General features: G+C 70.5%; 207 protein-coding genes, 2 tRNA genes and 23 pseudogenes (1 of these 232 only partly in view). 123 read left to right on the top strand and 109 right to left on the bottom strand.

Annotated features, from left to right (window positions below; translation table 11 throughout):
• Both ACU6WZ_RS01160 and ACU6WZ_RS01155 read right to left on the bottom strand, forming a co-directional pair.
• A protein-coding gene (locus ACU6WZ_RS01160; RefSeq protein WP_447031226.1) for a sensor histidine kinase crosses the window boundary here: on the bottom strand, positions 1–48 show its beginning. Its footprint begins 1563 nt before the window's first position; the window shows 48 of its 1611 coding nt (coding positions 1–48); its start codon is at positions 46–48; the stop codon falls past the left edge of the window.
• 350 nt (positions 49–398) lie between these two features.
• Positions 399–821 (bottom strand): DUF350 domain-containing protein, encoded by a 423-nt coding sequence (locus ACU6WZ_RS01155; protein ID WP_447031225.1) that lies wholly within the window; start codon positions 819–821, stop codon positions 399–401.
• 138 nt (positions 822–959) lie between these two features.
• On the opposite strand from ACU6WZ_RS01155, the gene ACU6WZ_RS01150 reads away from it, so the two are divergent.
• Complete coding sequence (locus ACU6WZ_RS01150) at positions 960–1259, top strand: hypothetical protein (protein ID WP_447031224.1); 300 nt, start codon at positions 960–962, stop codon at positions 1257–1259.
• Between the two features lie 202 nt (positions 1260–1461).
• Here ACU6WZ_RS01150 and ACU6WZ_RS01145 read toward each other — a convergent pair whose 3' ends face one another.
• From ACU6WZ_RS01145 to ACU6WZ_RS01135, 3 genes are all read right to left on the bottom strand, one after another.
• Positions 1462–3057: an RNA polymerase sigma factor gene (locus tag ACU6WZ_RS01145; RefSeq protein WP_447031223.1), complete on the bottom strand. Its 1596-nt coding sequence runs from the start codon at positions 3055–3057 to the stop codon at positions 1462–1464.
• Positions 3058–3195: 138 nt separating this feature from the next.
• Positions 3196–3963 (bottom strand): precorrin-6A synthase (deacetylating), encoded by a 768-nt coding sequence (gene cobF, locus ACU6WZ_RS01140; RefSeq protein WP_447031221.1) that lies wholly within the window; start codon positions 3961–3963, stop codon positions 3196–3198.
• Complete coding sequence (locus ACU6WZ_RS01135; protein WP_447034328.1) at positions 3960–4469, bottom strand: DUF309 domain-containing protein; 510 nt, start codon at positions 4467–4469, stop codon at positions 3960–3962. The genes cobF and ACU6WZ_RS01135 overlap by 4 nt, the downstream gene beginning before the upstream one ends.
• Positions 4470–4573: 104 nt before the next feature.
• On the opposite strand from ACU6WZ_RS01135, the gene ACU6WZ_RS01130 reads away from it, so the two are divergent.
• Positions 4574–4650, top strand: a tRNA-Pro gene (locus ACU6WZ_RS01130).
• 67 nt (positions 4651–4717) lie between these two features.
• Here ACU6WZ_RS01130 and ACU6WZ_RS01125 read toward each other — a convergent pair.
• Positions 4718–7585 carry a helix-turn-helix transcriptional regulator gene (locus tag ACU6WZ_RS01125; RefSeq protein ID WP_447031220.1) on the bottom strand — a complete coding sequence of 956 codons (2868 nt, stop codon included), beginning with the start codon at positions 7583–7585 and terminating at the stop codon, positions 4718–4720.
• A 181-nt stretch (positions 7586–7766) separates the two neighbouring features.
• Entirely contained in the window at positions 7767–9599 is a 1833-nt protein-coding gene (locus ACU6WZ_RS01120; RefSeq protein ID WP_514132733.1) for a S8 family serine peptidase, read from the bottom strand.
• A gap of 352 nt (positions 9600–9951) precedes the next feature.
• Here ACU6WZ_RS01120 and ACU6WZ_RS01115 point away from each other — a divergent pair, with 352 nt between their 5' ends.
• The 3 genes from ACU6WZ_RS01115 to ACU6WZ_RS01105 all read left to right on the top strand — a co-directional run bounded on the left by ACU6WZ_RS01115 (position 9952) and on the right by ACU6WZ_RS01105 (position 12908).
• Positions 9952–10467, top strand: a complete 516-nt coding sequence (locus ACU6WZ_RS01115) for a DoxX family protein (protein ID WP_447031218.1) — start codon at positions 9952–9954, stop codon at positions 10465–10467.
• A 208-nt stretch (positions 10468–10675) separates the two neighbouring features.
• Positions 10676–10942 (top strand): hypothetical protein, encoded by a 267-nt coding sequence (locus ACU6WZ_RS01110; protein WP_447031217.1) that lies wholly within the window; start codon positions 10676–10678, stop codon positions 10940–10942.
• 166 nt (positions 10943–11108) lie between these two features.
• Positions 11109–12908, top strand: a complete 1800-nt coding sequence (locus ACU6WZ_RS01105) for a thiamine pyrophosphate-requiring protein (RefSeq protein WP_447034324.1) — start codon at positions 11109–11111, stop codon at positions 12906–12908.
• A 92-nt stretch (positions 12909–13000) separates the two neighbouring features.
• Here ACU6WZ_RS01105 and ACU6WZ_RS01100 read toward each other — a convergent pair whose 3' ends face one another.
• The gene (locus tag ACU6WZ_RS01100; RefSeq protein WP_447034322.1) at positions 13001–13537 is read right to left on the bottom strand and encodes a Dps family protein; all 537 of its coding nucleotides are present in this window, start codon (positions 13535–13537) and stop codon (positions 13001–13003) included.
• Between the two features lie 369 nt (positions 13538–13906).
• Between ACU6WZ_RS01100 and ACU6WZ_RS01095 the strand changes: the two are divergent.
• Together ACU6WZ_RS01095 and ACU6WZ_RS01090 are read left to right on the top strand one after the other, a co-directional pair.
• Positions 13907–14555, top strand: a pseudogene (locus ACU6WZ_RS01095) (aspartate/glutamate racemase family protein); the annotation flags it as partial.
• Between the two features lie 100 nt (positions 14556–14655).
• Positions 14656–14859 carry a hypothetical protein gene (locus ACU6WZ_RS01090; protein ID WP_447034338.1) on the top strand — a complete coding sequence of 68 codons (204 nt, stop codon included), beginning with the start codon at positions 14656–14658 and terminating at the stop codon, positions 14857–14859.
• Between the two features lie 9 nt (positions 14860–14868).
• Here ACU6WZ_RS01090 and gnd read toward each other — a convergent pair whose 3' ends face one another.
• Positions 14869–16311 (bottom strand): NADP-dependent phosphogluconate dehydrogenase, encoded by a 1443-nt coding sequence (gnd, locus tag ACU6WZ_RS01085; protein ID WP_447031216.1) that lies wholly within the window; start codon positions 16309–16311, stop codon positions 14869–14871.
• A 235-nt stretch (positions 16312–16546) separates the two neighbouring features.
• Here gnd and ACU6WZ_RS01080 point away from each other — a divergent pair, with 235 nt between their 5' ends.
• A complete protein-coding gene (locus ACU6WZ_RS01080) occupies positions 16547–17818 on the top strand; it encodes a transglycosylase family protein (protein WP_447031215.1) in 1272 nt (423 codons plus the stop codon).
• Here the strand turns inward: ACU6WZ_RS01080 and ACU6WZ_RS01075 are convergent.
• Positions 17788–18747: a DMT family transporter gene (locus tag ACU6WZ_RS01075; RefSeq protein ID WP_447031214.1), complete on the bottom strand. Its 960-nt coding sequence runs from the start codon at positions 18745–18747 to the stop codon at positions 17788–17790. The genes ACU6WZ_RS01080 and ACU6WZ_RS01075 overlap by 31 nt on opposite strands.
• Positions 18748–18912: 165 nt before the next feature.
• Here ACU6WZ_RS01075 and ACU6WZ_RS01070 point away from each other — a divergent pair, with 165 nt between their 5' ends.
• Positions 18913–19641, top strand: a complete 729-nt coding sequence (locus ACU6WZ_RS01070) for a (2Fe-2S)-binding protein (RefSeq protein WP_447031213.1) — start codon at positions 18913–18915, stop codon at positions 19639–19641.
• 154 nt (positions 19642–19795) lie between these two features.
• A complete protein-coding gene (locus ACU6WZ_RS01065; protein ID WP_447031212.1) occupies positions 19796–21286 on the top strand; it encodes an SDR family NAD(P)-dependent oxidoreductase in 1491 nt (496 codons plus the stop codon).
• Between the two features lie 38 nt (positions 21287–21324).
• On the opposite strand, the gene ACU6WZ_RS01060 is transcribed toward ACU6WZ_RS01065, so the two are convergent.
• Positions 21325–21888, bottom strand: coding sequence for an inositol oxygenase family protein (locus tag ACU6WZ_RS01060; protein ID WP_447031211.1), 564 nt, complete (start codon positions 21886–21888; stop codon positions 21325–21327).
• A 314-nt stretch (positions 21889–22202) separates the two neighbouring features.
• Between ACU6WZ_RS01060 and ACU6WZ_RS01055 the strand changes: the two genes are divergently transcribed.
• Positions 22203–22385: a hypothetical protein gene (locus ACU6WZ_RS01055; RefSeq protein ID WP_447031210.1), complete on the top strand. Its 183-nt coding sequence runs from the start codon at positions 22203–22205 to the stop codon at positions 22383–22385.
• Between the two features lie 54 nt (positions 22386–22439).
• On the opposite strand, the gene ACU6WZ_RS01050 is transcribed toward ACU6WZ_RS01055, so the two are convergent.
• On the bottom strand, positions 22440–22658 hold the full coding sequence (locus ACU6WZ_RS01050; RefSeq protein ID WP_447031209.1) for a hypothetical protein: 219 nt from the start codon (positions 22656–22658) through the stop codon (positions 22440–22442).
• A gap of 211 nt (positions 22659–22869) precedes the next feature.
• Here ACU6WZ_RS01050 and ACU6WZ_RS01045 point away from each other — a divergent pair, with 211 nt between their 5' ends.
• Positions 22870–24213 carry an IS4 family transposase gene (locus ACU6WZ_RS01045; RefSeq protein ID WP_447028847.1) on the top strand — a complete coding sequence of 448 codons (1344 nt, stop codon included), beginning with the start codon at positions 22870–22872 and terminating at the stop codon, positions 24211–24213.
• A gap of 19 nt (positions 24214–24232) precedes the next feature.
• Here ACU6WZ_RS01045 and ACU6WZ_RS01040 read toward each other — a convergent pair.
• The 5 genes and pseudogenes from ACU6WZ_RS01040 to ACU6WZ_RS01020 all read right to left on the bottom strand — a co-directional run.
• Positions 24233–24557: pseudogene (locus ACU6WZ_RS01040) on the bottom strand (AAA family ATPase); the annotation flags it as partial.
• A complete protein-coding gene (locus ACU6WZ_RS01035) occupies positions 24554–25036 on the bottom strand; it encodes a hypothetical protein (RefSeq protein WP_447031208.1) in 483 nt (160 codons plus the stop codon). The pseudogene ACU6WZ_RS01040 and the gene ACU6WZ_RS01035, both read right to left, overlap by 4 nt.
• Positions 25037–25075: 39 nt before the next feature.
• Positions 25076–26494 carry a lipase maturation factor family protein gene (locus ACU6WZ_RS01030; RefSeq protein ID WP_447031207.1) on the bottom strand — a complete coding sequence of 473 codons (1419 nt, stop codon included), beginning with the start codon at positions 26492–26494 and terminating at the stop codon, positions 25076–25078.
• An 8-nt stretch (positions 26495–26502) separates the two neighbouring features.
• Positions 26503–27030: a DUF1990 domain-containing protein gene (locus tag ACU6WZ_RS01025; protein ID WP_447034320.1), complete on the bottom strand. Its 528-nt coding sequence runs from the start codon at positions 27028–27030 to the stop codon at positions 26503–26505.
• Positions 27031–27059: 29 nt separating this feature from the next.
• Complete coding sequence (locus ACU6WZ_RS01020; protein ID WP_447031206.1) at positions 27060–27899, bottom strand: YndJ family protein; 840 nt, start codon at positions 27897–27899, stop codon at positions 27060–27062.
• 232 nt (positions 27900–28131) lie between these two features.
• Here ACU6WZ_RS01020 and ACU6WZ_RS01015 point away from each other — a divergent pair, with 232 nt between their 5' ends.
• From ACU6WZ_RS01015 to ACU6WZ_RS01000, 4 genes and pseudogenes are all read left to right on the top strand, one after another.
• Complete coding sequence (locus tag ACU6WZ_RS01015) at positions 28132–30123, top strand: SpoIIE family protein phosphatase (protein ID WP_447031204.1); 1992 nt, start codon at positions 28132–28134, stop codon at positions 30121–30123.
• A 125-nt stretch (positions 30124–30248) separates the two neighbouring features.
• Positions 30249–30851, top strand: a pseudogene (locus tag ACU6WZ_RS01010) (wax ester/triacylglycerol synthase domain-containing protein); the annotation flags it as partial.
• A 20-nt stretch (positions 30852–30871) separates the two neighbouring features.
• On the top strand, positions 30872–31054 hold the full coding sequence (locus ACU6WZ_RS01005; protein WP_447034319.1) for a WS/DGAT domain-containing protein: 183 nt from the start codon (positions 30872–30874) through the stop codon (positions 31052–31054).
• A gap of 14 nt (positions 31055–31068) precedes the next feature.
• Positions 31069–31929: an Fpg/Nei family DNA glycosylase gene (locus tag ACU6WZ_RS01000; RefSeq protein WP_447031203.1), complete on the top strand. Its 861-nt coding sequence runs from the start codon at positions 31069–31071 to the stop codon at positions 31927–31929.
• Positions 31930–31991: 62 nt separating this feature from the next.
• Here the strand turns inward: ACU6WZ_RS01000 and ACU6WZ_RS00995 are convergent, their stop codons facing one another.
• Complete coding sequence (locus tag ACU6WZ_RS00995) at positions 31992–32684, bottom strand: anti-sigma factor family protein (RefSeq protein WP_447031201.1); 693 nt, start codon at positions 32682–32684, stop codon at positions 31992–31994.
• 417 nt (positions 32685–33101) lie between these two features.
• Here ACU6WZ_RS00995 and ACU6WZ_RS00990 point away from each other — a divergent pair, with 417 nt between their 5' ends.
• The 4 genes from ACU6WZ_RS00990 to ACU6WZ_RS00975 all read left to right on the top strand — a co-directional run bounded on the left by ACU6WZ_RS00990 (position 33102) and on the right by ACU6WZ_RS00975 (position 37370).
• Positions 33102–33920 (top strand): LytR/AlgR family response regulator transcription factor, encoded by an 819-nt coding sequence (locus ACU6WZ_RS00990; RefSeq protein ID WP_447031200.1) that lies wholly within the window; start codon positions 33102–33104, stop codon positions 33918–33920.
• A 96-nt stretch (positions 33921–34016) separates the two neighbouring features.
• Positions 34017–34400, top strand: coding sequence for a DUF485 domain-containing protein (locus ACU6WZ_RS00985; RefSeq protein WP_447031199.1), 384 nt, complete (start codon positions 34017–34019; stop codon positions 34398–34400).
• Between the two features lie 7 nt (positions 34401–34407).
• On the top strand, positions 34408–36159 hold the full coding sequence (locus ACU6WZ_RS00980; protein WP_447031198.1) for a sodium/solute symporter: 1752 nt from the start codon (positions 34408–34410) through the stop codon (positions 36157–36159).
• Positions 36156–37370, top strand: a complete 1215-nt coding sequence (locus ACU6WZ_RS00975; RefSeq protein WP_447031197.1) for a sensor histidine kinase — start codon at positions 36156–36158, stop codon at positions 37368–37370. Before ACU6WZ_RS00980 ends, ACU6WZ_RS00975 begins: the two co-directional genes overlap by 4 nt.
• 6 nt (positions 37371–37376) lie before the next feature.
• Here ACU6WZ_RS00975 and ACU6WZ_RS00970 read toward each other — a convergent pair whose 3' ends face one another.
• Together ACU6WZ_RS00970 and ACU6WZ_RS00965 are read right to left on the bottom strand one after the other, a co-directional pair.
• Positions 37377–37907, bottom strand: a complete 531-nt coding sequence (locus ACU6WZ_RS00970) for a hypothetical protein (protein WP_447031196.1) — start codon at positions 37905–37907, stop codon at positions 37377–37379.
• Between the two features lie 167 nt (positions 37908–38074).
• Entirely contained in the window at positions 38075–38608 is a 534-nt protein-coding gene (locus tag ACU6WZ_RS00965) for a sigma-70 family RNA polymerase sigma factor (RefSeq protein ID WP_447031195.1), read from the bottom strand.
• Between the two features lie 272 nt (positions 38609–38880).
• Between ACU6WZ_RS00965 and ACU6WZ_RS00960 the strand changes: the two genes are divergently transcribed.
• Entirely contained in the window at positions 38881–40074 is a 1194-nt protein-coding gene (locus ACU6WZ_RS00960) for a CapA family protein (RefSeq protein ID WP_447031194.1), read from the top strand.
• A 138-nt stretch (positions 40075–40212) separates the two neighbouring features.
• On the top strand, positions 40213–41061 hold the full coding sequence (locus ACU6WZ_RS00955; protein WP_447031193.1) for a polysaccharide deacetylase family protein: 849 nt from the start codon (positions 40213–40215) through the stop codon (positions 41059–41061).
• Between the two features lie 87 nt (positions 41062–41148).
• Here the strand turns inward: ACU6WZ_RS00955 and ACU6WZ_RS00950 are convergent, their stop codons facing one another.
• Positions 41149–41808 carry a class F sortase gene (locus ACU6WZ_RS00950; RefSeq protein WP_447031192.1) on the bottom strand — a complete coding sequence of 220 codons (660 nt, stop codon included), beginning with the start codon at positions 41806–41808 and terminating at the stop codon, positions 41149–41151.
• 310 nt (positions 41809–42118) lie between these two features.
• On the opposite strand from ACU6WZ_RS00950, the gene ACU6WZ_RS00945 reads away from it, so the two are divergent.
• A complete protein-coding gene (locus ACU6WZ_RS00945; protein ID WP_447031191.1) occupies positions 42119–42601 on the top strand; it encodes a hypothetical protein in 483 nt (160 codons plus the stop codon).
• 158 nt (positions 42602–42759) lie between these two features.
• On the opposite strand, the gene ACU6WZ_RS00940 is transcribed toward ACU6WZ_RS00945, so the two are convergent.
• A complete protein-coding gene (locus tag ACU6WZ_RS00940; protein ID WP_447031190.1) occupies positions 42760–43326 on the bottom strand; it encodes a hypothetical protein in 567 nt (188 codons plus the stop codon).
• A gap of 176 nt (positions 43327–43502) precedes the next feature.
• On the opposite strand from ACU6WZ_RS00940, the gene ACU6WZ_RS00935 reads away from it, so the two are divergent.
• The gene (locus tag ACU6WZ_RS00935; protein ID WP_447031188.1) at positions 43503–43904 is read left to right on the top strand and encodes a hypothetical protein; all 402 of its coding nucleotides are present in this window, start codon (positions 43503–43505) and stop codon (positions 43902–43904) included.
• A gap of 25 nt (positions 43905–43929) precedes the next feature.
• Here ACU6WZ_RS00935 and ACU6WZ_RS00930 read toward each other — a convergent pair whose 3' ends face one another.
• From ACU6WZ_RS00930 to ACU6WZ_RS00915, 4 genes are all read right to left on the bottom strand, one after another.
• Positions 43930–44694, bottom strand: a complete 765-nt coding sequence (locus ACU6WZ_RS00930) for a bestrophin-like domain (protein WP_447031187.1) — start codon at positions 44692–44694, stop codon at positions 43930–43932.
• Positions 44695–44708: 14 nt separating this feature from the next.
• A complete protein-coding gene (locus ACU6WZ_RS00925) occupies positions 44709–45254 on the bottom strand; it encodes a hypothetical protein (protein WP_447034336.1) in 546 nt (181 codons plus the stop codon).
• Between the two features lie 168 nt (positions 45255–45422).
• Positions 45423–45869: a hypothetical protein gene (locus ACU6WZ_RS00920; RefSeq protein ID WP_447029761.1), complete on the bottom strand. Its 447-nt coding sequence runs from the start codon at positions 45867–45869 to the stop codon at positions 45423–45425.
• Positions 45866–46696, bottom strand: a complete 831-nt coding sequence (locus ACU6WZ_RS00915) for an IS5 family transposase (protein ID WP_447029762.1) — start codon at positions 46694–46696, stop codon at positions 45866–45868. The genes ACU6WZ_RS00920 and ACU6WZ_RS00915 overlap by 4 nt, the downstream gene beginning before the upstream one ends.
• Before the next feature lie 238 nt (positions 46697–46934).
• Here ACU6WZ_RS00915 and ACU6WZ_RS00910 point away from each other — a divergent pair, with 238 nt between their 5' ends.
• The 3 genes from ACU6WZ_RS00910 (at position 46935) to ACU6WZ_RS00900 (ending at position 51127) form a co-directional block, all read left to right on the top strand.
• A complete protein-coding gene (locus ACU6WZ_RS00910) occupies positions 46935–47906 on the top strand; it encodes an SCO0930 family lipoprotein (protein ID WP_447031186.1) in 972 nt (323 codons plus the stop codon).
• A 255-nt stretch (positions 47907–48161) separates the two neighbouring features.
• Positions 48162–48974 carry an SAM-dependent methyltransferase gene (locus ACU6WZ_RS00905; RefSeq protein ID WP_447031184.1) on the top strand — a complete coding sequence of 271 codons (813 nt, stop codon included), beginning with the start codon at positions 48162–48164 and terminating at the stop codon, positions 48972–48974.
• Positions 48971–51127 (top strand): putative bifunctional diguanylate cyclase/phosphodiesterase, encoded by a 2157-nt coding sequence (locus ACU6WZ_RS00900; RefSeq protein WP_447031183.1) that lies wholly within the window; start codon positions 48971–48973, stop codon positions 51125–51127. Before ACU6WZ_RS00905 ends, ACU6WZ_RS00900 begins: the two co-directional genes overlap by 4 nt.
• Here ACU6WZ_RS00900 and ACU6WZ_RS00895 read toward each other — a convergent pair.
• Positions 51097–52029, bottom strand: a complete 933-nt coding sequence (locus ACU6WZ_RS00895; RefSeq protein ID WP_447031182.1) for a LysR family transcriptional regulator — start codon at positions 52027–52029, stop codon at positions 51097–51099. The two genes, ACU6WZ_RS00900 and ACU6WZ_RS00895, sit on opposite strands and share 31 nt — an antisense overlap.
• Positions 52030–52122: 93 nt before the next feature.
• Here ACU6WZ_RS00895 and ACU6WZ_RS00890 point away from each other — a divergent pair, with 93 nt between their 5' ends.
• From ACU6WZ_RS00890 to ACU6WZ_RS00880, 3 genes are read left to right on the top strand one after another with little or no spacing between them, the layout of a single operon-like run.
• Complete coding sequence (locus ACU6WZ_RS00890) at positions 52123–52827, top strand: succinate dehydrogenase cytochrome b subunit (protein ID WP_447031181.1); 705 nt, start codon at positions 52123–52125, stop codon at positions 52825–52827.
• 1 nt (position 52828) lies between these two features.
• Positions 52829–54778: a fumarate reductase/succinate dehydrogenase flavoprotein subunit gene (locus ACU6WZ_RS00885; RefSeq protein ID WP_447031179.1), complete on the top strand. Its 1950-nt coding sequence runs from the start codon at positions 52829–52831 to the stop codon at positions 54776–54778.
• Positions 54775–55524, top strand: coding sequence for a succinate dehydrogenase/fumarate reductase iron-sulfur subunit (locus ACU6WZ_RS00880; protein WP_447031178.1), 750 nt, complete (start codon positions 54775–54777; stop codon positions 55522–55524). Before ACU6WZ_RS00885 ends, ACU6WZ_RS00880 begins: the two co-directional genes overlap by 4 nt.
• A gap of 177 nt (positions 55525–55701) precedes the next feature.
• Here ACU6WZ_RS00880 and ACU6WZ_RS00875 read toward each other — a convergent pair.
• Positions 55702–56412 (bottom strand): annotated as a pseudogene (locus tag ACU6WZ_RS00875) (MsnO8 family LLM class oxidoreductase); the annotation flags it as partial.
• A gap of 74 nt (positions 56413–56486) precedes the next feature.
• The gene (locus ACU6WZ_RS00870; protein ID WP_447031177.1) at positions 56487–56702 is read right to left on the bottom strand and encodes a dodecin; all 216 of its coding nucleotides are present in this window, start codon (positions 56700–56702) and stop codon (positions 56487–56489) included.
• A 184-nt stretch (positions 56703–56886) separates the two neighbouring features.
• Here ACU6WZ_RS00870 and ACU6WZ_RS00865 point away from each other — a divergent pair, with 184 nt between their 5' ends.
• Positions 56887–58143 (top strand): extracellular solute-binding protein, encoded by a 1257-nt coding sequence (locus ACU6WZ_RS00865; protein WP_447034317.1) that lies wholly within the window; start codon positions 56887–56889, stop codon positions 58141–58143.
• A 94-nt stretch (positions 58144–58237) separates the two neighbouring features.
• Here the strand turns inward: ACU6WZ_RS00865 and egtD are convergent, their stop codons facing one another.
• The 6 genes from egtD to ACU6WZ_RS00835 form a co-directional block, all read right to left on the bottom strand.
• On the bottom strand, positions 58238–59209 hold the full coding sequence (gene egtD, locus ACU6WZ_RS00860) for an L-histidine N(alpha)-methyltransferase (RefSeq protein ID WP_447031176.1): 972 nt from the start codon (positions 59207–59209) through the stop codon (positions 58238–58240).
• Complete coding sequence (egtC, locus tag ACU6WZ_RS00855) at positions 59206–59961, bottom strand: ergothioneine biosynthesis protein EgtC (RefSeq protein ID WP_447031175.1); 756 nt, start codon at positions 59959–59961, stop codon at positions 59206–59208. The genes egtD and egtC overlap by 4 nt, the downstream gene beginning before the upstream one ends.
• Positions 59961–61322 (bottom strand): ergothioneine biosynthesis protein EgtB, encoded by a 1362-nt coding sequence (gene egtB / locus ACU6WZ_RS00850; protein ID WP_447031174.1) that lies wholly within the window; start codon positions 61320–61322, stop codon positions 59961–59963. Before egtB ends, egtC begins: the two co-directional genes overlap by 1 nt.
• Positions 61319–62596: an ergothioneine biosynthesis glutamate--cysteine ligase EgtA gene (gene egtA / locus ACU6WZ_RS00845; RefSeq protein WP_447031173.1), complete on the bottom strand. Its 1278-nt coding sequence runs from the start codon at positions 62594–62596 to the stop codon at positions 61319–61321. The genes egtB and egtA overlap by 4 nt, the downstream gene beginning before the upstream one ends.
• 586 nt (positions 62597–63182) lie before the next feature.
• A complete protein-coding gene (locus tag ACU6WZ_RS00840; protein ID WP_447031172.1) occupies positions 63183–63632 on the bottom strand; it encodes a type II toxin-antitoxin system PemK/MazF family toxin in 450 nt (149 codons plus the stop codon).
• 37 nt (positions 63633–63669) lie between these two features.
• Complete coding sequence (locus tag ACU6WZ_RS00835) at positions 63670–64365, bottom strand: alpha/beta fold hydrolase (RefSeq protein ID WP_447031171.1); 696 nt, start codon at positions 64363–64365, stop codon at positions 63670–63672.
• Between the two features lie 122 nt (positions 64366–64487).
• Here ACU6WZ_RS00835 and ACU6WZ_RS00830 point away from each other — a divergent pair, with 122 nt between their 5' ends.
• The 3 genes from ACU6WZ_RS00830 (at position 64488) to ACU6WZ_RS00820 (ending at position 68630) form a co-directional block, all read left to right on the top strand.
• The gene (locus ACU6WZ_RS00830; RefSeq protein WP_447031170.1) at positions 64488–65528 is read left to right on the top strand and encodes a LacI family DNA-binding transcriptional regulator; all 1041 of its coding nucleotides are present in this window, start codon (positions 64488–64490) and stop codon (positions 65526–65528) included.
• 128 nt (positions 65529–65656) lie between these two features.
• On the top strand, positions 65657–66847 hold the full coding sequence (locus ACU6WZ_RS00825) for a thiolase family protein (RefSeq protein ID WP_447031169.1): 1191 nt from the start codon (positions 65657–65659) through the stop codon (positions 66845–66847).
• 346 nt (positions 66848–67193) lie between these two features.
• The gene (locus tag ACU6WZ_RS00820; protein ID WP_447031167.1) at positions 67194–68630 is read left to right on the top strand and encodes an aldehyde dehydrogenase family protein; all 1437 of its coding nucleotides are present in this window, start codon (positions 67194–67196) and stop codon (positions 68628–68630) included.
• Between the two features lie 316 nt (positions 68631–68946).
• Here ACU6WZ_RS00820 and trxA read toward each other — a convergent pair whose 3' ends face one another.
• A complete protein-coding gene (gene trxA, locus ACU6WZ_RS00815; protein WP_447031166.1) occupies positions 68947–69333 on the bottom strand; it encodes a thioredoxin in 387 nt (128 codons plus the stop codon).
• 116 nt (positions 69334–69449) lie between these two features.
• Here trxA and ACU6WZ_RS00810 point away from each other — a divergent pair, with 116 nt between their 5' ends.
• Complete coding sequence (locus tag ACU6WZ_RS00810) at positions 69450–70913, top strand: dihydrolipoyl dehydrogenase family protein (RefSeq protein ID WP_447031165.1); 1464 nt, start codon at positions 69450–69452, stop codon at positions 70911–70913.
• A 199-nt stretch (positions 70914–71112) separates the two neighbouring features.
• Positions 71113–71319 (top strand): cold-shock protein, encoded by a 207-nt coding sequence (locus tag ACU6WZ_RS00805; protein ID WP_447031163.1) that lies wholly within the window; start codon positions 71113–71115, stop codon positions 71317–71319.
• 65 nt (positions 71320–71384) lie between these two features.
• Here the strand turns inward: ACU6WZ_RS00805 and ACU6WZ_RS00800 are convergent, their stop codons facing one another.
• Entirely contained in the window at positions 71385–72164 is a 780-nt protein-coding gene (locus ACU6WZ_RS00800) for a VOC family protein (RefSeq protein ID WP_447031162.1), read from the bottom strand.
• 172 nt (positions 72165–72336) lie between these two features.
• Positions 72337–73617: a phosphoribosyltransferase family protein gene (locus ACU6WZ_RS00795; protein WP_447031160.1), complete on the bottom strand. Its 1281-nt coding sequence runs from the start codon at positions 73615–73617 to the stop codon at positions 72337–72339.
• A 309-nt stretch (positions 73618–73926) separates the two neighbouring features.
• Here ACU6WZ_RS00795 and ACU6WZ_RS00790 point away from each other — a divergent pair, with 309 nt between their 5' ends.
• Positions 73927–74478, top strand: coding sequence for an ATP-binding protein (locus ACU6WZ_RS00790; RefSeq protein WP_447031159.1), 552 nt, complete (start codon positions 73927–73929; stop codon positions 74476–74478).
• Between the two features lie 627 nt (positions 74479–75105).
• Positions 75106–75519, top strand: coding sequence for a DUF4190 domain-containing protein (locus ACU6WZ_RS00785; RefSeq protein ID WP_447031158.1), 414 nt, complete (start codon positions 75106–75108; stop codon positions 75517–75519).
• A 352-nt stretch (positions 75520–75871) separates the two neighbouring features.
• Here the strand turns inward: ACU6WZ_RS00785 and ACU6WZ_RS00780 are convergent, their stop codons facing one another.
• The 5 genes from ACU6WZ_RS00780 to ACU6WZ_RS00760 all read right to left on the bottom strand — a co-directional run bounded on the left by ACU6WZ_RS00780 (position 75872) and on the right by ACU6WZ_RS00760 (position 79819).
• The gene (locus ACU6WZ_RS00780) at positions 75872–76306 is read right to left on the bottom strand and encodes an ATP-binding protein (protein ID WP_447031157.1); all 435 of its coding nucleotides are present in this window, start codon (positions 76304–76306) and stop codon (positions 75872–75874) included.
• 117 nt (positions 76307–76423) lie between these two features.
• Complete coding sequence (locus tag ACU6WZ_RS00775; protein WP_447031156.1) at positions 76424–77368, bottom strand: amino acid ABC transporter permease; 945 nt, start codon at positions 77366–77368, stop codon at positions 76424–76426.
• Complete coding sequence (locus tag ACU6WZ_RS00770; RefSeq protein ID WP_447034315.1) at positions 77365–78030, bottom strand: amino acid ABC transporter permease; 666 nt, start codon at positions 78028–78030, stop codon at positions 77365–77367. The genes ACU6WZ_RS00775 and ACU6WZ_RS00770 overlap by 4 nt, the downstream gene beginning before the upstream one ends.
• Positions 78031–78116: 86 nt before the next feature.
• Positions 78117–78956, bottom strand: coding sequence for a glutamate ABC transporter substrate-binding protein (locus ACU6WZ_RS00765; RefSeq protein ID WP_447031155.1), 840 nt, complete (start codon positions 78954–78956; stop codon positions 78117–78119).
• A gap of 80 nt (positions 78957–79036) precedes the next feature.
• Entirely contained in the window at positions 79037–79819 is a 783-nt protein-coding gene (locus ACU6WZ_RS00760; protein ID WP_447031154.1) for an amino acid ABC transporter ATP-binding protein, read from the bottom strand.
• 193 nt (positions 79820–80012) lie between these two features.
• Between ACU6WZ_RS00760 and ACU6WZ_RS00755 the strand changes: the two genes are divergently transcribed.
• The 9 genes from ACU6WZ_RS00755 to ACU6WZ_RS00715 all read left to right on the top strand — a co-directional run bounded on the left by ACU6WZ_RS00755 (position 80013) and on the right by ACU6WZ_RS00715 (position 91766).
• Positions 80013–80861 carry an alpha/beta fold hydrolase gene (locus ACU6WZ_RS00755; RefSeq protein WP_447031153.1) on the top strand — a complete coding sequence of 283 codons (849 nt, stop codon included), beginning with the start codon at positions 80013–80015 and terminating at the stop codon, positions 80859–80861.
• 517 nt (positions 80862–81378) lie between these two features.
• Positions 81379–82578 carry an isochorismate synthase gene (locus tag ACU6WZ_RS00750; RefSeq protein WP_447031151.1) on the top strand — a complete coding sequence of 400 codons (1200 nt, stop codon included), beginning with the start codon at positions 81379–81381 and terminating at the stop codon, positions 82576–82578.
• A complete protein-coding gene (locus ACU6WZ_RS00745; RefSeq protein WP_447031150.1) occupies positions 82575–84218 on the top strand; it encodes a (2,3-dihydroxybenzoyl)adenylate synthase in 1644 nt (547 codons plus the stop codon). Before ACU6WZ_RS00750 ends, ACU6WZ_RS00745 begins: the two co-directional genes overlap by 4 nt.
• 13 nt (positions 84219–84231) lie before the next feature.
• Complete coding sequence (locus tag ACU6WZ_RS00740; RefSeq protein WP_447031149.1) at positions 84232–84867, top strand: isochorismatase family protein; 636 nt, start codon at positions 84232–84234, stop codon at positions 84865–84867.
• Between the two features lie 26 nt (positions 84868–84893).
• A complete protein-coding gene (locus tag ACU6WZ_RS00735; protein WP_447034313.1) occupies positions 84894–85103 on the top strand; it encodes a phosphopantetheine-binding protein in 210 nt (69 codons plus the stop codon).
• Positions 85100–89083, top strand: a complete 3984-nt coding sequence (locus tag ACU6WZ_RS00730) for a non-ribosomal peptide synthetase (protein ID WP_447031148.1) — start codon at positions 85100–85102, stop codon at positions 89081–89083. The genes ACU6WZ_RS00735 and ACU6WZ_RS00730 overlap by 4 nt, the downstream gene beginning before the upstream one ends.
• Positions 89084–89185: 102 nt before the next feature.
• Positions 89186–90253 carry a YncE family protein gene (locus ACU6WZ_RS00725; RefSeq protein WP_447031147.1) on the top strand — a complete coding sequence of 356 codons (1068 nt, stop codon included), beginning with the start codon at positions 89186–89188 and terminating at the stop codon, positions 90251–90253.
• Between the two features lie 64 nt (positions 90254–90317).
• Positions 90318–90938, top strand: a complete 621-nt coding sequence (locus ACU6WZ_RS00720) for an L-threonylcarbamoyladenylate synthase (RefSeq protein WP_447031146.1) — start codon at positions 90318–90320, stop codon at positions 90936–90938.
• Between the two features lie 144 nt (positions 90939–91082).
• Positions 91083–91766 (top strand): HemK2/MTQ2 family protein methyltransferase, encoded by a 684-nt coding sequence (locus ACU6WZ_RS00715; protein WP_447031145.1) that lies wholly within the window; start codon positions 91083–91085, stop codon positions 91764–91766.
• Positions 91767–91976: 210 nt separating this feature from the next.
• Here ACU6WZ_RS00715 and ACU6WZ_RS00710 read toward each other — a convergent pair whose 3' ends face one another.
• Positions 91977–92873: an SDR family oxidoreductase gene (locus ACU6WZ_RS00710; RefSeq protein WP_447031144.1), complete on the bottom strand. Its 897-nt coding sequence runs from the start codon at positions 92871–92873 to the stop codon at positions 91977–91979.
• 74 nt (positions 92874–92947) lie between these two features.
• Positions 92948–93550 carry a flavodoxin family protein gene (locus tag ACU6WZ_RS00705; RefSeq protein WP_447031143.1) on the bottom strand — a complete coding sequence of 201 codons (603 nt, stop codon included), beginning with the start codon at positions 93548–93550 and terminating at the stop codon, positions 92948–92950.
• Positions 93551–93962: 412 nt separating this feature from the next.
• Here ACU6WZ_RS00705 and ACU6WZ_RS00700 point away from each other — a divergent pair, with 412 nt between their 5' ends.
• From ACU6WZ_RS00700 to ACU6WZ_RS00685, 4 genes are all read left to right on the top strand, one after another.
• The gene (locus tag ACU6WZ_RS00700; protein WP_447031142.1) at positions 93963–94289 is read left to right on the top strand and encodes a plasmid stabilization protein; all 327 of its coding nucleotides are present in this window, start codon (positions 93963–93965) and stop codon (positions 94287–94289) included.
• Between the two features lie 76 nt (positions 94290–94365).
• The gene (locus ACU6WZ_RS00695) at positions 94366–95415 is read left to right on the top strand and encodes an SDR family oxidoreductase (protein WP_447031141.1); all 1050 of its coding nucleotides are present in this window, start codon (positions 94366–94368) and stop codon (positions 95413–95415) included.
• Positions 95416–95457: 42 nt separating this feature from the next.
• On the top strand, positions 95458–95724 hold the full coding sequence (locus tag ACU6WZ_RS00690) for a DUF4235 domain-containing protein (protein WP_447031140.1): 267 nt from the start codon (positions 95458–95460) through the stop codon (positions 95722–95724).
• 12 nt (positions 95725–95736) lie between these two features.
• Positions 95737–96387, top strand: coding sequence for an HhH-GDP family DNA glycosylase (locus ACU6WZ_RS00685; protein ID WP_447031139.1), 651 nt, complete (start codon positions 95737–95739; stop codon positions 96385–96387).
• 82 nt (positions 96388–96469) lie between these two features.
• Here ACU6WZ_RS00685 and ACU6WZ_RS00680 read toward each other — a convergent pair whose 3' ends face one another.
• Positions 96470–96661, bottom strand: a complete 192-nt coding sequence (locus tag ACU6WZ_RS00680; protein ID WP_447031138.1) for a DUF6381 family protein — start codon at positions 96659–96661, stop codon at positions 96470–96472.
• Positions 96662–96798: 137 nt separating this feature from the next.
• The gene (locus ACU6WZ_RS00675; RefSeq protein WP_447031137.1) at positions 96799–97323 is read right to left on the bottom strand and encodes a DUF5709 domain-containing protein; all 525 of its coding nucleotides are present in this window, start codon (positions 97321–97323) and stop codon (positions 96799–96801) included.
• A gap of 411 nt (positions 97324–97734) precedes the next feature.
• Here ACU6WZ_RS00675 and ACU6WZ_RS00670 point away from each other — a divergent pair, with 411 nt between their 5' ends.
• Entirely contained in the window at positions 97735–98568 is an 834-nt protein-coding gene (locus tag ACU6WZ_RS00670) for a class II glutamine amidotransferase (RefSeq protein WP_447031136.1), read from the top strand.
• Positions 98569–98669: 101 nt separating this feature from the next.
• Entirely contained in the window at positions 98670–99041 is a 372-nt protein-coding gene (locus ACU6WZ_RS00665) for a hypothetical protein (protein WP_447031135.1), read from the top strand.
• Here the strand turns inward: ACU6WZ_RS00665 and ACU6WZ_RS00660 are convergent.
• The 5 genes and pseudogenes from ACU6WZ_RS00660 to ACU6WZ_RS00640 all read right to left on the bottom strand — a co-directional run bounded on the left by ACU6WZ_RS00660 (position 99013) and on the right by ACU6WZ_RS00640 (position 102207).
• Positions 99013–99486 (bottom strand): ATP-binding protein, encoded by a 474-nt coding sequence (locus ACU6WZ_RS00660; RefSeq protein ID WP_447031134.1) that lies wholly within the window; start codon positions 99484–99486, stop codon positions 99013–99015. The two genes, ACU6WZ_RS00665 and ACU6WZ_RS00660, sit on opposite strands and share 29 nt — an antisense overlap.
• A 298-nt stretch (positions 99487–99784) precedes the next feature.
• Positions 99785–100375 (bottom strand): NlpC/P60 family protein, encoded by a 591-nt coding sequence (locus tag ACU6WZ_RS00655; RefSeq protein ID WP_447031133.1) that lies wholly within the window; start codon positions 100373–100375, stop codon positions 99785–99787.
• A 75-nt stretch (positions 100376–100450) separates the two neighbouring features.
• Positions 100451–101467, bottom strand: coding sequence for a P1 family peptidase (locus ACU6WZ_RS00650; protein WP_447031132.1), 1017 nt, complete (start codon positions 101465–101467; stop codon positions 100451–100453).
• A 4-nt stretch (positions 101468–101471) separates the two neighbouring features.
• Positions 101472–101842, bottom strand: a pseudogene (locus ACU6WZ_RS00645) (MFS transporter); the annotation flags it as partial.
• Positions 101843–101955: 113 nt separating this feature from the next.
• Positions 101956–102207, bottom strand: coding sequence for an HU family DNA-binding protein (locus ACU6WZ_RS00640; protein ID WP_447031131.1), 252 nt, complete (start codon positions 102205–102207; stop codon positions 101956–101958).
• 160 nt (positions 102208–102367) lie between these two features.
• Between ACU6WZ_RS00640 and ACU6WZ_RS00635 the strand changes: the two genes are divergently transcribed.
• The 5 genes from ACU6WZ_RS00635 (at position 102368) to ACU6WZ_RS00615 (ending at position 107495) form a co-directional block, all read left to right on the top strand.
• Positions 102368–102586, top strand: coding sequence for a hypervirulence associated TUDOR domain-containing protein (locus ACU6WZ_RS00635; protein ID WP_447031130.1), 219 nt, complete (start codon positions 102368–102370; stop codon positions 102584–102586).
• A gap of 75 nt (positions 102587–102661) precedes the next feature.
• Positions 102662–105100 carry a SpoIIE family protein phosphatase gene (locus ACU6WZ_RS00630; RefSeq protein ID WP_447031129.1) on the top strand — a complete coding sequence of 813 codons (2439 nt, stop codon included), beginning with the start codon at positions 102662–102664 and terminating at the stop codon, positions 105098–105100.
• A gap of 90 nt (positions 105101–105190) precedes the next feature.
• Complete coding sequence (locus ACU6WZ_RS00625; RefSeq protein ID WP_447031128.1) at positions 105191–105871, top strand: ABC transporter permease; 681 nt, start codon at positions 105191–105193, stop codon at positions 105869–105871.
• Positions 105868–106539: an ABC transporter permease gene (locus tag ACU6WZ_RS00620; RefSeq protein WP_447031127.1), complete on the top strand. Its 672-nt coding sequence runs from the start codon at positions 105868–105870 to the stop codon at positions 106537–106539. The genes ACU6WZ_RS00625 and ACU6WZ_RS00620 overlap by 4 nt, the downstream gene beginning before the upstream one ends.
• Positions 106536–107495, top strand: coding sequence for an ABC transporter substrate-binding protein (locus tag ACU6WZ_RS00615; protein WP_447031126.1), 960 nt, complete (start codon positions 106536–106538; stop codon positions 107493–107495). The genes ACU6WZ_RS00620 and ACU6WZ_RS00615 overlap by 4 nt, the downstream gene beginning before the upstream one ends.
• Positions 107496–107610: 115 nt before the next feature.
• On the opposite strand, the pseudogene ACU6WZ_RS00610 reads toward ACU6WZ_RS00615, so the two are convergent.
• Positions 107611–108769 (bottom strand): annotated as a pseudogene (locus ACU6WZ_RS00610) (ABC transporter ATP-binding protein).
• 110 nt (positions 108770–108879) lie between these two features.
• Between ACU6WZ_RS00610 and ACU6WZ_RS00605 the strand changes: the two are divergent.
• Entirely contained in the window at positions 108880–110178 is a 1299-nt protein-coding gene (locus tag ACU6WZ_RS00605) for an alpha/beta fold hydrolase (protein ID WP_447031125.1), read from the top strand.
• A 323-nt stretch (positions 110179–110501) separates the two neighbouring features.
• Here the strand turns inward: ACU6WZ_RS00605 and ACU6WZ_RS00600 are convergent, their stop codons facing one another.
• Both ACU6WZ_RS00600 and ACU6WZ_RS00595 read right to left on the bottom strand, forming a co-directional pair.
• On the bottom strand, positions 110502–111401 hold the full coding sequence (locus ACU6WZ_RS00600; protein WP_447031124.1) for an RNA polymerase sigma factor SigF: 900 nt from the start codon (positions 111399–111401) through the stop codon (positions 110502–110504).
• Positions 111402–111537: 136 nt separating this feature from the next.
• Positions 111538–111708, bottom strand: a complete 171-nt coding sequence (locus tag ACU6WZ_RS00595; RefSeq protein ID WP_447031123.1) for a hydrophobic protein — start codon at positions 111706–111708, stop codon at positions 111538–111540.
• A 272-nt stretch (positions 111709–111980) separates the two neighbouring features.
• On the opposite strand from ACU6WZ_RS00595, the gene ACU6WZ_RS00590 reads away from it, so the two are divergent.
• The 13 genes from ACU6WZ_RS00590 to ACU6WZ_RS00530 all read left to right on the top strand — a co-directional run bounded on the left by ACU6WZ_RS00590 (position 111981) and on the right by ACU6WZ_RS00530 (position 127127).
• A complete protein-coding gene (locus tag ACU6WZ_RS00590) occupies positions 111981–114623 on the top strand; it encodes a glycoside hydrolase family 84 protein (protein WP_447034311.1) in 2643 nt (880 codons plus the stop codon).
• Positions 114624–114833: 210 nt separating this feature from the next.
• A complete protein-coding gene (locus tag ACU6WZ_RS00585) occupies positions 114834–116270 on the top strand; it encodes a hemolysin family protein (protein WP_447031122.1) in 1437 nt (478 codons plus the stop codon).
• Positions 116267–117283 (top strand): hemolysin family protein, encoded by a 1017-nt coding sequence (locus tag ACU6WZ_RS00580; RefSeq protein ID WP_447031120.1) that lies wholly within the window; start codon positions 116267–116269, stop codon positions 117281–117283. The genes ACU6WZ_RS00585 and ACU6WZ_RS00580 overlap by 4 nt, the downstream gene beginning before the upstream one ends.
• A gap of 31 nt (positions 117284–117314) precedes the next feature.
• The gene (locus tag ACU6WZ_RS00575; RefSeq protein ID WP_447031119.1) at positions 117315–117932 is read left to right on the top strand and encodes a helix-turn-helix domain-containing protein; all 618 of its coding nucleotides are present in this window, start codon (positions 117315–117317) and stop codon (positions 117930–117932) included.
• 134 nt (positions 117933–118066) lie between these two features.
• Positions 118067–119035, top strand: a complete 969-nt coding sequence (locus ACU6WZ_RS00570) for an NADPH:quinone oxidoreductase family protein (protein ID WP_447031118.1) — start codon at positions 118067–118069, stop codon at positions 119033–119035.
• Positions 119032–120213: an acyl-CoA dehydrogenase family protein gene (locus ACU6WZ_RS00565; protein ID WP_447031117.1), complete on the top strand. Its 1182-nt coding sequence runs from the start codon at positions 119032–119034 to the stop codon at positions 120211–120213. The genes ACU6WZ_RS00570 and ACU6WZ_RS00565 overlap by 4 nt, the downstream gene beginning before the upstream one ends.
• A complete protein-coding gene (locus ACU6WZ_RS00560) occupies positions 120210–121397 on the top strand; it encodes an acyl-CoA dehydrogenase family protein (RefSeq protein WP_447031116.1) in 1188 nt (395 codons plus the stop codon). Before ACU6WZ_RS00565 ends, ACU6WZ_RS00560 begins: the two co-directional genes overlap by 4 nt.
• Before the next feature lie 89 nt (positions 121398–121486).
• Positions 121487–123085 (top strand): ABC transporter substrate-binding protein, encoded by a 1599-nt coding sequence (locus ACU6WZ_RS00555; RefSeq protein WP_447031115.1) that lies wholly within the window; start codon positions 121487–121489, stop codon positions 123083–123085.
• 32 nt (positions 123086–123117) lie between these two features.
• Complete coding sequence (locus ACU6WZ_RS00550; protein WP_447034310.1) at positions 123118–124083, top strand: ABC transporter permease; 966 nt, start codon at positions 123118–123120, stop codon at positions 124081–124083.
• 7 nt (positions 124084–124090) lie between these two features.
• The gene (locus ACU6WZ_RS00545) at positions 124091–125011 is read left to right on the top strand and encodes an ABC transporter permease (RefSeq protein ID WP_447034309.1); all 921 of its coding nucleotides are present in this window, start codon (positions 124091–124093) and stop codon (positions 125009–125011) included.
• Positions 125008–126093: an ABC transporter ATP-binding protein gene (locus ACU6WZ_RS00540; RefSeq protein WP_447031114.1), complete on the top strand. Its 1086-nt coding sequence runs from the start codon at positions 125008–125010 to the stop codon at positions 126091–126093. Before ACU6WZ_RS00545 ends, ACU6WZ_RS00540 begins: the two co-directional genes overlap by 4 nt.
• Positions 126086–126745 carry an ABC transporter ATP-binding protein gene (locus ACU6WZ_RS00535; protein WP_447031113.1) on the top strand — a complete coding sequence of 220 codons (660 nt, stop codon included), beginning with the start codon at positions 126086–126088 and terminating at the stop codon, positions 126743–126745. The genes ACU6WZ_RS00540 and ACU6WZ_RS00535 overlap by 8 nt, the downstream gene beginning before the upstream one ends.
• Positions 126746–126932: 187 nt before the next feature.
• Complete coding sequence (locus tag ACU6WZ_RS00530) at positions 126933–127127, top strand: hypothetical protein (RefSeq protein ID WP_447031112.1); 195 nt, start codon at positions 126933–126935, stop codon at positions 127125–127127.
• Positions 127128–127157: 30 nt separating this feature from the next.
• Here ACU6WZ_RS00530 and ACU6WZ_RS00525 read toward each other — a convergent pair whose 3' ends face one another.
• Positions 127158–127325, bottom strand: coding sequence for a UBP-type zinc finger domain-containing protein (locus ACU6WZ_RS00525; RefSeq protein WP_447034307.1), 168 nt, complete (start codon positions 127323–127325; stop codon positions 127158–127160).
• A 447-nt stretch (positions 127326–127772) separates the two neighbouring features.
• Here ACU6WZ_RS00525 and ACU6WZ_RS00520 point away from each other — a divergent pair, with 447 nt between their 5' ends.
• A complete protein-coding gene (locus ACU6WZ_RS00520; RefSeq protein ID WP_447031111.1) occupies positions 127773–128186 on the top strand; it encodes an SRPBCC family protein in 414 nt (137 codons plus the stop codon).
• 10 nt (positions 128187–128196) lie between these two features.
• Here the strand turns inward: ACU6WZ_RS00520 and ACU6WZ_RS00515 are convergent, their stop codons facing one another.
• The 3 genes from ACU6WZ_RS00515 to ACU6WZ_RS00505 are packed head-to-tail and all read right to left on the bottom strand — an operon-like array spanning position 128197 to position 132894.
• Complete coding sequence (locus ACU6WZ_RS00515; protein WP_447031110.1) at positions 128197–129771, bottom strand: GMC family oxidoreductase; 1575 nt, start codon at positions 129769–129771, stop codon at positions 128197–128199.
• Between the two features lie 55 nt (positions 129772–129826).
• Entirely contained in the window at positions 129827–131428 is a 1602-nt protein-coding gene (locus tag ACU6WZ_RS00510) for an APC family permease (protein ID WP_447031109.1), read from the bottom strand.
• Positions 131425–132894, bottom strand: coding sequence for an aldehyde dehydrogenase family protein (locus tag ACU6WZ_RS00505; protein WP_447031108.1), 1470 nt, complete (start codon positions 132892–132894; stop codon positions 131425–131427). The genes ACU6WZ_RS00510 and ACU6WZ_RS00505 overlap by 4 nt, the downstream gene beginning before the upstream one ends.
• A 541-nt stretch (positions 132895–133435) precedes the next feature.
• On the opposite strand from ACU6WZ_RS00505, the pseudogene ACU6WZ_RS00500 reads away from it, so the two are divergent.
• From ACU6WZ_RS00500 to ACU6WZ_RS00490, 3 genes and pseudogenes are all read left to right on the top strand, one after another.
• Positions 133436–134536, top strand: a pseudogene (locus ACU6WZ_RS00500) (fatty acid desaturase family protein).
• An 86-nt stretch (positions 134537–134622) separates the two neighbouring features.
• Complete coding sequence (locus tag ACU6WZ_RS00495) at positions 134623–134805, top strand: tail-anchor membrane protein (protein WP_447031107.1); 183 nt, start codon at positions 134623–134625, stop codon at positions 134803–134805.
• Between the two features lie 73 nt (positions 134806–134878).
• Positions 134879–135436: an MOSC domain-containing protein gene (locus ACU6WZ_RS00490; protein WP_447031106.1), complete on the top strand. Its 558-nt coding sequence runs from the start codon at positions 134879–134881 to the stop codon at positions 135434–135436.
• A 23-nt stretch (positions 135437–135459) separates the two neighbouring features.
• Here ACU6WZ_RS00490 and ACU6WZ_RS00485 read toward each other — a convergent pair whose 3' ends face one another.
• From ACU6WZ_RS00485 to ACU6WZ_RS00470, 4 genes and pseudogenes are all read right to left on the bottom strand, one after another.
• A complete protein-coding gene (locus ACU6WZ_RS00485) occupies positions 135460–136362 on the bottom strand; it encodes an IS5 family transposase (protein WP_447031105.1) in 903 nt (300 codons plus the stop codon).
• Positions 136363–136485: 123 nt separating this feature from the next.
• Positions 136486–137308, bottom strand: a pseudogene (locus ACU6WZ_RS00480) (hypothetical protein).
• An 86-nt stretch (positions 137309–137394) separates the two neighbouring features.
• Positions 137395–137682 (bottom strand): hypothetical protein, encoded by a 288-nt coding sequence (locus ACU6WZ_RS00475; RefSeq protein WP_447031104.1) that lies wholly within the window; start codon positions 137680–137682, stop codon positions 137395–137397.
• A 126-nt stretch (positions 137683–137808) separates the two neighbouring features.
• The gene (locus ACU6WZ_RS00470) at positions 137809–138408 is read right to left on the bottom strand and encodes a class I SAM-dependent methyltransferase (protein ID WP_447031103.1); all 600 of its coding nucleotides are present in this window, start codon (positions 138406–138408) and stop codon (positions 137809–137811) included.
• A gap of 324 nt (positions 138409–138732) precedes the next feature.
• On the opposite strand from ACU6WZ_RS00470, the gene ACU6WZ_RS00465 reads away from it, so the two are divergent.
• The 5 genes from ACU6WZ_RS00465 (at position 138733) to ACU6WZ_RS00445 (ending at position 142028) form a co-directional block, all read left to right on the top strand.
• Positions 138733–139146 (top strand): DUF742 domain-containing protein, encoded by a 414-nt coding sequence (locus ACU6WZ_RS00465; RefSeq protein ID WP_447031102.1) that lies wholly within the window; start codon positions 138733–138735, stop codon positions 139144–139146.
• A gap of 54 nt (positions 139147–139200) precedes the next feature.
• The gene (locus ACU6WZ_RS00460) at positions 139201–139806 is read left to right on the top strand and encodes a GTP-binding protein (RefSeq protein ID WP_447031101.1); all 606 of its coding nucleotides are present in this window, start codon (positions 139201–139203) and stop codon (positions 139804–139806) included.
• 102 nt (positions 139807–139908) lie between these two features.
• The gene (locus ACU6WZ_RS00455) at positions 139909–140322 is read left to right on the top strand and encodes a roadblock/LC7 domain-containing protein (RefSeq protein WP_447031100.1); all 414 of its coding nucleotides are present in this window, start codon (positions 139909–139911) and stop codon (positions 140320–140322) included.
• 154 nt (positions 140323–140476) lie between these two features.
• Positions 140477–141367 (top strand): DUF6397 family protein, encoded by an 891-nt coding sequence (locus ACU6WZ_RS00450; RefSeq protein WP_447031099.1) that lies wholly within the window; start codon positions 140477–140479, stop codon positions 141365–141367.
• A 181-nt stretch (positions 141368–141548) separates the two neighbouring features.
• A complete protein-coding gene (locus tag ACU6WZ_RS00445; RefSeq protein ID WP_447031098.1) occupies positions 141549–142028 on the top strand; it encodes a hypothetical protein in 480 nt (159 codons plus the stop codon).
• A 376-nt stretch (positions 142029–142404) separates the two neighbouring features.
• On the opposite strand, the gene ACU6WZ_RS00440 is transcribed toward ACU6WZ_RS00445, so the two are convergent.
• Positions 142405–143166, bottom strand: a complete 762-nt coding sequence (locus tag ACU6WZ_RS00440; protein ID WP_447031097.1) for a methyltransferase domain-containing protein — start codon at positions 143164–143166, stop codon at positions 142405–142407.
• Positions 143167–143324: 158 nt separating this feature from the next.
• Here ACU6WZ_RS00440 and ACU6WZ_RS00435 point away from each other — a divergent pair, with 158 nt between their 5' ends.
• The 4 genes and pseudogenes from ACU6WZ_RS00435 to ACU6WZ_RS00420 all read left to right on the top strand — a co-directional run bounded on the left by ACU6WZ_RS00435 (position 143325) and on the right by ACU6WZ_RS00420 (position 147396).
• Positions 143325–145553, top strand: coding sequence for an NADP-dependent isocitrate dehydrogenase (locus ACU6WZ_RS00435; RefSeq protein WP_447031096.1), 2229 nt, complete (start codon positions 143325–143327; stop codon positions 145551–145553).
• A gap of 122 nt (positions 145554–145675) precedes the next feature.
• Positions 145676–146188: a DinB family protein gene (locus tag ACU6WZ_RS00430; protein ID WP_447031095.1), complete on the top strand. Its 513-nt coding sequence runs from the start codon at positions 145676–145678 to the stop codon at positions 146186–146188.
• Positions 146189–146422: 234 nt separating this feature from the next.
• The gene (locus tag ACU6WZ_RS00425) at positions 146423–147070 is read left to right on the top strand and encodes a DUF6629 family protein (protein WP_447031094.1); all 648 of its coding nucleotides are present in this window, start codon (positions 146423–146425) and stop codon (positions 147068–147070) included.
• A gap of 47 nt (positions 147071–147117) precedes the next feature.
• Positions 147118–147396: pseudogene (locus tag ACU6WZ_RS00420) on the top strand (DUF2087 domain-containing protein).
• A gap of 84 nt (positions 147397–147480) precedes the next feature.
• On the opposite strand, the gene ACU6WZ_RS00415 reads toward ACU6WZ_RS00420, so the two are convergent.
• A complete protein-coding gene (locus ACU6WZ_RS00415) occupies positions 147481–148275 on the bottom strand; it encodes a VOC family protein (protein WP_447031093.1) in 795 nt (264 codons plus the stop codon).
• Positions 148276–148443: 168 nt separating this feature from the next.
• Here ACU6WZ_RS00415 and ACU6WZ_RS00410 point away from each other — a divergent pair, with 168 nt between their 5' ends.
• Positions 148444–149670 (top strand): FUSC family protein, encoded by a 1227-nt coding sequence (locus ACU6WZ_RS00410; protein ID WP_447031092.1) that lies wholly within the window; start codon positions 148444–148446, stop codon positions 149668–149670.
• A 26-nt stretch (positions 149671–149696) separates the two neighbouring features.
• Here ACU6WZ_RS00410 and ACU6WZ_RS00405 read toward each other — a convergent pair whose 3' ends face one another.
• From ACU6WZ_RS00405 to ACU6WZ_RS00385, 5 genes and pseudogenes are all read right to left on the bottom strand, one after another.
• Entirely contained in the window at positions 149697–150641 is a 945-nt protein-coding gene (locus ACU6WZ_RS00405; RefSeq protein ID WP_447031091.1) for a DUF3048 domain-containing protein, read from the bottom strand.
• Between the two features lie 141 nt (positions 150642–150782).
• A pseudogene (locus ACU6WZ_RS00400) lies at positions 150783–151625 on the bottom strand (carbohydrate-binding protein); the annotation flags it as partial.
• Between the two features lie 69 nt (positions 151626–151694).
• Positions 151695–151826: pseudogene (locus ACU6WZ_RS00395) on the bottom strand (hypothetical protein); the annotation flags it as partial.
• 550 nt (positions 151827–152376) lie between these two features.
• A complete protein-coding gene (locus ACU6WZ_RS00390) occupies positions 152377–153294 on the bottom strand; it encodes a S1 family peptidase (RefSeq protein ID WP_447031090.1) in 918 nt (305 codons plus the stop codon).
• 852 nt (positions 153295–154146) lie between these two features.
• Complete coding sequence (locus ACU6WZ_RS00385; RefSeq protein ID WP_447031089.1) at positions 154147–154593, bottom strand: subtilase-type protease inhibitor; 447 nt, start codon at positions 154591–154593, stop codon at positions 154147–154149.
• Positions 154594–155089: 496 nt separating this feature from the next.
• Here ACU6WZ_RS00385 and ACU6WZ_RS00380 point away from each other — a divergent pair, with 496 nt between their 5' ends.
• A complete protein-coding gene (locus ACU6WZ_RS00380; protein ID WP_447031088.1) occupies positions 155090–156571 on the top strand; it encodes an extracellular catalytic domain type 1 short-chain-length polyhydroxyalkanoate depolymerase in 1482 nt (493 codons plus the stop codon).
• 428 nt (positions 156572–156999) lie between these two features.
• Here the strand turns inward: ACU6WZ_RS00380 and ACU6WZ_RS00375 are convergent, their stop codons facing one another.
• Together ACU6WZ_RS00375 and ACU6WZ_RS00370 are read right to left on the bottom strand one after the other, a co-directional pair.
• A complete protein-coding gene (locus tag ACU6WZ_RS00375; protein ID WP_447031087.1) occupies positions 157000–157914 on the bottom strand; it encodes an IS982 family transposase in 915 nt (304 codons plus the stop codon).
• A 32-nt stretch (positions 157915–157946) separates the two neighbouring features.
• A complete protein-coding gene (locus ACU6WZ_RS00370; protein WP_447031086.1) occupies positions 157947–158501 on the bottom strand; it encodes an ABATE domain-containing protein in 555 nt (184 codons plus the stop codon).
• Positions 158502–158608: 107 nt separating this feature from the next.
• Between ACU6WZ_RS00370 and ACU6WZ_RS00365 the strand changes: the two genes are divergently transcribed.
• Positions 158609–158902, top strand: a complete 294-nt coding sequence (locus ACU6WZ_RS00365; protein WP_447031085.1) for a hypothetical protein — start codon at positions 158609–158611, stop codon at positions 158900–158902.
• A gap of 26 nt (positions 158903–158928) precedes the next feature.
• Entirely contained in the window at positions 158929–160014 is a 1086-nt protein-coding gene (locus ACU6WZ_RS00360; RefSeq protein ID WP_447031084.1) for a DNA alkylation repair protein, read from the top strand.
• Positions 160015–160474: 460 nt separating this feature from the next.
• Here the strand turns inward: ACU6WZ_RS00360 and ACU6WZ_RS00355 are convergent, their stop codons facing one another.
• The 5 genes from ACU6WZ_RS00355 to ACU6WZ_RS00335 all read right to left on the bottom strand — a co-directional run bounded on the left by ACU6WZ_RS00355 (position 160475) and on the right by ACU6WZ_RS00335 (position 165197).
• Positions 160475–160669, bottom strand: a complete 195-nt coding sequence (locus ACU6WZ_RS00355; protein WP_447031083.1) for an antitoxin — start codon at positions 160667–160669, stop codon at positions 160475–160477.
• Between the two features lie 119 nt (positions 160670–160788).
• Positions 160789–162276 carry an FGGY-family carbohydrate kinase gene (locus ACU6WZ_RS00350; RefSeq protein ID WP_447031082.1) on the bottom strand — a complete coding sequence of 496 codons (1488 nt, stop codon included), beginning with the start codon at positions 162274–162276 and terminating at the stop codon, positions 160789–160791.
• A gap of 17 nt (positions 162277–162293) precedes the next feature.
• Complete coding sequence (locus ACU6WZ_RS00345) at positions 162294–163661, bottom strand: MFS transporter (protein ID WP_447031081.1); 1368 nt, start codon at positions 163659–163661, stop codon at positions 162294–162296.
• A 121-nt stretch (positions 163662–163782) separates the two neighbouring features.
• The gene (locus ACU6WZ_RS00340; protein WP_447031080.1) at positions 163783–164556 is read right to left on the bottom strand and encodes a DeoR/GlpR family DNA-binding transcription regulator; all 774 of its coding nucleotides are present in this window, start codon (positions 164554–164556) and stop codon (positions 163783–163785) included.
• Positions 164553–165197: a histidine phosphatase family protein gene (locus ACU6WZ_RS00335; protein WP_447031079.1), complete on the bottom strand. Its 645-nt coding sequence runs from the start codon at positions 165195–165197 to the stop codon at positions 164553–164555. Before ACU6WZ_RS00335 ends, ACU6WZ_RS00340 begins: the two co-directional genes overlap by 4 nt.
• Positions 165198–165321: 124 nt before the next feature.
• On the opposite strand from ACU6WZ_RS00335, the gene ACU6WZ_RS00330 reads away from it, so the two are divergent.
• Together ACU6WZ_RS00330 and ACU6WZ_RS00325 are read left to right on the top strand one after the other, a co-directional pair.
• Entirely contained in the window at positions 165322–166365 is a 1044-nt protein-coding gene (locus ACU6WZ_RS00330; RefSeq protein ID WP_447031078.1) for a 2-hydroxyacid dehydrogenase, read from the top strand.
• Positions 166362–167828, top strand: a complete 1467-nt coding sequence (locus ACU6WZ_RS00325; protein WP_447031077.1) for an FGGY family carbohydrate kinase — start codon at positions 166362–166364, stop codon at positions 167826–167828. The genes ACU6WZ_RS00330 and ACU6WZ_RS00325 overlap by 4 nt, the downstream gene beginning before the upstream one ends.
• 3 nt (positions 167829–167831) lie before the next feature.
• On the opposite strand, the gene ACU6WZ_RS00320 is transcribed toward ACU6WZ_RS00325, so the two are convergent.
• On the bottom strand, positions 167832–168344 hold the full coding sequence (locus ACU6WZ_RS00320) for an NUDIX hydrolase (RefSeq protein WP_447031076.1): 513 nt from the start codon (positions 168342–168344) through the stop codon (positions 167832–167834).
• 107 nt (positions 168345–168451) lie between these two features.
• Between ACU6WZ_RS00320 and ACU6WZ_RS00315 the strand changes: the two genes are divergently transcribed.
• Positions 168452–168682 (top strand): XRE family transcriptional regulator, encoded by a 231-nt coding sequence (locus ACU6WZ_RS00315; protein ID WP_447031074.1) that lies wholly within the window; start codon positions 168452–168454, stop codon positions 168680–168682.
• Between the two features lie 3 nt (positions 168683–168685).
• Here ACU6WZ_RS00315 and ACU6WZ_RS00310 read toward each other — a convergent pair whose 3' ends face one another.
• Positions 168686–169069 carry an ATP-binding protein gene (locus tag ACU6WZ_RS00310; protein WP_447031073.1) on the bottom strand — a complete coding sequence of 128 codons (384 nt, stop codon included), beginning with the start codon at positions 169067–169069 and terminating at the stop codon, positions 168686–168688.
• Positions 169070–169361: 292 nt separating this feature from the next.
• On the opposite strand from ACU6WZ_RS00310, the gene ACU6WZ_RS00305 reads away from it, so the two are divergent.
• On the top strand, positions 169362–169517 hold the full coding sequence (locus tag ACU6WZ_RS00305) for a DUF6131 family protein (protein ID WP_447031071.1): 156 nt from the start codon (positions 169362–169364) through the stop codon (positions 169515–169517).
• Positions 169518–169572: 55 nt separating this feature from the next.
• Here the strand turns inward: ACU6WZ_RS00305 and ACU6WZ_RS00300 are convergent, their stop codons facing one another.
• Entirely contained in the window at positions 169573–169995 is a 423-nt protein-coding gene (locus tag ACU6WZ_RS00300; protein ID WP_447031070.1) for a DUF6003 family protein, read from the bottom strand.
• Positions 169996–170314: 319 nt separating this feature from the next.
• On the opposite strand from ACU6WZ_RS00300, the gene ACU6WZ_RS00295 reads away from it, so the two are divergent.
• On the top strand, positions 170315–170803 hold the full coding sequence (locus tag ACU6WZ_RS00295) for an Asp23/Gls24 family envelope stress response protein (RefSeq protein ID WP_447031068.1): 489 nt from the start codon (positions 170315–170317) through the stop codon (positions 170801–170803).
• Between the two features lie 25 nt (positions 170804–170828).
• Here ACU6WZ_RS00295 and ACU6WZ_RS00290 read toward each other — a convergent pair whose 3' ends face one another.
• The 3 genes from ACU6WZ_RS00290 to ACU6WZ_RS00280 form a co-directional block, all read right to left on the bottom strand.
• Positions 170829–171197: a hypothetical protein gene (locus ACU6WZ_RS00290; protein ID WP_447031066.1), complete on the bottom strand. Its 369-nt coding sequence runs from the start codon at positions 171195–171197 to the stop codon at positions 170829–170831.
• A 67-nt stretch (positions 171198–171264) separates the two neighbouring features.
• Positions 171265–171690, bottom strand: a complete 426-nt coding sequence (locus tag ACU6WZ_RS00285) for an STAS domain-containing protein (protein ID WP_447031065.1) — start codon at positions 171688–171690, stop codon at positions 171265–171267.
• 197 nt (positions 171691–171887) lie between these two features.
• Positions 171888–172511 carry a hypothetical protein gene (locus tag ACU6WZ_RS00280; protein WP_447031064.1) on the bottom strand — a complete coding sequence of 208 codons (624 nt, stop codon included), beginning with the start codon at positions 172509–172511 and terminating at the stop codon, positions 171888–171890.
• 288 nt (positions 172512–172799) lie between these two features.
• Here ACU6WZ_RS00280 and ACU6WZ_RS00275 point away from each other — a divergent pair, with 288 nt between their 5' ends.
• Positions 172800–172985 carry a hypothetical protein gene (locus ACU6WZ_RS00275; protein WP_447034334.1) on the top strand — a complete coding sequence of 62 codons (186 nt, stop codon included), beginning with the start codon at positions 172800–172802 and terminating at the stop codon, positions 172983–172985.
• 310 nt (positions 172986–173295) lie between these two features.
• On the top strand, positions 173296–173847 hold the full coding sequence (locus tag ACU6WZ_RS00270; protein WP_447031063.1) for a hypothetical protein: 552 nt from the start codon (positions 173296–173298) through the stop codon (positions 173845–173847).
• A gap of 35 nt (positions 173848–173882) precedes the next feature.
• Here the strand turns inward: ACU6WZ_RS00270 and ACU6WZ_RS00265 are convergent, their stop codons facing one another.
• Together ACU6WZ_RS00265 and ACU6WZ_RS00260 are read right to left on the bottom strand one after the other, a co-directional pair.
• Positions 173883–174128: a hypothetical protein gene (locus ACU6WZ_RS00265; RefSeq protein WP_447031062.1), complete on the bottom strand. Its 246-nt coding sequence runs from the start codon at positions 174126–174128 to the stop codon at positions 173883–173885.
• Positions 174112–174363: a DUF6400 family protein gene (locus ACU6WZ_RS00260; protein ID WP_447031061.1), complete on the bottom strand. Its 252-nt coding sequence runs from the start codon at positions 174361–174363 to the stop codon at positions 174112–174114. Before ACU6WZ_RS00260 ends, ACU6WZ_RS00265 begins: the two co-directional genes overlap by 17 nt.
• A 346-nt stretch (positions 174364–174709) precedes the next feature.
• Here ACU6WZ_RS00260 and ACU6WZ_RS00255 point away from each other — a divergent pair, with 346 nt between their 5' ends.
• A complete protein-coding gene (locus ACU6WZ_RS00255) occupies positions 174710–174994 on the top strand; it encodes a DUF1266 domain-containing protein (RefSeq protein ID WP_447031060.1) in 285 nt (94 codons plus the stop codon).
• A gap of 147 nt (positions 174995–175141) precedes the next feature.
• On the opposite strand, the gene ACU6WZ_RS00250 is transcribed toward ACU6WZ_RS00255, so the two are convergent.
• The 4 genes and pseudogenes from ACU6WZ_RS00250 to ACU6WZ_RS00235 all read right to left on the bottom strand — a co-directional run.
• Positions 175142–175810, bottom strand: coding sequence for a nucleotidyl transferase AbiEii/AbiGii toxin family protein (locus ACU6WZ_RS00250; RefSeq protein ID WP_447031058.1), 669 nt, complete (start codon positions 175808–175810; stop codon positions 175142–175144).
• Complete coding sequence (locus ACU6WZ_RS00245; RefSeq protein ID WP_447031057.1) at positions 175807–176154, bottom strand: transcriptional regulator; 348 nt, start codon at positions 176152–176154, stop codon at positions 175807–175809. The genes ACU6WZ_RS00250 and ACU6WZ_RS00245 overlap by 4 nt, the downstream gene beginning before the upstream one ends.
• Before the next feature lie 318 nt (positions 176155–176472).
• On the bottom strand, positions 176473–178140 hold the full coding sequence (locus tag ACU6WZ_RS00240; protein WP_447030939.1) for an IS1182 family transposase: 1668 nt from the start codon (positions 178138–178140) through the stop codon (positions 176473–176475).
• Positions 178141–178238: 98 nt separating this feature from the next.
• Positions 178239–178691 (bottom strand): annotated as a pseudogene (locus ACU6WZ_RS00235) (aldo/keto reductase); the annotation flags it as partial.
• Between the two features lie 65 nt (positions 178692–178756).
• On the opposite strand from ACU6WZ_RS00235, the gene ACU6WZ_RS00230 reads away from it, so the two are divergent.
• Positions 178757–179380 carry a hypothetical protein gene (locus ACU6WZ_RS00230; RefSeq protein ID WP_447028587.1) on the top strand — a complete coding sequence of 208 codons (624 nt, stop codon included), beginning with the start codon at positions 178757–178759 and terminating at the stop codon, positions 179378–179380.
• On the opposite strand, the gene ACU6WZ_RS00225 is transcribed toward ACU6WZ_RS00230, so the two are convergent.
• The 3 genes and pseudogenes from ACU6WZ_RS00225 to ACU6WZ_RS00215 all read right to left on the bottom strand — a co-directional run bounded on the left by ACU6WZ_RS00225 (position 179340) and on the right by ACU6WZ_RS00215 (position 181197).
• Positions 179340–180281, bottom strand: a complete 942-nt coding sequence (locus tag ACU6WZ_RS00225; protein WP_447028586.1) for an IS5 family transposase — start codon at positions 180279–180281, stop codon at positions 179340–179342. The genes ACU6WZ_RS00230 and ACU6WZ_RS00225 overlap by 41 nt on opposite strands.
• Before the next feature lie 90 nt (positions 180282–180371).
• Positions 180372–180788 (bottom strand): annotated as a pseudogene (locus tag ACU6WZ_RS00220) (aldo/keto reductase); the annotation flags it as partial.
• 79 nt (positions 180789–180867) lie between these two features.
• Positions 180868–181197: pseudogene (locus tag ACU6WZ_RS00215) on the bottom strand (deoxyxylulose-5-phosphate synthase).
• Between the two features lie 185 nt (positions 181198–181382).
• Here ACU6WZ_RS00215 and ACU6WZ_RS00210 point away from each other — a divergent pair.
• The gene (locus tag ACU6WZ_RS00210; protein ID WP_447031056.1) at positions 181383–181511 is read left to right on the top strand and encodes a response regulator; all 129 of its coding nucleotides are present in this window, start codon (positions 181383–181385) and stop codon (positions 181509–181511) included.
• 142 nt (positions 181512–181653) lie between these two features.
• Here ACU6WZ_RS00210 and ACU6WZ_RS00205 read toward each other — a convergent pair whose 3' ends face one another.
• On the bottom strand, positions 181654–182817 hold the full coding sequence (locus tag ACU6WZ_RS00205) for an IS701 family transposase (RefSeq protein ID WP_185302568.1): 1164 nt from the start codon (positions 182815–182817) through the stop codon (positions 181654–181656).
• Positions 182818–182902: 85 nt separating this feature from the next.
• Between ACU6WZ_RS00205 and ACU6WZ_RS00200 the strand changes: the two are divergent.
• From ACU6WZ_RS00200 to ACU6WZ_RS00165, 8 genes and pseudogenes are all read left to right on the top strand, one after another.
• Positions 182903–183182 (top strand): annotated as a pseudogene (locus ACU6WZ_RS00200) (response regulator); the annotation flags it as partial.
• Between the two features lie 40 nt (positions 183183–183222).
• On the top strand, positions 183223–183828 hold the full coding sequence (locus ACU6WZ_RS00195) for a hypothetical protein (RefSeq protein WP_447034333.1): 606 nt from the start codon (positions 183223–183225) through the stop codon (positions 183826–183828).
• 271 nt (positions 183829–184099) lie between these two features.
• Positions 184100–184549 (top strand): apotyrosinase chaperone MelC1, encoded by a 450-nt coding sequence (gene melC1 / locus ACU6WZ_RS00190; RefSeq protein WP_447031055.1) that lies wholly within the window; start codon positions 184100–184102, stop codon positions 184547–184549.
• 17 nt (positions 184550–184566) lie between these two features.
• Positions 184567–185394 carry a tyrosinase MelC2 gene (melC2, locus tag ACU6WZ_RS00185; RefSeq protein ID WP_447031054.1) on the top strand — a complete coding sequence of 276 codons (828 nt, stop codon included), beginning with the start codon at positions 184567–184569 and terminating at the stop codon, positions 185392–185394.
• 101 nt (positions 185395–185495) lie between these two features.
• Complete coding sequence (locus ACU6WZ_RS00180; RefSeq protein WP_447031053.1) at positions 185496–187097, top strand: ISL3 family transposase; 1602 nt, start codon at positions 185496–185498, stop codon at positions 187095–187097.
• A 20-nt stretch (positions 187098–187117) separates the two neighbouring features.
• Positions 187118–187966, top strand: a complete 849-nt coding sequence (locus ACU6WZ_RS00175; protein ID WP_447031052.1) for a right-handed parallel beta-helix repeat-containing protein — start codon at positions 187118–187120, stop codon at positions 187964–187966.
• Positions 187967–188254: 288 nt separating this feature from the next.
• Positions 188255–188968: pseudogene (locus ACU6WZ_RS00170) on the top strand (IS481 family transposase); the annotation flags it as partial.
• A gap of 162 nt (positions 188969–189130) precedes the next feature.
• Positions 189131–190036 (top strand): IS5 family transposase, encoded by a 906-nt coding sequence (locus ACU6WZ_RS00165; protein ID WP_447034305.1) that lies wholly within the window; start codon positions 189131–189133, stop codon positions 190034–190036.
• Here ACU6WZ_RS00165 and ACU6WZ_RS00160 read toward each other — a convergent pair.
• Positions 189999–190526 carry a hypothetical protein gene (locus ACU6WZ_RS00160; protein ID WP_447031051.1) on the bottom strand — a complete coding sequence of 176 codons (528 nt, stop codon included), beginning with the start codon at positions 190524–190526 and terminating at the stop codon, positions 189999–190001. The genes ACU6WZ_RS00165 and ACU6WZ_RS00160 overlap by 38 nt on opposite strands.
• Positions 190527–190636: 110 nt before the next feature.
• Between ACU6WZ_RS00160 and ACU6WZ_RS00155 the strand changes: the two are divergent.
• Positions 190637–190870: pseudogene (locus tag ACU6WZ_RS00155) on the top strand (integrase core domain-containing protein); the annotation flags it as partial.
• Here ACU6WZ_RS00155 and ACU6WZ_RS00150 read toward each other — a convergent pair.
• Together ACU6WZ_RS00150 and ACU6WZ_RS00145 are read right to left on the bottom strand one after the other, a co-directional pair.
• Entirely contained in the window at positions 190867–191292 is a 426-nt protein-coding gene (locus ACU6WZ_RS00150; RefSeq protein WP_447031050.1) for a transposase, read from the bottom strand. The pseudogene ACU6WZ_RS00155 and the gene ACU6WZ_RS00150 overlap by 4 nt on opposite strands.
• A gap of 439 nt (positions 191293–191731) precedes the next feature.
• Positions 191732–193678: an acyl-CoA dehydrogenase family protein gene (locus tag ACU6WZ_RS00145; RefSeq protein WP_447031049.1), complete on the bottom strand. Its 1947-nt coding sequence runs from the start codon at positions 193676–193678 to the stop codon at positions 191732–191734.
• Positions 193679–194128: 450 nt separating this feature from the next.
• Between ACU6WZ_RS00145 and ACU6WZ_RS00140 the strand changes: the two genes are divergently transcribed.
• From ACU6WZ_RS00140 to ACU6WZ_RS00105, 8 genes are all read left to right on the top strand, one after another.
• On the top strand, positions 194129–194818 hold the full coding sequence (locus tag ACU6WZ_RS00140) for a ScbR family autoregulator-binding transcription factor (protein WP_447031047.1): 690 nt from the start codon (positions 194129–194131) through the stop codon (positions 194816–194818).
• Between the two features lie 100 nt (positions 194819–194918).
• Complete coding sequence (locus ACU6WZ_RS00135) at positions 194919–196154, top strand: cytochrome P450 family protein (RefSeq protein WP_447031046.1); 1236 nt, start codon at positions 194919–194921, stop codon at positions 196152–196154.
• 154 nt (positions 196155–196308) lie between these two features.
• Positions 196309–196521, top strand: coding sequence for an acyl-CoA carboxylase subunit epsilon (locus ACU6WZ_RS00130; RefSeq protein WP_447031045.1), 213 nt, complete (start codon positions 196309–196311; stop codon positions 196519–196521).
• Positions 196522–196661: 140 nt separating this feature from the next.
• Complete coding sequence (locus ACU6WZ_RS00125; protein WP_447034303.1) at positions 196662–198266, top strand: acyl-CoA carboxylase subunit beta; 1605 nt, start codon at positions 196662–196664, stop codon at positions 198264–198266.
• Positions 198267–198357: 91 nt separating this feature from the next.
• Entirely contained in the window at positions 198358–199005 is a 648-nt protein-coding gene (locus tag ACU6WZ_RS00120) for a ScbR family autoregulator-binding transcription factor (protein ID WP_447031005.1), read from the top strand.
• A 267-nt stretch (positions 199006–199272) separates the two neighbouring features.
• A complete protein-coding gene (locus ACU6WZ_RS00115; protein ID WP_447031006.1) occupies positions 199273–200094 on the top strand; it encodes an AfsR/SARP family transcriptional regulator in 822 nt (273 codons plus the stop codon).
• 78 nt (positions 200095–200172) lie between these two features.
• Positions 200173–200598 carry an SRPBCC family protein gene (locus tag ACU6WZ_RS00110; protein WP_447031007.1) on the top strand — a complete coding sequence of 142 codons (426 nt, stop codon included), beginning with the start codon at positions 200173–200175 and terminating at the stop codon, positions 200596–200598.
• Between the two features lie 64 nt (positions 200599–200662).
• Positions 200663–202870: a condensation domain-containing protein gene (locus ACU6WZ_RS00105; RefSeq protein ID WP_447034298.1), complete on the top strand. Its 2208-nt coding sequence runs from the start codon at positions 200663–200665 to the stop codon at positions 202868–202870.
• A gap of 517 nt (positions 202871–203387) precedes the next feature.
• On the opposite strand, the gene ACU6WZ_RS00100 is transcribed toward ACU6WZ_RS00105, so the two are convergent.
• Positions 203388–203912 carry a flavin reductase family protein gene (locus ACU6WZ_RS00100; protein ID WP_447031008.1) on the bottom strand — a complete coding sequence of 175 codons (525 nt, stop codon included), beginning with the start codon at positions 203910–203912 and terminating at the stop codon, positions 203388–203390.
• Between the two features lie 235 nt (positions 203913–204147).
• Here ACU6WZ_RS00100 and ACU6WZ_RS00095 point away from each other — a divergent pair, with 235 nt between their 5' ends.
• Complete coding sequence (locus ACU6WZ_RS00095; RefSeq protein ID WP_447031009.1) at positions 204148–204426, top strand: acyl carrier protein; 279 nt, start codon at positions 204148–204150, stop codon at positions 204424–204426.
• A gap of 118 nt (positions 204427–204544) precedes the next feature.
• Here ACU6WZ_RS00095 and ACU6WZ_RS00090 read toward each other — a convergent pair whose 3' ends face one another.
• Positions 204545–204712 (bottom strand): hypothetical protein, encoded by a 168-nt coding sequence (locus ACU6WZ_RS00090; protein WP_447034301.1) that lies wholly within the window; start codon positions 204710–204712, stop codon positions 204545–204547.
• Between the two features lie 401 nt (positions 204713–205113).
• On the opposite strand from ACU6WZ_RS00090, the pseudogene ACU6WZ_RS00085 reads away from it, so the two are divergent.
• Positions 205114–206282: pseudogene (locus ACU6WZ_RS00085) on the top strand (IS3 family transposase); the annotation flags it as partial.
• Positions 206283–206368: 86 nt separating this feature from the next.
• Here the strand turns inward: ACU6WZ_RS00085 and ACU6WZ_RS00080 are convergent.
• Both ACU6WZ_RS00080 and istA read right to left on the bottom strand, forming a co-directional pair.
• Positions 206369–206806 (bottom strand): annotated as a pseudogene (locus ACU6WZ_RS00080) (ATP-binding protein); the annotation flags it as partial.
• A gap of 63 nt (positions 206807–206869) precedes the next feature.
• Positions 206870–208459, bottom strand: a complete 1590-nt coding sequence (gene istA / locus ACU6WZ_RS00075; protein ID WP_447033763.1) for an IS21 family transposase — start codon at positions 208457–208459, stop codon at positions 206870–206872.
• 320 nt (positions 208460–208779) lie between these two features.
• Between istA and ACU6WZ_RS00070 the strand changes: the two genes are divergently transcribed.
• Positions 208780–209064, top strand: a complete 285-nt coding sequence (locus tag ACU6WZ_RS00070; protein WP_447031010.1) for a transposase — start codon at positions 208780–208782, stop codon at positions 209062–209064.
• Between the two features lie 329 nt (positions 209065–209393).
• On the opposite strand, the gene ACU6WZ_RS00065 is transcribed toward ACU6WZ_RS00070, so the two are convergent.
• From ACU6WZ_RS00065 to ACU6WZ_RS00025, 9 genes and pseudogenes are all read right to left on the bottom strand, one after another.
• Positions 209394–209927, bottom strand: a complete 534-nt coding sequence (locus ACU6WZ_RS00065; RefSeq protein ID WP_447031044.1) for a GNAT family N-acetyltransferase — start codon at positions 209925–209927, stop codon at positions 209394–209396.
• A gap of 56 nt (positions 209928–209983) precedes the next feature.
• A complete protein-coding gene (locus tag ACU6WZ_RS00060) occupies positions 209984–211255 on the bottom strand; it encodes an IS256 family transposase (RefSeq protein WP_447034019.1) in 1272 nt (423 codons plus the stop codon).
• A gap of 286 nt (positions 211256–211541) precedes the next feature.
• A pseudogene (locus ACU6WZ_RS00055) lies at positions 211542–212141 on the bottom strand (transposase); the annotation flags it as partial.
• Between the two features lie 28 nt (positions 212142–212169).
• Positions 212170–212968 (bottom strand): annotated as a pseudogene (locus ACU6WZ_RS00050) (IS110 family transposase); the annotation flags it as partial.
• A 699-nt stretch (positions 212969–213667) separates the two neighbouring features.
• Positions 213668–214444 (bottom strand): MFS transporter, encoded by a 777-nt coding sequence (locus ACU6WZ_RS00045; RefSeq protein WP_447031043.1) that lies wholly within the window; start codon positions 214442–214444, stop codon positions 213668–213670.
• A gap of 304 nt (positions 214445–214748) precedes the next feature.
• Positions 214749–215072 carry a fatty acid desaturase family protein gene (locus tag ACU6WZ_RS00040; protein WP_447031041.1) on the bottom strand — a complete coding sequence of 108 codons (324 nt, stop codon included), beginning with the start codon at positions 215070–215072 and terminating at the stop codon, positions 214749–214751.
• A 104-nt stretch (positions 215073–215176) separates the two neighbouring features.
• A pseudogene (locus tag ACU6WZ_RS00035) lies at positions 215177–215599 on the bottom strand (fatty acid desaturase); the annotation flags it as partial.
• Positions 215600–216036: 437 nt separating this feature from the next.
• Entirely contained in the window at positions 216037–216231 is a 195-nt protein-coding gene (locus ACU6WZ_RS00030; protein WP_447031040.1) for a hypothetical protein, read from the bottom strand.
• An 86-nt stretch (positions 216232–216317) separates the two neighbouring features.
• Positions 216318–217316, bottom strand: coding sequence for an MprF family protein (locus ACU6WZ_RS00025; protein ID WP_447031019.1), 999 nt, complete (start codon positions 217314–217316; stop codon positions 216318–216320).
• Between the two features lie 171 nt (positions 217317–217487).
• Here ACU6WZ_RS00025 and ACU6WZ_RS00020 point away from each other — a divergent pair.
• The 4 genes and pseudogenes from ACU6WZ_RS00020 to ACU6WZ_RS00005 all read left to right on the top strand — a co-directional run.
• Positions 217488–217575 (top strand) — tRNA-Val (locus tag ACU6WZ_RS00020).
• Positions 217576–217633: 58 nt separating this feature from the next.
• The gene (locus tag ACU6WZ_RS00015) at positions 217634–218647 is read left to right on the top strand and encodes a diacylglycerol/lipid kinase family protein (RefSeq protein ID WP_447031021.1); all 1014 of its coding nucleotides are present in this window, start codon (positions 217634–217636) and stop codon (positions 218645–218647) included.
• Complete coding sequence (locus ACU6WZ_RS00010) at positions 218598–220067, top strand: MmgE/PrpD family protein (protein WP_447031022.1); 1470 nt, start codon at positions 218598–218600, stop codon at positions 220065–220067. Before ACU6WZ_RS00015 ends, ACU6WZ_RS00010 begins: the two co-directional genes overlap by 50 nt.
• Before the next feature lie 68 nt (positions 220068–220135).
• Positions 220136–221467, top strand: a pseudogene (locus ACU6WZ_RS00005) (aldehyde dehydrogenase family protein); the annotation flags it as partial.
• Positions 221468–221532 lie beyond the last annotated feature (65 nt).

Below are 221532 nucleotides of genomic sequence, written 5' to 3'. Positions count from 1 at the left end.
GACGACGGGGGCTTGTCTGTGGGTCGGAGGCGATTCAACGCGAACCATGTAAACCTTCTGGCGGTCGATGCGGGATGTTCTCGAACTCTCACGACACTTGGGAACAAGTGCCTGATTTCATGTCAACTCGGCGCGCTTCGAGCGAGCTTAGCCAGATGGGATCGGCGCTATGGCATATTTACGCAACCCTCCGCACGGGCGGTGCCGGTGGGTTTAGAATCGCCAATTTTGCACACTGGGCTCATAGTTGTGCGCGAGGAGTAACCGAACGGGTGACGGCTGGGCCCTGTGTGCGTACGCGAAAGGCCGCCCCCGCAGTTGCGGGGGCGGCCTTCGGGACGCGGGTGTCGCGGAGAGAGCGGTCGGGCGATAGGCCGGCCGATAGGTCGGGCGACAGGTCAGGCGATCGACGCCGAAATGATCGCGGCCACCGCGATGTTGCAGGACGCGGTCACCCAGACCGCCGGATGCGGCTCGGGCTCCACCAGAGTCTCGCCCAGCTTCCCTGGCGTCACCAGGTCGACCACGAGGAATGCGACGGCCATCATGACGAGCCCGAGCACACCGAAGACGGCGGTCGACACCAGGCCCTTGCCGAAGTCGTTGTACGTCGTCCAGATCGACGTGAACACGATCCCGCCGATGCCCAGCAGCGCCGAGCTGAGCAGAACCGCGGCGTTGCGGTTGCGCTCCTGCCATATCTGCCGACCGAGCTTGCCCGGAGTCAGGGCGTCCACCAGGAAAATGCCCAGGGTCAGCAGCACCACGCCCAGAGCGCCGTAGGCGGCGGAGCGGCCAAGTCCGTTGACGATGTCTTCCATTGGGGTTTTCAGTCTCCGCGGGTGAAGTGGATCGTGGGCAAGGAGAGGCGAAATCTATCGCACCGCTGCCGCGGTGACGCCGGACGGGTCGTGGGCCGCCGGAGCGCACTCTCGGACGAGCGATTACGATCCGCACTCATGAGCGCTTGCGACCAGGAACAGTCCATGGGCGGCACCGGAACCGGCCTCACGCCACGTCAGGCCAGGCGGATGCGGGTCGCCGGGGCGTCGGTCCTGATGCTGGCGGTGGCCGTGGTGCTGGCGGTGCGGCTGGCGAGCCGGTCGTCGGTGCTGGTCGTCGGGGTGTACGGGCTGGCGCTCATCCTGTGCGGCGTCGTCATCGAGCTCAGCCGGCGCGGACGCACCCGGCTGGGCACCTGGCTGCTGATGGCCGGCCTCGCGGCGGCGGTGGCGTCGGACGCGTTCGTCATTCCCTGACCCCGAAAAGCGGGGCGCCCCGAAAAGCGGGGCGCCCCGAAAAGCGGGGCGCCCCGAAAAGCGGGGCGCCCCGAAAAGCGGGGCGCCCCGAAAAGCGGGGCGCCCCGAAAAGCGGGGCGCCCCGAAAAGCGCGGCGCCCCGAAAGGCGCGGCGCCCCGGCGGGTGAAGAACCCGCCGGGGCGCCCCCAATTGCCGGTCGGTCTTAGTCGAGGTAGTCGCGCAGGACCTGCGAGCGCGACGGGTGGCGCAGTTTCGACATCGTCTTCGACTCGATCTGGCGGATGCGCTCACGCGTCACGCCGTAGACCTTGCCGATCTCGTCCAGCGTCTTCGGCTGACCGTCCGCAAGGCCGAAGCGCATGGAGACGACGCCCGCCTCCCGCTCGGAGAGGGTGTCGAGCACCGAGTGCAGCTGCTCCTGCAGGAACGTGAAGGAGACCGCGTCGGCCGGCACGACCGCCTCGGAGTCCTCGATGAGGTCACCGAACTCGCTGTCACCCTCCTCACCCAGCGGGGTGTGCAGCGAGATCGGCTCGCGGCCGTACTTCTGGACCTCGACGACCTTCTCCGGGGTCATGTCGAGTTCCTTGGCCAGCTCCTCCGGGGTGGGCTCGCGGCCCAGGTCCTGGAGCATCTGGCGCTGCACGCGGGCCAGCTTGTTGATGACCTCGACCATGTGCACGGGGATACGGATGGTGCGGGCCTGGTCGGCCATCGCGCGGGTGATCGCCTGCCTGATCCACCAGGTGGCGTACGTCGAGAACTTGAAGCCCTTGGTGTAGTCGAACTTCTCGACCGCGCGGATCAGACCGACGTTGCCCTCCTGGATCAGGTCCAGGAAGAGCATGCCGCGGCCCGTGTAGCGCTTGGCCAGCGAGACCACCAGACGCAGGTTCGCTTCGAGCAGGTGGTTCTTCGCGCGGCGGCCGTCCGCGACCAGGATCTCCAGCTCGCGGCGGAAGACGGCGTCCTGCTCGTCCTCCTCCTCCAGTTTGTGCTCGGAGAAGAGACCCGCCTCGATGCGCTTGGCGAGCTCGACCTCCTGCTCGGCGTTGAGCAGCGGCACCTTGCCGATCAGCTTCAGGTAGTCCTTGACCGGGTCGGCGGTGGCGCCGGCGACCATGACCTGCTGCGCGGGAGCGTCGTCCTCGTCCTCGTCGGACAGGACGTAGCCGTCACCCTGCTGCGGCTGCTTCGCGGGCTTGTCGTCGGCCTCGTCGCCGGCGCCCTGGTCCTCGGCCCACGCGTCGGGCTGCGGCTCCTCGGGGGCCGCGGCGCTCTTTTTGGCTGCCGCCTTCTTCGCGGTCGTCTTCTTCGCGGCGCGCTTCGCGGGGGCCGCCGCAGCGGCCGGTGCCTCTTCGGCGTCGTCGGCGCCGGGTACCGATATTGACGCGGGGGCCGCCTGCGAAGCCGCCGATGCGGTCTTCTTGACGGTCTTCTTCACTGCGGCCTTCTTGGCCGGGCGCTTCTCCTCGTCCCGTGCGGCGACGGTCTTGCGGGCACGCTTGACGGGAGCCTTGGCGGCCGCCTTGGGGGCGGTCACCATGAGCGTCACGCCCTCCTCGTCGAGGACCTGGTTGAGGCTGCGCAGCACCCGCTTCAGCTGGTCCGCGGGAATGCTGTCCGCCTCGAAGGCGTGGCGTACGTCGTCGCCGTTGATGTGACCCTGCTCCTTGCCGCGCTCGATCAGAGCGACCAGGGAAGGGGATTCCGCAATCTCCTGTGGAAACGGGCGGGACGGACTGACCGACACGAGGAGCCTCTCGTAGCAAAAAATGATGGCGAGGCGAGGTCGCATGACGTATGGGCAGCGCGACGACACCTGTGAGTTCATCGCACGCTCGCGCCATTTCGTTACGCCTTGAATCGAGTGACCTGAACCACTTTCCCGAAACGGCCCGGTCCGGGGCCACCTCAGGGCCACCTCCGGGCCGCCTCACTCCCGGCGCAGCAGGTACGTATCCATGATCCAGCCCTTGCGGGCGCGGGCCTCGGCGCGCAGACGCAGGATGCGCTCCGAAACCTCCGAGAGCCGTCCCGAGACGAGGATCTCGTCGGCCGTTCCGACGTAGGCGCCCCAGTAGATGTACGGATCCTCGGCGGCGTACCGCTGGAAGACCTGGTGCGCGTCGAGCATCACCACCACGTCGTCCGTGCCCTCGGGCCAGCCCTCGGCAAGCCGCCGGCCCGTCGTGATCTGTACGGGCTTCGCCACCCGGTTCAGCCCGGTGCGGTGGCGCGCGACGAGCGCCGAGACGCTGCTGACGCCTGGCACCACCTCGTGGTCGAAGGTCACCGCGCCGCGCTTCAGGATCTCCTCCAGGATGCCGAGCGTGCTGTCGTACAGCGCCGGGTCGCCCCACACCAGGAACGCGCCGGTCCGGCCTTCGCCCAGCTCGTCGGTGATCATCCGCTCGAAGATGTCGGCCCGGCGGCTGCGCCAGTCGCCGACCGCGGGGGAGTAGTCGGCGCCGCCGGCCCTCCGGTCGCGGTCCGGATCGCGGCCCTCCACCAGGCGGTACTCCCGGCCCTGCGCGATGTGGCGGTCCAGGATCTCGTGCCGCAGCCGGATCAGGTCGGACTTCTCCTCGCCCTTGTCGAGCAGGAAGAAGACGTCCACCGCGTTGAGTGCCTTGACGGCCTGGATCGTCAGGTGGTCCGGGTCGCCCGCACCGATGCCTATGACGTAGATCTTCTTTCTCACGACGCCGAGTCTGCCCCATCGGCCAGGCGCGGAGCGGCCTCCGCGGCCACCACCGGCTCCGCCTCCCGCTCGACGTGGTCCGCCAGCGCTTCGGCCCAGGCGGTGAGTTCGGTGAGAGTCAGTCCGTACGGCCGTGCGCCGCCGTACCGCGCGATGCCCGCCGCCCCCCGTCGCAGCAGAGTGGCGCCGCCGTTCGTGTTGCCGCGTGCGGCGTGGGTGAGGCCCACGGCCAACTGGGCGAGCCCGCGCCACAGGCCGCGTTCTGCCTCGGGACCCGACTTCCAGGCGTCCTCGAAGACCTCGTGCGCGTGGAAGGGCAGGCCGGCGTCGAGCAGCCGCTGTGCCTCGCGGACGGTTTCCTCACCCGTACGGACCACCCCCTCGGGCGCTCTGGCGACGCCCTCGGCCCCGTACGGCAGCGGCCTGCCGAGCCCGTCGCGCGGCCGCGCGTTGCGGGCCCGCCCCTCCGGGTCGCGGTCCCTCCTGTCCTGCCTGCGCTGTTCCATGTCGTCGTCCACACGCCCATTGTCGGGGGAGGGGACCGGCCGTGGAGTGCGGTATTGTTCTGGTGCGCGCTCGGCCGGGGAAAGCCCAGGTCGCAGGCGGGCATCGGGACGTGGCGCAGCTTGGTAGCGCACTTGACTGGGGGTCAAGGGGTCGCAGGTTCAAATCCTGTCGTCCCGACCAGCGTTTACGCGGTCGGAGGCCGTATCGGAGCAATCCGGTACGGCCTTTTCGGTTCTGCGGGACCCGGTCAGCCCGCCGCCGGATGCTCCGACCCGGCCCCCGACGGCCGGTGGCCCGCCCAGGCGTTGAGCGCCGTCGCCAGCTGGGCGCGTGAACGCACGTCCAGCTTCTGGTATATGCGGGTCAGGCGGGCCTCGACCGTCTTCACACTCAGGTACATTTTCGCCGCCGCCTCCTGATTGCTGGCCCCCTGGCCGACCATGAGCGCGAGCCGCAGCTCGGCGTCCGTCAGCGACGACAGGGCGTCCCCGCCGGCCGGCGCCGGTTCGGCCGTACGTGAGGGGGTCTCGGTGGTCAAGGCCAGCCACGGGAGCGCCCCGGCCCGCTCGAAGACCGCCGCGGCGGCAGTGAGCGCGCTCTGCGCGGCCGAACGTCTGCGGCGGCGGCGCTCCACCCGGGCCAGGGCGATCAGCGCCCGGCCGCCCTCCAGCGGCAGACCTGCCGCCGCGAAGCCCTCGGCCGCCCGCGCCAGCAGGGTCACCGCGTCGTCCGGACGTCCGCTCGCCGCCAGATACAGCGCGTACGCCCGGTCGCAGCCCAGCAGCACCGTCGCATGGCCCAGCCGCTCGGCCACCGGGCGCACTTCGGCGAGCAGCGCCGCCGCCTCCTGGGGGGCGTCGCCCGCCAGCAGCGCCTCGGCCAGCTCCTCGTGCCAGCGCAGCATGGACGGATCGACGGTCCCCTGCGACCGTTCGTCGGCCTGCACCCGGCGCAGGGTCTCCAGGGCGCTCGCCACGTCCCCGTTGATCAACTGGACCCGGCCGAGGGCGTAGCGGCTGCGGGAGAGGAAGACGTGGTCGCCTTCCTCCTCGGATGCCCGGACGCTGCGCCGGGCATAACTCGCCGCGCGGGCGAAACTGCCGCCCGCCGTCTCGGCGAGCGCCAGCGCGTACCAGGCCGGCCCCGGCGACAGCCCGGCCTCCAGGGTGAGAGCGAGCGAGCGGCCCGCGTGGGCGAGCGCGGCCGCACACTGACCCTGCCGGGCCTCCGTCTCGGCGAGCGTACGGAACAGTTCGATGGCGTCCTCCACCGGACCGCGGCTCTCGACCAGCGGCAGCAGGGCGTTCAGCCGGTCACCGGCGTCGCTGAGCCGGTCGTCGAACATGGCGTGCCGGATGGTCATGATCTGGGCGGCGTTGCGGATGCCGGGCGGACGCTCGGCCACCTCCAGGGCCAGCGCCTCGGCGAGCACCCGCTCCGCGTGCGGGGAGCCCAGCGCGCGGTCCATGCGCGCCTGGACGGTCAGCGCCTTGGCCGCCGTGAGCCGGTCGCCCACCGAGGCGGCGAGCGCGGCGGACTCGACGGCGGCGGCCCGCGAGCGTACGGGGTCCCCGTCGGCCAGGACGTGCTTGACCGCGAGCCTGAGCAGGACGGCTGCCCGCAGCGCCGTGTCGCCATCGGAGTCCTCCATGGCGTGGACGTAGACCTCGTCGAGACCGCTCAGCCCCTGCCCCGCCGTGTCCAGTACGGCGAGCCGGGCGCGCACCCGGTCGGCCGGGGCCGCGTCCCTGGCCAGCAGGTCGGTGGCCGCGCGCATCGCCAGGTCGGCGCGTGCGGCCCGGGCGGCCTCCTCGGCGGCATCGACGAGCCGGGCGATCCGCCGGTTTCCGTCCCGGCCGGGGGTGGACTCGGCGGCCAGCAGGGCCAGTTCGGCCGCCAGCGGGCTGTTGCCGCGCCGCCGCGCGCCTTCGGCTGCCGCCGCGACCTCGGCGGCCAGGCCCTCGTCGGGGACGTCCGTGGCCAGCGCCCGATGGCGTACCTCCTCGACCGGGTCGTCCACCACCTTCGCGAGCGCGGCGTGCCCCGCGCTGCGCTCGGCCCAGCAGGCGTCGTGCACCAGCGTCGACGGCAGCACACCGGCCGTGAACCGGACTGTGCCGTCCTCCGCGAGCCAGACCAGATTCACCCGCTCGGCTGCGGCGAGGTCGGCCTCGGCCGTGGGCCGGCCCGCGCGGCGTATCAGCGAGGCCGTCGGACGCAGCGCCAGCGCGGCCAGCAGGAGAGTGGGGCGCACGTCGGGGGGCGCGGCGCCGAGCAGCTGCCGCGCGAGGTCGCGGGCCCGCCCGGACAGGGTCAGCGCCTCGGCGTGGTGCACGGGCGTCCGCGCGTCGGCCAGCGACCGGCCCACGGCGAGCGCGAGGCGGGGGTTGCCGCCGCTGGCCCGGTGGATGCGGCCGGCCATCCGCGACGGCAGCCGGTGGTGGATGAGGAGTTCGGCGATCTCGTCGGCCTGCAGGGGCGGCACGAACAGGATGTCGGCCTCGGACGGTGTCCACAGCGGCTCGGGACCGGTGGTGTCCGGCCGGGGGGTGTCGACGGCGATCACCCGCACGGCGGCGGGGGCGAGGTGCAGCGCGAACCGCAGCAGATCGGCACTGTCGGCGTCGACCCGGTGCACCCCGTCGACGACCAGCAGGACGGGGCCGCGTTCGGCGAGGGTACGCAGGATCCGGGTCAGGGCGAGCCGCAGGGCTATGGGGTCCCAGCCGGCCTCCGGCACGGGAGCCTCCCGGCACAGCATGGCCACCGCGGTCCGCTGCGGCCCCGGCAGTCCGTCCAGGACGTCGTACGTCCCCGGGCCGCCCGACGCACTGTGCGTCCCCGGCGCAGGCCAGGCCACGCAGGCAGAGACGGACGCGACGAGTGCGGCGGCGGCCGCACCCGGTATGTCCGGGTCGGTGGGCAGGGTGGCGAGCCACAGCACCCGCTCGCCCCGGGACTCGGCGCGAGCCGCCGTGGCCAGGGCGAGTTCCGTCTTGCCGACGCCCGCGGGCCCGGTGAGCAGGGCGCGCCCGCGGGTGTGCAGGACCCGTTCGAGGCGCGCGAGGATCTCGGCCCGCCCGACCGGCGCGGGGCGCTGTGCCGACGATGTCATCTGCCCACCACCACCCTCCGGCGTGCGCGAGCCCTCTGCCCGTGCGAGCAGAGAATACGAAGTCGACCGCCGCCGTCCAGCTCTCGCGTCCGGCATACGGACACGAGCACCGCAGGGCGTGCCCGCGAAACCTGCTGCGGACACGCCCCCTGAGCTGCGGTGAAGCGGTTTCTCAGCTGTCTCAGAAGGTGAGACTCCAGCTGTCGATGTAGCCGGTGTCACCCGAGGCCACATCGCGTACCTGGAGCTTCCAGGTGCCATTGGCGACCTCGCTCGACGCGTCGACCGTGTACGTCGCGAGCACGTTGTCGGCGCTGTCGGAGGACGATGAGGCCTTCAGACCCCGCACGGTCCCGTCCGGGGCGATCAGGTCGACGGCCAGGTCGCCGCGCCAGGTGTGCTTGATGTCCACGTCGACCTTGAGGGCGGCGGGGGCGTTTCCGGTGCGGTCGGTGACGGCGATGGAGGACGAGACGGTCGCGTTGTCATTGATCGTCACGTTCGCGGCGTTCGAGAACGTCGAACCGCCGCCGGTGGAGCCGGTGACGGCGTTCATGGTCTTCGTCGCGTCGGCGATGCCCGCACCGCACCCGCCGGTGCACGTGCCGGGCAGCGGCCGGGCGTTGTTCTTGACCGCGGACTCGATCTCGGCCGGGGTCAGCGAACTCTTGGCGGACTTCAGCAGGGCGGCGAGCCCGGCGATGTGCGGTGCGGCCATTGAAGTGCCCTGGTAGGGCTTGTAGTTCTCCGACGACTGGATGGTGGCACCGGAGTTCAGCGTCGAGAGGATGCCGTTCTCGGGGGTGGTGATGGTGCCGGGGGTGTCGGTGGCGCGGCGGGTCTCGCCACCGGGCGCGGAGACATCGATGCTGGTGCCGTAGTTCGAGTAGAACGAACGGTTGCCCTCACGGCTGGTCGACGCCACGTTGATGACACCGGAGCAGTTGGCGGGCGTGAAGCCGGACGCGTTGGCGTTGCTGTTGCCGGCCGCGACGACGACGGTGGTGCCGCGCGAGACGGCGCCGTTGACGGCGTTCTGGTAGACGCTGGGGCAGGTGGAACTGGCGCCGCCGAGGCTCAGGTTGATGACCTTGGCCGGGGTCGGGTTCGCGGGGACGCCCGGGACCGTACCGCCGGACGCCCAGGTGATGGCGTCGGCGATGTCGGAGGAGGAGCCGCCGCACTTGCCCAGCACGCGCACAGGCTGGATCTTCGCGCTGTACGCGATGCCCGCGACGCCCGTGCTGTTGCCGGTGGTGGCGCCGATCGTGCCGGCCACGTGCGTGCCGTGCCACGACGAGTTGCTCGCCTTGGAACCCGCGCCGCACTCGCCGTCGGTGGCGTTCCAGTCGCCCTCGTCCTTGGCGTCGCTGTCGCGGCCGTTGCCGTCGCGGGCGTCCGCGGACGCGGAGATGAAGTCGTACCCGGAGACCACGTTGGCCGCGAGGTCCGTGTGGGCGGCGTAACCGGTGTCGATGACGGCGACAGTGACGCCGGTTCCGGTGGCCTTGTCCCAGGAGCCGGGGACGTTCATGCCGCCGGTCGCCTCGAACAGGTCCCACTGCTTGGCGTACTCGGTGTCGTTCGGGGCCGCCGCCATCGCGTAGGCACGGATGTCGGGTTCGGCGTACGCGACCGAGGAGTCCGCGCGGAAAGCGTCCAGGACCTCGGTCAGGTCCTTCTTGGACGCCTCACCGCCCAGGTCGACCAGGGCGGCGCCGCCGGCCAGACGTCGGTCGAACGACAGGCTCTCGCCCGTCGCCCTGCCCTTGGCAGCGGCGTCGGCCTTGACCGCGGTGTTGGAACCGGCCTCGGCCGTTTTGGACTTGTACGTGACGATGACCTTCTCCACCGGGGCGGACGGCAGTGAGGTCATGGACTGGGAAGCCGGGGCGGGCTTCGGGGAGGGGTCCGCCGGGGCGGCGGCGAGCGCCACGGAGGAGGTGGCGACGACACCGGCGAGGGTGGCGCTCGCGGCAACGACGGATATGAGTCTCCGCCTGGAACCGTTCAAGGTGTTCCCTTTCAACTGACGACGTGCAGTGGAGCGGGGCGGCGGCGCGGGAACCGCGGTTCGGCGTGGGGGCCGCAGTCCGCCGTTCCTGGGCCGGGTGAGCCCGTGCGCCGCCGCCGGCGCTACGACCCCTGGTCAAGGGCCGCCTCCGGCGCACCATCCAGCATTTACATGCACCTGATAGGTAGAGATCAGGGGACGGGATGCGCCGGTGCGGCAGACAGTAGGGAACGGCGAGATGAACCCGATACGGGGAAAACCCTTGTCACCCCCGCGCCGACCCCGGGGCTCCGGATGCGGGCGGAGAAGTTCGTGCCGAAAGTGGTGACCTGACCAGCCCCTTTCGGACCGCATGGCATGTACCAACCGGCGTGACCTCGGCCTGCTCGGCCTGCGACTTGGTGCCGGCGCGGTCCTGATGGCGCACGGCTCGCAGAAGCTGTTCGGCTGGTTCGGCGGGGGTGGTCTGGAGGGGACCGCGCCCGTGATGGAGCAGATGGGGTTCAGGCCGGGGAGGCAGAGCGCCCTCGCGTCCGGTCTTGGCGAGGCCGGCGGCGGCGCGCTGCTGGCCCTGGGCCTCGCCACGCCGGTCGCCGGTGCGGCGGCTGCCGGAGTGATGGCGGGGGCCGTCTCCGTCCACGCGCCGGCCGGGTTCTTCGCCCAGGAAGGTGGTTTCGAGTACCCCGGATTCCTCGGCTTCACCGCCGCCGCGATCGCCGTCATGGGACCGGGCCGCTACTCCCTCGACCACGCCACGAGCCACCGCTTCAACCAGCCCTGGACGCTGGCCCTGGCCTTCGCGGCCACCGTGCTCGCGGCGGCCGCGGTCGTGGACAAGCGTCGCAGGGGGCTGTCCGACGACGCGTGAAGCGGCGAACACGGGTGCCTGACCGCCGCCGGCGTGGTTCGCCTGCGCCACGGTGCGGCGCGGGTGGCGGGTCCGGCGAACCGGTGTTCTGCTGGAGTGACGGGCCGGTTCCACTGGTGCGGCAGCGCCTTGAGGGGCGCCGATGATGCCGTACGGGCGACGCCCTTACCCGCTTCCCCCGTTCTTCTGTCTGCTGTCGGGAGCTGTGATGATCGTTAAGAAGTTGCACGAGACCGGCGTGACGAGTGAGCACGCCTACGCCGCGGGCTTCGCGTCCATCGGTCTGTCCGTGGCCTCATGGGTGGTGTCGATCAAGGCTGAGGCCCGTGGTCTCGAACGGGCGGACCGCTGGGGCATCTTCGTCGGAGAGTGGGCGCCCACGTTCTTCGCCCTGGGCCTCGCCCTGGCCCGCTACGAGACGCCCGTGTCCGACGCGACCGCGCAGGCCGACGCCGCCGAGTCGACGTTCCCGTAGACGTGGCGCGCAGAGCTCGGGTCCCCGGTCTCGTCGGCCGGGGGCCCGTTGCTGCGCCGACGCCGGGTGGCCCGATTTGCCTGTTTCGCCCATAGCTCCTGACGCCCAGTCGAGACCCGGGCAGGCGCTGACGTTTTCTCTGAGGAACGGAGTACCGATGGCCGGCATGAAGGTGTCCGACTACATCCTCCAGCGGTTGCGCGAGTGGGATGTGGAACACGTCTTCGCCTACGCGGGGGACGGGATCAACGGGCTGCTCGCCGCCTGGGGACGTGCCGACAACAAGCCGAAGTTCGTGCAGTCGCGGCACGAGGAGATGTCCGCGTTCCAGGCCGTCGGTTACGCCAAGTTCTCCGGCAGGGTCGGGGTGTGCGCCGCAACCTCGGGTCCCGGTGCGATCCATCTGCTGAACGGGCTCTACGACGCGAAGCTGGACCACGTTCCCGTGGTCGCGCTGGTGGGCCAGACCAACCGGAGCGCCATGGGCGGCTCGTACCAGCAGGAAGTGGACCTGCAGAACCTGTACAAGGACGTGGCCTCGGACTTCTGCGAGACGGCGATGGTCCCCGAGCAGCTGCCGAACCTCATCGACCGGGCCATGCGTACCGCGTACGCCAAGCGCACCGTCACCGCGGTCATCCTCCCCGCCGACGTGCAGGACCTGGACTACAGCCCGCCGACGCACGCGTTCAAGATGGTCCCCTCCAGCCTGGGCCTGGGCACGTACGCTCCGGTGCCCGCCGACGAGGACCTCGAGCGGGCCGCGCAGATCCTCAACGCCGGGGAGAAGGTGGCCGTACTCATCGGCCAGGGGGCGCGCGGAGCGCGGGCGGAAGTCGAACGGCTGGCGGACGTGCTGGGCGCGGGCGTGGCCAAGGCGCTACTCGGCAAGGACGTACTGCCGGACGATCTGCCGTACGTGACCGGCTCGATCGGGCTACTGGGCACCCGCCCGTCGTACGAGCTGATGCAGGACTGCGACACCCTGCTGATGATCGGATCCAGCTTCCCCTACACGCAGTTCATGCCGGGCCTCGACCAGGCACGCGCGGTGCAGATCGACATCGACCCGCACATGATCGGGCTGCGCTATCCGTTCGAGGTCAACCTCGTCGGTGATTCCCGCGAGACGTTGCAGCGGCTGCTGCCGCGCCTGCACCGCAAGGAGAGCCGCGCCTGGCGGGAGAAGATCGAGAAGGACGTCGTCCGTTGGTGGGAGGTCATGCAGCGGCGGGCCGCCGTGGACGCCGATCCGATCAACCCGGAGTACGTGGTCCACGCGCTGGACGCCTTGCTGCCCGAGAACGCCGTCATCACCGCCGACTCAGGGTCGGCCGCGAACTGGTACGCCCGCCATCTGCGGTTGCGGGGCCGGATGCGGGGCTCCCTGTCGGGGACTCTGGCGACGATGGGCCCTGGCGTTCCGTACGCGATCGGTGCGAAGTTCGCCCACCCGGACCGCCCGGCGATCGCTCTGGTCGGGGACGGGGCCATGCAGATGAACGGCATGATGGAGATGGTCACGGCGGCGAAGTACTGGCGCGAGTGGTCCGACCCGCGCCTGATCGTGGCCGTGCTGAACAACGGGGACCTCAACCAGGTCACCTGGGAGATGCGTGCCATGTCGGGTGCCCCCCAGTTCGAGGAGTCGCAGCACCTCCCCGATCTGCCGTACGCCGACATCGCCGAACGCATCGGGCTGGCGGGTGTGCGTGTCGAGAAGCCCAAGCACGTCGTGGCGGCGTGGAAGCAGGCCCTGGCGGCCGACCGCCCGTTCGTGATCGACTTCCGGACCGACCCGGCGGTGCCGCCGATCCCGCCGCATGCGTCGCTGGACCAGATCGGGGCCGCCGCAGCGGCCGTACTCAAGGGCGACAGCGACAGCGCGTCCATGGTCAAGCAGGGGCTGAAGGCGAAGGTACAGGAGTTCCTGCCCGGCGGCCGGCACCGCGGCGACCAGAAGTGACGGGGGCGTGAGCGCCCCGCTGGGCAGCCTGTCCCGGCCCCCCGCCAAAGGGGCCGGAACAGGCGTGACAGGCACGCGTGGCTGCCGGAGGCTCAGGGCTGGTTGCGTGCCTGTTTGGCCGCCTGTCCGGCGGCGGCCGTCTCGGTGGTGGCGCCGGCCGTGCTGAGTTTGCCGCCGCTGGATTCGAGGTGGGCGCGGACGAACCACTGGAACAGTTCCAGGCCGCGCAGCTGCTCGATGAGCATGTCCTGGGTGACGGGGTCCAGTTTCTCAGTGGCCTCCATCCCCGCGCGGTGGTCCTTGACGATCTCGGTATAGACGAGGTCGAGCGCCCCGAGGTGTTCGATGGCTTCGGCCCGGCCGATCGAATAGTCGTTCCACGTACGTTCGGAGACCACGGCGCCCGGTGTGCCGTGCGGTTCACCGCCGAGCGTGGAGATGCGCTCCGCGAGGTCGTCGGTCATGGCACGGACCTGATCCACCTGGGGGTCGATCATTTCGTGCACGGCGATGAAATGCGGGCCCACGACGTTCCAGTGAATGTGCTTGAGGGTGAGGGCGAGATCATTGAGCGAGTGCAGCCGCATCTGCAGCAGTTCGATGACCTCCCCGCTCTTCTCCGGGCTCATGCCCGGCACCGTGTAGGAGAGCTTCTGACGCTTTGGTGACACTGGGTGCTCCTTCAGCGTTGGCTTACGGCCTGGTGCGCGATAGGGGACGGGCCCGCGACGCCGGCTACAGCACCTCGCCGCGTTGGCGAAACGCCCTCATAGCTCCGCTATGAGGACGCTCCGCCGCCTTGCGATGCACCGCATCCGACGCCGCGGGCTGATCCGCCCCCTATCGCGCACCAGGCCGTTATGACCTCATCAGAAAATCAGCCTGGCGAGGTTTCCACCTTTCGGCCCCGCAGAGGGGGCCGGTCTTTCACCAGTCTGGACGCAGGGGTGTGCTGTGCGCGGCCGGCTGCACGTCGCCGCCGGTCTAACCTGCCCCGGATGCTCGCTCTGCTGCACACCTCGCCGGTCCATGTGCCCGTCTTCGACGCCCTGCGAGACCGGGAACACCCCGGCCTGCGCCTGCGCCATCTGGTGTACGAGGAACTGCTGGCCCGCGCCCGCTCCGGCGGGCCCGGCGCGGCGGACTCCGCGATCGGCGCCGTGCTGGAGGCCGCCGTCCGCGAGGGCGGCGCCACCGCGGTGCTCTGCACCTGCTCCACGATCGGCGCCGCGGCCGAGGCGCACTCCGCACGGCTCGGTGTGCCCGTACTGCGGGTCGACCGTCCGATGGCCGCCGCTGCGGTCACCGCCGCCCCGGAGCGCGACACGGCCCGTATCGCGGTGGTCGCGGCGCTGGGCAGCACCCTCGGGCCCACCTGCGAGCTGATCAGCGAGGAGGCGGACGCGGCCGGTCGGCGGGTGCGGGTGCGTACCGTGTTGGCCGAAGGTGCCTGGCAGCGGATCGAGGACGGGGACCGGGACGGGTACCTGGACCTGGTCGCCCGCGCCGTCGACGCGGTCACCGGCGGACGCCGTCGTGCTGGCCCAGGCCTCCATGGCGGACGCGGCGGCCCGAACCCGCATCGGTACCGGCGTGCTGTCCAGCCCGGCGCCGGGCCTGCGAGCGGCGGCTGCCGCCGTCCGGGGCGTGCCGGGCGGTCCGCAGGTGTGGTCCCGGAAGGCGGGGGCAGCAGCACGGGGAGAAAGTGGGTCTTGCAATTCGTCGCACGACAGGCAGGAGACCAGCCGTGACCCATCCCACGCCCGACCCCGTACCGCCGTCGCCGACCCCCGGCCCGCCCGGCCCCGGCCCCGAGCCGGGCCCGCTGCCGGGGCCCGCGCCCGGCCCCGTACCGGTGCCGCCCATGCCGACGCCCGATCCGATCCCGAAGCCGCCGGGGCCCGACCCCGTACCCGAACCGGAGCCGGCCCCGGGACCTGCCGGGGCTTGACCGGCGGTATCAGCCGGCGCTCACCTCCGACCGGTCACCGCCCCAGAGGGTGTGGAACGCGCCCTCGCGGTCGGTGCGCCGGTAGGTGTGCGCCCCGAAGAAGTCCCGCTGCCCCTGGGTGAGCGCGGCGGGCAGGCGTTCCGCGCGCAGCGCGTCGTAGTACGCGAGCGCCGCAGAGAAGCCCGGCGTCGGAACCCCCTGGACCGCGCCGGCGGCGACGACCGCGCGCCAGTCGTCCTGCGCCGCACCGATCTCCTCGGTGAAGCCCTTGTCGGAGAGCAGGCTCACCAGGCCGGGATCGGCGTCGTAGGCGGCCCTGATCCGGTCCAGGAACGCCGCCCGGATGATGCAGCCCGCCCGCCAGAGCGCCGCCACGGCGCCGAGGTCGATCTCCCAGTCGTACGTCTCGCTGCCCGCCCGGATCTGGTGGAAGCCCTGGGTGTACGACACGAGCTTCGACGCGTACAGCGCCTGCTCGACCTGGTCGGCGAAGGCGGCCGCAGCGGCCTCGCCCAGCGGCGTGGCTGTCGGCCCCGGCAGCGCGCGCGACGCCTGCCGCAGGTCGCGGTGGCCGGACACCGAGCGGGCGAACACGGCCTCGGCGATGCCGGACACCGGCACCCCCAGGTCGAGCGCGATCTGCACGGTCCAGCGGCCCGTGCCCTTCTGCTCGGCCTCGTCGGCGACGACGTCGACGAACGGCTTCCCGGTGGCGTCGTCGAGGTGGGCCAGTACCTCCGCCGTGATCTCGATCAGATACGAGTCGAGCCGCCCGGTGTTCCAGGAGCGGAACGTCTCGGAGATCTTCTCCGGGCTGTAGCCCGCCACCGCGCGCAGCAGGTGATACGCCTCGGCGATCAGCTGCATATCGGCGTACTCGATGCCGTTGTGGACCATCTTGACGAAGTGGCCGGCGCCGTCCGCCCCGATGTGGGCGACGCAGGGGGTGCCGTCCTTCGCCTTCGCGGCGATCTTCTCCAGGATGGGGCCGAGGGATTCGTACGACTCGGCTGAGCCGCCCGGCATGATGCTCGGGCCGTGCAGCGCGCCCTCCTCGCCGCCCGAGATGCCCGTACCCACGAAGTGGACGCCGTGTTCGCGCATCTCCTTCTCGCGACGCCGGGTGTCCTCGAAGTGGGCGTTGCCGCCGTCGATGATCACGTCACCCGGTTCCAGGAGCGTCGCGAACTCCCGGATGACCGCGTCGGTCGGCTCACCCGCCTTCACCATCACGACCAGGCGGCGCGGGCGTTCCAGCGCGGCCACGAAGTCCTGGGCCGACTCGGTCGCCACGAACGTTCCCTCGTCGCCGAATTCGTCGACCAGCGCGTGCGTCTTGGCGGCCGTGCGATTGTGCAGCGCGACCGTGTAGCCGTTGCGCGCGAAGTTGCGGGCGAGATTGCTGCCCATTACCGCGAGTCCCGTTACACCGATCTGGGCGTTGCCACTCATGCGTGAGCTCCTGGGGTGTCCGATTCTTCGTCCGCAGGGATACGTCCCGACGGACCGTGCCGTTCATTGCTGCTGCTGTTCATGGCCGTGCACTGATCTTCAAGGCGTCAATATGCCACCAGCAAGCGAGAGTTAGCCGAACTGGCTCTTGTCACGGCGTGTGCGGGGGCCGTACTTTTGCCGATTGCGAGCGTTGTGTGCGACGCGTCAGCGGATATCTGGGGGGAACTGAGCCATGGCCGCATCCGGGAGACACCGCCGGTACCAGCCGAGCCGCATCAACCGTGCATCGCTGACGGTGACGGCGGGCAGTGCCGGGATAGCCCTCCCCCTGGTGGCGGCGGGGCCGGCCGAGGCGGCCTCCGTGGACGTCTGGGAGAAGGTCGCGGCCTGCGAGGCGACCGGCGACTGGAAGATCAACACGGGTAACGGCTACTACGGCGGGCTCCAGTTCAAGCAGTCCACCTGGCAGGCGTACGGCGGCGCCGCCTACGCCCCGCGCGCCGACCTCGCCACCAGGGACCAGCAGATCTCCGTCGCGGAGAAGGTGCTCGAGGGACAGGGCCCCACAGCGTGGCCGTTGTGCTCGGTACGGGCCGGCCTGGTCCGGGGCGGCGACGCAGCGGACATCGGGGCCGGGCCCAAGAGCGGGGCGCCGGCCCCGAAGACCCAGGCGCGGACGCAGACGGAACGCACCGCGAAGGTCCCGGCTCCCCGCGCGCCCACCGACTCCCGTACCTCGGATCCCGGCAAGGGGGCGACGTACACCGTCTCCCGCGGTGACTCGCTCTCCACCATCGCCGACACCGAGAACGTAAGGGGCGGCTGGCAGCGCCTGTACGCCGCGAACCGCGCCGTCGTCGGCCCGGACCCGGACCTGATCCATCCCGGCCAGCACCTCTCACTGCGCGGCGGGCAGCAGACCGCGCCCAGGCCCGAGACCAAGCCCTCGGCGGACAAGAAGAAGCCGTCGCCGGGCAGGGCGGCCGGCAAGGTGGCTGACAAGACGCCGGACAAGGCGGCCACCAAGCGCAAGGACGTCGAGCGCGCCTCCGACACCAAGCTGTCGCCGCCGTCGCCCCCGAGGAAGACCGGCTCGTCGTCGGCCCTCACCGCACCCGTCGAGACCGGCCCCAGCACCCCCTATCGCGCCGCCGGTTCGTCCTGGGCCAGGGGCTACCACACCGGTGTCGACTTCCCCGTGCCCACCGGCACTGCCGTGAAGGCCGTCGCCCCCGGCCGGGTCGTCTCGGCGGGCTGGGGCGGGGCGTACGGCTACCAGGTCGTGCTTCGGCACGACGACGGCAAGTACAGCCAGTACGCGCACCTGTCGGCCCTCACCGTGCGCGACGGCCAGAAGGTGGGCGCCGGGCAGCGCATCGGACGCTCCGGCTCCACCGGCAACAGCACCGGGCCGCACCTGCACTTCGAGGTACGTATGGGCCCCGGCTACGGCTCGGACATCGACCCCCTGGCCTACCTCAGGGCGGGCGGCGCCGCCGTCTGAGCCCTGGGGCCTGCCCGGCCCTGATCCGCCGGACAGGCCCTGGAGGGTGCCGGCTTCGGCGTCCGCTCCGGGCCGGGGGGCCGCTGCCGCTCCTGCTCCGCGCGGGTGTCGGGGCGCTCCCTGGCCAGCAGGATCAGCCCGGCCGCCGCGACGGCCCCGCAGCACAGGGCGAGGGCTGCGCCGGTCGCCCCGTACCGGAACCGCTCCCCGAAGAGCGTGATGCCGACGGCGGCCGCGACCACCGGATTGACCACGGTGACCGTGGCCAGCGGGGCGGCCAGCCCGGCGCCCCGGTAGGAGGCCTGGGACAGCAGCATGCCCACGGCCGCCAGCCCGACGACGGCCGCCACACCCAGCCACTGCGGGGCCGGGCCCGACGCCGGCCAGTCGGCGGCCACGGTCTTCGTGAACACCGACCCGATACCGAACGCGACACCCGCCGCCACCGCCAGCACCACGCTCCGTGCGCGCTCACTGTCCATCCGCTGCGCCACCAGGAACAGCGCCGCCACCGCGCCCGCCGTCGCCGGCCCCACCAGCAGCTGCTCGCCGCCGTCCAGCGCCTGTGCTTCGGCGCTCCCCGTCAACGACAGCAGCCCGGCGAGACCCGCGGTGGCCAAGAGCGCGCCGCGCCAGGCGGCGGCGCCCGCCCCACTGCGAACGAAGACGGCTGCCAGCGGCAGCGCGAAGACGATCGTCAGCGCGCCCAGCGGCTGGACCAGACTCAGCGGCCCGTAAGCCAGGGCCCCCACATGCAGCAGCGCGCCCACACCGTTGAGCGCCACGGCCGCCCACCAGGCGCCGTGGCGCAGCGGGGCGAAGGGAGCGTTCGGGATCGTGGACGCGACGCGCTCCTGCACGATGGCCCCGGCCGCGTACGCGACGGCGGAGACCAGCGCCAGCAGCACGGACAGCGCGAGGGCACTCATATGAGCCACGATGTCGTGCGGGCGGCTTGGTGTCGTCGTCCTTCAGCAGGCATTTCCATGTACTGCCCTCGTAGTATGGGAGTACGCCGCAGTCCTCCTCCCGGGTGGAATACGGCTGCCCGGGGCGGGAAGGCAGTGCACGGCGGGTGGGGGAGTGGTAGGGACGTGGATCTGGCAGAAGTGGCGTCCATCGGTGGATTCTTCGCGCTGCGCACCCGCGCGCCGGACACCGGCTCGCACATCCCGCTGGCGCGGGTCTACGCGGGAGACATCGGCGGCGCGCACGCGCTTGCCTCCCGTGTCGACACGGTGCAAGCCCGGCTGCGCGCCCCCGAGCGCAGGATCGCCGCGTCCATCGCGCACCTGGGCCTCGCGGCCCGGCTGTGGTCGCCGGCACTGGGGGCGGCGGCGCTGTACGGCGAGTTCCCCGACCTCGCGCCGGACGAGCTGCGCTGGGACGGTGCCCTGACATCGCCCGACGACCTGTGGCTGGCTGCCGCCCCGCGCGCCCTGCCCGCCACGGCCGAGAGCATCCGCGAAGTGGTGCAGCACGGACACCTCGAACCGCTCGCGGGGGCGCTGCGCAGGGACGGCCGTATCTCGCCCGAGCTGCTGCGAGGCAACACAGGCTCGGCCCTGGCCGGGGCCGCCCGTGAGATCCATACGTGGGCGCACCGGCAGGGGCGCCCGGAGGTGGGGGAGCGGGCCCTGGGCCTGGCCGCCGAGCTCTTCGGCCACGCCGGCCTGAGCAGCACCGGAACCCTGGCCGCAGGCGCCGCCTTCCGTCGCCGCAGCTGCTGCCTCTACTACCGCTGCCCCGCCGGTGGCCTGTGCGGCGACTGTGTCTTCGACCGCCCGCCCCGGCCCCCTGTCGCGCATCCCGCTGCGGACTGACCACACACCCCGCGCGCGCTGCCGGGCGATGTTCATCACAACCGGGCCCCCGGCAGCGTCCGCCATTTGGCTCTGAGCGTCCCGCCTACGTAAAGTTCGGATTTTGGTACCGCACCACCCGAACGACACGAGCGACACGAGGACAGCAGCGGCGATGACGGTGACAGAGGAGAGTCCGGCGTACAGCGACCTTCCGGACGGCCAGGACAGCCAGGTGTTCGGCCCCGGCATCGACCCGGACCGCATGGCTGTGTGCCTGAGCGTGCTCGACGAGCTCGACAAGCTGGATGTCGACCACCCCGACGCCGTGGCGGTACGCCGCGCCACCGCCGGCATCTACCGGACCGTCAAGCAGCGCCGCCGCCAGGAGCGCCGCGCCGCGAAGACCGCCCACGACCGGGCCGTCACCCACGCCACCGCCACCGGCTCCGCCGAACGCATCGACGACGAGACCCAAGGCGTCCTGCCGTCCTCCACAGCCGCCGCCGAGATCGCGGGCATCCTCCAGCGGCCCCGGTCCTGCTACATCTGCAAGACCCGCTACGTCGAGGTCGACGCGTTCTACCACCAGCTGTGCCAGAAGTGCGCCGCCGAGAACCGCGCCCGCCGTGACGCCCGCACCGACCTCACCGGCAAGCGTGCCCTGCTCACCGGCGGCCGCGCCAAGATCGGCATGTACATCGCGCTGCGGCTGCTGCGGGACGGCGCGCACACGACGATCACCACGCGCTTCCCCAGTGACGCGATCCGCCGGTTCAAGGCCATGCCGGACAGCGACGACTGGATCCACCGCCTCAAGATCGTCGGCATTGACCTGCGCGACCCCGCCCAGGTCGTCGCGCTCGCCGACTCGGTCGCGGCCGAGGGCCCGCTCGACATCCTCATCAACAACGCCGCGCAGACCGTACGCCGCTCTCCGCGCGCGTACAGCGAGCTGATCGGCGCCGAGTCCGCGCCGCTGCCCGCAGGTGAGCTGCCCGCCTCCGAGGTCATCGGCGCTTTCGGCTCCGGAGCCCAGCTCTCCTTGCCCACCGCCCGCCCCGAGGGCCTGACCGCCCAGCAGGTCACTGATCTGGCGCTGGTGACGGGGTCCGCCTCGCTCGCCCGTATCGAGGCGGGTACGGCGATCGACGCAGGCGGGCTCGTACCCGACCTGGACGACACCAACAGCTGGATCCAGACAGTTTCCGAGGTCGACCCGGTCGAACTGCTCGAAGTGCAGCTGTGCAACTCGACGGCGCCGTTCATCCTGATCAGCCGCTTGCGCCCGGCGATGGCCGCCGCGACGGGCCACCGCAAGTACGTCGTGAACGTCTCCGCGATGGAGGGCGTCTTCAGCCGTGGTTACAAGGGCGCGGGGCACCCGCACACCAACATGGCCAAGGCCGCGCTGAACATGCTCACCCGCACCAGCGCCCAAGAGATGCTGGAGGCCGACGGCATCCTGATGACCGCCGTCGACACCGGCTGGATCACCGACGAGCGCCCGCACCCCGACAAGATGCGGCTCGCCGAGGAGGGGTTCCACGCCCCGCTCGACCTGGTCGACGGCGCCGCCCGGGTCTACGACCCGATCGTGCGCGGCGAGGACGGCGAAGACGTCTTCGGGGTGTTCCTGAAGGACTACGCACCGGCCAACTGGTAGGCCACCACGTGGCGCCCGGTCCGGTGGCCGTCAGCTCGTCAAGCGCGCTGTGAGCCACCGGACTTGTGTGCGGCCGCAACGCCTTTCAGCACCGGCCGCCAGTCCTCCATCACCCCGGCGTCCAGGCCGACGACCTTGCCGGCGTCGTCCGCCTGGCGCAGGCTGAGGACAGCGTCCGCCAGCGGATCGCGGGCGAACTCCGCAGCCTCCGCGGGGGTCATCGCCCCGCCCTGACGTTCCAGGGTCAGTTCGCTCTGCGCCGACAGCGGCCGCCCCGGCTCCGCCGTCGCCAGATAGCGCTTCGCCGCAACATGCAGCTGTACGAGCCGGGCGACCCGCCCGCCCAGCAGCGGGCGCACCACGTCGGCGGCCAGGTCCGCGTGGCCGGCGTCGTCGCCAGGCCGCAGCAGATGCCCCAGGTCATGGACGAGGCCGGCCACTTGCAGCTCCTTGTCGCTGGGGTGCGAGCGGCGCAGCAGATGCGCCGTCTGGAGCGCGTGGTCGTGCAGGTCGACCCGATCGCCGCTGCGGTCGGGGGCGTCCCAGGCGCCCCGACAGGCGTGCAGCACGGACATCACTTCCTCGACGCTGCGCAGCTCCATCGCGTTCCTCCTCCGAAGCGCTGAGCCGGTGAGGTGCTCCCTGGTTTTCGAGCAGATCACAGGGCGCCACCCTGCCGCTGAACGCGGCGCGAAGGGCAGCAGGCCGAAAGGCGACGGAATCCATCGAGCGCGAGCCCGCTCATATGGGTACTCTGTTGGGCACGGACAGCCCCACCAAGGCCTCTCCAGAGTGACTAACCGGCGCCACCGCGACCGAACTGCCCCAACTTTCCGGACCCGTCGGGTGTCCGGTCGCTGCCGGCCCAGGCCACGGCGACTCGTCCGACGGGTTGCGCGACACAGAGGAGTGCGCGGTGACGCCAGAGATGACGAAGCAGGACAAGCGGTCCCAAGAAGGCGGTGAACGGGCCCAGGCCCGCCGCCGCAGGCCCGACGAGCTGGGCAGCCTCGAAGTGTGGTCCCGCTCGGCCCCCATCAGGCTGGCCGGATACGAGGACGACCTGGCCGAGCCGCACATCCTCCCCGGTATCGACTGAGCACCACACCGTCCCCCTGCCCGGCCGAACCGCCGGGCAGGGGGACGGCGTGCGTCAGGGCGCGGCGGCGACGTACGCCAGCACCTCGTCGGCCAGCTCACGCGTGCGCCGCTCACCGGCCAGCAGGACCGTGCCGACCGGCAGGCTGCCGACGGCGGCCACACACTCCGCGATCCGTGCCTTGCCCCACCGCCTGGCAGCCTCATCGCGCTCCGGGTCGCCCGGTGCGACCGTGCGGGCGTCAAGGCGGCGTGCGAGTTCGTCCGGGGACACCTTCAGGACAATGCCGGGAAGCTTGGCTTGATCATCTCGTGTGCGGGCGCTGGATGCAGCGAAGCTCCTGTAGAACGAGCGATCTACCACGATCGACTTGTTCGGAACAGGAGCTTCGTTGTCTGGGGAGTCTGGCATAGAGGGGTCGTCGCGTGCGAGCGCGGGACAGACGGGGCAGCTGGGTGTGTTGCGCCAGGTTGTGACACGGCGGATGGTCACGGATGTGCTGGCGGCTTCCGGCCGCGGGGACCGGCGTAGTGACGGCAAACTCTGCGCGGTGACGTGTGTGTTCTTCGTGCTCGCGTTGACGCTGTTCCCGAGAGACGGCTACCGGTCGGTGCTGTCGAAGCTGGCCGGTGGGACGGCGCGGCTGGCCGCGCGGGGCCAGCTGGTCTCCTCCTCGGCGCTGCGGCAGCGCCGCGTCACGCTGGGCCCGGAGCCGTTCCGGTTACTGTTCGAGCGGATCGCCGGGCCGGTCGGCACGGTCGCGATGCCGGGGGTGTTCTGGCGGGGGCTTCGGCTGGCCTCGGTGGACGGCACGTTTCTCGAGGTCGCCGACACCGCGGTGAACGCGGTGTTCGGCCGGACCCGCAATCAGCGGCGGATCGCCGCGTTCCCCCAGGTCCGCCTGGTCGCGCTGATCGAGTGCGGGACCCGGGCGCTGCTCGGGGTGGCGTTCGACATCCGCCGGGTCTGTGAGCAGGACCTGACACGGCGCCTGCTGGACCGGATGCGCCCCGGGATGCTGGTCCTGGCCGACCGGGGATTCCCGGGCTGGCTGCTGTGGGTCGATGCCGCCGCCGGCGGGGCGGATCTGTTGTGGCGGATCTCGGCGGCGGTGCGGCTGGTCCCCGACGAGGTCCTGCCCGACGGCTCCTGGCTCGCGACCCGGCACGCGCACAAGAACATCACGAAAGCCCTGGCGGGGCGGCCCCGGTCGGTACGGATCCGGGTGATCGAGATGGTGGTCGTCATCGAGGCCGCCGACGGGTCACGACGCCATGAGCCCTACCGGCTCATCACCACCTTGCTCGACCCTGCGGCCTTCCCCGCCGGTGAACTGGCCGCACTGTATTCCCAGCGGTGGGAATCCGAGCTCGAATTCCGGGACTTGAAGATCACTCAGCGCGGGGCACGCGCCGTCCTGAGATCGAAGACACCCGCGCTGGTCAACCAGGAGATCTGGGCGTATCTCGTCACCCACCAGGCGATCCGCCGCACGATCAGTTCCACCGCCGCCGGCCACGGGCTCGATGCCGACCGGCTCTCCTTCACTGTCGCCCTGACCGTCGCCCGGGACACCGTGATCCGCACCACGGCGCGGATCGGCACCCACCTCGCCGAGATGACCACGTCGCTGCTGGCGAACCTGCGATCGGCCGAGCGACGCCTGCGGGTCTGCCCCCGGACCGTGAAACGCCCCAGCTCCATCTTCCCCTCGAAACCCGCCGGGCCGGCCAGCCGCAGCACAAAAATCACCGGATACGGGATCGAAATCATCCCACTCGACACAACCCCGCCGACCACCGCGGAGCCCGACAGCCACACGAGATGATCAAGCCAAGCTTCCCGGCATTGACCTTCAGGAAGAAGTGGTGGACTGCCACCCCGGCGTCCCGGAGGCCGCCGAAGATCTCGGTGGCGTACTGCGGACCACCAGCGTCATCGGAACCAGAAGAGCCGCTCGTACGTGGTGACCAGGTCGACGGCCAGGGCCGTGACATGCCTGCGCCACAGCGGCAGGTCCTGGAAGTTGCCGGTCGGCACGTCGACGACGGCGCGCAGCAGATAGCCGACGTGTTCCGGGTCGAACACCAGCGCGTCGGGGCGGCGCCCGCGCAGCTCCTCCACGAGCGTGGTTTTGCCGCTGCCGAAGGCACCGTTCAGCCAGACGATCACCTGGAACTCCTCCGATGGGGATCCGCCGGTGGCTCGACCTCCAGGAAGCGCCGTTTGCGCGGGCCCCGGTAGAGCAGCGTCGTCCAGCCGGCCCGCTCCAGTGCCGCGGCGCACCCGGCCAGGGCGTCCTGTTCCTGCTGGGCGGCTCCGCTGCCCGGCGGGCCGAGCCATTCCACCCGGGCCGTCCCGGGCCGCTCGCCTGGCCCGACCCGGTAGCCGGTCGTGGTGCGTGCGCCCGTCGCGTCGGTGGCGGAGGGGGCGGATCCCGCGGCCTCCAGCGTCAGGGCCACCGCACGCACGGCCTGATTGACCTCCCAGGCGGCGGGGAGCGTCTCGGGGTCCTCGGCGGACGTGTTCGTCAGGCGCCGGATCTGTATCAGCCCCTCGAAGGCGGCCCGCACTTCGGCGGCCCGTCGCCCGTCCGCCGGTTCGGACGTCGGCCCGTCGCCGGTGGCCGCTTCGAACGCTCCCGCCCTCATGGTCCTCGCCCCTCCCCAGGTTGCGGATGGCCGATTCTGTCAGGTCCGGCGCGGCGCGAGGGCCGTCGGCGGGCGGAAGTCCCGTTCGAGCGTGCGGTGCCACCAGGCGCCGGTGGCCCGCAGTTCGCGCCAGGTCGTGAAGCGGTAGCGGTAGAGGCGGGCCCGGACATGGGTGGGCGGGGCGTCGGGGAACGGGTTGGCGCGCAGCAGCCGCAGGGTGTCGCGGTCGCCCGTCAGCAGTCGCTGAAGAAAGGGGTCGAACCAGGAGGAGGCGTACGCCGGGGAGAGGGCCGCGAACCACATCATCCAGTCCAGCCGCAGATGGTACGGCGCGAACTGGCGCGGCAGCCTGCGTGGATCACCGGGCTTGCCCTTGAAGGCGTACGCACGCCACACCGTGCCCTCGTGCACGACGGGTTCGTCGGTTCCCTCAACGACGATCTCGTGCCGGGTACGGCTGATGCTGCCGAAAGCACCGTAGGCGTTGACCAGATGGAGCGGGTCGTACGACCGGTTCATCGCCTGGCGCCGCGAGAGCAGATTACGCGCCGGCCGGTAGCTGAGGCCGAGCAGCAGCGCCGTGACCGCGAGGACGGCCACCTCGTACCAGAGCGGGGGCGCGGGCAGGGCGGGCGCGGTGACGAACGCCGACGCGTCCACCACGGACAGGGCGAGGACGATGGTCAGCCAGTTCAGCCACGCGAAGTTCCCGGAGAGCACCAGCCACAACTGGGTCAGGATCATCACGCAGGCCGCGCCGCCCGCGACCGGCTGCGGAGTGAAGAGCAGAACGGGAAGCAACAGTTGGGTGACGTGATTGGCCGCGACCTCGACGCGGTGGACCGGCTTCGGCAGGTGGTGGAAGAACCAGCTGAACGGGCCCGGCATCGGCTGCGTCTCGTGGTGGAAGTCCAGGCAGGTCAGCCGGCGCCAGCAGGGGTCGCCGCGCAGCTTGATCAGACCCGCGCCGAACTCCACCCGCAGCAACAGCCAGCGCAGCAGCCACAGGATCAGCACGGGCGGGGCGGTGCGTTCGTTGCCGAGGAAGACGGCGAGGAAACCGGCCTCCAGGAGCAGCGACTCCCAGCCGAAGCCGTACCAGACCTGACCGACGTTGACGATCGACAGATACAGGGCCCACAGCGCCGCCCACATCAGCATCGCGAGCCCGAGCGGGAGCCGGTCCGCCGCGCCCGCGACCAGCGCCGCCGCCAGCATGGCGCCCGCCCAGGCGCAGGAGGCGAAGAAGCGGTCGCTGTAGTGCAGCCGGAAGAGCGTCGGCGCCTCGCGCCACGGCACGCGCCGCAGGTGCGCGGGGACCGGCAGGATCCCCGCCGAACCGATGAGTGCCCGGAACTGGAGCGCCGCCACGACGAACGCGACCAGGTACACGGCGGCCAGGGCCCGCTGGAAGACCAGCCGGCTCAGCCAGTAGTCGGGCGCCGCGAACCACTCCATCCCGGCCATTATCGGCGTACGGGCGCCCCCGCTGCGATCCGGCGCAGCGTCCGGCCCAGCCACCGGACGTACCCGCGCTGGCAGGCCGGCACCAGGGGCCCGGCGAGGCGGGTGTACCAGCGGGCCGGGCGGCTGAAGGCGGTCACGGTGAACCACACCGTCCCGTCGCCGGCCAGCTCCACCACGAACGCCTCCTCGCCGCACTCCGGGTGGCGGCCGGTGGTCCCGTACGCGAAGCCGGTCCTGTTCTGCTCGTACGCCGTCCAGACCACCTCGCACGGCGCGGCGACCCGCAGCGGGCCCACCCCGATCCCGCACTCGACGGCGAGGCCCGCCTCGGCCCGTCCGGCGCCGCCCGCCGCGCGCACGCGGACGCCCGAGTCGCGGTGCAGCCGCCAGGTCGTCACCGCCGCGCCCGCGGCCTCGAAGGCCGCGCGGCCGGTGCCGACGGGGGTGCGGTGGCGCAGGTGGTGGTAGCCGGCCGGGAGCGGGGTGTGCCGGGTGGCGCCGACCTCGGGGTAGTTGAGGGCGCTCATGGGGCCGGTGGGGTTCTTGCGGGTGTCGTTCATGCGGTGCTCTCCTCGATTCGTCGCCAGGCCAGCACCGCGCAGAGTGCGAAGCCGAGCGCGTTGCCCAGTCCGTGGGTGGCGGCCATCCAGGTCAGGGTGGGGTGCCAGATGCCGGTCGCCTCGCCGAGTGCCCAGCTCAGGGCGAGCAGCATGGTCGCGACGAGGACGGCGGCCGACACCGCGAGCAGCGCCCGGCTCGCCCGGTCCTGCCGTACGTCCCGAACGTTCCGTACGTCCCGCCAGGTCAGCAGGGCGACCGCCCACATCCCTGCGGTCAGTACGAGCGCCCCGGCGAGTTCGGCCCAGTCGTCGACGAAGTACCCGGCGAGGACCAGCAGGGTGCCGAGCGGCACGCTCAGCGCCGCGAACCGCGCGGCCGGCCGGTCGGCCGCGACCCGGCAGACGAGGGCCGCCACGAGCGCGGCGGCGAAGCCGGCGAAGTGGAAGTGGGGCACGGTGAGCGCCAGGATTTCCAGATCGAAGCCGAACAGCTCGTGCCCGGAGCGCTCCGCGACGAGCGCCACGCCGGCGACCGACGGCGTCACCAGCGCGGTGAGAACGGCGATCTCGGCCGGCGCGAGCGAGCGGGTGCGGGCCAGCCGCGCCGGGGCGTGCAGCGCGAGGGCGAGCGTCCCGGCGGCGTACACGCAGGCGAGTACGGTCGCCGCCGCGCCGCGTGGCAGCCACAGCGCGACGGCACCGGGCCCCGCGAGCAGCGGCCACAGGCGTCCTATCCGATCCGGCGCGGGCGACTGAGGCGAACCGATCAGACGCAGCCCCATCGGGACGACGATCAGCATGCCGAGCATCACGATCAGGTTGACCAGCGGGACCATTCCCGAACCCCCCAAATTTGAACATGTTCAATTACTTGTCATGACCTTACGGTGAACCTTGAACGTGTTCAAGTGTGGGTTTCGTCCGGTCCGGCATGCGCACGCCACGGGGTGCGCCTAGCGTGAGCCCATGGACGCGGGCGCAGGGGGTGGTGAGGCGGCGGATGACTGCCGCTGCCAGGCACGGAAAGAGCCCTTGGCGTGCTGCTTTTTCCGGCTGTACGGACCCGCGATGGAACTGGGCAGCTTCGACTGGGACCTCGGCAGCGGGTTCATGCACATGGACGAGTCCGCTCTCGCCGTGTTCGACATGCCCGCCACCGAATACGGCGGCCGCCCGGAAGAACTCGCGGTCCGAGTGCTGCCCAACGAGGCCGCCCGCCTGGACGCCCTGGTCTCCGAGGCGCTGAAGAACGGCAGTGTGACCTACGGCGTCTACTTCCGTGTCCGGCGCCGCGACGGCAGCCTGCGCTGGACCCACACCCAGGGCCTCGTCCGCCGCGACGAGACCGGCCGCCCCCGCCGGATCGTCGGCATCGTCCGCGACGCCACCCAGGAACTCGCCGACTCCACCGACCGGCTGGAACAGGACGCGGAACGCCGCCGCAGGACCAGCATTGTCGAGGGAACCACCGCCGCCCTCGCCCACGCCCGCACGGTGCAGGACGTCATCGACGTGCTCAGCGACGCCCAGGGGCTGGAATACCTCGGCGCCACTAGCCTGGTCATGGGGCTCGTCGAGGGCGGCCGCATCCACCTGGTCGCCGACGGACCCGCCGGAGCCTTCGTGCCCGGCACCCGCTACACGCGGATCGACGAGCAGTACCCGATGAGCGAGGTCGTACGCACCCTCGCGCCGCGCTTCATCGAGTCGGCGCAGGACTTCGCCGACTCCTACCCCATTCTGTGGCCGCACCTCCAGGGGCTGGACGTCACCTCCGCCGCCTATCTCCCACTGATCGCCCAGGCCCGCTCGGTCGGAGCGCTCGGGCTGCTCTACGGTGACCGGGTCGGCTTCACCGCCGATGAACGCAACGTGCTGATCGCGCTGGGCAGCAGCATCGCGCAGAGCCTGCAGCGCGCCATGCTCTTCGAGCAGGACAAGGACCTGGCCGCCGGACTCCAGCAGGCCATGCTGCCGCGCCGCATCCCCACCTTCCCCGGCGCCCAGATCGCCGTCCGCTACCGCTCGGCCCGCCTCGGCCGTAACATCGGCGGCGACTGGTACGACGTGATTCCGCTGCCGGGCGGCCGCGTGGGCGCGGTCATCGGCGACGTACAGGGCCACGACACGCACGCCGCGGCCGTCATGGGTCAGCTCCGCATCGTCCTGCGTGCGTACGCCGCCGAGGGGCACAGCCCCGCGACCGTCATGGCCCGCGCGTCCGTCTTCCTGCACGAGCTGGACACCGAACGCTTCGCCACCTGTACGTACGCCGAGATCGACCTGACCACCGGAGTGGTCCAGTTCGTCCGCGCCGGTCACATCGACCCGCTGGTGCGGCACGTCGACGGCACCTGCCTGCGGCTGCCCGTCGCGGGCGGCCTGCCGCTCGGGTTGTCCGCGGAGTTCGGGCAGCTCGAATACCCGGTCACGACCGCCGAACTGGGCCCGCAGCAGATCTTGTTGCTGTGCACCGACGGTCTCGTGGAGTTGCCGGGCACGGACCTCGACGACGGCATCGAGGTGCTGTCGGCCCTGGTCCGCAGCGGCCCCCGCGACCTCCAACTGCTGGCCGACGCGCTCTGCGAGGTGGTCGACGAGCGGGGTGGCGAGGATGATGTGGCGCTGCTGCTCCTGCGCCGCAGGGGCGCGGACATACCCAGGACCGGCGGCCGGCTGCAGCAGCATGTCGCGCAGAGCGACCCCGAGGCGCTGAGCTCGGCGCGTCACATGGTCCGTGCGGCGGTACGCGCCTGGGGCGCCCGGGAGCGGGCGGACGAGATCGAGCTGGCCGCCGACGAACTGATGACCAACGCGCTGCTGCACACCGACGGCGGTGCGGTCGTGACCGCCCGAGTGGTGCCCGGGGCGCAGCGCCGGCTGCGGATCGAGGTGGAGGACCGCTCCAGCGCGCTGCCACGCCGCCGGGACGCGGGGGAGGCGGGGGTGTCGGGGCGGGGGCTGATGCTGGTGGACCGGCTGGCGGACGTGTGGGGGGTGGAGTCGCGGGGGAGCGGCAAATCCGTCTGGTGCGAATTCGTCGTACCCGACCGCCTTTGAGTGGCGCCGACCGTACTCTTCGGTAACGTACGTGTTCCGGAGATGCGCGACCGTGACCGACCGTTCGGGGTTGACTGCGCTCCCACCGGGCGCTCCCCACCGGCCCCCGACGACGTGAGGGCTCCTTGAACAGCGAGCTTCTGGCACCGCTTGACCTGGCGTTCTGGCACCTGGAGTCCACCGAACACCCCATGCATCTCGGTGCGCTCGCCCTCTTCGACGGCGCCGCCGAGCAACCCACCGCCGAATCCGTCGCCCGGCTGCCCGCCGAGCGCGCCTCCGCTGTCCCGCGGCTGCGGAGGCGCGTCCGCGACGTCCTGCTGCCCGGCGGCGGCGCCACCTGGTCCCCGGCCAGGGACTTCGACGTACACCGCCACGTCCGGCAGATCCGGCTGCCCGACGGCGACTTCGCGGCCGGTGCCACCCACATCGCCGGGGAACTGATGGAGCGCCCCCTCGAACGGGGCCTGCCGCCCTGGGAGATGTACGTCCTCACCGGCGCCCGGCCAGGCCCGTTCGCCGTACTCGTCAAGCTCCACCACGCCCTGGCCGACCGCATGCGGGCCGTCGCCATCGGAGCCGGGATCTTCGACCAGATCGCCGGCGCCCGCACCCCGGGCGGCGGCAGGCGCGAACGCGAGGTGGCGCCCCGGTCGTGGCTGCCGGGCCCGGGCCAGGTCCTCGGGTTCGCCCGCGACCGCATCGAGGAGGCCGGCCGGGCCGTCGGCCGCTGCGCGCGATCTACCCCATGGCGCCGCTGGCCCGCGGCCAGTCCCTGGCCGTCGCCCTGTCGACCTACGGAGGCCGGGTCCACGTCGGCCTCGTCGCCGACGCCGCGGTCGTACCCGACCTGGACCGGCTGGCCGCGGGTACGCACGACGAACTGGCCGCGCTGCTGCGCGCGGCCCGCCTGCGCGCCGCCACCGGCTGAGGCACGCTGGGAACATGCCTGAGCTGCCGGAAGTCGAAGCGCTGAGAGAGTTCCTCGACGAGCACCTGACCGGCCGGGAGATCACCCGGATCCTCCCGGTCGCGGTCAGCGTCCTCAAGACGTACGACCCGCCGCTCACCGCCCTCGAAGGCGCCACGGTCACCGGCGTCGGTCGGCACGGCAAGTTCCTCGACATCACGGCGGGCGGTCTGCACCTGGTCACCCATCTCGCCCGCGCGGGCTGGCTCCGCTGGAAGGAGGAGGTGCCGGCCGAAGCGCCGCGCCCCGGCAAGGGCCCGCTCGCGCTCCGCGTCGCACTCGCAGACGGCGAGGGCTTCGACCTCACCGAGGCGGGTTCGAAGAAGAGCCTCGCCGTGTACGTCGTACGCGCCCCCGCCGACGTGCCCGGCATCGCCCGGCTCGGCCCCGATCCGATGGCCGACGACTTCGGACCGGAGCAGTTCGCGGCGCTGCTCGCAGGCGAGCGGCGCCAGATCAAGGGCGCCCTGCGCGACCAGAGTCTGATCGCCGGAATCGGCAACGCCTACAGCGACGAGATCCTGCACGCCGCGAAGATGTCGCCGTTCAAGCCGGTCGCGAACCTCACCGAGGCCGAGGTCACCTCGCTCCACGAAGCGATGCGCGCCACCCTCGGGGAGGCCCTGGCGCGCTCGCGCGGGGTTGCAGCGGGGCGGCTGAAGGCCGAGAAGAAGAGCGGGCTGCGGGTCCACGGGCGTACCGGCGAGGCCTGTCCGGTGTGCGGCGACGTCGTCCGCGACGTGTCGTTCAGTGACTCGTCGTTGCAGTACTGCGCCACCTGCCAGACGGGCGGCAAACCGCTCGCGGACCGCAGAATGTCCCGCCTCCTGAAGTAGTTCCCCTGAAGTAGTTTTCTTGAAGTAGTTCCCCTGAGTAGTGACGCACCCCCGCCGGATGGTCAGGGTTCGACCGTGACCAGGCGTTCGCCGTCCCGCGTGCGGACCTCGAAGCGGTCGATCTCGCCGCCGCGCAGGGCGGCGCCGCCCTCCGTGCGCAGCGGCTCCTCGTGGCCCGGGACGCCTGGGATCCCGTAACCGCCTGCGGGGACCGACCAGGTGGCGACGGTCTGCTCCTCGCCTGTCGTGCCCACGGCGACGAGCGAGCAGGTCAGCGGCCCCCGAACCCCGGCCAGTTCCAGGCCGACCCCCGAACCCCAGGCGCGGCCCCGGACGGCGACGGACGCCGACACGCCGGTGGCCGAGTCGGTGGCGGCGTACCGCATCACCTCGTCGTCACCGGGCCCCGGGGCCTGCTGAAGCCCCAGCGTCAGCACGGGGCCGGTGACGATCAGCGCCGCCGCCACGGCCACCAGCCGCATCCGACGCCCCGCGCTGCGCCTGCGCCCCGCCTCGACCCCGGCGAGCAGCCGCTCCAGCAGTGCGGGCGCGGGCCGCTCGGCGGACGGCCCGCCGACACCCCCGCCGGGCCGGGCGTACGCGGCCAGGGCCGATTCGACCACGGCGAACTCGCCCAGCAGCACGGCGCAGGTGGCACACTCGGCCAGGTGTTCCTCGAAGCGGAACGTGTCCGCCGGATCGAGGACGCCCAGCGCGTACGCGCCGACGTCGAAGTGCCACAGCTTCGGGCTCATAGGGAAATTCCTCGGGTGTGTCACGCGGTTCGCGGGGCCGTCCGGCCGGTCGTCCTCTCATACGCAAGCAGCCTGGTTTCTGCTCACCGCGACCGGACAGCCCCTGGGTCGTGTTTTAGAAGTCCCGTCTGTCTCGCCTAGGGAGTGTTTTAGAAGTAGCGTCGTCCGCCCGGAGGGCGGGTCTCGCGTGGTCTGGCGCGTGCGATCGCAAGGCGCCGGGATGGTCTCGTAGCGGAGCTACTAAGGCTTTTCGGCAACGCTGCGAGCGTGCGTGCCAGACCACGCGAGACAGACGGGACTTCTAAAACACGACCTAGCTAGGCCGGGTTTCGCCTGCCGGGGCCGCGCTCGCGCACCTGCCCCGGCCGGTCGGGCACGTATGTCCAGCTCACCCCGGCTGCTCCTAGACTCCGGACCATGTTGCGTGCACTGGCTGTCGACGACGAACGACCCGCGCTGGAAGAGCTCCTGTACCTGCTGCGCGCCGACCCCCGGGTCCACAGCGCCGAAGGGGCAACCGACGCCAACGAGACCCTGCGCCGGATCAACCGCGCCCTCGACGCCGGCCCCGACGGAGACGACGCCATCGACGTCGTCTTCCTCGACATCCATATGGCGGGGCTCACCGGCCTCGACATCGCCCGGCTTCTCGCCGGCTTCGCCCGTCCGCCGTACATCGTCTTCGTCACCGCCCACGAGGGCTTCGCCGTGCAGGCCTTCGACCTGAAAGCCGTCGACTACGTGCTCAAACCCGTCCGCCGGGAACGCCTGGCCGAGGCCGTACGCCGCGTCGGCGACCAGGTCGACGCCAACCGGGCGCCCCAGACGCCCCAGAAATCCCAGACGGTCCAGATGTCCCACGCGCCCCAACCACCCGCCGCCGCGTCGCAGCCGGGCGGCAGCGCCGAGCAGATCCCCGTCGAACTCGGCGGCGTCACCCGCTTCATACCGGTCGGCGACATCGCGTACGCCGAAGCCCAGGGCGACTACGCCCGGCTGTACACCCGCGCCGACAGCCACCTGGTCCGCATCCCGCTCTCCACCCTGGAGGAGCGGTGGGCCGCCCGCGGCTTCGTCCGAATCCACCGCCGCCACCTCGTCGCCCTGGCCCGCATCGACGAACTGCGCCTCGACGCGGGCGCGACGACCGTGCGCGTCGGCGAAGCGGAGCTCGCGGTCAGCCGCCGGCACGCCCGCGAGCTCCGCGACCTGCTCACCCGACGCGCGAACGGCTGACCACCGACCCGGGACGCGGGCCGCGCACCCGCGTCAGGCCGCGCGGCCCGCGTCGCCCCTACCCCCGGCCAGGGGGCGCTGCGTAGACTCGCGCCGGTGTCCGCAGATCAGCCGCCCCGGCGTGAAACCGTCACCGGAGTGCCGCGCAGCGCCCGTCGGCTCCCGGGGCACGCCCCCGCGCGGTCCGAGATCACCGAGCAGACGACGCTGGGGGAGACATACGTACGCTCCCTGATGCGCAGCCAGCTGCGCACCGCCCTGATCTCGCTGGGCGCCCTCGCGCTGCTCGTCGGCTCACTGCCGCTGCTCTTCGCGCTCCCCGAGGTCTTCTCCGCCACTGACCTGCCCTCGCCCGCACCCTTCGTGTGGGCGGTGCTCGGCGTCGGCGTCTACCCGCTGATGTGGCTGATCGCCCGCTGGTACGTCCGGCGCGCCGAGCGCAGCGAGCGGGCGTTCAGCAAGCTCGTCGAAGGGCGCTGAGCACCGCATGAACCAGGCGTACGCGGTGGCCGCCGTCACCGCCGTCGTGCTCGCCACCGTGCTCATCGGCGCCCTCGGCCTGCGAATATCCCGTACCACCTCGGACTTCTACGTCGCCTCCCGCAGTGTCAAACCCGGCCTGAACGCCGCCGCGATCAGCGGCGAGTACCTGTCCGCCGCGTCCTTCCTCGGCATCGCCGGACTCGTCCTCCTCCAGGGCCCCGAAATGCTCTGGTACCCGGTCGGCTACACCGCGGGATACCTCGTCCTCCTCGTCCTCGTCGCGGCTCCGCTGCGCCGCTCCGGGGCGTACACCCTCTCCGACTTCGCCGAGGCCCGGCTCGAATCGCCGCAGGTCCGCAGGCTCGCCAGCCTCTTCGTGGTCGGTATCGGCTGGCTGTACCTGCTGCCCCAGCTCCAGGGCGCCGGACTGACCCTGGAGATCCTGACCGGCGCGCCCGACTGGGTCGGCGGACTCGTCGTCGCCCTGGTGGTGACCGGGGCGGTGGCGGCCGGCGGGATGCGCAGCATCACTTTCGTGCAGGCGTTCCAGTACTGGCTCAAGCTCACCGCGCTGCTGGTGCCCGCCCTGTTCCTCACCGTCGCCTGGCTGGGCGACGACGCGCCGCGCGCCAGGTTCGCCGAGCCCGCGACCTTCCGTCAGCACACCGAGGTGCGGATCGACGACACCGTACGCATCGATCTGGCTCGGCCGGTCGCCGTCACGGTCACCGGCACCGTCGACGGCCTTCCCCGCGACGGCGCGGCGGTGGTCCGCCTCGACGCGGGTGTCCACCGCGTAGAGGCCGGTACGACGCTGGGCTTTCCCGCGCACGCCCAGGTGCCCGAGAAGGCGGCCGCCGAGCGGACCGGCGCGTCCAGCTGGTCCCAGCCGCTGTCCAGCAGCCGCGAGGAGCACCCGCTGTACGCGACCTACGGCCTGATCCTCGCCACCTTCCTCGGCACCATGGGGCTGCCGCATGTCGCCGTGCGCTTCTACACCAGCCCCAACGGCACGGCCGCCCGCCGCACCACCCTCGTCGTCCTCGGCCTGGTCGGCGCGTTCTACCTGCTGCCCCCGGTGTACGGCGCACTCGGCCGGATCTACGCCCCCGAACTCTCCCTCACCGGGGAGGCGGATGCAGCCGTCCTCGTCCTGCCGGAGAGGATCATCGGCGGCCTCGCCGGGGACCTGCTCGGCGCGCTCCTCGCGGGCGGCGCGTTCGCGGCGTTCGTGTCCACCGCGTCGGGGCTGACCATGTCGGTCGCGGGCGTCCTCACCCAGGACGTCCTTCCGGCCCGCGGGGTACGCCACTTCAGGCTCGCCACCGTCCTCGCCATGGCCGTGCCGCTCGCGATCGGCATCGTGACGGTCAACGTGCCGGTCGCCGACGCCGTGGGCCTGGCCTTCGCCGTGTCCGCCTCGTCGTTCTGCCCGCTGCTGGTCCTCGGCATCTGGTGGCGGAAGCTGACCCCGCCGGGGGCCGTGGCCGGGCTCGTCGTCGGCGGTGGGGCCGCGCTGACCGCGGTGATGGCGACCCGCGCGGGGCTGCTCGCCGACGGCTGGTCGCACTCGCTGCTGGCCTGGCCCGCCGTCTGGTCCGTACCGCTCGGCTTCCTGACGATGATCCTGGTGTCCCTGGCCACCCCGGGCCGTATCCCCGCGCAGACGGCCACCACCCTGGCGCGACTGCACCTGCCGGAGGACCTGATGGCGAAGACCGACACCTCCGTACGAGCCCCGCGGGCGCGGCGATGACCGGCATCGCCGTCGCTTCCCTGACCGCCGCCGGGGCGGTGTTCCTCGCCGTCGGGTTCGCGCTCGGCCGGGTCAGCGTCCGCCGGGGGCGCGGGGAGGACCTCGACCTCGGCACACCCGTCGAACGCGCCACCTTCCACACCCTGCACACCGCGTCGCTCGCCGCGCCCCCGCTGCGCGCCGGCCTGACCGAGGACACCGCTCGCAAGGCGGTGGGCCGACTGCGCTCCCTGCTGGGCACCGAGGCGCTCTGTCTCACCGACCGGGAGACCGTGCTGGCCTGGGACGGGCCGGGGGGCGGCCACCACGGGCAACCGGTGATGCGCCACGTCCGGGAAACGCTGGACTCCGGGCGGAGCCAGAGCGTGTGCACGGACTGCGGCGACCTCCAGTGCCCGCTGCGCTGGGTGGTGATCGCGCCGCTGACCGGCGAGGAAGGCGTGCTCGGAGCGCTCGTCGCCTACGGATCGCGGGAGTCGGCGGTGCTGGTGCGGGCGGCGACCGAGGTGGCCCGCTGGGTCTCCGTACAACTGGAGCTCGCCGAACTCGACCGCTCACGCACCCGGCTGATCGAGGCGGAGATCCGCGCCCTGCGCGCCCAGATCTCACCACATTTCATCTTCAACTCGCTCGCCGCCATCGCCTCCTTCGTCCGCACCGATCCCGAGCGGGCCCGCGAGCTGCTGCTGGAGTTCGCCGACTTCACCCGCTACTCCTTCCGCAGGCACGGCGACTTCACCAACCTCGCCGACGAACTGCGCTGCATCGAGCAGTACCTGGCGCTGGCCGGGGCCCGCTTCGGCGACCGCCTCAAGGTGACCCTCCAGGTCGCCCCCGAGGTGCTGTCCGTGGCGCTGCCCTTCCTGTGCCTGCAGCCGCTGGTGGAGAACGCCGTCAAGCACGGACTGGAGGACTCCACCGACGAGTTCAAGGTCACCATCGTCGCCCAGGACGCCGGCGCCGAGGCCACGGTCGTCATCGAGGACAACGGCGTCGGTATGGACCCCGGACGGCTGCGGGAGATCCTCGCGGGCGAGCACACCACCGCGTCCGGCATCGGCCTGTCCAACGTCGACGACCGGCTGCGCCAGGTCTACGGGGACGACTACGGCCTGGTGATCGAGACCGGCGTCGGAGCGGGCATGAAGATCACCCTGCGGTTTCCCAAGTACCGGGCGGGCGTGCACCCGTCCGCGCCCGCCCGGCCGTGAGGCGGGTCAGAAGAGGTGGATGGCGAGGTGACCCAGCGGCAGCCCCAGCTGCCAGGCCGGCATCCACACCTGGGTGCTCTCGTCCACTCCCGGGTCGTCCGTCCGCCGCAGGCCGGCGGCCTGGGTCGCGGCGAGGTCGGTGGCGAGCAGTTCGGTGGCGCTGAGCCACCGCCAGGACGCCAGCGCCAGCTCCAGACCGGAGCCGTCGGCCGCCTCCCCGGCGGGGCTCGTGGAGGTGCGGTCGGCGAGCCGCTCCCGTACCCAGGCCTCCCAGGGATGGCCGTACGTCGTCAGGGACAGCCACTCGTCGAGGCCCGACACGACCCGGATGCCGGACAGTTCGTCGGAGCTGTCGGACAGGTAGACAGTGAGTGCCAGGGTCTCCCGGCCGGCCCGGAACTCCAGCGTGCCGGGCGGGACCAACCGCCCCGTGCGCAGTAGCTCGTCGGCGATGTACTCGGCGTACAGCCAGGCCATCGGGACCGCGAGCGTGTCTCTGCTGGTGCCGTTGGTGCCATTCGGACGGTCGGACAGCACAGCACTCCACCTTCTCCCGGGCTGATGTGTTCTGTGATTGCGGGGGCATCGCCGAGCTTTCACTCTCACAGACGCACAGCGTGCGGTCTTTACTCAACTTGACCCTGTCGTTTCGAATTCGGCCTCCTCTACGGCCCCCTCTGCACGGGTGACGAAGGGCGGAGCCTTCAGGCGGCGTCCACGCCGTACCCCGGAAGTACGTCCCGCAGGGCGCGCAGCGCGTAGTGAGTGCGGGACTTGACCGTCCCCGCCGGAATGCCGAGCGCCACCGACGCCTCCGCCACCGACCGGCCGCGGAAGTACACCTGCGTCAGGACCTCGCGGTGCTCCCCGCGCAGCGCCCTGACCGCCTTGCGCACATCGAGCGCCGTCACGGAGCGCTCCACGTCGTCGCCGGGCAGCGGGGACTGTTCCAGTACGTCGGCGCCGACCTCGCGGGGCCGTGCCCGGCGGGCGCGCGTGGCGTCGATGGCCAGCCTGCGGCCCACCGTGAAGAGCCAGGGGCGCATCGAGTCGTGGTCGCTGGTGAGCGCCTCGGGGTGCTGCCAGGCCCGGACCAGGGTCTCCTGGAGGAGGTCTTCGGCGCGCTGCCTGTCCCCGTAGGTGAGGCCCAGGAGAAAGCTGAACAGCGCCTTGCCGTGCTCACGCTGGAGGTCGGCGATGGCTCGTTCGTCGGTGTGCTGCTTGAGGGAGGAAGTCACCGCTGACGCTCCTTCGTGAAGACCACGTGGCCCTGGCCGGACGGCGGCGAAGATATCGGGCGTTCGCCAAAAGCGCGGCGGGGCGGGGGGCGGCGGCCGAACGGGCGGCAGCAGCCGTGCGGTGAGCGGTCGAACGGCGCGACGAGTGGCACGACGAACGGTCGTATCCGCGCGCCCGTTGCGGTGACCGCAGCGGCCTGGTCCCTTGACTTACCGACAACCCCCCTATGGATTCATATCGTCTGATATTCCTACAAACGGAAGTCGGTTCGATGATGAAGCGACAGCGAAAACTCCAAGGGGCGGCGGCCGCGACCGCCCTGCTCGTCGGAGGCGCCGCCGCGTGCACGGGACCGCCGCCGGCGCCCCCCGCACCGGCCGCGTCCACCGGCACCGGGAAGCCGGCCGCGGGCGCCGCGGCGCCGGGGCAGCGCGGATTCACACTGGTCGCGTCCGGCGACGTACTCCCGCACGCCTCGATCATCCGGCAGGCGGCCGCCGACGCGGGCGGCAGCGGGTACGACTTCCGGCCCATGTTCGCCGGGGTGAAACCGGTCGTCTCCCAGGCCGACCTGGCGATCTGCCACATGGAGACGGCGTACGGCCCCGAAGGCGGCCCGTTCACCGGCTACCCCTCCTTCAAGTCACCGCCCGAGGTCGCCGACGGCCTGAGCGCCACCGGGTACGACTCCTGTTCCACCGCCTCCAACCACACCCTGGACGCGGGCGCCGACGGCATCCAGCGCACCCTCGGGGCGCTCGACAAGGCCGGCGTCGGACACGCCGGCTCGGCCCGCACCGCGGTCGAGGCGAAGAGCCCGGCCTGGCTCAAGGGGGGCAGCGCCAAGGTCGCCCAGCTCGCCTACACCTACGGGACGAACGGTTACCCGCTGCCCGACGGGCAGCCGTGGGCGGTGAACCTGATCGACCAGGACAAGATCGTCGCCGACGCGCGGGCCGCCAGGAAGGCCGGCGCCGACGTCGTCGTCGTATCGCTGCACTGGGGCAGCGAGTGGCAGGACGCCCCCGACAAGCAGCAACTGAGCCTCGGCAGGGCGCTGACCGCGTCCAAGACGGGGGCACGTCCCGACATTGACCTGATCCTGGGCACGCACGCGCACGTACCGCAGGCGTACGAGAAGGTGAACGGCACCTGGATCATCTACGGCATGGGCGACCAGATCGCCGGGGCGATGGTCAACCACGCGGGGGAGGGCGACCCGCGCGGCAACGAGGGCACCATCGGCCGCTTCACCTTCGTTCCGCCCGAGAAGGCGGGCGGGCGCTGGGAGGTGGCGAAGGCCGAGTTCGTTCCCCAGTGGTTCGATCCTGCGGCCGGCCGGGCCGTGAACCTGGGCGCCGCCGAGGGTGGCGACGCCGCCGACCACGCAGCCGTCCGCGACCGCATCCGTGACGTGGTCCTCAGCCGCGGGGCGGAACAGGACGGGCTCGTCATGGGCAAGTAACCCCGCAAAAGCCGCTGCCGGTCCACGAGCGCCGGCCGCCGCCACCGAGCGGCGCCCGGCTCGTCCCATCGGGTGCTTCGTACCCCGCCGCCGGTGTGGATCGGCGCCGGGCGTCTGCACCCGTGCGAGCTATTAGTCATGAAAACGGATCAGATGTTGCCGGGGCGCCGGACGGTGCTCCGCGTCGCGGCCTGCCTGGGAGCGGCCACCCTCCTGCGGGCCCTGACTCCCGACGAGGCGCAGACGCCGGGACGCTACGCCTCGGGGCCGCCCCTGGCGGCCGGGCCGCCCGCCGGTACGCCGCCCAAGGGGTCGGCGTACCGGCTGAGGCCCATGACGGCGTACGCGCCGCCCCGGTTCAGACCGGCCAGGCCGCCGGTGCGTCGCCAGCCGTTTCTGCGGATGGCCGGTCTCGGCCGCACCATGGTGCTGACCTTCGACGACGGCCCCGACCCGCGCTGGACCCCGGACATCCTGCGCACGCTGCGGCGTTACGACGTGCGCGCGATGTTCTTCGTCTGCGGCGAAATGGCGGACGAGAACCGGGACCTGCTGCGCGAGATGGCCGACGACGGGCACGTGGTGGGCAACCACTCCTGGTCCCATCCGCTGATCCCGCGGCTGTCACCACAGGGAATCCGGGCCGAGCTGGGACGTACCAGCGAGGTGGTCGAGCAGACCGTCGGGGACGCCCCGCACTGGTACCGGGCGCCGTACGGGGCGTGGAACCGGTGCTCGTTCGAGATCGGCGCCGACCTCGGGATGGAGCCGCTCGGCTGGACCGTCGACACCCTGGACTGGCGCGAGCCGGGCACCTCCGCCATCGTCAGCCGGGTACTGGACGGCGCCGGCCCCGGAGTCGTGGTCCTCTCGCACGACGCGGGCGGCTACCGGGCGCAGAGCGTGGCGGCGCTGCGCACGTATCTGCCGAGGCTCCTCGACGCGGGCTACCGGCTCACGGTGCCGAGCATGGCCCCCCGGGCCTGACCCGGACTCCGAGGCGGGGGGTGCGCCTGCCGCCCCGGTCGGGCCCGGGGGTGCCTGCCGGCCCCCGGAGCGTCTGGTCGCCGCCCGTCAGCGGGTGGCGACCATCCGGGCGAACACGACGACGTTGCCGTCGTACCCGCCGGCCTTCGAGTAGCCGCCGCCGCAGGTCAGCACCCGCAGTTCCGGGTGGCCGGTGTCTCCGTACACGCGGGGGCCGGGGAAGTCCTCCTTCGAGAAGACCTCGACGCCGTAGACCTCGAAGACGGCGACCTTGTTGTCGTACCTGACCACCTCGACGCGGTGGCCCTTCTTGAGCGAGCCGAGGCCGAAGAAGACCGCCGGGCCCGAATCGTTGTCGACGTGGCCGGTGACGACGGCCGTGCCGCGCTGCCCGGGCGAGATGCCGTTCTGGTACCAGCCCGTGAGATTGGGGTCCTGGGCCGGCGGGGCGTCGATCCAGCCGTCGGCGTCGAGTCCCACGTCCACGATCGGCGCGTCGACGCGGATGTCGGGCAGGCGGATGCGGGAGGCGGGGGCGTACCGCAGGGGGCGGACCGCGGAGCTGGGGGTCGACGCGGCGACGCCGTCGGGGCGGATGTTCAGGGCGGCGGCAGACGCGGGCTGCGGCGGGCCGAGCGACACGTCGACGCCGTTTCGCATCATCGCGATGCCGGAGAGCATGACGAGGGCCAGGACCCCCCAAGGCGAGCGTTTCCTCGGCTCCGAGCCGTAGTACTGCTGGCCCATGGTGCTCCCTTCGACGCGTCTGTACGGACGCTAATCGCGCGGTGTGAGAGTCGCGAGGTGTGCGGGGCGAACGGGTGGCGCCGCGGGCCCCGGTACCCCATCCGGGTAACTCGTCGTACAAGATAACTGACGGTGTGTGACCTGCGGCTCCGTCAGATATAGGTACATTTCACCGGCGTGTCGCCTCACCGGGGTGGACCAGTCCCGAAATGCGCGGATTGCGAGGTCCGGTGAGTGTTCCTCGTGGGAGGCGTTCTCGTCGATCTGCCCGGAGCACCGTTCCGGGGCGCCGTCCCATGGAGGTTCCACGATGCGTGCTTCACGCGCCTGCCTGGTGACCGCGGCGGCCTGCGCCGCGGTCACCCTCGCCGCCCCGACGGCCGCCGCCAACAACGGCCCGAGCAATGTCAGCGTCAATCCGTACTCGGTCCACCAGGGCGCCGTCCTGACGGTCAGCGCCAACGGGTGCGGCCACGGCGGCACGGTGACGTCCAACGCCTTCACGAGGCCGGCCCATCTGTCGGCGGGCGCCACCGGGTACGCCACCGCCAGGATCAAGAACAACGCGACGCCCGGTCACTACAACCTGGCCGTCAAGTGCAACGACAACCCCATGGTGGTGACCCACCAGTTCACCGTCCTCTCTGGCCGCGGCACGTCGGGCGGTATCGGTGGCTCGCTCGCCCCGTCCGACACCGAGATGGCGGTCGGCGCCGGCCTCGTCGCCGCGGCGGCCATCGGTGGCAGCGTGTTCGTCGCCCGCCGTCGCCGCCTGAGCAACACCAGGGCCTGACCCCTGACCTCCTTCCGGGCTTCCGTTCCCTCGCCCACGCCAGACGTCCGTCGCCCCGCGTCCTGCTCAGGACGCGGGGCGACGGACGTCTGGCGTGGGTGGTCTTCGCGAGGGACGGGGTGGCGGGGATGGCGTCGGGACTGCGGGTGGCCGGGCGGTCAGTGCTGGCGGTTGCCGGACCGACGGCGTACGACGTAGACCGTGCCGCCGATGGCCGCGACCACCAGCGCCGCTCCGGCCGCGATCTCGCCCGCGTTCATCCCGTCGACGCTGCCGCCGACGCCGCCCCGGGCGGGCCGGGTCGGGGCGGTGGTGGAGCTGACGGTGCGGGTGGCGGTGGCGGTGGGCGTCCTGGTGGGGGCGGGTGTGGTGCCACCGGCGATGGTGAGGTCGGCCGTGGCCGTCCGCCCGTCGTCGTCGCAGGTGTACGTCACCGTGTAGACGGCGCCGGGTTTGGCGTCGAAATCGACGCGCGCGTAGGCCGATCCTCCGTCCGCGATCGTGGCGGTGTCGAACACTCCGGACATCGCCCGCGCCGGGCCGTCGCAGCCGGTGACGGACAGGGTGACCTGGCCGCCGGGGCTGACGGTGGACGGCGTGGCGGTGCCGACGACGGGTCCTGGCGCCTTCCCGTCGGCGCTCTGGGCGGCAAGGGCGGTCGGGGCGCTGAGTGAGAGTGCGGCGAGGCCGAGCGCGGCGGCCGGGGCGAGACGTATCGCGCGCATGGTCAATCCTCCGGGTCCCGAGGCGCAGCGGCGGAATCTTTATCCGCACATGGCAGGAAATGCACCTCGATACACCGAACGCTAGGAGCGCGGCACGCGACGCGCGATCACAGTCGCGCGAATGGGTCATTGCGGTAACCCGGTCGGCTCAGTGCGCGGCCCGTCACACTGGGGCCATGACCGCTTTCGCGAAGGATCCGGCCCTGCGGCCGCCGCCGTGGCAGCCCCTGACGTTCAAGGGCTGGACGGCCACCGCGGTGCTCCACCACGACCGCGTGGAGTTCCGGCGCAGCCGCCTCGCGAAGCTCGGCGGGAACACCGACGCCACGGTGGCGTTCTCGGATGTGTCGCGGATCGTCGGCAAACCGCCCTCGCTCCTGGTCAACGGCTGGGTCTTCCTCGCCATGGAAGCCGACCCGGACCAGCTGCGGAGCTGGGCGGACCGGCCGGCGAAACAGATCGCCGGAAACCCGCACGCCATCATGTTCACCCTTGCCCGGGCGACGTCGTACGCGGCCTTCCTGGCGTCGGCCGAAGCGACCTGGCGGGCGACCGGCGGCCGGGCGGCCCGGCCGTGACGACACCGCGCCGCCCACCGGTCTCTCATCGGGCGGCGTCCGGGAAGAGGTCGAGGAAGGGCGAGGCGGTGGCCGAAATGCCGCGGCCGAAGGGAGCGTCGAAGTCCCAGATGAGGAAGAGCAGGAACGCGATGAGGGCGCTGTAGAGCCCAGCCAGCAGCAGCTCGCGCGCGGTGCGGCGGATCTGGAGAGTGAAGATCAGGCCGACCGCGACGAGCGCGCCGGTGATCAGACCGAACCACACGACGCCGGGCATGGTGGCCCCGGCGTTCTGGCCGCGTGCGCCCCGGGCGTCGTCGGCGGCGGCCACCTGGTCCACCAGGGGCTGGTAGGCCTGGCCCTCGTGGTCGTTCCTCGGCACGTAGTCGGTGACGTCGCGGCGCACCTGGTCCAGGAGCGCGGTGCCGCGTTCGCTGAGGGTTTCGTGGTCGGACATGTAGCGCCATTCGTCGATGACGACGTAGGCGACGTACGCGTCGACGTCGTCCCGGATACGGGTGCGGACCTCGGCGGGGTAGACCTCGGCGCGGGCGCTGACCTCGTGCAGCGCCTGGGCCTCCTGGCGCACCGACTCCTGGGCGGAGCTGCGGCCCTCCCAGACGCCGGCGATGGCGAGGCCGAGCACGATCGCGTAGACCACGCCGATCATCATCGTCATGTACTCGATGACATCCGGAGTCTCGGACGGGTCGTCGTCCTCGCCGATACGGCGGTGGTTGATGACGGTGATGGTGAGGACGACCGCGCAGGCGGCGGCCATCGCGAGGGACAGTACGAGCCATTGCGACATGGGTTCTCCGTCGGTCAGCGGGACCGGGGGCGCAGTACGGCGGCGGCGAAGACGGCCGGCGCGGTGACGAGCAGGGTGAGGGAGACCAGGGACGGGCCGCTGCGGGGCTCCTTGCGGGCGGCCTTCCGGTACACGGGGATCGCGACCGGGGTGGTGGCGGCCGGCTTCGGCCGGGCGGCCGGGGTCGGAGTGGGGGCGTGTGTCGGGGGCGGGGGCGGAAGGGGGGCGGGCCTGGGTTCGGGTGTGGGGGAGGGGAGGGGTAGCGGAGGCGGCGGTGCGGGGGCGATGGGCTCCGGGAGCGGAGGCGGAGGCGGAGGTGGCGGTGGCGGTGGTGGCGGCGCCGGTGGTGGTGGCGGTGGAGGCGGTGGTGGAGGCTTCGGCTTCGGGCCCGCCGTACAGATCGCACTGCCCCCCACGGAGACCGCCGAGCCCACCGACAGCTCACCGCTCTGCGAAATCGAGGCGTACGCACAGTCGTCCGCCGCGACCGGTACGGGGCTCATCAGCAGCCAGGTCAGTGAGGCGGCGGCCAGCAGGCGGCCGAGGGTCGGTGGGTGCACGTCGGGGAGCATCGTCCGGGCGGGCCCCTGCCACGCCGCCGTTCGGCCCAATTCCCCCGATGGGTGGGACTTGGGCGGCTTTGCGTTTGAGAGTGCGGTTCGCGCCGTGATGCCCGATTCGCGATGAGGTCTGGGTGAGGTGCCCTGCTCGGTGGGGTGGGCTGGTGCTCAGGGGCGGGGCTGGGTGAACAAGCCGGGCTCGGGCTCGGTGAGGATACCGCGGGTTACCAGGCGTTTCAGCTTGGAGCGGATGCCCTCGGTGTTCTTCGGCAGGATCGGAAGGTCGAGGGCCTCGCAGATGTCGCGGGCCCGCATCGGATGGCCGGTGTCGGCGAGGACCGTGAGGATCTGCTGGTAGGCGGGGTGTTCCGGCACCTCGGCGCGGGGTGGATCGTCGACCGGTGCCGGTGCCGGTGCCGGTGCCGGTGCCGGTGCGGGGAGGCTGAGGAGGGTCTTGCGGGTGATCTGCAGATTCTCGCTCTCGGTGTCGAACTCGCAGAGGCGGGCGGTGAGTTCGGCGATCTGGTCCCGGAGCCGTCCGGCCTGCTCGGAGACTTCGCTCATCCGGACCTCGACGTAGGCCAGTACGGCCTCGACCTGGAGGATCTCACTCACGCGCCCCTCCAGGAGGGGAGGGTGATGCCGGTGAGGCGGCGGGCCATGACCGACGTCATCGCCCAGAACACCCGCGAGCGGGAGGAGGCGAGCCGGTGTTCGTAGTCACGCACGAGACGGCGGTAGAACATCAAGATCCCGTTCGTCTGTTCCACGATCCACCGCTTGGCCTGCGGGACGAAGCCCTTCTCGGCCGGGTTGCGCTCGACGATCTCGACATCGATGCCGAGAGTCTTGCCGTGGTCGACGACGCTCTTCTTGAAGCCCTGGTCGACCAGGGCCTTGCGCACCGTGTCGGTCTGCGCGGCCACACCGTTCAGCAGGGCGATGCCGGCAGCGTTGTCGTGCGCGGACGCCGGCAGGGCGGCGGCCTCGACGACGAGGCCCAACACGTCCACGGCCAGGCATCTCTTCCTGCCCGGCACCTTTTTCGAAGCGTCCTTGCCCGTCGTGTCGGCCGGGACGCCGACGGCCGCGTGGATGCTCTGGGTGTCCAGGACCACCAGACTCGGGTCGGCTAATCGCTTCCGGCTCTCGCGCAGCTGCCAGCGCAGGAGGTCGTGAACGCTCTGGTCGGTGCCGTCGTCACGCCAGGCGGCGAAGTAGTAGTACGTCGCACTCTTCGGCGGCAGATCGTGCGGCAGGTACTCCCACTGACAGCCGGTGCGGTTCTGGTAGAGGATCGTGTTGACGATCTCCCGCATCGCGTATTTGCCCTGATGGCCGGTGGCCGAGGGGTGCTCGGCCTTCCAGGCGCTGATCACGGGCTCGATCAACTTCCACTGCTCGTCGGTGAGATCACTCGGGTACGGATTGCGACCACTCATCCCGCCACCCAAGCGAACCTCGAACGCCTGACCGGCAGAGATGCCCCAACGCCACCCCATCGAGCGACACCAAACCCGGCATTACAGTGCGAACCGCACTCTGAGATCGCGCCGCCCCGGCCGGCTTCGGGAAAGTTTCTGCGAACGCGTTGAACACGCGGGCACCCCGCGCCCGTACCTAGGGCCATGAGCGACGCACCACGGCGTCGCAACCCACCCTCGGTGCACAGGAGTCGACATGAAGACCTGGCGGAACGTCTCGCTCGCGGTGACGGCGGCGGCTGTGATGGCGCTGACGACGGCGTGCGGTCAGGATCAGGCCACCGAGTCCCCCAACGGCCAGGCCGTGGGCAACGCCAACCCCGCACAGCAGCCCGCCGACAGCGGCTACGGCTCGGACAAGGGCGGCTACGGCGACACCGGCGCGGCCGACGCGGCCGACGTGGCGCCCAGGGCGGCAGGTCAACTCGCCGTCTGGGACAGCAAGAAGCTCGGCAAGGTTGTCACCGACAGCAGCGGCTTCACGCTCTACCGTTTCGACAAGGACACCGCCAGTCCGCCGAAGTCGAATTGCGACGGCGACTGTGCGAAGGCATGGCCGGCCGTGCTCGCGGGCGACGCCAAGGCCCCGGCGGGCGCCGACGCGTCGATGATGGGAGAGGTGACCCGGGCCGACGGCAGTAGGCAGCTCACCCTCGGCGGCTGGCCCATGTACCGCTTCGCCAAGGACACCAAACCAGGTGACGCCAAGGGCCAGGGCGTCGGCGGCACCTGGTTCGCCTCCGCCCCCGACGGCAAGAAGGCCGCGCCCGCCCCGGCCGGCGGCGACGCCAAGGACCCGGCGGACCTCGCGGGCATGTCCGTACGCAAGGACGCCAAGCTCGGGGACGTCGTGGTGGACTCCAACGGCATGACCGTCTACCGCTTCAAGAAGGACTCCGCCTGGCCCATGAAGACCGCCTGCACCGGGGCCTGCCTCGACAAGTGGCCGGTGGTGCCGCCGGTCGAGAAGAACGACACCGAAGGCATCCTCAAGAAGGGGTTCGTCGTCTTCGACCGCCCCGACGGAGTCAAGCAGCAGACGATCGACTGCTGGCCCGTCTACACCTTCTCGGGTGACGCGAAGCCGGGTGACACCAACGGCCAGGGTGTCGGCGGCACCTGGTACGCGGTCTCGCCCGAGGGCAAGCTGGTCGGCGCGACCGAGTAGCACCACCGCGGCAGCATCCGCTGCCGGCAGCGCCCCCAACGCTGCGGCGCCCGACCGGGCCGGCCCGTCCTCCGCCACGCGCGGCAGGGCGGGCCGGTCGTTCGTTCGTGTCGCATGTGCCTTTGGTGTGTGACGGAGAACGGACCGTCAATTTCCGCTTTTGCTCGCTCTGATGCCTGCCGATCAGTAGCCTCGGCTCGAACACCGGTCTTGCTGTTGACCGGTTGTCCCCGTGGCGATGAGTTGGAGACATTGATGGAGCGACCCGCCTGGGCACCGCAGGGCATTGACCTCTCGGTGCCGAGTGTGTCCCGGATCTACGACTTCTACCTGGGCGGTTCGCACAACTTCGAGGTCGACCGGCAAGCAGCCCGCAAGGCCATGGAATACATGCCGGGACTCCCGAAGATCATGCAGGCGAACCGGGCGTTCATGCGCCGGGCGGTGCGCTTCGCGGTCGACGAAGGCATCACGCAGTTCCTCGACATCGGCTCCGGCATCCCGACCTTCGGGAACGTGCACGAGGTCGCCCAGGCCGCTGACCCCGAGGCCCGGGTGGCGTACGTCGACCACGACGCGGTGGCGGTCGCGCACAGCCAGGCCGTGCTCGAGGGCAACGAGCGGGCCGGCATAGCCGCGGCCGACCTGCGCAAGCCGCAGGAGATCCTGGACAGCCCGGTGGTCGGCGCACTCATCGACCTGAACAAGCCGGTGGCGCTGATGCTCGTCGCCGTACTCCACTTCATCGAGGACGCCGACGACGCGCAGAGCGCGGTGGCCACGCTGCGGGACGCCATGGCGCCCGGCAGCATCGTGATCCTCACGCACGCCTCCTTCGACGGCATTCCGCTGTCCGAGGAGCAGGCGGGCGGCACGGTCGGCGTGTACAAGAACATCAAGAACCCGCTCGTCATGCGCTCGCACGACGAGATCGCCCGGTTCTTCGAGGGATACGAGCTGGTCGAGCCGGGGCTCGTCTCCATGCCGGACTGGCGCCCCGAGATCCCGGCCGCGCAGGAGGATCCGTACGCCTTCTCCGGCTATGCAGGAGTGGGACGCAAGCAGTGAGCGTGCCATCGCAGGCACCGGACCCCGGCCTCGACGACAGACTCGGCCGGTTCGCGACGATCTGGAGCCGGGCCGTCTTCCCCGTGACGGCCACCTCCATGACCCGCCCCGAAGTCGAGGAGCATCTGCTGCCGCTCGCAGGGCAGTTGCGCGACGCCCTGCACCGGCGGCCATTCGACACCGCGCCCGCGCGCGCGGTGGGGGCCGCCCTGGTCGCCGCGCACTGCACCGATCCGGAAGCGCTCGTCCGTACGCTCGGCGTCGTCGAGTCGTATCTGGTGCTGTACTGCGCGGGGAGCGACGACACGCCCGCCGGCACCGAGGAACACCGGGCCCGCTGCGCCCGGCTCCAGCACGCCATCGCGGCCGGCTTCGCCCAGGCGCTGCGCGAACGCACCCTCACCGAGCAGGAGGCGGTCGCCCGGTCGTCGCTCGCGGCCAGTACCGCCGCCCAGAAGGCGCTGCACGCCACCGAGACCCGCTTCCGCGCGGTCTTCGAGGGCGCGGCCATCGGAATCGGCATCGCGGACCTCGACGGCAACATCCTGGAGGTCAACGACGCGCTCATGCGGATGTTCGGCGGACTCGACCAGTACCTGCGCCGCAAGAAGGTCAGCGAGTGGGTGCACCCCGAGGACACCCCCCACGTGTGGCGGCTGTACGGGGAGCTGGTGCGGGGCGAGCGCGAGCACTACCGCGTCGAGAAGCCGTACTACCGCACCGACGGCACGGTCCTGTGGACCAATCTGACGGTGTCGCTGCTGCGTGACCCCGACGGGCTGCCGCAGTACCAGCTGGCGCTGATGGAGGACACCACCGAGCGGCGGCTGCTCAATCTGCGGCTCCGCTACGAGGCCACGCACGACGCGCTGACCGGCCTGCCCAACCGCACCCTGTTCTTCGAGCGCCTGGAGAAGGCGCTGTCGGCGGGCGACGGCATGCGCTTCGGACTGTGCTACCTCGACCTCGACGGCTTCAAGGCGGTCAACGACAGCCTCGGCCACTCGGCGGGCGACCGGCTGCTGGTCGAGGTCGCCGACCGGCTGCAGAGCTGTGCGACGGCGCCCGGCGAGATGGTGGCCAGGCTCGGCGGCGACGAATTCGTGGCGCTGACGACCGGCCCCGACACCCAGCGGGAGGTGGACGACCTCGCCGCCCGCATCCTGAACGCCCTGTCCTCCCCGATCAGCCTCGACGGCCGGGAGCTGACCGTGCGCGGCAGCATCGGCATCGTCGAAGGCCCGGCCGGTGAGCGCGGCCCCGCCGAGGTGCTGCGCAGCGCCGACATCACGATGTACCGCGCCAAGTCGGCCGGCGGGAACCGTTTCGAGATCGCCGACGAGGAGGCCGACGCCCGCGCCATCACCCGCCACGGGCTCACCAACGCACTGCCCGCCGCGCTGGAGCGGGGCGAGTTCTTCATCGAGTACCAGCCGCTGGTGCATCTGGGCGACGGCAGTGTGCACGGCGCTGAGGCCCTGGTGCGCTGGTGCCATCCGCAGCACGGCGTGCTGGGCCCCGACCGGTTCATTCCGCTCGCCGAGCACACCGGGCTGATCGTGCCGCTCGGCCGCTGGGTGCTCGAAGAGTCCGTACGGCAGGCCAGATTCTGGCAGGAGCGGCACAGCGACGGCGGGCCGCTGCGCATCAACGTCAACCTCTCGCCCATGCAGCTCCACCACCCCGGCCTGGTCGCCGACACGGTGGGCGTGCTGGAACGGGCGGGCCTCGAACCGGCCGCCCTGTGCCTGGAGCTCACCGAGTCGGCGCTCATCGGCGCCGACGACGGTCTGCTCAAACCGCTGCGTCAGCTCGCCGAGATGGGCGTGGACATCGCGCTCGACGACTTCGGTACCGGCTACTCCAACCTCGCCAATCTGCGCAGGCTGCCGGTGAGCGTGCTGAAACTGGACCGTTCCTTCACGCAGTCCATGCAACAGCACCCGGCCGACGCCGTCGACCTGAAGATCGTCGAGGGCATCGTCTCGCTCGCACACAGCCTGGAACTGGCGGTAACGGTGGAGGGCGTGGAGACGGGCGTCCAGGCCGCGCAGCTGCGCGAACTGGGCTGCGACACCGCGCAGGGCTGGTACTACGCCAGGCCGGGGGCGCCCGACCGCATTCACTCGCTGCTGCTGGCCGACGCCGTCTGATCCCTCTGAGCGGTGACGACACCGGAGGCGAGGAGTACGTTCTGCAGCTCGCGGGCCGCACGTGGCGGAGCCACGTCGCTGCGGTGCGCGAGCGCGATCGTACGGCTGAGGCCGGGCCGTGCCAGGGGTGTGACCCGCAGGTCGCGGCCCGCCCACGCGGCCACCATGCGCGGTACGACCGCGAGCCCGAGGCCGGCTCGGACGAAGCCGAGCACGGCGTCCATCTCGCCGCCCTCCACGGTGAAGGACGGCTCGAAGCCCTCGGCCCGGCACGCGGCGACGGTCAGTTCCCGCAGGTCGTAGCCGTGCCGGAACATCACCATCGGCTCGCCCTCCAGGTCCGCGACGCGCACCGGCCTGCCGCGCCCCGGGCGGGGGCCCGACGGTGCCGAGACCACGACCAGGTCCTCGTGCAGCAGCTCGACCGTGGTCAGCGCCGGGGAGGGGGTCGGCAGGGGCAGCACGACCAGGGCCAGGTCGAGTGCGCCGCGCGCCAGTTCCCGTACGAGATCGTGCGAACCGCCCTCCTCGATCAGCAGCTGGATGCCCGGATGCAGTTCGTGGAAGGTGCGCAGGACGTCGGGCAGCAGCCCGGTGCACAGACTCGGCGTCGCGCCCAGCCGCACCCGGCCGCGCCGCAGCTGGGCCAGCTCCTGGACCTCGTGGCGCGCCGTGTCGGCGTCGGCCAGGATCCGGCGGGCCAGCGGCAGCAGCGCCTCGCCCGCGTCGGTCAGGGCGATGTTGCCCCGGGCGCGGGTGAAGAGACCGGCCCCCAACTCCTTCTCCAGCGCCCGGATCTGCTGGGAGAGCGACGGCTGCGAGACGTGCACCCGCTCGGCAGCGTGGGTGAAGTGCAGGGTCTCGGCCACGGTCACGAAGTAGAGAAGCTGCTGGAACTGCATGGCACCCACCATAAGGCACGATAGGCCCAGCCTATGGAGATGAGCCGGACCATGTCTTGGACCTCTGGGGCCCTTCGGCTCTAGCGTCGTGTCATGGCACTGGCTACCCGGACGGACCGACGACCGTCCCTCCTGCGCGCGTTCTGGCGGTCGACCGTCGGCAAGAAGACGGTGATGGCCGGCAGCGGCCTGATCATGCTGATGTACCTGGTCGCGCACATGGCCGGAAACCTCAAGATCTTCTTCGGCCCGGAGGACTTCAACGGCTACGCGCACTGGCTGCGCACCATGGGCGCCCCGCTCCTGCACCACGAGTGGGCGCTGTGGGTGGTGCGCGTGGCGCTGCTCGCCGCGGTGGTGGGGCACGGCGTCGCGGCGTACCAGCTGAGCCGGCGCGACATCGCGGCGCGACCGGCGAAGTACGTGCACAAGCGGCGCCGGGCGAGCTACGCGACCCGCACGATGCGGTGGGGCGGGATCATCCTCGCCCTGTTCATCGTCTGGCACCTGCTGGACCTGACGACGCTCACCGTGAACGAGAACGCCCAGCAGGGGCGGCCGTACGAGAACGTCGTCGCGACCTTCTCCACCTGGTACGGCAACGTCATCTACCTGGTGGCGATGCTCGCCGTCGGCCTGCACATCCGGCACGGCTTCTGGAGCGCCGCACAGACGCTGGGCGTCGGCAACGCACGGCGCGACCGGATGCTCAAGGCGACGGCCAACGGCCTCGCGCTCGCATTGACCGTCGGATTCGTCTCCGTACCCGTGGCCGTCATGACTGGAGTGGTGAACTGACATGAGCGACTACACCGCGTACGAGACCGGCGAGCCGGTCGTCGACACCAAGGCTCCGGCAGGGCCGGTCGCCGAGCGCTGGAACACCCGCCGCTTCGAGGCGAAACTGGTGAACCCGGCCAACCGCCGGGGGTACACCGTCATAGTCGTCGGCACCGGTCTGGCGGGCGGCGCGGCCGGTGCCACGCTCGCCGAACAGGGCTACCGCGTCCTGCAGTTCTGCTACCAGGACTCGCCGCGCCGGGCCCACTCGATCGCCGCGCAGGGCGGCATCAACGCGGCGAAGAACTACCGCAACGACGGTGATTCCGTACACCGCCTCTTCTACGACACGGTCAAGGGCGGCGACTTCCGCGCCCGCGAGTCCAACGTCCACCGGCTCGCCCAGATCTCCGTCGAGATCATCGACCAGTGCGTCGCGCAGGGTGTGCCCTTCGCCCGCGAGTACGGCGGCCTGCTCGACACCCGCTCGTTCGGCGGCGTACAGGTCTCCCGCACCTTCTACGCCCGCGGCCAGACCGGCCAGCAGTTGCTGCTCGGCGCCTACCAGGCGCTGTCGCGCCAGATCGCGGCCCAGAAGGTCGAGATGCACGCGCGCACCGAGATGCTCGACCTGATCGTGGTCGACGGGCGGGCGCGCGGCATCGTCGCCCGCGACCTGATCACGGGCCGCGTCGACACGTACTTCGCGGACGCCGTCGTACTCGCCAGCGGCGGCTACGGCAACGTCTTCCACCTCTCCACCAACGCGAAGAACTCCAACGCCACGGCGATCTGGCGGGCGCACCGGCGCGGTGCCTACTTCGCCAACCCGTGCTTCACCCAGATCCACCCCACGTGCATCCCGCGCTCCGGCGACCACCAGTCCAAGCTGACGCTGATGAGCGAATCGCTACGCAACGACGGCCGCATCTGGGTCCCCAGGGCGCCGGGCGACAACCGGCCGCCGGCCGCGATCCCCGAGGACGAGCGCGACTACTACCTGGAGCGGACCTACCCCTCCTTCGGCAACCTCGTCCCGCGCGACATCGCCTCGCGCGCCGCCAAGAACGTCTGCGACGAAGGCCGCGGGGTCGGTCCCGGCGGGCAGGGCGTCTACCTGGACTTCGCCGACGCGATCGGCCGGCTGGGACGCAAGGCGGTCGAGGAGAAGTACGGCAACCTCTTCGAGATGTACGAGCGGATCACCGCCGAGGACCCGTACCAGGTGCCGATGCGCATCTACCCGGCGATCCACTACACGATGGGCGGGCTCTGGGTCGACTACGACCTGCAGACCACCGTTCCCGGCCTCTTCGCGATCGGCGAGGCCAACTTCTCCGACCACGGCGCGAACCGGCTCGGCGCCTCGGCGCTCATGCAGGGCCTCGCCGACGGCTACTTCGTGCTGCCGTCCACCATCAACGACTACCTGGCCCGAAACCCCCACCACGACGACCTCGACGCGACCCACCCCGAGGCGGTCAGGGCGGTCTCGGAGACCAACGACCGCCTGGAGCGGCTGCTCGCCGTCGACGGCGACCGCACCCCCGACTCCTTCCACAAGGAGATCGGCGAACTCCTTTGGGAGCACTGCGGGATGGCCCGCAGCGAAAGGGGCCTGCGCGAGGCGCTCGGCCGCATCCCGCAGATCCGGGAGGAGTTCTGGCGCCGGATCAAGGTGCCGGGCACGGGGGAGGAGCTCAACCAGTCGCTGGAGAAGGCCAACCGGGTCGTTGACTACCTGGAGCTGGCGGAGCTGCTGTGCCTCGACGCCCTGCACCGCACCGAATCCTGCGGCGGCCACTTCCGCGAGGAGAGCCAGACCGAGGGCGGCGAGGCGGCACGCAAGGACGACGAGTTCTCGTACGCCGCCGCCTGGGAATTCGGCGGTACGGGCGTCGCCCCCGTACTGCACAAGGAAGCCCTCGCTTTCGCCTACGTCCACCCCACCCAGCGGAGTTACGCATGAGGCTCACCCTGCGCGTCTGGCGTCAGCGCAATGCCGACGCCCCCGGCGAGATGGTCACCTACGACATCGACGGCATCTCCGAGGACATGTCGTTCCTGGAGATGCTCGACACCCTCAACGAGGAGCTGATCCTGCGCGGCGACGATCCGGTCGCGTTCGACCACGACTGCCGCGAGGGCATCTGCGGCGCCTGCGGCGTCGTCATCAACGGCGACGCGCACGGCCCCGAACGCACCACCACCTGCCAGCTGCACATGCGGCACTTCGCGGACGGCGACACGGTCGACGTCGAACCGTGGCGGGCCGGGGCCTTCCCGGTGGTCAAGGACCTGGTGGTCGACCGGTCGTCGTTCGACCGGATCATCGGCGCGGGCGGCTACATCAGCGTCCCGACCGGAGCCGCCCCCGAGGCCCACGCCACGCCCGTCCCCAAGGCCGACGCAGACTTCGCCTTCGAGCACGCCGAGTGCATCGGCTGCGGCGCGTGCGTCGCGGCCTGCCCGAACGGCTCCGCGATGCTCTTCACCTCGGCGAAGATCAACCATCTCAACGTGCTGCCGCAGGGCGCTCCCGAGCGCGAGACCCGCGTCCTCGACATGGTCTCGGCCATGGACGAAGAGGGCTTCGGTGGCTGCACCCTGACCGGAGAATGCGCTACCGCCTGTCCGAAGGGCATCCCGCTGCCGTCGATCGCGGCGATGAACAAGGAGTGGCTGCGCGCCACTCGTAAGGCACCGCGCCGCTGATCCACGCGGTAGGTGTGGGCATGTCATGTCCGGCTGTTGATCTCCCCAAAGATGGCCGAGCTGATCGGCCTGCGCCATAGCAGCCGCGCCCGGGGCCGTTGACGCACCTACGGGGAGGGCAGCTCCCGGGTCAGGTAGTGCGCGCCGTACGACCGCCCGCCGTCCGTGCTACGTCGGCCGGTGGCCCCGCCGGGACTCCGCCACGGCGACCGTGCCCGAGAGTACGACGTACGGGTGTTCAGCGTGGGCCGAGGGCCGGAACGCCTCCCGGTAGCCGTCGACCGCCCGCAGCATGTCGTCCTCCCCGCGCGCCGCCGCGATCACCAGCGGCAGCCCCGCCCGCGCCGCGAGCTGCGCCCCGGCTCCGGTGGCCAGCACGAACGCGGGGACGCGCAGGCCCTCGGCGGGGTGGGCGTGCACCTGCGGGTGGGCGCTCTGGTCGCCGGTGAAGTACCCCAGCAGCTCACCGAGCCGCTCCGCGAAGTCCCCGGCGTCCTTCTTGTCCCGGCCGAGCGCCCTGCGTATCCCGTCGGTGAAACCGACCGACCGGCCCAGGCCCATGTCGATGCGGCCCGGGAAGAGCGACTCCAGTACGCCGAACTGCTCGGCCACGACCAGCGGCTGATGATTCGGCAGCATCACACCGCCCGTGCCGACCCGGATCGTGGAGGTCGCCGCGGCCACCGCGGCCGCGAGCACGGTGGGCGCGGAACCGGCGACCCCGGGCACGCTGTGATGCTCCGACACCCAGAAGCGGTGGTACCCCAGGGCCTCGATGCGCCGGGCCAGGTCCAGGGTGTCCCGCAGGGCGGCGGGGGCGTCGTACCCCTGGCGGACGCGGGAACGGTCGAGTACGGAGAACCGGGTCTGTGCGATGGCTGAGCTCACACCCACTGCAACGCGACCGGGGCGTCAGGATTCCCCCCCCCCCCGGAATCCCGCAGCGGTACGACGGCGACGGCTCAGGCGCTGTCCTCAAGGCGGAAGCCGACCTTCAGGCCCACCTGGTAGTGCTTGACCTGGCCGTCGACGATGTGGCCGCGCACCTCCGTCATCTCGAACCAGTCGAGTTCGCGCAGGGTCTGCGAAGCGCGCTCGATCCCGTTGCGGATGGCCTGGTCGAGGCCCTCTTGTGAGGTGCCGACGATTTCGGTGACCCGGTACGTGTGGTCAGACATGCGGCTCTCCCCCTGCGGCGCTGGATGTGCTCCTACCACGGTGCCCCAGGCTGCGGCGGTGCGCGAGACGGAGAACGGGTGACGGAGGACGGGCGACGTTTCGGTGAAGAACGTGAAGAACACATGATGTCGAACCCCTTGACCCCCTCATTGGTCCATGCCAATTTCAACCGTCGTGACCTTCATCAAGACGCGCGTCCTCCACGCCACCACTGCTTTTGTCACGGCCGCGGCCGTCACCGCCTGCGGCTATCTGCCGAGCGGCGGAGAGGAGCGCCGTACGGTCACTGTCTGGCTGATGAAGGACAGTGCCTCAAGCGCCTTCCTCCAACGATTCACCGAGGAGTTCGAGCGGGAGCACACCTCCATCCGGCTCGACATCCGGATCCAGGAGTGGAGCGGGATCGGCGAGAAGGTCACCGCCGCCCTCGGCAGCGGCGAGGGCAACCCCGACGTGATCGAAGTCGGCAACACGCAAGTCGCCCAGTACGCCGAGACCCGCGGCCTGCGCGACCTCACCCTCGAATCGATGCGCGATCTCGGCGCCGAGGACTGGCTGCCGGGGCTCGCCGAGCCGGGCAGCATCAACGGCCGGCAGTACGGCATTCCCTGGTACGCGGCCAATCGTGTCGTCATCTACAACAAGGACCTCTACAAGAAGGCCGGCATCAAGGAGCCGGCCGCCACCCGCGCCGAGTGGCTGCGCGACACCGCCAGGCTCAACTCCAGTGACACGCAGGGCATCTACCTGGCCGGACAGGACTGGTACACCCTGGTCGGATTCGTCTGGGACGAGGGCGGCGAACTGGCCGTGGAGACCAAAGGGACCTGGGCGGGGGCGCTGCACACCCCGGCCGCCCTCAGGGGCATGGACTTCTACAAGAGGCTTCAGGCCCTGGGCAGGGGCCCCAAGGACGCGGACGAGGCGACGCCGCCCCAGGCGGAGGTGTTCGCCGGGGGCCGTGTCGCCCAGATCGTCTCCACGCCCGGCGCCGCGAAGATCATCGAAGAGAAGAATCCTCAGCTCGTGGGCAAACTCGGCTTCTTCCCGCTGCCGGGCGTGAGCGCGAAGCGACCGGGCGCTGTCCTCGCGGGCGGCTCCGACCTGATCGTCCCCGAGAAGTCCGACGCGCAGGACGCCGCGACCGAGGTCGTCGAGGCGCTGGCCGGCGAGAAGTGGCAGACGGAGCTGGCGCGGACGATGAGCTACGTACCCAACAAGACCACCCTCGCGCACGTCGTCGACGGCCAGGAAAGTACGGCAGCGATGGCCCGGGGCGCGGCGCAGGGGCGTACGCCGCCGGGGGAGGCGCTGTGGGCGGGTGTCGAGACGGACAATCCGATCAAGCCGTACATGACCGCGGTGCTGACGGGCAGCGACCCGGTTGAGGCGGCGAAGACCGCGTCGGACGCGATGTCCGAGGCCCTGGCCGCCCGCTGAAGGGGGTTCGGCGTCGCCCCCTGCTCGCGCGTCCCGAGCAGGGGCAACGCCCCTCGCGTGGTGCTGTGCCGCGTCGGGCGAGGCCCCCGCCCGCCTACACGGCCACCGCCAGCGACAGTGCGAACCGCTCGTCCGCGTCCGTCCACCACTCCCGCAACTCCAGCCCCGCCGAATCCAGTTCCGTCCGTACACCCTCCCGCCGGAACTTCGCCGAGACCTCCGTGCGGATCTCCTCGCCCTGCTCGAACGGCACCGCGATGTCCAGCTCCTGGATCTTCACGGTGAGCGCCGCACGCGCCCGCAGTCGCATCTCGATCCACTCGTGCTCGCTGTCCCACACCGCGACATGGTCGAAGTCGTCGAGGGCGAAGTCCGCGCCCAGGGCGCGGTCGATCACGGACAAGACGTTCTTGTTGAACGCGGCGGTGACCCCCTGCTTGTCGTCGTACGCCGCGACCAGGGTCTTCTCGTCCTTCACCAGGTCCGTGCCCATCAGCAGCGCGTCACCGGGGGCCAGCAGCGAGCGTACGGACGCCAGGAAGCCCGCCCGCTCGTCCGGCAGCAGATTGCCGATCGTGCCGCCGAGGAACGCCACCAGCCGCGGCCCCGGCGTGCCGGGCAGGGCGAGACCGCGGGTGAAGTCGGCGATCAGCGCGTGTACGTTCAGGGCTGGTCGCTCACGCAGGATCGCCTCCGCCGCCGAGGTCAGCGCGCTCTCGCTCACATCCACCGGTACGTAACTGTGCAGCGAACCCAGCGCCTGGAGCGCGTCCAGCAGGTGCCGGGTCTTCTCCGAGGACCCCGAACCGAGCTCCACCAGCGTGCGCGCCTGCGTGGTCGCCGCGATCTCGGGGGCGCGGGCGATCAGGATGTCCCGCTCCGCCCGCGTCGGGTAGTACTCGGGCAGCCGGGTGATCTCCTCGAACAGCTCGCTGCCACGCGCGTCGTAGAACCACTTCGGCGGCAGCACCTTGGGCGAACGGGTCAGCCCGTGCAGCACGTCGGCGCGCAGGTCGGCGTCCGTCGCGTCCTCGGGCAGGGTGCGGGTCAGCAGGAACGGGCTCACGCTGTGGGCTCCTTGAGCGGGGTCAGCAGGACATCGGTGCGGGTGGCCGCGAGCAGGGTGTGGTCGGGGACCTCGCGCCAGTGCGGATCGTCGTCGTACGGCTCCGACGCGACGACCGTGCGGCGGCCGGGCTCCGCCAGATACCAGAGCGTGTCGCCCCAGGCCGTCGCGGCTATGGTCTCGCCGTCGGTCAGCAGCAGGTTGAGTCGAGAGCCGGGGGCCGCCTCGGCCAGCTCGGCGACGGTGTCGGCCAGGGCCTGCCCCGGCTCGTCGCCGTCCCGCAGCCGGTGCAGGACGAGCGCCCAGACCAGCGCGGAGTCGCAGCGCGCCTCCAGCGTCAGCAGTTCCTTGGCGGGCAGCGCGGCGGCGAGTGGCGCCGCGCAACCGGGCCAGCCCTTCAGCGCGCCATTGTGGCTGAACAGCCAGCGCCCAGAGGCGTACGGCGCCGCCGCGGCCTCCCCGTCGGCGCTCGCCTCGGTGGCGTCGCGCACCGCCGCGAGCACCGCCCCGGACCGTACGACCCGGGCCAGGTCGGCGAAGGACGCGTCGGCCCACATGGGACCGGTGCGCCGGTAGCGGGCCGGCGCCGGGTCACCGTCGGCGTACCAGCCGACGCCGAAACCGTCCGCGTTGACGGTCCCGTACCGCTGGCGGCGTGGCTCCCACGCTTGCCGGTACAGCCCGTGGACCGGCTTCACCAGCAGCTCTCCGAAAGCCACTTCGGGTCCGAGATAGGCGATATGACGGCACATCAGCTTTCACCCGCGTCCCGCGCCGTGCGGAATCCGGCGAATATCTGACGGCGTACCGGCAGGTCCCAGTTGCGGAAGGTGCCCCGGCACGCCACCGCGTCGACGGCGAACGAACCCCCGCGCAGCACCTTGTGCGCGGAGCCGAAGAACACCTCGGAGTACTCGCGGTACGGGAAGGGGGCGAATCCGGGGTAGGGCAGGAAGTCGCTGGACGTCCACTCCCACACGTCACCGATCAGCTGCCGCACCCCGAGCGGCGATTCCCCCGCTGCGTACGCCCCGACCGGCGCCGGGCGCAGGTGGCGCTGGCCGAGGTTGGCCCGCTCGGGGGTGGGGTCGGCGTCCCCCCATGGGTAGCGCTGCGAGCGCCCCGACACCGGGTCGTGCCGGGCTGCCTTCTCCCACTCGACCTCCGAGGGCAGCCGCCGCCCCGCCCACCGTGCGTACGCGTCGGCCTCGTACCAGCTCACATGCAGGACCGGCTCATCCTCGGGCACGGGTTCCACGAGGCCGAAGTGGCGGCGCAGCCACTGTCCGCCCTCGCGGCGCCAGAACAGCGGGGCGGACAGGTCGTGCTTGCGTATCTGGGCCCACCCCTCGTCCGACCACCAGCGCTCGTCGGTGTAACCGCCGTCCGCCATGAAGCTCTGATACGCCCCATTGCTCACCGGCGTCGTGTCGATGTGGAACGCGGGGACGATGCGCTGGTGCGCCGGGCGCTCGTTGTCGAGTGCCCACGGTTCGGTGGACGTGCCCATCGTGAACGGACCGCCGGGAACCAGAACTTCGTGCGGCCGGGCCGTCGTCGCCGCTTCCGTGGGCCGTGGCGGCGGGGGAGCGGTGAGGGCTGCGGCGCCCTTGCGCAGCTGGTGGGTGATCAGCATGGTCTCGTCGTGCTGCTGCTCGTGCTGGGCGACCATCCCGAAGGCGAACGCCGCGTCCAGCAGCGGGGTGCCGCGCAGCGGCGAGCGCTCCAGTACGTCCAGGGCCCGGCCCCGTACATCGGAGGCGTAGACCCGGGCCTCGGCGGGGGCGAGCAGCGGGAGCGTGGGGCGTTCGGAGCGGGGATGCTCGAAGGCGTCGTAAACCGAGTCGATCTCGGGGCGCATGGCGTCGCGCCCCGCGACCGTTCGCAGCAGCCACAGCTCCTCCTGGTTGCCGATGTGCGCGAGGTCCCAGACCAGCGGCGACATCAACGGGGAGTGCTGCGCGGTCAGTTCACCGTCGTCCACGCAGTCGGTGAGTGCGGCTGTACGGTCACGGGCCCGCAGCAGCGCGTCGACGGCGAGGGCGCGCAGCGACTCCGGGTCGGTGCGGTCGGTGCGGCCGGCCGGCTCCGTGGTAGCGGCGGGGTCGGTCATGTCCGGATGTCCTTCCCGTGAGCGGGGTCGAGCAGATCGTCGGCGGGACATCGCCCGTGCACGACGTACCGCTCCGTGAACGCGGCGACGGCGCACTGCACCGCGGTGGACGCGCCGAGCCGCGGCAGCGCGTCGAGCGCCGCGTCGAAGCAGACCACGGCGGCGGCCCGCAGTTCGGCGTCGGCCAGCCCGTACCGCGCCGCGTTGGTCCACAGGGGGTTGCGGGGAGCGGCCCCGCGGCCTGCTGTCTCGGCCAGGGGCTTGACGGTCCGGTACGCCACCTCCGCCGCTTGCGGATCGTCGAAGAGGGCTGTGGTCACCGCGAGCGGAACGATCCAGCCGTCGTCGCCCGGCTGCGCGTCGATCATGCGCAGTTCGAGGTGGCCGCGCGGCCTGACCGGCGGAAAGAGGGTGGTCATGTGGTAGTCGAGGTCACCGCGGGTCGGCGGCCTGGGCTTCCCCGACCGGATCCAGTCGCGGAAGGAGAGGCCCAGCGGCACGTCCCACGCCCCGCCGTCGTCACTCCTGACGCACATCACCGGGGCGTCCAGCGCGCGCTCGGTCCAGGCGCCCCGCGGCTCGGCGTGCAGCGGCGGCGCCGCTGAACGACCCTGCTCGATCTCCGTCCACAGGGCCTGGCGGGTGGACCGCCAGCCGGTACGACGCCCGTGGTGGAAGGGGGAGTTGGCGAACGCCGCCGACAGCACGGCGCCGAGCAGGTGGGCGAGCAGCCAGCGCCGCCCGTAACCGAGCGGGCCGGGCTCCTCATGACCCGCGTCCAGGCAGACCTGGACGGAGGCCGACGAGCACATCATGGCCCGCCCCGCCGGACCGGCCCGGTCGAGGTACGCCTCCATCGCGTCGTAACGAGGCTCGTGAAGATGGCGTTTCGGGGGGTGCCACGGATCGGTGCCGATACCGGTGAGGCCGAGGTCGCGGGTGCGCAGAAGGGCGCGTACGGCGTCCAGGTCCGCGGAGACGGAGTCGACGCACTCCGTCAGGGACGAGGCAGGCAGGGAGCTGAGTTCGAGCTGGCCGCCCGGCTCGACGGTGAGCGGCGAGTGCAGGGGAAGCGCCCGCAGGGCGGTGATGGCCGCGTCGAGGCGTGCGGGCTCGACGGGCAGTTCGGGCAGGTGCAGTTCGTGGACGAACCATTCGAGTTCGACACCTACGGTGCGCGGCGGGCCCGTCTTGAAACATATGCCGCGCAGCAGGTCCTCCGCGCCGGCCTCGGTGACCGGTGGGCCTTCTGCCGGAAAGTCGCCGGTGGGCATGGTCTCCTCCTCCTCGCCGGGACGTCCGGGCTCGGCCCGGACAGTCCGTCGTGTCGGAGCCCGCCCCGGGAACGGGACGGGCATCACACACCACCTAAGCCAGTGATCCCGACTCGCACAAGAGTGCCCCGACGGAGGCGGGATACTCCGGTGCGCCGACGGCCGCCGACCGATGACTATTTTACCTGTGGGTTCTCGACCGCGCGGGATCACGAACGGGGCGCGGAGATCGTCCGGAGCGGCCCGTACACCGTCCTTGGCGGCCCCCGGCAGCGCTGACGGCCCCGCCCAAGGGGCCACGCCGCAGGGCTCGCCGTGCCGCCGCTCCCGCTGCGCCGGGCGGGTGAGGCGCCGGCCCGGCGACCCTCCACCAGGCGACCCTCCTAGTGCCGCGACCGGCATTGTTTGCCCCATAAGGAGCGTCGTCCAGTGCGTGCGATCGCAAGGCGGCCGGAAGTCCTTGGATGGGGTCTCCCCTGCTCGAACGAAGGTGAGCGCTTGGGGAGGGAGCTACCAGGGTTTTCGGCCAACGCGGCGAGCGTGCGTGCTGGGCGGCGCGACGGGGCAAAGCTTGCCGGGAGCGGCACTAGCTCCAGCCGTAGCGCTCCCGCAGGCGCCGCACCACCTCGTCGAAGCGCGGCCGGTCCAGGGCGCACGCCTCGCGCCGCATGCCGGCGTCGTGGACCCGCAGGACCCGGTCGAGATCGACCCACGACTCGCGGCCCGCCGCGTCCCACGGGCCGCTCCCGATCGGCGCCCACTCACGGTCCCGGTCGTGGGGCTTGCTGGACAGCCGCAAGGCGAGCAGGGTGCCCGCCTCCTCGCGGGCGACCACCAGCACCGGCCGGTCCTTGCCGCGGCCATCGTTCTCCTCGAAGGGCACCCAGGTCCACACGATCTCGCCCGGATCGGGATCACCGTCCCGGTCCGGCGCGTACGAGGTGCGCACCGGACCGATCGTGCGCGGGTCGGCCTCGGCGGTCGCGGCGGGGCCGCTCCGGCCGGGCAGTTCGCTGATGTCGTCGGAAGAAGTCACCCGGTGACACTAGGCGGTGTCAGATCCTTGGGCGGTGTCAGGCCCAGCCCTCCAGCGAGGCCATGTACGCGTCGAAGTCGTCGCGGTGGATCGTGTGCCCCGCGCCCCGGACCGTGCGGACCTCGAAGCCCCGCTCCTCCAGTACGGCGGTCTTCGCCGCGTCGATCAGGAAGCTCGGGTCGGCGAGCTGCACCAGCGACGGCACCACCGGCTCGGCGGGCAGCAGGTCGGTCCCCGAGAGCGCCGTCAGGCCGAGCGCCGACGCCTCGTCCCAGACGCCGAGGGTCTCCAGCTCGATGTCGACGTCGGCCTCCTCCCAGCGCGGGTTCATCGCCGCTATCCGCTCCCGGGGAGCCGACTTGAACTGGGCGAACATCTCCGGCCCGAACCCCTCGTGCGGCGCGGCGATGTGCCACGCCGGGTCCGAGTAGACCGCCCGTGCGGGCCGCAGCCGCTCCACGGCGAGCGACAGGGTCAGGCCGCCGAGAGAGTGGCCGATGGCCAGTTCGGCGCCGGCCGGGAGACTCTCCACGACATCGTTTGCGAAGATCGCCGGGCTGTACGTGCCCCGCTCGCTGGCGCCGTGGCCGCGCAGGTCGACGGCGACGACCCGGTAGCCCCTGTCGGCGAGCGCGGGGCCGACCCGGCGCCACGTGCGGTGGTCGGCCATGATGCCGTGGATCAGAAGCGCCAGGCGGTCGCCCTGGCCCCAGGTGTGCGTGTTGAGCTGCATGGGGGAGTGCCCTCCGGGTGGGGTACGGGCAGTGTGGTGACACGTGTCAGTAAAGGTGTGGGCATTGTGTAGCACTCCGTTCCGGCCAACCGCTAGACCTCGCCGCGCACCGATCTGGAAAGATGCCGAACGCGATGAGCCAGTCACCGAAGCAGTCCGCCGAAAAGGCCGTTCCCACCAGCACCGACGTCGCGCGCCTGGCCGGGGTCTCGCGCGCCACCGTCTCGTACGCACTCAACAACACCTCGGCGGTGCGGATCAGCGAGCCGACCCGCCACCGGGTCCGCGAGGCCGCCGAGGAGCTTGGGTACGTACCGCATGCCGCGGCCCGCAGCCTGCGGGCGGGGCACAGCCGGATGGTGCTGCTGCCCACCGCGCACGTTCCGGTCGGCCCGCTCTACGGCAGATTCCTCAACGAGGTCCAGTGGGCGCTGCGGGCGCTCGACTACACGGTCGTCCAGTACGGCAGTCTCGGCCTGGGCCCCGAAGAGGCGGCGCGGGCCTGGGCGGAACTGCGGCCGGTGGCCGTCCTCTCGCTCGGCGAGATCGCGCTCACCGCGCACGGGGTGCAGGTACTCAAGCGCTCCGGTGCCAAGGCCGTCATCACGCTCGGCCCGCAGCGGGTGGAGGGCGCGCACGCCCTGATCATGGACCAGCGGGCGATCGGCAGCGCCGCGGCCGTGCACCTGCTGGAACGGGGCCGCCGGTCGATCGGGGTCGTCGTCCCCGCCGAGCAGGGGCTGGACCTGTTCTCCCGGCCGCGCCTGGCAGGCGTACGCAAAGCGGTGGCGGACGCGGATGCGGGCGGCCGGGTCGAGCCGCTCGCGCTGGCGTACGACGAGGAGTCCGCGGCGGGGCTGGCGGCGCGCTGGGGCGATCTCGGCCTCGACGCGGTCTTCGCGTACAACGACGAGTACGCGCAACTGCTCATGCGCGCGCTCCAGGACGCCGGAGTCGACGTGCCCGGGCAGTGCGCGGTGGTCGGCGCGGACGACCTGCTGCTCGGCAGACTGCTGCGCCCGCGGCTGAGTTCGGTGCGCATCGACATGCCGACGGGCCGGGAGATTGCGGAACTGGTGGACCGGGTGGTGCGCGACCCCGAGGGCGAGCTGGAGCGCCACGACCTGATGTCGGCGCACGCGGTACCCCGCGAGTCCAGCTGACCGGCCGCACCGGTCGGCCGTTGACACCGGACGGGCCCCCGGCAGAGACTCGGGCGACGCCGGATGTGAACGACAGTTCACTTCGCGAGCGCCGATCTGCCTCTGACTCCAGCCCGGGAGAGCCCCCGATGAGCATCCGCGACGTCTACATCGTCGACGCCGTCCGCACCCCGATCGGCAAGTTCGGGGGCGCACTCTCCTGCGTACGCCCCGACGACCTCGCCGCGCACGTCGTCAAGTCGCTCGTCGCCCGTACGCCCGACCTCGATCCGGCGAGGATCGACGACGTGTACTTCGGCGACGCCAACGGCGCGGGCGAGGACAACCGGGACGTGGCCCGCATGGCCGTACTGCTCGCCGGGCTGCCCGTCTCCGTGCCCGGTGTCACCGTCAACCGCCTCTGCGGCTCCGGCCTGGAGGCCGTGATCCAGGCGGCGCGCGCCGTGGCGCTCGGTGACGCATCGGTCGCCGTCGCCGGCGGTGTCGAGTCCATGTCCCGGGCCCCGTGGGTGCTCCAGAAGCCCGAGCGCGCTTTTCCCGCCGGTCACCAGGAGCTGTACTCGACGACGCTCGGCTGGCGCATGACCAATCCCCGGATGCCCGACGAGTGGACCGTTCCGCTCGGTGAGGGCGCGGAGCTCATCGCCGACAAGCATGGCATCACCCGAGAGCAGCAGGACGCGTTCGCCCTGGCCAGCCATCAGAAGGCGGCCACCGCCTGGGCGGAGGGCCGCTACGACGGGGAGGTGGTCCCCTACGACGCCGCCGGGGTGGACCTCGTGCGCGACGAGTGCGTCCGAGAGGGATCGAGCATGGCCGCGCTGGCCAAGCTGAAGCCCGTGTTCCGCGCGGACGGCAGTGTCACGGCGGGCAACGCGTCCCCCCTCAACGACGGCGCGGCCGCTCTCCTGATCGTCGACGACGAGGGCCTGCGCGCCACCGGCCGCGAGCCGCTGGCCCGCATCCGCGCCTCCGCCGTCACCGGTATCGAGCCGCAGCTCTTCGGGCTCGGCCCGGTCGAAGCGGTCCAGCGGGCGCTGACCAAGGCGGGCCGGTCCTTCGCGGACCTCACCACGTTCGAGCTCAACGAGGCCTTCGCAGCCCAGTCGCTCGGCTGCCTCGCCGAGTGGCCGGATCTCGACCCCGCCGTCGTCAACCCGCGCGGCGGCGCCATCGCCATCGGCCACCCGCTCGGAGCCTCCGGTGCCCGCCTCGCCGGTTCCGTCGCCCACCAGCTCGCCGCCGCCGGGTCCGGAACGGGGCTCGCTGCCCTGTGCATCGGCGTCGGCCAGGGCCTCGCGCTGGTGCTGGAGCGCTGACGGCCGGGCGGGCATCGCCCGCCGCTGCGAGCGTGTCCGGCGTACGGATCCCGGCGCGGGTGAACCAAACGAACCGAACCCCGGTACTCCGGGGCGGACTTGTGTCCGTGCGGCGTTCGGCGGGCGCCCCTCGATTCGCGTACGAGCACGACTACGATGTCGCACAGCCAACCGAGCGCGTGCGTTCGGCACTCGCCTGCACCTCGCAAGGCTGATCCGTCTCGCGGTTCCTCCGTGTGCCCGCCGCCCACCGAACTCGCCGCGACTGCACGGAACTTCCCCTCGACCGAGCGGCCGAGCAACCGATCGACCGCGCCCCCGAGCCACCGAGCGACTGGAGATCCGCATGCCCCTGCTCGACCCCAGGACCTGGCAGCCCGTCCGGCTCTTCGGCGGTGAGGCGGAGGTCGTCGAGCCCGCCACCGGCGACAGCCTCGGCCGTATCGCGCTCGCTACGGCCGACGACGTCTCGGCGGCCGCCGATGCGGCGCGGGCGGCGCAGTCGGCGTGGGCCCGCGCGCCCTACTTACTGCGCGCCGCGGTGCTGCGCCGCGCCGGTGACCTCTTCGCCGCGCACGCCGCCGAGCTGCGGGAATGGCTCGTACGCGAATCAGGGTCCACGCCCGGCAAGGCCGACTTCGAGCTCCATGCCGCGGCCCAGGAGTGCTACGAGGCGGCCGCCCTCGCCTCCCGCCCGGTCGGCCAGGTGCTGCCCAGTGAGGCGCCCCGGCTGTCGTACACGCGGCGCGTTCCGGTGGGCGTCGTCGGTGTCATCGCGCCGTTCAACGTCCCGCTGGTCCTGTCCATACGTTCCGTCGCCCCCGCTCTCGCCCTCGGCAACGCCGTGCTGCTGAAGCCGGACCCGCGCACCGCCGTCTGCGGCGGGCTCTCGCTCACCGCCGTGTTCGCCGAGGCCGGCCTGCCCGAGGGGCTGCTGCATGTCCTGCCGGGCGGCCAGGACACCGGCCGGGCACTCGTCGCAGATCCGGGTGTCCCCGTCGTCTCCTTCACCGGGTCCACCGCGGCCGGCCGAGCGGTCGGTGAGGCAGCGGCGCGCGGACTCAAGCGTGTCCACCTGGAGCTGGGCGGCAACTCGGCCCTGGTCGTCCTTGAGGACGCCGACCTCGAAGGGGCCGTGGCCCAGGCGTCCTGGGGGTCCTTCTTCCACCAGGGCCAGGTCTGCATGACCGCGGGCCGCCACCTCGTGCACGCCTCGCTCCACGACGAGTACGTCGAACGGCTCGCAGCCAAGGCCGAGTCCCTCACCGTCGGAGACCCGCACCGCGAGCAGGTGCACCTCGGCCCGGTCATCGACCGGGGCCAACTGGCCAAAATCCACGGCCTGGTGGAGGCCAGCACCAGATACGGAGCGAAGCTCGTGGCCGGGGGCACACACCAGGGCCTGTTCTACCGGCCGACCGTCCTCGCGGGCGTCGACGACGACTCACCGGCGTACGCCGAGGAGGTGTTCGGCCCGGTCGCGCCCGTGCGCTCCTTCGCCACACCCGACGAGGCCGTCGCGCTGGCGTCCGCCGGCCCGTACGGTCTGTCCCTGGGCATCGTCACCCGGGACGCGGCGCGCGGGCTGGAGCTCGCGGACCGTATCCCCACCGGCATCGCGCACATCAACGACCAGACGGTGAACGACGAGGCGGTCGCCCCCTTCGGCGGAGTCGCCGCCTCCGGCACCGGAGCGCGCTTCGGCGGCGAGGCGAACCTGGAGGCCTTCACCGAGCTGCGCTGGACGACCCTGCGCCGCGAACCGGCCGACCACCCCTTCTGATGATCTGGTCGGTCCAGGCGGAGGCGCTGATCGCCGGCTGGCTGCTGCTGTTCTTCGGCGTCGACGCGGCCCTGCGGGTGAGCAAGTGGCGCGAAGGCCGGGCCGACCGTGCCGTCATCCGGCGCGCCCGCAGGGCGGGCGTGCCGCCGGTGCACGCGGCGTATCAGGCCGACGGCGAACATCAGGCCGTCACGGCTGCTGAGCGGTGCGGCTACCGAGCGGTGCGGCGACTGAGCTGTGTCATGACGAAGGGCCCGGTGGGCTTCAGCTTGGGTGCTTCAGCTTGGTACCGGGCCCTTCGTTCGTCCTGCTGGTCTCAGCCCGCTTTCTTCTCGTCCGCCGCGTGCTTCGCCGTCTCGACCGACTTGCGCACCTCGTCCATGTCGAGGTTGCGGGCCTGGCCGATCACATCTTCCAGCGCGGCCTCGGGCAGGGCACCGGGCTGGGCGAACACCGCCACGTTCTCGCGCACGATCATCAGGGTCGGAATGGAGCTGATCTCGAACGCCGCCGCCAGTTCTTGCTGCGCCTCGGTGTCGACCTTGGCGAAGACAAGGTCCTCGTGGCGTTCGGACGCGCCCTCGAAGACCGGCGTGAACTGTCGACAGGGACCACACCAGGAAGCCCAGAAGTCGATCAGAATGAAGTCGTTTTCGGAAACGACCTGATCGAAGTTTTCCTTGGTCAGTTCGACTGTGGACATGGTGTGCTCCTCTTCGATGCATAAGGGGCGAAGCCGTCCCGCACAACGGCATGCGGGCTCGTGATATTCCGCCTGCCCGGCTGGCCACGGCGCACACCCCGGCCCAGACTGCTCGTATGACGAATGCGGTGAACAGGAATCCGGACCCGGCGGAGTACGACGTCGTGGTGGTCGGCGCGGGCCCCGTGGGCGAGAACCTGGCGGACCGGGCCAGGGCGGCGGGCCTCAGCGTCGCGGTCGTGGAGAGCGAGCTGATCGGCGGCGAGTGCTCGTACTGGGCGTGCATGCCCAGCAAGGCACTGCTGCGCCCGGTGACCGCACGCGCGGACGCGCGCCGCGTCCCGGGCGTCGCCCGTTCGGTGCGGGGCGACCTCGACGTGCCCGAGGTGCTCGCCCATCGCGACGCGTACGCCTCCCACTGGAAGGACGACGGCCAGGTGAGCTGGCTCGAGTCGATCGGCGCCGACATCCACCGCGGCAAGGGCCGCCTGGCCGGACCGCGGAAGGTCACCGTCGAAGATCCGGGCGGGGAGCCCTACACCCTCACGGCGCGCCACGCGGTGGCGCTGTGCACCGGCAGCCGGGCCGTCGTGCCCGACCTGCCCGGTGTGGCCGGCGCAAACCCCTGGACCAGCCGCGAGGCGACCAGCGCCCGGTCGGTGCCCGGCCGGCTCGTGGTCGTCGGCGGGGGAGTGGTCGGCGTGGAGATGGCGACGGCCTGGCAGGCGCTCGGCTCCCGGGTCACCATGCTCGTACGCGGCCAGGGCCTGCTCGCGACCATGGAGCCGTTTGCCGGCGAGCTGGTCGCCGAGGCGCTCACGGAGGCGGGCGCGACCGTACGTACCGGAGTCTCCGTCACCTCCGTGGAGCGCGAGGGCGGCTCCGGACCCGTCACCGTCGTCCTCGACGGCGGCGAGCGCGTCGAGGCGGACGAGGTCCTCTTCGCCACCGGCCGTGCCCCGCGTACCGACGACATCGGCCTCGACACGGTGCGCCTCGAACCCGGCGACTGGCTCACGGTCGACGACACCTGCCGGGTCGAGGGCACCGACTGGCTGTACGCCGTCGGTGACGTCAACCACCGGGCCCTGCTGACCCACGAGGGTAAGTACCAGGCGCGCATCGCCGGAGACGCCCTCGCCGCCCGGGCGCACGGCAGGCCCGTGGACACCGCACCCTGGGGCGCCCACTCCGCCACCGCCGACCACGCCGCCGTACCCCAGGTCGTCTTCACCGACCCGGAGGCGGCCGCGGTCGGTCTCAGCCTCGCCCAGGCGCGCGAGGCGGGACACCGGGTGCGGGCGGTCGACTACGACCTGGCGTCGGTGGCCGGTTCCGGCCTGTACGCCGACGGCTACAAGGGACGCGCCCGGATGGTCGTCGACCTGGACCGGGAAATCGTCCTGGGCGCCACCTTCGTGGGACCGGGCGTCGGTGAGCTGCTGCACTCTGCCACGGTCGCGGTGGCGGGGGAGGTGCCCCTGGCCCGGCTGTGGCACGCGGTCCCGTCCTACCCGACGATCAGCGAGGTGTGGCTGCGCCTGCTGGAGGCCTACCGGGACGACGCCGGTACGACGTAGGGCGGAGCCGGGGGCTCGGGCGAACTGGGGGCTCGGGCGGGCCGGGGCTCGGGCGGGCCGGGCGAGTTTCACCCGACACGGAAATCAAGTCGGCCGGGAACCCGGGTCAGGATGGCAAGGTGCAGGGGACGCAGTCGCGACCAGGCTGCGGCCGGCGCGGCGAAGGTCGTGCCGTGGCACAGGAAAAAGGATCGCAAAGATGGCAACCGGCACCGTGAAGTGGTTCAACGCGGACAAGGGCTTCGGCTTCATTCAGCAGGACGAGGCCGGACCGGACGTGTTCGTCCACTACTCCGCCATCCAGACCCAGGGCTTCAGGGAGCTCCAGGAGGGCCAGAAGGTCGACTTCGAGGTCACCCAGGGCCCCAAGGGCCCGCAGGCGGAGCAGGTCACCACCGTCGCGTAGGGCCGACTCTCCGGTACCCGGTCGCGGCGGCTGCCCCCGCCGCGACCGGTCTTCCCGCTCCGGCCTCAACCCGCCTGGGGCGCCGGCTTGAGTACCGCGAACATCGCACCGAACGGGTCAGCGAGCCAGGCGATCCGCCCCACGTCCGGGACATCCGAGGCGGCCATCAGTACCGATCCGCCGCTCTCCTGGGACCTGGTGCCGATGCCGTCCGCGTCCTCCACGGCGAAGTACGGCACCCAGCGCGCGTCCCCGAGACCGCCACGCAGCGGGGCTACCCCGCCGAACGTGGCGTCTTGCTGGTCACCCTCGGACGTGGAGACCACCGTGTAGTCGCCCGGCATGTCCAGCTCCTGCGACCGCCAGCCGAAGAGCGCCCCGTAGAAGGCGAGGGCCGCGGCCGGGGCCTCGACGTGCAGTTCGGCCCAGCACAGAGCGTTGGCCTCGGACGCGACCTCCAGACCGGTGTTGGTACCCGGCTGCCATACCGCGAAGTCGGCACCGCCCGGGTCGGTGAACTGGGCCATCCGCCCGGCGTCCATGATGTCGAAGGCGTCGACGCGCACCGTACCGCCGCTGTCCCGCACCGCTGCTGCCGTGGCCTGTGCGTCAGAGGTCTGGAAGTACGTCGTCCAGGCGGCCACCGCTCCTTCCTCGTGCAGCGGACCTGCGGCGGCGACGGTCCTGCCGTCCCGCTTGAAGAAGCCGTAACCACCGCCCTCGGGGCCCGCCGACTCGAAGTGCCAGCCGAACACGCTCCCGTAGAAGTCGGCGGAGGCCTGGATGTCGGGGCTGCCGAGGTCGAGCCAGTTGGGGGACCCGGTCACAAAATCGGTACTGAGCATGGTGATGCGCCCTGCCTCTCTGAGAGTGTTCTGGAGTTGGAGTTCCGGGGAGCGAATCGCCGAATCGCCGAATCGCCGAATCGCCGACCCGCCGAATCGCCGACCCGCCGAACCGCCGAACCGTGAAGACACCATGCCCCCTGTCCCGAACCACGTTGCCCCGCCGACCGGTTCAGGCTCCCGCCCCCAAGTGCCGTACGAACCAGTCCCGCGCGAGGCCGGCGACCGCGTCCAGTGCCCCCGGTTCCTCGAAGAGATGGGTGGCGCCCGGGACGACCTCCAGCCGGTTCTCGCAGCGCAGTTGTGCCTGCGCCTGCCGGTTGAGGTCGAGCACCGTCGGGTCGTGGCCGCCCACGACGAGGAGGGTCGGCGCCCGTACGTCGCCCAGGTGCGGCCCGGCGAGGTCGGGCCTGCCGCCGCGCGAGACCACAGCGGCCACGCCCGTGCCCGAGGCCGGGTCGGCCGACGCCGCCGAGCGCAGGGCTGCCGCCGCTCCAGTGCTCGCACCGAAGTAGCCGATGCGCAGGGCTGCACGGCTGTCCAGCCAGCGGGTGGCGTCCGTCAGCCGGCCCGCGAGAGTCCTGATGTCGAAGACGTTCGCCCGGTCGCCGGCTTCGTCCGGCGTCAGCAGATCGAAGAGCAGGGTGCCCAGGCCTGCCCGGTTCAGGGCGGTCGCCACCGCTCGGTTGCGGGGACTGCGGCGGCTGCTGCCGGAGCCGTGGGCGAACATCACGACCGCCCCGGCGCCCTCGGGCAGGGCGAGGTCACCGCTCAGCGCCACCCCGCCGGCGTCCACCTGGACTTCTTGGCTCTCGCCTGAGCCGGCGGCCCGCGCCAGCAGGGCGACCACTTCCTCGTCGGCGGTCTGGGTGAAGTCCTGGTACCACTCGCCGACCGAGCGGAACATGCGCGGCGCCGACAGGCACACCACGTCGTCCACCCGCCCGCGCAGCCTGGCGACGGCATCGGGCGACGCAACCGGAACGGCCAGGATCACCCGGGCAGCCCCCTGGGCCCGTACTACCTCGCAGGCAGCCTCGGCCGTGGATCCGGTCGCGATCCCGTCGTCCACCACGACGACCGTACGACCGCCGAGAGCCACCCTGGGGCGGCCTGCCCTGAACCGCTCGGCGCGCCGTTCCAGTTCGGCCGTCTCGGCGCGCTCGACGGCGGCGATGTCCTCGGCGCGGACCCCGCCGAGGCGCACGATGGCGTCGCTGATGACCCGTACGCCGCCCTCGCCGATGGCACCGAACCCCAGCTCCTCGTGCCGGGGGACGCCGAGTTTGCGTACGACGACGACATCGAGCGGGGCGTCCAGTGCCCGCGCCACGTGGAAGGCCACCGGCACCCCGCCCCGAGGGAGGCCGAGCACGACGGTCCGCTCTCCCCGGAGGTGCCGCAGCTCCGCGGCCAGGCGCTGTCCCGCTTCCGCGCGATCGGTGAACATCATGGTCGTTCACGCCCAAACCGTGGGACAGGGGGGACAGGGAGACAGGGGGGCCAGGGGGCCAGGGGGACGAACAGCATTCACACCTCCTCCGAAAGAACCTCATGCGAGCCGCGTGTGCAAGCCGGCGGCGGGCGCGGGGCCGTTCCACCGCGCGGATCGCACGGATTCGCCGCCGCGCCGGTTGCGGTCATGGACGCCCGGGGTCAGGATGACACTGACCCAATGGTGACCAGTGCTCACTCTTCGTGTTCGGGGGTCGTTGCTGCAACGAGGTGAAGTCTGTGGGCCTCGCGGTAAGGAGCCACGGCCATGACACTTCCCAACGGCCGGAACTACGCGGTCGAACTGCACGTCTCGGCGGAGCGCGTCTCGCAGATTCGTCGCATCGTCGCCGCTCACCTGCGGCACTGGAATCTGGAGTTGCAGGTCCAGCCCGTGTGCAGGGGTGTCGTCGAACTACTGGCCAACGTCCACCGTCACGCCGGTGACGACAAGCGGTGTGTGATCGAACTGCGCTGGACCGGCAGGCATCTGACGGCCTCGGTCGCCGACCACGGCCCCCCGATGCCCCGCCTGTCCGGTGCGGGCGGCGGCGGGCTGGCCGTCGTCGCAGCCCTCAGCGACAGCTGGGGTACGTGCGGAACCGCCGACGGCAAAGTCGTGTGGTTCACGCGTCGTGTACAGGCCGCGGGCAAGAGCCCCCTGCTGCCGTGGACGCCCCTGCCAGGCGTGCGCGACGCCAAGGAGCAACCCGCCGCGCTACCGGCCCCGGACCCCGGCCTCGAGCCGCACTCCGCCTCCGCCGCTGTCCCCGTCCCCGTCTCTTTCTCTGCCTCGGCGACCGCCCCCGCGCTCGCCTGAGAGCGATCTCGGCGTCGGTGTGCTCCTCCAGGAGTTGGTCGTGCCGGACGGTCTCCGCCGTCGATCCCGACGCGCGGCACGTCAACGGGCCGGCGCCGTCGCTGGCAGGAGCTGCTCGTGACCAGGCAACAGCAGACAGCAGCTCACTCAAGCCGGCCCCCATCGGGATTCCTGGGTTCCGGTGGGGGCTTCGGCGTGCGAGGACAGGGGCCGCAGGGGAGTGCCGCCGCCCCTGTGGGCGGAGGCGTTCCTGCTACCGGCCCAGGACCGACGGCCTGAGGGCGCCGCCGAGGCGCCGAGGACTTTGCTGCCCAGCAGGCGACCCTCGGTGTCGAAGTCGAGGGTCATCTCCGCGGCTCCGCCCGGGGGTGTTACCGGGGTCTGGGTCGCGGCCTCGCCCTCGCCGGTCTGGACGTAACGGTCGCCGGACGCCGCGCCGCGTGTCGTCGGACGCGTCAGACGGACGGAGAGGCCGGAACCCAGTCCGGCGTCCTTGCGCGTACGAAGCCGGGGGTGACTCGGGCTCCGAAGCCCGGAACAACGGATGCATTCGTGGTCGACCGATGGGCACACGGGGCACGTACCGCAACTCCACAGGCCCCGTACAACAGAGATGAGTGTGACGGCGTGTCCTTCTCCAACCACCCCCAGACGCCAGGTGATTACTCGCAGACCCACCCGGGCGCGGACGTGAAGCGGGGCAACGGGCTGGCGATCGCCGCGCTCGTCCTCGGCATCGCGGCGATCCTGCTCTTCTGGACCGTCTTCGGCGGGATCCTGCTGGGCCTGCTCGCGGTGATCTTGGGCATCATCGGCGCACGCAAGGCACGCGGGGGCCGGGCGCCGCACGGCAAGATGTCGATCATTGGCGCGGTGCTCGGCGCGCTGGGACTGATCGCGTCCGCCGTAATCATCGCGATCGGTGCATCGATCCTCAACTCCGACGAGTTCAAGAACTTCGACGACTGCGTCCAGCACGCGGGCACGCAGAGCGAACGGGACCAGTGCGCCGAGGACTTCAACAAGGACGTGAACAACTGACGTGTCCATACGCAGGACCAAGCCCATTGGTCGGTCCTGCCCGGAGAACTCATCACCCGATGACAGCGCGCCCCTGCGGTCGGCCGAAACACCACAGCAACGACCGGCCGCAGGAAGACGAGGACCACCGAAGCCGGCCAGGTGAGCGGCCCGCTCGTCGTCCACGCGAACAAGTCGCACCCCCCGGCGCTGTTGCCGTTCGATTGCTTGCCCCACGCTTACGCGTCGGCCTTACGAAGCACGAGCCACCCTCCCACCGCCGCTACGATCGCCCAGCCCGCCAGGATCACCAGGCCGCTCAACGGGCCGCCTTGACGTCCGGGCACCGTGGCCGCCAGCGGCACCGGAGGGCTCAGCCTGTGTCGTCCCGCAGGGGTGCGGCGACGTTGGATGGGCGGAAGCAGGCGGTGATGGACTTACCTTCGGTCTGGGGGTGCGTGTGCCAGCTGTCGGCTAGTGCGTCGATGAGAGCGAGGCCTCGCCCGGACGGCCTGGCGTTGTCGGGCCTGCGGGGCGTCGGCAGGCCCGCGGCGGAGTCGTGGACGCTGACGTGGAGGCACTGGCTGTCCCAGGCCAGCACGAGTTGCGCGCTGCTGTGGGCGTGGATGTGAGCGTTGGTGACCAGTTCGGAGACGGTGAGCAGGATGTCGTCCACCGTGTCCGGGGCGTCTTCGGTCCAGGGGAGGGAGTCCAGATGCCGGCGCGCCCAGCGTCGCGCTGCCTGGATTCCGTCGGTGACGGGAAAGGACTGTGCCCACCCCACGGCCCGCATCGACATGTCAGCCATTGCCTCACCTCATTCCGGATTCGGGCACCGTCTACCCCCGCCCGCAGGAATCACCGGGCCGGTCAGGGACTTGCCCGGATGACAGGCATCCGCAGAAGGTGCGCGAACGCGGCCGGATCACTTCGTATGGTCGGCTGGTCCGCCGGCGCGCCCGTCAGTTCCACCGCGCCCGCCGGGGACGACGTGCTCGCCCGGTGTCGCGAGCTCCTCGACCGTGTCGGCGCCGACCACCGCACCGGTGGACTTCTTGCCACGCCGCAGCCTGCCCTCCAGCCAACTCGCGAAGGTGGTGAGCGCGAAGTTCAGTACGACGAAGATGACCGCGACGACGGTGAAGCTGGCGATGGTGTTCGCACCGTAGTTCGCGCTCATCGGGCGGACCGAGGCCAACAGCTCGGAGAAGCCGAGCAACGCGCCGCCGAGTGCGGTGTCCTTCACGATGACCACCAGCTGACTGACGAGTGCCGGCAGCATCGCCGTGACCGACTGCGGCAGCAGGACGTACCGCATGGTCTGGCCTTTGCGCATGCCGATCGCCTTGGCAGCGTCGGTCTGGCCCGTTGGCAGGGACAGGATTCCGGCCCGCACCACCTCGGCGAGCACCGAGGCGTTGTAGAGGACGAGACCTGTGACCACGGCGTACAGCGGCCTGATTTCAGGGCTGATGTCGGTGAGTTCGGCGTACGCCGCGTTGGCGAAGAGCATCAGGATCAGCACCGGAATGGCGCGGAAGAACTCCACGACGGTGCCGGCCGCGCCGCGAACCCACCAGTGGTCGGAGAGCCGGGCGATACCGAACAGCGCTCCGAGGGGCAGCGCGATGACCATGGCGAGGCCGGCTCCGATGAGCGTGTTCTCAAGACCCGGCAGGAGGTACGTCGTCCACACCCGGGAGTCGGTGAAGAACGGCTCCCACTTGATCCACTCAAGCTGGCCCTTGTCGGCAAGGCTCCTGGCCACCCACCAGATCAGCGCTGCCACGGCGATCAGAAAAGCGACCGTGAACATCACATTGCGTCGTTTGGCGCGCGGTCCCGGAACGTCGTACAACACGTCCGTCATCGCCTCACCGCTACCTTCTTGCTGACCCAGCCGAGGAACAGACCGGTCGGGAGAGTGAGGCAGATGAATCCGAACGCGAAGATGGCGGAGATGAGGATGAGCTGGGCCTCGTTCTCGATCATTTCGCGCATCAGCGTCGCGGCCTCGGCCACCCCGATCGCGGCGGCCACGGTGGTGTTCTTGGTCAGTGCGATCAGTACGTTCGCGAGCGGACCCACGACGGAACGGAAGGCCTGCGGAAGGACGATCAGCGCCAGCACCTGGGGGAAGCTCAGGCCGATGGCCCGCGCCGCCTCCGACTGACCGGCCGGCACGGTGTTGATGCCGGACCTCAGTGCCTCGCAGACGAAGGCCGCGGTGTACGCGATCATCCCGAGCACGGCGAGCCTGAAGTTGATGGTCTCGAAGGCGTCCGCGCCGAGGTTGACGCCGAGTGTCTGGAACAGGCCCAGCGAGGTGAAAACAATGATCACTGTCAGCGGAATATTCCGCACCACATTGACATAGGCGGTGCCGAAGCCGCGCATCAGCGGCACAGGGCCGACCCGCATGGCGGCCAGGATTGTTCCCCAGATCAGGGCGCCGATGGCCGAATAGAAGGTGAGCTGTACCGTCACCCAAAAGGCACCCAGCAGATCGTAACCTTCAAGAAAGTCGAACACGATCTCCCGCATTCCCCGTGTGTGGTTGGGTGCGGCGCGCCACAGAGCCACGGAGAGGGGAGCGGCGCGCCGGTGGGAATCCTGCTTCAGTCGACGATGACGCCGATCTTCGGAGCGGGTTCGTTCTTGTAGTCGGCCGGGCCGAAGTTCTTCTTCACGTACTCGTCCCAGGAGCCGTCCGCGACCATCTTCTCCAGGGCGGTGTTGATCTTGCCCTTGAGATCGCTGCCCTTCTGGACGCCGATGCCGTAGTTCTCGTTGCTCAGCTTGAAGCCACCGAGCTTGAACTTGCCCTGGTTCTCCTCCTGCGAGGCATAGCCGGCGAGGATCGAGTCGTCGGTGGTGAGCGCGTCGATGACCTCGTTCTCGAGGCCGGTCAGGCACTCCGAGTAGCCGCCGTACTCCTGCAGCTGGGCCTTCGGGGCGAGCTCGGTCTTGACGTTCTGCGCGGAAGTGGAGCCGCTGACCGAGCAGAGCTTCTTGTTGTTCAGGTCTTCGGGCTTCTTGATGGAGTCGTCGTCCGATCGGACCAGGATGTCCTGGTGGGCCAGGAGGTAGGGTCCGGCGAAGTCGACCTTCTGCTGACGCTCATCGTTGATCGAGTAGGACGCCGCGATGAAGTCGACGTCGCCGCGCTCGAGCAGCGTCTCGCGGTCGGCGCTCTTGGCTTCCTTCCACTCGATGTCACCGGGCTGGCGGCCGAGCTCCTTGGCCACATAGGTCGCCACGTCCACGTCGAAGCCCGTGTAGGTGCCGTCCGGGGTCTTGAGGCCGATGCCTGGCTGGTCGAACTTGATGCCGATGGTGATCTTTTCTGCGGCGCTTCCCGAACCGCTCACGGCACTGCTGGCGGAGCCGCAGGCCGTCGCGCTCAGGAACAGCGCGAGCGCGGCGCCGGACGCGGCCGAGACCTTGAGAGTCTTCATGGTGATCATTCCTGGGGTTTGATGTGCTGGGGTTCGATGTGGGGGGAATGGCGACGTCGGACGGGCCTCAAAGGGCCCGCTCAGTGCTGAAGGATCTTCGACATGAAGTCCTTCGCCCGGTCGCTGCGTGGATTGGTGAAGAACTGGTCGGGCGTCGTCTCTTCTACGATCGCCCCGTCCGCCATGAAGACCACACGGTTGGCGGCCGAACGGGCGAAACCCATCTCGTGAGTGACGACGGCCATCGTCATGCCGTCACGGGCGAGCTGCCGCATGACCTCCAGCACCTCGTTGATCATCTCGGGGTCGAGGGCCGAGGTCGGCTCGTCGAAGAGCATGACCTTCGGGTCCATGGCCAGTGCTCGGGCGATCGCCACGCGCTGCTGCTGGCCACCGGACAGCTGTGCGGGGTACTTGTCCGCCTGGGAGGTGACGCCCACGCGTTCGAGCAACGAGCGCGCCCGCTCCTCAGCCGCCTTCTTGTCCTTCTTACGGACCTTGACCTGGCCGAGCGTGACGTTCTGCAGGACGGTTTTGTGGGCGAACAGGTTGAAGGACTGGAAGACCATGCCCACGTCGGCCCGCAGTCTGGCGAGCTCACGGCCCTCGGCGGGCAGCGGCTTCCCGTCGATGGTGATCTCACCGGAGTCGATGGCTTCCAAACGGTTGATGGCGCGGCACAGCGTGGACTTCCCGGACCCGGAGGGTCCGATGACGACGACGACCTCGCCACGGGCGATGGTGAGATCGATGTCCCGCAGCACGTGCAGAGCGCCGAAGTGCTTGTTGACGTTGCTGAGCACGACCAGGGCGTCGTTCGTGCCCCGCGTCGCGTCCTTCTCGGTCCCTGTTACTCCGCTCATCGACTTCATACTCCGCCCGCTTCCGTCCGGTCGCACGCCGACGGCGAGCGTGGCGGCCATGGGCGAGGGTGTCGACGGCCTCCGACATGGCCCGACTGCTCGCGGCGGCCGCACCGGCTGCGGCTGCGCTACCTCAGCAGGCGCCCGGCAATCCGGTTGCCGCGTTCGGAACCACGCTGACAGGATCGCCGGCATGCCATTCTTCTCCGCGCACGACGGAACGGATCTCGCTTACCACGTGTTCGGCGACGCCGGTGGCGGTGAACCGCTGGTCTGTCTGCCGGGCGGTCCCATGCAAGCTTCCGTCTACCTCGGTGAACTGGGCGGACTGTCCGCGCATCGGCAGCTGATCGTGTTTGACCTTCGCGGAACCGGCCTGTCTCCCGAACCGCACGACGCGGCCGACTACCGCTGTGACCGGCTCGTCGATGACGTGGAGGCCCTGCGTGAGCACTTGGGCCTCGACCGTATGGATCTGCTGGCGCACTCCGCCGCCGCGAACCTTGCGGCGCTGTACGTGGCCAGACATCCGCAGCGGATCAGCAAGCTCGCTCTGATCACCCCGAGCACCAAGGCCGTGGCCATCGAGGTCAGCGCCGAGACCCGGCGGGAGACGGCTCAGCTGCGCAGGGACGAGCCTTGGTTCGCGGGGGCCTTCGCAGCCCTCGAATCGATCATGGCCGGCGAGGGTACGGACGCCAACTGGAAGGCCATGGCACCGTTCTCCTACGGCCGATGGGACGCTGCGGCACGAGCGCACCAGGCGGCCGAGGACGGGCAGCGGAACCAGGAAGCCGCAGACGCCTTCGGCGCCGACGGTGCCTTCGACCCGGACACCACTCGCGCAGCGCTCGCGGGGTTCAGGGCGCCGGTCCTGCTGGTCGCCGGGGAGGTCGACCTGAGTGCCATCCCTGGCGTCGTGGCCGAGTACGCAGAGTTGTTTCCGAACGCCAGGCTCGTCGTTCAGCCGGCAGCGGGCCACTTCCCCTGGCTCGATGACGCCGAGCGGTTCGTCGCGAGCGTCTCGGATTTCCTGCGGTGAATGCCGCCGTGCAGGAAGGCGGTTACTGACAGCTGTCGGCCGGCCGGGCGGGAGCTGCTGGGTGTACCGGACTTTCGCCAACCTCGGGACGGCCTGTGACCTGGCACTTCATGGTTGTCGAACACTCACTCGGCCTGTCCTTCGCGGTCCGGCTGGGCGTGCGGACGATGCCACCGCGGTAACTGCCGCCTCCGCCTCCGCCTCCGCCTCCGCCTCCGCCTCCGCTTCGCGGCGCGTCGGTCGGGCGCGGCCGGTGTGCGGACGCGTGGCGGTGCGAGCGGGTTGAGCTCTTTGCCATCCCTTGACCGGAAAGTTCAGGTGGGGCGCCGTGTGCGTCAGAGCGTGTCAGGCGACAGGGCCGGGGTGCCCGCGCGCCATTAATGTGCACGCCGGAGCGGTCACTCAATCACGCCCGTACAAAGCCGAGTTGGCGGGGCGGAGGCGGTGGTGCCGCTGGAAACGATAGGTGAGCCTTGCCTTACTCGCAAGGCTCGGCGAGGAACTGGGAGAACACAAGGTGACCACGGTCCATGCCCCGCTCGCCGGGCAGGAGTCCGGAGCCGACATCGTCGGCACGGCGACGGCCCTCCTCGACGCCTATCGACCCAGCACGGACCGATTTTTCGCCTCCCCCACCAGAACACTGCTCGCGCGCGGTGAATGGGCTCACGTCCCGCACGACGCGCGGCCGCTCACCGAGCGGGTCCAGGACGCCCTCGCCGCGGCCCGAACCGCCGGCCGGCCGCACCCCGTGGTCATGGGAGCGATCCCCTTCGATGCGTCCGCGCCCGCCGCGCTCGCCGTTCCCGACAGCCTGCGCCGCGCCCCGGCACTCGGCCGGGATCCACTGATCGCACTTCCGGCGCCCGCACCGGCCGGCATCGCCTGGCAGATACGGCCGGTGCCCGCGCCCGACCGGTACGCGGCCGCGGTCGCCGCCGCCGTCGGCCGTATGGCGGCGGGCGAGTTACGGAAAGTCGTCCTCGCGAGGGCGCTCGATCTGACCGGTGACCGGGAGCCCGACGTGCCGGGGATGCTGCAGAGGCTCGCCCGTCGCGACGCCCGCGGCTACACCTTCGCGATGCCCACGGGCACCGGCCGCACCCTGCTCGGTGCCAGCCCCGAACTCCTCGTCTCCCGGCGCGGAAGAAACCTGCTGGCCAACCCGCTCGCCGGCTCGACGCCCCGCAGCGACGACCTCGCCGAGGACGTACGCCGCGCCGCCGCGCTGCTCGAATCGCCCAAGGACCTGTTCGAGCACGCCGTCGTCGTCAATGCGATACAGGACGCGCTGGCCCCGTACTGCGGCGACCTCGTGGTGCCCGAACGGCCCACTCTGGTGCAGACCGCGGCCATGTGGCACCTGTCGACGACCATCACCGGCACCCTCGCCCCCCGGCCGGCCTCGGCACTGGAACTCGCCTGTGCGCTGCATCCCACGCCGGCGGTCTGCGGCGAACCGACCGGGCGGGCCCAGGAGGTCATCGCAGAGCTGGAGCCGTTCGACCGCGGCCTGTACTCCGGTGTCGTCGGCTGGGGTGACGCGGACGGGGACGGTGAGTGGGTCGTGACCATCCGCTGCGCGGAGGCGGGCCCCGCAGGTCTGCGGCTCTTCGCCGGCGCGGGCCTGGTGGCTTCGTCGGACCCGGCGGCCGAGACCGCCGAGACCAGCGCCAAGTTCCGTACGTTCCTCGACGCCGTGGGAGCCCGACTGTGAGCGCCGACGCACCGACCTGGCCCGCCGACTTCGCCGAGCGCTACCGTGCCGCCGGGTACTGGCGCGGAGAAACCTTCGGGCAGATGCTGGCCGCCCGCGCCCGGGAGCACCCCGACCGGGTCGCCGTCGTGGATCCCGCCGTCGTGGATCCCGCCGGTGAGGGCCGCCGCTGGACGTACGGGGAGCTCGACCGTCGGGCCGACCGGCTCGCCGCTGGTTTTCTGGCCGCCGGAATCGGCCGGAGCGACCGGGTGGTGGTGCAGCTGCCGAACGTCGCCGAGTTCTTCGAGGTCGTCTTCGCGCTGTTCCGGATCGGCGCGCTGCCGGTGTTCGCCCTGCCGGCCCACCGGGAGCAGGAGATCGGGTACTTCTGCTCGTTCTCCGAGGCGGTCGCGTACGTCGTCGCCGACCGGCACGACGGCTTCGATCACCGCGACCTCGCCACCAGGGTGAAGGAACAGACCCCGACGCTGCGCCATGTGTTCGTGGTGGGGGAACCGGGCGCGCACACCGCACTGAGCACGGTGCCGTGCGAACCCGTCGGCCTCGACACGTACGCCGGGCCGAGCGCCTCGGACCTGGCCTTCCTCCAACTGTCCGGCGGCAGCACAGGGGTGCCGAAACTGATCCCGCGTACGCACGACGACTATCTCTACTCGCTGCGGGGATCCAACGAGATCTGCGCGGTGGACGAGGCCAGCGTCTATCTCGTGGTCCTGCCGGCCGCACACAACTTCCCACTCAGCTCGCCCGGCTCGCTGGGCACCCTGTGCGCCGGCGGCCGCGTCGTGCTGTGCCCCGGTCCCGCCCCGGAGACCGCGTTCCCGCTCATCGAGCGCGAGGGCGTCACGATCACCGGTCTCGTGCCCCCGCTCGCCCTCGTGTGGACCCAGGCCGCGCTGAACACGACGTACGACCTCGACAGCCTGCGCGTCCTGCTGGTCGGCGGTGCCAAGTTCAGCGAGGAAGCGGCGCGGCGCGTACGGCCCGCGCTCGGCTGCTCCCTGCAACAGGTCTTCGGCATGGCCGAAGGCCTCGTCAACTACACCCGGCTGGACGACGACGAGGAGACCGTCGTCACCACCCAGGGCCGGCCGATCTCGCCCGACGACGAGATCCGCATCGTCGACGACGAGGGCCAGGACGTGGCTCCCGGAGAAACCGGCCATCTCCTCACCCGCGGCCCCTACACGATCCGGGGCTACTGGCGGGCCGCCGAGCACAACGCCCGCTCGTTCACGCCCGACGGCTTCTACCGCACCGGCGACATCGCCCGCGCGACCCCGAGCGGACACCTCGTGGTGGAGGGCCGCGCCAAGGACCAGATCAACCGTGGCGGCGAGAAGATCGCGGCGGAGGAGGTCGAGAACGTCATCCTCGGCCATCCCGCAGTCCACGACGTGTCCGTCGTGTCGGTCCCCGACGACTACCTCGGCGAGCGGGCCTGCGCGTACGTCATCCTCCGCGAGGGCGGCGAACTGCGGCCCGCCGCCCTCCGCAGGTACGTCCGGGAACGCGGCCTGGCCGCCTACAAGGTGCCCGACCGGGTCGAGTTCGTCGACGCCTTCCCGGCCACCGGCATCGGCAAGGTCAGCAAGAAGGACCTCCGCACCACCGCCGCCCAGCCCGGCCCCCACTGAAAGGCCCGTTGTCATGGCGCTGCCCGCCATCTCCCCGTACCCCATGCCCGGCGCCACCGCTCTGCCCGAGAACCGCGCAGGCTGGACCGTCGACCCCCAGCGGGCGGTCCTGCTCGTCCACGACCTGCAGAACCACTTCCTGTCCGCCTTCGAGGACAACACCTCCCCGGTGACCGAACTCCTCGCCAACACGGCACGGTTGGCGACGTACGCCAGAAGTCGGGACATACCCGTCGTGTACTCCGCCCAGCCCGGCGGCCAGAGCCCAGCGCAGCGCGGGCTCCAGCAGGACTTCTGGGGACCGGGCCTGCCCGATGATCCGCATGCCGGGGCCATCGCGCCGGCCGTGGCGCCCCAGGACGGTGACACGGTCGTCACCAAGTGGAAGTACAGCGCCTTCGTACGCTCCGAACTCGCCGCGCTGCTGGAACACCACGGCCGTGACCAGCTCGTCATCACCGGTGTGTACGCGCACATCGGCGTGGTCACGACGGCCTGCGACGCCTGGATGCGGGACATCGAGGCCTTCGTCGTCGCCGACGCGGTCGCCGATTTCAGCGAACGAGAACACCGGTCGGCGCTGCGCTGGGCCGCCGGCCGGTGCGCCGTCGTCACCACCACCGACGCGATCCTGGGCGAAGGGATTTGACCGTGGCGCCGCTGACTGTGCAGCAGATGCGCGAGGACATCGCCGACGTCCTGGGCGAGGACCCCGCCGACATCCCCGACGACGAGAACCTCGCCGACTACGGTCTCGACTCGGTCCGACTGATGAGCCTGGTCGAGCGGTGGCGACGCGAGCACGGCGCCGCCGTCTCCTTCGTGGACCTGGCCGAACACCCTGCCATCGACGCGTGGGCAACTCGGCTGGGGGCGCGGGGATGACCACCGTATCGACAACAGCAGAACCCGCCGCGGGCCCCGTGCCCCCGGACGGCTCCGACGCCGGCGGCCTTCCGCTGACAGCCGCCCAGACGGGCATGTGGTTCGCACAGGCCCTCGATCCGGAGAGTCCCGCGCTCAACACCGCCGAATATCTGCTGCTCGAAGGACCGTTACGGCCCGAGGTCCTGGTGCGGGCGCTGCGCCGAACCGCGGCCGAAGCGGACGCACTGAACGTACGGATCGCACCATCCCCCGGCGGACCACGCCAGTTCCCGTTCGACCCGGCCGCGCCCGGCATCGCGTTTCCGCTGCACACGGCCGACCTGCGAGGAGCGCCCGACCCGCAGGCAGCCGCCCTTGCCTGGATGGACGACGACCTGACGCGGCCCTTCGATCTCGCCGTGGGCCCGCCGTTCCGGCACGCGCTGCTGCGGGTCGGGGACGAACAGTGGCTGTGGTACCAATGCGTGCACCACATCGTCATGGACGGCTTCGGCTACTCGCTGCTCGCCCGGCGGACCGCGGATCTGTACGCCGCCCTCGTCGCGGGGACGGAGCCGGGGGAGCGCGACTTCGGGCGGCTGGCCGACCTGATCCAAGACGATGCCGCCTACCGTGCAGGCGGCCGGTTGGACACCGACCGGACGTACTGGACCGAGACGCTCGCCGACCGCCCGCAGGCACCCGCGCTCGCCGGACGTACGGTGCTGGCCTCGCGCACCTTCCTGCGGCGCAGCGCCCGGGTGCCGGATCCCACCACGGCCCGGCTTCGGGAAGTCGCCGCGCACCTGCGGGCCACCTGGCCGGACGTACTCATCGCCGTCCAGGCCCTGTACGTCTCGCGCGTCACCGGCACCGCCGACGTGGTCCTGGGGATGCCGATGATGGGCCGCATGGGTTCGGTCGCCCTGCGCATCCCCGGCATGGTCATGAACGTGCTGCCGCTGCGGCTGACCGTGGCTCCGGACACCACACTCGCCGCTCTGACACGGCAGGTCGTCCTCGCGGTGCGCGCCGCGCGCCGCCATCAGCGCTACCGGATCGAGGACATCAGGCGCGACCACGGCCTGCTCGGCGAAGGCCGCGCGCCGGTCGGACCTCTCGTCAACATCATGCCGTTCGACTACGACCTGTCCTTCGGCGGCGTCACCGCCACCCCGCACAACCTCTCCGCCGGCCCTGTCGACGACCTCACCGTCAATGTGTACGACCGGACCGACGGCCGGGGTCTGCGGATCGATCACGACGCGAACCCCGCCGTGTACACCGAGGACGAGCTCGCCGCACACCAGCTGCGGTTCCTCCACCTGCTCACCCGGACCGTCCACGCCGACCCCGAAGCTCCACTCGCGGGACTCGGCACGGCGACCCCGGAGGAACGGCGGCGCGTGCTCGTCGAGTTCAACGAGACGTCCCGGCCGCTCCCCGCCACCACCCTCATCGGCCCGATCGAGGAACAGGCAGAACGCACCCCGCAAGCCCCGGCCCTCGTCTTCGGCGGCCGGACCCTGACGTACGGGCAACTGAACGCGCGGGCCGGCCGTCTCGCCCGCAAGCTGGCCGCGGACGGCGTACGGCCAGGGGCGCTGGTCGCCGTCGCCCTGCCGCGTTCGGTGGAACTGATCGTCGCCCTGCTGGCCGTACTCAAGGCCGGCGGTGCCTATCTGCCGCTCGATCCCGGCCACCCTCCCGGCCGGATCGCCGACATGCTCGACGACGCCGCCCCGGTCGCGGTCGTCACCGACTCGGCCACCCGCACGCGCCTGCCCGACACCGGCATCCCGCACGTCGTGCTCGACCGGACGGACCTCTCGGCGCTGTCTCCGGTCGGCTCGCCCGACGCGCTCACACCACAGCATCCGGCGTACGTCATCTACACCTCCGGTTCCACGGGCAGGCCCAAGGGCGTGGTGGTGTCCCACGCGGCCATCGACAACCGGCTGCGCTGGATGCAGCACACCTACCCGCTCGCCCCCGGCGACCGGGTGCTCCAGAAAACCCCGTCCGGCTTCGACGTCTCCGTGTGGGAGTTCTTCTGGGCACTGCGCGTAGGCGCCACCCTGGTCGTCGCCGAACCGGACGGGCACAAGGATCCGCTCTACCTGGCGCGCACCATCCAGGAACAGTCGGTCGCCGTCTGCCACTTCGTGCCGTCCATGCTCCAGGTCTTCCTCGCGGAACCGGCCGCGGCCGGATGCTCCTCGCTGCGGCACGTCTTCTCCAGCGGTGAGGCGCTGTCCCGGGACACCGTGCGGCAGTTCCACCGCATGCTGCCCAGCGCCCAGTTGCACAACCTGTACGGACCCACGGAAGCCGCGGTCGACGTCACCCACCACACCTGCACCTCTGGGCAGACCGGTCCTGTCCCCATCGGCCGTCCGGTGTGGAACACCCGGCTGTACGTTCTGGACGCCGCCCTCCAGCTGTGCCCTCCCGGCGTCCCCGGCGAGCTGCACCTCGCCGGAGTTCAGCTCGCCGACGGCTACCTGCGGCGCCCCACTCTGACCGCCGGCCGCTTCGTCGCCGACCCCTACGGCTCGCCGGGCTCGCGCATGTACCGCACGGGCGACCTCGCCCGCTGGACCGCCGACGGGGAGATCATCTACCTGGGGCGTACTGACCAACAGGTCAAGCTGTACGGCCAGCGCCTCGAACCCGGCGAGATCGAGGCGCACCTGGCGGCGATGGACACCGTGACGGGTGCCTGTGTGATCGTGCGCGAGGACCGGCCCGGCGACCAGCGGCTCGTCGCCTATGTCACGGGCAGTGGGCCCGTACGGGACGGGGCGGCTGTACCGGACGAGGCGGCCCTGCGCGCACGCCTCGCCGCCGTACTGCCCGACTACATGGTGCCCTCGGCGGTCGTACGCCTCGATGACTTCCCCCTCAGCCCCAACGGCAAGCTCGACCGCAAGGCCCTGCCCGCCCCCGTCGCGGAGGCGGGGACCGGCGGCCGGGCTCCTCGCAACCCGACCGAGGAAACACTGGCCCGCCTCTTCGCCGAGGTGCTCGGCCTCGAACGCGTCGCTGCGGACGCCGCCTTCTTCGACCTCGGCGGCACGTCATTGCTCGCCGCCCGTCTCATGTCCCGCATCCGCGAGACCCTGGGCCTCAGCGCCCCGATCGGCGCCCTGTTCCGTGCGCCGACACCGGCCGCTCTCGCCGGGCGGCTCACCGGCGACGCGGGCGCCGACACGGCACTGGAGGTACTGCTGCCGCTGCGCCCGGGCGGCGACCGCGTTCCGCTGTTCGTGTTCCATCCGGCGGGAGGGATCAGCTGGTGCTACTCGGGGCTGCTGCCCCGACTGGGCGCGGGTCAGCCGGTCCACGGGCTTCAGGCGCGAGGACTGCTGCACGACGGCGAAGCCCTGCCCGCCACGATGGACGAGATGGCCGCCGACTACGCGGCTCAGATCCGGACCGTGCAGCCCCACGGCCCCTATCGGCTGCTGGGCTGGTCCGTCGGCGGGGTCGTCGCCCATACCGTGGCGGTCCACCTCCAGCAGGCCGGCGAGCGGGTCGACCTCCTCGCGCTGATGGACGCGTACCCCTCCGACCAGTGGCGCGACCTCGCCGGACCCACTGAGGCCGACGCACTCAACGCCCTTCTGCGGATGGCAGGTTTCGAGGGCAGCGACGGCCTGACCCGGGACAGCGTCCTTGCCACTCTGCGTCACGAGGGCAGCGCGCTCGCGGCTCTTCCCGAGCGGGTCCTGACCGCCGTCCTCGCCATCGTGACCAACAACGCCCGCCTCATGCGAACCCACCGGCATCAGGTCTTCGACGGCGACCTGCTGTTCTTCACGGCTGCGGCCCCCCGGGCCGAGGACTGGCTCACCCCCCTCGCCTGGCAGCCGTACACGACCGGCCGGCTCATCGAGCACGCCCTGGACTGTCTGCACCCCGAGATGACGCAGCCGCCACAACTCGACGCGATCGCAGCGGTACTCGCGGACCGGCTGGCCGAACTCGACGCATGACCGACCTGACCTGGCCTACCGACCTGGGCCCACCGACCTGACCTACCGACCTGCGACACGGCAACACCACCACAGCCAGTACCACTTCAGGAGGAACGAACCATGTCCCGCAACCGCTCCGTCATCAACCGCCGAGTCCTGCTCGCCGCCGCCGTGTCCGCCACCTGGGCACTCGGTCCGGCCGGCACGGCGACGGCCGCGTCGGCGCATGGTCACAGCCGCCAGACGTCGTACACGGTGGACTCGGCCGAGTTGGGGCAGGGGCTCTACCAGTCCGCCTACTCGGCACGGAACAACGTCCTGTGGGTCACCAGCTCGGTCGGCTTCCCGCCTGTCACCCAGTCCCAGCTTCTGAAGGTGGACCCCCGGAGCCTGAAGGTGACGGCGGCCTACACGCCGCCCCTCAAGGACGAGGCCACCGGCGCGCGGGAGGCGGTGTACGGGGTTGCCGTCGACGATGAGCACAACACCGTCTGGACCACCAACACGGTTGACAACTCCCTCGCCGTCTACAGTCAGCGCACCGGCCGCCACCTCGCCTCGGTGCCGGGTGTGCGGCACGTCCGGGACGTCGTGATCGACGCGCACCGCGACCTGGCCTGGGCCTCGGGCCTGGAGGACGGCAGCCTCGTCGCCTTCGACACCCGCACCTTCCAGGAGAAGAAGCGCGTCACTGTCCAGGGCGCCGGGCCCGCCGGCCTTGCCGTCGACCCGCGCACCGGCACCGTCTACGCCGCCGACCTGATGAACGGCCGTCTCATCGTCCTCTCGCCCACGTCCGGAACGCCCACACTGATCCCCGCCGGCCAGGGCGCCATCGACGTGTCGCTGTCGGTCGACGGCCACACCGCCTACACCGCCAACCAGGGCTCCGGCACCGTCTCCGTGATCGATCTGCGCGCGGGAGTGGTCGAGAAGGAGATCGCCACGGGCGCGGGCAGTCTCGCCGTGGCGACCGACGTCTGCACCGGCAACGTCTTCGTCGCCAACCGGGGGTCGGGGACGACCACGGTGGTCGACCCGCGGACGGGGAGTGTCCTCGCGGACCTGGCGACCGGGGCGAACACCGACCATGTCGTCCTCCACCGTGGCACCGCGTACGTCGTCGACAAGGCGGCAGCCGGCGCGCAGGCCATGGACTCCATCCACCGCATCCGTACCGACCGCTGACGGCTTGACGGCTTGACGGCTGACAGGCGGCCGTGCGGATGCCCTGATCACGTAGGCTCGGCGCATGGCGAAGTATTTCGACGTGCACCCCGAGAATCCGCAGCGACGCACCATCACCGCCGTGGCTGAAAGCATCCGTTCCGGCGCGCTCGTCGTGTATCCGACGGACTCCTGTTTCGCGCTGGGCTGCCGACTGGGCAGCCGGGACGGCATCGGCCGGATCCGGTCGATCAGGAACCTCGACGACCGTCACCACTTCACCCTGGTGTGCCAGGACTTCGCGCAGCTGGGCCAGTTCGTGCACATCGACAACGACGTGTTCCGGGCGATCAAAGCGGCGACGCCCGGCAGTTACACCTTCATCCTCCCGGCGACGAAAGAGGTGCCGCGCCAGCTGCTGCACCCCAAGAAGAAGACGGTCGGAGTCCGGATTCCCGACCACATCGTCGCCCAGGCCCTGCTCGCCGAACTGGGGGAGCCGCTGCTCTCCAGCACGCTGCTCCTGCCCGACGAGGAGGAGCCGATGACCCAGGGCTGGGAGATCAAGGAACGGCTCGACCATGTGGTGGACACCGTGGTCGACTCGGGCGACTGCGGCACCGAGCCGACCACGGTCATCGACTTCTCCGCCGGCGAGGCCGAGATCGTACGCCGCGGGGCGGGCGACCCCGCGCGGTTCGAGTAGCCCGGTTCGTACGCAACTTCGGCCTCCGCCGTGGCGCACGCGCTGTGAACCCTGCGCTCGTCACGATGGAGCGCAACTGAGACCCGCAGACCCGCAGGCGCGTCTGCGAGCTGCCGCTGTCCGCTGTCCGAGGAGAGACGCCCGATGACCACCGCAGCGCCGCCGCCTCCCGACTTCGGTGCGGTGTTCACTCTGCCTGGTGTGTACGCCCCCCAGGACGACACGCTGCTGCTGGCCGAGGCGATGCGACGTGAGGGCATCAGCGCGGGGACGAGCGTGCTCGACGTATGCACGGGCAGCGGCGTCCTCGCGGTGTACGCGGCCCGGCTCGGCGCACGCGTGACCGCGGTCGACATCGGCAGACGCGCCGTGCTCACGGCGCGAATGAACGCGTTGCTCGCTCGCCGCCGCGTCACCGTGTGCCGGAGCGACCTTCTGTCGTCGCTGCCGGGGCGTTCGTTCGACGTCGTTGTCAGCAACCCTCCCTACGTCCCGGCACCCGGTCTCGCGCTGCCGCGACGGGGGCCGGCGCGGGCCTGGGACGCGGGCCGTGACGGCCGCGTGCTGGTGGACCGCATCTGTGACGCGGCGCCTGCCGCGCTGCGTCCGCACGGGGTGCTACTCATGGTGCACTCCGCGTTGACCGGGAGCGACGCGACGCTACGGCGGCTGCAGCGGGCCGGTCTGCGCGCCGAGGTGGCCGACCGCAGGTCCGTTCCGTTCGGGCCGGTGGTGCGCGGGCGCTTGGCATGGCTGCGGGAGCGCCGCCTGCTGGACGCGGACTCCGACCGGGAAGGACTCGTGGTGATCCGTGCCGAGAAGGTCTGAAGCGGGGTACGTCGGCGGAAGGTACGCCGGACCGTTGGGCCCGCGGGCGTGCGCGGGCCGTTCGGGTGACCGGCTCGCGCGATCAGACACGTGGGCGTCGAGATCTACAGGCACTCGTCGGAAGTCGCCGCCAAGTTTCCTGTACGGCAGCTCACTCATTCAAGATCACCCCACCGTGGTCACTGTCACCAACCTCCGTGGACAGAACACCTAGGGCAGCGGGGTGCCGCCCGTGGCGTTGACGATCTCAGCGGTGATGTAGCTGGACTGCGGAGAGGCCAGGAACACATAGGCGGGGGCCATTTCGGCGGGCTGCGCGGGCCGGCCCAGCGGTGACTGCTTGCCGAAGGAGACGGTGTCCGGCATCGTCGCCGGAATGAGCGGAGTCCACACCGGACCGGGCGCCACCGCGTTGACCCGGACCCCCCTCTCGGCCAGCATCTGCGCCAGCCCCTGGGTGAAGGTGACGATGGCGCCCTTGGTCATCGCGTAGTCGAGCAGGTGCGGGCTCGGCTTGTACGCCTGCACCGAGGTCGAATTGATGATGCAGCCCCCTCGCGGGATGTGGGGCAGGGCCATCTTCGACAGCCAGAACATGCCGTAGAGATTGGTGCGTACGACCCGGTCGAACTGCTCAGTGGAGATCGCCTCGATGCCGTCCGGCTGCGACATCTGGTACGCGGCGTTGTTGACCAGGACATCGATCCGCTCGAATTCCAGCACAGCACGTTCGACGAGCCGGCGGCACTGTTCTTCCTCGCGGATGTCACACGGGACGGCCACGGCGCGACGGCCGGCACCCTCGATCAGCCGTACCGTCTCGTGGGCGTCCTCACGCTCCTCGGCCAGATGGGTGAAGAGTACGTCGGCGCCCTCACGCGCGAAGGCGAGGCACACGGCGCGGCCGATCCCGGAATCACCGCCGGTGACCAAGGCCTTGCGGCCCTCCAGGACTCCGCTGCCCCGATAGGAGTCTTCGCCGTGGTCGGGAGGCGGGTCCATCGGCCCGGTCCAGCCAGGATGCGCCTGCTCCTGCTGCCCGAACTCGGGCTGCGGGTGCTTGGTCACGGGGTCCTGAGCCCGAGGGGCGGCGTTCTCGTCTGTCACTGTGATGTCTCCTGGCTGTGGGAACAACGGGTGCCGGTGCCGGCCTAGTTCCGCGTTCCCTACTGGCGGTCGGTCTAACTCGGCGGGTACGGCGCGTCGGCCAGCAGGCGGGCGAGGTGGACGGCGTTCACGGCCTGGGTGCGCAGGGTGGCGGAGACGCTCTGCGGGGTTTCGTCCAGGTCCTGGTAGTCGGTGCCGTGCTGGGCCTCACCCACCCAGTACGTGACGGCTCCGGGCGCCAGGCTGAAGCCGAGGTCGTTGAGCCCCTGGAAGAGGTCGGCGCTCACCTTGTGCGCCCCGTCCTCATTGCCGACGACCGCGGCCAGTGCGACCTTGCCGTAAGGCAACTGCCGTCCCTGCTCGTCGGTTTCGGCGATGTCGGCGTTCAGCCGCTCCAGCACCCGCTGGCAGAGGCTGGAGGGGTGCCCGAGCCAGATGGGGGTCGACACCAGCACGATGTCGGCCGTCATCACCTTTTCGAGGATCTGAGGCCAGGCGTCCCCGTCACCCATGTCGCGGGCGACTCCCGGCTGGACGTCGTGGTCGACGATGCGCAGGGTTTCGCCCTGCACTCCGAGGCCGGCCAGCTCGGCCATGATCTGATCCGCCAGAAGGTGGCTGCTCGACGGCTCGGGGGAGGGGGTGAGGGTGCAGACCAGGGCGACTGCGCGTGTCATCGAAGACTCCTCGGACGCCGGGTGGCGTCCAGTACGGCCCCGGAAAGACATTCCGGTGCGGGATCGGGCGGGAAACAGGGATGGTGTGAACTCAGCTGGGAGCGTGGCGTATGTCCCGCCCTCCGTGCCTGGTCGGAGCCGTCATCGTCACTCCTTGCGCGTAGCTTTTCCCACCCTGGAGGCTCTGGGCCCGCCATGCCACCGGAGGTCCCGCCACGTCCTTGCGCGTGCCCGGCCCGCAGCCGGCCAATCACACTTCCGGTCCACACGTCCGGTCCGCGCTCGTGTAGCGAGCGGTGGGTTTTGGGCGTGAAGTAGGGGTAGCCGCGTGGATGAGGTGACGTGCCGGCCGGCTCCGCGTACGCGCCCCACGACGGCGAACACATCGAACCGTTACGACGAGGTGAGTGTCATGCCCGCAGGGTCCAGCCCCAAGCGTGAGCGGCAGTACGAGCACATCAAGGAAGGCGCGCAGGAGCGCGGCACTTCCGAGGAGCGAGCGAAGGAAATCGCCTCGCGGACCGTCAACAAGGAGCGGGCCCGCTCCGGTGAGGCCATGACCGCGAGCAAGACCTCCACCCGCGACCCCAAGTCCGCTTCGGAGCGGGGCGGCCAGCGCTCACACAGCGGCGCGCAGGGCCCCACCAGGGACCAGCTGTACGCGGAGGCCAAGAAGAAGAACATCGAAGGCCGCTCCGCGATGAACAAGCAGCAGCTGAGCAAGGCCCTCGGCCGCTGACCCGTACCACGGTGCAGGGGACGGGCCGCGCGGCCCGGGGCAACCACGGGGCCAACCAACGGACCAAGGAGCGGCGATGAGCGCGCGCACAGGCCTGCGGGTCGTCGTCACGGGGGCGACCGGCAACGTCGGCACGAGCGTGGTGAGGGCCCTGTCCGAGGATCCCGCCGTCGGTTCGGTACTCGGCCTCGCCCGCCGTACTCCGAGGCTCTCGTTGCCCGGCGTCGAATGGGGCACGGTGGACCTCGGCCACACCGACAGCCGGAGCACCCTGGTGAGCCACTTCGCGGGCGCGGACGCGGTCGTCCACCTGGCCTGGCGCTTCCAGCCGACGCACAACCCCGTTCTCACCTGGCAGAGCAACGTGAGCGGCTCGATGCGGGTCTTCGACGCCGTTGCCGGGGCGGGTGTGCCGGCGCTGGTGCACGCCTCGTCCGTGGGGGCCTACTCACCCGGCCCGAAGGACGAACCCGGCGTCGACGAGGAGTGGCCGACCCACGGGTGGCCCGACGCCGCGTACTGCCGGGAGAAGGCATACCTGGAGCGCGTCCTCGACACCTTCGAGCTGCGCCACCCGGACGTCAGGGTGGTGCGCATGCGGCCCGGTTTCCTGTTCAAGGAGACGGCGGCCAGCGAACAGCGGCGCATCTTCGCGGGCCGCTACGTACCTGGTGCACTGCTGCGGCCTGACCTGCTGCCCTTCGTCCCCGACCTCGAAGGGCTGCGCTTCCAGGTCCTGCACACCGACGACGCCGCCCAGGCGTACCGGCTCGCCGTACTGGGCGACGTACGAGGAGCTTTCAACCTGGCCGCCGGCCCGGTGATCGACGCACAGGAACTCGGGGACCAGCTCGGTGCCCGCGTCGTACGGCTGCCACGGACGCTGGTGCGGACGGCGCTGGCGACCGCCTGGCTCGCCCACGCCGTACCCGCATCCCCGCACCTGTTCGACGCGGTCCTGCGCCTGCCGGTGCTCGACTGCCGCCGGGCCCATGAGGTGCTGGGCTGGCGGCCCGAACGGACCGCCCAGGAGGCACTGGGAGCGTTCCTGCGCGGCGTACGCCGGGGAACGGGCGAACGGACCGCTCCACTGGCAGGAAGGCAGGTGGGTGAGCAAGGTGGGTGAGCAAGGCATGATGCGCCTTGCTCACCCTCCGAGGAGTGAGCGATGAACACAGCGAAACTGACGTACAAGCCGGTCGGGCTGTTGCTGGGCGCGGTGAACGGCGTGCTGGCCGGCGCCCTCTTCAAGCAGGTCTGGCAGCGCGTGGGCAAGGAACCGGACGCGCCGGACGCCACCGACGAGGACCGTGGCTGGCGCGAGGTGCTGATCGCTGCGGCGCTCCAGGGAGCCATCTTCGCCGCGGTCAAGGCGGCCACCGACCGCAGTGGCGCCACGATGGTCCGCCGCCTGACCGGGACCTGGCCCGACTGAGAGGGGGAAGGCGTGACCAGGAGAACCCTTGACGCCCTGCTCGACACATACGGGACGACGTACGCCACCGAAGCGGGGATCCCGCTGCGCGACAAGCCGCAGCCGCTGTACCAGCTGCTCGTACTGAGCCACCTGCTCAGTGCACGCATCAGGGCCTCCGTCGCCGTGGCCGCCGCCCGGGCCCTGTTCGCCCACGGCATACGCAACCCACGGCGGATGGCGGACGCCACGTGGCAGCAGCGCGTGGACGCGCTGGGCGAGGGCGGCTACCGGCGTTACGACGAGCGGACGGCGACGCAGCTCGGCGACGGCGCCGGGCTTCTCATCGACGAGTACGGCGGGGACCTGCGCCGACTGCGCCGGGAAGCCGACGGCGACACGGAAACGCTCGGGGCAGGCCTTCGCCGTATGCCCGGTGTGGGACCCGCCGGCGCCGACATCTTCCTGCGCGAGGTGCAGGCGGTGTGGCCGGAGACCGCCCCCTACCTGGACGCGAAAGCCCTGCAGGGCGCCGAGCGGCTCGGTCTGCCAACGACGCCGGCCGGGCTCGCCCGTCTCGGCCGCGGGCAGGACCCGGCCGTACTCGCCGCCGCGCTGGTGCGTGCCGCCCTCGACAAGGACGCCGCTAAGACGATCGGCGCGGCGGCGTCCGGCAGCAGGTGACTCCCCGCGCAGCCACATACGTGAGGCGGCCCGCCGAGACGTTCGGCGGGCCGCCCTCTGCGACGTGAACCACTGCTCCGGACTACTCCATGGGGTAGATGTCGCCGCTGCCCATGCCGCTCGCCTGCTCGCTCTGCTGTTCAAGCCGACGGGCCTTCTCCCTCAGGCGGCGGCGCTCATCGGGATCGCCGGCTCGCTCGGCTGCCTCCTTCAGGTCCTTCGCCTTCGCGCGCATCTGCTGGGCGCGGCCCCTGGGATCATCTGCAACGCTCATGATCACTCCCTGAATCCGTACGGAAGGCTGGCGTCTCCACTTCACCAGGTCGACCGGGGCCCCCGCATCTCGAACATGCCCCACCGGCACGGGCGCGCCGGGCGCTGCGGGGACGCGCTGTGCACGGGAAGCTCCCTTCAGCGCGTACGATCCGGGTCGTCGCCGCCGTCCCCTTCGTCGGTGATGTGTACGGCGGCCTCTTCGGCCGATGCCGCACCCGCGTCGATGCCCACATCCCGCGCCAGGACATCGTTGTTGCGGCTCAGCGCGGCGTCCTCGACGCCGGCCAGGCGGCCCGCCCGTTCGGCGCCGGCGCTCTCCTCCTCGGGCCCGTTGCTCTCCGGGGCCCTGTCCGCCGTGTCTGCGGCCTCGTCCGCCGCGTCCTCCCGGGCGACCGCGTCGGGCTCGGGCTCCTCCTGGGCGAGCCGCTGGTCGAGGGACTCGCCCTCCTGCTGCTCCTTGCCGGTCGTGCCGTACTTCGTGACGCCGAGCGGTCGTTCCGGGGGCGAGTAACCCTCGTCCATCGTGTCGTCGAGGCTGCGCTCGCCGATCACGTTCTCCAGGTCCAAGTCGTCCGTCGGCCTGTTGCCGACGTCCGAGGAATTGGGCTGGTACACATCGTCACCACGTGCCTCTTCGTCACCACGTGCCTCTTCGGACATGTGCCGCTCCTCTCGCTCGGGGCTGTGGGCTCCACAGGCCGTGCTCTCTGCAAGAAACCGTGCGGGACGACTGCCCCGCGTACGGTCACACATGCCGCTCCCGGCACGCGCCGCCCCCGGTTCTCAGCCGACCTCCTCCGACCGGCCGGGAGGCTGCGCGCGCCTCTCATTTCGCCCCATTGTCCTCACTCCCATGAGGAATGCCACCGCAGCTCCAATGCCACCTGACCTGCTGGGATTTGCTGTCGGCCGCCCGGGTCGTCACGTCGCCGCCGCCGGAACCGGGCCCGGCTGCCGACCGGACGCGCTGCGGCGCAGCTCCGCCGGGCAGCCCCGCACCGGCCGATGGACAATGGTGGCAAGCAGCGTCCGGCCTCGGCGCAGTGAGGCCATGGCGGAGAGGAATCCCGTATGTGCCGGTGGCTTGCCTACTCGGGAACGTCGGTGCTGCTCGCCGACATTCTGTACAAGCCCGAGCACTCACTGATCGACCAGAGCCGGCACGCGAAAATGGGCGTGGAGACGACCAACGGGGACGGGTTCGGCATCGGCTGGTACGGACCCCAGGCCGACACCCCCGCGATCGTCCGGGACACCGGGCCGGCCTGGAACAACCGCAACCTGCGCGAGATCGCCAACCACGTCCGGTCGCCGCACTTCTTCGCCCATGTGCGGGCTTCGACCGGCACCGCCGTGCAGCAGACCAACTGCCATCCGTTCCGTCACGGGCGCTGGATGTGGATGCACAACGGCGCGATCGCCGACTTCCACCGTCTGCGCAGGGAACTGTGCCTTGCCATCGACCCCGCCCTCTTTCCGGACATCGAGGGCTCCACCGACTCCGAAGTGATGTTCTACCTGGCCATCACCTTCGGCCTGGACCAGGATCCGCCGGGCGCAGTTGCACGCATGGCCGGCCTGGTGGAGCGGCTGGCGGGGGAGCACGGGGTGGAGGACGCGCTACAGATGACGGTCGCGGTGGCCGACAGCGCGCGCATGTGGGTGTTCCGCTACTCGACCCTGCGCCATTCGCGGTCGTTGTTCTACAGCAACCGCGTAGAGACGGTACGGGCGCTCTACCCGGACCTCGCGTTCCTCAAGGGCGTGTCCGACGAGACCCGTCTCGTGGTCTCCGAGCCGCTCGGCGACCTGCCGGGCGTCTGGAACGAGCTTCCGGAGAGTACGTACGGAGTCGTCCAGCCCGGAGCCGGCGACATGATGCCCTTCGTACCCGAGCCCGTCTAGGAACTTGGGCGGCCCGTCCGGCGGTCGGCTGCGGGCGAATGCCGAGGTCGCGCCCGGGTACCCGGGGCGCTGTCTTGTACCGGAAAAGGTGATGTGTCGTGATGACCAACTGGAACCGTGCGCTGGGCGCCGCCACCGCGGCCTACAGCGCGGCGATCGCCGTACGGCCCGAATGGCTGGCGCGGCCCTGCGGTCTGGCCCTGGAGCCGGACGGCAGCGTGCCGCGGGAGACGGGCCTGCTGATCCGCGCCATCGGCGCGCGGGACGCCGCGATCGGGGTCGCCATGGTCGTCGCCTCCGATGACAGCGCCCGCCGGACCGCCACCCTGTGCCGGGTGGCGGCGGATGTCTCGGACGCACTGGTCTTCGGCACGCTCCTCGACTCGCGCCCGGCGCGCGCCAAGGTCGTCGGTTTCGCCCTGACCTGGGGCGCCCTGTGCGCCCTCACGCTCCGCACCCCATCTCGGCGGTGACCGCCGGCGTGATGTCCAGCTGGAACCAGACCGTCTTGCCCTGCGCGTCCTGCCGCACACCCCAGTCGTCCGACAGGGAGTCGACGAGCAGCACGCCCCGGCCGTTCTCGGCCTCGTCGCGGTCGCCGGGTCGAGCGCACGGCAGCTGCGGGTCGCCGTCGCGGACCGAGACGTCCAGCCGCCCGGCGCTCAGCCCCACCCGGACGGAGAGCACGCCGACCGGCCGGGCGTGCACCACGGCGTTGGTGATGACCTCGCCGGCCAGGAGTTCGGCGGTCTGCGCCGTCGGTGTGTCCACTCCCCACAGCCGCAGCACCTCGCGCAGCCACCGGCGTCCCTGCGGTACCGACCGGGTACGGAAGGCGAGCGTGATCCGGGCTGCCGAAGCCGCCACGGCGGGCGGCGAGCCGGTCGTCGGCGTAACAGCGGGAAGCGGCGGTGTCATGCGACGGACCTCGTTTCAACAGTTCCCCCGGCCGCCGATACCGGGGGCCGTGTCCCGTGGGGGCGGGGGATGAGGGGGAGCGGGGACGAGGGGGAGCGGGGACGAGGGGGAGCGGGGACGAGGGGGGACGCGGACCAGCATGGCGGGCATTGACCCTTTTCGAACCCTTGCCGAACCCTTGCGCCCCCAGGCCACAGCCCTGAGGCTGCCCTTTGCAGGGTGCGGGGGTGCTCCTGTGCCCGCTGCCGCGGCAACGGGCACAGGAGCGGAGCCGGCCGGAGTGCCTGCCGGACCAGGCTCAGTAGCCGTTCGGGGTCAGGACGTCGACGTAGATGGGGTCGGGTTCGGTGCCGCCCAGGGTGACCGAGTCGTACTTGACGTAGCCGTAGTACGCGTTGGCGTCGATGGCCTGGCCGTTGCCGACGTCGACGCCGGTGTGGTCGAGGTCGCCGCCGTAGCGGATTCCGTCATTCGGGTCGGTGTCCCAGAAGATGAGGTCGCCCGGGCGGGGGTTGCTGGTGCGGCGGCCCTGGTTGATCTGGCCCTGGAGCCAGTAGTTGAGCTGCAGCCCGTTACCGGTGGCGTTGTAGGTGCCGTCCCAGATGGCGTGGCGGTTGAGGCACTCGCAGTCGACCTGTGCGGTGCCGCAGGTCCAGCCGTACGCGAGCTTGTAGGGGGTGCCGAGGTAGGCCTTGGCGGCGTTGACGACGGCCGCCCGGACACCGGCGGCCTGCGCGTCCGCCGTACCGGTGACCGAGGCGTTGTCGGGGACGGGGACGGGAGCGGCGGCGGCCGGTGTGGCCAGGCTGCCGGCGACGGCCGCGACGACGGCCAGGGCCGCGATGACGCCGCGCCGTCGGCGCGTGGGGGTGGAGCCGGTCTGCGACATGCGTTCTCCTCTTGGGGAAGGCTCTTGGGAAGGTGGCGCCGTCGGCTCGGAGGGGTTCAGCCGAAGGCGTGGTGCTCACGCAGCAGGTCGATGACCCGCTGGTGCGGTAGAGCGGGCAGGTGATGCCCGTCCCTGCCGGTCATGGGGGAGTTGGCGACCAGCGTGTCCGCGACGGCCTCCTCGACGCACTGCACCGTGGCGTCGTAGAGACGGTCGGTGTCGCCCCAGGGGAGAACAAGGAGTCGAGGCGTTCCGTGCCCGGGCCGGTGGGGTAGCGGCTGGCGAGGGCGGAGGGGTTGGCCGTCGAGAAGGCGAGGAAGAGGTCGCCCGAGAAATGGGAGCCGCTGGTGCCCGACCGCGCCCGAGAGGCACCCGCCGGGCCAGGGCCGCGCACTGGCCCGGCAGCAGCGGCGCGTCGGTGGCTACGGTGACCACGACGGAGCCCGCGCCCGCGGGCATCGGCGCGCCGGCTTCTCCCAGCGGGTCGTCGCCGCGCAGGTGCCCGCCGACCGGCACTCCGGCGAGGGTCAGCTCACGGCGTGCGCCGAAGTTGGCCTGGACGAGGACGGCGACGGTGTAGGTGACCCCGCCGTGGGCGATCTGCCGTGAGGCGGTGCCGGTGCCGCCCTTGAAGCCGTAACAGCTCATCCCGGTGCCGCCCCCCACCGAACCCTCCTCGAACGAGCCGCCCGCGGCCGCGTCGAGTGCCTGCCGGGCGACGGCCGGAGTGACGTGGTCGCCGTTGATGTCGTTCAGATAGCCGTCGTAGGTCTCGGCGACGACCGGCATGTGCCAGCGGTCCCGCAGCTCGGGGCACCGCGCGTTCAGCCAGTCGATCGCGCCGCGGTGGCAGGCCCCGACGGCATGCGAGTTGGTAAGCAGCACCGGTGTGTTGAGCGCCCCGGTCTCGTTGATCCACACCGTGCCGGTCATCTCGCCGTTGCCGTTGAGGACGTGCACCCCGGCCGCACAGGACTCGCCCAGGCCCCGGCGCCCGCGCGGCAGGATCGCGGTGACCCCGGTGCGCACCGGGCCACGTCCCATGTCCAGGGCGCCGTCACCGCTGATCAGCGTGGCCAGGCCCCCCTGCACGCCGCGCCCCGAGATGGACCATCAGGGTGACCATGAACAGCTTCCTGCGGCCGTAGCGGTCGGTCAGCCAGCCGAAGAACAGCGCGCCCGAACAGGCGCCCGCCACATCAGCGCGGCTGCGACACCCGTCACCTGGGCGGACGAGACGGCCAGCCCGCTGCCCTATTCGGACAGCCGGCCGGCCACGTTGCCGACGATCGTGACTTCGAGGCCGTCCAGAATCCACACGGTGCCGAGCCCGATGACGATCATCCAGTGCCATCTGGACCACGGGAGCCGGTCGAGGCGGGCCGGTACGGCCGTCGTGATGGTCTCCGGCTCTGCGGGGTCCGAGGCCGAGCCGCCTCTGGGCTCGGGCGCTCCGGCCGTCGTCATCGCGTGCTCCTCATCCGGCCGCGGGACCAGCCGTCCCGGCGAGTCAACCCGTTCGTGTGGTCGAGGGACCACCGGTTGCCCGGCGGGGACGCGCGCAAACTCCAGGCGGCGGGTCAGCCGGCCTGGATGTAGTCGTTGAGCGCGTGCCCTGGCCGCAGTACTGCCCGGGTGTCCTCCACGTGGAAGTCACCGAAGCCCAGCAGTGTGACCGTCTTGCCCTTCTTGAGGCCCTCCGCGATGGTGCCGGCACGCTCGACCGTCCCGAACAGCGCGTCGATCACCCGCTCGACCTCCTCCCCGCTCAATTCCCTTCCACCGTTGGTCGCCTTGCGTACGGTCGCTTCGATCAGTGCGTTCTTGTCCACGGACGCTTCCACTCCTCACGGCGGCTGGGGCTGGGCCCATCGTGGCATCGCGCCCGGCGCGCCGCCCGCCGACGCCACACCGGCCGCGATGCGCGAATCTGCGGGTCGCGTGATGCTGGAAGGGTGCGCGCAGCGCGGGTGTTCAGCGAAAGGGAGCATCGTGTCGAAGAAGGAAGATCTCAGCAGGGGCGACAAGGTTTCGTGGAAGAGCCACGGCAGGAATGTCACCGGGAAAGTCAAGAGGAAGATCGCGGAGCGGACCCGGGCCTCCGGGCGGACCGTCGACGCGTCGCGCGGCGAACCGCAGTACGAGGTGGAGAGCGACAGGTCCGGCCGCACCGCCGTCCACAAACCCGGCTCGCTGCGTAAACGCCGCTGATCGCCGACGCCCGCAGTTGTGCGGGTCCCGGACAGGGCGGATTCTGCAATCAATGAACCGGACTGGTCTGGCGCCATGAGCGCATGGAACGCGGGCAACCCAGGGAACCCAGGCAAGGGTGCCGATTTCCGTGGTCCCCTCGACGTCACCAGGGCAGCCACAGCGGTCTTCGACGCGCAGGACACGGTGATCGGCTGGAGCCCCGCAGCCGAAGATCTCTTCGGCCACAAGCCGCACGAGATCGTCGGGCAGCCACTCGCCACCTTCCTGCCGTCCCGGCCGGCCACCTCCGTTGCTGTGCCCGACGAGCCGCCCGGCCTCACACCCGGCCCCCCGGCCGGGGGAAACGAGATCCGGGTGGCGCGCCACCGGGACGGCCGGGAGTTCCTGGTCGCCACCGCGACGTGCCTGCTGCCCGGCAGCGGGACGGCGGAGCGAATCCTCGTGGCGGCCGAGCTGGTGGGCCTGCGGCTGTGGGAATCCCGGCTGTCGATGCTCGACGGGCTGGCCACCCAGTCGCCGGTCGGCCTGGGAATCTACGACACGGACCTGCGTCTTACCTGGTGCAATGCTGCATACGAACAACAGATCGGGCGGCCCTTCGCCGAGTTCCAGGGCCTGCGGGCCGACGAGATGTACCCCGACGGCAACTTCGTGACCAGGGGATACCCGCAGACGCTCGACGCGGTCATGCACCATGTGCTCGACACCGGCGAACCCTTCCTCGACCTGCACTTCCGCGCCGAGCAGCCCAGCGACCCGGGACGGGACCACCTGTGGTCCTGCTCCTATTACCGGCTCCAGGACGCCGACGGGCACGTGCTCGGCGTGTGCGAGGACGCATTCGACATCACGGAGCGCTACGAGGCCCAGCGGCGTCTCGCGCTGCTCGTCGAAGCGGGCCGCGGCATCGGTACCGCCCTCGACGTGATCGCCACCGCCGAGGAGGTCACCGCCGTGGCGGTCCCGGAGTTCGCGTCCGGCGCGTGGGTCGACCTCGCGAACGCCGTACTGGAAGGGGAGGTGCCCGCCGTCGGCGACGCGGCCGCGATGGCGCTCGTACAGGTGGCCCGCCGCTCAGAGCAGGAAACCGGTCCCAGGGCGACCCACCCGGTGAGCGGGCCCACGCCACGCCGGCCCGCCCGCGTCGACTACCCGCCTGGTTCGCCCCAGGACCGCAGTCTTTCCTCGGGCGGGCTGGTGCTCGACGAGAACATGCTGGTCGTGCCGCTCCGCGCGGGGGACAGCACGCTGGGTCTTGTCACCTTCACCCGCGCCGACCGCGCGACACCCTTCGACAGCGGGGAAGTCGCCGTGGCCGAGGAGCTCGCGGCCCGCACCGCCCTGTGCATCGACAACGCCCGTCGCTTCACCCGTGAACGCCGCGCGGCCCTCGTCCTGCAACGCCAGCTGCTGCCGCAACGCCTGCCGCAGCATTCCGCCGTCGAAGTGGCCTTCCGCTACCTTCCCTCGGACCATGTGACCGGGGTCGGCGGTGACTGGTTCGACGTCATCCCGCTGTCCGGCGCCCGGGTCGGTCTCGTCGTCGGCGACGTGGTCGGTCACGGCCTGCAGGCGGCCGCCACCATGGGCCGGCTGCGCACGACCGTACGCGCGCTCGCCCAGCTGGACATGTCCCCCGACGAACTGCTGACCCGGCTGGACGACCTCGTGGGCCAGACGGCGGAGGAGCAGCTGGACGCCCTCGGGATGTCCGCCGGGTACGACGACGTGACCACCGGGGCCACCTGTCTCTACGCGGTCTACGACCCTGTTTCCCGCCGATGCGTCATGGCCCGGGCCGGGCATCTGCCGCCCGCGATCGTCGATCCCGAGGGCCGTACCACTTTCCCGGACCTGCCGGCCGGCCCGCCGCTGGGCCTCGGCGGTCTGCCCTTCGAGTCCATGGAGATCGAGCTGCCGACGGGCAGCCTGCTGGCTCTGTTCACCGACGGCCTGGTCGAAGCCCGCGACCGGGACATCGACGACGGGCTCAACACCCTCGGGCGGGTGCTCGGCGACCACCGGGCGTCCCTGGAAGAGCTCTGCGACCGGGCCGTGTCCCAGCTGCTGGCGGCCGGCACGGCTGCCGACGACACGGCGCTGCTGCTCGTCCGTACCCGTGAACTCGACACCCGCCAGGTCGCCGCCTGGGAACTGCCCGCCGAACCGGTCGCCGTGGGGCACGCCCGGGAGCTGGCCACCCGGCAGCTGCACGACTGGGGCCTGGACGAGCTGAGCTTCTCGACCGAACTGGTGGTCAGCGAGCTGGTCACCAACGCGTTCCGGCACGCCGACGGGCCACTGCACCTGCGCCTCATCCGGGACCGCACGCTCCTGTGCGAGGTCGCCGACGCCGGCCACACGTCACCGCACCTGCGTCACAGCGCGGCGGACGACGAGGGCGGCCGGGGGCTCTTCATCGTCGCGCAACTCGTCCAGCGCTGGGGAACGCGCTACACCCGTACCGGCAAGACCATCTGGACCGAACAGGCCTTTCCCCCGGACGACTGACCCCACTCCCTCGTTCCTCGTTCCGGCGCACATCCCCGAACAGTCCAGTAACACGCGCGGCCCTGCCCGCCGCCGGGCTGCAATGGAGGAGTGACCGCGCCTCCGGACGACTGCCTCGCGCGCAACGAGTGGATCTGCGGCGAGTACCTCTCCACCCGCCGCGGGATCCTCCTGGACGCCGTGACCCAGCACCTCCAGCTGACCGTCGTCTCCGTCCTCGTCGGACTCGTCCTCGCCGTGCCGCTCGCCGTCGCCGCCCGCCGCTGGCGAGGGGCCGCAGGGCCCGTCCTCGCGGTGACCACGGTGCTCTACACGATTCCCTCGCTCGCCATGTTCTCGCTGCTGCTGCCGGTGTACGGGCTCTCCGCGTGGCTCGTCATCGCCGGTCTTGTCCTCTACTCGCTCACCCTGCTGGTACGCAACATCCTCGCCGGGCTGCGCGCCGTGCCCGAAGAGACCCGCCAGGCCGCCCGCGGCATGGGCTACGGACCCGTCAGGCTGCTGCTCGCCGTGGAGATGCCGCTCGCGCTGCCCGCCGCCATGGCCGGTCTGCGCATCGCCACCGTGTCCGCGGTCTCCCTCGTCACCATCGGGGCGATCGTCGGCTTCGGCGGGCTCGGCAACCTCATCTACGCCGGAATGAACACCTTCTTCAAGGCACAGGTCCTCACCGCGTCCGTGCTGTGCGTCGTCATCGCCGTCGCAGCCGACGTGCTGCTCCTCGGCGTGCAGAGGGTCCTGACGCCCTGGATGCGGGAGGCCCGCGCGTGAAGACCCTCACCGGAACCTGGGACTGGCTCACCACCTCCGCCAACTGGTCGGGCGAGAGCGGCGTCTGGAGCCGGCTCGCCGAGCACCTCTTCCTCACGGTGGTGTGCCTGCTGATCAGCTGCCTGATCGCGCTGCCCGTGGCCCTCCTGCTCGGCCACCTCGGCAAGGGCGGGGCGCTGGCCGTCAACATCTCCAACGTCGGCCGGGCCGTGCCCACCTTCGCCGTCCTGGTCCTGCTGTTGCTCACACCCGTCGGCAACTACGGCGAGGGGCCGACGGTCATCGCGCTGGTGCTGTTCGCCGTACCGCCGCTGCTCACCAACGCGTACGTCGGCATGCGAGGTGTCGACCAGGACACTGTGCGGGCCGCGCGCGGAATGGGCATGACCGGCGGCCAGCTGCTGCGGCGCGTCGAAGTTCCCCTCGCCTTGCCCCTGATCCTCACCGGGGTGCGCATCGCCGCCGTGCAACTCGTCGCCACCGCGACGATCGCGGCGCTCGCCGGCGGCGGCGGTCTCGGCCGGATCATCACCGCCGGCTTCAACCTCGCGAGCACCCCACAAGTGGTCGCGGGCGCCGTACTGGTGGCGCTCTTCGCACTGCTCGTGGAGGGGCTGTTCGAGGTCGCGGAGCGGCTGGCGCCCCCGTGGGCTAGGGGCACCGCATGAGAGGAGCCGCAGCCAAGGCCGCCCTCGTGACGCTCCTGCTCACCCTCACCGGGGCCTGCGCCACGGGTCCCGCCCTGGAGCAGCGGGGCGAGGTGACGGCGCCGCCCGGCGACAGCCGGGACCTGACCATCGGCTCGGCGGGCTTCACCGAGAGCGACCTGCTCGCGCGGATGTACGGGCTCCTCCTCGACCGGGCCGGATACCGCACCACGATCCTGTCCGTCACCAACCGGGAGATCTACGAACCCGCACTGGAGAGCGGCCAGATCGACATCGTCCCCGAGTACGCCGCCACCTTCGCGGACTGGCTGAACTCCAAGGCCAACGGCGCCGACGCCCCGCCCGTCGGCTCGCCCGGCCTCGCGGACACCATGACCACGCTGCGCGCTCTGGCCGCCCCGCGAGGCCTCGCCGTCCTGGACCCGGGGCGGGCCGTCGACCAGAACGCGTTCGCCGTCGCCTCCTCGTTCGCCGACCGGTACCGGCTCAAGACCCTCAGCGACCTCGGCCGCTCGGGGCAGCCCGTGCGTCTCGCGGCGGGCGACGAGTGCGTGCAGCGCCCGTACTGCGAACCCGGCCTGAAGGAGACGTACGGCATCGACATCACCGCCGTCGACCCCAAGGGCGTGGGCACCACCCCGGCTAAGCAGGCCGTCCAGAGCGGCAAGGACCAGATGGTCCTCACCACGACGACCGACGCGACGCTCGACGACTTCGGTCTGGTCCTGCTGGAGGACGACAAGAAGCTCCAGAACGCCGACTACATCGTGCCGGTGGTCAACCGCTCGCGCGCCGGATCGACCGGGGTGAGGAAGGCGCTGGACCGGCTCAACACCGTACTGACCACGAAGGACCTGGCGAACCTCAACGAGCAGGTGGACAGCTGGCGCAGGCTCCCCGAGGACGTAGCCCGTGCGTACCTGGAGGCCAAGAAGCTGATCCCGGCGGGAAACTGACCCCGACCGCCCGCGGCGGCCGCCTCGCGGAGCGACGCCGATCCCGCTGTGCGGCCCGCAACCCCGGGTCAGCCCACGGCGAACTCCAGAGCCCGTGCCGGGCGGACGACGCCCCCTACGCGTCCGACACCGAGTCGAAGTCCACCTGGTCGCGCGGCACGCCCTGCGCGTCCGCGTCGACCGAACGGCGCAGCGCCTCGTGCAGTTTCGCGGGAGTGAGTACGCCGACGAACTTCGCCCCGTCCAGTACCGCCACCCACCCCGCGTCGTACTGGAGCATCTCGCTGAACGCCTGCTTGAGCGGCGAGCCGACCGGCACCCAGGCCTCCATCCGGCGGGCCAGGTCTCGTGCCGCCCTGCCCCGCGAGGCCCAGCTCGTCGGCGGACACCCAGCCGTGCAGATCCTCGCCTTCGGTGAGTACGACGGCCCACCGGGCGCTCTCGGCCCGCAGCCGGGCGGCGGCCGTCCGGGCCGGCTCGTCCAGGCGGGCGACCGGCGGCTGTTCCAGATCGGCGGCCTCGATCGTGGTGACCGAGAGCCGCTTCAGGCCCCGGTCCGCGCCCACGAACTGCGCCACATAGGGGGTGGCCGGGGTGCCGAGCACGGTGGCCGGTGTGTCGAACTGCTCGATGCGCCCCTCCCCGTACACGGCGATACGGTCGCCCATCCGTACGGCTTCCTCGATGTCGTGGGTGACCATCAGGACTGTCTTGCGGACCGTCGCCTGCAGGCTCAGGAACTCGTCCTGGAGCCGTTCGCGGACCACCCGGTCGACGGCTCCGAAGGGTTCGTCCATCAGGAGCACGGGAGGATCGGCGGCCAGCGCCCGGGCGACGCCGACCCGCTGGCGCTGGCCGCCGGACAGCTGGTCCGGGTAGCGCGACCCGTACACGGACGGATCGAGCCCCACCAGGTCGAGCAGCTCCGCCGCTCGCTGCCTGGCCTTCGGCTTCTTCCACCCGGTCAGGAAGGGGACGGTCGCTGTGTTGTCGAGGATCGTGCGGTGCGGAAAGAGGCCGACCTGTTGGATGACGTAGCCGATTCGGCGCCGCAGCCCGACGGGATCAACGGCCGCGATGTCCTCGCCGTCCATGAGGATCCGGCCGGCGGTGGGCTCGATCAGCCGGTTGACCATCATCATGGTCGTCGTCTTGCCGCAGCCCGAAGGCCCGACCAGGGTGACCAGCTCACCCTCCGCCACCTCGAAGGACAGGTCGTGCACGGCGGTGGTGCCGTCCGGGTACACCTTGCTGACCTGCTCGAACCGGATCATGTACGCCACGGTAGAAGCGACCGGCGGCGGGCGCACACCGACCAGGACTGTACGAGTCCGCGCCCGATGCTGTGCTGAACTGTCCGGAAGTGACCAGAATGGGAGCAACCTTGACCAGCTATCGCCAGCCCGGCACCGTCCTCACCGACCACCGCTTCACCGTCCCCCTCGACCACGGCGACCCGGCGGGGGAGCGGATCGAGCTCTTCGCCCGCGAGGTCGTGTCGAGTTCTTACGCGGCCGCCGGACTGCCGTGGCTGGTGTACCTGGAGGGCGGCCCCGGCTTCGGGGCACGCCGCCTCGTCGGCCGCCAGGCGTGGCTCGGCCGCGCGCTCCAGGAGTTCCGGGTGCTGCTCGTCGACCAGCGGGGCACCGGTCTCTCCACGCCCGCCAACCGTCAGACGCTGCCCCTGCGGGGCGGCCCCGCGGAGCAGGCCCGCTATCTCGCGCACTTCCGCGCCGACTCGATCGTCCGCGACTGCGAGGCGATCCGCGCGCAGCTGACCGGCGGAGCCCCCTGGACCGTACTCGGCCAGAGCTTCGGCGGCTTCTGTGCCACCCACTACCTCAGCGCCGCGCCCGAAGGCGTGCATGCGGCCCTGATCACCGGCGGCCTGCCCGCACTCGACGCCCACGCGGACGACGTGTACGGCGCGGCGTTCGGCCGCATCGAGCGCAAGAACGCCGCCCACTACGCCCGCTACCCGCAGGACGTCGAGCGCGCCCGCCGCGTCACCGAGCACCTGACCGAGCATCAGAGCGTGCTGCCGGGCGGCTACACGCTCACCCCGGAGGCGTTCCAGTCCCTCGGCATCCTGCTCGGCTCGGCCGACGGCAGCCACCAGCTGCACTATCTGCTGGAGAACGCCTTCGCCCGTACGGCCCAGGGGCCTGCCCTCTCGGACACCTTCCAGGAGGCCGCGCAGGCCGCTCTTTCGTACGCCGCTCACCCGCTGTACGCCGTACTGCACGAGACGATCTACGCCCAGGGCCCGCGCCCCACCGCCTGGTCGGCCGAACGGGTGCGTGCCGCGTTCCCGCAGTTCGACGCCGGCAAGGCGCTCGCGGGCGACGGCCCCGTCCTCTTCACGGGCGAGAGCGTGCATCCCTGGCACTTCGACTGCGACCCCGCTCTGCGCCCGCTGCGCGAGACCGCGGCGCTGCTGGCCGAGCGCCGCGACTGGCCCGCGCTGTACGACGCCGAACGGCTCGCCGCCAACGAGGTCCCGGTCGCCGCGGCCGTCTACCACGACGACATGTACGTCGACACCGAGCATTCCCTGCGGACGGCCCGCGCGGTGGGCGGTCTGCGCACCTGGGTCACCGACGAGTTCGAGCACGACGGCCTGCGGACGGGCGGCCCCCGGGTCCTGGACCGGCTGCTCGCTCTGACCCGCGGCGCCATCTGAGCGGCGGGGGCGGAGGGCCGGCACGGGCCGGCCCCGCCGATTATTCTGCGCGCATGACGACCGAGCGCACGAGAACCGAACCGCCCCGGCAGCTGCTGCCGATGCCCTCCGACTGGCGGCGCGTTTCGGCGGGAAGCCGGCCGTCGGCTTCGAGGTCTTCGGCCGCTGAGCCCCTGCGCGAGTGAGCCTCTGAACGAGTTGAGCCTCTGAACGAGTTGAGCCTCTGAACGAGTTGAGCCTCTGAACGAGTTGAGCCTCTGAGTGCCGGACCGGCACTCAGAGGCTCAAGAGTTCGTGGGGCCATGGGGGCCGCCGCACTGCCCTCAGGCTTCGGTGAGCATCCCCGAGCGCAGCTTGGTGAGCGTGCGGGTGAGGAGCCGGGAGACGTGCATCTGCGAGATGCCGAGCTCGGCGCCGATCTGCGACTGGGTCAGCTCCTGGCCGAAGCGCATCTCGATGATGCTCCGCTCCCGGTCGTCGAGCCGCTCCAGCAGCGGGGCCAGGGTGTGCAGGTCCTCGACCGTCTCCATGGCCGGGTCGGGCTCGCCCAGCACATCGGCGAAGGTGCGCGACGCGTTGGCGCTGCCGTCGTCGGAGTCATTCGGCATGTCCAGCGAACCGGCGGTGTAGCCGTTGGCGGCGACGACGCCCTCGACGACCTCGTCCTCGCTGAGGTTCAGGTGCTGGGCCAGTTCCTTGACCGTCGGGTCACGGTCCAGCTTTCCGGCGAGTTCTTCCCTGGCCTTGGCGAGATCCACCCGCAGTTCCTGCAGACGCCGCGGGACGTGAACGGCCCAGGTGGTGTCGCGGAAGAAACGCTTGATCTCCCCGACGATGTAGGGGACGGCGAACGTGGCGAACTCGACCTCGCGAGAGAGGTCGAAGCGGTCGATGGCCTTGATCAGGCCGACGGTGCCGACCTGCACGATGTCTTCCATCTCGCCGCTGCCACGGCCCCGGAACCGGCCCGCGGCGAAGCGGACCAGCGAAAGGTTCATCTCGATCAGGGTGTTACGGGCGTACTGGAACTCGTGCGTGCCCTCTTCGAGGACCTGCAGCTGGTCGAAGAACAGCTTCGACATGCTCCGTGCATCCTTCGGCGCGATCTTCCCCGCGTCCTCGATCCACGGCAGTGCGCCCGTACTCGGGAGCGTCCCGTCGTGTGAAGGCGCTTCGACTCCGGCCCGCGGAAGTCGTACGTCCTGCAGCGGCGTTGTCGTCATGTCCCCACCCTTCTCGTGATAGCCCCGTCACCCCCGCTTGCCCCGGCCTGACACATGCATGCGCGGGCATGCGAAAAAAACAGGACCGGCCGAAACTTTTTCCGGCCGGTCCCGCTTCACGGCTTCACGGCGCGTTCTACCAGCGGTACCAACGGCCCCGCTTTCCCCCACTGGCGGCGGGACGGATCACGAAGCCGAGCAGCCAGACGACCAGCACGATGACGGCTACCCACCACAAAGCCTTGAGTGCGAAACCCGCCCCGAAGAGGATCAGAGCGAGCAGCAGTACGAGAAGCACGGGAACCATGATTATCAACCTCCAGGCCACCTGGTGCCCCCGAAAACCGGCCCCACACACCTCGGTACCCGGGTACGTGCGGAGGCAGGTGACGGAGGAGTGGCGGGCCCCCGGAGGCCGGTGAGTGGGCCACTTGCCGAATCGTCCGAATGAGCCGTGCGCGCCGTTGACAGCCTGTCAGCCTCCTGTATGGATTCTGTGGCGTGGTGACACGCGATTGCCCGCAGCTGTTCGCCAGGATCCCTGGAGGAAGTGTGACGCTCCGCCCGCGCCCGCTCGCGATGCTCGGGGCCGCCCTCGCCCTGGTGCTCGCACTCCCGGCCGCCGGTGTGGCCGCCGCTCCTCCGGACGGCACGGCCCGAAGATCCGCACCGGTGGTCACGCCGACACCGCAGGAACTCCGGCAGCGTGGCGACAGCGTCGCCCTCACCCCCACCGTGACAGTCGTCGCCGGCGACGGCGCCGACGCCCCCGCCGTGGAGGTGACCCGGCGGGCCCTCCTCGACGCCGGTGCGCAGGCCGTCGTACGCGGCACACGCCCCGCCGCCGGCCGGCTGACGGTCTACGTCGGCGGTCCGGGCGAGACCCCGCAGACCGCGGACGCCCTCACGGCCCTCGGCATCGACGGGCCCGGCCGACTTCCCGCCGAGGGATACGTCCTGGGCATCGGCGAGAGCCGCATCGCGCTCTCCGGCAAGGACGCCGCCGGTACGTACTACGCCGCCCAGACGCTGCGCCAGCTGCTGTCCGGGCGCGGCAGCGCCCACGCGAGGGTCGCCGGCATCGAGGTCCGTGACTGGCCGGGCACGGCGATCCGCGGTGTCATCGAGGGCTTCTACGGCATCCCGTGGACGCACGACGCCCGCCTCGACCAGATCGACTTCTACGGCCGGCACAAGATGAACATCTACGTCTACTCGCCCAAGGACGACCCGTTCCTGCGCGAGAGGTGGCGCGAGCCCTACCCCGCCGCGCAGCTCGCGAAGATCCAGCAGCTCGTCGACCGCGCCGGCGCCCGCCATGTGGACTTCACCTACGCGCTGTCGCCCGGCCTGAGCGTCTGTTACAGCTCCGAGGCCGACATCAAGGCACTGACCGACAAGTTCCGGACGGTCTGGGACCTCGGCATCCGCACGTACGCCGTACCGCTCGACGACATCAGCTACACCCGGTGGAACTGCCAGGCCGACCAGGAAAAGTGGGGCACCGGGGCAGCCGCCGCGGGCGCCGCCCAGGCGCATCTGCTCAACCGTGTCAACCGGGACTTCATCGCCACCCACCCGGGCGCCGCGCCGCTGCAGATGGTGCCCACGGAGTACTACAACGTCACCCCGTCCCCGTACAAGAAGGCGCTCGCCGAGCTGCTCGACGACGACGTGGTGGTCGAATGGACCGGTGTCGGCGTCATCGCGCCGGTCATCACGGTTGCGCAGGCGAGGGCGGCCCGTGACGTCTTCGCCCACCCGATCCTGCTCTGGGACAACTATCCGGTCAACGACTACGTCACCAACCGGCTGCTGCTCGGCCCCTACAACGGCCGGGAGAAGGGGATGCCCGCCGAGCTCGGCTCCGGCATCACCGCCAACCCGATGAACCAGGCGTACGCCTCGAAGATCCCGCTCATCACGGTCGCCGACTACACCTGGAACGACGCCGCCTACGACTCGCGCACCTCCTGGCAGACCGCGCTCGCCGAGTACGCGGGCGGTGACGCCGAGGTCGTCGAGGCGCTGCGGATCTTCGCGGACGTCAACTACAGCTCGCGCATCAACGCGCAGCAGGCACCGGATCTGGCCGCCGACATCGCGCGGTTCTGGAGTTCCGGGAACACGCGCCGGCTCGACGCGGCGCTGAAAGGCCTGCAGGAAGCGCCGGACGTCCTGCGTGAGGACCTCCCCGAGCAGGAGTTCATCGACGACAGCGGGCCGTGGCTCGACGCCGCCGAGGCCTGGGGCGTGGCCGCGCGCACGGCGCTGCGGCTGGTCGGGGAGGCCCGCGCGTCGCACGGCGCGGACGCGTGGGAGCTCAGGCAGCGGCTGCCCGGGCTGGTCGCCGCCGCGAAATCCTTCACCTACACCGATCTGGAAGGACGGAAGATTCCGGTGGTGGTGGGCGACGGCGTGCTCGACGCGTTCGCCGTCGACGCCGCGGCCGAGCACGACCGGCTCCTCGGCGTCACCGGGGCCACGGTGGGCCTCACCAGCCTGCCCGCGTACCAGGGCAACATGATCGCGCGGATGCTCGACGGCGATGACAGCACGTTCTTCTGGAGCAGCCGGGCCGTAGCCGCCGGCGACCATGTGACGCTCGACCTGCGCCGGCCGCGCGAGATCGGCGACGTGTCGCTGGCCATGGGAAAGCCGGGCAGCGCCAACGACTACCTGCGCGAGGGCGTGCTGGAATACTCGTCCGACGGAGCGTCCTGGCAGCAGCTCACCGCGTTTTCCGGCAGGCCGGTCGTCACCGCGACCGCCCCGGCGGGCACCAAGGCACGGTATGTGAGGGCGCGGGCCACAGCGGGGCAGTCCAACTGGCTCGTCGTCAGGGAGTTCGGTGCCCAGACCCAGGACGCGTCCGTGACCGGCGGCCCGCCCCCGGCGGCCGGCAGCACCCTGCGCGCCGCGGCCGACGGAGACCTCGCCGGCGTCTACCGCGCGGCGCGCGCGCCCGAGGCCGGTGAGGCACTGCGGATCGACCTGGGCGGCGTACGGCCGGCGGAGTCGGTGACCGTACTCCAGCCGAAGGGGGCCGTGGCGCGGGCCCTCGTCCAGGTCCGGGAGGCCGACGGCGAGTGGGGCACGGTCGGTCAACTCCGCAGTTCTTATGGGCGGTTCCGGCTGGGCGGCGAGCCGGTCTCGGCCGTACGCCTGCTGTGGACCGGCGGTGCGAGGGCGCCACAGATCGCGGAGGTTGTCGTGCGGTAGGTCGTGTCCGGCAGACTGGCCCGTAGCGCGTGACTGCCGTCATGCCGCATCGCTTTGCGGGCCCTTTACTATTGAGAAGCGGGGTGCCGCCCCGCCCAGAACGATCTGAGCCCAGAAGCCAAGAAGGAGCTGCGGTCCCGCAATGGGTGAGCCTCCCAGTACGAGCCGTGCCATGTCCGCCCCGTCGACGCGTGGGGCGGAGGTGGCACGGTGACCGAAGTCCTCCTTCTGCTGCTCGCCCTCGCGCTGACCCTGGCGTGTGCGGTGTTCGTGGCGGCCGAGTTCTCCCTGACCACGATCGAGCGCGGAGAGCTGGAGCGGGCCGCGCAGGCCGGTGAACGGGGCGCGGTCAGCGCCCTGAAGGCAGCCAAACGCCTCACCTTCCAGCTCTCGGGCGCCCAGCTCGGCATCACCGTTACGTCCCTGGTCATCGGCATGCTCGCCGAGCCTTCCCTGGCCGTGCTGCTGCGCGGCCCGCTGGAGGCCGCGGGGATGCCCCCGGGCGCCGTCTCCACGGTCGCCACTCTCCTCGGTGTGGCGCTGTCGACCGTGGTGCTGATGGTGGTCGGCGAGCTCGTCCCGAAGAACTGGGCGATCTCCAGCCCGCTGGCTGTCGCCAAGGTGGTGGCGGGACCGCAGCGCGCCTTCACGGCCGCCTTCGGGCCCCTGATCCGTCACCTCAACAACACCGCGAACCGTATGGTGCGCCGCTTCGGGCTGGAGCCCGCCGAAGAGCTGGCGTCGGCCCGTACGCCGGAGGAGCTGGTCGCGCTGGCCCGCCACTCCGCCCGGGAGGGGGCGATCGAGCACGACTCCGCCGAACTCTTCGTCCGTACCCTGCACCTCGGCGAGCTGACCGCGGAGAACGTCATGACCCCGCGCGTGGACGTCCAGGCCCTGGAGGCCCGCGCAACAGCCGCCGACGCCGCCAACCTCACCCTGGCCACCGGCCTGTCCCGGTTCCCCGTCTACCGGGACACCCTGGACGAGGTGATCGGCACGGTCCACATCCGGGATGTCCTCGCCCTCGACGAGACGAAGCGGGACAGGACCGCGGTGACCGAGCTGGCCACCGAGCCGCTGCTGGTCCCCGACTCGCTCCCCGTGGACCGCATGCTGCAGCAGCTGCGCCGCGCCCGCACGATGGCCGTCGTGATCAACGAGTACGGCGGCACCGCGGGCGTCGCCACCCTTGAGGACATCGTCGAAGAGGTGGTGGGAGAGGTCCGTGACGAGCACGACCCGGACGAACGCCCCGGCCTGGCCGCCGGCGCTCCCTCGCCGGACGGCCGCGCGGTGTGGGAAGCGGACGGCAGTGTCCGCCTGGACCAGCTCCAGGAGATCGGCTTCAGCGCTCCCGACGGCCCGTACGAAACCCTCGCCGGGCTCATCGCGATGCGACTGGAACGCATCCCCGCCCCCGCCGACCGGCTCGACGTGGACAACTGGAAGCTCGCCGTCCTCGACGTGGAACACCACCGGGCCGACCGGGTGCGGATCACCGCCCCCGGCTCGTCTGCCGGCACCGTGCCCACCCCGGCGTCGGCCGGGAAAGCCGCGTCCAGGACCACGTCCGCGTACGGGGCCGGGTTCGGGTCCGCGCACGCGCCCGCAGACGCAGCCAAGATCGCGGAGGAAGCCCGATGACCGCCCTCCAGCTCGCCATCGGCGCGCTCACCCTCCTCACGAACGCGTTCTTCGTCGGCGCCGAGTTCGCCCTGATCTCCGTACGCCGCAGCCAGATCGAGCCGGAGGCCGTCAAGGGCAGCCGCCGCGCGAAGAGCGCGCTGTGGGGTCTGCAGCACCTGTCCGCGGTGATGGCCACCGCGCAGCTCGGCATCACCATCTCCTCACTCGTGCTGGGCGCGGTCGCCGAACCGGCCATCGCGCATCTGCTGGAGCCGCCCTTCGAATCCGTCGGCGTCCCGGACGCGTTGATCCACCCGATCGCGTTCGTGATCGCGCTGACGCTGGCGACGTACCTGCACATGCTCATCGGCGAGATGATTCCCAAGAACATCGCGCTCGCCGCTCCGGCCCCGACGGCGCTCGCCCTGGCGCCGGCGCTGGTGGCTCTCACCCGCGCTCTGCGGCCGTTCGTCTTCGGCATCAACGTGTTCGCCAACGCGCTGCTGCGTCTGCTGAACGTCGAGCCGAAGAACGAGGTCTCCTCCGTCTTCACCGACGACCAGCTCGTCCGTCTGGTCAAGGACTCCAGCGAGGCCGGCCTGCTGGCGCCCGCCGACGGCGAGCGGCTGCGCGACGCCCTGGAGCTGGGCAACCGTCCCGTGGGCGAGGTGCTGGTGCCGCTCAGCCGGATCGTCACCGTCGACCACCACACCACCCCGCAGCAGCTGGAGCGGGCGGCTGCGGCCTGCGGGTTCTCGCGGCTGCCGGTCACCGGACCCGCCGACGAGGTGCTCGGCTACCTGCACATCAAGGACGCGCTGGGGGTCGTGGAGCGCACCAGGCCGTTCCCGCGCACGGCACTGCACCCTGTTATCCGGGTCGAGATCGACACACCGCTGGACGACACGATGACGGCCATGCGGGCCGCGGGCACCCACCTGGCCGCCGTCGCGGGGGACAAGGGCACCGTCATCGGCTTCGTCACCATGGAAGACGTACTGGAGGAGCTGGTCGGCTCGGCAGCCGTTTGACAAAACGCCTTGCCGATTCTGCAATGCCCCTATGGACGACGACGTCAAGGACAGCACGCCCGGCCTGGAGGGCGTGCTGAACGGTGTGGGGCCGCGCCTGCGCAAGCTGCGCAAGCTGCGCAAGCTGCGCAAGGAACGCGGTGCCACGCTGGCCGCGCTCGCCGCGTCGACCGGGATCTCGGTCAGTACGCTGTCCCGGCTGGAGTCCGGCGGTCGCAGACCCAGCCTGGAGCTGCTGTTGCCCATCGCCAGCGCCCACCAGGTGCCGCTCGACGAACTGGTGGGCGCGCCCCCGGTCGGCGACCCGCGGGTGCGGACGAAGCCGATCGAACGGGGCGGGCAGACGTACCTGCCGCTCACCCGGCAGCCCGGCGGCCTGCAGGCCTTCAAGGTCATCGCCCGCCAGACGCACCAGGAGCCCGACCCGCGCACCCACGACGGGTACGAGTGGCTGTACGTGCTGTCCGGCCGGCTTCGGATGGTGCTCGGCCCGCACGATCTGGAGATCGGGCCGGGTGAGGCGGCGGAGTTCGACACTCGGGTGCCGCACTGGTTCGGCCCGGCGGGGGACGCTCCGGTGGAGTTCCTGAGCCTCTTCGGGCCGCAGGGGGAGCGGATGCACGTACGGGCCAGGCCCAAGGCGGACTGAACCACGGCGGACTGACCCGAGGCGGACTGTGACACACCCTGGCCCGATCCTGCCGAAGCTGTTCCCTTCCGGGCAAGCGACCGCTTAGTATGCCCGCAGTGCGATGTAGCCTACGGTGTGTTGGAGGGTCTCGAATGCAGGCATGGCGAGTGCACGAGAACGGTGAGCCGGGCGAGGTGATGCGGCTCGACGAGGTCGAGCGGCCCACGCCGGGCGAGGGACAGCTGCTGCTGCGGGTGCGCGCCGCGAACATCAACTTCCCCGACGCCCTGCTCTGCCGCGGCCAGTACCAGGTGCGACCGCCGCTGCCCTTCACCCCTGGCGTCGAGATCTGCGGCGAGACCGAGGACGGCCGGCGCGTGATCGCGAACCCGGCGCTGCCGCACGGCGGCTTCGCCGAGTACGTCGTCGTAGACGCCGCGACCGTACTGCCCGCCCCCGAGTCGCTGGACGACACCGAGGCGGCCGCCCTGCACATCGGCTACCAGACGGGCTGGTTCGGTCTGCACCGCCGGGCCCGCCTCCAGGCGGGGGAGACCCTGCTCGTGCACGCGGCGGCGGGCGGCGTCGGCAGCGCCGCCGTACAGCTCGGCAAGGCGGCCGGCGCCACCGTCATCGGTGTCGTAGGCGGGCCCGAGAAGGCCCGCACCGCCCGGGAGCTGGGCTGCGACCTGGTCATCGACCGGCGCCGCGAGGACATCGTCGCCACCGTCAAGGAAGCCACCGCCGGGCGGGGCGCCGACGTCGTGTACGACCCCGTCGGAGGTGACGCGTACGCCAAGTCGGTCAAGTGCGTCGCCTTCGAGGGGCGGATCGTCGTCGTCGGCTTCGCCAGCGGCGCGATCCCCTCGCCCGCGCTCAACCACGCCCTGGTCAAGAACTACTCGATCGTCGGCCTGCACTGGGGGCTGTACAACACCAAGGACCCGGCGGCGGTCCTTGCCTGCCACCAGGAGCTGACCCGGCTGGCCGCCGAGGGCGCCGTCAAGCCGCTGGTCAGTGAGCGCGTACCGATGAAGGACGCCGCGGCCGCCGTACAGCGGGTCGCGGACGGCACGACCACAGGACGCGTGGTCGTCGTACCCGAGGGGGTGGCCCGATGACGGACGCTGCTGAAGTGCGGCGCCTGACGGGGGAGTTGCTGGCGGCCCGTCCACCCGCCACCACCGACCGCACGGACTTCCTGAAGGCCCGCTTCGACGCCGGGCTGGCCTGGGTGCACTACCCCGAGGGCCTCGGCGGCCTCGGCCTCTCCCGCTCCCTCCAGTCCGTCGTCGACGCGGAACTCGCGGCGGCCGGCGCCCCCGACAACGACCCGCGGCGCATCGGCATCGGCCTCGGCATGGCCGCGCCGACCATCCTGCGCTTCGGTACGGACGAGCAGAAGCGGAGCCTGCTGCGGCCCCTGTGGGTCGGCGAGGAGGTGTGGTGCCAGCTGTTCAGCGAACCCGGCGCCGGCTCGGACCTCGCCGCACTCGGCACCCGCGCGGTACGGGACGGCGACACGTGGATCGTCGACGGACAGAAGGTGTGGACCTCCAGCGCCCACCTGGCCCGCTGGGCCATCCTCATCGCCCGCACCGACCCGGACCTTCCCAAGCACCAGGGCATCACCTACTTCCTGTGCGACATGACCTACCCCGGCGTCGAGGTGCGGCCGCTTCGCCAGATCACCGGCGAGGCGGAGTTCAACGAGGTCTTCCTCACTGGCGTACGCATCCCTGACAGCCGGCGACTCGGCGCAGTGGGGGAGGGCTGGAAGGTCGCGCAGACCACGCTCATGAACGAGCGTGTCTCGATCGGCGGCTCCCGTATCCCGCGCGAGGGCGGCATGATCGGCCCCGTCGCCCGGACCTGGCGCGAACGCCCCGACCTGCGCACCCACGACCTGCACCAGCGCCTGCTCGGTCTCTGGGTGGACGCCGAGGTGGCTCGCCTCGCCGGCGAGCGGCTGCGCCAGCAGCTCGTCGCCGGCCAGCCGGGCCCCGAAGGCTCGGGGCTGAAGCTGGCCTTCGCCCGCCTCAACCAGGAGATCAGCGGCCTGGAGGTGGAACTGCGGTGCGAGGAAGGGCTGTTGTACGACGACTGGACCATGCGCCGTCCCGAACTCGTCGACTTCACCGGACGTGACGCCGGCTACCGCTACCTGCGTTCCAAGGGCAACAGCATCGAGGGCGGTACGAGCGAGGTGCTGCTCAACATCATCGCCGAACGCGTGCTGGGGCTGCCGTCGGAGCCGCGCAGCGACAAGGACATCGCCTGGAAGGACCTCGCCCGATGAGCACGCAGCCCCCTCCGCACACGGATCTCGCCCAGCCCGGCCGGCCCGATCAGGCAGCCCAACCGGCCCAGCCCGATCAACCCGACCTCCTTTACTCCGAGGTCGAGGACGACCTGCGGGCTGCCGTACGCTCCCTCCTTGCCGACCGCTGCGACCATGCGACGGTTCTCACCCGCGCCGAGTCGGACACCCCCTACGACCCGCGGCTGTGGACCTCGCTCGCCCGTGACATGGGCCTGGCCGGGCTGCTGGTGCCCGAGAAGCTCGGCGGGCAGGGCGCCGGTCACCGGGAGGCCGCCGTGGTGCTGGAGGAGCTGGGGCGCAGCGTCGCCCCGGCCCCGTATCTCACCAGCGCCGTCGTCGCCGCCGAGACGCTGCTGGCCTGCGATCCGGAGCAGTCCGCCGTCGCGGAACTGCTCGGCGCGGTGGCCGGGGGGCGTACCGTCGCGGCACTGGCCGTGCCCCTGTCCACCGCTCCGGGCGCCGAACTGCCCGACGCGGTAAGGGCGGACGGCGAAGGCGTGCTCAGCGGCCGGGTCACCGGGGTCGCCGACGCGGCCGCCGCGGCGGTTCTGCTCGTACCGGCGAACGACGGTCTGTACGCGGTGGAGACCGGGGCGCCCGGCGTCACGGTCGAGGCCCTGACCCCGCTCGACCTGACCCGCCCGCTCGCCGCGGTGACCTTCGACGCCGCCCCCGGCCGCAGGCTCGCCGCATCGGCCGGGGCGCCGGTACGCCGAGGCCTGCTCGCCGGGGCCGGACTGCTCGCCTCCGAGCAGCTCGGGCTCGCCGAGTGGTGCCTGGAGGAGGTGGTCCGCTACACGCGCGACCGCAAGCAGTTCAACCGCCCCGTCGGTTCCTTCCAGGCACTCAAGCACCGCATGGCGCACCTGTGGCTGGAGGTCGTCTCCGCACGCGCCGCGGCCCGCAACGCCGCCGACGCCCTGGCCACCGGCAGCCCAGACGCGCCCGTCGCGGTGGCCCTCGCGCAGGTGTACTGCTCCCGGGTCGCGGTCCGCGCGGCCGAGGAGTGCGTCCAGTTGCACGGCGGCATCGGCATGACCTGGGAGCACCCCGCGCACCTCTACCTCAAGCGCGCCAAGAGCGACTCGATCGCGCTGGGCGCGCCCGGCCGGCACCTGGAGGCTCTCGCCAACCTGGCCGACCTGCCAGGGCCACAGTAAGGGGCCCTGTATCGCGCACCCCTTTCTCTACGGTTTAATTGCGAGCTGTTCGCAACAACTGTTGATCTTTATTAGGGGTGAGGAGAGCCATGCTGTCCCGATCGATACGTGGGGCGGCCGCCGCGACGCTGGCCGTAACACTGGCCGTCACCGCGGCGGCCTGTTCCAAGCCGGGGGGGTCCGCGGACGGAGCCGGCGGTGCCAAGGACTCGGCGGTCGTCGGTATCGCGTACGAGCCCGAGACGCTCAGTCCCCTCCTCGGCTACGGCAAGGACGGCAACTCCAAGATCTTCGACGGGCTGCTGGCCTTCGACGACCGGACGCGGCTGAAGCCCGCGCTCGCCGCCGAGCTTCCCGAAGTCACCGACGACGGCCGCACCTACACGTACACCCTGCGCCAGGGAGTGAAGTTCAGCGACGGAAAGCCCTTCACGTCCGAGGATGTGGTCTTCACCTACGAGACCATCCTCGACAAGAAGACCAACAACGCCTCCAAGACCGAACTCGACGCCGTCGAGGACGTGCGGGCCGAGGGCGACCACAAGGTCGTCTTCACGCTCAAGTACTCCTACGCCCCGTTCGCCGAGCGCACCGTGCTGCCGATCGCTCCCGAGCACGCCGCGGGCGGCCAGGACGTCAACAGCGGCCCGTTCACCACGAAGCCGGTCGGCACCGGACCGTACGTCCTGACCGGCTGGTCCAAGGGCGAGAAGCTCAGCTTCGCGGCCAACCCCCGCTACTGGGGCGGCGTGCCGAGGGTGAAGAAGTTCACCATGGCGATCATCAAGGACGACGACGTTCGGGCCACCCGCCTGCGCACCGGCGACCTCGACGGCGCCACCCTGCCGCCCAACCTCGCCAAGGCCTTCCGGGACGCCGACGGAAAGGTGACGTACGCCGCCAAGTCCTTCGACTACCGCACGGTGACGCTGCCCACCCACAACAAGGTCGCGGGCGACAGGGACGTGCGGCGCGCCCTCGACGTCGCCGTGGACCGCCAGGCCATGGTCGACCGGATCCTCGAAGGCGCGGGCAAGCCGGCGTACGGTCCCGTACCGACGGACAGTCCCTGGTTCACCAAGGGCACCGAGCGCAGCCACGACCCGGCCGGAGCGAAGAAGGTCCTCGACGAAGCCGGCTGGAAGCCCGGCCCCGACGGTATCCGCGTCAAGAACGGGGTACGCGCCGAGTTCCCGCTCTGGTACGTGTCCGGCGACAAGCTCCGCCAGGACCACGCCCTCGCCTACGCGTCCGACGCGAAGAAGGCCGGAATCGACATCAAGACCCAGGCCGGCACCTGGGAGGTCATCATGCCGCGCATGAAGCAGGACGCGGTGCTCGCGGGCGGCGGAGCGCCGGGCGACCCGGACTTCGACCAGTACACGCTGCTCCAGTCCACCCTCGCCGGCGACGCCTTCAACAACATGGCGCAGTACGACAACCCGGCCGTCGACCAGGCTCTCAAGGCGGGCCGCGAGAGCGGCGAGAAGGCCGAGCGCAAGGCCGCGTACGACACGATCCAGCGCGAACTCGTGAAGAACCCCGGCTACACCTTCCTCACCCACATCGACCACCTCTACGTCATCGACGACGCGTGGTCCGGGCTGTCGACCCAGATCGAGCCGCACGACCACGGTCTGGCCTCCGGCCCCTGGTGGAACGTCGAGGACTGGACGCCGAAGAAGTGACCGACCTCAGCCGGAAGCTCCCCTGGGCGCCGATGGCGAGGATGACGGGGCGGCGGATCCTGTTCGCCGCCCCCGTCCTGCTGACGGTGACGTTCGGCGTTTTCGCCGTCGCCGCCGCCTCGCCGTTCGACCCCGTCAAGGCGTACGCGGGCACGGCCGGTCTCACCACCTCACAGGACAACCTCGATCAGCTGCGCGTCAACCTCGGCGTCGACCAGCCCCTCGTCGAGCGCTGGTGGAACTGGCTCGCCTCGGCCGTCACCGGGGACCTCGGCGACTCCAGCGTGATGCGCCAGCCCGTCACCGACGTCATCACCGAACGCCTCGGCTGGTCGGTGCTGCTCGCCGTCACCGCATTCGCGGTCGCCATCCTTCTCGGTACGTCGCTGGGCGTGCTGGCCGCACGCAGGCCGGGCGGCTGGCTGGACCGGGCGGTCAGCTCGGCGGCGTACACCCTGGAAGCGGCGCCCGCTTTCTGGCTCGGCCTGCTCGCCATGTGGCTCTTCGCGCTGGAGCTGGGGGTGCTCCCCGCCGGCGGTCTGACCGACACCGGCAGCGAGGTGGTGACCTTCGGGCAGGTCGCCACACACCTGGTGCTGCCGGCGGCCGTTCTCGGGGTGTCGCAGCTTCCCTGGTTCTTCCTTTACGTGCGCCAGGGTGTCGCCGACGCGCTGGAGGAGGACCCGGTACGGGGAGCCCGCGCGCGGGGGCTCAGCGAACGGACCGTGCTGCTCGGCCACGCTCTGCGCTCCGGCATGCTCCCGACGCTCACGCTCGTCGGCTCCCGCGTGCCCGAACTCATCACCGGGGCGCTGCTCGTCGAGACGGTTTTCAGCTGGCCGGGCATCGCGGCGGCGACCGTCGAGGCGGCCACCTCGGTGGACTTCCCACTGCTGGCGGCGCTGACCGTACTGGCCACGGCTGCCGTACTCGCCGGGAACCTGCTCTCCGACCTGCTGTACGGACTCGCGGACCCGAGGGTGGGCTTCGATGGCTGAGACGCAGATGAGCGAGGCCCGGTCCGCAGCCGGGTCCGAGGCCCGGTCCGAGGCCCAGTCGGCCGGTGCGCCTGTGTGGCGCTCTCACGGGCGCACCCGCCGCTCGACGCGCACCCTGCGTGTACGCACCTCGGCGGTGATCGTGGCCGTGGTGGCGCTGGCCGTCCTTGTCGTACCCCCGCTGGCCAACCTCGACCAGCAAGCCGTCGACTTGTCGATGAAGCTCCAGCCGCCGTCCCTGGCCCACCCCTTCGGGACCGACGACGTGGGCCGCGACCTGCTGCTGCGCTGCGTCTACGGGCTGCGTGTGTCGCTGCTGGTCGGCCTGGTGGCGGCGCTCGTCGCGACGTTCATCGGAACGGCGGTGGGCGCGACGGCCGCAGCGTTCGGCGGCTGGACCGACCGTCTCGTGATGCGGCTCGTCGACACCTTCTCGTCCGTGCCACACCTGCTGCTCGGCATCTTCGTGGTGGCGATGTTCCGGCCCGGTGTCTGGCCGGTGATCGTCTCGGTCGCGGTGACCCACTGGCTGTCCACGGCCCGTATCGTCCGCTCCGAAGTCCTGTCACTGCGCGCTCGCCCCTACGTCGACGCCGCGGTCTCCGGCGGCGCCTCACGGTGGCGGGTCGCGGTACGGCACCTTCTCCCCGGCGTTCTGCCACAGGCCGGGCTCGCCGCGGTCCTGATGGTGCCCCACGCGATGTGGCACGAATCGGCGCTGTCCTTCCTGGGCCTCGGTCTGCCGACGCACCAGGCCAGCCTCGGCAACCTGGTCCAGTCGGCGCGCAGTTCGCTGTTGGCGGGCGACTGGTGGCCGACGCTCTTCCCGGGCCTTCTTCTGATCATCCCGACCCTCGCCATCGCGGGCCTGGCCGGCGCCTGGCGGGAACGGACCAACCCCCGCCGCCGATCGGAGCTGATGCTGTGACCACGCCACAGAAGGCCACGCCCCAGAAGGCCGGCCCGGCGCCCGCCACCGCAGACGCACTGGTTTCGGAGCGTTCCGAGGACGCGTTTTCGAGCCTTCCCGGGAACGCTCAGTTCGCGGGCCGTTCCCCGGAACCGCTGCTGTCCGTTCACGGGCTCTCCGTGCGCTTCCGGATGAGCGGGGGACGGCACGTCGCAGCCGTCACGGATGCCAGTTTCGAGCTGGCCCCGGGGGAGTGCCTCGCCCTCGTCGGTGAGAGCGGCTGCGGCAAGTCCGTACTCGTGTCCGCGCTCCTCGGACTGCTCCCCGGCAACGCCCAGACGGCCGGATCCGCGCTCCTGGACGACATCGACCTGCTCACCGCCGACGAACGCACTCTGGCACGCACGGTGCGCGGGCGCCGCATAGGACTCGTACCGCAGAGCCCCGCCGCGCACCTCACCCCCGTACGCACCGTCGGAGCGCAGCTCGCAGAGGCACTGCGGGAGCTGACGGGGGCACGGGGACAGGCCCTGCGCGATGCCATAGGTGCCGCAGCCGGGCGGGCAGCGTTCCCCGAGGACCATCTGGACCGCTGTCCGCACGAGCTCTCCGGCGGCCTCGCGCAGCGCGCCGCGACCGCCCTCGCCCTCGTCGGTGGGGCACCCCTGCTGCTCGCGGACGAGCCGACCACCGGTCTCGACCGCGACCTCGTCGACCGCACCGTCGACGAGCTGCGCCGCCACGTCGACGACGGCCACGCCCTGCTGATGATCACCCACGACCTCGCGGCCGCCGCACGCATAGCCGACCGCGTCGCCGTGATGTACGCGGGACGCATCGTTGAGCTGAGTGACGGAGCGCGGTTCTTCGGCGACCCCGGTCCCTTCCACCCGTACGCTCGGGGCCTGTTGAACGCCCTTCCCGAGCGCGCTTTCACACCGGTCCCCGGTATGCCGCCCGAACTGGGTGACCTGCCGACCGGTTGCGCGTTCGCCGCCCGCTGTACGTACGCCACCGAGTCCTGCGCCGCGCAGCCGGCCTTCACCGACGGCGTCGCCTGCCACCACCCGCGAAGCGCCGAGGAGCGTTCCCGTGCTTGAACTCGACGCGATCACTGCCGGCTACCGGCGCGGCACACCTGTCGTACGGGACGCACGCCTCAGCGTCGAGCCGGGCGAAGCGGTGGGTCTGCTCGGCCCGAGCGGCTGCGGCAAGTCGACCCTCGCCAAAGTCGCCGCCCTCCTGCACCGCCCCGATGCCGGAACCGTCATCCTGGACGGCCGCACCGTCACCGGCTGGCGCCACCGCGCCCCGCGCGAACAGCGCACCGCCATCGGCGTCGTGTTCCAGCAGCCCCGGCTCTCCGCCGATCCCCGCCTGCGGCTACGCGACCTGATAGCCGAACCGCTGCGCGCCACCGGGCGCCGCAGCGAAGCCGGTTCAGCTGTCGGCGACCTGGCCGCCACCGTCGGACTCGGCGACGATCTCCTCGCCCGGCGCCCGCACGAGGTGAGCGACGGCCAACTGCAACGCGCCTGCCTGGCCCGCGCCCTGGTACTGCGCCCCCGCTGGCTGGTCTGCGACGAGATGACCGCGATGCTGGATGCCTCCACGACGGCCGCGCTGGTCGCCGTGGTCGAGCAGTACCGGCGCGAAAACGGCGCGGGCCTGCTGGCCGTGGGCCACGACAGGGTCCTCCTGGAGCGCTGGTGCGACCGCACCCTGCGCTGGCGGGAGATCGCGACCGCCTGAGTTCCGGCCGGTGCAGGCGACACCTGCGACACAGGCGACGGTCCCGCGTACGCAGGACGACGCGTAGCCGGTCGTCACAACCAGTCAACACCCGTACGGCGTACATCTCTTCCGCCCGTTCAGCCCCTGCGCTACGCCAGACTGACGGCCGAATGCCGCACATCATGCGCGGCGGAGGAGGTTGGCGATGGCCATTTCGATCTCAGTGGTGCTGCTCCTGCTGATTCTCGCGGTGATCTTCCTGCGCAACGGGGGACTGAAGGTCTCGCACGCCCTGGTCTGCGCCCTGCTCGGCTTCTTCCTGGCCGGCACCAGCATGGGGCCGACCATCCAGAGCGGCATCGCCGCCACCGCCCACGTGGTGGGCGGCCTCAGGCCCTGACGGGCGATCGGGAGACGCCCGGGCGCGTGCTCATTCGGCGACCGGCTCCAGGAACAACTCGTCCCGATAGCACCAGGCCCATCGCTCGCCCTTCTCGACGGACCGTGCCAGAGCATGCTCCGTTCGGTCGGCGTGAGCCCACGCGTGCTGCCCGCGTGAGCTGTCGCAACAGCCCACGTGCCCACAGGCCAGACACATGCGCAGATGCACCCAACTCCCGCCCTCGGCCAGGCACTCTTCGCAGCCCCGCGCAGTCGCGGGCCGTACACCGGGCGCGGCCTGATCGGTGTGGGCACAGGTTCTGCCCTGCGGACGTCCGGCATCGGCAGCGACCTTCCATCCGGTCATTCGGTCACGCCGGCTCGGTCGGGCTTGCGCCGCTTGCCAGGAAGCTGGCAGCAAGCCCCCGCAGCCGGCACCCCGGCCGGGGTGGGGCCGTCCCACTCCTCCGCTCGCGCCGACGGCACCCGACGGCAAATATGGAGCACAGAACACTGGAGCGGTGCGACGCACGATGACATCCGCCCGCGGATGAACCCTGGCCGATGTCGGCCGAAGTCCTCTGCACGCCCTGACCTCTGCACGGCCTGTTCTCTTCGCATCCTGACCTCTTCACATCATGAACGGCGACTGAAAGGTGTACCGATGACTGAATACGAACGTTCCCGCACGATGCCCGCTCTCGCCGAGCAGGTCTTCGATCAGGCGGCCAATCTTGATCAGATGAGTCAGTGGATGCCGGAGGATCTGCACGTACGCTCCGAAGAGCCGCCCACCGTCACTGTCCACGAGGACCGCACGGACGAGGACACCGCCGGTCTGTTTCGCGCCCACAAGGACCAGATGCGTCTGGAGTGGGGGAGCAAGGGTGACGGCAGCTACACGGGCTGGCTGCAAGTAGCGGGAGTCGAGAGCGGAGCCAGCGAAGTGACCGTGCACCTGTCGTTCTTCGACGAGGACCACGATCCCGGCGATGCCGTGAACGACGCTCTCGAGCGCAGCCTCGAACGCCTGGAGCAGCAGGTGCTGCGGCTGCGCGGCGACAGTCCTGCCGGCTGACAGGTCGCCTTCATCCGGCTCGGGTCGCCTTCATCATGTCCGCGCACTTCTCGCCGATCATCATCGTGGTGATGCACGGATTGACGGCGGGCAAGAACGGCATCACGGACGCGTCCGCCACCCGTAGCCCCGCGACCCCCTTGACCCGCAGTTGCGGGTCGAGGGGCGACGCCACGTCGCTGGGCGCGCCCATCCGCACGGTCCCCGCCGGGTGGTAGACGGTGTTGTGGGTCTGACGGATGTACGCGAACAGCTCCTCGTCGCTCCGTGCGTCCGGCCCGGGGGCCAGCTCCGCGCCCGCCCAGCCGGCCATCGCCGCCTGGCCGACGATCGTACGGGCGAGGCGCAGCCCGTACGTCATCACCCGGATGTCGTGCTCATGCGTGAAGTACCGGGGGTCCACCTTCGGCTTGTCGCGGAAGTCGCGGGTGCGCAGCCGGACCGTGCCGACAGAGCGGGCGCGGGTGACGTTCGGGGTGAGGCAGAAGGCGTTGTCCGAGGTCGGGTAGCCGCGCCGGTAGGTGTTCATGTCGAAGGGCACCGAGCCGTAGTGGAACATCAGGTCCGGGCGGTCCAGGCCGGGTTCGGTGTCGGCGAAGATGCCGATCTCCCACCACTGGGTGGAAGACGTCACCATGGGCTGCTTCGCTTCCCACATGATCACGCCCTCCGGGTGGTCCTGGAGATGCGAGCCGACCCCGGGGGAGTCCACCCGTACCTCCACGCCGCACTCCCGCAGGTGAGCCGCCGGTCCGATGCCGGACAGCATCAGCAGCTTCGGCGAGTCGATGGCCCCGCAGGCCACGACGACCTCGCGGCGCGCCGTCACGGCGCCGCTGTGAATGGTGTCCGGCTCCAGGTACTCCACGCCCGTGCAGCGTCCGCCGCTCTCGTCGAACAGGAGGCGCTTGGCCTGGAGACCGGTACGCACCTCGAGGTTGGGCCGTTTCCCGACCAGGGGATGCAGGTACGAGACGGACGCCGACGCGCGGGTTCCGTCGTGGCGGCTGTTGATCTGGAACCAGTGGGCGCCACGGACCACCGTGCGGCCCGTGTTGAACGGGGTGGTGGGGATCTTCGCCGCCGCGCACGCCTCGAGCAGCGCGGCGCCGCACGGGTCGTTCGGCGGGATGGTGCGGATGGTGACAGGGCCCGAGCGGCCGTGGTGGTCGCCGGGTGCGTCGTTGGTCTCCAAGCGCTGGTAGAGCGGAAAACAGTCCGCCGCGCTCCAGCCCGTACAGCCGAGTGCCCCCCACTCGTCGAGGTCCTCGGCCGGTGCCCAGAAGGCGATGCAGGAGTTGTGCGACGAGCAGCCACCGAGCACCTTGGCCCGGGCGTGGCGCATGAAGCTGTTGCCGTTCTCCTGCGGTTCCACCGGGTAGTCCCAGTCGTAGCCGGTCTCCAGCAGAGCCATCCACCGGTCGAGCCGCAGAACGCTGTCGTCGCCCACATCGGAGGGGCCTGCCTCCAGCACGCAAACGCTGACGTCGGGGTCCTCGCTCAGTCGCGCGGCGACGACGGCACCTGCCGTACCGCCGCCGACCACGACGTAGTCGAACGCGGCCAGGGGGCTCTCTGCGGGCATGGCGTCTCCAGCGTCAGTCGGATCGTCGGTCACGGCAGTCAGGTTCTTCAGCCGGTCAGGGCCCGGCGGCCGGTGGAGGCTGGGTCGGATCGGCGGCCACCGCCTCGAACCGGTGCTCGTCGAGTACGCCGGTCTTGTGCCGCTGCACGAACCAGTAGTAGGCGAAGCCCCCGAGCGCCACGATGCCGATGAACACGAAGGCACCCCAGCGCAGATACCAGTGCTGCGGCCCCGTGGCGTTGTAGACCTCGGCGCGCGGCCAGGCGAGGTTCAGCGCCATCGCGGTCCCCCACAGCACGGCCACCAGGTTGATGGGCAACCCGAGCCGGCCGAGGGAGAAGCTGCCCTCGGCCGGCTTCCAGGTGCCGCGCAGGCGCTTGATCAGCATGGGTACGGTGACCAGAAGGTAGGCCACGTAGATCATGACGATCGCGATACTTGTGATCACCGAAAAGATCTGCGGCTGGTTGACGTTGACGACCAGGATGACGACGCCCACCACACCGATCAGCACGGCCGGCACCACCGGTGTCTGGAAGCGGGGGCTCACACGGGCGAGATGGGTTCCCGCCGGGAGGTTGTTGTCCCGCGCCATCGCGAACATCAGCCGGATACCGGCGGCCTGCACGGCCAGCACGCAGACGGTGATGGCGATGACCACGCACCACAGGAAGATCTCGCCGATCGTCGAGCCCAGCGTCTCCAGGACGACGTACTGCAGGCCGATCGTCGACAGCTCCTCGGCCTGCAGATCCGGTACGGACATCAGGGCGAACAGCAGGATGAGTCCGCCGATGAGGAAGGACGCGATGAGCGCCCGCAGGATGGCCCGTGGCGCGTTCTTGCTCGGGTTGTGGGACTCCTCGCCGAGCGAGGCCGCCGTGTCGAAGCCGTACATGACATACGCGGAGGCCAGTGAGGCGGTGAGGAACGCGCCGAAGTAGCCCAGGCTCTCGCCGCTGCCGAGCCCGTACGTCTCCGTCAGGACGTTGCTGGGGCCGCGGGTGATGTGCGCCGCCAGGAAGATGATCAGCGCGACGGCGCCGATGAGCTCGATGAACACGCCTGCCGAGTTGATCCGGGCCATGAGCTGGACGCCGAAGGCGTTCACCAGGGTCGAGAAGAGAATGAGCACCGAACCGAGGAGAACGGCATTGGCCGCCGCGTCGTTCTTGCCGCTGCCGTCGCCGACGAACTGGAACCAGCTGTCGATCTGCGGCAGCGTGATCTGGTAGGCGAGCGCCACGGCCGACAGGGTCACCATGGTGGCGGTCATCATCATCCAGCCACCGAGCCAGCCGACGTGCGGGCCGCCCATGCTCTTGGCCCAGTTGTAGATGGACCCGGCGACCGGATAGCGGGCGGCCAGCTCGCAGAAGCACAGGGCCACCATCAGCTGTCCGACGAAGACCATCGGCCAGGACCACCAGTAGGCCGGGCCGCCGAAACTGACGCCGAAGAAGAACAGCTGGAAGGTGCCGGTCAGGATCGAGATGTAGCTGACCCCGGCGGCGAAGGTGTGGAAGTTGCCGAGGGTGCGCTTGAGTTCGGGCCGGTAGCCGAGCTCGCCGAGGGCGTCGTCGTCTTCCTGGGTCTGGGTCCGGGCGGCATCCGCGGGACCCGGATCCTTGCCCACGCTGCCTGGGTCTGTGCTCATTCGAACCACCTCTGCGGGCTCGGCGAGAGATTGCGCCAGATGTGCTTGGCTTCCTGGTACTCCGCCAGTCCGGCGGGACCGAGTTCGCGGCCGAAGCCGGACTGCTTCATTCCGCCCCATTCGGCCTGGGGCACGTACGGGTGGAAATCGTTGATCCACACGGTTCCGGCGCGCATCCGCGAGGCGACCCGGTGACCGCGGCCGACATCCTGGGTCCACACCGCTCCGGTCAGTCCGTAGACGGTGTCGTTGGCGAGCGCGACTGCCTCGTCCTCGTTGCGAAAGCGTTCGACAGTGAGCACCGGGCCGAACGACTCGTCCCGTACGACCGACATGCCGGGGGTGCAGTCGTCCAGCACGGTCGGCAGGTAGTAGAAGCCGTCCCGCAGTGCGGGGTCGTCGGGGCGTTGGCCACCGCAGCGCAGTACCGCGCCCTCGGCCAGTCCCGCGGACACGTACGCCTCGATCTTGTCGCGGTGCGCCGCGGAGATGAGCGGTCCGGTACGGGCGTTCTCGTCGAACGGACCGCCCAGCGGGATCGCCCGCGCCCGCTCGACCACCGCGTCGACGAACGCGTCGTGCAGTTCGCTTTGGACGAGCAGCCGTGCCCCGGCCGAGCAGACCTGCCCGGAGTGCAGGAACACCGCCATCAGTGCGTAGTCGACGGCCGTCTCGAAGTCGGCGTCGGCGAAGACGATGTTGGGGTTCTTGCCGCCGAGCTCCAGGGCCACTTTCTTCACCGTGGGCGCCGCGGCGGCCATGATGCGGCGGCCGGTGACGAGCCCGCCCGTGAAGGACACCAGGTCGACCCTGGGGTCTTCACTGAGTGGCGCACCCGCGGTGGGCCCGGCACCCAGGACGAGGTTCGCGACTCCGTCGGGCAGCCCGGCCTCGGCCAGCAGCCGCATCAGGATGATGGCGGTATGCGGGGTCAGTTCGCTCGGCTTGAGGACGAACGTGTTGCCCGCCGCGATGGCGGGGGCGACCTTCCAGGCGGTCTGGAGGAGCGGATAGTTCCACGGAGTGATCAGCGCGCACACGCCGACCGGTTCGTGCACCACCCGGCTGTCCGCCTCCGGGTTGCCGGTGTCGACGATGCGGTCGGCTCCGCCGGAGGCCGCCAGGTTGCCGAAGTAGCGGAAGCAGTTCGCGATGTCGTCCATGTCGTACTCGCTCTCGACGAGCCGTTTCCCGGTGTCCAGGGATTCGGCTCGGGCGAGGGCGTCCTTGTCGCGTTCCAGCAGGCCGGCGACGCGCAGCAGCAGCCTGCCCCGCTCGGCGGCGGGGGTGGCCGGCCACGGGCCGCGGTCGAAGGCGTCACGGGCGGCGGCGATCGCGGCGGCGGCGTCCTTCGGGCCTGCCTCGTCGACGGTCGCGACCAGGGTGCCGTCGGCGGGGCAGCGGATCTCGCGAACCTGCCCGTCGACGGCGGCGGTCCATTCGCCACCGATGAACAGCTCCGGCATGGGGGCTCCTCCGGGGTCGGCTGGGCGGGCACCCGATTGGGACCCGTCCCTCACGCCGCTGCGGTGCTCGGCCCACAGACAGCGCTCCATCAACAGACATTAGGGAAGCAGGGCCCGGTTCGCAGCGCGGACGCCGTCATCCGGCGGACAGGGCGTCGCTCCGGGTGGCCGCACCAATGCGGTTATTGGGCACCGCTGCGCGAAGTGGTGTGCCGCACGTGCCTGCCCTCCGGTCAGGGGTGCGGGTCCGGCCGAGCACGACCCGGCTACGGCGCTCGCGGTGGTGTTGGTGCAGAGCGACACGTAACGGCCACCCGCCGCCCGGAGTGGGCCACGGGGGCGGGGGCGTACAGCCGCCGGGGTGGGGCGGTGGGGACTAGCTGGGTTCGAAGTCGCTACAGCATCCGACCTGCGCAGGTGTACCAGGCACCCTGTACGGCCTGGGGGTGGCACCAGGGGAGCACGGGTGCTGACGCCATGGTCTTCGAGCGCCCCGGTGCGTAGTTTCGTGAGCTCAGAGCCCCACAGACCGGAGACCCACATGCCCCAGGCCGCTTCTGTCGCCGACCCCACGACAGGCACGTCGGGGAGCGATTTCGCCCCGCTCCTGCGAAGCGTCAGAGAGCAGGGCCTTCTGAACCGGCGCACCGGCTGGTACGCACGAGGGATCTTCGCCAACCTCGTGGGGCTGGCGGCCGTGATCACTGCGCTCGTCCTGGTCGGCGACTCCTGGTGGACCCTGCTGCTCGCCGTTCCGCTGACCGTGCTGTGGGCTCGCACGGCCTTCGTCGGACACGACGCCGGGCACGCACAGATAACGGGCAACCGGCGGATCGGCCTCGTGATCAGCCTGGTGCACAGCAATCTGCTGCTCGGTATGAACCAGGCGTGGTGGAACGACAAGCACGTACGCCACTACGCGAACCCGAACCACATCGACAAGGACCCCGATGTCGGCGTGGGGGCGCTCGTATGGACCCAGAAGCAGGCCGAACAGCGCGAAGGCTTCACACGTTGGCTCACCCGTAATCAGGCACGGCTGTTCTTCCCGATGCTGCTGCTCGAAGGCATCGCCCTGAAGATCTACGGTTTCCAGTATCTGCGCCGCCAGCCGGTGCGTGAGCGTGCCCTGGAAGGCATGCTTCTAGTGGCACACCTCGCCGGGTACGTGAGTCTCCTGCTGACCGTCATGTCACCGGGCAAGGCCATCGTTTTCGCCCTGCTGCATCACGCTCTGTTCGGGCTCCACCTGGGCATGGCTTTCGCACCCTCTCAGACTAACCCGGCATAACGGGATGTCTCACCCAAGGGTGGCAGGGAGGGGGGGATGGAGATGCCCGATCCCGACGGTGAGCGCTGGGGCCACCTGCGCCGGCAGGTCCTCACCTCACGCAATGTGCGTTCCGGGATGCTCACCGACTGGTTCCTCGGCGGCCTGAACTACCAGATAGAGCACCATCTCTTCCCGAGCATGGCGCGCCCGTGTCTGCGGTACGCCCAGCCGCTGGTACGCGCCCACTGCCGGGCACTGGGGGTGTCGTACGCCGAGACAGGGCTGATCGACTCCTACCGCCAGGCACTGACCCACATGCACGACGTCGGGGCACCGCTCAGGCTTGCGACGGCCGCAACCCCTCGATGAGCTCCCAGGCGTACTGCGGAACTGACGAGCGGCCGCGCGCGTTACCGAAACAGAAAGCGGCAACAGCCGTGAAGGAGGCGTCGAAGATGTCGAAGAGCGCAAAGGTCGCCGCTGGTGGTGTGGTGGTGGGGATCGCCTTGATATGGCTGGTCGGTTTCTGGCCCGCCCTGCTGGTCATGATCGGTGTGCCGGTGGCGGCGTACCTGATGCTGGACAACTCGCAGCGCCGCAGGCTGCGCCGTGTCTCCCGCAAGGAGATCGGCCGCTGAGCCGGGCCCCGGGCCGTGCCGATACAGTGCCCCACGAAGATCACGCAGTGGCACGGAACGAGGGGATTTCCGCATGAGTCAACGCCGGGGCAGCGGCACGGTCACAGCGGTTAGCAGCAACGCCGAATACGCGTTCAGCAAGTCCAATCGCGACAGCGTCACCTTGCTGGCGGGCCTCGGCGTGGAGGGCGATGTGCACGCGGGAGTGACGGTCAAGCACCGTTCCCGCGTCGCGCAGGACCCGACACAGCCGAACCTGCGTCAGGTGCACCTGATGCACGAGGAGCTGTTCGACGAGCTGTTGGACGCGGGTTTCGAGGTGGCGCCCGGTCGCCTCGGGGAGAACATCACCACCCGCGGACTGGACCTTCTCGGGCTTCCCGAAGGCACCCTGCTGCACATCGGCGACGAAGCGGTCGTGGAAGTCACCGGGCTGCGCAACCCGTGCCTCCAGATCGACGCCTACCGTCCCGGCCTCCTGAAGCAGGTCGTCGGGAAGGACGCGCAGGGCAACACCGTGCGACGGGCCGGAATCATGGGCATCGTCACCATGGGTGGGGTGGTGAGGCCGGGCGACCGGATCCGTGCCGTTCTCCCCGCCGAGCCGCACCGAACTCTCGAACGCGTCTGAGAGGCTGTCGGGTGGCCGGTTGATTACGCTGCGATGAGGTCCTCGGCGGTCTTGGCTCGGGCGGTCTTGCGGTGGGGTTCGTGGCTCCACCGGGAGGACTGCCCGGCGAGGCGGACGAGCATCAGGCGGATCATCGCCACCTTGATCATGGCCTCGGAGGTTGCGGTCAGTCGTTCGTAGTCCCGGGCCAGCCGGCGGTTTCGGACCAGCCAGCCGAAACTTCGCTCTACGACCCAGCGGCGGGGCAGGACCTTGAAGCCCTTGACGTCGTCGGTCCGCTTCACGATCTCGACCACGATGCCCAACGCGTCCCGGGCCCATGAAAGCAGTGTGGAATCAACGGAGTTGGCGTATCCGCCATCGGCCCAGACCAGGCTGTTGGTGCGGAACGCCTTCGCGAGGCGGTCCAGGACGATGCGGCCTCCCGCCCGGTCCTGCACGGACGCGGAGGTGACCGCGACGACGAGCAGCAGGCCCATCGTGTCCACGATCACGTGCCTCTTGCGCCCTGTCGTTCGCTTGCCCGCATCGAACCCGCGGGCTTCGCCGCCCTCGCTGGTCTTGATCGACTGGGCGTCGATCACGGCGGCCGACGGCTCGGGATCGCGCCCGGCCCCGATCCGGACCTGGCGGCGGAGCTCGTCGTGGATGCGGTCCCAGGTGCCGTCCCGACGCCACTTGGCGAACCAGCGGTGCGCGGCATCCCAGGGCATCAAGTCGTGCGGGAGCATCCGCCACTGGCAGCCGGACCGCAGCACGTAGAAGATCGAGTCCAGCACCAGCCGGTCCCCGTACCTGCGTATCCCACCGCCTTTTCGCTGGTCAGGTACAGGAAGCAGGGGTTTGACGATGGCCCACATCGCATCGGTGAGACTGGACGGATAGCATGAGCCGCTGACGGCCCCGGAGTTGTCGCACGTATACACACCGCGTGATCATTCCGGGGCCTTCGTCATGCCTGACGACCGGAGTGACCGGTCACGCCCCGCTCACAACCGGCCACCCGACAGCCTCTGAGCCGCCGAGCCTCCACCCGCCCTACGGCCCCGTCAGGCGGGTCGTACGGCCATCCTGTCGAGCGCCTCCAGCAGACCGGGCAGTTCCGGGCCCCGGCCCAGCGGCAGCACCTCACCCGGCTCGTCGTCCAGCAGCACGAAAGCGATGTCGTCGGTGCGCGCGACCACCGACCAGCCAGGACCGTCGGCGCGCAAGGTACGCGCGTCGCCGGACGCGAAGGTGGAGCGCACCCGTCCCGGTGGCGGTGGGGTGGCCACGTAAGCGTGCAGCTCCTCGATCACCCGCCGCAAACCCGCGTGCGGGTTTGCCGCCAGGAGCCACGAAGGTCGTCCCGTCGTCGATCTGGTCCCGCCAGGCCGCCCAATGGAGGGCGATCTCGTCAGCGCCGAGCCGCCGCTGGGCGGGCCCCCACGTGTCGGTGTCGGGCGGCGAAAGCGGGCACTGCACGCTCATGCCGTTCTCCCCGGGACCGCCGCTCTCGCCGTTCTCGGGAACGGGGTCATGGGGCGCCGGAATCCCGGGGGCGGCGACCGCCAGCAGCAGCGGCCAGCCCGGCAGGCCTGCGACGACCGTGCGCTCATCGGGAGACAGGTCGTACTCCATGCCGCAGTCCCAGGAAGCGATGGCGACCGCGACCAGTGACACGTCGTCGATCACCACGGTCCACCGTGCCCCGGTGCCGTCCTGCCCGAGGACCAGGCCGTAACCCTCGGCATACGGCTCCAGGCCCAGGGCGGCACAGGCCTGCGGGTAGTCGTCGCCGAGCACGCTCGGGAACTGCGCGGGCGTCAGCAGCACCGCGGTCAGCACGAACAGTGCGTCCTCGGCGTCCTCAGCGGTGTCCGGCCCGGTCACGGCGCCCTCCCTGCCGGATCGGTTGTCGGCGCACCCTAACCAGTGAGTAACCCGGTCGTCGAGGGACGGGGTGAAATAGGGCCCGGTCAGGGGGCCGGGAGGCCGAGCAGCTCACGCGCCACGCTGTGCGGTGATTCCCCGCGCTCGCGCGCGAGGGCGACCACCGCCCGGCACGCCAGCTCGTTGACACCGAAGGAGAGCGCTTCGGGGGAGACCCAGCCGGCCGCCTCGTCGATGCGCGGCTCGTCGTCCTCCGCGCAGGCCGACACGTAGGCCGCGGCGGCTTCGAAGATGTTGTGCTGTCGCGTTCCCTGACGTGCCTGCGACGTACCTCCCGGACGCGGCTCGAAGAACTTGCGGAGTCTGTCCCACACGTCGGTCACCTTCCCCCTCAGCGTTGCGATCACGACACACACATGGAGCCCGACCCTCCACCGTACGCGCGGGCCCGGCCACGGGCCGTCTCCTGCATCACACAGCCGGTGCGATCGCCCCCCGATTCAGTCCCCCCGGGCGGCCAGCACCAGGAACCGGTTCCTCTCGTCCGCGTACGACGTCAAGCGCCACCCGGAGCCGTCCAGCAGGGGCCGCAGATTGGGTTCGGCCCGCAGGTCGCCCGCGGTGACCTGGCGTCCCTGTCGCGCGGCGAGGGCCGCCCTGCCGATGGGATGGAACAGGGCCAGCAGACCACCGGGGCGTACGACCCTCGCGAGTTCCCGCAGATTGCCGGGCGGGTCGGGGAGATGCGCGACGAGACCGGCCGCGAACACCGCGTCCAGCGAGGCCGTGGCCAACGGCAGCCGGGCGACGTCGGCGAGGACCAGATGCGCCACGCGATGGCGCCCCGCGTGCGCCGCTGCGTCCAGCATCGCGGGCGTGACGTCGGCGCCGAGCACCGTGCCGCCGGGACCAACGGCCCTGCGCAGGAACGGCAACGCGCGGCCCGTGCCGCAGCCCGCGTCGAGCACGGCCGCGCCGGGCCGCAGCCCCAGTGCGTCGACCGCGGCAGCGTAGGCCGGCTCGTCTTCGGGGAAACGGGCGTCCCAGTCGGCGGCCCTGGCCGTGAAGAACTCCTGCACGTGCGTGTGATCGTCTGTCATAACGTCATGGTCTCCCGCGGGAGCGGAATCCCAGTGACCTCGGGTGGGTGCACCGCCAATGCGGTGCGCATGTTCGAGCGCGGCCCGGTCGTTCGGGAACTATCTCTGTCATATTCCGACGGCTTTCGAACTGCGCCCCCAGAGTGCGCCCCCTCCGGGGCTAGCGTCCCTGGTCCATGGGACACCTGGACCACGCCGCATCCGGCCGGCTGATGGCCGCCATCGGCGCGGGCCGGCTTTTCCGCACCTGTACACCCCGGCCCGCTTCCCCGCGCAGTCCCCGGCCGCGGGCTGACCGTATGACAACAGAAGGCGGCACTGCGGATGGCCGAGGACACGGACATCGAACCCACCCACCGGGGAAGGCAGTGGTACGACGCCCAAGCGGGCCCTCTGGTACGCCCGTACGCGATGACCGGCGGCAGGACGGAACCGGGCCCCAGTGGCGTGCGGTTCGACGTCATCACGCTCGTCGACCTCGCCGACGACGCGCCCACCGCCGCCGAGGAGTCACTGCTGGGGCCCGAACACCGCGCCCTGGTGGAACTGTGCCGCTCGGAGACCCAGTCGGTCGCGGAACTCTCGTCCGGCGCGGACCTGCCGGTCGGAGTGGTACGTGTGCTCCTCGGCGACCTCCTGGAGTCCGGTTGCGTCCGGGTCCACCGCCCGGTGTCTCCCGCACAGCTGCCGGGCGTCAGGATTTTGAGAGAGGTGATCGACGGGCTGAGAGCCCTGTAGTCCGTCCGCAAACCCCCGGGGCAGCCCCGGAAAACCGCACGAGAGAAGTGACCGATGGGCATCGAGCGCACTGACGGCGAGGCCGACGAGACGGGCCCCCTCGCGTTGAAGATCCTGGTGGCCGGCGGTTTCGGGGTCGGCAAAACCACCCTTGTCGGTGCCGTCAGCGAGATCCGGCCACTGCGTACCGAGGAACAGCTCAGTGCGGCCGGGGAGACGGTCGGCGACGCGGGTGGCTTCGACCGGAAGACCGCCGCGACCGTCGCCATGGACTTCGGCCGCATCACCATCAGGACCGGACTCTCCCTGTATCTCTTCGGCACGCCGGGACAGGACCGCTTCTGGTTCCTGTGGGACAACCTCTCCCAGGGCGCACTGGGAGCAGTGGTCCTGGCCGACACCCGCCGCCTGGAGGACTGTTTTCCCGCTGTCGACTACTTCGAGCACCGGAACGTCCCCTTCGTCATCGCGGTCAACTGCTTCGCGGGATCACGCACATACGGCGCCCACGAAGTGACACGCGCCCTCGACCTGGAGCGGGGAACACCGGTCGTGCTGTGCGACGCGCGAGACCGCGACTCGGGAAAGGAGGTATTGGTGCGCCTCGTCGAGTACGCGGGCCGGATGCACACCGCCCGACTGCTGGACACAGTCGGCTGAGCAATCCGCCGCACAAGCCATGCTTGCCGGGCGGACGCCATTGAGGAAGGCTTGTACACGATCAGGACCGACGGGGAACACCTGAACGGGGAGGGCCGGAGCATGGCACTGGACAAGGGACTCGACTGGCTTCTGGACGACCTCACGAAGCGGGTCGAGCATGTGCGGCACGCGCTCGTGCTGTCCAACGACGGTCTGGTGACCGGGGCGAGTACGGGTCTGGCACGGGAAGACGCGGAACATCTGGCTGCTGTCTCGTCCGGGCTGCACAGCCTGGCCAAGGGGTCGGGACGGCACTTCGGGGCCGGTCGGGTCCGGCAGACGATGGTCGAGTTCGACGACGGCGTGCTCTTCGTCACCGCGGCCGGCGACGGCAGTTGTCTGTGCGTACTGGGCGCCGCCGACGCCGACATCGGGCAGGTCGCGTACGAGATGACCCTGCTCGTCAACCGGGTCGGCGACCACCTCGGAGTCGCGGCCAGGCAGCCCGGGTACGCCACGGGCAGCGAGTTCTGACCGCGCTCCGGCCAGCCCGGCGCGGAGCCCGGCTGCGCGAGCTGTGCGCCCTTCCCGCCTTCCCCTGCGAGAGTTATCCACAGGCCCGGCGCGTTGAGCGCGTTTCCGGCTACGGTCGTCACCGAGAGTATTCGCATGTCACGGGGAGACGATCATGGCCGTTCAAGAAGCACACGACACCGACACCGCGACCGTGGCCGCACAGCCGGTATCCGCAGCGGGGGCCGCCCAGGAACTGGGGCTCAAGCGGAGCGAGTTCGACCTCGCCGCCCTGTTCGGGCACATCCGCACCACCGTGGACTCGGACGGCAGCCGTCCCCGGGTCGCCCGCGAGGAGCTCGACCGGCTCCGGGTCGCAGACCGCACTGCGGCCACCCTGCGTGAGCGCGTGCGAACCGTAGGCACCACCGAGGGTGCGGAGCTCATGGGCATCACCGCCGTACGGTTCGGCAGGCTCGCCCGCGCCGGGTACCTCACCCCCGTCAAGTTCTACCTGAATCGCTACCGGACAGTCGTCTGGCTCTATCTCGTCGATGAACTGGAGGAGTTCGCCTCCCAGGAACCGGGCCTGCTCACCGGCAGGTCCCCGCAGGTTATGCGCACGCTGCTCGCGGCAGGCGAGGACCGCCGCGCTCGCAACTGGCGGGGCCGGCGGCTGGGCCTGCTGACGCGGCGGACCGACGATCCCTGGGAGCGGGCGGCGATCACCAGCTCGATGCTGGACGGCGTCCAGCTGGCCGAGGTGGTGGACGACCCCTATGAGCGCGCGTATCTGGGCAGGCTCAGGCCCGGTCTCGTAGGGCGCCGGGGGGAGTCGCCTGCGACGCGCGAGGCCATGGACCGGCTGCTGGCGGCGGATGATCCCGACGAGACCCTCTGGCAGCGGGTGAGCCTCACACTGCTCATGGGCGAAGCTCGCGAACACCGGCCCGCGCCCCGGCCGGAGGGAGGACTCCCGCTGCCACCGGCCCTCCCGGTGACGTCGGGCGGCCTGCGTGCCTGGCTGCGCCGCAGGAAAGTCCTCAGTGAACCGGTGCTGGCCTGATCGCCGCAGCGCCCTGGCCGCGGGTCGTCCTCCTGACGCGGATGAGGTCGCTGACGACGGCTGCGGCCTCACACCACTCGGCTGCTCAGCCGCTGCCGGACCCCCGGGCGACTTGGTGTGTACCTGCCGCCGCTAGAGTGCGGTGCTTGATCATCGTCTGGTACGGCGAAGGGGGAGGGCAATGAGTGGGCAACTGCGCGACACCGCGAGCAAGTTGGCCGAGGTGTTGTGGCGAGAGCACACCGTGTACCGGGATCGGGCGGGTGGTGTGGTCATCCGGGGCGAGCATGTGCAGCGCTGGATCAGTCTCGCTCCGGCTGGGGGCCGGGGCGAGATCCTGGTCCGCGCGGGCCGCATCCTCGACGGCGGCACCACGGCCCCGGCCCGCTCCGAGGCGATAGTTCCGCTCGACGCCGGGACGGCGGAGCTCGCCGCTGCCTGCCGCAGGATGCTCGCCGAAGCCGCCGCCGAAGCGTCGCCGGGACCGAACGGCTTCGCCCGCTCCGGCGGCAGTGGCAGCCGGTTCAGGCGCTCGAAGCGCACGGGGCGGCGCGCCACCTCGCAGCGACGGCCGAGACACATTGGCATCGCCTCCTGGCTGGTGCTCGCCTGCGTCATCGCTTTCTACGTCTACAGCCTCTATCGGCCTGGTGCGCGATAGGGGACGGGTCCGCGACGCCGGCTACGGCACCTCGCCGCGTTGGCGAAACGCCCTAGGGGGTGTCTGACAATTCCCCGCGGCGTCGCGGCGTCGCGGCGTCCGGCACGCACGCTCGCAGCGTTGCCGAAAAGTCCTGGTAGCTCCGCTACGAGGACTGTCCGGAGCCTTGCGATCGCACGCACCGGACGCCGCTCCTTGACCCACGGGGAATTGTCAGACACCCCCTAATAGCTCCGCTATGAGGACGCTCCGCCGCCTTGCGATGCACCGCATCCGACGCCGCGGGCTGATCCGCCCCCTATCGCGCACCAGGCCGTAAGGCGCCGGCGCAACCGGCCCATGACCGATCCGCCCGCGCGGCCCCGCACCCGCGCCGTCACTCGGGCTTGCGGGCCTCGATGACGGAACGGGTCGAGTGGGCCACGAACGGCCCCTCGCTCCCGATCCGCTCGTGCAGTTCCCGCAACCGGTCGCGGTACTGGCCGACGGTGAAGCCCGGGACCATCCAGATCACCTTCCGCAGGAAGTAGATCACCGCGCCGATGTCGAAGAACTCGATCCGCAACCGTTCGAACCGCAGGTCCACGACATCCAGGCCCGCAGCCTCGGCGTCCCGCCGCTCGTCGTCCGGGTGGCGCTTGCGGCGTACTTCCTCGGGCTGCGGCCCGAGGAAGTACTCGACGAGTTCGAAGACGCTGGAGTGGCCGACGTGCTGGGAAAGATACGTACCGCCGCCTTGGAGCACACGCGCGATCTCCTCCCACCACACCGTCGCCGGATGGCGGCTGGTCACCAGGTCGAAAGCGCCGTCGGCGAACGGCAGCGGCGGCTCGTCCCGGTCCGCGACCACGACGCCGCCGAGCGGGTGCAGCAGCTGTGTCGCCTTGGCGACATTCGGTGGCCAGGACTCGGTCGCCACCATCAGCCGGGGCAGCTCGCGTGCCCCGGCGAGAACCTCGCCCCCGCCGGTCTGGATGTCGAGGGCGGCGCGGGCACGGCCGAGGTGCTCGCTCATCGTGCGCTGGTAGCCCCAGGAAGGCCGCTGCTCGGTGGCGCGACCGTCGAGCCAGGAGAAGTCCCAGCCGTCGGCCGAAACGGATTCGGCCTCGGAGACGATTTCATCAAACGTGTGTGACATACCTGCATGGTCCGGGCAGAGAATCCGTCGGCGCAAAAGGAATATCCCGGCGCCCTCCGCGCTCGCTCGCCGGGTCGGGGCGGGGCCCTGTCGAGAGGGGGGCGGCAGCGGGATATCTTGATGTCGAGCAATGTTGCAGACGTGGAGCGGAGCACCCGGTGACTGACTCGACCATCATCTACACACACACTGACGAGGCCCCGGCCCTGGCGACGTATTCGTTCTTGCCGGTGGTCGAGGCATACGCCTCCACGGCCGGAGTCACGGTCGAGAGCCGTGACATCTCCCTCGCGGGGCGGATCATCGCGCTCTTCCCGGACCGTCTCGAGGAGAGCCAGCGCATCGAGGACGCCCTCGCCGAGCTCGGTGAGCTCGCCAAGACCCCCGGCGCCAACATCATCAAGCTGCCGAACATCTCGGCTTCGATCCCGCAGCTCAAGACGGCGATCGCCGAGCTCCAGCAGCAGGGTTACGCGCTGCCGGACTACCCGGACGACCCGCAGACCGACGAGGACAAGGACGTCCGCGCCCGGTACGACAAGGTCAAGGGCAGCGCCGTCAACCCGGTTCTGCGCGAGGGCAACTCCGACCGCCGCGCCCCCGCATCGGTCAAGAACTACGCCAAGGCGCACCCGCACCGCATGGGTGCCTGGACGGCCGAGTCGAAGACCAACGTCGCGACCATGGGTGTCGACGACTTCCGCTCCACCGAGAAGTCCGCAGTGATCGCCGAGGACGGCACGCTGCGCATCGAGCTGGTCGGAGACGACGGCACGACCACCGTCCTGCGCGAGTCGGTGCCCGTACTCGCCGATGAGGTCGTCGACGCGTCCGTCATGCGCGTCGCGGCTCTGCGCGAGTTCCTCACCGAGCAGCTCGTCCGCGCCAAGGCCGAGGACGTGCTCTTCTCCGTACACCTGAAGGCCACGATGATGAAGGTCTCCGACCCCATCGTCTTCGGCCACGTGGTGCGCGCCTTCTTCCCGAAGACGTTCGCCGCCCACGGCGCGGCCCTCGCCGCCGCCGGCCTGACCCCCAACGACGGGCTCGGCGGCATCCTCAAGGGTATCGATTCGCTGCCCGAGGGACCGGCGATCAAGGCGTCCTTCGAGGCTGAGATCGCTGATGGCCCGGCGCTCGCCATGGTCGACTCCGACCGCGGCATCACCAACCTGCACGTTCCGAGCGACGTCATCGTCGACGCCTCCATGCCGGCCATGATCCGAACCTCCGGTCACATGTGGGGCCCGGACGGCGAGGAGGCCGACACCCTCGCGGTCCTCCCCGACAGCAGCTACGCCGGCATCTACCAGGTCGTCATTGACGACTGCCGGGCCAACGGCGCGTACGACCCGTCCACGATGGGCTCGGTGCCGAACGTCGGCCTGATGGCACAGAAGGCCGAGGAGTACGGCAGCCACGACAAGACCTTCGAGATCGCCACCACAGGTATCGTGCGCGTCCTGGACAGCAGCGGCAACGCGGTGCTCGAGCAGGTCGTCGGCGCCGGCGACATCTTCCGCATGTGTCAGACGAAGGACCTGCCGATCCAGGACTGGGTCAAGCTCGCCGTCACCCGCGCCCGCGCCACCGGCGACCCGGCCGTGTTCTGGCTCGACGAGGGACGCGCACACGACGCCGTCCTCATCGGCAAGGTCAAGACCTACCTCGCCGAGCACGACACCGAGGGCCTGCGCATCGAGATCATGTCGCCCGTCGACGCGACCGCGTTCTCCCTCGAGCGCATCCGCCGCGGCGAGGACACCATCTCGGTCACCGGCAACGTGCTGCGCGACTACCTGACGGACCTGTTCCCGATCCTCGAGCTGGGTACGAGCGCGAAGATGCTCTCCGTGGTTCCGCTCATGAACGGCGGTGGCCTGTTCGAGACCGGCGCCGGCGGCTCCGCGCCCAAGCACGTCCAGCAGCTGGTCAAGGAGAACTACCTGCGCTGGGACAGCCTCGGTGAGTTCCTCGCGCTCGCGGTCAGCTTCGAGCACCTCGCCCAGACCACGGGCAACGCGCGCGCCCAGGTGCTCGCCGACACGCTCGACCGTGCCACCGGCACCTTCCTGGACGAGGACAAGTCGCCGAGCCGCAAGCTGGGCGGCATCGACAACCGCGGCAGCCACTTCTACCTGGCGCTGTACTGGGCCCAGGAGCTGGCCGGGCAGACGGACGACGCGCAGCTCGCGGAGGCCTTCGCGGCGCTGGCCAAGACGCTGAGGGAGCAGGAGCAGACGATCGTCGCCGAGCTCATCGCGGTGCAGGGCTCCCCGGCCGAGATCGGCGGCTACTACCGGCCCGACGCGGCCAAGTCCGCAGCCGTCATGCGTCCTTCGGGGACCTTCACGCAGGCACTCACCTCCCTCGCCTCGCTCGCCTGACCAACCCGTCCCTCCTACCCCGACCGCCCCCATCGGCAGCTCTTCGCCGGTCGGGGCGGTCCCTTCTCCCCAGCTGAAAACCACGGTGCGCGGCGACTTCGCCTGAGCTAGCGTCTGCGCACATGACGCTCCCTCGCATACGCCCTCCCCACGTGGCCGACGAACGCACCCAACTCATCGGTTGGCTCGACATGCAGCGTGCGATCGTCGCCTGGAAATGCGAAGGCCTGTCCGACGAGGACGCCCACCGGTCGCTCCTCCCGACATCGCCCCACATGACGATGGCCGGCATCGTCTCCCACATGCGGTGGGTGGAGAACACCTGGTTCGAGGTCGTCTTCCTCGGTCGGCCGGCCAAGGGCCCGCGTTTCGAGGGAGGGCACGAGGACGCCGACATGATGGTCGAGGGCACGCCGCTGGCTCAGCTCCTCGCGGAGTACGAGCAACAGTGCGCGGTGTCGAACGAGATCATCGCCGCCCACTCCCTGGACGACATCGGCCGCCACCCGGACTTCGAAGTCTCGGCCGCGTCCCTGCGCTGGATGCTGATGCACATGCTGGAGGAGACGGCCCGGCACGCCGGTCACATGGACACCATCAGGGAGCTGCTCGACGGAGGAACGGGCTACTACTGACCAGCCGCGACATCGGGGAAATCGGGCGCCTCACCGTGAACGAAACAGTGACGAAGCGGTGAACGAAGCCGTGCACGAACCGGACTTCGTGCGCGCCACCCGGATGTTGGCAGCGCGAGCGGCGTCGTCCCACCGCGGCCGCGTCAGCCGGAATGCCGGCCCGGTGAGCCGTAGCGTGGGCGGCAAGGCCGGTCGAGGCCGGTTCACGGGACACGAGAAGCGCCGGGTGACGCGATGTGCTGGAGTGCCACCGCCGACCTCGTCGCAGGCACCTGCATCGCCGCAGTCGGGGTCGCGTGCCTCGCCCCGAGCCCGCCTCGCCCCCGCGATCTGCCGTTCGCCGCACTGCCGCTGCTCCTGGGAGCGCACCAGATCGTCGAGTCGGTGGTCTGGCGTTCCGGTGGAGGCGCCGGTCCCGCCACTGTCGTCTGGGCTGTGATCGCGCTGCCACTGCTTGCACTGTGGGTGCCCGTCGGGGTGATGTGCGCCGCGCCGCCGTATGCCCGGCGCCGCCTGTGGGTCCCGTTGGCGACCGGAGCCGCGAGTGCCGTATTCCTGGCGTACTGCCTGACCACCCGGCCCATGTCGGCCGAGATCCGGGGCCACACCCTCGGCTACGTACTCGACCTGCCGCACTCGGAGTTCGTCATCGTGGGCTACCTCCTGGCCACCGTCGGGTCACTGCTCCTGTCCGGCGACCGCCTGCTGCGCCTGCTCGGCGCCCTGGTGGCCGCCGGAGCGGCGGTGTGTGCCGCGCTGTGGCGGCTGGAGTTCATCTCCACCTGGTGCGCGTTCGCCGCCGTGGGCTCACTCGTCCTGCTGGGCTGGACCCGGCGCCGCCCGTCGCACGCCCGCCGGCACAGCGAGCCCGCCCCTCCATGAGAGTAAACACGTTGCCCCGGGGGCGTGCGGCCTGCGAGGCTTCCGGCATGCCTGACACCACATCAAGCACCAGCTCACACGGCGTGTCGGCGCTGTTCTCCCACGGGCGGCTGACAGCGATCCCGCGGAAGAGAGCCCGCCGTGAGCAATTGCTCGTACACCTGACGCAGACGCTGTTCGAGCGGGACCGGACCTATGACGAGAGCTAGGTCAACGAGGCCTTGCGTACCGTCCACGAGGACACCGCGGCGCTGCGCCGCTACCTGGTGGTGGCGGGCCTGCTGGAACGGCCCAAGGACGGCAGCAGCTACCGGCGTCCCCAGTAGTACCGGCCACCCCGCCACCGCAGACACTGACCGCAGACCCGCCACCGCCGCCCCCGTTACCGCCCGCCACGGCGCGCGAGTGCGTCAGACGTCGGTCATCGCCGGCATCTCACCCTTCGTCGTCTGCATGTCGATCACCGCGAACGCCGCCCCCTGCGGGTCTGTCAGCGCCGCAAACCTCCCGAACGGGCTGTCCACCGGCCCGTACTGCAACTGCCCGCCGCGTTCGGTCGCCTTGGCGACCGCCGTGTCACAGTTCGCGACACCGAAGTACACCTGCACGTACGGCGGGATCTCGGGCGGGAAGTCGCCCGTCATCGCCATCCGTCCCAGCACGGTCTTGTCCCCGGCGTTGAAGACGTTGAAGTCCATCGCGTCGTCCTCCACCCGCTGCACGCTGTACGGGAAGACAGCGGGGTAGAACGCGTCGGCCTTTTCGGGGGAACGGGTGTAGACCTCTGCCCAGGCGAAGCCACCCGGCTCGCCCACCTTCTCGAACCCCTCGTGCTTCTCCGCCTGCCACACCCCGAACGTGGCGCCGCCGGGATCCTTGGCCAGCAGCATGGAGCCGAAGTCGGCGACCTGCATCGGTTCCATCAGCACCTCCCCGCCGTTCTCCCGGATCCTGGCGGCCGTCGCGCCCACGTCCGGCGACGCGAGGTACAGGCACCAGGCCGACAGGCCCTCCTGGCCGGGCATCGGCGGCACGACCGCCGCGACCGCTTTCCCGTCCGAGTACGCCTGGGTGTAGTTGCCGAACTCCGTGGAGCTCTCACCGAAGGTCCAGCCCAGTACGTCCCCGTAGAAGCTCTTCGCACCTTCGACGTCGGCGAACATCGCGTCGGCCCAGCACGGTGTGCCCTCTGCTTGTACGGCCATTGGCTCCGCTCTCTCTCCTGCTCGATGATGGGTCCGGTTTGTCACGCTAGCCAGTACCGGCCCGCACCGCGCGCGAAGCACCCCGAATGAGCACAGTTCACCCGCGCGCACGGGTGGTCGGGCCGACGATGCTGCCTGCGGCTCGGTCGCGGGGGGAAGGAGCGAAGGGTGCCTGAAGTCACCGATCCCCTGCTCGATCTCGTACGGCGCCACCGCGAGCCGGTGGTCGTCCAGACGGTCCGTTCGACCGTGGCCGCGGTGATCTCCTACGTCGTCGCCCTGATGCTGAGCAGCGAACCCGCACCGCTGACCGCGCCCCTGACCGCGCTGCTCGTCGTCCAGGTCACCCTCTTCTCGACGCTGACCACCAGCATGCGCCGGGTCAACGCGGTGGTGGCAGGGGTGGTCATCGCCATCGGGTTCAGCTCGTTGGTGGGCCTGAGCTGGTGGAGCCTGGGGCTGATCATCCTCGCGTCGCTCGTCATCGGCCGCTTCGTACGGGCCGGCGAGTTCGTCCCCGAGGTGGCGATCAGCGCCATGCTGGTGCTCGGCGTGACCAGAGTCGGCGCAGCGGCCTGGGACCGGGTCCTGGAAACCCTGATCGGGGCGGTGGTCGGGCTGCTCTTCAACGTCCTGTTCGTGCCGCCGGTTCTGGTCCAGCCCGCCAGCGCCGCCATCGAGGATCTCGCCGGCCGGATGCGGCGGTTGCTGCTCTCACTCGGCGACGAGGTGCGCGGCCACACGCCGGTCGCGGAGGCCGCCGAACTGCTGCACGAGGCGCGCAGGCTGGACCACGACATCGTGCAGGTGGACGCGGCCCTGCGACAGGCGGAGGACAGCCTGCGGCTCAACCCCAGGGTCAAGGAGGGTCTCCTCTTCCGGGTCGTCCTGCGCACCGGCCTCGACGCCCTGGAAATCTGCGCGGTTGTGCTCCGCACGGTGTGCCGCACCACGACCGACCTCGCCAAGGCCCGCACGCAGGAGACGCTCTTCCCCGAGGAGATCGCCACCGCCCTGCACCACCTGTTCGGGCACATGGCCCGTGCGGTCGAGAGTTTCGCCGTACTGATCACTACACAGGTCACCGTCAACGCGGAGCAGGCCGAGGAGCACCTCGTCGAGGAGCTGGCCGCCAGCCGAGCCAGCCGCGAGATCGTCGCGCACCTGCTTCTGGAGGGTGTGCAGGAACACCCGCGCCAGTGGCAGCTGCACGGAGCCCTGCTGGCCGAGGTGGACAGGATCCTGGACGAGCTGGACGTGGAGAAACGGTCCCAGCGGCTGGTCGAAGAGCTCAACCGCGAGGCACGGGAACAACGCGAGAAGTACCCGCTCGCGGACAAGCTGCGGGGCCGGATGCGGCTGGGCCGCTCACGCGACGAGTCCGATGCGCCCTGACCGGTCCGCGACCTTGGGCTGTACGGTCACCGGGCGGCGTACACGATCCACACCTGACCGGGGGCGAAGGTCATCCGCTTGCCGTCGGGTCCCGTGAACTCGGTGCGGGAGGAGAGACGCTCCCGCACCCAGGTGGCGTCGTACGCCTTGCCGTCACGCAGCACGGTCGCCGTACCCGAACCCACGGTTTCGGTGAAGGGAGTGGTGTTCCCCGAGCGGTCCCGGAAGTCCGACGGGCGCACCGTCACCCGCTGCACGATCACCGTGCCCGCATCCAGATGCTCCCCCTCGGCCGTGCGGGCAGGGGCGCCGTCCATCCCCACCAGCCAGCGGCGCCCGTCGGCGGACCAGGTGAAGTCGAAACGGGCCGAAGGGTAGCGGACCGTCTGCTCGCGGACGGTCCTGCCACCGGACGGCGGGGGACCGGGGCGCAGACCGAGGGCCTCGGCGGCATTCACACCGGAGGCGGCGAACGGTGTCTCCGGCGGCCGCAGATAGAGGTTGTGCGGCGCCGCGCGGTCACGGCTGCGGAAATAGGCGTCCGGAGCCGTCGACGGGGACAACGCGTCCAGTGGCGCCGCCTCGACGAGCGGTACGAGCTTGGTCTGCACGCCCGAGTAGGCGAGCGTCGGCCGGTCGAACTGGCGCAGGATGTCCAGATCCGACTCACGGGCGCTGCGCACCGGCCCCACCACGCGAGGCGCGGCGGCGGAATATACGGCGAGGATACGGCTGAGGCCGGCCTCCACCTGTTCCACGTACACGATGTCGGCCTGCTCGAGCCCGGTCGGCGGCCGTGCGGGAACAACGTTGTCGATCTTGACGGCGAGGGCGCGGACCTGCGACGTCGCCGCGCTGCCCGGCCGTGGAGCGGGGGCGTCCGCGCTTTGGCCGGTGCAAGCCACCGTGATGAGCAGTGCCAGTGTCGCCAGCGCGGCCGCAACCGGCCCCCTCGGCCTGATGGTGTGCATGGCTGCCGCCCTTCCGAGCCTTCACCTACACCCATGATGACGCCGCGGTCCGCGAAAACGGCCCCTTGCGGTGGCTCTGGTTCCTCGCGTCGGAACCAGAGCCACCGCAGGGTGTTTCACGGTGACTGCTTCAGGAGCGGATCAGGGCAGGGTCCATTTCTGGTTGGGGCCGGTGTGGCAGGTCCACAGGTGTGTGTGGGTGCCGTCGTTCCAGGTGGCGCCTTCGGCGTCGAGGCATTTGCCGGACGACGGGTTGCGGATGGTGTCGTCGGTTTGGGGTTGCCATTGCTGGGCGCCGGTGGTGTTGCAGGTGTAGAGCTGGACCTGGGTGCCGTCGGTGGAGGCCCCGTTCGCGACATCCAGGCACTTGCCGCCGACGCCCTTCACCTCACCCGTGCGCGAGCCGGTGACCGCGGTGTCGAAGTGGAAGCCGTCGACGTCGAACAGCGAAGCGCCGCTGCCGCCCCTGAAGGCCAGGTACAGCGTGGTCGTACCGGACGGCCGGTTCGACAGCGCGGTGCTGACCTCCTGGAACGTCTCCCAGCCGCCGGTCACGGGGACCGTCGCCGTGCCCAGCAGGGTGCCGGTCACCGAGCCGGCGCGTACCTCCAGCGTGCCGCCGATCCCGCCGGAGGAGACGCGGGCGGTGAACCGGGTGGCGTTGTCCAGGGCGTACGGCTTGAAGGAGATCCAGTCGCCGTTCTCGATGTAGCCGGCTGTCTTGCCGCCGTGCGCCGGCGCATGGCTGACCACCTGGACGCCCGACGAGTCACCGTAATGCTCGCCCTGCCGGTGACTGGGCTGGCTGACGTGCTGGTCGTGCGTGGTCAGTGCGGGCTGGCCGTTGGCGCCCTCGTCGGTGTACTCGGCGTCCCAGACGCCGAAGATGTTCGCGTTGGGGTCGTGCTCGCCGTCCGCGATGGTCTGGACGGTGCCGGAGCAGCCGTTCGCGGACGTCTGCGGGTGGCCGTGACTGTCGTGTCCGCTGAGCCGCGGCGCGTAGTAGAGGTAGATGAGGCGGTTGGAGGCGAAGCCGGGGTCCACGCCGATGCCTTGGAGGCCTTCTTCGTCATGGCTGTAGATGTCGAGCTTGCCCGCGACCTTGGTGCTGCCCGCTGCGTCGGTGAGCCGCAGTGTGCCGTCGCGGGAGGTGTGCAGCACCGAGGGGTTGGGGAGGACCGCCATCGTCATCGGCTCGCCCATCTCCGTGACGCCCTTGGCGAGGGTGACCTGCTGGAACTCGTCGGCCGCAAACGCCTCGTCCGCTGCGGCCGCCCCGGCGGTCGGGGGATTCTTGTGGCCCGCGTCCTGGGACAGGGCGGCCGCGGGGCCGGTCGGGGCAACCAGCGCTGCGGCCAGGAGCGTGCTGAGCAGGAAGGCGGGGACGCCACGGGGTCGGAACGGTCTCTTGCGCGCAGAGGTCTCCCGGAGAGGTGGGGGTGTCCGGCGGACCAGGAAAAGAGACCCGCCCGGGGGAGCACAGACGCGCGCCGTCGCGCCGAAGGGCACCGGTCACAGACTCATGACCGGTTCGTTGCAGAGAAGTTAGCGGGGTTGGTCCCGGTGCGTAAGATCTTTCGCAGCTGTATTCCCACCTTCTTCCGCGACCAGGACAAAGGTGGCACGGGTGAAGTGCGGCCCGGGCAGCACAGAGGGCCGACGGACGCCCGAAGGGTCCGTCGGCCCCGTGTGTTTCAGTGGGCTCGTGTGCCTCGTGTTGCTCGTGAGCGCTGGATCAGAAGACGCTCACGCCGTACGCGCTGAGAGCCTCGGTCACCGGCTGGAAGAACGTGGTGCCGCCGGAGGAGCAGTTGCCGCTGCCGCCGGAGGTCAGACCGAGAGCGGTGCTGCCGGCGAACAAGGCGCCGCCGCTGTCGCCGGGCTCGGCGCAGACGTTGGTCTGGATCATCCCGTAGACGACGTCGCCGCCCCCGTAGTTGACGGTCGCGTTGAGGCCGGTGACGCTGCCCCCGCGCAGACCCGTGGTGCTGCCGCTGCGCTTCACGGCCTGGCCGACCTGCGCGTTCCCGGCGCTGGTGATGTCCTGGTAGCTGCCGTTGTAGAGGTAGACCCTGCCGTCCGCAGCCGAAGCGTTGGAGTGGCGGATGATGCCGTAGTCATTGTTGGGGAAGCTGGATCCGGCCCTGGAGCCGAGCACGGTGGTCTGGGATGAGTTGGTGTACCAGGTGCTGCCGATGTTGGTGCAGTGGCCGGCGCTGAGGGCGTAGTACGTGGAGCCGCTGCGGACGTTGAAGCCGAGCGAGCAGCGGCTACCGCCGGTGTAGATGGCCTGTCCGCCCGCGATGAGCTTGTTGAACGTGCCGTGAGTGCGCTTGATCTTGAGGGTGCCGGCCTGCGCGCCTGCCGCCTTCTTGATCTTTGCTATCTCGCCGGCGGACACACTCTGGTCGGCCGTGACGACGACCTTGCCCGTCGCCTTGTCCGTGTACCAGGCGGTGCCCGCCACGTCGGCGCCGAGTACCGCGTCGCCGGTCTGGGCGAGCTGAGCGGCGGTGGCGCGTACTTCACCGCTCGATTCGGCCACGGCGGACGGGGCGGCGAGTGCGGAGACGGTCAGCAGAGTCGATGCGACGGCGATCAGCCGTGCACGTCTCGCAACGCCGCTGAAGGGGGAGAAGCGGTTCAGGTTCACTACATCCTCCGGTGGGGGATCCCGGGGCCCGCTGGGTGGGCGAGCCCGTCAGATGCGGTGGCAGAAGCGTGACCAGTTGTCGTGGTCATGATCCTGTCAATCCGACTGGTAGGAATCCTGTGCTCCGGTTGGGCCGGTCGCAAGAGCGCCTTTCGGCCGGGCTGCGCGCGTTCCCGGGCTCCATATGCCGTGCGGGGGCGTGGAGTTCGTTCCGTGGGCCGCGGTGCCCCGGTCGCGCGGCGCCGCCCGGGCGGCCGCCGGTCATAGGCCGGTCATAGCTTTGGGGTAAGCAGCAAAGTTCCAAAATCATTCGCCTGCGATGTCCAACTGGCTGTCCGTTCAGAAGCGAGCTGGCCCAACACCCTTGGTTGTGAAGGTCAGGAAGCGCCATGGTGGCTGGCTTCTTCGCTGCTCAGGAGTCACGGCAGCGAGCCAGTGAGTCACCGGAGGCGATGCGGGCCGTCTCACCACGTCGTACCGGACCCACGCCTGCGCCCTGCTGCGGATGTGGTGGCGCCTGCACATCTGCGGGCGGCCCCGGCCTGCTGTCGGCGGGGGCCGCCGTCCGGTCGCCGCGCGCCGCCCGCCGCGTCGCCGGCCCCGGGCCGTGGGCCGTCCGGCGGGCTCGTACGCCGTGAGTCCGGCCGTACGCCGCAGCGTTATGCGCAGATCATCACCTGTTCGTGCGCGGGGTGTACGTGTCCGGTTCTGGCCGGACGGGCCGCCGGGCCGCTGCGGGTGGTGCCCTCTCCCGCCGGCCGGATCGCTCGCCCGCCGGCCCCGCTCGCCCGCCTGCCGGAGCTGGCCGGGGCGGCGCTGTCCGCAGGGCCCGTAGCGCGGGCGCCGGGAACGTCAGAACGCGAAGGTCGCACCTTCCGTCAGGCTGCTGCGCATCTCGCACGCGTTCCCGAAGGTGGCCGACCAGGAGACCCGCTTGCCCTGCCACACACCCTCGGCGGTGATGACGACCGGGTCCCACTGGCGGGTGCAGGTTCGTCGCTTCGTCCCGTCGACCAGCGCGGAGAACTCGCCGCCGGTCGCGCCCAGTTCGGCGCAGGCCGCCTCGGCCGAGGGGTGGGTGCCCGCCGGGCGCGGAGCGCAGCTGAGCGTCACGGCACGCCAGACGGTCGCCGTCGCCGCTTCCTCGCCCTCGCCCACCGAAAGCACCAGGGCGGACGGGGCGTAGAGCGAAGCCGACGCGGCGGGTTGAGCGTGCGCCATGCCGGTGGAGGCCACGCCGGTGAGCGCGAGGGCCGTGGCCGTGCCGAGGACGCCGAGTGCGTTGCGGAAGTGACGCATGAGTGAATCTCCTCTGATTGCGGTGGAGTTGCGTTGGCGTTGCGCTGAGGAGTGTTGCCGATGCGGATTGTGAGCGCACACCGGTCAGCCCTTTCCGGCCGCACACGTTCCGACCGAAGTGACCGAATGGTCGTTCGGGCAGCTCGGGCAAGGTGTGCGTGTCCCGTGAAGGGCTGTCCGTGATGTGGACAATCGAGCGTGGTACAACGGAAAACAACCGCCTGACCTGCGCATATTCCAACGTGGTCCCTTCTTTGATCACGCCGGTTCGACCGGAAAGCATCGCTCTCGGACGCACTTCTGCCCGCCCGTGCTCAGCCAGGCAACGTGCCGGGGCCACACGGGGCGCGCCCGGCGACCGTGGCGCCGCCCCGTCTGCGCCGTATACGAGCGGCCCTACAGTCCGTCTACCGGACCCGCGGGGACCCTTTGGAGGAGCCGCCTTGCCGCACGTCCACCTGAGAAGCAATTCCCCGCCGTCGCCCTGCTGCTGGCGTTGCTGGCCGCACTTCTCGGCACCAGCTGGACGGCTCTCGCGCCGCCCGCCCGCGCCGCATCACTCACCGAGGTCACCGGCTTCGGGTCCAACCCCGGCAACCTGCGCATGTTCCGCTACGTCCCGGACGAGCTGCCCGCCGGTCGCCCGCTCGTCGTCGCCATGCACGGCTGCACCCAGTCGGCAGCCGCCTTCGACTCGGAGACCGGCTGGGCGACCTGGGCCGACCGCTGGGGCTTCGCACTCCTGCTGCCGCAACAGCAGCCCGCCAACAACGGCAACTCGTGCTTCAACTGGTTCGAGAGCGTCGACATCACGCGCGGCTCCGGTGAAGCCATGTCCGTCAAGCAGATGACCGACCGCATGAAGAGCGATCTGGGCAGCGACCCCGCCCGGGTATACGCCAGTGGTCTGTCCGCCGGCGCCGCCATGACGAACGTCATGCTGGCCGCCTACCCGGACGTCTTCGCCGCCGGCGCGCCCGTGGCCGGCCTGCCGTATGCCTGCGCGACCACGGTCGGCGCCGCCTTCAGCTGTATGAGCCCCGGAAAGGACCTCTCGCCGTCGGCGTGGGGTGACAAAGTCCGTGCGGCGCACCCGGGTTACTCCGGCCCCTGGCCGACCGTCTCCGTCTGGCAGGGAACGAGCGACACCACGGTCGTTCCCATGAACATGAAAGAGACCGTCGAGCAGTGGACCAACGTCCACGCCACCGACGCCACGGCCGACACCACGGACACGGTGGCCGGCTACCCGCACGCGGTGTACCGCAGCGGCGCCGGACGGTCGGTCGTCGAGACGTACTCGATCACCGGCATGGGCCACGGTCAGCCGGTCGACCCCGGGGCCGGCGCAGAGCAGTGCGGCACCGCCGGTGCGTACATCCTCGACGTCAACCTGTGCGCCTCGTACCGCATCGGACAGTTCTGGGGCCTGAGCGGCAGCGGTACGCCCGGCGGCGGCACCAAGTCGGCCGTCCTGCCGAGCAAGGCGACGGACGACGGCTACGTGAAGGCATCGGCCACCGGCGGCGGACCGGCCGTCGGAACCCTGGAGGGCTCCTACGGACTGGCGGTGGGCCGGGGCTCGGACGGGCTGCACAACCGGGCGCTGCTGTCGTTCGACACCTCGTCCGTCCCGGACGGCGCGACCATCGAGCGGGCGTACGTCACAGTGACGTACGCGAGCGGCAGCGGCGACCCCTGGGCGTTGGGCAACCGTTTGCTCCTGGATGTCAGATCGGGCTGCTTCGGTGCGGGCTGCCCGACCGGCGCTGACGACTGGAGCGCCGCCGCCTCGGTGTCCGGCGCCGCGGAGATCGGCCGATTCACCTCGGGCACGAAGGAGTCGACCGACTTCACGACGCTGAACGACACGGGCACCACCCAGGTGCGCCTGCGCCTGTCCTCCGCGCCCGCCGCCACGGCGTACGTGTTCGTGAAGTCGGGGGCGTCCGCCACCTTGACGGTGGAATGGAAGTAACTCCCGGCGCAGGCCCCGCCCCGGTGCCCGGCACCCGGGCGGGGCCTGCGTGCTCTGCCTACCCGGCGGTGCTAGGGGGTGTCTGACGATTCCCCGCGGCGTCGCGACGCCCGGCACGCACGCTCGCAGCGTTGCCGAAAAGCCCTAGTAGCTCCGCTACGAGGACTGTCCGGCGCCTTGCGATCGCACGCACCGGACGCCGCACCTTGACCCACGGGGAATTGTCAGACACCCCCTAGCTTGAGATTTAACCTCCGGATTCGAACAGCTCCGACCAGCCCTTCCTGCCGCACCAGCAGGCTCCGCAGCACAGTCAGAAATCTAAGCAAGTCGGGACAAATGGTGCGCATGCTGGTTCCGTGAAGCCGACTTGCGGTCGTGTTCGAGCGGCGAGGTTAAATCTCAAGCTAGTGATCGATTCCAAGGGGTCAGTGGTCATAGGCGTTCAGTGAGCGCAGGACGGGCTGTCCGGTGCGGTCGTTGTGCCAGATCGCTGCGGTCAGCGCGAGGATGCGCTGCATGACGCGGGCGATGACCCCGCCGGGCGTGCGTCCTCGATGCTGTTCGAGATCGAGCTGTCCCTTGAAGGTCTCGTTGACTGACTCGATGACCTGCCGCAGCGGTTTGAACAGGGGTGCTCCTGGCCGCTCCGGCTCGCTCTTGCGGGCTGGCCGCAGTAGCCGGATGTCCTGCTCAGCCAGTTGATGTTCGAAGTCACGGCCGAAGTAGTTCTTGTCGCCGATCAGCGTCTGGCCGGGTCGGTTGGCGAGGAGGTGCGGTTCGGCGGCGAGCAGGTCCAGCAGGGTCTCGCGCTCGTCGGCCTTGGCTCCGGTCAGGGCGAAGGCGATGGGCAGGCCCTGGAGGGTGCACACCAGGTGCAGCCGAAGGCCCCAGAAGAAGCGGCTGTGGCTGGCGCAGTACCCGTACTCGGCCCATCCAGCCAGGTCGGAGCGTTTGACGGTCTCGCGGGAGCGGCCGCATTCCGCCGGCGTGGAGTCCACGATCCACACGTTGTCGCTCCACACGGTGGTCTCGGTGGCCAGCAGCCGGGTGACCCGGCGGAGCAGCTCGGCCGCCTTGCGCAGGCGCTTGTTGTAGCCGGGCTGCTTCGGCGGGTACGGGAAGAGATGCCGCAGGTGGGAGTGGGCGTGGCGGAGCCACCGGGCCTCGGAGGTGAAGCCGAGCACGGCCTGCATCATCGCGAGCGTGACCAGCTCGGCGTCAGTGAGCTGCGGGGCTATCCCCACGGCTGGCCGCCACGGAGCAACCTGCGGCGAACCCTTCAGCAGGTCGTCGGTCTCCGCATAGAGTGCGGTCGCGAGGGAGTCCAAGTCTGGTGTCACAACACAACCTGATTTTGGGTTCCCCTGTCTCATCAGCTGGGGGTTCCCGTTTCTCGTGGCTGGCGGCGGGTGGACCTCGCCCGGTTGCCGCATCCGAGGGAACACCATGCCTGGTCGCGGCGCCTGGCCAGGAAGAACATGCCGCAACTGGGGGCGTGGCAGCGCCGCACCCGCTGACGGTCTGGACCCGCGGCCAGGACGAGCGTCTCGCGGGCGACGACGGCGTCGGCGCCGCCGCCCTGTTCCTGCTGTGCGAGCAGGCCGTCGCCGGTCATCCGGAAGACGACGGGGGCGGACGAGGCGAGTTCGTTCAGGCGGGTCCGCAGGCTGTCGGTGAGCGGCCGCTGTCCGGCTGTCGCGTCCAGCGCGTCGCGGACCAACCCACGCAGCCGCTCCAGCTCCTCCAAGGAGAGGGCGGCCAATCTGCGGTCGGCGGCGCGGGCGCGCCATCGCCTGGTGAGTTCCCGATCGGCGAGGAAGTCGATGTCGCCGCGCCCCGGGCCTGCGCCGACGACGACGGTGTTGGCCAGGTCGAGGACCGGGCCCTCGCCGATCCACGGCATTTCCTGCAGATCCCGGATGGTCATGCCCCTCAATCTACTGGATTCAGGGCAGCGAACCCGTGATAAGTTCGACTCACGGATTTGATCCACCGAATCCGTGAGTCACATGGTCGACGACGAAGGGTGATGCCATGAGCGCAACCATCGAGTACGTCAGGTTCGACACCGACGACCCCGCCGCCCTCACCGCCCACCGAGAGCAGCTCGTCGAACTACTCAGGGAGCAGTACGGCGACGGCTTTCAGGGCGCCTACCTCGCCCAGTTCGACGACGGCACCGTCCTGGACTTCATCATCTGGTCGTCCGCCACCGTCGCCGAGCGCGCGGCCAAGGAAATGCCGGCCGACCTCCGGGCGCAGGGCTTCTTCAGCCGAATCGGCACAGTGCACGAGATGCGGCACGCTCAGGTACTGCACACCGCATAGCCCCCCGAGATCAAGGAGAATGAGCCGTGCCCTCGGCAGACGAACTACTCAGCGCGGACACCGTCGCCGACCTCGCCCGATGCCTTGCGCGAGCCGGTGACGGGATCACGGCGCATGAGACCCGGGGGTGCGGCGCCGTGCTGGACGGGATGAGCTTCACCGAGCGTGTCGCCCTGATCAGAAATGCCGTCCTGGCTGATCTTCCGGCGGACTACCCGGCCTTCGCGAACGTGTTGGGCGCCGCACTGCGAGACAGCGATTTCACCGGATGGATGATCTTCCCTGTCACCGAGGCCGTCGCCGTACGGGGCCAGGACGCCTTCGAACCGGCGCTCGCCCTGCTGGCAGAACTCACCCCGCGCCTGACCGCGGAGATCGCCGTCCGGCCCTTCCTCCGTGCCGACCTGGAACGCGCGCTCCGGGTCATGACGCCGTGGACCGCGCATCCCGACCTCCACGTCCGTCGACTGGCCAGTGAAGGCACGCGGCCAAGACTCCCCTGGGCGCCCCAGCTTCCGGAGCTGATCGCGGATCCGACACCCGCACTGCCCCTCCTCGACGCGCTGTACCGGGATGACTCCGAGTACGTCCGCAGATCAGTGGCCAACCACCTCAACGACATCAGCCGTGACCACCCCGACATCGCCGTTGGTGTCGCGGCGCGCTGGCTGAGCGACCCAGCACCGACGACGACCCGTTTGGTACGGCACGGCCTTCGGACCCTGATCAAGTCCGGCCACACCGGGGCACTTACGCTGCTCGGCCACTTCCCGGACAGTCCCGTCGCCGTCGAGGGCCCGCACGTCCACGCCTCAGAGATCCGGGTCGGCGACCATCTGCTGTTCGACTACTCGGTGACCAACACTCACGATCAGACCGCTCACCTCGTCGTCGACTACGTCGTCCTCCACATGAAGGCCAACGGGACCCGCACCCCCAAGGTCTTCAAACTCACCACGCGGTCCCTGGCTCCCGGCGAGACGTGGCGCGCGACACGCAGACACTCCTTCAAGCCGATCAGCACGCGGCGCTACCACCCGGGTGTCCATCTGGTGCAGCTCCAGGTCAACGGCCGATCCCACGGGGAAACCTCGTTCACGCTGCACCGCTGAGGGCAACCGCCTCGCATCCCGCTTCGGTGGCGTATCCGCCATCGCGCCGCCACCCCAATGAGGCTTCCGCCACCAGAAACGGGAACCTGCATCCGCGCAGCTATCCCTTGGAATCGATCATCTACTAGTGCCGCGACCGGCAAGCTTTGCCCCGTCGCGCCGCCCAGCACGCACGCTCGCCGCGTTGGCCAAAAGCCCTGGTAGCTCCTTCCCCAAGCGCTCAACTTCGTTCGAGCAGGGGAGACCCCATCCAAGGACTTCCGGCCGCCTTGTGATCGCACGCACTGGACGACGCTCCTTATGGGGCAAACATTGCCGGTCGCGGCACTAGACCGTTGCCGCACGGCCGAGCCCCTGCCCGGCCGTACTCACACAAATGCGGTGAGAGTGGACGGATCTGTCCGCTCTCACCGCACCCACCGCTCTTACGTGCAAGGGCGATGCCAGGCACCCGGCGTAGTCAAGGCTGGGGCGGCCGGTCCTGGCCCTGGTCCCTTCCGAACTGGTCCCGGAGCTTTTCCTGGCCGGTGTCGACCTGGCCGCTGTGCTTGCCCTGGGTCTTGCGGTCGGCGGCGTCGCCGGCCCTGTCGATGCCCTGCCCTGTCTGGTCAGGGTGGCCCTTGATCATTTGCTTGAGCTTGTCCATCATGGACATGGGTAAGCCTCCTCGGCGGGTCGCCCCCACACCTCCAGGGTCCCCGCACCTGGCCGGGTCCGCATCCGCGTGGGCCACAGATGCGCCCATCGGGCCGACCCGGCGGCCGCGCGCTCGCTTCAGGACGGCCGCCCGGCCGGCTTGTCCTCCAGCCAGCCCCGTCCCCGCAGCTCCGCCACGAACCGCTCGTACGACGCGTCGAGCGCCGCCCGTTCCGCCCGCACCGGATCCACCAGTCGGCCCTGCGCCGTCATTGCCGCAGCGCTCGCCGAAAGGTCCGCGTGGAGCGTGCCGCAGGCGGCGAGCAGGGCGGCGCCGAACGCCGTTTCGGCATGCTCGGCAACGCACAGCGGCCGGTCGAGCACCGTGGCGCGGATACGGGTCCACAGATCGCTGCGGCTGCCTCCGCCCGCCGCGTGCAGGGGGCCGCGTACCTCAATGCCCAGGGCCTCCACCCGTTCCAGCGCGAGACGCTCCAGGAACGCCACGCCCTCCAGCGCGGCCCGGTGCCGGTCGCCGTCGTCCTGCGGCGTTCCGGCGCTGAAACCGCGTGCGTCCGCCGAGACGAAAGGGAACCTCTCGCCCTCACGCATCAGCGGATAGCTCACGTACGACGCAGGCCCCCGCGCGTGCGCAGCCCCGTCCAGGCCCGGCAGCCGGGCCGGATCGACCGTGGCCAGCGCCTCGCCGCCCGTATTGGAGGCCCCGCCAGGCAGCCACCAGCCGTCGGGGTGGCGGTGACTGTAGAGGGCCCCCGCCGGATCGGTGACCAGCTCGCGGCTGACCCCCTTGAGGACGTACGTCGTCCCCAGCACGCCGACGAACTGCCCGGGCTCCACGGCTCCGGTGGCGACCTGGCCCGCGCAGCCGTCCGTCATGGCGAGGCGTACCTGGCAGCCGGCGGGCAGTCCGGTCTGTGCCGCCGCACGGGCCGAAACCGTACCGACCACGGAGCCCGGAGCCCGCACGGCGGGGAGCAGCTCGGGTGCGATGTCGAAGGCGTCGAACACCTCGGTGGCCCACTCGCCCGCCCGCGGGTCGTAGCCCGTCTTCAGCGCGTGGCTCCAGTCGGTGGCGACGGGGTGTCCGGTCAGCCGTTGGCCGATCACGTCCGGTGTGTGCAGCACGCGCTGTCCGGGCAGCGCGTGCTGCACACACCGAACGAGCCTGCCGAGCGCGGCTGTCGGGCCGACGGTGAGGCCGAGCGCCTGCCAGCGCGATGCTCCCAGCTCCTGAGCCTTGGCGTTGAGGTCGGCGGCCCGCCGGTCGTCGTACATCAGGGCGGGCCCCACGGGCTCCCCGTCAGAACTGGCCACAACCAGCGTCCCGGAGGTGGCGGACACGGCGACCGCCAGCACCTCCCGCCCGCCCCCGGGCAGCGCGGCCATGGCCTGCCGCAGCGCGGAGGCGACCGCCGGCCACCAGGCTCGGGCGTCCTGCTCGCTGTGCCCGCCCGCGCCGCGTACCGGCTGGGGCAGGGGCGCCCGCCCCTGCCCCACGACCGACCCGTGGGCGTCGGCGCACACGACTCTCACCGCGGCGGTCGCCACATCGATGCCGGCCACAACGGGGGCGGGGGAGCGGGGAGCGTCGGCGACGGTGCTCATGTACGGACCGGTTCCTGTCAGCTGGTGGCTCGGACGGCGAGGGGTGCGGCCGCCTCCTGGAGGGTCTTGCCCTGCTGGATGGCCTGCTCCGAAGCCGGTGGCAGTTTCAGGAAGAGGGTGAGTACGGCAGCGACGACATACAGCCCCGCGAAGATCAGTACGACCCCGTCCCGGCCCAGCGGCCCGAGGAAGAGGGACACGATGGCGGGCCCGACGAACGCCGCACCGCCCGCGCCCAGGTTGAGCAGCGCCATCGCGCCGCCCTTGTTCTCGGGCGCGAGCGACGGCATCAGCGCGGAGATCGGGACGAACCCGGCGAGGGTCGCGCCGTAGACCATGCCGACGCCGACCGCGACCCAGTAGTTGCCGGTCAGCAGCTTGGGCACGAAGTACAGGGCGAGCACGCTCAGCGCGCAGCCGACCGCACCGAACCAGCCGATGGTGGTGCGCCACCCGATCCGGTCGCTGACCAGGCCGAACAGCAGGTTGCAGAAGATGTTGGTGGCGAACATGATCGACAGCAGCCGCAGCCAGTCACCGTCGGTGAAGCCCATCTCATCGGTGAAGAACGCCGGGAGAATCACCCAGAGGCCGAACTGCGGGGCGGTGTTGATGACACGCACCACGCATCCGACAGCGACCTTGGGATTCGTCCAGGCGATGGACAGACTGCGGGTCAGTGACTGCACCGGCCGGACCCCGGGGGGCGCGAGACGGGAGTACCCGGTGCGCTCGCGCACGCCGAGCAGGCAGAACGCGCCACCGAGCGCGATCAGGCCAAGAGCCACCCAGAGGGTACCGGTCCTGCCGAAGAGCGGATTGGTGACGGACGCGGTGAGCGAACCGAGCGTCGGCAGGCCGCCGGTGAAGGCGAAGTAGAACCAGCCGACGGCGGCGCCGAGCCGCGCCACCGGAGCGGTCGCGGTCACCCACACGAGGAAGGAGAAGGCGAAGAGCGGGTAGCCGAAACCACGCAGCCCGTAGAAGACCAGCATCAGGGTGTAGTCACCCTGGGCCGCACCGAGCGTCAGGAACAGGATGTCGAAGACAATCCACACCGCGAGCCCCAGCTGCATCACCCGCCGCGGCCCCCACAGCTCCGAAAGGGCCCCCGACAGCCAGGAGGCGAGCATCACCGTGACGCCGTACGCCGTGATCACGTAACTCGCGCGGACCTCGCTGCCCGCGCCGTTGCTCTCGATGAACGGTGCGATGAAACCGGACTCGACGCCGTCACCGATCATGAAGATCAGGACGCCGATGAAACCGAAGAGGAGCGGCCGGGGAATGCCGACGCGGTCCCAGACCGTATCCGCGCGCACAGCGGTTCGTGCGACCGGTCCGGGGGGTGAGCCAGGTGCGCCCGGTACGGCAGTGCTGCTCATTGCTCGTGCCTCCACAGTGAGGTGCCATGGGCCCGCGGACGTACGGCGGACGTACAGCCGCGACGGGAATGCATCATGGTCTCTGTGAAATTAACACGCAAGACTTTAAGAAGCGTTGTTGTCAGCCGCTGACGGCGACACGGACGTCCGTATGCTCCCGCAGCGCCCCCAGTAGCTCCGCGTCGACCAGGCCGTCCACCACCAGATGGTCGAAGTCCCCGACCGGGGCAAGCCGGTGCAGCGCCGTCCTGGCCAGCTTCGTGCGGTCCATCAGCAGCACCTTGAGGGTGCCGGTGGCCAGCATCGCCCGCTTGACCAGCACCACGTCCTGCTCCTGGTGGTACGTCATCCGGGCGTCCATCGCCGAGGTGGAGACCAGCACCATGTCCACCGACAGGGCCTCGATCGCCTCCAGGCAGGGGACCCCCAGGAACGAGTCGTGGGTGTGCGAGTACTCGCCGCCCAGCGAGATCAGCCGTATGTCCTCCCGGCCGGCGAACAGGTCGATCACCCGTCGGGCGTTGGTCACCACCGTCAGCGGCGTCCGGTCCACCAGCAGCCGCGCCAGCGCCAGCGCGGTCGTGGAGTCGTCCAGCATCACCGACATGCCCGGCTCCACCAGATCGGCGGCCGCCCTCGCGATGGCCTCCTTCTCGGTGGTGTGCACGCCCAGCCGGTAGTCGAGGTTGGACTCGAAGACGGTCGAGGGCAGCGCGGAAGCGCCGCCCCGGAAGCGCCGCAGCACGCCGCGCCTGGCCAGCTCGTCCAGGTCCCGGTGCACCGTCATCAGACTCACCCCGGTCAGCTCGGCGAGGTCGGCCCCGCTCGCCGTCCCCCGGGTCAGGACGTGCTCGGTGATCATCTGCCTGCGGGCCTCGGCGCTGTTCGTCGTCATGCGACCGAGTTTCCCGTACGGCCCGCAGCCGCGTCCCAGGTGGGGACGTTGAGCGAGCGCAGGGCCGTGCGTTCATCGGCCACCTCGATCTCGGTGACCGCCGCATTGTCGAGGCGGGGAAAGACCAGCCGGTATCGGCCCACGGGGATGCCGAGCATCGCGCACAGCGCGGTCCGCAGCAGGGTGTTGTGCGCCACCACCAGGACCGTGGCCCCGGGGCGCCGGGCGGCCAGCGCGCGCAGCGCGGCCGACGCGCGGGCCGCCGCGACGGACGGCGGCTCGGATCCGGGGAGGGCGCCGAGCTCCGCGTCGTCACGGAAGCGGCGTACCGCCTCCGGGTCCTCGGCCGCCATCTCCGCGATGGTCCGCCCCTCGCCCCAGCCGAAGTCCACCTCGCGCAGACCCTCGACGACCTCCGGCCCGCTGCCCAGCGCCCGCGCCGCGGGCAGGGCCGTCAGCCGGGCGCGGGAGACCGGCGAACAGGCCACGGCGTCGACACCGCGCCGCTCGGCCCACGCCCCCAGCTCCTGCGCCTGCCGGAGCCCCTTGGCCGTCAGTGCGACATCGGAAACCCCGGCGTACCGGTTCTCCGCATGCCACTCGGTCTCCCCGTGCCGCACCAGCAGCAGTCGCGATGCCATCGAAATCGCCCCTCCGAGCATTGATTCCTCAAGATAATGATGTTAAATCTAACAGCGCCAGTGTGAGTGGCGTCGCGAGCCGCTGGTACGCCGCGCCCCCGCGACCCGACGAAGGGCCCGCTCCATGCGTATCCTCGCCGCCGGAGATCACTTCGTGCGCCCCGCCCTCCTGCGCACCGCCCTGCGCGAACAACTCGGCCCCGCACCGGAGATCACCGAACTCACCCTGCCCTGGCCCCACGAGCCGTTCGGTCCGGTCGGCGACGTCCACGAGGCGAGCGGCACGGAGGAGGATGTCAGCAAGGCGCTGGACGGCGCCGAGATCTGCGTGACCCAGATGGCGCCCTTCACCGAGAAGGTCTTCACCGCCTGCCCCGGCCTGCGCATGGTCGCCGTCTCCCGCGGCGGCCCGGTCAACGTCGACCTCGCCGCCGCCACCCGCCACGGCGTCGCCGTCTCCTTCGCCCCCGGCCGCAACGCCCCGGCCGCAGCAGAGTTCGCCATCGGCCTGATGCTCGCCGCCATGCGGCGCATCACCACCGCCGACGCGGAACTCAAACGCGGAAAGTGGCGCGGCGACCTCTACGCGTACGACGAAGGGGGCATCGAACTCGACGGCGCCACCGCGGGACTCGTCGGCTACGGCGCCATCGGCCGCATCGTCGCCCGCGTCCTGCGCGCCTTCGGCGCCCAGGTCCTGGTCGCCGACCCCTACACCAATCCGGCGGCCGCCCGCGCCGACGGCGTGGAGCTGGTCCCACTCGACGAACTCCTGCGCCGCAGCGGCGTGGTGAGCCTGCATGCCCGCCTCACCCCCCAAACCCACCACCTCATCGACGCCACCGCGCTCGACCTGCTCCCCGACGGCGCCGTGCTCGTCAACTCCGCCCGCGGCGGACTTCTCGACTACGCCCCCCTGCCCGGCCTGCTGAAAAGCGGCCGCCTCGGCGCCCTCGCCCTCGACGTGTACGACGTCGAACCACCCCCCGCCGACTGGCCGTTGCGCGACGCTCCTAACGTTGTGACCGCCCCCCACCTGGCCGGCGCCACCCGGCAGACCGCGCACCGCGCCGCCGCCATCACCGCCGCCGAAGCAGCCCGCTTCGTACGCGGGGAGCAACTCGCACACCCCGCCAACCCCGAGGTGCAGGGAGTCCCGAGGCCATGAGCGTGATCATCGGTGTCGACATCGGCACCTCCGTCACCAAAGCGGTCGCCTTCGACGTCGAAGGAACCCGGCTCGCCTGCGCCACCCGCCGCAGCCTCCTGCAGCGGCTCCCGGCCGGCCGCGTCGAACAGGACCTCGACGACGTGGTGCGCACCGTCGCCGAAGTCGTACGGGAGACCACCGCGGCCCTCCCTGAACCGCCCTCCGCGCTCGCCCTCACCGGGCAGGGCGACGGTCTGTGGCTGCGCGACGCGGACGGCGGGGCGGTCCGCCCGGCCATCTCCTGGATGGACGGCCGCGCCTCCGGCCTCGTCACCCGCTGGCAGGCGGACGGCACCGTCCAGAAGGTGCACGGGCACACCGGATCCGGCATGTTCCCCGGCTGCCACGCCCCGCTGCTGGCACACCTCCAGGAACACGAGCCCGACACGCTGCGCCGCGCGGCCACCGCCGGCTACTGCGTGGACTCAGTCGCCCAGCGCCTCACCGGCGTCGTCAGCGTGGACGCCTCCGACGCCACCCTGCCCTTTCTCGACCCGGTGAGTCGCACGTACTCCCGCGAGGCACTGGCCGCCTGCGGCATCGAGAACCAAGCCCGCCTGCTGCCCCTGCCCGCCCCGCCCGGTACGGTCCTCGCTCTCGACGCCCAGGGCTCGGCCCTGCTGGGGCTGCCCGCCGGACTGCCGCTCACCGCCGGCCCGTACGACCTGCCGGCCTGCGCCGAGGGCAGCGGCGTACGAGAGGTGGGCGACGGCCTCCTGATCGTCGGCACCACCCTCGCCTGCCAGGTACTCACCGACCATGCCCGCAGCGACGACTCCACAGAACCGGCCGGCATGTGGCTGTGCACCCCCGACCCCGGCCGCTGGCTGCGCTCCATGCCTGCCATGGTCGGCACAGCCGCCCTGGAGTGGGTGCTCGCCCTCACCGGCACAACCACCGCCGACCTCGATCACCTGCTCGCCGCCGGCCCGCCCGGGGCGAACGGCGTCACCGCACTGCCGTTCCTTTCCGACGCGGGGGAGCGCGCGCCGTTCGTGGATCCGGCGGCCCGCGGCCGGCTCGACGGCCTCACTCTCACGCACACACCCGCCGACGCGGTACGCGCGATGTGCGAGGCCATGGGCTACGCGGCCCGCCACTGCCTGGAAGCCGCCGGCCTCACCGGCACCCTCGCCGCATGCGGCGGCGGCATCCGATCGGGGCCCTGGGCGCAGCTCTTCGCCGACATCCTGGGGCGTACGGTCCGCATTCCCGAGGAGAGCGAAGTAGGCGCACTCGGCGCGGTGCGAGTCGCGCGCCGCTTCCTCGGCGCGCCTCCCGAGACGAAGGTGCAGCGCTTCCGCACCGTAGAGCCGAACCCCTCGTCACGCCCGGTGTACGAAGCGGGCTACACCGCCTACCGCGCAGCGCTCGACTCGGCCCGCGCACAGTGGGGCGAGCCGCACCGCACGCAGCAGTAGCCGCTACTGCTCCTGCTGGCCGCGCGGTGCCACCGACGACGACGGTTGCCTGTCCTGTACGTACGCGGTGAGCCGGTCGACGAACACGCGCTGACCGGTCACCAGCAGCTCCCGGGCACCCGCTGGAGTGCACCACGCGACCTCGTCGAGTTCGGGAAATTCACGTCGGATCCCGGAACCTCTCGGCCACTCCATGACGAACGTTCCGAAGACGGCCAGGCCGGGGTCGAGATCCGCCTCCAGCGCCCAGATCGTGACGACCTTGCCGCTCGCCTGACGGCACTCACCCAACGGCGTCAGCTCTCCGCCGGGGACAGGAAGGCCGAGCTCCTCCGTGAACTCCCGGTGGGCCGCAGCCTCCGGTGCTTCCCCGGGTGCGTACTCACCCTTGGGAATCGACCAGGCGCCGGCGGTCCGGCCGGACCAGAACGGGCCGCCCATGTGCCCGATCAGCAACTCGAGTCCCGCGCCGGAGGTGCGGTGCAGCAGAATTCCCGCGCTTCGTTTGCCCGACATGCCGTCAGTGTGCGGCGCGGGGCAATGGGCCGCCATCCGTAATCGCCACCGGAATGCCGCAAGCAGCCGTGCAGCATGACTCGGCCGATGCGGGGAATCCGACGGGTATGGCCGATCTCGGAGAGCTCCTGCGAAACACGATGCGCCGCCGCCACTTGACCGCCCAGGCCCTCGCGGACCGGACCGGCATCCGTACCCCGCGCATCAGGGTGTTCGCCGAGGACGGCGCGCTGGGCCCCATTGCCCCCACCGAGCAGGAGCTGGCCGAGCTGGCGGCCGCGCTGGCCCTGCCGCTGTCCGTCGTCCTGGACGCCGCGCACGCCGGCGCATCGGCCTGACGCTCAGCGTGCCAGCGTGGCCTGGATGAGCTTGCCTCCGCGAGTGGTGGGGTGGACGGTGACGCTGCGCGCCAGGCGCTGGACCATCGGCCAGCCGAATCCACCGGCGCCGCCCGTCAGGTCCGGGGTGCGGTCCTGGGGATGCGCGGGGCTCGGGTCTTCGACGCGGACCTGAATGCTCCGCCGGTCGGCGCTGACGCGGACCGCCGGCACAGCACCCGCGTGCCGCAGGGCGTTGGTGACGAGTTCGGACACCAGGACGAGCAGGCTCTGTGCGGTTTCGACCGCCGGGGCCGGGTCCAGGCGGGCCAGGAAGGCGGCCGCGGTGTCCCGCGCCTGTGAAGCACGTTCCGGCCGACAGGTGAGCTGGACGACCTGACGTTGCATAGGATCGTGGACCAAATTCCGCTGGGCCATGTGTTTCACCCCGTCAAGTCGGTACTCGTGGTCAGGCTTCTCTACGAGTCCGCTTACCCGGCTTCCCAGGTCCGAAAAGTGGAGCCCGTCTTTTGGGGGAAGGATTTTCGGAGGAGGGAGCTGATAGATCGCCGGGCCCCGAAGTCACGGAAATGGCGCCCCCAGCTACACAAAGACGCGAGGGATTGCGATGGGTTTGCTCTTGCCGTTCGGCGGGGAGATGCTAAGCAGGTAGGACTGGTGCTCGAGATCGGAGGAAACCGTGATCACTCTCGGGATCATTCTGCTAATCGTGGGCTTCATCGCGAACATCGCGATTCTGTGGACCATCGGCATCATTCTCGTCGTCATCGGAGCCGCGTTCTGGCTTCTCGGCTCCATGGGCCGCGCAGTCGGCGGACGCAAGCACTACTGGTAGCGCCCACCGCCCGAGCAGCGCTCCGTAGCGGTGAGCGGCCCGGCCCGGACAACCCCTACTGGGTGAGACGCACGATCGCCTGAGGGTCCAGGCCGGTGAGGCGAGCGATGTGCGCCTGCGGTACGCCGGCGGACAGGGCCCGGTGTACGAGCGCTGCCCAGTCCTGTGTCGTGTCCCGGAACTCCAGCAGCTCGGCCTCCACATCCCGGACCGCTTGCGGCGCACACTCCTGCTGCACGCGCACCGCCTCCTCCTCGCTCAGTGGGACGGGGAGGCGTTCGGCGTCCTGCGGCACGAGCGTCTCCGCGTCCGCCGGCACGATCCTGACGTACTCCGACAGCACTTCAGCGCCATGCGCATGGAGCCACGCCCGCACGGCCGATGTCTCCGTGCACTCCAGTGGGCCCGCGGCGGCCAGGGCGGCCCCGACTCGTACATGGCGGTCGGGGAGCAGGAACAGCAGGGCGTCGTCAGCCATCGTGCGACATCACTTTCTCGATCGGACGTGAGGGCGTCCTGATGCTAGCGCCCCCGGGGACGACGTCTTCACCGCAGCACCAGCAAGTGCGCCCGTCGCCGCCCGCCTTGGGCTCGGCCCTGCCGCGAGGAGCGGCCCGGCCGTTCCGCAGGCTCTCGGACGGCCATTTCCCCGCAAGCCTGTCATGCTGGAAATCAGCGGCGCGGCGGCGGCGAGGAATCCCGGCCCCGGACCCGCCACCCTCTGCGTAACGGCCACGGCCGATCATCCGCAGGGCCCCGTCCTCAGAGGCCTACCCGATACGAGGAGGTGGCTTCCTATGACGGAAGCGACCAACGCAGCCAAGAACGCACAAGGACAGCAGGGGGCGCAAGGGGCGGTGGCCAAATCGGGCTCGCCCACCCCCGCTGCGGACCGTGGCAAGACAACTGTCGCCGACGGTGTGGTGGAGAAGATCGCCGGAATGGCGGCGCGAGAAGTCCCGGACATTCACTCGCTGGGAGGCAGCCTCGGCCGCACCATGGGCGCGGCACGAGGCATGCTCCCCGGTGGCCGTACGAGCGTGGGCCGGGGCGTCACCGTCGAGGTGGGCGAACGCCAGACCGCCGTGGATCTCGCGGTCGTCGTCGAGTACGGGGCGGCCATAACCGACGTCGCCTCCGACGTCAGGGAGAACGTCGTCGCGGCGGTGGAACGCATGACAGGCCTCGAAGTGGTCGAGGTGAACATCGCCGTCAACGACGTTCACCTGCCCGACGAGGAAGACGACCGGGACGAGGACGAGAGCCGCGCCGGACGAGTGCGATAACCGATAACCGATAACGGCCCTCAGGTCAGGGCGCCTCGTCGCTGTGCCCGCACACCCACGCCAGCGCATCGTGGACTCCGCGGCTGTGGTCGCGCGGACCCGGGTGACCGGCGGGGTCCTCCATCTGCACCACCGCGGCGTCCACCTCGGCCGTCAGGACATGCAGATCGGGGACGCTCCTGCCTCCCGATGTGCCGCTCGCGCCGGTCACCGGCGAGCGCTCCACCTGGCCCAGAGCCCACCGGTAGGCCGCTGACGCGCCACTGGAGAACGGTTGCGCCCGGCGCTCCGGCGCCGCCGCCTCCAGCCGCTGGCGGGCAAGCTCTACGTCGGCGTAGCCCCGGGTCCCCACCCGGGGCCTCTCGCCTTGATGCGTACTGCGATACGTGGTCATACCGGCACGCCTACCCGTCGCCGTCGTGGTGATGCCCGTCGACCGCCAAGGCGCGCCCACCCTCATGTCACGTCGGCGCACCCCACCGGGCCTGATGCACGCGCCGCGAGGTACCGGGCGATGCCTGGCCCACCACATGCCGGGCGGGCCGACCGCAGAACGCCTGCCCGGCCGTCGCGGCGCGCAGAAGCCGCTGGACGGCGGGCGAGCGCGCCGTCAGGTGCAGGCGACGGCCGTTGCGCGGCCACCACCGCATCAGGTTGAGGAATCCGGAATCGCAGAAGCTGACCCTGGAGCTGTCCAACACCAGGTCGGTGTAGCCGTTGGCGGCCGCTGAGGCGAGTATCACCCGCAGCGGTCCCGCGCTGAAGTGGTCGATCTCGCCCGCGAGTTGCACGATGAGTGTCGTCTCACCGAGATTGGTGCAGGAGTGGACGACTACGTCGCTGGGCATGGTGTCCGCGTCGGTGGTGTGCGCGGTGGTGTCGGCCATTATCGGGCTGGTGCTTGAAGTACTCACATCCCCATCAACGGCCTTCGCCGTGGCTCAGGGAACGAGCCACGCGGTTCTTTCACCCCTTGTGACCAGTGCGGATCCCCGTCGGAGGGAAGTTTTCCACTCGGATGAGGCAACGAACGCACCCACCGGCCGCACACCCCCGCACTGCTTCCCCGCCAACAACCTGATGATCAGTTGGAGGACGCCTGGTAGAGGCCACGCCCCGCCCGTTGTGCCCGGGAGGTGCCGACCAGGCGGTCCAGTGTGCTGCGTACGGCATTGATGCTGCCCGCCGAGGAGTCGCGCCCCAGCGCCTGCGCCACGTCGCGAGCCCGCACGGGGCTCTTCCCCGACTTGGACAGCACCGCCATGATCTGCTCGGTGAGCCCGCTGCCTTCCGGAGCCGGCGCGCTGTCCGCCGCCTTTGTCGCTGCTCCGCTCTTCGCGGCCTTCGGGGCGGTCTTCCCGGCAGGCCGGCGCGACTGCTTGCGTGCCGCCTTGCCCGGCGCTGTCCGAGGAGCCTTCCCCTGCGCCGCGGCCTTGGGGCCGGTGACGACTTCGGCTTCGGTGCTCGCGGACGGCGCGGGCTTGTTCTCCGGCTCCCCCTGCGCAGGGGCGGCGGGCTCGCGCACCTGGGGAGCGAGGGACAGGGCCTGCAGCGCGCTCAGGGCGGTGCGCACGGACTCCAACCGCTCGCTGACAGCAGCGAGTTCCTCCTCGAGCGACTTCTGGTGCTCTTCCAGGCGCGGCAGTTCCGCCCGCAGGAGTGCTGTGGTGCTGGTGACGCTGGCCGGTGTGCCGGTTGATGAAGTCATCGGGTCGCCCTTTCGTGCTCGGCTGTTGCTGTTGCCGCATGATCGGCGACTGCTGTGATGCAGCCTAAGGGCTGGTGTGTCGCCCAGAACAGCCCGGTAGGTGTCTGCCCCCACGGAGCGCAGCGGCACGCGCGCTGTGTACGCCCGTGTGACCAGGTGCCGTGTGACCAGGTGCCGTACCGGCTATGCCGTGGCCGCCGTCAGCACGACCTCGAGCGGCATCAGGGACTCCCGTCCCGTCACCCGTATCCTGGCGAGGACGTGCTACCGGGCGCGAGTGGGTCTTCGATGTCGGTAGTGCTGCTGGTGCCCGCGGCGATGACCCTGCTCGGCAAGTGGGCGTGGTGGACCCCGCGCCTGCTGGACCGGCTACTGCCCCACGTGGATGCCGACGGTGTGGATGCGGAGGAGTACCTGAGCCCCGTTTCGCGGAGCGCCGTACTGCCCGGGCGTCGCGGCGGCCGGCCGTTTTGAGGAGGTTCCCCAGGTCGTCGGTGTACCACGCGAGCCGCTCGCCGTGTGTTTGAGGGTCTTCCGCGGCGAGTTCGCGAACCAGTTTCACAGCCCGTTCCATGGTCTCGACTGCCTCCGCGAGCCGTCCCCCACCTCAACCGTGAGCACGCGACGGCAGACGGTCTGGCGTACTCGGAGGAGGCTCTGGCCATCGACCGGCGGCTCGCTGACGCCGATCCCGTGGCCCACGAGCGCGCTACCTGGACGAGTTGAAGCAGTACGGGTGGGAAACGCACGGCGGAGGGACGGCGTCCCGGTACCGTACGGGCCGGTGCGGGAGCTGGCGTTCACCGGACCCGGCGAAGTCGTCGCCTGCGCCATGAACGGCGGACTCAGCCGCTGGCGCAGCGCGCCGCACGAGGCCCTGACTCTGGCGGCTGTCGGCAAGGCCCCGCGCCTGAGCAGCCTGTGCGCCATTGCGGCCTGGGGCGTCCTGGCCGGCTACGCGGGCAGCGAGGGCCGGCACTACTTCTTCGACCCGGTCACACTCCATGCAGCCGACGCCCCACGCCCGTTGACGGAGGCGGGCCACCAACCGGAGGCCGTCCGCACCGTCGCTGCCTCCGCCGACGGCCGGTTCGCCGCCGTCGGGGCGCACGCCGAAGCGGGCGGTTTCATTCTCACCGTCCACGACTTCCATCACCCGCTGGCCCGGTTGCTGAGCCCGGTGGGGTCCCTGACAGGAGACGATTTCGAGGCAATCGGACGGGCCGCCGAGACCTTCCGGCACGGCACGCAGGAACGCGAGGCGCTGGAACTGTTGCGAGACGCGGGCGCACAGCGGCCGGGTGCCCAGGAGTCCCGGAGCGGCGCCGGCCGGTGACATCAGGCGAAGGCCGAGTGCTCAGCGGCCGATGGTCAGGGGGAGGGGGGGCCGTCGTCGCGGCAGGTGACGCCGGGCCGGGTGTTCAGTGACCACAGGTGTGTGCATCCCGGGCACTGAAGGTGAACGATCGGTCCCCGGTTGGAGATCAGATAGCGCCAGTGTTCACCGCAGTTACGGCGATCGGCGCAGGTAACGCAATGGCGGGCGTCGTCGCAGACGGGGCAGGCCACCCAGGCGCGGCGGGCGGGATCCGCCTGTGGATCAATGGGCATCCGCACGGCCCGGCTCCTTCCCCGGCAGGACACCGGCGGCTATCAGCAAGTCGTACGTGCGCTGCTGCTCGGCGTCCAGCCCCGAGTAGAGCAGTGCGTACGCCTCGTCCTCCCCTTGGAGAGCGGCCACCGGGTCCCAGTCGCACCCGAGTGCGGCCACGACCTCGGCCCGTCGCCGGGCTTCCTCGAAGGTCAGGTCGATCGTGAAGGGCCTGAGAGGGCTGGCATCGTGCTGATTCATGGCGACACTTCCGATGTGCTGGTGGAATCCCACATCTCTACCAGGCGACCGCAGAGACAGGGAAGGGTGACCTAAGTCGCCCCGGACCGGCGCTGTAGCCGACCCATCGACGGGGTCCCGCTCGAACAGCGGACAGGGGTGGGCCGTTGCCCGCACCAGCCCCCGAACGGCAGACACGCCCCGCTCACGGCACTGTGACGTACTTCATGACCCCGCTCCGCAGGACGACTGGGACTCCGGTCTTGTCGCCGACCACCCAGTTCTTGGGCATCCCCGCCCTGATTCGCTAGGCCTGCCGTACGACCTGCCGTACGGCACCCCCGGACCCGTTTCGTGAGATCGCAATGTGACAACGGGGGCAGGTACCAGCTGGGCGCCGCCGACAGCTACCGAGCGGCTGCTGCACGAGTCGGCAGCGCGCGAGGACGGGGAAGGGGTAATCGACGCGCTGTCCCACTGCCGGTTCTATCGGCTCGTCGCTCGTGGGAGGCCTTCTCCGCGGCGACGCCTGGGCAGGGTGCTGCGCTTCGACGACGAGGAGCACGGCTCGTTCTACGAGCAGAACGTCGTTGCGCACCGTCTCCTGACGGAAAACGAGGGCAGCCCGTGGCGGAACATGCCCTGGCGCTGAGCCCAGCGCAGGGCGCAGCCGGGCGGAGCGCGCGGTGGACCCCGGGGGAACCGTCGCTGCGCGTACGCCCGCGAAGCACGCCACCACGCCACGCCCCGCTGTCACCGCTGCACCGTCACCATCGGGACCGGCCCCGCCCCGGGTGGGTCAGTCTTCGGGGTCCTGTGACTCCGCAAGCCGTTCGCCGATGTCGTCCGCCCATGACTGCGCCCAGCGGCGCAGCGCTTCGATGTCCGCCTCGCCCAGCCCGTACGCGGCGAACTCCAGGTCGTCGATCCAGTCCGCCCCGGTGAGGCGGGCCTGGAGGTCCGTGAGGTCGAAGACGTCGCGGGCATGGCGGCGGCCGAGTTCCTCCAGTTCGACGTGACTCCACCGGTCCGCGGCAGCGCGCACGTCGATCAGGTCCCGGGCGAGTCCTCGGTCGGCCAGGGCCCGTACCTTGGTGCCGACGACGTCCTCGAGGGAGAGCACCAGGCCGTGCTCGGTCTGCACGGGCGGCCGCCACAGGGCTTCCTTGAGGAGGTCGACCTCGCACTCCTCCCGGGTGGTCACATCCGTGACGATGAGCCGCGCGGACAGCGCGTCGGTCTCCACCGCCCGTACGAGCCACCCTCGCTGTTCCAGGCCCGCGCGCACGGCTTCGGCGATGGTCTCCATCCGCTCCGGGTGCTCGGTGGCCAGATCCAGGTCCTGGCTGAGCCGGTCGACCAGGCCGTGCGCCTGCACGGCGTAGCCACCGGCGAGCGCCAGCGGATAGTCCCCGCCGACCGCGAGTACGTCCGCGAGAAGTCGGCGGTGCAGCTCGGTGAGGTTCACGCAGCCGCCCGGCTGCCCGGAGCCAGCTCGTCGAAGGCGCCCTCCCAGACGTCCCGGACATCGCGGCTGACCAGCGTGCACAGGACCGGCCACAGGCCGATGAGCAGATCCCGGTTGAGGTAGCGCACCAAGTCGTCGTGCATCCCCTCGGCGAGGATGATCCGGTAGCAGCTCATCCGCAGTCTCGGCCGGTCCAGATCGAACTCCGTCAGACCGGACCACGCCAGGTGCACGGGCAGGCGGACGATGCCGTCCTCCGGCCCGTCGAGCGCGGAGAGCCCGGCCGGCAGGCGACGGGCGAGCTTGCTGCGGCGGAGCTCGGAGATGCTGGGCGTGGAGACCATGACCCGATTATTCCGCACAAGCCTCCGGCGAACACGGACCGGTCGCCGGCCGTCGGCCTTGATCGCAACGGAGTCTGCGGTGACCTGCGGTGAGGGGCGCGCCCGTGGTGCCGCGTCCGAAGAGGCGGCGGGCGTCGACCGTCCGGCTCGCTGACCCCGGCAGGCGAGGTCCTGGCCACGCGGCCGATGTCGCGGCGTTGCTGTCACTGTCCGCTTACAACCACTGCGCCGCCACGGCGACCGGCCAGGCCGCCCGCCCCCTTCGCCGACCACGTCCCAGCCTATGAGGGACTCTGTCGGGAATCTTGAGTTCCGGGGTCATTTGCCTTGCCGCCACCACAGGGGTCGGGGCAGGCCGCGTGCGTCGAGGTACTGCTGGAATGCCGTGGGTGGGCGAGGCCGGTGGGTGGAGTCGGCGGGCTCTTGGAGGCTCAGCCGTTCGACGTTGATCGCGAGTGCGGTCAGGACGTGCTGGACGTGCGTCTTGGCCAGGCCGCGGTAGCGGCACCGGCGTCCTCGATGGCCGTGCGCGAACTCCTCGATGGTGCCCTCGACCCCGGAGCGCAGTCCGTAGAGCCTGCGCCAGTCGGCATCCTGTTGATCGGCGCGGTTCTTGGCCTGGAGTTCGTGCAGGCGGCGGGTCGGGAAGTACAGACTGCGAAACGGGCCCGGGGTGCACGCGGTCTGCTCGGGGCAGCGGCCGCACTGGCGGGCGTCGAACCGGACCGTCACCGAGGTCGGCTCTGCCACCGGGAGGTCCTGCCAGTTGCCGCTGACCTGCCCGTTGGGGCAGGTGACTTCGCGTTGGTCAAAGTCGATGACGAAGTTCTCCCGGCCGAAGCCGTCCTTGGCCCGGTGCTGCGGGGAGGTGCTGGCGGGAAGCGGTCCGACCAGGGTGACGCGGTGGAGACGAGCGGCGGCGTCCATGCCGGCGACGGAGGTGTAGCCGCCGTCGACCAGGTGCTGCCCGGGCAGCAGGCGAAGCCTCCTGAGGCGGGCATGGATGCCGGGCAGCGCCTGGCTATCCGCGCTGGAGACGACGGTGGCCACGTCCGTGATGACGTTGACGCGCTCTTCGTCGCAGGTCTCGGTCACGTGCGTGAGGTAGCCGGTCCAGCGGGTGTCGCCGCGCCGCGTGAAGCGGGCCTCGGTCTCGTAGGGCGACTCGATCTGCACCCGGGAAGGCGGCTGGCCGTCGCGCTTGGTGCGCGGCCGGAACCGGCCGCGCCCGTCCAGCAGGAAGTGCTGGACCAGGATCGTTCGGAGCACCTGGGCCTGCACCGGGACGGCGCCGGCGGTGAAGCGGGCGTCAAGTCGCTGCAGCAGTTCGCCGGCGTCGGTGCCCACCTGCTCGAGCCGGGCGACGGGGTGGCTGGGCTGGGAGCACAGGCGCACCTGCCGACCGTAGCGTTCGGCCCACTCGGCGGTGACCAGTTCATCGAGCAGTTCCGGCGCGTCAAGGGCCACGTTCTCCAGGACGGCGCGGACCGCCTCGGTCACCAGCTCCAGGCGGGTCAGCTCCCGTGCGGCGGACAGGACGTAGGTGGAGTCGGTGCGCTGCTTGCCGCGCCCCTTGAGCAGGCCGGCCTGCCGGATCCGGGTGAGCGCGAGGCCCAGCAGCCGGTCGGCGCGGTCGCCTTCGGCGAGCCGGTCGCGGAAGTCGGACAGGACGCTGTGATGGAAGCCGGGGTCTTCCAGTTCCAGTCCGAGGGCGTATTTGAAGTCGATGCGGCAGCGCACCGCCTCGGCAGCCTGGCGGTCGGACAGGTTCATCGCGTACTGCAGCACGCAGACGGTGGCCAGTTGTGCGGGCGAGAGCCCGGGGCGGCCGTCACGGGAGTACCAGGCGGTGAAGTCCTCGTCGTTCCACAGGCCGTCGAGGCGGTCGCGGATCCACATCGCGGTGGTGCCGTGGGGGTTGCTGGCTCGGGCGACCCTCATAGTCAGCGGCGGGATCTCGGCTCCGGGGTGAGGGCGCAGGGACATGTCAGGCTCCTGGGGCACGTGGGCGGAACGTTCCAACGAGCCTGACGCAACATCACGATCGTTTACTGCCCGTCCTCAAGATTCCCGACAGAGTCGCTCTATGCCTGATCAGCCAGTCGGTTGAGACGGTCGCGGTGGGCCGGGGACAGGTGAAGCCGCGTTGCGTCGACGTTCTCTTCCAAGTGGTCGATCCGGGCGGTGCCCGGGATCGGGAGGATGACCGGAGAGTGGTCGAGGAGCCACGTGAGCGTGACCTGCGTGGCCGTGGCGCCGATCTCGGCCGCCACCGCGGCGATCTCGGCCGTCGCGCCTGACGCCCCTGCCGCGACAGGCCGCCACGGCAGGAACGCGATCCCCGCCGCCTCACAGGCTGCGAGCACGGGCTCGTGCTCACGGTCGAGCAGGTTGTAGCGGTTCTGCACGCTCGCGACGTCGATGATCTCCCGTGCCCGCTCGAGTTCGGTGACGGTCACCTCGGACAGCCCGATCCGGCCGACCTTGCCTTCCAACTGCAGCTCCCGCAGCGCGCCGAGCTGGTCGGCCAGAGGTGTCTCAGTGGCTGTTGTTCTTTCGAGTGTGATCGGCTGGTTTCTGCAGGTCAGGCATAGGTGCCCCGGTGGTGCGGCAGAACTGTTCCAGCATGTTGCTGCCGAGAGGGAGGATGTTGCCGATGCCGTCGGTGATGGGACTGTTGGAAGCCGAAGAACGTGCCGCTCGGCGGCGGGTGGAGGCGCTGCGTGAGCAGACGGACCGGCTGCTGGCTGAGTTGCACGAGTCCGAGACAGACTGGCAGGAGTTGGTCATCGCCCAGCAGCGGGTCGGCCGGGTCCTGGCCGGGCAGCATCAGGACGACGCTGCTGGCCCCGCCGGCGAACCGGTCGGGCAGGCGGTAGGAGAGCCTGAAGTTCCCGTCGTGGTGAGCGAGTTGGGCCCTTCGGCCGTCGTTGCCGCGCGGCCCGGATCGATCTTGCCGCCGTGGAGTCCTGGTGCCGATCCTGGAGCGCTCGCGGTGGACTACCAGCGCATTCTTGCCGTTCTGGCCGACGCCCGGCACCGCGGTGAGGAGCCCATGGCCTGTAAACAGATCGCTACCGCGATGGGCATCGAGCTGACACCGTCGAAGATCGAGGGAGTGGTGCGTTCCCGGGCACGCCGCCTGGCAGAGCGCGGCTGGCTGGCCCAGGCATCGGCGGGGAAGTTCACCCTGGCCGGCGGGCCAGCCGGCGCCGCATCAGCATGACCATCGACCAGTAGATCATCGTCTCGGACGAGTAGGTGCGCCGCTCGTAGTCACGGTCCAGGCGGCGGGTGCGGCACAGCCACGCGTTGGTGCGCTCCACTACCCAGCGGCGCGGCAGGATCTGGAAGCCTTCCGCGTCGTCACTGCGTTTGACGATCTCAAGGACCAGGCCGAGTACAGCCGCGCACCACGACACGAGGAAGCCGGTGTATCCGCCGTCGGCCCAGATCAGCCGGATGCGGTGGTGGCGTGCGCCGGCCTGTTGGATCAGGCGCTGGCCGGCGTCGCGGTCCCCGACATCGGCGCCGGTGACAGTGACGGCCAGCAGCATGCCGATGGTGTCGGTCAGCAGGTGGCGTTTGCGGCCGACCGTCTTCTTGTTGCCGTCGTAGCCGGAGGTGGCCGCTGGAACGGTGGGGGTGGAGCGGATGGTCTGCGAATCGATGATGGCGGCGGTCGGCTCGGGGTCGCGTCCGGCGTCCTCGCGTACTCGTGCGCGCAGCCGGTCGTGCAGCTCGATGGTCAGTCCGCGGTCCCGCCAACGGTGGAAGAAGGCGTAGACGCGGTCCCAGGGCGGGAAGTCGATGGGCATCGCACGCCATTTGATGCCGCCGTCCAGGAGGTAGAAGACGGCGTCGAGCATCTGGCGGTGGCAGTAGGACTCCGGGCGTCCGCGCCGGCTCTCCAGCCAGGCCGGGACGGGCATGGCCGCACGCAGGATCGCCCACTCGGCGTCGGTCGTATCGGAGGGATAGCGTGCTGCCCGGTCAGGGTGGTCGCCGGCGTTCCCGAACCGGTGGGCCAGGCAATCGCACCGCGACACGCCGGAGTTGGACGTCATGGCCGCGAGCGCGACAGACTGGAGCACCAGGGTCTCCTCCTGCTCGTTGGACTTCGACATCCCCGAGCTGTGCAGGAGACCCTGCTTTCATGCGCGGACCGCTAAATGATCATCCGAAGGTGGATCCGACTGGCATCCCCGTTCGACCGTCAAGCATCCCGACCGAATGAGCAACAGCCAGTCAGGGTCGATGCGGTGCAACTGGAGTAGCTCGATCCGCTCGACACGCAGCCGGCGCAGGGCCTGTTCGACCTGGTCGCGAAGGACCCCCGGCCGAGCGTCCAGACCCCATTCGCCCGTTGACACCGACCGTGCGACTCCGACCTTGGTGGTGATGAGCAGCCCGCCCGAGTACGGGTACAGGGCCTCAGCCAGGAGCTCCTCGTTGGCTCCCCCGCCGTACATGTGGGCGGTGTCGATCAGCGTGACACCCAGCTCGACGGCCCGCCGGGCGACCCCGAGAGAGGCCTCACGGTCGGGGCCCAACTCGGTCGGCAGGCGCATGGCTCCGAACCCGAGCCGTCCCACGCTCAGATCCCCACCGATACGAAACGTTGTCGATGTCATCTGCTGTCTTCGCTCCTCTCGCTCAAGACGCCTACGGGCCACTCGCAGCTCACGAACCCCGCCGGACTGTCGTGTCACGTCACGGCACATCGTGCCGTACGAGCGGCCTTGGCGACAGGCTCGCCGGTACGCCGTGCGTACGTCAGCCGCTCCCTCGCCTCGCGCAGAGTGCGGGGCCGGTATCCGGGTCCGCCACAGCAAGTCTTGTGGAAGCCGACGCCCGTGTTCAGCAGGGCGGAGAGCACCCGCCAGCCCGCCGTGTCCCGCCGCAGGGGCGGGGAGAAGGCCGACCCCGCATGGATCATCTGCCAGCCACAGCACGGCAGTTCCGATGCCTCTCCCGGTCGTACGGCTGCTTGTACGAGGCCCGGCAGGGCAGGCACACGTATGAGGTCTTCGCATGGGCCATGCCATCAGGGTAGGCATTACGTCGCGAGAGTTCGACGGGATTTCAGAAGGCGAGCCCAGGCCGGCGCGTGCATCCGTCGGGCAGCGTATGGGGCCGGGCGGTACCGTCGGCGGCTGCAGGTCGCCGACACTCCCGCGCGTTCAGCTCCGGTTCAGCGCCAGGGCGCCACAATCGGGGCATGCGGGGTGCTGGTCGTCGAGGATGAGGAGCGTTTCGCCGAAGGGCTGCGCAACGGCTTGGAGGCGGAGGGCTTCGCGGTGGACGTGGCCCTCGACGGCACGGACGGGCCGGTGGCGGCGCGGGAGCACACCTAATACTGCAACCGCATGTGTGGGTTTTGGCCTCGGCGTTGGTAGTGACAGCGGCGGGCTCGGGCCTGGCTGCGGCGTCGGAAGTGTGACCAGCGGAGACGGTGCTCGTTGTCGTGGCAGCGGGGCGTGATGACGACGTGCCCGATCATCCGGCGGATCTCCGGGACGCTGAGGGGTATGAGGTCTTGCTCGTCGTCTCGGCTGCCCCTTTTGTGGCTTCTGCGGCACGGGTGGCGGTCAGGTAGGCGAGGGCGGCCATCGCGAGGGTGATGTGCCGGTACCAGGCCCGGTAGAGACGAACTTGGTAGTGGTCCAGGCCGCATTCGCCCTTGGCGATCTGGAAGCATTCCTCCACCTGCCACCGTGCGCCAGCGGTTCTGACCAGGTCTTTCAGCCGGGAGGTGGCGGGGCCGTAGCAGACGTAGTAGGCGATCTCGGCGGGGTCGCTGATGCTGCGGCGGGCCAGGACCCAGTGCCCGAAGCCGTCCTGCCACTGCGGGCGGACAGCGATCCGGGCCCAGTCGTAGAACCGCTGACCGTGCGCGCCCGCTCCGGCGGAGATCCGCTTCCATCTCTGCCGGGGCACTGCGGTGATCAGGTCGCGCACCTCGGCGACCGCACCATCGGTGGTGGTCACGATGTCGTTGACCTTGGTGGCCAGTACATAGGCGACGTGCCGTTCCTCCAGCCAGGCCCGCATGTGTTTGACCTGGCCGTATGCCTCATCCGCAGTGACCCAGGCGAAGGGGACACGGGCGTCGATCACGCGTTGCAGCATCCACTTGAAATGCTCGATCTTCGTGGCGAAGGGCACCTCGTCACCGATCCCGGCCTGCCTGCACCGCTCGCGGTCATCGGTCCAGGAGGCGGGGACATACAGTTCCCGGTCGATCAGCGCCCGGCCTTTCACGGAGGCGTAGGCCAGGAACGTGCCGATCTGACAATTTTCCGTGCGGCCGGCCGTTCCGGAGTACTGCCGCTGGACACCGGCCGACTTGACGCCCTTCTTCAGGAAGCCGGTGTCGTCCCCGATCAGCACCGCGTCCTTGGCGCCGATCGTCTCGACGACGAAGTCACGCACGTCGTCACGGACGGCATTCTCGTCCCAGTCGGCGAAGTTCAGCAGCCGCTGGAAACCGTCGGGGCGACGCTGGCCAGCCTGCTCGGCCAGCGTCCACCCGTTTTTCTTCTCCAGCGGTGCGAGCAACGTACTCAGGTAGTCCAGCGCCCGCTCACGCGGCTCCGACCTGCCGAAACGGCCCGCAAAGCGAGCATGAAGATCGGCTATCCCCTCGGACCAGTTCTCGATCTGCGCGACCGTCAGCGATTCATCACACAGTCAGTCCAACGACCAAGACGGCGCCCTGTCACGCCACATGCGGTTGCAGTACTAAGACGTCATCGTCCTCGACATCATGCTGCCGGGCCTGAACGGCTACCGGGTCTGCGCGGCGCTGCGAGCCGAGGGCAACTGGACCCCGATCCTGATGCTGACCGTCAAGGAGGGGGGAGGGGGACGAGGTCGAGGGGCTGGACACCGGTGCCGACGACTATCTGACCAAACCCTTCTCGTACGCCGTGCTGCTGGCGCGGCTGCGGGCGCTGCTGCGCCGTGACCCCCGTGAGCGGCCCGCCGCGCTCACCGCCGGTGACCTGCGGCTCGACCCGGCGGCGAACGCCCGAACCGGGTCCGGTCCCGGCCGACCTCACCGCTGTGTCGGACTCCGTACATGCGGCACACGGCGAGCCGGGTGACCCGGCGCAGGTGGGGAAGGTGCGCGCCGCGTGGGACGTGTACCGGACCTCGGACAACGTCCCGCGGGTGCTCACCCAGCAGATGAACCGCGACGTCGACGCGCTCACCGCGGCCGTCAAGGCACGGGACGCCGAACTGACGCGCGGGGCGGCGCTGCGAGTCGCGCAGAACGACCTCGACCTGCATTTGCGCTACGAACCACTGGCCACCGTCGAGGCGGACCGGATGGAGCTGTGGGCACGGCAGTTGAAAGTGGACGCCACCGCCGAGGACGCAGGTGCGGTCGCCGGGGATGTTACCGGCCTCGAACTTACCTGGGAGCGGGTCCGGCACAGCACGGAGAACGGCTTGGCCGAGCGGATCTCCGGGCAGTTGCGTGAGCTGCGCGGGGCGGCCGACCGCAAGGACACTGCCGCGGCTGTGAGGCTGGAGCCCCGGCAGACGGCTCGCCGGTCAGGCCTGAGGTTCCGGGACCTCGCGGACCGCCTTCTCGGAGCCTCAGGCCTGACCCGGCCGGACTGGGCACGTGGGACACGGAACGTTCCGGACATGTTCTCGCAGTGACGCCGGGCACAGTCCGTCCGCCCCCTCCGTAGATCTTTCACCTGATTGCCGCACGCGGCGCAGGATTTGCAGTCTCCGCGGTTCGAGGGCGTCGAAAACGCAAGATCAACTTCGTTCAACTCTGCACTGGGCATGGCGACATGTCCGTATCGCAGCCAACCCCTCTGCGACGACTACGCCGATCGCCCGCCGACCTGTAGGCATGGCCGCGGCGGCACGACCGACCAGCGGGCCGCTGTCCCACCACCACCAACCCACCGGGGGCTCACGCATGTCCAGACTCACCCGCCGCCAGGCCCTGAGCGCCGCCGTCGGCGCCACGGCGGGCCTCGCCGCGACCGGTGCTGCTTACGGCACTGCGCAGGCCGCCGCGCACGCCGCCGCGCTCAGCACCGGGCAGACCGAGGCCGCCGGGTCCCGGCGTGCCGTCCGCGCGGCCGCACCGGGCTCCTTCGACGAGGTCTACAAGGGCCGTCGCATACAGGGTGAGCCCTCCCGCGGTGCGCCCCGTGGTGGTCACGAAGGCCACCACGGGGCCCACCACGGGGGCGGTTACACCGTCCGCATCGACGGCGACGAGCTGCACGTGATGAGCAATGCCGACGGCACGTGGATCAGCGTCGTCAATCACTACGAGCCGCAAGCGACACCGCGGGCCCTGGCCCGCGCAGCTGTACTCGACCTTCAGGGCGCTGTCCTCGTCCCGCTCGCCCTCTCCTGATCCGGAGCACCACCGCAATGACCGTACGCAAGAACCAGGCCCAGCTCACCTCAGAGGAGAAGCGGCGCTTCGTCGACGCCCTCCATGCCCTCAAGCGGGACGGGCGGTACGACACGTTCATCACCACGCACAACGCCTTCATCATGAGCGACACGGACGACGGGGACCGCGTAGGCCACCGCTCGCCGTCCTTCCTGCCCTGGCACCGCAGATTCCTCATACAGTTCGAGCAGGCGCTGCAGTCCGTCGACGCGTCCGTCGCGGTGCCGTACTGGGACTGGACCGCCGACCGTACCGCCGCCTCCTCGCTCTGGGCGGCCGACTTCCTTGGCGGTACGGGCCGCGGCCGGGACGGCCAGGTCATGGACGGCCCGTTCGCGGCCTCGTCGGGGGCCTGGTCCGTCACCGTCCGCGTCGACGGGCGCACCTACCTGCGGCGCACCCTCGGAACCAACGGGCGCCAACTGCCGACCCGGGCCGAGGTCGACTCCGTACTGGCCATGCCCACCTACGACGCCGCACCGTGGAACAGCGCGTCGGACGGCTTCCGCAACCATCTCGAGGGCTGGCGTGGCGTCAATCTGCACAACCGCGTCCATGTCTGGGTCGGCGGCCAGATGGCGACCGGTGCTTCCCCGAACGATCCGGTCTTCTGGATGCACCACGTCTTCATCGACAAGCTCTGGTCACAGTGGCAGCAGCGCCACCCGAGCTCCCCGTACCTTCCGGCCGCCAGCACGCCGAACGTCGTGGGCCTTGGCGACACGATGCGCCCGTGGAACGACGTGACGCCCGCCGACATGCTGGACCACACACCGCACTACACGTACGACACCGCAGCCTAGCCGGGTCTATCAGGAATTAGGCTCTTCCAAGATTTTCGTAGCTGTTGATCGGGTCAGTCGGCACGCGTGACGGTGCGTCAGTGCGGGTGCAGTCTGGTGGGATGAGCGATGTCGAGCTGGAGGTCCTGCTGCCCCAGTTAGGGGCGGTGGTGGTCGAGGAAGTGCAGGCCGGGGCCGGGTTGATCCGGATCTCGGCGCGGACCCGGAACGTCCCGGTCATGTGTCCTGGTTGCGGCCGTCCGTCGGACTGGGTGCACAGCCGGTACGTGCGGCACGTCGCCGATGAGGCGGTCGGCAGCCGTCCCATGGTGATCGACTTGTCCGTGCGGCGCCTGTACTGCGAGGACCCAGACTGCCCGAAGGCCACGTTCGCCGAGCAGGTGGACGGGTTGACGGTCCGCTATCAGCGGCGGACCCCTGCCTTGCAGGGCCTGCTGGGTGCAGCGCCGGTGGAGCTCGCGGGCAGGGCAGCGGCACGGCTGCTCCCGCACCTGCACCAAGCAGTCAGCGGCAGCACGCTGTTATGCCTGCTCATGGCGTTGCCGCTGCCACGGTGCCCGGTCCTGCGGGTCCTGGGAGTCGATGACTTCGCGCTACGGCGCGGCCACCGCTATGCCACGATCTTGATTGACTTCCGCACCCACGCCCGCGTCGACGTGCTGGCCGACCGCACCGCGCAGACACTGACCGCCTGGCTGCGCACCCATCCCGGGGTGGAAATCGTCTGCCGGGACGGCTCGGCCTCCTACGCCCAGGCCATAACCGACGGCCTGCCGGACGCGGTGCAGGTCAGCGACCGCTGGCACCTGTGGCACAACCTCACCGCCGCCGTGGAGAAAACCGTGGCAGCCCACGCCGCTTGCTGGCGCGCCCGGCCGACCGAGGTGACACCAAGGTCGCGCAACGAGCGCACCGTGCAACGCCACGCCGCCGTCCACGAGTCGCTGGAGGCCGGCACTGGGCTGTGCGAGACCGCCCGACGCCTGGGCCTGTCCCTGAACACCGTCAAGCGATACGCCCACACCACCGACCCCGACCAGCTGATCCGCCCGCCGCAGTACCGGCCCTGCCTGGTCGACCCCTACCGCGACCACCTGCGCACCCGCCGCGCCGCCGGACCGGTGGCCACCACCGCCCTGCTCGCGGAGATCCGCGCGATGGGCTACACCGGCAGCCCGAACCTGCTGGTCCGCTACCTCGAACAAGGACGGGACCAGGAGCCGCTGGCCGACCCTTCCATACGCCGGCTCACCTCCTGGACCATGACAGACCCGGACCACCTGAGCGACGAACAGCGCGCCCACCACGGCAAGCTCACCACCGCCTGCCCGGAGATGACCGCCCTGACCGGCCACGTCGCCTCCTTCGCCCAACTGCTGGCCCACCACAAGGACCCCGACCAGGAACCCGCCGACCTCCAAGCGTGGATCGAGGCCGTGGCGACCGACGACCTCCCCGCGCTGCACAGCTTCAGGATTGGGTGCCCCGCCCACTCGGTGACGTCGAAGGGCTTCCGGCTCCCTCTTGCGTGCAGAGGGGACCGGCAAGGGGGCGCGCGGATACTTGCTCTCAACATGTGCGCTTCCGTACGCCCCGCCCTTGCGCCTGTCCGCCCATGTCCTCCCGCGGGACACTCCGAAAGCCGAGGGGACCGGCACAGGCAGCACGCCGAATGCCCCGGCACCATCAGGAACGCGCCATGAGGCATGAGAGAGGGGCGTCCGTGCGACGCATCCGCAGCATCCCAGTTCTTGCCGGAGCAGCCGTCCTGGCTGCGGCAACGACGGTTTTGATCCCGACCTCCGCGCAGGCGGCCGTGGCATGCAATGAGACGGCGCTCATCTCCGCCGTCAACGCCGCCAACGCCGCCGGCGGGGGCAACGTCGTCCTCGCGGCTGGTTGTACCTACACCATCACCGGGTCGCACAGCAGCGACAGTGACGGCCCCAATGCGCTCCCGGTCATCACCACGGCCATCACCCTCACGGGCAGCAACAACATCATCACCCGCTCCACATCGCTGGGCACACCCGCCTTCCGCATCGTCAAGGTCGCCGGCAGCGGCAATCTCACCCTCAAGGGGAACGTCACCCTCAGCCACGGCAAGGCCACAACGGACGGCGGCGGCATTCTCAACTACGGCGCTGTGACGCTCACCGCCAGCGCCTTGAGCGGCAACACAGCCCTGGGCAAGGGCGGCGGCCTCGCCAACAAGGACATCGACGCGCCCGCGACGGGGGCGACGGCGACATTCACGGGCAGCACCGTCTCCGCCAACACCGCCGTCGGCCGGGGCGGCGGCATCTACAACGGCAAGCGAGGCACGCTGACGACCACCAGCAGCTTCATCAACGGAGCCAACACTGGCTACCAGGGCGGCGGCATCGCCGCGGTCAACTCCACCGCGACCACCCTGACCAGCACACCGGTCAGTGCGAACAAGGCCCTCTTGACGGCCGGCGGCGTCTACCGTGAAAAAGGCACCATGACGATCACCACGTCCCCCATCGGCGGCAACACTCCCAACAACTGCACTGGCAGTTCACCAGCGGTACCCGGCTGCGTCGGCTGACCAACAAGCCGCCCGCCGGACGCGGAGGGCGCATAAGGTCGGCGACAGACCCGAAGAGCACGAAGCGTGTGATCAGTGCAAACCGCCCGGCGCTTCAAGCGCCGGGCGGCGTTCGTTCGCTGGGAGCAAGGCCCCGCGCGTGTCAACGAGGCACCTGTTTCAATCCACCTAGGTGTTCTGTCCACGGAGGTTGGTGACAGTGATCACGGTCGGGTGATCTTGAACAAGTGAGGGCCTTCCGGGTTCGGTGTGGATTGCGACATCTCCACCGAACGACAGAAGGCCCTCATGCCCCACCGTAATGCACCCCTGACCGAGACCGGCCGTCTGCGGCTGGCCCGCTGCGTCGTGGACGACGGCTGGCCCCTGCGCCGGGCCGCCGAACGCTTCCAGGTCTCGCCCACGACGGCACAGCGGTGGGCCGCCCGCTACCGCGAGCTGGGCGAGGCCGGGATGAGCGACCGGTCCTCGCGCCCGCACCACAGCCCACGTCGCACGCCGACCCGCACCGAGCGGCGAATCATCAAGGTCCGCATCCTGCGCCGCTGGGGGCCGGCCCGCATCGCCTACCTCCTCGGGCTGAACCCGGCGACCGTCCACCGTGTCCTGACCCGCTACAAGCTGGCCCGCCTGGCCCACCTGGACCGTGCCACCGGCCGGGTGATCCGCCGCTACGAACACGACCACCCCGGTGACCTGGTGCACGTCGACATCAAAAAACTCGGCAACATCCCCGACGGCGGCGGCCACAAGGTCCTCGGCCGGCAAGCGGGCCGCAAGAACCGGGCCAAGGCCGGGATGAGCTTCCTGCACAACGCGGTCGACGACCACTCCCGCCTGGCCTACAGCGAGATCCTCACCGACGAGAAGAAGGAGACCGCCGTCGGATTCTGGCAACGGGCCCACGCCTACTTCGCCACCGCCGGCATCACCGTCCAGCGGGTCCTGACCGACAACGGCTCCTGCTACAAGTCACACCTGTGGCGCAACTCCCTCGCCGAGCAGGGCATTTCAGAAGCCGTTGTCCTATCGATCTTGAGTGCGATGTGATCGAAAGTGGCTGCCGGGGCGGGTGAACCTGGTTGTGACCGTGCATGAGGACAGGGCCCCTGGTGCAGTTCGGAGTTGCTGAGACGCCGATCGCACCTGGAGGCCCTGTTGTCTATGTTGTACGCGGTCGAGGGCGAGGATCTCAACTCGTCCGTCGTGTCGTGCGATTGTCTCGCTCACCGGTTCGGGAACGCGGCCGATCAGCCCGGCCGGGCGCCGGCGTATGGCACGGATCTGACGGATGCCGAGTGGCAGCAGATCCGTCCGCTGCTGCCGGTGCCGGCGTGGTTGGAGGGCCGGGGCGGACGTCCGGAGGGCTACTGCCACCGCCAGATGCTCGACGCCGTCTTCTACGTCCTGGACAACGGGATCAAGTGGCGGGCGATGCCGGTGGACTTCCCGGCCTGGGACCGGGTCTACGCCTTCTTCCGCCGATGGCGGGAGACCGGGCTGGTCGCCGAGCTCCACGACCGGCTGCGGGGCAAGGTCCGCGAGGCGGCGGGTCGGGAAGCGGAGCCGACGGCCGCGGTCATCGACTCGCAGTCCGTGAAGGCCGACGCAGTCGTCGGTGCTGGCAGTCGGGGCTACGACGGAGGGAAGAAGATCAACGGCAGGCGGCGACACCTGATCTGCGACACGATCGGCCTGCTACTGATGATCAACGTGACCGCGGGCGACGTCACTGACCGCCAGGCGGCCACCGACATGCTGCCCGTCCTGCGCGAGCGCTTCCCCACGATCACCAGACTGTGGGCCGACGGCGGCTACACCGGAACCCTGATCACCTGGGCCCTGAGCGTGCTGCACCTGATCGTCACCGTGATCAAACGCAGCGACGACACATCCGGCTTCGTCGTACTCCCGCGCCGATGGGTGGTGGAACGCACCTTTGGCTGGCTGCTCCGCTCACGCCGCCTGGCCCGTGACTACGAGCGGCGGCCCGACTCCAGCGAGGCGATGGTCCTGTGGTCGATGACCATGCTCATGACCCGCCGCCTCGCAGCCCCGGCGCGAGCGTGAACCGCCCCGACGGTCCCTTGACCAGCCAGCCCCTGTCCGCCATTCGGGCCCCCTTCGACCGGACGCCCTCGATCTTCGCTGGCACGCGCTCCAAGCCGAGCGCCGAAGCGATCTCCCCGCAGGTCAACGCCGCCTCCGAGGCGGCCAGGACCCTGACGATCTGCTGATAGTCCGGCGACAGCGCCGACACCTCGAGACCTTCACGCCATACCGGCACCACCGACCCCGGCATCGCCCCGCCCATCGGCATCGGCATCGGCGTCGGGGCAGTGCCCTGCCCAACCGGCACGGCAGCCTCCTCGACGTCAGCACCACCACCCGGACCAGCGAGAACCTCGGCGAGAACCTCCCGCGCAGTCACGAACCGCTCCCAGAACAGCTCCGCGTCACGCAGCTCGGCAAGGACCCGGTCGGCTTCCTCACGCAGCACCTCAACCCGCTGCCAGGCACCCCGTTCCCGCTCCTCCAGCAAACCGACCACCGACGGCATCCCCGAACCTCCACGACCGAGACGACACGACGTCTCCTGTCTGCCACGGAACCCACGACACCATGCCTGACCAGCAGAAAGTCAGCGATCAAGTACGGAAAGGCAACAGCCTCTCACACAAGCGCACCCGCCCCTACCGGCCCCAGACCAACGGCAAAGTGGAGCGGTTCAACCGGACCCTGCTGGACGAGTGGGCCTACGCGAAGGCATACCGGACCGAGACCGAGCGACGCGAGGCATACCCCGTCTGGCTGCACACCTACAATCACCACCGCGGACACACCGCGCTCAAGGGCCAACCACCCGCCAGCCGCGTCCCCAACCTCACGGGTCAGTACACCTAGGCCGCCTTGCAAGCGGTGACAGCGGCAGTGGTGGCGGCTGTGGCTTTGCCGGCTGCTGCGGCACTTGCGTTGGCGGAGGTGACCGCGGCAGCAGTGGCGGCGACAGCGGTAGCGCTGGCTTCGGCGAGGGCGGGGGCCGGCTTGGCCGCGGCCAGGGCCGCCGCGCGGGTCTTGGCCCGCAGCCGGTCGTGGAACTCCTTGACCAGCCTGTTGTCACGCCAACGGGAGAAGAACGCGTGCACCCGCTTCCAGCAGGGGAAATCCACCGGCATCGAACGCCACTTGATGCCGTTGTCGACCAGATAGCGGATCGCGTCGAGCATCTGCCGGTGACAGTAGCCCTCGGGCCGGCCGCCCTTGCCCCGCGACCAGCCCGGCACCGGTAGCAGGTCACGGACGGCGACCCACTCGGCATCCGACATGTCCGAGGAATAAGTGCGCGCCCGGTCCGGCTGGTCGGCTGCGCTACCGAACCGGTGAGCGATGCAATCGCACGACACGACGGCCGAGTTGAACTCGACAGACACAGCGACGTAGAACTGTGACAGCAGGGCCTCCTGGGGCAGCTTGGGTCGTTTCGCAACCCCGAACTACCAAGAGGCCCTGTCTTCATGCGCCGACAGCTGGAAGATCACCCAAATAAGCGGCTGACCCCGCACTCCCGCTCGACCGACACATTCCAAGTTCGGTAAGAGGACAGCTTCTGAGCGGAAACGCGTGTGTGAGGCGTGTGGGGTGTTGATTTCGGCTGGGTGTGTGGATTGCGAGTGCGTGATGGTCGGGGGCTTGATGGGTTCGGTTCGGTTCGGTTCGGTGGTCTCGGGTGGGGGCGGGCCGGCTGGGGTGTGGGTGTGTGTTGGGTCAGGTGTTGTCTTTTTCGTGGGGGTGGGTGTGCGGTTCGTTGAGCTGGTCGGGGTATCCGTGGTTGGCGATGGGTACGGAGTTCAGGAATTCTTCGGGGAGGTCGAAGGCGTTGACGAGGGTCATCAGGTGGGGGGCCAGTTCGGTGTGCAGTGTGTCGGTTGTGCTGTGCAGGGTGTGGATGTGGGACGGGTCGAGGTGGTGTTCGGCGAGCAGGTCGCCGGTGTGCTCGGTGAGTTGTCGCAGGAGGAAGAGCCGGCAGAGGTTTTCCAGCAGGGAGCGGGCTGGGGGGTGGGTTGTTTGTGAGGCGGTGGTGAGGAAGGCGTCGGTGGCTTGGAGGCGGATGTGGGCGGAGACCATGTGCAGGGCGGGGGTGGAGGCGGTGTTCCAGCGTGCGAGGGGGTTGCCGGTGGGGCCGTTGCGTAGGGCTGTGCGGGCTCTTTTCTGCCAGAGGTGTTCGGTTTCGGCGAGGAGGCCGCGCAGGAAGCGGAGGTCGGTGAGGGGGGTGTGGGGGACGTGTGCGGGTGGTATGCGGGTCCGGTCGCTTTGGTGGCCGAGGAGCATTTCCGAGGCGGCTTTGGCCCAGATGACCAGGTTGTCGCCTTCGGCGGTGATGCCGCCCTCGATGTTCGACTGTAGGTCGGAGAGTGCGTTGGCGGGGAAGAGTCCCTGGGCGCCGCAGCGTTCGCGGGACTCGATGGTGATCTGGCGTGCCTGCCAGGTGATCCAGCCTTTGGCCATGGCGGTGAGCCGCTCGGCGTCGGCCCGGTCCGCGGGTGTGTGGTCGGTCCAGCGGGCGAGCACTGATCGGTGCAGGAAGCTCATGGCGTAGGCGGTGGCGACGCCGTCGAGGAGCCGGGCGTGGTGGGTGCGGTGGGCGGTGAGTGGTACCCGCTCGCCGGCTTTGGGTCCTGCGATGTGTCGGTGGTGGGCGTAGCGGACCGCGATGGTCAGTGCGGCGCGTGCCATGCCCAGGCTGCTGGCGCTCATGCAGATTTTGCCCATGCTGACGCGGTTGATCGATTGCAGGAAACGTTTGCGCCGGTTGCCCAGGGTGCTGTTCAGGGTCCCGTCCTCGGCGAGGCGCCCGTGCTCTGCCTCCAGCAGGGACTCGCGGGGAAGGCGGACCCGGTCGAAGGCGGTGAGGCAGTGGTCCATCGGGGTGCCGGTGCGCAGGGGCAGCCGGCGGATCCGTACCCCGGGCAGGGGGCCCGTTTCGTCGCTCAGGGGAGTGAGGAAGAGGAAGACACCCTCGTCCTGACCGTCGATCAGGAGGCGTGCGGCCACGACCGCGCTCTTGGGGCCACCGGTCATGCTGGTGTTCGGCATGAACTTCTGGGCGCCGGGAGTGGGGGTGTGCAGGACGAAGCCGCCGGTCTCACGGTCGAGGACCGCGGTCGTCTCCAGCGCGGAGGCGTCGTTGCCGTGTGCCAGCTCCGTGCAGAGGAAGGTTCCTGTCCGTTTCATCGTGGTGAAGTCGGACAGGTCACGTCTGTCGCTGTCCTCGTGGTCGACCAGGCTGCCCAGGAACAGGTTGTAGTGAATGCTCACCAGCGTGCACAGCCCTCCGTCGACCACACCGGTCCACTCGTGGAGGGAGGCCAGGCGGTCGGGATCGAGGGGCAGGTCCTCGGCCGGGCCGGCGGCGCCGTTGACCAGCCGCAGCCGCTCGTACGAGAGCTCGGTGCGCTCCATGGGGGAGAGCCCCGGGCGGTAACGGAAGGCGTCGGTGGTGATGAGTGCGCGCCAGGGGGCGTGGACCCGGCCCCGGTCACCCCGGTTGAAGAGCTGGCGCGTGAGCTCGCCGACCGTGGTCGCGGGACGGCCGGGGGGTAGAGGGCTTTCGGGGACCGGGGGGGTCCCAGTGCTGGTCAGGAGGCTGTCAGTCGTCTGCTCCGAGGTGTTCACGGGGCGGGGGGCTTCCTGGTGGAACGTCAGCAGGGTCATGTCTCTCCGCGTGGACGTCGATCCGGTATCGGGGAAGCGCAGTGGCCATAAGATACGGACCCACCGGTTTTATTTTCAAGGGGCTTGCACGAATCCGTCGCGGCGCCTGCCCGACTGGCGCCGTTCAAGGTCGCAGGGGTCCGGGCTTTCGGGTGCCCCTGAGGCCGGGGCGTTTTGGGGGTGCGGGGGCGGAGGCATGGCCGCCGCCTTGCGATGCACCGCATCCGACGCCGCGGGCTGATCCGCCCCCTGTCGCGCACCAGGCCGTAAAACCGATCGGACGGTTCTCATGATTTTTGCCGGAGGCTTCGGGCGATGGTGAGTACGCGGCTGGCATATCCGCGTACGGGCGCCGCATCCCTCGCGTAACGTAGGGCTAGTAATATACGAACCCGCCGGTTTATTTTTTTGGCTCCGGACCGGCTGGCTGATCATCGTGTGGAGGTTTCCGTGGCGCGCCAGGAACGGGCCATCCGAACGCGGCGGGTGATTCTCGTCGCGGCTGCCGAGGTCTTCGACGAGGTCGGGTACGCGGCGGCGAGCATCTCCGAGATCCTGAAGAGATCCGGGCTGACCAAGGGGGCTCTCTACTTCCACTTCGCCTCCAAGGAGGAGCTGGCCCAGGGCGTGCTCGAGGGGCAGGTGAGTGCGCTTCCCGCGGTGCCGGCGCAGAAGCTGAAGCTTCAGGAGTCGGTGGACGAGGCGTTGCTGCTGGCGTACCTGCTCCGGCGGGACACCGGCGACCCGATCGTCCAGGGCAGCGTGCGGCTGACGGTGGAACAGGGCTCGGCCAGGGACGGCCTCGACCGGCGGGTGCCGATGCGGGCGTGGCTGGACCACACGCTGTCGCTGTTCGAGGAGGCCAGGGCCAGGGGGGAGATCCTCCCGCATGTCGACCTGGCCGCCGCGGCGCAGCTGTTCGTCGGCGGATTCACGGGAGTCCAGGTGCTGTCGAACATCATGACCGAGCGCGAGGACCTGCCCGAGCGCGTGGCCGACCTCTACCGGCATCTGCTGCCGAGCATCGCGGTGCCCGCGGTGCTCGTGCGGATGGACTTCTCGCCGGAGCGGGGGGCGAGCGTCCACGAGGCGGCCGTCCTGGAACAGGGCCGGGGTGTGGAGATGGCTGCGGCCGAGTGACGTGCTCTGGCACGATTGCGTGCCAGGGGACGGGGTGGCTTCGTCGGACCTCTGTGCCTGGTGTGTCGGAACTCAGCGACCAGCCGAGCGGAGTGCACAGATGAAGAGGACCGCCTGCCCTTACACGCTGGATGTCACGGGCAGAGATCTTGCCGCCGAAGCCGCGAGACTGCGGGCCGAAGGACCGGCGGCCCAGGTACAACTGCCCGGGGGAGTGAGAGCCTGGGCCGTGGTGCGTCAGCCCTACGTCAAGCGGTTGCTGACGGACCCGCGGGTGTCCAAGGACGCGCGTCAGCACTGGCCCGCGTTCATCGAAGGGCGAATAACCGAGGAGTGGCCCCTCTACCCCTGGGCGGCCAACGAGAACATGCTCTTCGCCTACGGGGAGAAGCACTCGCGGCTGCGCCGGCTCGTCGCCGGAGCCTTCACCATGCGCCGCACCGAGGCGCTCCGGCCCCGCGCCGGGGTGCTTGTCGCCGCACTGCTCGACGATCTGGCGTCCAGGCCCGGCGCGGACCCGGTCGATCTGCGGGCGCTGTTCGCCAAGCGGCTGACCATCGAGATGATCTGCGAGCTGTTCGGAGTCACCGAGGAGGCCAGGGCCTCACTGTGCGCGGGGCTGGATACGGTGTTCGCCACCTCGGTCTCCGCGCAGGAGATGCACACCGCACGCACCGAGGTCTACGCCATGCTGGCGGAGCTGGTGGAGGCCAAGCGGGCCGCGCCGGCCGATGACCTGACGTCCGCGCTGATCGGGATCCGTGACGAGGGCGACCGGCTCACCGAGCAGGAGCTGCTCGGAACCCTGTACCTCATGATCGCTGCGGGGCAGGAGACCACCTGCACCCTGATAACCAATGCCGTCGCCGCGCTGCTCTCCCATCCCGAACAGCTGGAGTACGTACGCGCCGGCCGGGCCAGCTGGGCGGACGCGGTCGCCGAGACCCTGCGCACACACGCCCCCGCCGCGTACTCGCCCATGCGTTTCGCGGTGGAGGACATCGACCTGGACGGGGTCCTGCTCAAGAAGGGGGACCCGATCGTCGTCTCCTTCGCCGCTGCCGGCATCGATCCGCAGCAGTACGGCCCCGACGCGGCCCGGTTCGACCTGCTGCGCACCGGCCGTCGCGAACTTCTGGGATTCGGACACGGTGTTCACCACTGCCTGGGAGCTCCGCTGGCCCGGCTGGAGGCCGAGGTCGCCCTCTCGGCGCTCTTCGCGCGCTTCCCCGCCCTGCGGCTGGCCGGCGCCCCTGGGGCGCTTGAGCCGCTGGCGTCCTTCATCGTCAATGGCTACAGCGCACTGCCCGTTTCGCTCGGAGCGCCCGTGAGCTGACTCCCGTACGGACATCCCGCGATGCGCGATGCCCGCGCTCCCCGGCCGGGGAGCGCGGGCATCGCGCATCGCGCGGGATCATTCCTCCAGCAGGGCCCGAGCCGTCCTTGAGCGCGCCTGCCGACCGTAAGGGGATGACACCGGGGAGGGCGAAGTGGGCGGTTCGCAGGACATCAGGGCCGTACTGCGCGTCGAGCGCGGACATCCCAGCGACGAAGAAGTGACCGTGCTCGCGCTGACGCTGATGTCGTTGCTCGCGGCGCGGGCCGCCCGCCAGCGCACGCAGGAGCGGGCGCAGCGGTCGGTGGCGCGACGGCACGGGTGGGACCTCGCCCGCGGGTATCAGGCACCGCACAGCTGGCGATAGCGCCCGGCGCCGGCGCACCGGGCGTCCGACGGCATGCGGGCCACCGCAACAGCCCCCCTATACAAACCAACTTCGCGGTTTGTAAAGTTGGCCTGGTCGGCTGTGCCCGTGCTGACGAGAGGGAGTGAACTGCCATGGCGATGGTGGATGTCCCTTCGGGCGATGGGGCCGCCGTTACAGGTGACGTGACAACCGCAGACACCCGAGGCCGGGTGGCGGAGCTGCTCGCGCTGCGCGAGCAGGCCCGCCGTGGGCCCAGTGACCTGGCTACCGGGGCGCAGCATGCCAAGGGCAAGCTGACCGCCCGTGAGCGCATCGAGCTGCTCCTTGACCCGGCTTCGTTCCAGGAGGTCGAGCAGCTCCGCCGCCACCGCGCCACCGGGTTCGGCCTGGAGGCGAAGAAACCGTATACGGACGGTGTGATCACCGGCTGGGGGACGGTCGAGGGCCGCACGGTGTTCGTGTACGCCCATGACTTCCGGATTTTCGGCGGGGCGCTGGGCGAAGCTCATGCCACGAAGATCCACAAGATCATGGACATGGCCATCTCGGCCGGTGCCCCGCTGGTCTCCCTCAACGACGGCGCCGGCGCCCGCATCCAGGAGGGCGTCCCGGCGCTCGCCGGGTACGGGGGCATCTTCCAGCGCAACACCCGCGCCTCCGGTGTCATCCCGCAGATCTCGGTGATGCTCGGCCCGTGCGCGGGCGGCGCGGCCTACAGCCCCGCCCTGACCGACTTCGTGTTCATGGTCCGCGAGACCTCGCAGATGTTCATCACGGGCCCCGACGTCGTCCGCGCGGTGACCGGTGAGGAGATCACCCACAACGGGCTGGGCGGCGCCGATGTGCACGCCGAGACCTCGGGCGTCGCGCACTTCGCGTACGACGACGAGGAGACCTGCATCGCCGAGGTCCGCTGCCTGATCTCGATGCTGCCCTCCAACAACCGGGAGAACCCGCCGGCGGTCGAGTCCCAGGACCCGGCGGACCGGCGCGGCGACGTACTGCTCGACCTGGTCCCGGCCGACGGCAACCGCCCGTACGACATGCGCAAGGTGATCGAGGAGCTCGTCGACGACGGCGACTACCTGGAGATCCACGAGCGCTGGGCCACCAACATCCTGTGCGCGCTGGCCCGCCTCGGCGGCCAGGTCGTCGGTATCGTCGCCAACCAGCCGCAGTCGCTCGCCGGTGTCCTGGACATCGAGGCCAGCGAGAAGGCCGCGCGCTTCGTGCAGATGTGCGACGCCTTCAGCATTCCCCTCGTCACCCTGCTGGACGTCCCCGGCTTCCTGCCCGGCGTCGACCAGGAGCACGGTGGGATCATCCGCCACGGCGCGAAGCTGCTGTACGCGTACTGCAACGCCACCGTGCCGCGGATCTCGCTGATCCTGCGCAAGGCCTACGGAGGTGCGTACATCGTCATGGACTCCCAGTCCATCGGCGCGGACCTCACCTACGCCTGGCCGACCAACGAGATCGCCGTGATGGGCGCCGAGGGCGCCGCGAACGTCATCTTCCGCCGCCAGATCGCCGACGCCGAGGACCCCGAGGCCATGCGTGCCCGCATGGTCAAGGAGTACAAGACCGAGCTGATGCACCCCTACTACGCCGCCGAGCGCGGCCTGGTCGACGACGTCATCGACCCGGCCGAAACCCGGGAAGTCCTCATCCGGTCCCTCGACATGCTCCGCACCAAGCACGCAGACCTGCCCGCCCGCAAACACGGCAACCCGCCCCAGTAGGCCCGACGAACGACGGGACGTGACGAGGCCGGCCGCTGCTGCCGGAGCCGCACAGCCGGCGGCCCCGACGCCCCGAGCCAGGAGACAACTGATGGTCAAGCAGGAGCGCGCTGCCCGCACGCGAGAATCACTGATCCGCGCTGCCGCCGAGGCATTCGCGCAGGAGGGCTTCGCAGTCGCTTCGCTCGCCACGATCAGCAGGCGCGCCGGCGTCAGCAACGGCGCGCTGCACTTCCACTTCGAGAACAAGAAGGCACTCGCGCAGGCCGTCGAGGACGAGGCGGCGCAGGCCATGCGCCGCGTCACCAGGGTGGCAACGCAGGGGGAGAGCAGCGCGCTGCAGACGCTCGTCGACGTCACTCACCATCTGATGGGCGCTCTGGCGGGCGACATTGTCGTCCGCGCCGGTTTCGAGCTGGGCGGTGACCAGTCGCGCGGGAACGGAGCGACCCTGCGCCAGGAGTGGCAGCGGTGGATCGAGGAGACGCTGCGGTGGGCCGAGCGCGAGGGCAGTCTGGCCGACGGGGTGTCGGCACAGCGGGCCACGCAGACCATCGTGGCGGCGACGGTGGGTTTCGTGGTTCTCGGCTGTGAGGACGCCAAGTGGCTCTCCGAACGGAACATCACGGGTTTCTGGGAGCTGATGCTGCCGCTGCTGACCGCACGTCAGGTCATGCCGGCCGGTTCGGGCGCCCCTGCCCGCGGTAACGGCTCCCACCAGGTGCAGGAGACGAACTGACGGTTCCTGCCGGTGTTCATGGTGCTCGCGTGGGTGTGCGCCGGGCGAAGTGTAGCCGCGGTGGAGCCGGTGGGGCTCTCGTACGAGTCCGGTTCGAGCGCGGGCCAAGACGTTCTCCAGCGGTACGGAGCAGCCCCGGCCGGTGTGCTTTCGAAGGCTGCTTGAGTGCGGCTGGAGATCTCGGGCGTACGGCGCGAACGGGGCTAGCGTGCTGCGCGTCGACGGCTGCAGGCCACCGACGGAATCCGACGAGGTATGGAGGAAGCCGTGGAGATTCAGGTTATGGGCCCGCTGAGTGCGGACATCAACGGGGTGTCCATCGTGCCGACCGCGGCAAAACCGCGGCAGCTTCTGTCCCTGCTCGCCTTCTACCCGGGCCGGGTGATGCCCGTGCCCACTCTGATGGAGGAGGTCTGGGGCACCAACCTGCCGCAGAGCGCGATGACGACCCTGCAGACGTACATCCTCCAGCTGCGACGGCTGCTCGGTACGGCGATGGGGCCCGACGCGCCCGGCACCGCGAAGGAGGTGCTGGCCACCCGGCACGGCGGCTATCTGCTGCAGATCCCGCCCGCGAGCGTCGACGCCCACCGTTACGGGCAGTTGGTGGCCGCGGCGCAGGGGGCCGCCGAGGACGGCGACGACGAGGAAGCCCTGCGCCGCTACCGTGACGCGCTGGCGATGTGGAACGGCCCCGCGCTCGTGGATGTGCGCCTCGGCCCGATCCTGGAGATCGAGGTCATGCGGCTGGAGGAGTGCCGGCTGGTCACCGTCGAGCGGCGCATCGACGTCGATCTGCGGCTCGGGCGGCACAGCGAACTCCTCTCCGAACTGACCTACCTGACGGCCCGGCACCCGCAGCACGAGGGCCTGCACTCGCAGGCGATGGTGGCGCTGTACCGGTCGGGCCGGCAGGCCACGGCGCTGGACGTCTACCGCAGGCTGCGCACCCGCCTGATCGACGACCTCGGTGTGGAGCCCTCGCCGCAGCTCCAGCGGCTGCAGCAGGCGATGCTGACCGTCGACCCGGCCCTGGACGTGACCCGCGGGCCGCGCCGCACTTCCACGTTCGACCTCTACGCCGCCTAGCCGGTGACTTCGCACATGGGGATGCGGGTCTGCGGCCGGCGGGTCTGGTTTCGTCGATGCCGAGGAGTTCGAGCAGGTGTGCTGGCACACCGGCCGCTGCTCTGTGCGCCGCATGTGCACGTGGAGCCGTTGGAGTTCGACGGGACGCACGAACGGCTGCGCATGTGCGCGATGGCGGGCGGCCGGGTCAGCTCCTGGCTGTCGCGCCGCGTGCAGGAACCGGAGGCCAGGCGCGTCGACTTCCAGCAGGTGAGCCCAAAGGACCCGGAGGACGTGATGATGAGCTGCTCCTGGATCGTCGAGGAGCGGCCCGGTGGCAGCGACCGCCCCCTTGGACCCCCGCGGTCGGGCCGCGGTCCAAGGCCGCCGGAGAAATCCGGCGCCGCCCGCCACAGCCGCTGGCCTGCCGGACAGCGTCCGCGTCCGTGCCGACCGTACGGCCATGTCCGGGGCCCGCGGCGGGCGCGGCCGGGGCGCATCTCTCGTACGCGTGCCCGGCCGTAGTGCTGCCGTAGATCCGTATCCGTAGATCCACAGAGAAGGGAGGGAGGGGTCTGCCGTGTCGCGGATGTACGCGGATGCGCGCGCCCCGAAGCCGATGACAGTCAACCGCTCCTCACACCCGCCGGAGCACACGAGCGGGCACGGGCCGTTGACCGTGCTCGTCGACTCCGGGCAGCCGTCCTGCGGCACTGCGGTCGTACTGGAACTACGCGGGCCGCTGGAGACCGGACGCATCGAGGACGCCCTCGGGCAGCTCGCCGCGCGCCGCCCGGGGGCCCGCACCTGGCAGCACCGGCTGCGGTGGCACGGCCCTGGCCATCACACGCTTCGGCTGGTGCCGGGGGGTGCCGGTGATTTCCCGGCGGGCCTGCTGGCCGACCTGCTCACCGGCCCGCCCACCGCCGGGCCCGCGCCGGCCCCCGCCCCGGAGCCTGCGCCCGCTCCCGCCGACGCCGGGGATGCGGTAGGGGCCCCGGGCGGCGCGAGGCGCGGCGACCTGGGGAAGCGGTCCGGCCAAGCGGCTCACGGCCCGCCGGTGCGCGGCGTCGAGCCGACTCCGCTGCAGCGCGAACTGCTTGCCGACGCCGACGCGCACCCCGGCACCGGCCGCCACGTCGAACAGCTCACCTGGGACTGGCACGGGCCGCTCGACACCGACCGCTTCACCGCCGCATGGCAGTCCGTCTTCGACCGCGAGAGCGTGCTGCGCGCCGCCTTCGACGCCACGGACGGGCCCCGGATCGTGCTGCACGACCACGTCACGCCCGAGGTCGTACGCCGGCACCTGCCGGACGAGACCGGTCGGGGCGCCGAAGGCTGGGACGCGCTCGTCGAGCAGGACCGGCTGCGGGGCGTCGACCCACGCCGTCCGGGACCGCTGCGGCTGACGCTGCTTCACGCGCCGCCCGCAGACGGCCCCCGCACCCGGGTCCTGCTCACCTACCACCACACCCTGCTCGACGACTGGAGCGCGCGCCTGCTGCTTCAGGAGTTCTCCCGCGCCTATCTGGCGGGCGGCCGGCTGGCCGGTGGTGACCGGCGCCCCGACCTCGGTGACTACGCGCGCTGGCTCGCCACCCAGGACACCGGGGCCGCCAGGGAGTTCTGGTCCCGTCCCGCGCCACCGGCGGCCGCCGCGCTGTCTCCCGCGGCGGCCGTACCGGCACGGGCCTCCAGCACGACGGGCACCGGCCGTGCGCAGCTGCGGCTCACCCCGGCCGAGACGGCGCTGCTGACCTCCTGGGCCGGGGCCTGGGGCAGTACGGGGAGCAGTGTGCTCCAGGCGGTGTGGGCGCTGCTGCTGTACCGCGCCACCGGCGCCGACGGTCCGGTGCCGGTCGGCTTCGGCGTGACCGTGCCCGGACGCGGCGTTCCGCTCGGCGGGGTGGCGCGACTGCCGGGGGCGCTGCGTAATCCGCTGCCCATGACGGTCACCGTCGACCCCGGGGCGACCGTGCCCGCGCTGCTGGCCGAGGTAGGCGACCGGGCACTGGACATGGCCGCCTACGAGTGGGTCTCCGCCGGCCAGATCCGCGCCTGGACCCAGGACCGTGCCGGTCGGCCGTACGGGCGTGGCGGGCAGGCCGGCACGCTGCTCGTCTTCGACGGGCACCCCTGGCCGGACTGGCCGGCGACGGAATTCGCCGCCCAGGGCATCCGCGTCACCCCACCGCGGACCACCGGCGCCCGGACCGCCTTCCCCCTCACGCTCGTCGCCCGCTACGACCAAGCGGGCGGCCTGCGCCTGACCGTCTCCTACGACCGCGCCGGGGCGTCCGACGCTTGCGGCGCCCTCGCGCACAGTGCCCTGCTGCTGCGTGAACTCCCGCGCGTGGCCGACGAGTCGACCACACTCGCCGATGTTCTCGCCCTGCTGCCCGCCCCCCCGGCCGCCGCCGGGCCCGCGCTCCTCACGCTGCGCGCCGCAGGTGGCCCGGGCGCGGGCACCGTCTGCCTCGTGCCGGCGCCCGGTGCCCCCCGCTCCCGCTACGACCAGCTCGTCCGGCGGTACACGGGGCCCGCGGCGCTCATCCTGCTGCACCCCGCCGCGGCCGGAACGCGGGACGGGTACGCCGCACTGCGGCCGCTGGCCGAGACGGGCGCCCCGCTCGTACTGGGCGGCTTCTCCGGCGCCGGAGCCGCCGCCTGCGAACTCGCCCGGCTCCTCGCGGAGCACGCCGGCCGGGCCCCACTCGTGGTGCTCGCCAGCGCCGCGACCAGCGCCGCTGAGCTCGCCCTCGCACTCGAAAGCGCCGCCGTTCGGGCCGGGTGACCGCCGTGCGCAGTGCGGTCCGGACGGCCGGTCTCAGCCGGGTGCCTACCGGGGCGTTCGGCGGTGGGCGTGGTTCGCCGGGGCGCAGAGCAGCGGGATGGGCGGCGCGGAAGGCCGCGTACCGGCAAGTCGTCTGCGCAACCGAGGGCCCGGCGGGGGAGGGGGCACGCGGCGACGCGCGGTGGCCCCTGAGAGGCGGCTGCTGCGCGCCCACGGGGGTGAGAGCGCGCTGCAGCCGACTCGCAGCCGCGCCGCGTCGACTGCTGCCCCGGGTCGGGCAGCAGTGCGGGATGGCTTTGTGGGCCATCCGCGTCGCCGTGCGCGGGTCTGGCGGACACTTCCGTCACCTGACACACGGCAGGGAGGTGGAGGCGTCCCAATCGCCGCACCTGCCAGGCGGGGTCGGCCGGGGTGGCCGGTCCCGATCCCCGTTTGCGGTGCGCCGGTTGTGGTGACCACGATCCCCGCAGGCGTTCGAAGTCCGGATGAGAATGACTTGAGCCGGGGCGCCGCGCTGTCAGGCGACGGCGGGCACCGGTGTGTGGAACCCGCGCCGATACCACAGCAGCGGCGGTACCGCGGCGTCGTTCGTCCGTATCTCAAGAGGGGTGCCCAGGAGCAGGTCGTGGTCGCCCGCGCGGATCACGGACACGGTGCGGCAGCGCAGCAGCGCCTTCGCGTCCGGCAGGTACGGCAGTGCCGTGCTGCCCGGCCAGCTGCCGAACTCGCCGCCGGCGAACCGGTCCACCCCGCGCGCGGCGAACCGCTGCGCGACCGGGCGGTGGCCCTCGCCGAGGATGTTGACGGCGAACTCGTCCGCGGCGGCCATCGCCGCGTGGCAGCTCGACGTGAGCGCGATGCCGACCATCACCAGAGGCGGGTCCAGCGACACGGACGACACCGAGCTGGCGGTGAATCCCCACCGGCGGCCGGTCTCGTCGAGGGCGGTGACCACCGAGACGGGAGCGGCGAGCAGTGCCATGGCGTCCCGGAACGTCTGGGGATCGGTCACGGGACGTGCCTGCTCTCTGGCTGCGCTCATGATTCCTCCGGAACCCAGCGACGGCCGATGGACCGCGCGGCGGATACCGCCGGCTCCGCGCGGATCGCGGAGCCGGCGGTTCGGTGTGATCACGGTGCCAAGAACCGCTCAAGAAGCACTTGAGGATGGGGGGTCCCGGGGCCCGGGAGGCGGCCGACTCCAGCTGGGGTTGAGTGGCGTGGGTCAGTCTGGAAGGGCATTCCCCACCAATGACGGAACGGGTAAGGAGCTGCACATGGCGAAGAGCGCGCCGGTCATGTCCGAGGGCGAGATCCTCGGCTGGCTCACCGAGAGGCTGGGCGCCCATGTGTCCCTGCCGGTGGCCGAAATCAACCCTGTCGTGCCGTATGCCGAGTACGGATTGGACTCCGTCGCCGCGCTTGCCTTGTTCGGCGACGTCGAGGAGAAGTTCAACCTCGCGCTGGACCCGGCGGTGGCCTGGGAGTACCCGACCCTGGCGCAGATGACGGCCTATCTCGCCGCGGAGCGGTCCTCGCTCGCTTCACTGGCCTGACGGTTCTCGCACAGGTGCCGGACCACCCCTCGGGGTGGTCCGGCACCTGTGCGTGCTGCGGCCGTTGCGTGCGGCCGCATCGGGCCGCATCGGGCCGGTCAGTGCCGGTCAGTGCCGGTCAGTGTCGGTCAACGGGTTTGCCCGTCGACCGGGTTCCCAGGACGAGTACCACGCTCACCAGCAGGGCCATGGCGCCGGCGATGACGCCGAACATCGCGCCCGGGCCGTAGTTGTCGAGCACCGGCAGCATGATGAACGGCAGGGCCGCGGCGCTGAGCTTGGACAGCGAGTACGCGATGCCCGAGGCCGCCGCCCGGATCTCCGTGGGGTACTGCTCCGCGAGACACCTCAGGCGGTTAGTGCGTCAAGTCGGCTGCTGGGGGCGGTCGAACCAACGGATCGATCCTTGGTGCATGTCGGCGTGCGAGTCAACGTGGCTCTGGCAAGATTTTCGTAGCCGGAGGTCATCTCGGTGCGAGGGTCGACCGGTCCGCATAGCGGCGGCGGAGGTGGGCGATCAGGACGACGCGGTGGCGGAGGAGTGAGTGTCGGCGACGGCTGAATCCTGACCCAGTTTGGGCGGTCGAACTTTGACCCACTGGGTGACCCTGTTGCCTATGAGGTGACCCCCGTGGTGTGGACACACCTAACAATGGATCTTGATGGTCCAGGAAGGTGTAGATCCACATGGCAAGGCCCTCGAAGTACAGTGCGGAGTTCCGGTCCGACGCGATCGCGTTGTGGCGGGCATCGGCGGGAAGGCGGACGTTCAGGGACGTCGCGGCCGATCTGAACGTCAACCCCGAGACGCTGCGGACCTGGGTGCGTGACGCCGACGACGGTCCGGCCGCCTCCGGCGGGTCGCAGGACACCGAGGCCGAGCTGGCCCTGCTGCGCGCGGAGAACGCCAGGCTGGCCAAGGCGGAGAAGGAATGGCAGCTCGAGCGGGAGATCCTGCGACGGGCAGCCGCCTATTTTGCCCGGGAGATGAAGTGAAGACTGCCGCTTGGGACTTCATCTCCGCCCACGCCGAGATGTTCGGCATCAAGCGGATATGCCGGGTACTGGAAGTCTCCCGCTCGGGCTACTACCGGTGGATCGCCGGCGCCCAGACGCGGGCCGTCCGGCAGGCCACCGAGGATGCCCTGGTCGAGGAGATCCGCGAGATCCATGCCGAACACCGCGGGAACTATGGCGCGCTCCGAGTCCATGCCGAACTGCGCGGTTTCGGCCACATTGTCAACCGCAAGCGGGTGGCCAGGCTGATGCGCAAGCACGGCATCACCGGCCGCCACCTGCGGAAGAAGAAGCGCACCACGGTCCCTGACCGGCTCGCGCCGCCGGTGGCGGACCTGGTTCAGCGGGACTTCACCGCTGTCACTCTGGACGAGAAGTGGTGCGGCGACATCACATACGTGCAGGTCGGAGCCGCGTGGCTCTATCTCGCCTGCGTCATCGACATCCGCTCGCGCCGGGTGCTCGGCTACTCGATGGCCCCGCACATGCGGGCCGGGCTCGTCATCGACGCGCTCCAGGCCGCGGTCGCAGCCCGCGGCGGTGACGTCACCGGGGTGATCTTCCACGCGGACCGCGGATCGCAATATACGTCGGCCGCGTTCGCGCAGGTCTGTGACCGGCACGGCATCCGCAGGAGCATGGGAAGGGTCGGCTCGAGCTATGACAACGCCCTGGCCGAGAGCTTCTGGCAGGGACTGAAGCGAGAAGCAATGCACGGGAAGCTGTTCGTGACGATGCGACAGGCCAGGCTGGAGATCTTCCAGTGGCTCACCTACTACAACGCCTGCCGACGCCACAGCGCGCTCGACTACCTCTCTCCAATGGAGTTCGAACAGCAGCACCACAGGACAGCTAAATGTGGACGATCACGTAATTCCCCGGGCTCAGCGTCACGTAATTCCCCAGGTCCTGGCCTCGTCCATGTCTACTTGATCGAGGGCTTGTTTGTCTTGTCGGTGACGCCTGCGCGGGGCCGCTTGTTGGGGCGGTAGCTGGGACCGTTCATGATCACCTGATGGCTGGTGTTGATGAGCCGGTCCAGGAGGGACTCGGCGACGACGGGGTTGGGGAAGAGCGGATACCAGTCGCTCGGCGCCCTGTTGCTGGTCAGGATCAGCGACCGGCCCTGCCGCTCGGAGACCAGCTCGTAGAGGTCGTCGGCCTGGGCCGCGGTCAGCTGGCGCATCGCGAAGTCGTCCAGGATGAGCACGTCGGGCCGTACCAGTTCGCGCAGTCGGCGGTCCCAGGTGCGGTCCGCGTGGCCGCCGGCCAGGTCGGCCAGAACCCGGCTGGTCTTGGCGAAGCGGACGTTGGCGCCCTGGCGGATCGCCATATGTCCGAGTGCCTGGGCGACGTGTGTCTTCCAGCATGCCCGAGAGCTTCAGCGCGCGAAGCGCGTCCCGCAGGGCGGTGTCCATGATGCTCATCACGCCACTCCTTCTTCGTGACGGTGGTCATCACGGTCGTCGTTCGTCATGTCGGGGGGTGTCGCGGTCGCGAAGAGCCGCTGAGGTCCGTGCAGGAAGGCGGCGGCTCCGCCATCGCCGGAGGATTCGGGGGCCGGCTCGGTCTCGGTGCCGGCGACGAGGATGCCCTTGATCGTGCGATAGGACGGGTCGCCGACCAGGGTCGCCTTGGCGCAGGCGGCCTCCAGCCTGCCCTCGCCGTACTTCTTGCGCAGGCCGAGGATCCCCTGGGCGGCGCGGAGCCGATAGAGCGCGTTGACCTCCAGCAGCCCATCGACCACCTCGCGGCAGGCCGTGCCGACCTGCGCGGACTGGGTCCGGCACCAGGTCGGGGTCCGCATGTGGAAAGCGATCTTCTCCGGCGGGTAGTCGCTGGCATGGGTGCGCTTGCCCTGCTCAAGTGCCCCGTGGGTCTTGACCAGTTCGCCGTCGTGGAAGACCTGCACGAAGGTCGCGGTCGAGCGGACGTCGACCCGCTTGCCCATCAGTTTCCACGGCACCGAGTAGAGGGTGCGGCCGGCCTTGATGTGAATGTCCGGGCCGACGGTGGCCGTCGACCACTTCGCGAGCACGAACGGGGTCTTCGGCAGCGGCAGCAGCGTGGACGCCTCGACGGCCTCGAAAACCGAGGCCGGGGCGGCCCCGCCCAGCGGGCGGCACTGCCGCTGACCGGCGACTTCGGTGCACCACCGGATGGCCTCGGCCTGCATCTGCTCGAGCGAGAAGAACTCCCGGCCCCGCCACCAGGAATCACGTATATAGGGCATAGGGCGCTCGACGCGCGGTTTATCTTTTGGCTTCAGAGCGCGGGCTGGATCTACCAACGCACCGTAATGGGCCGCGAGTTCGGCATACGCTTTGTTGATTTTAGGGTCGTAGAGGTCGGGCTTGTCCACCCCGGTCTTCAGGTTGTCGGGCACCAGCCGCTGCGGGACGCCGCCGAAGAATCTGAAGGCTTCGACGTGGGATTCGGTCCAGGAGTGCTGGTCCAGGTGGATCACCGGGCGGACGAACATGTGCCGCGAGCACGGCAGCACCATCACGAACGCCCAGATCCGGTGCCGCTTCCCGCTCCGCGGGTTGATCCACTGGCCAAGGAAGCCGTAGTCGATCTGAGCCTCCAGCCCCGGCTCGATCTCGTCGCGCAGGACCGTGACCTGAGAGCGACGGGTCTCCTCGGGCAGCGTCGCCGATATCCACCGCCGAAGCGACGACACCGAAACCACCAACTCGTTCTCGTCCCGCAGCCGTTGGTGGATCGTGGCGACGGTCACCGTCCCCAGCAGGCTCTTGATGTAATCACGGTGCTTGTCGATCTCGGGCCAGGTCACCTGCCGCAACCGGGCATCGGCGAGCTCGGGGAACCAGCCCTTGATCAGAGAGGCCCAGTCCTCCGCGGCCATCGCCGCCCCGCCCGGGGCCATCCCGGCGGCCTCCGCCGGGGCCAGGTACTTCCTGATCGTCTTGCGGTCCAGTCCCAGCGACGCGGCCAGCTCGCTCTTGGAGCGGCCCGCGTACCAGTGGACATAGATCTCGGTCACATCGACCACGTTGAACGTTCTCCTTGCCATCGTGCGCTTCCCTCGACCTCGAACCACTGATCGAGGAAGCGTCCGTCATCTCGACGGCCAGGACCACTACCCGCTGCGTCCGTCGTCCCCATGGGGAATTACGTGACCGCGGGGGTGGGGAATTACGTGACGCGGAACCCGCCTCACCTGGGGAATTTCGTGATCGCTCACACTAAACTCTCACTCGCAGCATGAACCCCTGTGTCCACACTCCGGGGGTCACCTCAGGCGGGGCCTGCCCCACGATCGCGGACACCCTGATCATTGGATCGTGAAGATCCGAGGAGCAGGAGTTCCCGTTGGGGACGTCGAAGTACAGCCCTGAGTTCCGGGCCGATGCCGTTGCGCTGTACCGGGCCACCCGCGGTGGCAGTTACTCGTCGGTGGCCAAGGACCTGGGCATCAACCACGAGACGCTGCGCGTAGGGGTCCGGGATGCCGAGCAGGCCGCCCGGCCCGGCGCCGGCGAGGCCAGCGCGATCGAGAAGGAACCGGCAGCTGCGGCGCGGGTGAAGGAACTCGAGCTCGAGCGGGAGATCCTGCGGAGGGCCGCGAAGTATTTCGCGGGCGAGACCAGCTGGTGAGCAGCCGCTTCCAGTTCGTTGACGATCACCGATCTCCGGCTACGAAAATCTTGCCAGAGCCGTCAACGTGCACACCCAAGTACAGCTGAACGTGCACAACGTCGTGTGGATCGACGATGAGACGAGCGGAGGCAGGTCCGATTCAACCGACCTTGATCCGACCACCGGACTCAGCGAGACCCATAAGAACGGCCCGCCAGCCGCCGGATGTTCCGTCCCCAGCGCCCCGGCATCGAGCGCGTGCCGCATCCGCTTCTGCCGACGGAAAGGGGATACCTGCCGCCTGCCAGCACTGCACGGAGCCGTCCGCAATGCCCAACATTGGTGCGTCAGAGCTGTCTCGTGGTGAACAGGGTGGTCCCGTACACCGCGTCCACTTCCTTCCGCTCGGTCTCGGTGAACCCGACTTTGGCCAGCACACGGCGCGAAGCGGTGTTCCAGTCCCAGACCGTGGCCCACAGACGTTCACACCCAGATGATCTCGCCCAATCCAGAACAGCCAACGAGGCCTCGGTCGCATATCCCTGACGCCAAACTCGGCGTAGCAGCTCGAATGCCAGTTCCGGTTCCCCCGCCGATCCTCGCCCACTGTCGACCAGTCCGCAGTAGCCGATAACGTCACGAGAGGCCTTCCGCTCGATCGCCAGCAACCTGATCGACCACAGCTGGTTGGTGCGGATCGAATCCTCAAGCTCCGCGACCGTGGGGTGTCCATCCGCGTCGATTCGGCGGTGCGGCGGCACTCGTGGATCACGTTCGGTCCACAGCTCACGCTGGACGACAGCCTCGGCTACCCGCCAAGGTCTGAGCAGCAGGCGGCTCGTCTCGAGTACAACCTCGCTGCCCGGCGCGCCAACTGTCATATCAGCAACCATCTCACGGGTCTGTCCAGTCAAAGGTGTAACTGGGTTTGGTGTGGCTAGAGTTGACCTGCAGTGAGGCGGCCGTCGAAGGCAATGTCGAAGGCGTTCATCGCACCCTTCCAGCGCATAGTCCAGCGTTTGCGGCCGGCGCCGGTGGGGTCGAGGCTCATGACGGCCATGTAGACGCATTTGAGGGCGGCCTGCTCCGTGGGGAAGTGCCCGCGGGAGCGGACGGCCTTGCGGATGCGGGCGTTGACGCTCTCGATGCTGTTGGTCGTGCACACAATGCGACGTATTTCCGCATCAAACTGGAGGAAAGGCGTGAACTCTGCCCAACTCGACTCCCAGAGACGGACGATCGCCGGATACTTCTTCCCCCAGACCTCGGCGAACTCCAGGAACTGCGTCGTGGCCGCGTCCTCGCTCGGCGCGGTATAGACCGGCTTCAACGCCTTCGCGATTTTGTCCCAGTCCTGGCGGGCCGCGTACCTGAACGACGCCCGCAAGAGGTGAACCACACACGTTTGCACAACGGTACGGGGCCAGACTTCGCCGACCGCGTTGGGCAGCCCCTTCAGTCCGTCGCAGACCAGCATGAGGACGTCTTCGACGCCTCTGTTCTTCAGTTCCGACAGCACCCGCAGCCAGTGTTTCGCGCCTTCGCCGCCGTCGCCGGCCCACAGCCCGAGGATGTCCCGGTGCCCTTCGGCAGTGACCGCCAGAGCCACGTAGATCGGCCTGTTCGCTACTTGGCCATCGCGAATCTTCACGTTGATAGCGTCAATGAAGACGACGGGGTAGACGCGGTCAAGCGGCCTGTTCTGCCATTCCGCCATGCCGTCCATCACCTTGTCGGTGATCGTGGTGATGGTCGTCTTGGACACGTTGGCGCCGTAGACCTCGGCCAGGTGCGCGGAGATCTCCCCGTGTGTGAGGCCCTTCGCGGACAGCGAGAGCACCATCTCGTCGACGCCGGTCAGCCGGCGCTGCCGCTTCTTGACGATGGCCGGCTCGAAGGACCCCTCGCGGTCGCGGGGAACGTCGATCTCGACCGGGCCGATGTCGGTCAGCACGGTCTTGGAACGGGTGCCATTGCGGCTGTTGCCACCGTCCTTGCCCGCCGGGTCGTGCTTGTCGTAGCCGAGATGGTCGGTGATCTCGCCCTCCAGGGCGGACTCCAGAACCGTCTTGGTCAACTGCTGCAGCAGCCCGCCCTCGCCAGTCAGCCGCAGCCCCTTGCTCCGGGCCTGCTCGACGAGCTGGTCAATGAGCTTCTGCTCGACCGTCGGGGTCTCCAACGACGGCTCCGCCTGGTCGCCGGCGGCCACACACTCGGTCACGGTGTCAGTCACTTGATGTCTCTTCCTTGATCATCAATTACACCGGAGACCGTACAGACCCCATCTCACGGGCGAACGTGCTGTCGTGCCGCGCGATAGGTCCTGCCGATCGTGGACGCTCGATATGCGGGACAACCGAGATCAATCCCTGAGCGTCGTCTGGGACCTGTGTGCACGTCCGGCTGGATCCGGTGGGACGCGTTGACTGACCTGTACGCCGACAGGTCAGGCCGCAACTGCCTGTGCGGTGACATTGCCCTCGGGGAAGGCCACGGGGGAAGGCCACGGCCTCGTCATAGGGCCAGTTGTGCTGCAGGCAGCAGTAGAGCTGGCCGATCATGCGGTTGAAGAGGTTCCTCTGGGCGGAGGCGTGCCAGTCTCCGTGGTCGCGGCGGCGCCGATAGTGCACCTTGGCGCCCGGGGAACGAGTGATGGCGGCGAAGGCCCAGAGGTAGCCGGCGTGGTTGAGGCAGTCGTTCTTCACCCAACGGCGGGAGACGTTCGACTTCTTTCCCGAGGCTCTGGTGATGGGCGAGGCGCCTGCGTATGCCTTCAGGCCGCGGGCGTCGGCGAAGCGGTTGCGGTCGTCTCCGATCTCGGCAAGCACCCGGGCGCCGAGCTGGATGCCGAGACCGGGGAAGCTGAGGATGATCTCAGCGTCCGGGTGTTGAGGGAAAGCCTCTTCGACCGCCTCGGCGAGGTCGTCTGCGGCCGAGCAAGCGGCCTCCAGCTGGACCAGGAGGGCGAGCATCTGCCTGCCGAGGGCTTCTTCGACCAGCAGGGGTTGGTGGGCCCACTCGGCCCGGAAGACGTCACGGATGCGGTCCGCCTCGGTAGCGATGCTCCTTTCGCGGCCGGCGCGCTTGAGTGCGGCCTGCAGAGCAAGCGGCCTGCGGGCCGAGGGCCCACTCGGCCCGGAAGACGTCACGGATGCGGTCCGCCTCGGTAGCGATGCTCCTTTCGCGGCCGGCGCGCTTGAGTGCGGCCTGCAGTTGCGTGCGCGTGAGCCGTGCCGCCCGGGTCGGTGTGGGGGCCACCTTCAAGATCTCCCGTGCTTCTCGTCGGCAGAGGCCGTTCCGCCAGGGCTCGAAGGCTGTCAGGGCGGCCGGGTAGTACTCGCGTAGAAGGGAGCGGAGCTGGTTGGAGACCTGCTGTCGGTTCCACGTCGCGTCCTGCTGGGCGCGGGCGAGCACAGCGACTGCTCGGCTTAGATCGCTGTCTTCAGGCAGGGGGCGGTGGGCGTGCATGTCCGTGCGCAGGATGTTGGCCAGCACGAGTGCATCGCCAGGAGCGGACTTCTTGCGCGAGACGCTGGTCCGGTCGCGGTAGCGGGCGGCGGCCATCGGGTTGATCGCGAAGACCTTGCGCTTCCCGGTCCGTAGTACGGCCACCAGTAGTCCGCGGGAGGTCTCGATCGCGACCGGGATCGGCGTCTCCTCGGTGTCGCCGTGTTCGGCAAGCAGGGCTAGCAGGATTTGGTAGCCGGCCGCGTCGTCGGTGATCGCGAGACCAGCGGGCGGCGGCCATCGGGTTGATCGCGAGTCGCTTCGCTCGATCGCGACCGGGATCGGCGTCTCCTCGGTGTCGAGTAACGGTGATGTGCCGCTTCGCGAGTAACTGGCCGCTGTCGTCGACAAGGGCGATGTCGTGTGTCTTCTCCGCCCAGTCGATGCCGCAGTAGATCAAGGTCTTCCTCCCCATAGAGCGTTTGTGCTGGTCACGAGCACATGAGGGCCACGCAGCGACCTAATTCAAGGACTCCGCCGTAAGGCTGGTCCGCCACCTCAGTAGCTGTTCGTGGCACCAGCTCATCTCACGGGCCTCGGTCTTGACGGGAGCTCAAGTGGCTCGGGTTCTACAAGAGATCACCGTGCGACGGGCTCGCACCACCAACTCCAACGAGTGATCAAGCGGCGGGTATTGACGCTCGGAGGCGCCGGGCGGCGATCACTCTTCCTAACAGCCCTCAGAGGAGCGCGTGCACCAAAGTCGTCCGCCCGACGCCCACGAGCGCCAGCACCCACCACACGTGGTGGGCTCCGAGGACCCGGGCGCCAACTGTCTCGAATTAGGCATGTGCTGCCTGGCCGACACGTGCACCAAAGTGCGGCGGGTCCGCCCGACGCCCACGACCAAAGCACCCACCACACGTGGTGGGCTCCGAGGACCCGGGCGCCAACTGTCTCGAATTAGGCATGTGCTGCCTGGCCGACGTGAGATGTCCAGGTATCCACGCAGCACACCACGCTTGATCAGGTGGCGGCCAGGGAGACGCCGATCGTCGCCAGTCTCGAAGGGGGGCTTGCTGCCCTGGTAGACGTAAGGCTTCCGATCGGCGCCCGCCTGGCCACCTCCCGCTCATTCGAACGGAACCAGTCGACTACTTCCGGCGTGCCGCTCTTAACAGGGAATTAGGCGGGCGCCGAACATGTCCTGCAGTCCGATGCGGCCGGCGGGCCGCTCCCCGGCGCCGGCGGGCGGCCGCTCCGCCGCGGACTTGGCCAGGACGTCCGCGCGGAGTCCGGCTTCCATCTCGTCGACGAGCCGCTCCGCCTCCTCCTTTTGGCCTTTCGCGGCCAACCAGCGGGGCGACTCGATCGGACGGCGGAGCCGAGGGCGCCGAGGACGAAGAGCCAGCGCCATCCGTCGATGCCCAGCGGGCTCAGCGGGACCAGCCACAGGGCGGCGAAGCCGCGCAGTGTCCACCGGGCGGAGCCGACGAGGACGAAGAGCCGCCGTCGATGCCCAGCGGCGCGGGACCAGCCACAGGGCGGCGAAGCCGACGACCGGTACGCCCAGGGCGAGGGTGTACGCCCAGGCGGTGTAGCGGCCGCGCTTCTTGGCAGGCAGCACGTCCGCCAGGTAGCAGTCCGACAGCGACTGTTCGGCGCCGATGCCGATGCCCGCGAAGAAACGGGTGACGATCAGCCCGGCGTTGGGGGAGAACGCGCCGAGGAGCGAGAACACCGAGTACAGCGCGAGGTTGATCAGAAACGCCCGTCGCCGCCCGTACCGGTCGGCGACGCGCCCGAGCACCACCGAGCCGACGAACTGCCCGACGAAGGCCGAGGCCAGTACCAGCTTGAGGGTGGTGCCGTCGAAGGCGAAGTCGTGCTGGAGTACCTGGGAGATCGTGCCGGAGAGGTTGTTCTCGAAGGTGTCGAAGAACAGACCCAACGGCGGTGAGTCTGCGGTGGGCGGGGGTGATCGGCATCCGGTCGAGCCGGTCGCCGACGGAGGGCGCCGCCGCTGGTATCGGACGCAGCGCGGTCTGAGTCTGCGGTGGGCGGGGGTGATCGGCACCGGTCGAGCCGGTCGCCGACGGAGGGCGCCGCCGCGGTATCGGACGCAGCGCGAGTCTGTTCCATGGTCCTGCTCCTCGGTCTCCGGTGGCGCGGTCGGTGAGGCCCCGGGCTCGGGCCGGGGCGGAGGCGGGTGGCAGGTGCGGCCCGGGGCCTGCTGACCCCGCTCGGGGGCGGGGTCAGCAGGCCCCGTCCGTGACGGCCACCTCTCCGTTCCTGGTCGGCTCGCTGACCTCGTGGAGGAAGGTGGCGACCTGCCGGTAGGACTCCCAGAACCCCACCTCGACGTACGGCACGCCACGCTCCTTGCAGTACTCGCGGGTCAGGATCCGGGCGCGGGCCAGGTTCCGCTTCGGCATCGCCGGGAAGAGGTGGTGTTCCACCTGGTAGTTGAGCCCGCCGTAGACGAAGTCGATCCACGCGTTGGGCCGGATGTTGCGGGAGGTGAGCACCTGCCGCTCCAGCCAGTCGAGGGTCTCCTTCTCGCCGTCCCTGACCTCCATGCCCTTGTGGTTCGGGGCGCCTGACCTCCATGCTCCTTGTGGTTCGGGGCGAACATCAGACCGAAGTAGATGCCGAGCGCCGCATGCTGCACGAGGACGAAGACGACGGCGGTCAGGGGCGAGAGCACCACGAAGAGCGCGGTCAGATAGATCGCGGTACGCAGCAGGATCAGCCCCGATTCGAGGACCGGGTGCTTGGTGTCACCGCCCGTGATCGCCTTGATCGCGGTCCGCTCCATCTTGGCGCCCTCGAGCACGAGCAGCACGAAGAAGAGCACGTGCTGATGGCGCACGATGAACCGCTGGGTCCTGGTGCGGGTGGCGTACTGCTTGATGTCGAAGATCGCGGTGCGCCGGCCGATGTCGGGGTCGAGAGTGAGGTGGTTGGGGTGGCTGTGGTGCCGGTTGTGGTGGTTGACCCACCAGCCGTAGCTGACCCCGCTGAAGAAGTTGGCGTGGAAGTAGGCGACGAAGGTTCCCATGCGCTTGTCGCGGAACATCGCCTTGTGGCCGACCTCGTGCCACATGTAGGCGCTCTGCACGCCGCACAGCCCCATCCACACCGCGACCGGCATCTGCCACCAGGAGTCGCCTATCAGGAAGAAGGCAATCAGACCGGCCAGGATCAGGCCGAGGTTCAGGGCCGTCCTGCGGTAGTCGTAGCGCGTGTCGAGGTCCAGCAGACCCTCGGCCTTCACACGCTGCAGCAGCTCGGCGAAGGTGGCGGACGCGCCGGCGCCGCTCGCCGGAGTCTGCGTCGTGGGTGTACGGCGCGTGCCGGGTGGCCGCACAGCGCCTGACTCGTTCTCGCTGATGTGCGGAGACTGCATAGAGGGATCTCCTTGGCAGGGCGTGGCCCGGTGTCTGACGCCGGGTGACAACACACCTGAGCGTCCGGCACTTTGCTGATGTGCTCCTGATGGCGGCCTGGAACCGGCCGTCGTTGTACCGGGTGGTGGTCCGTTCAGCCGGCGGTCTGCATGGCCAGCCGGACCTGGGTGTACGGCAGTGCGCGGACCGCGTCGTCGGCGGCGCGAGCGGTGTCCTGGTCGTCGGGGGCCCCGATGACGGCCATGAGGGACGCGACAACCTGTTGCTTCAGGAGGTCCGTCCCGGCCGGGTCGGTTCCGCTCGGGGTGGCTGCCTGTTCGGCGGACATGACTCTCTCCTCACTGCACCGGCCGGGTCGGCCGGGATCGCTGGTCGCTGGATCGCCTGCGGGATACGGCTGGTGACCGCGGCCCGTCAGAAGGCGTTGCAGGCCCGGAAGATGTGGGCGAACGCCGCCAGCGAGGCCGGTCCGTCGAAGGCGACGTACTCCGGGACCGGTGCCCGCGGGGCCCACTTCTCCTTGTAGGCCAGCTGCGTCTGGGCAGGGTAGAGCGCCGCGCCCTCGGCCCACAGGAAGTGCATCAGCCACTGGAAGGACGCGCTGCGGCAGGGAAACTCGTTGCTCTCGTCCAGGCCGGTGAAGGGGGTGAAGCCGAAGTGCAGCCACTCGACGCCCTCGCCGCGCAGGATCTCGATGACGGAGGAGTTGATCGCCTCCATCAGCCCCGGGGAACCGCCGGGGATACGGCGGCTCAGGTCGTGCATCCAGCCGGCCCGGCTGCCGTAGACGGGGGAGTACGAGATGTAGCCGACGGGCTTGCCGTCGATGCTGCCGAGGAAGAGCCGGCGCTCCCGCTGCGCGGGTCCGCCGATCTCGCCGACCAGGAACTCCAGCGGCCGGGCGTCGTCGCCCTTGGAGCCGAGCCAGGACGCGTCGATCTCCCGGATCGCACCGGTCAGCTCCTCCGGTCGTACCTCGCTGACCTGAAGGCCGTTGCGCAACGCGCGGGAGATCTTGTTGCGCAGCTGCATGAAGCGGGTGCCGCGCAGGGAGAACTCCGGCAGGTGGACCACCCACGAGGAACCGAACTGGTTGACGGTGAACCCGCGCTCCGCGTACACCTCGGCGTCCGCGCGCTGGAGCTGGGCGCCGATCACCCGGCGCTCCTCGTCGCGGGCCTGGGCCATGAACTGGTCGAGCAGCGGCCCGTACGACTCCGGCGGGGCGAACGGGCCGCCGAACTGGACCAGGTAGCGGCCGGTACGCCGGTAGGCGATGAAGCCGTCGGTGCCCGGGGCGGTGAAAACGCTGGTGCCCCTATTCAGCGCCAGAAACGAACTGGCATTCTCGGACTGGGTATACGCACGTATCGACTGAAGAACCTGATTCTCCAGCGTGTTTGTCGGTGGCATTCCACCCTCTCTCTCCAGTGCGGTGAACAGAGAAAGTAGAGCACCTTCAACTGGAGGTCGGGAAGAGGGAAATACTCGTCAAGCGATACGTCAGGAGACCGTCAGCGGAATATCAGAAGCCCATGGCAGTATCAGCGGTGTGAACGGGACGGGAAACCGGACCGAAAACAGGGAGAGGTGCCCGGAGCGGCTTATCGGGGACCGAAGTAACACTTCAGTCGGGTGCAAGCCCGCGCAGGTTCGAATCCTGCCCTCTCCGCCGCAGATCACCGGTCCGTCGAAGCAGCGCGTCGAAGCACCGTCTGGAGATCATCCTCATGCCGACCGTGACCTCACCGGCTCCCCGACGGGCTCTGGTCGTCGCCAACGCGACGGCGGGCACGGCCTGCCCGGCACTGATCGACGAGGTGATCGAGCTGTGCGCCAGTGTCCTCGACTCCGTAGAGGTCCACCTCACCACCCACCCCGGCAGTGCCACCGAGGCCGTCCGCGCGGCGGTCCGCGGCGCGTCCGGCCCGGTGCCCGACCTGGTGTTCGCGGTCGGCGGCGACGGCACCGTACGCGAGACCGTCGAGGGGCTCGTGACGCCCGGACGCCCAGGCACCACCGCCCTGGCGATCGTCCCCGCCGGCACCGGCAACTCCAACTACCGGATGCTCTGGGCCGACAGCCCCTGGGCCGAGTCGCTCGGCGCGACCCTGGAGGGTGGCTCGAGCGGCGGCGCCGTACTGCGGCACCTCGACCTGGGGCGGCTGAACGAGACCGGGGCGCTGGTTCTCCTCGGGGCCTGCTCCGGCCTCATCGCCGAAGGGCTGATCACCGCCCGGAACATCCCCGCCACCGGACGCGAACGCTACGCCAGGGCGCTGCCCGACGCCGCCGCGGTCTTCACCCCCTACCCGGGGCGCGTCATGGTCGACGGCCGCGTGCTGCACGAGGGCGACACCGTCCTGGCGAACGTGGGCGGCGGCCGCTACCGCGGCGGCCAGTACCTGGTGCTGCCGCATTCCGAGCCGGACGACGGCCTGCTCGACGTCTGTGTCGTGGGCGCGGAGGTGCCCGCCGGGGACGTGCCCGTGCTCGCCCGCGAAGGCACCCTCGGCCAGACTCCCGGGGTGGTGCACGGCCGCGGCCGCCGGATCGTCGTGGAGCGGCTCGACGGACGCCCGCTGACCTTCGAGCACGACGGCGAACTGCAGCCGCCCGGCCGGACCGCCATGACCCTTGATGTGCTCCCGGGTCTGCTGCCGGTCTGGGGCGCCCCGAAAAAGGATGTGACGCGTGCCGATACTCAAGGAGCTGTGCCGCTGGGCGGCGTGGCTGCGACCTGAGGACATACCCACCCGGGTCCGTGAACTGGCGGGCAGCCAACTGCTCTCGCAGCTCGCCTCCATCCGGGCGGGGGCCGCCCATCCGCTGGGCCGCCGCATGATCGAAGGGTTCGGCCCGCCGCTGCAGAGCGATCCGCGGACGTCGGCGTGCGTGCTGTCCGGACTCGGCTCCTGGCTGAACCTGGACGACACCGCGTACGCGGGCCATCTGTCCAACTCCACCGTCTCGGTCCCGCTCGCCTACGCCTACAACCGGCGGCTCGACGGCGCGGCGCTGGTCACCGCGGTCATCGCGGCCAACGAATGCGCGGCCAGGATCACCGCCGCCGCCACCCTCGGCCCCCTGCGCGGACACAGCGCGGTGCATACCCATCTGGCGGGCGCGGTGAGCGGCCGGCTGCACTGCGAAGGCGCCGACGACTCGGTGTGGGGCCATGCCCTCGGGCTGGCCTTCGCCATGCCGAACTGGCCCCTCATGCGCGCCTTCATGGCCAGCGACGCCCGCCTGTTCAACACCTTCACACCGGTACGTACGGCCATGGACGCCTGTGACGCGGCGCGTGCGGGGCTGCGTGGCGCACCCGACATCCTGGAGCACCCGGACGGATTCCTCGACCGGTTCGCGTCCGTGCCGCTTCCGGAGGCGGTGAGCGCGGGTCTCGGCGAGCGCTGGCACACCGAGACGCTCTCGTTCAAGATGCGGCCGGGCGGCCCCGGGGTGGACGCGGCGGTGGACTGCGCGATCGCGCTGCACCGGGACCTGGCGCCCTGCCGGCTGGAGGACATCGAAGAAGTCGTCGTCGAGGCGTCCCTCTACACCCTCTTCGCGGCCAAGAAGGCGGCGTCGTACATAGCCGGGCCCGCATCGCCGCTGGGCGCGCTGGTGCTGCACACCCCATATCCGGTGGCCACCGCGCTGCTCACGGGCGGTCTCACGGTCAACGACTTCGCCATGCCGCTGCTCAACGACCGGGAGCGCTGGAATCTCGCGGACCGGGTGCATCTCGTGCACGACCCCGAGCTGACCAAGGCGCTGTTCTCCTCCGAGGCGCCCTTCGGCGAGGCCGTACGCCAGGCCGGCCCGGCGGCCGGGCCGTGGCTGCGCGCCTTCGGCGGCGACGAGGTGGTGGCGCTCGCCCGGGACACGGCGGACGAAAGCACCCGGCCCACCTTCACGTCCTCGGCCAAGGCCACCGGGGCGCGGGTCACTGTGCGGCTGGCCGACGGGCGCACCCTGTCCCGGCAGCGCATGATCCCGCTCGCGGCGGCGGGCCCGCACACCAGGGCCCACCATGGCGAACTGATGCGGGAGAAGTTCCTGGAGTTCGGCGGCCCGGAGAGTGTCGCCGACGCCGTCGCGGACCTGGACACCTTCTGCGCCGACGACCTCCAGCACTGGATCGAAGCGGCGCTTCGGTAATTCCCGAGGCGCACGTCAGCGCCGGGTCAGTACCCACTGCCACCATCGATTTCCGGCGGACAGTTGTCATGGCCCGAGACCGAACTCGGAAAGGTCCTTTGATGCGGGAAAAGGCACTCAAGAGCTACAAGCTTTATATCGCAGGCAAGGATATCGAAGGGGACGGCTGGGTCTACACAGTCAGCGCCAAGTCGCTGCTCGAAGATGTCTTCACCAGCGTCACACTGAAGCGGGAACTGGAACAGAATCCGGATTCCGACGCCGCCGATCACCCCTATGTGGTGGGCCGCTGCGCCATCGCCGGCAAGAACTCCATCGAACTGGCCTCGGAGGCCGCGGCCGCGGCCGCGCCGGCCTGGGCCGGATTCCCCCTCGAACGCCGTATGCGCCTGGGCACCATGTTCCGCGAGGAACTGATCCGGCGTAAGGACGAGTTCCTGGACATCCTGGTGTCCGAGGCCCACCCGATGCGGCTGGCCCGCTGGGAGCTGAGCTGCCTGACGCAGGTGTACAGCGAGGAGAGCCTGTACTGGTACCGGCAGCGGATGCACACCGAGTTCGAGCACGAGGGGCGGCGGCTGATCGTCCGCCGCCAGCCGGACGGTGTGGTCGCCTTCAACCCGCCGCAGAACGCGCCGGCGCCCAGCGCGGCGCTGGCGGTGCTCGCGCTCATGGCCGGCAACGCGGTCGTGATGCGCGCCCCGCGCAGCATCCCGCTGAGCACCATGTGGCTGATGCGGGACGTGGTCGGGCCGCTCCTGGACGAGATCAGCGCCCCTCCCGGCGTACTGAACGCGGTGTGCAGCAACCCGAAGCAGACGCTCGACCACTGGGTCGAGGACCCGCTGATCGACGACATCTTCTACATCGGCGGCAGCGAGGAGGGCCTGCGCTTCCAGGAGAAGTGCGTCGCCAACGGCAAGAAGCCCATCCTGGAGCTGGCCGGCAACGACACCATCGTCATCTGGGAGGGCGCCGACCTGAAGAAGGCGGCCGAGGCGATCTGCGAGTCGTTCTACGGCTCCGGCCAGATCTGCATGGTGCCCAACTGCGTCGTGGTCCACCCGGCGATCGCCGACGAGCTCATCGCCGAGGTGATGGAGCGGATCAAGCTGGTCCGCCCCGGCTACCCCGAGGACGAGGACGTCCTGCTCTCGCCGGTGCGGCGCAGCGAGAAGTTCTTCGCCCTGCTCAAGCAGTCCCTGGACCTCGGCGGCGAGCTGGTGACAGGCGGTCAGCGCACCGAGGTCGACGGGACACCGTCGGAGACCGGAGTCTTCCTCCAGCCCACCGTGGTCCGGGTCAACGGCCTGGCCGGGGCCCGCACCCACGACATCGTCCGCAGCGAGACGTTCTTCCCGCTGCTGCCGATCGTGGTGCCGGAGGCGGCCGCCGACGACGCGCTGCTCAACTGCTTCATCGACTTCGTCAACAGTAACGAGTACGGCCTCCGCAACTCGCTGTG

This window comes from Streptomyces hypolithicus, assembly GCF_052934925.1.
This window is presented reverse-complemented; position numbering and strand designations above follow the sequence as displayed.

Excerpts from the sequence above, each read along its gene's own strand:
- ACU6WZ_RS01005 (WP_447034319.1), top strand. The coding sequence starts at position 30,872 with ATGGCGCCGCTGGCCCGCGGCCAGTCCCTGGCCGTCGCCCTGTCGACC.
- trxA (WP_447031166.1), bottom strand. The coding sequence starts at position 69,333 with ATGTCCACAGTCGAACTGACCAAGGAAAACTTCGATCAGGTCGTTTCC.
- ACU6WZ_RS00835 (WP_447031171.1), bottom strand. The coding sequence starts at position 64,365 with ATGCAGCTCAACACGCACACCTGGGGCCAGGGCGACCGCCTGGCGCTT.
- ACU6WZ_RS01075 (WP_447031214.1), bottom strand. The coding sequence starts at position 18,747 with ATGAGTGCCCTCGCGCTGTCCGTGCTGCTGGCGCTGGTCTCCGCCGTC.
- ACU6WZ_RS00580 (WP_447031120.1), top strand. The coding sequence starts at position 116,267 with ATGACCGCCCTCCAGCTCGCCATCGGCGCGCTCACCCTCCTCACGAAC.
- ACU6WZ_RS00660 (WP_447031134.1), bottom strand. The coding sequence starts at position 99,486 with ATGACACCGCCGCTTCCCGCTGTTACGCCGACGACCGGCTCGCCGCCC.
- ACU6WZ_RS00665 (WP_447031135.1), top strand. The coding sequence starts at position 98,670 with ATGACCAACTGGAACCGTGCGCTGGGCGCCGCCACCGCGGCCTACAGC.
- ACU6WZ_RS00560 (WP_447031116.1), top strand. The coding sequence starts at position 120,210 with ATGAGCACGCAGCCCCCTCCGCACACGGATCTCGCCCAGCCCGGCCGG.
- ACU6WZ_RS00450 (WP_447031099.1), top strand. The coding sequence starts at position 140,477 with ATGGCCGTTCAAGAAGCACACGACACCGACACCGCGACCGTGGCCGCA.
- ACU6WZ_RS00510 (WP_447031109.1), bottom strand. The coding sequence starts at position 131,428 with ATGAGCACAGACCCAGGCAGCGTGGGCAAGGATCCGGGTCCCGCGGAT.
- ACU6WZ_RS00935 (WP_447031188.1), top strand. The coding sequence starts at position 43,503 with ATGACCGCTTTCGCGAAGGATCCGGCCCTGCGGCCGCCGCCGTGGCAG.
- ACU6WZ_RS00095 (WP_447031009.1), top strand. The coding sequence starts at position 204,148 with ATGGCGAAGAGCGCGCCGGTCATGTCCGAGGGCGAGATCCTCGGCTGG.
- ACU6WZ_RS00760 (WP_447031154.1), bottom strand. The coding sequence starts at position 79,819 with ATGAGCGGAGTAACAGGGACCGAGAAGGACGCGACGCGGGGCACGAAC.
- ACU6WZ_RS00530 (WP_447031112.1), top strand. The coding sequence starts at position 126,933 with ATGGCCATTTCGATCTCAGTGGTGCTGCTCCTGCTGATTCTCGCGGTG.
- ACU6WZ_RS00330 (WP_447031078.1), top strand. The coding sequence starts at position 165,322 with ATGCGTATCCTCGCCGCCGGAGATCACTTCGTGCGCCCCGCCCTCCTG.
- ACU6WZ_RS00880 (WP_447031178.1), top strand. The coding sequence starts at position 54,775 with ATGAGGCTCACCCTGCGCGTCTGGCGTCAGCGCAATGCCGACGCCCCC.
- ACU6WZ_RS00385 (WP_447031089.1), bottom strand. The coding sequence starts at position 154,593 with ATGCGTCACTTCCGCAACGCACTCGGCGTCCTCGGCACGGCCACGGCC.
- ACU6WZ_RS00460 (WP_447031101.1), top strand. The coding sequence starts at position 139,201 with ATGGGCATCGAGCGCACTGACGGCGAGGCCGACGAGACGGGCCCCCTC.
- ACU6WZ_RS01125 (WP_447031220.1), bottom strand. The coding sequence starts at position 7,585 with ATGACATCGTCGGCACAGCGCCCCGCGCCGGTCGGGCGGGCCGAGATC.
- ACU6WZ_RS00440 (WP_447031097.1), bottom strand. The coding sequence starts at position 143,166 with ATGTCACACACGTTTGATGAAATCGTCTCCGAGGCCGAATCCGTTTCG.
- ACU6WZ_RS00695 (WP_447031141.1), top strand. The coding sequence starts at position 94,366 with ATGAGCGCGCGCACAGGCCTGCGGGTCGTCGTCACGGGGGCGACCGGC.
- ACU6WZ_RS00955 (WP_447031193.1), top strand. The coding sequence starts at position 40,213 with ATGAAAACGGATCAGATGTTGCCGGGGCGCCGGACGGTGCTCCGCGTC.
- egtA (WP_447031173.1), bottom strand. The coding sequence starts at position 62,596 with ATGCCCACCGGCGACTTTCCGGCAGAAGGCCCACCGGTCACCGAGGCC.
- ACU6WZ_RS00015 (WP_447031021.1), top strand. The coding sequence starts at position 217,634 with ATGCCGACCGTGACCTCACCGGCTCCCCGACGGGCTCTGGTCGTCGCC.
- ACU6WZ_RS00515 (WP_447031110.1), bottom strand. The coding sequence starts at position 129,771 with ATGCCCGCAGAGAGCCCCCTGGCCGCGTTCGACTACGTCGTGGTCGGC.
- ACU6WZ_RS00740 (WP_447031149.1), top strand. The coding sequence starts at position 84,232 with ATGGCGCTGCCCGCCATCTCCCCGTACCCCATGCCCGGCGCCACCGCT.
- ACU6WZ_RS00680 (WP_447031138.1), bottom strand. The coding sequence starts at position 96,661 with ATGAGCGTTGCAGATGATCCCAGGGGCCGCGCCCAGCAGATGCGCGCG.
- melC2 (WP_447031054.1), top strand. The coding sequence starts at position 184,567 with ATGACCGTACGCAAGAACCAGGCCCAGCTCACCTCAGAGGAGAAGCGG.
- ACU6WZ_RS00830 (WP_447031170.1), top strand. The coding sequence starts at position 64,488 with ATGCCGAACGCGATGAGCCAGTCACCGAAGCAGTCCGCCGAAAAGGCC.
- ACU6WZ_RS00520 (WP_447031111.1), top strand. The coding sequence starts at position 127,773 with ATGACTGAATACGAACGTTCCCGCACGATGCCCGCTCTCGCCGAGCAG.
- ACU6WZ_RS00715 (WP_447031145.1), top strand. The coding sequence starts at position 91,083 with ATGACCACCGCAGCGCCGCCGCCTCCCGACTTCGGTGCGGTGTTCACT.
- ACU6WZ_RS00320 (WP_447031076.1), bottom strand. The coding sequence starts at position 168,344 with ATGTCGGGCAAACGAAGCGCGGGAATTCTGCTGCACCGCACCTCCGGC.
- ACU6WZ_RS01145 (WP_447031223.1), bottom strand. The coding sequence starts at position 3,057 with ATGCGACCTCGCCTCGCCATCATTTTTTGCTACGAGAGGCTCCTCGTG.
- ACU6WZ_RS01035 (WP_447031208.1), bottom strand. The coding sequence starts at position 25,036 with ATGAGGGCGGGAGCGTTCGAAGCGGCCACCGGCGACGGGCCGACGTCC.
- ACU6WZ_RS00275 (WP_447034334.1), top strand. The coding sequence starts at position 172,800 with ATGTCGGTAGTGCTGCTGGTGCCCGCGGCGATGACCCTGCTCGGCAAG.
- ACU6WZ_RS00300 (WP_447031070.1), bottom strand. The coding sequence starts at position 169,995 with ATGGCTGACGACGCCCTGCTGTTCCTGCTCCCCGACCGCCATGTACGA.
- ACU6WZ_RS00295 (WP_447031068.1), top strand. The coding sequence starts at position 170,315 with ATGACGGAAGCGACCAACGCAGCCAAGAACGCACAAGGACAGCAGGGG.
- ACU6WZ_RS00545 (WP_447034309.1), top strand. The coding sequence starts at position 124,091 with ATGAGCGAGGCCCGGTCCGCAGCCGGGTCCGAGGCCCGGTCCGAGGCC.
- ACU6WZ_RS00995 (WP_447031201.1), bottom strand. The coding sequence starts at position 32,684 with ATGAGCCCGAAGCTGTGGCACTTCGACGTCGGCGCGTACGCGCTGGGC.
- ACU6WZ_RS00950 (WP_447031192.1), bottom strand. The coding sequence starts at position 41,808 with ATGGGCCAGCAGTACTACGGCTCGGAGCCGAGGAAACGCTCGCCTTGG.
- ACU6WZ_RS00765 (WP_447031155.1), bottom strand. The coding sequence starts at position 78,956 with ATGAAGACTCTCAAGGTCTCGGCCGCGTCCGGCGCCGCGCTCGCGCTG.
- ACU6WZ_RS00980 (WP_447031198.1), top strand. The coding sequence starts at position 34,408 with ATGAACCAGGCGTACGCGGTGGCCGCCGTCACCGCCGTCGTGCTCGCC.
- ACU6WZ_RS00340 (WP_447031080.1), bottom strand. The coding sequence starts at position 164,556 with ATGACGACGAACAGCGCCGAGGCCCGCAGGCAGATGATCACCGAGCAC.
- ACU6WZ_RS01065 (WP_447031212.1), top strand. The coding sequence starts at position 19,796 with ATGACGGTGACAGAGGAGAGTCCGGCGTACAGCGACCTTCCGGACGGC.
- ACU6WZ_RS00445 (WP_447031098.1), top strand. The coding sequence starts at position 141,549 with ATGAGTGGGCAACTGCGCGACACCGCGAGCAAGTTGGCCGAGGTGTTG.
- ACU6WZ_RS00885 (WP_447031179.1), top strand. The coding sequence starts at position 52,829 with ATGAGCGACTACACCGCGTACGAGACCGGCGAGCCGGTCGTCGACACC.
- ACU6WZ_RS00555 (WP_447031115.1), top strand. The coding sequence starts at position 121,487 with ATGCTGTCCCGATCGATACGTGGGGCGGCCGCCGCGACGCTGGCCGTA.
- ACU6WZ_RS00575 (WP_447031119.1), top strand. The coding sequence starts at position 117,315 with ATGGACGACGACGTCAAGGACAGCACGCCCGGCCTGGAGGGCGTGCTG.
- ACU6WZ_RS00960 (WP_447031194.1), top strand. The coding sequence starts at position 38,881 with ATGATGAAGCGACAGCGAAAACTCCAAGGGGCGGCGGCCGCGACCGCC.
- ACU6WZ_RS00225 (WP_447028586.1), bottom strand. The coding sequence starts at position 180,281 with ATGTCGAAGTCCAACGAGCAGGAGGAGACCCTGGTGCTCCAGTCTGTC.
- ACU6WZ_RS00795 (WP_447031160.1), bottom strand. The coding sequence starts at position 73,617 with ATGATGTTCACCGATCGCGCGGAAGCGGGACAGCGCCTGGCCGCGGAG.
- ACU6WZ_RS00355 (WP_447031083.1), bottom strand. The coding sequence starts at position 160,669 with ATGTCCATGATGGACAAGCTCAAGCAAATGATCAAGGGCCACCCTGAC.
- ACU6WZ_RS00455 (WP_447031100.1), top strand. The coding sequence starts at position 139,909 with ATGGCACTGGACAAGGGACTCGACTGGCTTCTGGACGACCTCACGAAG.
- ACU6WZ_RS00550 (WP_447034310.1), top strand. The coding sequence starts at position 123,118 with ATGGCGAGGATGACGGGGCGGCGGATCCTGTTCGCCGCCCCCGTCCTG.
- ACU6WZ_RS00160 (WP_447031051.1), bottom strand. The coding sequence starts at position 190,526 with ATGCCGTCGGTGGTCGGTTTGCTGGAGGAGCGGGAACGGGGTGCCTGG.
- ACU6WZ_RS00670 (WP_447031136.1), top strand. The coding sequence starts at position 97,735 with ATGTGCCGGTGGCTTGCCTACTCGGGAACGTCGGTGCTGCTCGCCGAC.
- ACU6WZ_RS00525 (WP_447034307.1), bottom strand. The coding sequence starts at position 127,325 with ATGTGTCTGGCCTGTGGGCACGTGGGCTGTTGCGACAGCTCACGCGGG.
- ACU6WZ_RS00280 (WP_447031064.1), bottom strand. The coding sequence starts at position 172,511 with ATGACTTCATCAACCGGCACACCGGCCAGCGTCACCAGCACCACAGCA.
- ACU6WZ_RS00590 (WP_447034311.1), top strand. The coding sequence starts at position 111,981 with ATGCTCGGGGCCGCCCTCGCCCTGGTGCTCGCACTCCCGGCCGCCGGT.
- ACU6WZ_RS00915 (WP_447029762.1), bottom strand. The coding sequence starts at position 46,696 with ATGAGTGGTCGCAATCCGTACCCGAGTGATCTCACCGACGAGCAGTGG.
- ACU6WZ_RS00820 (WP_447031167.1), top strand. The coding sequence starts at position 67,194 with ATGCCCCTGCTCGACCCCAGGACCTGGCAGCCCGTCCGGCTCTTCGGC.
- ACU6WZ_RS01110 (WP_447031217.1), top strand. The coding sequence starts at position 10,676 with ATGATCGTTAAGAAGTTGCACGAGACCGGCGTGACGAGTGAGCACGCC.
- ACU6WZ_RS00315 (WP_447031074.1), top strand. The coding sequence starts at position 168,452 with ATGGCCGATCTCGGAGAGCTCCTGCGAAACACGATGCGCCGCCGCCAC.
- ACU6WZ_RS01080 (WP_447031215.1), top strand. The coding sequence starts at position 16,547 with ATGGCCGCATCCGGGAGACACCGCCGGTACCAGCCGAGCCGCATCAAC.
- ACU6WZ_RS01100 (WP_447034322.1), bottom strand. The coding sequence starts at position 13,537 with ATGAGCCCGGAGAAGAGCGGGGAGGTCATCGAACTGCTGCAGATGCGG.
- ACU6WZ_RS01015 (WP_447031204.1), top strand. The coding sequence starts at position 28,132 with ATGGAACTGGGCAGCTTCGACTGGGACCTCGGCAGCGGGTTCATGCAC.
- ACU6WZ_RS01150 (WP_447031224.1), top strand. The coding sequence starts at position 960 with ATGAGCGCTTGCGACCAGGAACAGTCCATGGGCGGCACCGGAACCGGC.
- ACU6WZ_RS00290 (WP_447031066.1), bottom strand. The coding sequence starts at position 171,197 with ATGACCACGTATCGCAGTACGCATCAAGGCGAGAGGCCCCGGGTGGGG.
- ACU6WZ_RS00690 (WP_447031140.1), top strand. The coding sequence starts at position 95,458 with ATGAACACAGCGAAACTGACGTACAAGCCGGTCGGGCTGTTGCTGGGC.
- ACU6WZ_RS00630 (WP_447031129.1), top strand. The coding sequence starts at position 102,662 with ATGAGCGCATGGAACGCGGGCAACCCAGGGAACCCAGGCAAGGGTGCC.
- ACU6WZ_RS00565 (WP_447031117.1), top strand. The coding sequence starts at position 119,032 with ATGACGGACGCTGCTGAAGTGCGGCGCCTGACGGGGGAGTTGCTGGCG.
- ACU6WZ_RS00430 (WP_447031095.1), top strand. The coding sequence starts at position 145,676 with ATGACGCTCCCTCGCATACGCCCTCCCCACGTGGCCGACGAACGCACC.
- ACU6WZ_RS00600 (WP_447031124.1), bottom strand. The coding sequence starts at position 111,401 with ATGACGACAACGCCGCTGCAGGACGTACGACTTCCGCGGGCCGGAGTC.
- ACU6WZ_RS00780 (WP_447031157.1), bottom strand. The coding sequence starts at position 76,306 with ATGGCTGACATGTCGATGCGGGCCGTGGGGTGGGCACAGTCCTTTCCC.
- egtB (WP_447031174.1), bottom strand. The coding sequence starts at position 61,322 with ATGACCGACCCCGCCGCTACCACGGAGCCGGCCGGCCGCACCGACCGC.
- ACU6WZ_RS00135 (WP_447031046.1), top strand. The coding sequence starts at position 194,919 with ATGAAGAGGACCGCCTGCCCTTACACGCTGGATGTCACGGGCAGAGAT.
- ACU6WZ_RS00030 (WP_447031040.1), bottom strand. The coding sequence starts at position 216,231 with ATGTCCGCCGAACAGGCAGCCACCCCGAGCGGAACCGACCCGGCCGGG.
- ACU6WZ_RS00150 (WP_447031050.1), bottom strand. The coding sequence starts at position 191,292 with ATGTCGGATGCCGAGTGGGTCGCCGTCCGTGACCTGCTACCGGTGCCG.
- ACU6WZ_RS00800 (WP_447031162.1), bottom strand. The coding sequence starts at position 72,164 with ATGCTCAGTACCGATTTTGTGACCGGGTCCCCCAACTGGCTCGACCTC.
- ACU6WZ_RS00125 (WP_447034303.1), top strand. The coding sequence starts at position 196,662 with ATGGTGGATGTCCCTTCGGGCGATGGGGCCGCCGTTACAGGTGACGTG.
- ACU6WZ_RS00725 (WP_447031147.1), top strand. The coding sequence starts at position 89,186 with ATGTCCCGCAACCGCTCCGTCATCAACCGCCGAGTCCTGCTCGCCGCC.
- ACU6WZ_RS00335 (WP_447031079.1), bottom strand. The coding sequence starts at position 165,197 with ATGGCATCGCGACTGCTGCTGGTGCGGCACGGGGAGACCGAGTGGCAT.
- ACU6WZ_RS00260 (WP_447031061.1), bottom strand. The coding sequence starts at position 174,363 with ATGAATCAGCACGATGCCAGCCCTCTCAGGCCCTTCACGATCGACCTG.
- melC1 (WP_447031055.1), top strand. The coding sequence starts at position 184,100 with ATGTCCAGACTCACCCGCCGCCAGGCCCTGAGCGCCGCCGTCGGCGCC.
- ACU6WZ_RS00895 (WP_447031182.1), bottom strand. The coding sequence starts at position 52,029 with ATGCAGTTCCAGCAGCTTCTCTACTTCGTGACCGTGGCCGAGACCCTG.
- ACU6WZ_RS00310 (WP_447031073.1), bottom strand. The coding sequence starts at position 169,069 with ATGCAACGTCAGGTCGTCCAGCTCACCTGTCGGCCGGAACGTGCTTCA.
- ACU6WZ_RS00470 (WP_447031103.1), bottom strand. The coding sequence starts at position 138,408 with ATGACAGACGATCACACGCACGTGCAGGAGTTCTTCACGGCCAGGGCC.
- ACU6WZ_RS00655 (WP_447031133.1), bottom strand. The coding sequence starts at position 100,375 with ATGTCGCAGACCGGCTCCACCCCCACGCGCCGACGGCGCGGCGTCATC.
- ACU6WZ_RS00735 (WP_447034313.1), top strand. The coding sequence starts at position 84,894 with ATGCGCGAGGACATCGCCGACGTCCTGGGCGAGGACCCCGCCGACATC.
- ACU6WZ_RS00730 (WP_447031148.1), top strand. The coding sequence starts at position 85,100 with ATGACCACCGTATCGACAACAGCAGAACCCGCCGCGGGCCCCGTGCCC.
- egtC (WP_447031175.1), bottom strand. The coding sequence starts at position 59,961 with ATGTGCCGTCATATCGCCTATCTCGGACCCGAAGTGGCTTTCGGAGAG.
- ACU6WZ_RS00805 (WP_447031163.1), top strand. The coding sequence starts at position 71,113 with ATGGCAACCGGCACCGTGAAGTGGTTCAACGCGGACAAGGGCTTCGGC.
- ACU6WZ_RS00975 (WP_447031197.1), top strand. The coding sequence starts at position 36,156 with ATGACCGGCATCGCCGTCGCTTCCCTGACCGCCGCCGGGGCGGTGTTC.
- ACU6WZ_RS00065 (WP_447031044.1), bottom strand. The coding sequence starts at position 209,927 with ATGACAGTTGGCGCGCCGGGCAGCGAGGTTGTACTCGAGACGAGCCGC.
- ACU6WZ_RS00905 (WP_447031184.1), top strand. The coding sequence starts at position 48,162 with ATGGAGCGACCCGCCTGGGCACCGCAGGGCATTGACCTCTCGGTGCCG.
- ACU6WZ_RS00405 (WP_447031091.1), bottom strand. The coding sequence starts at position 150,641 with ATGCACACCATCAGGCCGAGGGGGCCGGTTGCGGCCGCGCTGGCGACA.
- ACU6WZ_RS00910 (WP_447031186.1), top strand. The coding sequence starts at position 46,935 with ATGAAGACCTGGCGGAACGTCTCGCTCGCGGTGACGGCGGCGGCTGTG.
- ACU6WZ_RS01045 (WP_447028847.1), top strand. The coding sequence starts at position 22,870 with ATGGTCACGGATGTGCTGGCGGCTTCCGGCCGCGGGGACCGGCGTAGT.
- ACU6WZ_RS00040 (WP_447031041.1), bottom strand. The coding sequence starts at position 215,072 with ATGGAGGTCAGGGACGGCGAGAAGGAGACCCTCGACTGGCTGGAGCGG.
- ACU6WZ_RS00345 (WP_447031081.1), bottom strand. The coding sequence starts at position 163,661 with ATGAGCAGCACTGCCGTACCGGGCGCACCTGGCTCACCCCCCGGACCG.
- ACU6WZ_RS01060 (WP_447031211.1), bottom strand. The coding sequence starts at position 21,888 with ATGGAGCTGCGCAGCGTCGAGGAAGTGATGTCCGTGCTGCACGCCTGT.
- ACU6WZ_RS00415 (WP_447031093.1), bottom strand. The coding sequence starts at position 148,275 with ATGGCCGTACAAGCAGAGGGCACACCGTGCTGGGCCGACGCGATGTTC.
- ACU6WZ_RS00570 (WP_447031118.1), top strand. The coding sequence starts at position 118,067 with ATGCAGGCATGGCGAGTGCACGAGAACGGTGAGCCGGGCGAGGTGATG.
- ACU6WZ_RS00810 (WP_447031165.1), top strand. The coding sequence starts at position 69,450 with ATGACGAATGCGGTGAACAGGAATCCGGACCCGGCGGAGTACGACGTC.
- ACU6WZ_RS00700 (WP_447031142.1), top strand. The coding sequence starts at position 93,963 with ATGCCCGCAGGGTCCAGCCCCAAGCGTGAGCGGCAGTACGAGCACATC.
- ACU6WZ_RS01115 (WP_447031218.1), top strand. The coding sequence starts at position 9,952 with ATGGCATGTACCAACCGGCGTGACCTCGGCCTGCTCGGCCTGCGACTT.
- ACU6WZ_RS00490 (WP_447031106.1), top strand. The coding sequence starts at position 134,879 with ATGAGTCAACGCCGGGGCAGCGGCACGGTCACAGCGGTTAGCAGCAAC.
- ACU6WZ_RS00870 (WP_447031177.1), bottom strand. The coding sequence starts at position 56,702 with ATGTCTGACCACACGTACCGGGTCACCGAAATCGTCGGCACCTCACAA.
- ACU6WZ_RS00675 (WP_447031137.1), bottom strand. The coding sequence starts at position 97,323 with ATGTCCGAAGAGGCACGTGGTGACGAAGAGGCACGTGGTGACGATGTG.
- ACU6WZ_RS00285 (WP_447031065.1), bottom strand. The coding sequence starts at position 171,690 with ATGGCCGACACCACCGCGCACACCACCGACGCGGACACCATGCCCAGC.
- ACU6WZ_RS00180 (WP_447031053.1), top strand. The coding sequence starts at position 185,496 with ATGAGCGATGTCGAGCTGGAGGTCCTGCTGCCCCAGTTAGGGGCGGTG.
- ACU6WZ_RS00365 (WP_447031085.1), top strand. The coding sequence starts at position 158,609 with ATGAGCGCAACCATCGAGTACGTCAGGTTCGACACCGACGACCCCGCC.
- ACU6WZ_RS00465 (WP_447031102.1), top strand. The coding sequence starts at position 138,733 with ATGGCCGAGGACACGGACATCGAACCCACCCACCGGGGAAGGCAGTGG.
- ACU6WZ_RS00945 (WP_447031191.1), top strand. The coding sequence starts at position 42,119 with ATGCGTGCTTCACGCGCCTGCCTGGTGACCGCGGCGGCCTGCGCCGCG.
- gnd (WP_447031216.1), bottom strand. The coding sequence starts at position 16,311 with ATGAGTGGCAACGCCCAGATCGGTGTAACGGGACTCGCGGTAATGGGC.
- ACU6WZ_RS00990 (WP_447031200.1), top strand. The coding sequence starts at position 33,102 with ATGTTGCGTGCACTGGCTGTCGACGACGAACGACCCGCGCTGGAAGAG.
- ACU6WZ_RS01105 (WP_447034324.1), top strand. The coding sequence starts at position 11,109 with ATGAAGGTGTCCGACTACATCCTCCAGCGGTTGCGCGAGTGGGATGTG.
- ACU6WZ_RS00240 (WP_447030939.1), bottom strand. The coding sequence starts at position 178,140 with ATGTCCCTGCGCCCTCACCCCGGAGCCGAGATCCCGCCGCTGACTATG.
- ACU6WZ_RS00775 (WP_447031156.1), bottom strand. The coding sequence starts at position 77,368 with ATGACGGACGTGTTGTACGACGTTCCGGGACCGCGCGCCAAACGACGC.
- ACU6WZ_RS01000 (WP_447031203.1), top strand. The coding sequence starts at position 31,069 with ATGCCTGAGCTGCCGGAAGTCGAAGCGCTGAGAGAGTTCCTCGACGAG.
- ACU6WZ_RS00505 (WP_447031108.1), bottom strand. The coding sequence starts at position 132,894 with ATGCCGGAGCTGTTCATCGGTGGCGAATGGACCGCCGCCGTCGACGGG.
- ACU6WZ_RS00930 (WP_447031187.1), bottom strand. The coding sequence starts at position 44,694 with ATGTCGCAATGGCTCGTACTGTCCCTCGCGATGGCCGCCGCCTGCGCG.
- ACU6WZ_RS00890 (WP_447031181.1), top strand. The coding sequence starts at position 52,123 with ATGGCACTGGCTACCCGGACGGACCGACGACCGTCCCTCCTGCGCGCG.
- ACU6WZ_RS00495 (WP_447031107.1), top strand. The coding sequence starts at position 134,623 with ATGTCGAAGAGCGCAAAGGTCGCCGCTGGTGGTGTGGTGGTGGGGATC.
- ACU6WZ_RS00825 (WP_447031169.1), top strand. The coding sequence starts at position 65,657 with ATGAGCATCCGCGACGTCTACATCGTCGACGCCGTCCGCACCCCGATC.
- ACU6WZ_RS00145 (WP_447031049.1), bottom strand. The coding sequence starts at position 193,678 with ATGACCCTGCTGACGTTCCACCAGGAAGCCCCCCGCCCCGTGAACACC.
- ACU6WZ_RS00755 (WP_447031153.1), top strand. The coding sequence starts at position 80,013 with ATGCCATTCTTCTCCGCGCACGACGGAACGGATCTCGCTTACCACGTG.
- ACU6WZ_RS00350 (WP_447031082.1), bottom strand. The coding sequence starts at position 162,276 with ATGAGCACCGTCGCCGACGCTCCCCGCTCCCCCGCCCCCGTTGTGGCC.
- ACU6WZ_RS00100 (WP_447031008.1), bottom strand. The coding sequence starts at position 203,912 with ATGAGCGCAGCCAGAGAGCAGGCACGTCCCGTGACCGATCCCCAGACG.
- ACU6WZ_RS00720 (WP_447031146.1), top strand. The coding sequence starts at position 90,318 with ATGGCGAAGTATTTCGACGTGCACCCCGAGAATCCGCAGCGACGCACC.
- ACU6WZ_RS00165 (WP_447034305.1), top strand. The coding sequence starts at position 189,131 with ATGTTGTACGCGGTCGAGGGCGAGGATCTCAACTCGTCCGTCGTGTCG.
- ACU6WZ_RS01020 (WP_447031206.1), bottom strand. The coding sequence starts at position 27,899 with ATGGTCCCGCTGGTCAACCTGATCGTGATGCTCGGCATGCTGATCGTC.
- ACU6WZ_RS00245 (WP_447031057.1), bottom strand. The coding sequence starts at position 176,154 with ATGGTCTCCACGCCCAGCATCTCCGAGCTCCGCCGCAGCAAGCTCGCC.
- ACU6WZ_RS01025 (WP_447034320.1), bottom strand. The coding sequence starts at position 27,030 with ATGAGCGCCCTCAACTACCCCGAGGTCGGCGCCACCCGGCACACCCCG.
- ACU6WZ_RS00025 (WP_447031019.1), bottom strand. The coding sequence starts at position 217,316 with ATGCCACCGACAAACACGCTGGAGAATCAGGTTCTTCAGTCGATACGT.
- ACU6WZ_RS00615 (WP_447031126.1), top strand. The coding sequence starts at position 106,536 with ATGAGAGGAGCCGCAGCCAAGGCCGCCCTCGTGACGCTCCTGCTCACC.
- ACU6WZ_RS00120 (WP_447031005.1), top strand. The coding sequence starts at position 198,358 with ATGGTCAAGCAGGAGCGCGCTGCCCGCACGCGAGAATCACTGATCCGC.
- ACU6WZ_RS00425 (WP_447031094.1), top strand. The coding sequence starts at position 146,423 with ATGTGCTGGAGTGCCACCGCCGACCTCGTCGCAGGCACCTGCATCGCC.
- ACU6WZ_RS00370 (WP_447031086.1), bottom strand. The coding sequence starts at position 158,501 with ATGACCATCCGGGATCTGCAGGAAATGCCGTGGATCGGCGAGGGCCCG.
- ACU6WZ_RS00105 (WP_447034298.1), top strand. The coding sequence starts at position 200,663 with ATGTACGCGGATGCGCGCGCCCCGAAGCCGATGACAGTCAACCGCTCC.
- ACU6WZ_RS01030 (WP_447031207.1), bottom strand. The coding sequence starts at position 26,494 with ATGGAGTGGTTCGCGGCGCCCGACTACTGGCTGAGCCGGCTGGTCTTC.
- ACU6WZ_RS00705 (WP_447031143.1), bottom strand. The coding sequence starts at position 93,550 with ATGACACGCGCAGTCGCCCTGGTCTGCACCCTCACCCCCTCCCCCGAG.
- ACU6WZ_RS01135 (WP_447034328.1), bottom strand. The coding sequence starts at position 4,469 with ATGGAACAGCGCAGGCAGGACAGGAGGGACCGCGACCCGGAGGGGCGG.
- ACU6WZ_RS00940 (WP_447031190.1), bottom strand. The coding sequence starts at position 43,326 with ATGCGCGCGATACGTCTCGCCCCGGCCGCCGCGCTCGGCCTCGCCGCA.
- ACU6WZ_RS00790 (WP_447031159.1), top strand. The coding sequence starts at position 73,927 with ATGACACTTCCCAACGGCCGGAACTACGCGGTCGAACTGCACGTCTCG.
- ACU6WZ_RS00325 (WP_447031077.1), top strand. The coding sequence starts at position 166,362 with ATGAGCGTGATCATCGGTGTCGACATCGGCACCTCCGTCACCAAAGCG.
- ACU6WZ_RS01155 (WP_447031225.1), bottom strand. The coding sequence starts at position 821 with ATGGAAGACATCGTCAACGGACTTGGCCGCTCCGCCGCCTACGGCGCT.
- ACU6WZ_RS00595 (WP_447031123.1), bottom strand. The coding sequence starts at position 111,708 with ATGGTTCCCGTGCTTCTCGTACTGCTGCTCGCTCTGATCCTCTTCGGG.